The organism is Priestia sp. TSO9, assembly GCF_021029645.1.
Classification (GTDB): domain Bacteria; phylum Bacillota; class Bacilli; order Bacillales; family Bacillaceae_H; genus Priestia; species Priestia megaterium_E.
Map to the genome: position 1 here is coordinate 343,519 of NZ_JAJEKD010000015.1, position 221,708 is coordinate 565,226.

276 protein-coding genes, 1 other RNA gene and 1 pseudogene (2 of these 278 only partly in view) are annotated in these 221,708 nt (G+C 38.6%); 95 read left to right on the forward strand and 183 right to left on the reverse strand.

The annotated features are described in order from the left end of the window. The 5 genes from qoxB to LJC66_RS16600 form a co-directional block, all read right to left on the reverse strand. On the reverse strand, window positions 1–1,492 hold the 5' portion of the coding sequence (gene qoxB, locus LJC66_RS16580) for a cytochrome aa3 quinol oxidase subunit I (RefSeq protein WP_050691425.1). 452 nt of this gene lie to the left of the window's left edge; 1,492 of the gene's 1,944 nt are visible here — the first part of the coding sequence; it begins with the start codon at window positions 1,490–1,492; its stop codon lies beyond the left edge, outside the window. 46 nt (window positions 1,493–1,538) lie between these two features. Next, on the reverse strand, window positions 1,539–2,492 hold the full coding sequence (qoxA, locus tag LJC66_RS16585; RefSeq protein ID WP_050691424.1) for a cytochrome aa3 quinol oxidase subunit II: 954 nt from the start codon (window positions 2,490–2,492) through the stop codon (window positions 1,539–1,541). A gap of 565 nt (window positions 2,493–3,057) precedes the next feature. Beyond that, window positions 3,058–3,636: a hypothetical protein gene (locus LJC66_RS16590; protein ID WP_025751110.1), complete on the reverse strand. Its 579-nt coding sequence runs from the start codon at window positions 3,634–3,636 to the stop codon at window positions 3,058–3,060. Window positions 3,637–3,945: 309 nt separating this feature from the next. Then, on the reverse strand, window positions 3,946–4,293 hold the full coding sequence (locus tag LJC66_RS16595) for a rhodanese-like domain-containing protein (protein ID WP_028409228.1): 348 nt from the start codon (window positions 4,291–4,293) through the stop codon (window positions 3,946–3,948). A 479-nt stretch (window positions 4,294–4,772) separates the two neighbouring features. Further along, window positions 4,773–4,925 carry a hypothetical protein gene (locus LJC66_RS16600; protein ID WP_230933045.1) on the reverse strand — a complete coding sequence of 51 codons (153 nt, stop codon included), beginning with the start codon at window positions 4,923–4,925 and terminating at the stop codon, window positions 4,773–4,775. 504 nt (window positions 4,926–5,429) lie between these two features. Between LJC66_RS16600 and LJC66_RS16605 the strand changes: the two genes are divergently transcribed. From LJC66_RS16605 to LJC66_RS16630, 6 genes are all read left to right on the forward strand, one after another. Next, window positions 5,430–5,861 carry a PAS domain-containing protein gene (locus LJC66_RS16605; protein ID WP_230933046.1) on the forward strand — a complete coding sequence of 144 codons (432 nt, stop codon included), beginning with the start codon at window positions 5,430–5,432 and terminating at the stop codon, window positions 5,859–5,861. 299 nt (window positions 5,862–6,160) lie between these two features. After that, entirely contained in the window at window positions 6,161–6,520 is a 360-nt protein-coding gene (locus LJC66_RS16610) for an ArsR/SmtB family transcription factor (RefSeq protein WP_230933047.1), read from the forward strand. 31 nt (window positions 6,521–6,551) lie between these two features. Then, complete coding sequence (locus tag LJC66_RS16615; RefSeq protein WP_230933048.1) at window positions 6,552–9,110, forward strand: heavy metal translocating P-type ATPase; 2,559 nt, start codon at window positions 6,552–6,554, stop codon at window positions 9,108–9,110. Window positions 9,111–9,168: 58 nt separating this feature from the next. After that, the gene (locus tag LJC66_RS16620; protein WP_230933049.1) at window positions 9,169–9,789 is read left to right on the forward strand and encodes a class I SAM-dependent methyltransferase; all 621 of its coding nucleotides are present in this window, start codon (window positions 9,169–9,171) and stop codon (window positions 9,787–9,789) included. Between the two features lie 84 nt (window positions 9,790–9,873). Continuing rightward, window positions 9,874–10,380 (forward strand): PCYCGC domain-containing protein, encoded by a 507-nt coding sequence (locus LJC66_RS16625; RefSeq protein ID WP_230933050.1) that lies wholly within the window; start codon window positions 9,874–9,876, stop codon window positions 10,378–10,380. A gap of 218 nt (window positions 10,381–10,598) precedes the next feature. Next, window positions 10,599–10,916 carry a DUF3243 domain-containing protein gene (locus LJC66_RS16630; protein ID WP_013083905.1) on the forward strand — a complete coding sequence of 106 codons (318 nt, stop codon included), beginning with the start codon at window positions 10,599–10,601 and terminating at the stop codon, window positions 10,914–10,916. Window positions 10,917–10,963: 47 nt separating this feature from the next. Here LJC66_RS16630 and LJC66_RS16635 read toward each other — a convergent pair whose 3' ends face one another. The 5 genes from LJC66_RS16635 to LJC66_RS16650 all read right to left on the reverse strand — a co-directional run bounded on the left by LJC66_RS16635 (window position 10,964) and on the right by LJC66_RS16650 (window position 15,904). Then, a complete protein-coding gene (locus LJC66_RS16635; RefSeq protein ID WP_230933051.1) occupies window positions 10,964–11,809 on the reverse strand; it encodes an N-acetylmuramoyl-L-alanine amidase in 846 nt (281 codons plus the stop codon). Window positions 11,810–12,028: 219 nt separating this feature from the next. Continuing rightward, window positions 12,029–12,163 carry a hypothetical protein gene (locus LJC66_RS27795; RefSeq protein WP_269067656.1) on the reverse strand — a complete coding sequence of 45 codons (135 nt, stop codon included), beginning with the start codon at window positions 12,161–12,163 and terminating at the stop codon, window positions 12,029–12,031. 128 nt (window positions 12,164–12,291) lie between these two features. After that, window positions 12,292–12,915 carry a LysE family translocator gene (locus tag LJC66_RS16640; protein ID WP_230933052.1) on the reverse strand — a complete coding sequence of 208 codons (624 nt, stop codon included), beginning with the start codon at window positions 12,913–12,915 and terminating at the stop codon, window positions 12,292–12,294. Between the two features lie 405 nt (window positions 12,916–13,320). Continuing rightward, window positions 13,321–14,964, reverse strand: coding sequence for a glutamate/serine transporter AimA (locus tag LJC66_RS16645; RefSeq protein WP_230933053.1), 1,644 nt, complete (start codon window positions 14,962–14,964; stop codon window positions 13,321–13,323). Window positions 14,965–15,346: 382 nt separating this feature from the next. Further along, window positions 15,347–15,904 (reverse strand): thioredoxin family protein, encoded by a 558-nt coding sequence (locus LJC66_RS16650; protein ID WP_195696524.1) that lies wholly within the window; start codon window positions 15,902–15,904, stop codon window positions 15,347–15,349. Window positions 15,905–16,239: 335 nt separating this feature from the next. On the opposite strand from LJC66_RS16650, the gene LJC66_RS27800 reads away from it, so the two are divergent. The 3 genes from LJC66_RS27800 to LJC66_RS16660 all read left to right on the forward strand — a co-directional run bounded on the left by LJC66_RS27800 (window position 16,240) and on the right by LJC66_RS16660 (window position 18,575). Then, on the forward strand, window positions 16,240–16,371 hold the full coding sequence (locus LJC66_RS27800) for a hypothetical protein (RefSeq protein WP_013057845.1): 132 nt from the start codon (window positions 16,240–16,242) through the stop codon (window positions 16,369–16,371). A 343-nt stretch (window positions 16,372–16,714) separates the two neighbouring features. Next, window positions 16,715–17,848: a processed acidic surface protein gene (locus LJC66_RS16655; RefSeq protein WP_230933054.1), complete on the forward strand. Its 1,134-nt coding sequence runs from the start codon at window positions 16,715–16,717 to the stop codon at window positions 17,846–17,848. Between the two features lies 1 nt (window position 17,849). Continuing rightward, window positions 17,850–18,575 carry a class D sortase gene (locus LJC66_RS16660; RefSeq protein WP_028409236.1) on the forward strand — a complete coding sequence of 242 codons (726 nt, stop codon included), beginning with the start codon at window positions 17,850–17,852 and terminating at the stop codon, window positions 18,573–18,575. Window positions 18,576–18,604: 29 nt separating this feature from the next. Here LJC66_RS16660 and LJC66_RS16665 read toward each other — a convergent pair whose 3' ends face one another. Then, a complete protein-coding gene (locus LJC66_RS16665; RefSeq protein WP_013057848.1) occupies window positions 18,605–19,396 on the reverse strand; it encodes a sulfite exporter TauE/SafE family protein in 792 nt (263 codons plus the stop codon). A gap of 312 nt (window positions 19,397–19,708) precedes the next feature. Between LJC66_RS16665 and LJC66_RS16670 the strand changes: the two genes are divergently transcribed. Both LJC66_RS16670 and LJC66_RS27805 read left to right on the forward strand, forming a co-directional pair. Then, window positions 19,709–20,278, forward strand: coding sequence for a GNAT family N-acetyltransferase (locus LJC66_RS16670; RefSeq protein ID WP_025751097.1), 570 nt, complete (start codon window positions 19,709–19,711; stop codon window positions 20,276–20,278). A gap of 171 nt (window positions 20,279–20,449) precedes the next feature. After that, window positions 20,450–20,584, forward strand: coding sequence for a hypothetical protein (locus tag LJC66_RS27805; protein WP_269067753.1), 135 nt, complete (start codon window positions 20,450–20,452; stop codon window positions 20,582–20,584). A 74-nt stretch (window positions 20,585–20,658) separates the two neighbouring features. Here the strand turns inward: LJC66_RS27805 and LJC66_RS16675 are convergent, their stop codons facing one another. Further along, window positions 20,659–21,483, reverse strand: coding sequence for a 5'-nucleotidase, lipoprotein e(P4) family (locus tag LJC66_RS16675; RefSeq protein WP_230933055.1), 825 nt, complete (start codon window positions 21,481–21,483; stop codon window positions 20,659–20,661). A 417-nt stretch (window positions 21,484–21,900) separates the two neighbouring features. Here LJC66_RS16675 and LJC66_RS16680 point away from each other — a divergent pair, with 417 nt between their 5' ends. Then, entirely contained in the window at window positions 21,901–22,533 is a 633-nt protein-coding gene (locus LJC66_RS16680) for a YitT family protein (RefSeq protein ID WP_014459318.1), read from the forward strand. A gap of 37 nt (window positions 22,534–22,570) precedes the next feature. Here LJC66_RS16680 and LJC66_RS16685 read toward each other — a convergent pair whose 3' ends face one another. Beyond that, complete coding sequence (locus LJC66_RS16685) at window positions 22,571–23,569, reverse strand: NADP-dependent oxidoreductase (protein ID WP_014459317.1); 999 nt, start codon at window positions 23,567–23,569, stop codon at window positions 22,571–22,573. 128 nt (window positions 23,570–23,697) lie between these two features. On the opposite strand from LJC66_RS16685, the gene LJC66_RS16690 reads away from it, so the two are divergent. Further along, window positions 23,698–23,925 carry a hypothetical protein gene (locus tag LJC66_RS16690; RefSeq protein WP_013057853.1) on the forward strand — a complete coding sequence of 76 codons (228 nt, stop codon included), beginning with the start codon at window positions 23,698–23,700 and terminating at the stop codon, window positions 23,923–23,925. An 88-nt stretch (window positions 23,926–24,013) separates the two neighbouring features. Here LJC66_RS16690 and LJC66_RS16695 read toward each other — a convergent pair whose 3' ends face one another. After that, entirely contained in the window at window positions 24,014–24,448 is a 435-nt protein-coding gene (locus LJC66_RS16695; protein WP_028414441.1) for a hypothetical protein, read from the reverse strand. A gap of 251 nt (window positions 24,449–24,699) precedes the next feature. Between LJC66_RS16695 and LJC66_RS16700 the strand changes: the two genes are divergently transcribed. Beyond that, window positions 24,700–25,158 carry a GyrI-like domain-containing protein gene (locus LJC66_RS16700; protein WP_230933056.1) on the forward strand — a complete coding sequence of 153 codons (459 nt, stop codon included), beginning with the start codon at window positions 24,700–24,702 and terminating at the stop codon, window positions 25,156–25,158. Window positions 25,159–25,186: 28 nt separating this feature from the next. On the opposite strand, the gene LJC66_RS16705 is transcribed toward LJC66_RS16700, so the two are convergent. After that, the gene (locus tag LJC66_RS16705; protein ID WP_013057856.1) at window positions 25,187–25,660 is read right to left on the reverse strand and encodes a hypothetical protein; all 474 of its coding nucleotides are present in this window, start codon (window positions 25,658–25,660) and stop codon (window positions 25,187–25,189) included. A gap of 98 nt (window positions 25,661–25,758) precedes the next feature. After that, complete coding sequence (locus LJC66_RS27810; protein WP_269067657.1) at window positions 25,759–25,884, reverse strand: hypothetical protein; 126 nt, start codon at window positions 25,882–25,884, stop codon at window positions 25,759–25,761. A gap of 300 nt (window positions 25,885–26,184) precedes the next feature. On the opposite strand from LJC66_RS27810, the gene LJC66_RS16710 reads away from it, so the two are divergent. Further along, window positions 26,185–27,069, forward strand: a complete 885-nt coding sequence (locus tag LJC66_RS16710) for a YitT family protein (RefSeq protein WP_033580547.1) — start codon at window positions 26,185–26,187, stop codon at window positions 27,067–27,069. A gap of 38 nt (window positions 27,070–27,107) precedes the next feature. On the opposite strand, the gene LJC66_RS16715 is transcribed toward LJC66_RS16710, so the two are convergent. The 9 genes from LJC66_RS16715 to LJC66_RS16755 form a co-directional block, all read right to left on the reverse strand. Next, window positions 27,108–27,866 (reverse strand): cytochrome c oxidase assembly protein, encoded by a 759-nt coding sequence (locus tag LJC66_RS16715; RefSeq protein ID WP_230933057.1) that lies wholly within the window; start codon window positions 27,864–27,866, stop codon window positions 27,108–27,110. After that, window positions 27,859–28,341, reverse strand: a complete 483-nt coding sequence (locus LJC66_RS16720; RefSeq protein ID WP_230933058.1) for a DUF2243 domain-containing protein — start codon at window positions 28,339–28,341, stop codon at window positions 27,859–27,861. The genes LJC66_RS16715 and LJC66_RS16720 overlap by 8 nt, the downstream gene beginning before the upstream one ends. A 1,078-nt stretch (window positions 28,342–29,419) precedes the next feature. Next, a complete protein-coding gene (locus tag LJC66_RS16725) occupies window positions 29,420–29,830 on the reverse strand; it encodes a disulfide oxidoreductase (RefSeq protein WP_195696518.1) in 411 nt (136 codons plus the stop codon). Further along, complete coding sequence (locus tag LJC66_RS16730) at window positions 29,830–30,537, reverse strand: DsbA family protein (protein ID WP_230933059.1); 708 nt, start codon at window positions 30,535–30,537, stop codon at window positions 29,830–29,832. Before LJC66_RS16730 ends, LJC66_RS16725 begins: the two co-directional genes overlap by 1 nt. Window positions 30,538–30,577: 40 nt before the next feature. Then, entirely contained in the window at window positions 30,578–31,429 is an 852-nt protein-coding gene (locus tag LJC66_RS16735; RefSeq protein WP_195696516.1) for a M56 family metallopeptidase, read from the reverse strand. A gap of 3 nt (window positions 31,430–31,432) precedes the next feature. Then, window positions 31,433–31,846 carry a BlaI/MecI/CopY family transcriptional regulator gene (locus tag LJC66_RS16740; RefSeq protein ID WP_013057865.1) on the reverse strand — a complete coding sequence of 138 codons (414 nt, stop codon included), beginning with the start codon at window positions 31,844–31,846 and terminating at the stop codon, window positions 31,433–31,435. Window positions 31,847–31,930: 84 nt separating this feature from the next. Further along, complete coding sequence (locus LJC66_RS16745) at window positions 31,931–32,068, reverse strand: YvrJ family protein (protein WP_013057866.1); 138 nt, start codon at window positions 32,066–32,068, stop codon at window positions 31,931–31,933. Between the two features lie 55 nt (window positions 32,069–32,123). Continuing rightward, on the reverse strand, window positions 32,124–32,336 hold the full coding sequence (locus LJC66_RS16750; RefSeq protein WP_230933060.1) for a DUF2922 domain-containing protein: 213 nt from the start codon (window positions 32,334–32,336) through the stop codon (window positions 32,124–32,126). 15 nt (window positions 32,337–32,351) lie between these two features. Next, window positions 32,352–32,570, reverse strand: a complete 219-nt coding sequence (locus LJC66_RS16755; protein ID WP_013057868.1) for a DUF1659 domain-containing protein — start codon at window positions 32,568–32,570, stop codon at window positions 32,352–32,354. A gap of 118 nt (window positions 32,571–32,688) precedes the next feature. On the opposite strand from LJC66_RS16755, the gene LJC66_RS16760 reads away from it, so the two are divergent. Next, a complete protein-coding gene (locus tag LJC66_RS16760) occupies window positions 32,689–33,132 on the forward strand; it encodes a hypothetical protein (RefSeq protein ID WP_230933061.1) in 444 nt (147 codons plus the stop codon). 38 nt (window positions 33,133–33,170) lie between these two features. Here the strand turns inward: LJC66_RS16760 and LJC66_RS16765 are convergent, their stop codons facing one another. Together LJC66_RS16765 and LJC66_RS16770 are read right to left on the reverse strand one after the other, a co-directional pair. Further along, window positions 33,171–33,317 carry a hypothetical protein gene (locus LJC66_RS16765; protein ID WP_013057870.1) on the reverse strand — a complete coding sequence of 49 codons (147 nt, stop codon included), beginning with the start codon at window positions 33,315–33,317 and terminating at the stop codon, window positions 33,171–33,173. Window positions 33,318–33,475: 158 nt separating this feature from the next. Continuing rightward, complete coding sequence (locus LJC66_RS16770; protein WP_230933062.1) at window positions 33,476–34,798, reverse strand: AlbA family DNA-binding domain-containing protein; 1,323 nt, start codon at window positions 34,796–34,798, stop codon at window positions 33,476–33,478. A 148-nt stretch (window positions 34,799–34,946) separates the two neighbouring features. On the opposite strand from LJC66_RS16770, the gene LJC66_RS16775 reads away from it, so the two are divergent. After that, complete coding sequence (locus tag LJC66_RS16775; protein ID WP_230933063.1) at window positions 34,947–35,501, forward strand: HAD-IIIA family hydrolase; 555 nt, start codon at window positions 34,947–34,949, stop codon at window positions 35,499–35,501. Here the strand turns inward: LJC66_RS16775 and LJC66_RS16780 are convergent. Next, window positions 35,452–36,027 (reverse strand): poly-gamma-glutamate hydrolase family protein, encoded by a 576-nt coding sequence (locus LJC66_RS16780; protein WP_195696512.1) that lies wholly within the window; start codon window positions 36,025–36,027, stop codon window positions 35,452–35,454. The two genes, LJC66_RS16775 and LJC66_RS16780, sit on opposite strands and share 50 nt — an antisense overlap. Window positions 36,028–36,255: 228 nt before the next feature. Here LJC66_RS16780 and LJC66_RS16785 point away from each other — a divergent pair, with 228 nt between their 5' ends. Together LJC66_RS16785 and LJC66_RS16790 are read left to right on the forward strand one after the other, a co-directional pair. After that, entirely contained in the window at window positions 36,256–36,789 is a 534-nt protein-coding gene (locus tag LJC66_RS16785; protein ID WP_043981414.1) for a TetR/AcrR family transcriptional regulator, read from the forward strand. Further along, on the forward strand, window positions 36,786–37,112 hold the full coding sequence (locus LJC66_RS16790) for a DMT family transporter (protein WP_195696511.1): 327 nt from the start codon (window positions 36,786–36,788) through the stop codon (window positions 37,110–37,112). The genes LJC66_RS16785 and LJC66_RS16790 overlap by 4 nt, the downstream gene beginning before the upstream one ends. A 98-nt stretch (window positions 37,113–37,210) precedes the next feature. On the opposite strand, the gene LJC66_RS16795 is transcribed toward LJC66_RS16790, so the two are convergent. Both LJC66_RS16795 and cspD read right to left on the reverse strand, forming a co-directional pair. Continuing rightward, the gene (locus LJC66_RS16795) at window positions 37,211–38,788 is read right to left on the reverse strand and encodes a peptide chain release factor 3 (protein ID WP_016764821.1); all 1,578 of its coding nucleotides are present in this window, start codon (window positions 38,786–38,788) and stop codon (window positions 37,211–37,213) included. A gap of 242 nt (window positions 38,789–39,030) precedes the next feature. Further along, entirely contained in the window at window positions 39,031–39,228 is a 198-nt protein-coding gene (gene cspD, locus LJC66_RS16800; protein ID WP_013057877.1) for a cold-shock protein CspD, read from the reverse strand. A 492-nt stretch (window positions 39,229–39,720) separates the two neighbouring features. On the opposite strand from cspD, the pseudogene LJC66_RS16805 reads away from it, so the two are divergent. Next, window positions 39,721–40,149, forward strand: a pseudogene (locus LJC66_RS16805) (DUF421 domain-containing protein). Between the two features lie 398 nt (window positions 40,150–40,547). On the opposite strand, the gene LJC66_RS16810 reads toward LJC66_RS16805, so the two are convergent. Together LJC66_RS16810 and LJC66_RS16815 are read right to left on the reverse strand one after the other, a co-directional pair. Beyond that, entirely contained in the window at window positions 40,548–42,035 is a 1,488-nt protein-coding gene (locus LJC66_RS16810; protein ID WP_050691542.1) for a hypothetical protein, read from the reverse strand. Window positions 42,036–42,127: 92 nt separating this feature from the next. Then, window positions 42,128–42,304, reverse strand: coding sequence for a hypothetical protein (locus LJC66_RS16815; protein WP_016764823.1), 177 nt, complete (start codon window positions 42,302–42,304; stop codon window positions 42,128–42,130). 266 nt (window positions 42,305–42,570) lie between these two features. Here LJC66_RS16815 and LJC66_RS16820 point away from each other — a divergent pair, with 266 nt between their 5' ends. The 5 genes from LJC66_RS16820 (at window position 42,571) to LJC66_RS16840 (ending at window position 45,219) form a co-directional block, all read left to right on the forward strand. Further along, on the forward strand, window positions 42,571–43,185 hold the full coding sequence (locus tag LJC66_RS16820) for an NAD(P)-dependent oxidoreductase (protein ID WP_230933064.1): 615 nt from the start codon (window positions 42,571–42,573) through the stop codon (window positions 43,183–43,185). A 22-nt stretch (window positions 43,186–43,207) separates the two neighbouring features. After that, entirely contained in the window at window positions 43,208–43,456 is a 249-nt protein-coding gene (locus tag LJC66_RS16825) for a hypothetical protein (RefSeq protein WP_230933065.1), read from the forward strand. A gap of 275 nt (window positions 43,457–43,731) precedes the next feature. Continuing rightward, the gene (locus LJC66_RS16830) at window positions 43,732–43,791 is read left to right on the forward strand and encodes a zinc-ribbon domain-containing protein (RefSeq protein WP_230933717.1); all 60 of its coding nucleotides are present in this window, start codon (window positions 43,732–43,734) and stop codon (window positions 43,789–43,791) included. 45 nt (window positions 43,792–43,836) lie between these two features. Further along, window positions 43,837–44,811 (forward strand): PrsW family glutamic-type intramembrane protease, encoded by a 975-nt coding sequence (locus LJC66_RS16835; RefSeq protein WP_230933066.1) that lies wholly within the window; start codon window positions 43,837–43,839, stop codon window positions 44,809–44,811. A gap of 153 nt (window positions 44,812–44,964) precedes the next feature. Further along, window positions 44,965–45,219 (forward strand): hypothetical protein, encoded by a 255-nt coding sequence (locus LJC66_RS16840; protein ID WP_195696509.1) that lies wholly within the window; start codon window positions 44,965–44,967, stop codon window positions 45,217–45,219. A gap of 60 nt (window positions 45,220–45,279) precedes the next feature. Here LJC66_RS16840 and LJC66_RS16845 read toward each other — a convergent pair whose 3' ends face one another. The 7 genes from LJC66_RS16845 to LJC66_RS16875 all read right to left on the reverse strand — a co-directional run bounded on the left by LJC66_RS16845 (window position 45,280) and on the right by LJC66_RS16875 (window position 51,687). Next, window positions 45,280–45,420 (reverse strand): hypothetical protein, encoded by a 141-nt coding sequence (locus LJC66_RS16845; RefSeq protein ID WP_176343797.1) that lies wholly within the window; start codon window positions 45,418–45,420, stop codon window positions 45,280–45,282. 259 nt (window positions 45,421–45,679) lie between these two features. Beyond that, complete coding sequence (locus LJC66_RS16850; protein ID WP_230933067.1) at window positions 45,680–46,534, reverse strand: manganese catalase family protein; 855 nt, start codon at window positions 46,532–46,534, stop codon at window positions 45,680–45,682. A 320-nt stretch (window positions 46,535–46,854) separates the two neighbouring features. Beyond that, window positions 46,855–47,811, reverse strand: a complete 957-nt coding sequence (locus LJC66_RS16855) for a siderophore ABC transporter substrate-binding protein (protein WP_050691537.1) — start codon at window positions 47,809–47,811, stop codon at window positions 46,855–46,857. 23 nt (window positions 47,812–47,834) lie between these two features. Further along, window positions 47,835–48,593, reverse strand: a complete 759-nt coding sequence (locus tag LJC66_RS16860; RefSeq protein ID WP_230933068.1) for an iron ABC transporter ATP-binding protein — start codon at window positions 48,591–48,593, stop codon at window positions 47,835–47,837. After that, window positions 48,587–49,534, reverse strand: coding sequence for an iron chelate uptake ABC transporter family permease subunit (locus LJC66_RS16865; RefSeq protein ID WP_195696506.1), 948 nt, complete (start codon window positions 49,532–49,534; stop codon window positions 48,587–48,589). The genes LJC66_RS16860 and LJC66_RS16865 overlap by 7 nt, the downstream gene beginning before the upstream one ends. After that, a complete protein-coding gene (locus LJC66_RS16870) occupies window positions 49,527–50,477 on the reverse strand; it encodes an ABC transporter permease (protein WP_050691534.1) in 951 nt (316 codons plus the stop codon). Before LJC66_RS16870 ends, LJC66_RS16865 begins: the two co-directional genes overlap by 8 nt. A gap of 403 nt (window positions 50,478–50,880) precedes the next feature. Beyond that, window positions 50,881–51,687 carry a cell wall hydrolase gene (locus LJC66_RS16875; RefSeq protein WP_013057892.1) on the reverse strand — a complete coding sequence of 269 codons (807 nt, stop codon included), beginning with the start codon at window positions 51,685–51,687 and terminating at the stop codon, window positions 50,881–50,883. Between the two features lie 362 nt (window positions 51,688–52,049). On the opposite strand from LJC66_RS16875, the gene LJC66_RS16880 reads away from it, so the two are divergent. Then, window positions 52,050–52,304 (forward strand): hypothetical protein, encoded by a 255-nt coding sequence (locus LJC66_RS16880; RefSeq protein WP_013057893.1) that lies wholly within the window; start codon window positions 52,050–52,052, stop codon window positions 52,302–52,304. An 81-nt stretch (window positions 52,305–52,385) separates the two neighbouring features. Here LJC66_RS16880 and LJC66_RS16885 read toward each other — a convergent pair whose 3' ends face one another. The 5 genes from LJC66_RS16885 to LJC66_RS16905 all read right to left on the reverse strand — a co-directional run bounded on the left by LJC66_RS16885 (window position 52,386) and on the right by LJC66_RS16905 (window position 55,343). After that, on the reverse strand, window positions 52,386–52,550 hold the full coding sequence (locus LJC66_RS16885) for a hypothetical protein (RefSeq protein ID WP_013057894.1): 165 nt from the start codon (window positions 52,548–52,550) through the stop codon (window positions 52,386–52,388). Window positions 52,551–52,875: 325 nt separating this feature from the next. Beyond that, window positions 52,876–53,439, reverse strand: a complete 564-nt coding sequence (locus LJC66_RS16890; RefSeq protein WP_028409265.1) for an NAD(P)H-dependent oxidoreductase — start codon at window positions 53,437–53,439, stop codon at window positions 52,876–52,878. A gap of 290 nt (window positions 53,440–53,729) precedes the next feature. After that, window positions 53,730–54,290: a signal peptidase I gene (gene lepB / locus LJC66_RS16895; protein WP_025751067.1), complete on the reverse strand. Its 561-nt coding sequence runs from the start codon at window positions 54,288–54,290 to the stop codon at window positions 53,730–53,732. 83 nt (window positions 54,291–54,373) lie between these two features. Then, window positions 54,374–54,736 carry a nuclear transport factor 2 family protein gene (locus LJC66_RS16900; protein ID WP_230933069.1) on the reverse strand — a complete coding sequence of 121 codons (363 nt, stop codon included), beginning with the start codon at window positions 54,734–54,736 and terminating at the stop codon, window positions 54,374–54,376. A 106-nt stretch (window positions 54,737–54,842) separates the two neighbouring features. Then, on the reverse strand, window positions 54,843–55,343 hold the full coding sequence (locus LJC66_RS16905; RefSeq protein WP_230933070.1) for a hypothetical protein: 501 nt from the start codon (window positions 55,341–55,343) through the stop codon (window positions 54,843–54,845). Between the two features lie 283 nt (window positions 55,344–55,626). On the opposite strand from LJC66_RS16905, the gene LJC66_RS16910 reads away from it, so the two are divergent. Both LJC66_RS16910 and LJC66_RS16915 read left to right on the forward strand, forming a co-directional pair. Further along, complete coding sequence (locus tag LJC66_RS16910) at window positions 55,627–56,283, forward strand: DUF975 family protein (protein ID WP_195696503.1); 657 nt, start codon at window positions 55,627–55,629, stop codon at window positions 56,281–56,283. A 114-nt stretch (window positions 56,284–56,397) separates the two neighbouring features. Continuing rightward, entirely contained in the window at window positions 56,398–56,811 is a 414-nt protein-coding gene (locus LJC66_RS16915; protein WP_195696502.1) for a DUF1259 domain-containing protein, read from the forward strand. Window positions 56,812–56,996: 185 nt separating this feature from the next. Here LJC66_RS16915 and LJC66_RS16920 read toward each other — a convergent pair whose 3' ends face one another. The 3 genes from LJC66_RS16920 to LJC66_RS16930 all read right to left on the reverse strand — a co-directional run bounded on the left by LJC66_RS16920 (window position 56,997) and on the right by LJC66_RS16930 (window position 60,399). Continuing rightward, the gene (locus LJC66_RS16920; RefSeq protein ID WP_230933071.1) at window positions 56,997–58,895 is read right to left on the reverse strand and encodes an endonuclease MutS2; all 1,899 of its coding nucleotides are present in this window, start codon (window positions 58,893–58,895) and stop codon (window positions 56,997–56,999) included. 452 nt (window positions 58,896–59,347) lie between these two features. Then, complete coding sequence (locus tag LJC66_RS16925; protein WP_195696500.1) at window positions 59,348–59,677, reverse strand: AzlD domain-containing protein; 330 nt, start codon at window positions 59,675–59,677, stop codon at window positions 59,348–59,350. Then, window positions 59,674–60,399 carry an AzlC family ABC transporter permease gene (locus LJC66_RS16930; RefSeq protein WP_195696499.1) on the reverse strand — a complete coding sequence of 242 codons (726 nt, stop codon included), beginning with the start codon at window positions 60,397–60,399 and terminating at the stop codon, window positions 59,674–59,676. The genes LJC66_RS16925 and LJC66_RS16930 overlap by 4 nt, the downstream gene beginning before the upstream one ends. Before the next feature lie 95 nt (window positions 60,400–60,494). Here LJC66_RS16930 and LJC66_RS16935 point away from each other — a divergent pair, with 95 nt between their 5' ends. Beyond that, window positions 60,495–61,046 carry a helix-turn-helix domain-containing protein gene (locus LJC66_RS16935; protein WP_050691007.1) on the forward strand — a complete coding sequence of 184 codons (552 nt, stop codon included), beginning with the start codon at window positions 60,495–60,497 and terminating at the stop codon, window positions 61,044–61,046. Window positions 61,047–61,082: 36 nt separating this feature from the next. Here the strand turns inward: LJC66_RS16935 and LJC66_RS16940 are convergent, their stop codons facing one another. Then, window positions 61,083–61,766: a TerC family protein gene (locus LJC66_RS16940; RefSeq protein WP_016764850.1), complete on the reverse strand. Its 684-nt coding sequence runs from the start codon at window positions 61,764–61,766 to the stop codon at window positions 61,083–61,085. Between the two features lie 293 nt (window positions 61,767–62,059). Further along, window positions 62,060–63,043: a LacI family DNA-binding transcriptional regulator gene (locus LJC66_RS16945; protein ID WP_195696497.1), complete on the reverse strand. Its 984-nt coding sequence runs from the start codon at window positions 63,041–63,043 to the stop codon at window positions 62,060–62,062. 160 nt (window positions 63,044–63,203) lie between these two features. Here LJC66_RS16945 and LJC66_RS16950 point away from each other — a divergent pair, with 160 nt between their 5' ends. Both LJC66_RS16950 and LJC66_RS16955 read left to right on the forward strand, forming a co-directional pair. Beyond that, window positions 63,204–63,683 (forward strand): RrF2 family transcriptional regulator, encoded by a 480-nt coding sequence (locus LJC66_RS16950; RefSeq protein WP_230183389.1) that lies wholly within the window; start codon window positions 63,204–63,206, stop codon window positions 63,681–63,683. An 18-nt stretch (window positions 63,684–63,701) separates the two neighbouring features. Then, on the forward strand, window positions 63,702–64,085 hold the full coding sequence (locus tag LJC66_RS16955) for a nuclear transport factor 2 family protein (protein ID WP_195696495.1): 384 nt from the start codon (window positions 63,702–63,704) through the stop codon (window positions 64,083–64,085). Window positions 64,086–64,120: 35 nt separating this feature from the next. On the opposite strand, the gene LJC66_RS16960 is transcribed toward LJC66_RS16955, so the two are convergent. Continuing rightward, window positions 64,121–64,945 (reverse strand): SPL family radical SAM protein, encoded by an 825-nt coding sequence (locus LJC66_RS16960; RefSeq protein WP_195696494.1) that lies wholly within the window; start codon window positions 64,943–64,945, stop codon window positions 64,121–64,123. A 434-nt stretch (window positions 64,946–65,379) separates the two neighbouring features. Between LJC66_RS16960 and gvpA (LJC66_RS16965) the strand changes: the two genes are divergently transcribed. From gvpA (LJC66_RS16965) to LJC66_RS17005, 10 genes are all read left to right on the forward strand, one after another. After that, the gene (gvpA, locus tag LJC66_RS16965) at window positions 65,380–65,658 is read left to right on the forward strand and encodes a gas vesicle structural protein GvpA (RefSeq protein WP_013057921.1); all 279 of its coding nucleotides are present in this window, start codon (window positions 65,380–65,382) and stop codon (window positions 65,656–65,658) included. Between the two features lie 23 nt (window positions 65,659–65,681). After that, window positions 65,682–65,945: a gas vesicle protein GvpO gene (locus LJC66_RS16970; protein WP_013057922.1), complete on the forward strand. Its 264-nt coding sequence runs from the start codon at window positions 65,682–65,684 to the stop codon at window positions 65,943–65,945. Between the two features lie 23 nt (window positions 65,946–65,968). After that, window positions 65,969–66,739 carry a GvpL/GvpF family gas vesicle protein gene (locus LJC66_RS16975; protein WP_230933072.1) on the forward strand — a complete coding sequence of 257 codons (771 nt, stop codon included), beginning with the start codon at window positions 65,969–65,971 and terminating at the stop codon, window positions 66,737–66,739. After that, window positions 66,736–66,993, forward strand: coding sequence for a gas vesicle protein GvpG (locus LJC66_RS16980; protein ID WP_014459264.1), 258 nt, complete (start codon window positions 66,736–66,738; stop codon window positions 66,991–66,993). Before LJC66_RS16975 ends, LJC66_RS16980 begins: the two co-directional genes overlap by 4 nt. Window positions 66,994–67,002: 9 nt before the next feature. Beyond that, on the forward strand, window positions 67,003–67,827 hold the full coding sequence (locus LJC66_RS16985) for a GvpL/GvpF family gas vesicle protein (RefSeq protein ID WP_230933073.1): 825 nt from the start codon (window positions 67,003–67,005) through the stop codon (window positions 67,825–67,827). Further along, window positions 67,824–68,075: a gas vesicle protein gene (locus LJC66_RS16990; RefSeq protein WP_013057926.1), complete on the forward strand. Its 252-nt coding sequence runs from the start codon at window positions 67,824–67,826 to the stop codon at window positions 68,073–68,075. Before LJC66_RS16985 ends, LJC66_RS16990 begins: the two co-directional genes overlap by 4 nt. Then, entirely contained in the window at window positions 68,065–68,349 is a 285-nt protein-coding gene (locus LJC66_RS16995) for a gas vesicle protein K (protein WP_013057927.1), read from the forward strand. Before LJC66_RS16990 ends, LJC66_RS16995 begins: the two co-directional genes overlap by 11 nt. Window positions 68,350–68,363: 14 nt before the next feature. Then, window positions 68,364–68,681: a gas vesicle protein gene (locus tag LJC66_RS17000; RefSeq protein WP_016764858.1), complete on the forward strand. Its 318-nt coding sequence runs from the start codon at window positions 68,364–68,366 to the stop codon at window positions 68,679–68,681. A 32-nt stretch (window positions 68,682–68,713) separates the two neighbouring features. Beyond that, window positions 68,714–68,842 carry a hypothetical protein gene (locus tag LJC66_RS27820; protein WP_014459261.1) on the forward strand — a complete coding sequence of 43 codons (129 nt, stop codon included), beginning with the start codon at window positions 68,714–68,716 and terminating at the stop codon, window positions 68,840–68,842. 144 nt (window positions 68,843–68,986) lie between these two features. After that, window positions 68,987–69,511, forward strand: a complete 525-nt coding sequence (locus LJC66_RS17005) for a hypothetical protein (RefSeq protein WP_195696491.1) — start codon at window positions 68,987–68,989, stop codon at window positions 69,509–69,511. Between the two features lie 137 nt (window positions 69,512–69,648). Here the strand turns inward: LJC66_RS17005 and LJC66_RS17010 are convergent, their stop codons facing one another. Next, a complete protein-coding gene (locus LJC66_RS17010; RefSeq protein ID WP_014459259.1) occupies window positions 69,649–70,089 on the reverse strand; it encodes a cell wall hydrolase in 441 nt (146 codons plus the stop codon). 77 nt (window positions 70,090–70,166) lie between these two features. Next, window positions 70,167–70,685, reverse strand: a complete 519-nt coding sequence (locus LJC66_RS17015; protein ID WP_195696490.1) for a dihydrofolate reductase family protein — start codon at window positions 70,683–70,685, stop codon at window positions 70,167–70,169. Window positions 70,686–70,775: 90 nt separating this feature from the next. Here LJC66_RS17015 and LJC66_RS17020 point away from each other — a divergent pair, with 90 nt between their 5' ends. Beyond that, the gene (locus LJC66_RS17020) at window positions 70,776–71,711 is read left to right on the forward strand and encodes a helix-turn-helix transcriptional regulator (protein ID WP_195696489.1); all 936 of its coding nucleotides are present in this window, start codon (window positions 70,776–70,778) and stop codon (window positions 71,709–71,711) included. 254 nt (window positions 71,712–71,965) lie between these two features. Here the strand turns inward: LJC66_RS17020 and LJC66_RS17025 are convergent, their stop codons facing one another. Further along, window positions 71,966–75,115 carry a bifunctional cytochrome P450/NADPH--P450 reductase gene (locus LJC66_RS17025; RefSeq protein ID WP_269067658.1) on the reverse strand — a complete coding sequence of 1,050 codons (3,150 nt, stop codon included), beginning with the start codon at window positions 75,113–75,115 and terminating at the stop codon, window positions 71,966–71,968. Between the two features lie 26 nt (window positions 75,116–75,141). Further along, a complete protein-coding gene (locus tag LJC66_RS17030) occupies window positions 75,142–75,720 on the reverse strand; it encodes a TetR/AcrR family transcriptional regulator (RefSeq protein ID WP_230933074.1) in 579 nt (192 codons plus the stop codon). A gap of 303 nt (window positions 75,721–76,023) precedes the next feature. Between LJC66_RS17030 and LJC66_RS17035 the strand changes: the two genes are divergently transcribed. Then, window positions 76,024–76,392 (forward strand): nuclear transport factor 2 family protein, encoded by a 369-nt coding sequence (locus LJC66_RS17035; RefSeq protein ID WP_195696487.1) that lies wholly within the window; start codon window positions 76,024–76,026, stop codon window positions 76,390–76,392. Window positions 76,393–76,452: 60 nt separating this feature from the next. Here the strand turns inward: LJC66_RS17035 and cotJC are convergent, their stop codons facing one another. The 3 genes from cotJC to LJC66_RS17050 are packed head-to-tail and all read right to left on the reverse strand — an operon-like array spanning window position 76,453 to window position 77,549. Beyond that, window positions 76,453–77,022, reverse strand: a complete 570-nt coding sequence (gene cotJC / locus LJC66_RS17040; protein WP_025751043.1) for a spore coat protein CotJC — start codon at window positions 77,020–77,022, stop codon at window positions 76,453–76,455. A gap of 21 nt (window positions 77,023–77,043) precedes the next feature. Beyond that, a complete protein-coding gene (locus LJC66_RS17045; RefSeq protein ID WP_195696486.1) occupies window positions 77,044–77,304 on the reverse strand; it encodes a spore coat protein CotJB in 261 nt (86 codons plus the stop codon). Then, window positions 77,301–77,549, reverse strand: a complete 249-nt coding sequence (locus LJC66_RS17050) for a spore coat associated protein CotJA (protein WP_276510998.1) — start codon at window positions 77,547–77,549, stop codon at window positions 77,301–77,303. The genes LJC66_RS17045 and LJC66_RS17050 overlap by 4 nt, the downstream gene beginning before the upstream one ends. 198 nt (window positions 77,550–77,747) lie before the next feature. On the opposite strand from LJC66_RS17050, the gene LJC66_RS17055 reads away from it, so the two are divergent. Next, complete coding sequence (locus tag LJC66_RS17055; RefSeq protein ID WP_153253242.1) at window positions 77,748–78,110, forward strand: transporter; 363 nt, start codon at window positions 77,748–77,750, stop codon at window positions 78,108–78,110. 309 nt (window positions 78,111–78,419) lie between these two features. Here LJC66_RS17055 and LJC66_RS17060 read toward each other — a convergent pair whose 3' ends face one another. Then, window positions 78,420–79,049, reverse strand: coding sequence for a LysE family translocator (locus tag LJC66_RS17060; protein ID WP_195696485.1), 630 nt, complete (start codon window positions 79,047–79,049; stop codon window positions 78,420–78,422). A 27-nt stretch (window positions 79,050–79,076) separates the two neighbouring features. After that, window positions 79,077–79,910, reverse strand: coding sequence for an AraC family ligand binding domain-containing protein (locus LJC66_RS17065; protein WP_195696484.1), 834 nt, complete (start codon window positions 79,908–79,910; stop codon window positions 79,077–79,079). 221 nt (window positions 79,911–80,131) lie between these two features. Between LJC66_RS17065 and LJC66_RS17070 the strand changes: the two genes are divergently transcribed. The 7 genes from LJC66_RS17070 to LJC66_RS17100 all read left to right on the forward strand — a co-directional run bounded on the left by LJC66_RS17070 (window position 80,132) and on the right by LJC66_RS17100 (window position 85,849). Further along, window positions 80,132–80,953, forward strand: coding sequence for a sensor histidine kinase (locus LJC66_RS17070; RefSeq protein ID WP_195696483.1), 822 nt, complete (start codon window positions 80,132–80,134; stop codon window positions 80,951–80,953). Further along, window positions 80,954–81,595 (forward strand): response regulator, encoded by a 642-nt coding sequence (locus tag LJC66_RS17075; RefSeq protein WP_195696482.1) that lies wholly within the window; start codon window positions 80,954–80,956, stop codon window positions 81,593–81,595. Window positions 81,596–81,769: 174 nt separating this feature from the next. Continuing rightward, complete coding sequence (locus LJC66_RS17080; RefSeq protein ID WP_230933075.1) at window positions 81,770–82,762, forward strand: glycerophosphodiester phosphodiesterase family protein; 993 nt, start codon at window positions 81,770–81,772, stop codon at window positions 82,760–82,762. 153 nt (window positions 82,763–82,915) lie between these two features. Beyond that, on the forward strand, window positions 82,916–84,298 hold the full coding sequence (locus tag LJC66_RS17085) for a PepSY-associated TM helix domain-containing protein (protein WP_230933076.1): 1,383 nt from the start codon (window positions 82,916–82,918) through the stop codon (window positions 84,296–84,298). A 29-nt stretch (window positions 84,299–84,327) separates the two neighbouring features. Continuing rightward, the gene (locus LJC66_RS17090; RefSeq protein WP_195696479.1) at window positions 84,328–84,792 is read left to right on the forward strand and encodes a FixH family protein; all 465 of its coding nucleotides are present in this window, start codon (window positions 84,328–84,330) and stop codon (window positions 84,790–84,792) included. Between the two features lie 140 nt (window positions 84,793–84,932). Then, window positions 84,933–85,355: a NucA/NucB deoxyribonuclease domain-containing protein gene (locus LJC66_RS17095; protein ID WP_195696478.1), complete on the forward strand. Its 423-nt coding sequence runs from the start codon at window positions 84,933–84,935 to the stop codon at window positions 85,353–85,355. A gap of 140 nt (window positions 85,356–85,495) precedes the next feature. Further along, on the forward strand, window positions 85,496–85,849 hold the full coding sequence (locus tag LJC66_RS17100) for a DUF1516 family protein (protein ID WP_225049451.1): 354 nt from the start codon (window positions 85,496–85,498) through the stop codon (window positions 85,847–85,849). Window positions 85,850–85,889: 40 nt separating this feature from the next. On the opposite strand, the gene LJC66_RS17105 is transcribed toward LJC66_RS17100, so the two are convergent. The 7 genes from LJC66_RS17105 to LJC66_RS17135 form a co-directional block, all read right to left on the reverse strand. Then, on the reverse strand, window positions 85,890–86,483 hold the full coding sequence (locus LJC66_RS17105) for a hypothetical protein (RefSeq protein WP_195696476.1): 594 nt from the start codon (window positions 86,481–86,483) through the stop codon (window positions 85,890–85,892). A gap of 152 nt (window positions 86,484–86,635) precedes the next feature. Further along, window positions 86,636–87,292, reverse strand: coding sequence for a TetR/AcrR family transcriptional regulator (locus LJC66_RS17110; RefSeq protein WP_195696475.1), 657 nt, complete (start codon window positions 87,290–87,292; stop codon window positions 86,636–86,638). A 23-nt stretch (window positions 87,293–87,315) separates the two neighbouring features. Next, window positions 87,316–88,596 (reverse strand): glycosyltransferase, encoded by a 1,281-nt coding sequence (locus LJC66_RS17115; protein ID WP_230933077.1) that lies wholly within the window; start codon window positions 88,594–88,596, stop codon window positions 87,316–87,318. A gap of 330 nt (window positions 88,597–88,926) precedes the next feature. Continuing rightward, the gene (locus tag LJC66_RS17120; RefSeq protein WP_230933078.1) at window positions 88,927–89,283 is read right to left on the reverse strand and encodes a hypothetical protein; all 357 of its coding nucleotides are present in this window, start codon (window positions 89,281–89,283) and stop codon (window positions 88,927–88,929) included. A 353-nt stretch (window positions 89,284–89,636) separates the two neighbouring features. Next, window positions 89,637–90,521, reverse strand: a complete 885-nt coding sequence (locus tag LJC66_RS17125) for a hypothetical protein (RefSeq protein ID WP_230933079.1) — start codon at window positions 90,519–90,521, stop codon at window positions 89,637–89,639. Window positions 90,522–90,900: 379 nt separating this feature from the next. After that, entirely contained in the window at window positions 90,901–91,260 is a 360-nt protein-coding gene (locus LJC66_RS17130) for a hypothetical protein (protein WP_195696473.1), read from the reverse strand. A gap of 183 nt (window positions 91,261–91,443) precedes the next feature. Next, the gene (locus LJC66_RS17135) at window positions 91,444–92,031 is read right to left on the reverse strand and encodes a GNAT family N-acetyltransferase (protein ID WP_195696472.1); all 588 of its coding nucleotides are present in this window, start codon (window positions 92,029–92,031) and stop codon (window positions 91,444–91,446) included. A 116-nt stretch (window positions 92,032–92,147) separates the two neighbouring features. Between LJC66_RS17135 and LJC66_RS17140 the strand changes: the two genes are divergently transcribed. Then, window positions 92,148–92,453, forward strand: coding sequence for a hypothetical protein (locus LJC66_RS17140; protein WP_230933080.1), 306 nt, complete (start codon window positions 92,148–92,150; stop codon window positions 92,451–92,453). A gap of 66 nt (window positions 92,454–92,519) precedes the next feature. On the opposite strand, the gene LJC66_RS17145 is transcribed toward LJC66_RS17140, so the two are convergent. From LJC66_RS17145 to LJC66_RS17185, 9 genes are all read right to left on the reverse strand, one after another. Further along, window positions 92,520–92,909, reverse strand: a complete 390-nt coding sequence (locus LJC66_RS17145; protein ID WP_195696470.1) for a VOC family protein — start codon at window positions 92,907–92,909, stop codon at window positions 92,520–92,522. Window positions 92,910–92,914: 5 nt separating this feature from the next. Then, window positions 92,915–93,475 (reverse strand): shikimate kinase, encoded by a 561-nt coding sequence (locus LJC66_RS17150; RefSeq protein ID WP_195696469.1) that lies wholly within the window; start codon window positions 93,473–93,475, stop codon window positions 92,915–92,917. Between the two features lie 11 nt (window positions 93,476–93,486). Further along, the gene (locus tag LJC66_RS17155; protein ID WP_230933081.1) at window positions 93,487–93,939 is read right to left on the reverse strand and encodes a hypothetical protein; all 453 of its coding nucleotides are present in this window, start codon (window positions 93,937–93,939) and stop codon (window positions 93,487–93,489) included. A 252-nt stretch (window positions 93,940–94,191) separates the two neighbouring features. After that, on the reverse strand, window positions 94,192–94,887 hold the full coding sequence (locus LJC66_RS17160; RefSeq protein WP_230933082.1) for an ABC transporter ATP-binding protein: 696 nt from the start codon (window positions 94,885–94,887) through the stop codon (window positions 94,192–94,194). Next, window positions 94,887–95,972, reverse strand: a complete 1,086-nt coding sequence (locus LJC66_RS17165; protein ID WP_230933083.1) for an ABC transporter permease — start codon at window positions 95,970–95,972, stop codon at window positions 94,887–94,889. Before LJC66_RS17165 ends, LJC66_RS17160 begins: the two co-directional genes overlap by 1 nt. A gap of 72 nt (window positions 95,973–96,044) precedes the next feature. Continuing rightward, complete coding sequence (locus tag LJC66_RS17170; protein WP_230933084.1) at window positions 96,045–97,427, reverse strand: sensor histidine kinase; 1,383 nt, start codon at window positions 97,425–97,427, stop codon at window positions 96,045–96,047. Next, complete coding sequence (locus LJC66_RS17175; RefSeq protein WP_195696464.1) at window positions 97,424–98,098, reverse strand: response regulator transcription factor; 675 nt, start codon at window positions 98,096–98,098, stop codon at window positions 97,424–97,426. Before LJC66_RS17175 ends, LJC66_RS17170 begins: the two co-directional genes overlap by 4 nt. A 163-nt stretch (window positions 98,099–98,261) precedes the next feature. Beyond that, the gene (locus LJC66_RS17180) at window positions 98,262–99,140 is read right to left on the reverse strand and encodes a PhzF family phenazine biosynthesis protein (RefSeq protein ID WP_230933085.1); all 879 of its coding nucleotides are present in this window, start codon (window positions 99,138–99,140) and stop codon (window positions 98,262–98,264) included. 14 nt (window positions 99,141–99,154) lie between these two features. Beyond that, complete coding sequence (locus tag LJC66_RS17185; protein WP_195696462.1) at window positions 99,155–99,499, reverse strand: YunG family protein; 345 nt, start codon at window positions 99,497–99,499, stop codon at window positions 99,155–99,157. Between the two features lie 190 nt (window positions 99,500–99,689). Here LJC66_RS17185 and LJC66_RS17190 point away from each other — a divergent pair, with 190 nt between their 5' ends. Next, window positions 99,690–100,463: a DUF2628 domain-containing protein gene (locus LJC66_RS17190; protein ID WP_098580096.1), complete on the forward strand. Its 774-nt coding sequence runs from the start codon at window positions 99,690–99,692 to the stop codon at window positions 100,461–100,463. A gap of 58 nt (window positions 100,464–100,521) precedes the next feature. Here LJC66_RS17190 and LJC66_RS17195 read toward each other — a convergent pair whose 3' ends face one another. Both LJC66_RS17195 and LJC66_RS17200 read right to left on the reverse strand, forming a co-directional pair. After that, a complete protein-coding gene (locus tag LJC66_RS17195) occupies window positions 100,522–101,658 on the reverse strand; it encodes a GAF domain-containing sensor histidine kinase (RefSeq protein ID WP_028409318.1) in 1,137 nt (378 codons plus the stop codon). An 80-nt stretch (window positions 101,659–101,738) separates the two neighbouring features. Beyond that, a complete protein-coding gene (locus LJC66_RS17200) occupies window positions 101,739–102,311 on the reverse strand; it encodes a GNAT family N-acetyltransferase (RefSeq protein WP_230933086.1) in 573 nt (190 codons plus the stop codon). Window positions 102,312–102,758: 447 nt separating this feature from the next. Here LJC66_RS17200 and LJC66_RS17205 point away from each other — a divergent pair, with 447 nt between their 5' ends. Then, window positions 102,759–102,905 (forward strand): YjcZ family sporulation protein, encoded by a 147-nt coding sequence (locus LJC66_RS17205; RefSeq protein WP_013057978.1) that lies wholly within the window; start codon window positions 102,759–102,761, stop codon window positions 102,903–102,905. 314 nt (window positions 102,906–103,219) lie between these two features. Here LJC66_RS17205 and LJC66_RS17210 read toward each other — a convergent pair whose 3' ends face one another. The 3 genes from LJC66_RS17210 to LJC66_RS17220 form a co-directional block, all read right to left on the reverse strand. After that, window positions 103,220–103,666, reverse strand: a complete 447-nt coding sequence (locus tag LJC66_RS17210) for a GNAT family N-acetyltransferase (protein WP_230933087.1) — start codon at window positions 103,664–103,666, stop codon at window positions 103,220–103,222. Window positions 103,667–103,686: 20 nt separating this feature from the next. Further along, window positions 103,687–104,070, reverse strand: coding sequence for a MerR family transcriptional regulator (locus LJC66_RS17215; RefSeq protein WP_025751010.1), 384 nt, complete (start codon window positions 104,068–104,070; stop codon window positions 103,687–103,689). A gap of 370 nt (window positions 104,071–104,440) precedes the next feature. Continuing rightward, the gene (locus tag LJC66_RS17220) at window positions 104,441–105,376 is read right to left on the reverse strand and encodes an aldo/keto reductase (protein ID WP_098332098.1); all 936 of its coding nucleotides are present in this window, start codon (window positions 105,374–105,376) and stop codon (window positions 104,441–104,443) included. 273 nt (window positions 105,377–105,649) lie between these two features. Between LJC66_RS17220 and LJC66_RS17225 the strand changes: the two genes are divergently transcribed. Further along, window positions 105,650–105,865, forward strand: a complete 216-nt coding sequence (locus tag LJC66_RS17225) for a hypothetical protein (protein ID WP_230933088.1) — start codon at window positions 105,650–105,652, stop codon at window positions 105,863–105,865. 34 nt (window positions 105,866–105,899) lie between these two features. On the opposite strand, the gene LJC66_RS17230 is transcribed toward LJC66_RS17225, so the two are convergent. Beyond that, the gene (locus tag LJC66_RS17230; protein ID WP_230933089.1) at window positions 105,900–106,820 is read right to left on the reverse strand and encodes an EamA family transporter; all 921 of its coding nucleotides are present in this window, start codon (window positions 106,818–106,820) and stop codon (window positions 105,900–105,902) included. A gap of 108 nt (window positions 106,821–106,928) precedes the next feature. Here LJC66_RS17230 and LJC66_RS17235 point away from each other — a divergent pair, with 108 nt between their 5' ends. Further along, the gene (locus tag LJC66_RS17235; RefSeq protein WP_230933090.1) at window positions 106,929–107,831 is read left to right on the forward strand and encodes an AraC family transcriptional regulator; all 903 of its coding nucleotides are present in this window, start codon (window positions 106,929–106,931) and stop codon (window positions 107,829–107,831) included. Window positions 107,832–107,861: 30 nt separating this feature from the next. Here the strand turns inward: LJC66_RS17235 and gvpU are convergent, their stop codons facing one another. From gvpU to LJC66_RS17335, 20 genes are all read right to left on the reverse strand, one after another. Continuing rightward, window positions 107,862–108,278 (reverse strand): gas vesicle accessory protein GvpU, encoded by a 417-nt coding sequence (gvpU, locus tag LJC66_RS17240; protein ID WP_013057987.1) that lies wholly within the window; start codon window positions 108,276–108,278, stop codon window positions 107,862–107,864. Between the two features lie 23 nt (window positions 108,279–108,301). Next, window positions 108,302–109,171 (reverse strand): GvpT/GvpP family gas vesicle accessory protein, encoded by an 870-nt coding sequence (gene gvpT, locus LJC66_RS17245; RefSeq protein WP_195696457.1) that lies wholly within the window; start codon window positions 109,169–109,171, stop codon window positions 108,302–108,304. Between the two features lie 36 nt (window positions 109,172–109,207). Then, window positions 109,208–109,510 (reverse strand): gas vesicle protein, encoded by a 303-nt coding sequence (locus LJC66_RS17250; protein WP_050690959.1) that lies wholly within the window; start codon window positions 109,508–109,510, stop codon window positions 109,208–109,210. Between the two features lie 21 nt (window positions 109,511–109,531). Next, complete coding sequence (locus LJC66_RS17255; protein WP_013057990.1) at window positions 109,532–109,816, reverse strand: gas vesicle protein K; 285 nt, start codon at window positions 109,814–109,816, stop codon at window positions 109,532–109,534. After that, window positions 109,770–110,057: a gas vesicle protein gene (locus LJC66_RS17260; RefSeq protein ID WP_013057991.1), complete on the reverse strand. Its 288-nt coding sequence runs from the start codon at window positions 110,055–110,057 to the stop codon at window positions 109,770–109,772. The genes LJC66_RS17255 and LJC66_RS17260 overlap by 47 nt, the downstream gene beginning before the upstream one ends. Before the next feature lie 17 nt (window positions 110,058–110,074). After that, entirely contained in the window at window positions 110,075–110,884 is an 810-nt protein-coding gene (locus LJC66_RS17265; protein WP_230933091.1) for a GvpL/GvpF family gas vesicle protein, read from the reverse strand. Continuing rightward, complete coding sequence (locus LJC66_RS17270) at window positions 110,885–111,151, reverse strand: gas vesicle protein GvpG (protein ID WP_013084016.1); 267 nt, start codon at window positions 111,149–111,151, stop codon at window positions 110,885–110,887. Window position 111,152: 1 nt separating this feature from the next. After that, window positions 111,153–111,920, reverse strand: a complete 768-nt coding sequence (locus tag LJC66_RS17275) for a GvpL/GvpF family gas vesicle protein (protein ID WP_195696455.1) — start codon at window positions 111,918–111,920, stop codon at window positions 111,153–111,155. 14 nt (window positions 111,921–111,934) lie between these two features. Continuing rightward, window positions 111,935–112,861 carry a gas vesicle protein GvpN gene (gvpN, locus tag LJC66_RS17280; protein ID WP_195696454.1) on the reverse strand — a complete coding sequence of 309 codons (927 nt, stop codon included), beginning with the start codon at window positions 112,859–112,861 and terminating at the stop codon, window positions 111,935–111,937. A 28-nt stretch (window positions 112,862–112,889) separates the two neighbouring features. Then, window positions 112,890–113,156, reverse strand: a complete 267-nt coding sequence (gene gvpO / locus LJC66_RS17285; RefSeq protein WP_153255151.1) for a gas vesicle protein GvpO — start codon at window positions 113,154–113,156, stop codon at window positions 112,890–112,892. Window positions 113,157–113,231: 75 nt separating this feature from the next. Further along, window positions 113,232–113,498 (reverse strand): gas vesicle structural protein GvpA, encoded by a 267-nt coding sequence (gene gvpA / locus LJC66_RS17290; protein WP_013057997.1) that lies wholly within the window; start codon window positions 113,496–113,498, stop codon window positions 113,232–113,234. Window positions 113,499–113,517: 19 nt separating this feature from the next. Further along, a complete protein-coding gene (gvpQ, locus tag LJC66_RS17295) occupies window positions 113,518–113,991 on the reverse strand; it encodes a gas vesicle protein GvpQ (protein WP_028409330.1) in 474 nt (157 codons plus the stop codon). A 25-nt stretch (window positions 113,992–114,016) separates the two neighbouring features. Further along, window positions 114,017–114,502 carry a GvpT/GvpP family gas vesicle accessory protein gene (gene gvpT, locus LJC66_RS17300; RefSeq protein ID WP_028409331.1) on the reverse strand — a complete coding sequence of 162 codons (486 nt, stop codon included), beginning with the start codon at window positions 114,500–114,502 and terminating at the stop codon, window positions 114,017–114,019. A 60-nt stretch (window positions 114,503–114,562) separates the two neighbouring features. Further along, window positions 114,563–114,823, reverse strand: a complete 261-nt coding sequence (gene gvpA, locus LJC66_RS17305; RefSeq protein ID WP_013058000.1) for a gas vesicle structural protein GvpA — start codon at window positions 114,821–114,823, stop codon at window positions 114,563–114,565. A gap of 448 nt (window positions 114,824–115,271) precedes the next feature. Next, window positions 115,272–115,757 (reverse strand): general stress protein, encoded by a 486-nt coding sequence (locus LJC66_RS17310; protein WP_045294309.1) that lies wholly within the window; start codon window positions 115,755–115,757, stop codon window positions 115,272–115,274. A 191-nt stretch (window positions 115,758–115,948) separates the two neighbouring features. Further along, window positions 115,949–116,428 (reverse strand): DUF2798 domain-containing protein, encoded by a 480-nt coding sequence (locus LJC66_RS17315; protein WP_230933092.1) that lies wholly within the window; start codon window positions 116,426–116,428, stop codon window positions 115,949–115,951. A gap of 265 nt (window positions 116,429–116,693) precedes the next feature. Further along, window positions 116,694–117,938 carry a glutamate-aspartate/proton symporter GltP gene (gltP, locus tag LJC66_RS17320; protein ID WP_230933093.1) on the reverse strand — a complete coding sequence of 415 codons (1,245 nt, stop codon included), beginning with the start codon at window positions 117,936–117,938 and terminating at the stop codon, window positions 116,694–116,696. Between the two features lie 201 nt (window positions 117,939–118,139). Continuing rightward, window positions 118,140–118,478, reverse strand: coding sequence for a zinc ribbon domain-containing protein YjdM (locus LJC66_RS17325; RefSeq protein ID WP_230933094.1), 339 nt, complete (start codon window positions 118,476–118,478; stop codon window positions 118,140–118,142). A gap of 87 nt (window positions 118,479–118,565) precedes the next feature. After that, complete coding sequence (locus LJC66_RS17330) at window positions 118,566–118,766, reverse strand: hypothetical protein (protein ID WP_014459191.1); 201 nt, start codon at window positions 118,764–118,766, stop codon at window positions 118,566–118,568. Between the two features lie 33 nt (window positions 118,767–118,799). Further along, a complete protein-coding gene (locus LJC66_RS17335; RefSeq protein WP_230933095.1) occupies window positions 118,800–118,982 on the reverse strand; it encodes a hypothetical protein in 183 nt (60 codons plus the stop codon). Between the two features lie 223 nt (window positions 118,983–119,205). Here LJC66_RS17335 and LJC66_RS17340 point away from each other — a divergent pair, with 223 nt between their 5' ends. Then, complete coding sequence (locus LJC66_RS17340; RefSeq protein ID WP_028409338.1) at window positions 119,206–119,544, forward strand: hypothetical protein; 339 nt, start codon at window positions 119,206–119,208, stop codon at window positions 119,542–119,544. A 29-nt stretch (window positions 119,545–119,573) separates the two neighbouring features. Here LJC66_RS17340 and LJC66_RS17345 read toward each other — a convergent pair whose 3' ends face one another. The 3 genes from LJC66_RS17345 to LJC66_RS17355 all read right to left on the reverse strand — a co-directional run bounded on the left by LJC66_RS17345 (window position 119,574) and on the right by LJC66_RS17355 (window position 122,632). After that, window positions 119,574–120,092 carry a hypothetical protein gene (locus tag LJC66_RS17345; protein WP_230933096.1) on the reverse strand — a complete coding sequence of 173 codons (519 nt, stop codon included), beginning with the start codon at window positions 120,090–120,092 and terminating at the stop codon, window positions 119,574–119,576. Between the two features lie 131 nt (window positions 120,093–120,223). Further along, window positions 120,224–120,724, reverse strand: coding sequence for a CBO0543 family protein (locus LJC66_RS17350; RefSeq protein WP_195696448.1), 501 nt, complete (start codon window positions 120,722–120,724; stop codon window positions 120,224–120,226). Between the two features lie 297 nt (window positions 120,725–121,021). Further along, on the reverse strand, window positions 121,022–122,632 hold the full coding sequence (locus LJC66_RS17355; protein WP_230933097.1) for a gamma-glutamyltransferase family protein: 1,611 nt from the start codon (window positions 122,630–122,632) through the stop codon (window positions 121,022–121,024). 163 nt (window positions 122,633–122,795) lie between these two features. Between LJC66_RS17355 and LJC66_RS17360 the strand changes: the two genes are divergently transcribed. Beyond that, on the forward strand, window positions 122,796–124,184 hold the full coding sequence (locus LJC66_RS17360; RefSeq protein ID WP_230933098.1) for an alpha/beta fold hydrolase: 1,389 nt from the start codon (window positions 122,796–122,798) through the stop codon (window positions 124,182–124,184). A gap of 36 nt (window positions 124,185–124,220) precedes the next feature. On the opposite strand, the gene LJC66_RS17365 is transcribed toward LJC66_RS17360, so the two are convergent. Further along, on the reverse strand, window positions 124,221–124,766 hold the full coding sequence (locus LJC66_RS17365) for a GNAT family N-acetyltransferase (RefSeq protein WP_195696446.1): 546 nt from the start codon (window positions 124,764–124,766) through the stop codon (window positions 124,221–124,223). A gap of 88 nt (window positions 124,767–124,854) precedes the next feature. Here LJC66_RS17365 and LJC66_RS17370 point away from each other — a divergent pair, with 88 nt between their 5' ends. Continuing rightward, on the forward strand, window positions 124,855–125,328 hold the full coding sequence (locus tag LJC66_RS17370; protein WP_230933099.1) for a hypothetical protein: 474 nt from the start codon (window positions 124,855–124,857) through the stop codon (window positions 125,326–125,328). Between the two features lie 472 nt (window positions 125,329–125,800). Here the strand turns inward: LJC66_RS17370 and LJC66_RS17375 are convergent, their stop codons facing one another. The 3 genes from LJC66_RS17375 to LJC66_RS17385 all read right to left on the reverse strand — a co-directional run bounded on the left by LJC66_RS17375 (window position 125,801) and on the right by LJC66_RS17385 (window position 128,562). Beyond that, window positions 125,801–126,985, reverse strand: coding sequence for a M20 family metallopeptidase (locus tag LJC66_RS17375; RefSeq protein WP_230933100.1), 1,185 nt, complete (start codon window positions 126,983–126,985; stop codon window positions 125,801–125,803). Beyond that, on the reverse strand, window positions 126,963–127,262 hold the full coding sequence (locus LJC66_RS17380) for a hypothetical protein (RefSeq protein ID WP_230933101.1): 300 nt from the start codon (window positions 127,260–127,262) through the stop codon (window positions 126,963–126,965). The genes LJC66_RS17375 and LJC66_RS17380 overlap by 23 nt, the downstream gene beginning before the upstream one ends. Window positions 127,263–127,647: 385 nt before the next feature. After that, window positions 127,648–128,562 carry an NAD(P)-dependent alcohol dehydrogenase gene (locus tag LJC66_RS17385; protein ID WP_230933102.1) on the reverse strand — a complete coding sequence of 305 codons (915 nt, stop codon included), beginning with the start codon at window positions 128,560–128,562 and terminating at the stop codon, window positions 127,648–127,650. A gap of 170 nt (window positions 128,563–128,732) precedes the next feature. Between LJC66_RS17385 and LJC66_RS17390 the strand changes: the two genes are divergently transcribed. The 4 genes from LJC66_RS17390 (at window position 128,733) to LJC66_RS17405 (ending at window position 133,217) form a co-directional block, all read left to right on the forward strand. Beyond that, window positions 128,733–129,425 carry a response regulator transcription factor gene (locus LJC66_RS17390; protein ID WP_230933719.1) on the forward strand — a complete coding sequence of 231 codons (693 nt, stop codon included), beginning with the start codon at window positions 128,733–128,735 and terminating at the stop codon, window positions 129,423–129,425. Beyond that, window positions 129,418–130,422: a sensor histidine kinase gene (locus LJC66_RS17395; protein WP_230933103.1), complete on the forward strand. Its 1,005-nt coding sequence runs from the start codon at window positions 129,418–129,420 to the stop codon at window positions 130,420–130,422. The genes LJC66_RS17390 and LJC66_RS17395 overlap by 8 nt, the downstream gene beginning before the upstream one ends. 100 nt (window positions 130,423–130,522) lie before the next feature. After that, a complete protein-coding gene (locus LJC66_RS17400; RefSeq protein WP_098599180.1) occupies window positions 130,523–131,284 on the forward strand; it encodes an ABC transporter ATP-binding protein in 762 nt (253 codons plus the stop codon). Next, a complete protein-coding gene (locus LJC66_RS17405; protein WP_230933104.1) occupies window positions 131,274–133,217 on the forward strand; it encodes an ABC transporter permease in 1,944 nt (647 codons plus the stop codon). The genes LJC66_RS17400 and LJC66_RS17405 overlap by 11 nt, the downstream gene beginning before the upstream one ends. A gap of 48 nt (window positions 133,218–133,265) precedes the next feature. Here LJC66_RS17405 and LJC66_RS17410 read toward each other — a convergent pair whose 3' ends face one another. The 3 genes from LJC66_RS17410 to LJC66_RS17420 all read right to left on the reverse strand — a co-directional run bounded on the left by LJC66_RS17410 (window position 133,266) and on the right by LJC66_RS17420 (window position 135,796). After that, window positions 133,266–133,880, reverse strand: coding sequence for a GNAT family N-acetyltransferase (locus LJC66_RS17410; RefSeq protein ID WP_230933105.1), 615 nt, complete (start codon window positions 133,878–133,880; stop codon window positions 133,266–133,268). 75 nt (window positions 133,881–133,955) lie between these two features. Further along, entirely contained in the window at window positions 133,956–134,588 is a 633-nt protein-coding gene (locus LJC66_RS17415) for a dienelactone hydrolase family protein (RefSeq protein WP_230933106.1), read from the reverse strand. 5 nt (window positions 134,589–134,593) lie between these two features. Further along, window positions 134,594–135,796 (reverse strand): aminotransferase-like domain-containing protein, encoded by a 1,203-nt coding sequence (locus tag LJC66_RS17420; protein ID WP_230933107.1) that lies wholly within the window; start codon window positions 135,794–135,796, stop codon window positions 134,594–134,596. Between the two features lie 489 nt (window positions 135,797–136,285). Here LJC66_RS17420 and LJC66_RS17425 point away from each other — a divergent pair, with 489 nt between their 5' ends. From LJC66_RS17425 to LJC66_RS17435, 3 genes are all read left to right on the forward strand, one after another. After that, window positions 136,286–136,612: a PadR family transcriptional regulator gene (locus LJC66_RS17425; protein WP_140451309.1), complete on the forward strand. Its 327-nt coding sequence runs from the start codon at window positions 136,286–136,288 to the stop codon at window positions 136,610–136,612. Then, window positions 136,613–137,152, forward strand: a complete 540-nt coding sequence (locus LJC66_RS17430) for a DUF2812 domain-containing protein (protein WP_230933108.1) — start codon at window positions 136,613–136,615, stop codon at window positions 137,150–137,152. A gap of 95 nt (window positions 137,153–137,247) precedes the next feature. Then, the gene (locus tag LJC66_RS17435; protein ID WP_176544807.1) at window positions 137,248–137,424 is read left to right on the forward strand and encodes a hypothetical protein; all 177 of its coding nucleotides are present in this window, start codon (window positions 137,248–137,250) and stop codon (window positions 137,422–137,424) included. Window positions 137,425–137,450: 26 nt separating this feature from the next. On the opposite strand, the gene LJC66_RS17440 is transcribed toward LJC66_RS17435, so the two are convergent. From LJC66_RS17440 to LJC66_RS17490, 11 genes are all read right to left on the reverse strand, one after another. After that, window positions 137,451–138,227, reverse strand: a complete 777-nt coding sequence (locus LJC66_RS17440; RefSeq protein ID WP_230933109.1) for a sulfite exporter TauE/SafE family protein — start codon at window positions 138,225–138,227, stop codon at window positions 137,451–137,453. A 70-nt stretch (window positions 138,228–138,297) separates the two neighbouring features. After that, on the reverse strand, window positions 138,298–138,522 hold the full coding sequence (locus LJC66_RS17445) for a sulfurtransferase TusA family protein (protein WP_028409361.1): 225 nt from the start codon (window positions 138,520–138,522) through the stop codon (window positions 138,298–138,300). Between the two features lie 35 nt (window positions 138,523–138,557). Then, window positions 138,558–139,685 carry an MBL fold metallo-hydrolase gene (locus LJC66_RS17450; protein ID WP_230933110.1) on the reverse strand — a complete coding sequence of 376 codons (1,128 nt, stop codon included), beginning with the start codon at window positions 139,683–139,685 and terminating at the stop codon, window positions 138,558–138,560. A 62-nt stretch (window positions 139,686–139,747) separates the two neighbouring features. Then, window positions 139,748–140,299: a sulfurtransferase TusA family protein gene (locus LJC66_RS17455; RefSeq protein WP_230933111.1), complete on the reverse strand. Its 552-nt coding sequence runs from the start codon at window positions 140,297–140,299 to the stop codon at window positions 139,748–139,750. A gap of 55 nt (window positions 140,300–140,354) precedes the next feature. Further along, on the reverse strand, window positions 140,355–140,651 hold the full coding sequence (locus tag LJC66_RS17460) for a rhodanese-like domain-containing protein (protein ID WP_230933112.1): 297 nt from the start codon (window positions 140,649–140,651) through the stop codon (window positions 140,355–140,357). Window positions 140,652–140,673: 22 nt separating this feature from the next. Then, on the reverse strand, window positions 140,674–141,030 hold the full coding sequence (locus LJC66_RS17465; protein ID WP_050690928.1) for a rhodanese-like domain-containing protein: 357 nt from the start codon (window positions 141,028–141,030) through the stop codon (window positions 140,674–140,676). Window positions 141,031–141,057: 27 nt separating this feature from the next. Continuing rightward, entirely contained in the window at window positions 141,058–141,540 is a 483-nt protein-coding gene (locus LJC66_RS17470) for a DsrE/DsrF/DrsH-like family protein (protein WP_013058040.1), read from the reverse strand. A gap of 46 nt (window positions 141,541–141,586) precedes the next feature. Then, entirely contained in the window at window positions 141,587–141,814 is a 228-nt protein-coding gene (locus LJC66_RS17475) for a sulfurtransferase TusA family protein (RefSeq protein WP_014459166.1), read from the reverse strand. Between the two features lie 91 nt (window positions 141,815–141,905). Next, window positions 141,906–142,166, reverse strand: coding sequence for a metal-sensitive transcriptional regulator (locus LJC66_RS17480; RefSeq protein ID WP_014459165.1), 261 nt, complete (start codon window positions 142,164–142,166; stop codon window positions 141,906–141,908). Then, entirely contained in the window at window positions 142,156–142,521 is a 366-nt protein-coding gene (locus LJC66_RS17485; RefSeq protein WP_221781337.1) for a sulfurtransferase, read from the reverse strand. The genes LJC66_RS17480 and LJC66_RS17485 overlap by 11 nt, the downstream gene beginning before the upstream one ends. A 342-nt stretch (window positions 142,522–142,863) precedes the next feature. Further along, window positions 142,864–143,181, reverse strand: coding sequence for a hypothetical protein (locus tag LJC66_RS17490; protein WP_115654424.1), 318 nt, complete (start codon window positions 143,179–143,181; stop codon window positions 142,864–142,866). Window positions 143,182–143,336: 155 nt separating this feature from the next. Here LJC66_RS17490 and LJC66_RS17495 point away from each other — a divergent pair, with 155 nt between their 5' ends. Next, window positions 143,337–143,555 carry a hypothetical protein gene (locus LJC66_RS17495; protein ID WP_115654425.1) on the forward strand — a complete coding sequence of 73 codons (219 nt, stop codon included), beginning with the start codon at window positions 143,337–143,339 and terminating at the stop codon, window positions 143,553–143,555. A 107-nt stretch (window positions 143,556–143,662) separates the two neighbouring features. Here the strand turns inward: LJC66_RS17495 and LJC66_RS17500 are convergent, their stop codons facing one another. The 3 genes from LJC66_RS17500 to LJC66_RS17510 form a co-directional block, all read right to left on the reverse strand. After that, window positions 143,663–144,190 (reverse strand): hypothetical protein, encoded by a 528-nt coding sequence (locus tag LJC66_RS17500; RefSeq protein ID WP_155009957.1) that lies wholly within the window; start codon window positions 144,188–144,190, stop codon window positions 143,663–143,665. Window positions 144,191–144,586: 396 nt separating this feature from the next. Then, a complete protein-coding gene (fabI, locus tag LJC66_RS17505; RefSeq protein ID WP_014459159.1) occupies window positions 144,587–145,366 on the reverse strand; it encodes an enoyl-ACP reductase FabI in 780 nt (259 codons plus the stop codon). Window positions 145,367–145,496: 130 nt separating this feature from the next. Beyond that, on the reverse strand, window positions 145,497–146,369 hold the full coding sequence (locus LJC66_RS17510; protein WP_014459158.1) for a LysR family transcriptional regulator: 873 nt from the start codon (window positions 146,367–146,369) through the stop codon (window positions 145,497–145,499). A gap of 114 nt (window positions 146,370–146,483) precedes the next feature. Here LJC66_RS17510 and LJC66_RS17515 point away from each other — a divergent pair, with 114 nt between their 5' ends. Further along, complete coding sequence (locus LJC66_RS17515) at window positions 146,484–147,377, forward strand: DMT family transporter (protein ID WP_230933113.1); 894 nt, start codon at window positions 146,484–146,486, stop codon at window positions 147,375–147,377. 160 nt (window positions 147,378–147,537) lie between these two features. Further along, a complete protein-coding gene (locus LJC66_RS17520; protein WP_121945581.1) occupies window positions 147,538–147,966 on the forward strand; it encodes a hypothetical protein in 429 nt (142 codons plus the stop codon). Between the two features lie 82 nt (window positions 147,967–148,048). Here LJC66_RS17520 and LJC66_RS17525 read toward each other — a convergent pair whose 3' ends face one another. The 3 genes from LJC66_RS17525 to LJC66_RS17535 form a co-directional block, all read right to left on the reverse strand. Beyond that, window positions 148,049–148,540, reverse strand: a complete 492-nt coding sequence (locus tag LJC66_RS17525) for a GNAT family N-acetyltransferase (protein ID WP_230933114.1) — start codon at window positions 148,538–148,540, stop codon at window positions 148,049–148,051. 23 nt (window positions 148,541–148,563) lie between these two features. Then, window positions 148,564–148,746: a hypothetical protein gene (locus LJC66_RS17530; protein WP_230933720.1), complete on the reverse strand. Its 183-nt coding sequence runs from the start codon at window positions 148,744–148,746 to the stop codon at window positions 148,564–148,566. Between the two features lie 171 nt (window positions 148,747–148,917). Then, window positions 148,918–149,628 carry a GntR family transcriptional regulator gene (locus LJC66_RS17535; protein WP_014459154.1) on the reverse strand — a complete coding sequence of 237 codons (711 nt, stop codon included), beginning with the start codon at window positions 149,626–149,628 and terminating at the stop codon, window positions 148,918–148,920. Window positions 149,629–149,796: 168 nt separating this feature from the next. Between LJC66_RS17535 and LJC66_RS17540 the strand changes: the two genes are divergently transcribed. Both LJC66_RS17540 and bglA read left to right on the forward strand, forming a co-directional pair. Further along, the gene (locus LJC66_RS17540; protein WP_230933115.1) at window positions 149,797–151,680 is read left to right on the forward strand and encodes a beta-glucoside-specific PTS transporter subunit IIABC; all 1,884 of its coding nucleotides are present in this window, start codon (window positions 149,797–149,799) and stop codon (window positions 151,678–151,680) included. 13 nt (window positions 151,681–151,693) lie between these two features. After that, window positions 151,694–153,133, forward strand: a complete 1,440-nt coding sequence (gene bglA / locus LJC66_RS17545; RefSeq protein ID WP_230933116.1) for a 6-phospho-beta-glucosidase BglA — start codon at window positions 151,694–151,696, stop codon at window positions 153,131–153,133. 80 nt (window positions 153,134–153,213) lie between these two features. Here the strand turns inward: bglA and LJC66_RS17550 are convergent, their stop codons facing one another. The 5 genes from LJC66_RS17550 to LJC66_RS17570 form a co-directional block, all read right to left on the reverse strand. Further along, a complete protein-coding gene (locus LJC66_RS17550) occupies window positions 153,214–153,363 on the reverse strand; it encodes a hypothetical protein (protein WP_230933117.1) in 150 nt (49 codons plus the stop codon). A 201-nt stretch (window positions 153,364–153,564) separates the two neighbouring features. Next, window positions 153,565–154,962 carry an NCS1 family transporter gene (locus LJC66_RS17555; protein WP_230933118.1) on the reverse strand — a complete coding sequence of 466 codons (1,398 nt, stop codon included), beginning with the start codon at window positions 154,960–154,962 and terminating at the stop codon, window positions 153,565–153,567. 241 nt (window positions 154,963–155,203) lie between these two features. Next, window positions 155,204–155,467, reverse strand: a complete 264-nt coding sequence (locus LJC66_RS17560; protein ID WP_014459149.1) for an excalibur calcium-binding domain-containing protein — start codon at window positions 155,465–155,467, stop codon at window positions 155,204–155,206. Window positions 155,468–155,567: 100 nt separating this feature from the next. After that, window positions 155,568–156,482 (reverse strand): class A beta-lactamase, encoded by a 915-nt coding sequence (bla, locus tag LJC66_RS17565; protein ID WP_373921234.1) that lies wholly within the window; start codon window positions 156,480–156,482, stop codon window positions 155,568–155,570. A 189-nt stretch (window positions 156,483–156,671) separates the two neighbouring features. Beyond that, window positions 156,672–157,217: a cupin domain-containing protein gene (locus tag LJC66_RS17570; protein ID WP_230933119.1), complete on the reverse strand. Its 546-nt coding sequence runs from the start codon at window positions 157,215–157,217 to the stop codon at window positions 156,672–156,674. Window positions 157,218–157,352: 135 nt separating this feature from the next. On the opposite strand from LJC66_RS17570, the gene LJC66_RS17575 reads away from it, so the two are divergent. Continuing rightward, window positions 157,353–157,970 (forward strand): LysE family translocator, encoded by a 618-nt coding sequence (locus LJC66_RS17575; RefSeq protein ID WP_014459146.1) that lies wholly within the window; start codon window positions 157,353–157,355, stop codon window positions 157,968–157,970. A gap of 277 nt (window positions 157,971–158,247) precedes the next feature. On the opposite strand, the gene LJC66_RS17580 is transcribed toward LJC66_RS17575, so the two are convergent. Further along, the gene (locus LJC66_RS17580; RefSeq protein WP_014459144.1) at window positions 158,248–158,562 is read right to left on the reverse strand and encodes an MGMT family protein; all 315 of its coding nucleotides are present in this window, start codon (window positions 158,560–158,562) and stop codon (window positions 158,248–158,250) included. Between the two features lie 345 nt (window positions 158,563–158,907). Between LJC66_RS17580 and LJC66_RS17585 the strand changes: the two genes are divergently transcribed. After that, window positions 158,908–159,465: a MerR family transcriptional regulator gene (locus tag LJC66_RS17585; protein WP_230933120.1), complete on the forward strand. Its 558-nt coding sequence runs from the start codon at window positions 158,908–158,910 to the stop codon at window positions 159,463–159,465. 32 nt (window positions 159,466–159,497) lie between these two features. Here LJC66_RS17585 and LJC66_RS17590 read toward each other — a convergent pair whose 3' ends face one another. The 3 genes from LJC66_RS17590 to rnpB form a co-directional block, all read right to left on the reverse strand. Beyond that, window positions 159,498–160,382, reverse strand: a complete 885-nt coding sequence (locus LJC66_RS17590; protein WP_230933121.1) for a LysR family transcriptional regulator — start codon at window positions 160,380–160,382, stop codon at window positions 159,498–159,500. A 357-nt stretch (window positions 160,383–160,739) separates the two neighbouring features. Next, window positions 160,740–161,129: a VOC family protein gene (locus LJC66_RS17595; RefSeq protein WP_195696417.1), complete on the reverse strand. Its 390-nt coding sequence runs from the start codon at window positions 161,127–161,129 to the stop codon at window positions 160,740–160,742. 220 nt (window positions 161,130–161,349) lie between these two features. After that, an RNA gene (gene rnpB, locus LJC66_RS17600) (RNase P RNA component class B) lies at window positions 161,350–161,738 on the reverse strand. A 248-nt stretch (window positions 161,739–161,986) separates the two neighbouring features. On the opposite strand from rnpB, the gene LJC66_RS17605 reads away from it, so the two are divergent. Next, the gene (locus tag LJC66_RS17605; RefSeq protein WP_230933122.1) at window positions 161,987–162,805 is read left to right on the forward strand and encodes a histidinol-phosphatase; all 819 of its coding nucleotides are present in this window, start codon (window positions 161,987–161,989) and stop codon (window positions 162,803–162,805) included. A gap of 79 nt (window positions 162,806–162,884) precedes the next feature. Here LJC66_RS17605 and LJC66_RS17610 read toward each other — a convergent pair whose 3' ends face one another. The 3 genes from LJC66_RS17610 to LJC66_RS17620 all read right to left on the reverse strand — a co-directional run bounded on the left by LJC66_RS17610 (window position 162,885) and on the right by LJC66_RS17620 (window position 167,332). Then, entirely contained in the window at window positions 162,885–164,378 is a 1,494-nt protein-coding gene (locus LJC66_RS17610) for a glycoside hydrolase family 1 protein (protein ID WP_230933123.1), read from the reverse strand. A gap of 42 nt (window positions 164,379–164,420) precedes the next feature. After that, window positions 164,421–166,361, reverse strand: a complete 1,941-nt coding sequence (locus LJC66_RS17615; protein ID WP_230933124.1) for a beta-glucoside-specific PTS transporter subunit IIABC — start codon at window positions 166,359–166,361, stop codon at window positions 164,421–164,423. 119 nt (window positions 166,362–166,480) lie between these two features. Next, complete coding sequence (locus LJC66_RS17620; protein ID WP_230933125.1) at window positions 166,481–167,332, reverse strand: PRD domain-containing protein; 852 nt, start codon at window positions 167,330–167,332, stop codon at window positions 166,481–166,483. Window positions 167,333–167,656: 324 nt separating this feature from the next. Here LJC66_RS17620 and LJC66_RS17625 point away from each other — a divergent pair, with 324 nt between their 5' ends. From LJC66_RS17625 to LJC66_RS17635, 3 genes are all read left to right on the forward strand, one after another. Further along, window positions 167,657–169,237 (forward strand): histidine kinase N-terminal 7TM domain-containing diguanylate cyclase, encoded by a 1,581-nt coding sequence (locus tag LJC66_RS17625; protein ID WP_230933126.1) that lies wholly within the window; start codon window positions 167,657–167,659, stop codon window positions 169,235–169,237. A 144-nt stretch (window positions 169,238–169,381) separates the two neighbouring features. Then, a complete protein-coding gene (locus tag LJC66_RS17630; protein WP_230933127.1) occupies window positions 169,382–170,143 on the forward strand; it encodes an MBL fold metallo-hydrolase in 762 nt (253 codons plus the stop codon). A gap of 141 nt (window positions 170,144–170,284) precedes the next feature. After that, window positions 170,285–170,422 (forward strand): hypothetical protein, encoded by a 138-nt coding sequence (locus LJC66_RS17635; protein ID WP_195696410.1) that lies wholly within the window; start codon window positions 170,285–170,287, stop codon window positions 170,420–170,422. An 88-nt stretch (window positions 170,423–170,510) separates the two neighbouring features. Here LJC66_RS17635 and LJC66_RS17640 read toward each other — a convergent pair whose 3' ends face one another. Continuing rightward, window positions 170,511–171,500: a DUF4003 family protein gene (locus LJC66_RS17640; RefSeq protein WP_230933128.1), complete on the reverse strand. Its 990-nt coding sequence runs from the start codon at window positions 171,498–171,500 to the stop codon at window positions 170,511–170,513. 145 nt (window positions 171,501–171,645) lie between these two features. Beyond that, window positions 171,646–172,431: a glucose 1-dehydrogenase gene (gene gdh / locus LJC66_RS17645; protein WP_060745243.1), complete on the reverse strand. Its 786-nt coding sequence runs from the start codon at window positions 172,429–172,431 to the stop codon at window positions 171,646–171,648. Window positions 172,432–172,877: 446 nt separating this feature from the next. On the opposite strand from gdh, the gene LJC66_RS17650 reads away from it, so the two are divergent. Together LJC66_RS17650 and LJC66_RS17655 are read left to right on the forward strand one after the other, a co-directional pair. After that, window positions 172,878–173,504, forward strand: a complete 627-nt coding sequence (locus LJC66_RS17650; protein ID WP_195696408.1) for a nitroreductase family protein — start codon at window positions 172,878–172,880, stop codon at window positions 173,502–173,504. 63 nt (window positions 173,505–173,567) lie between these two features. Next, window positions 173,568–174,872, forward strand: a complete 1,305-nt coding sequence (locus tag LJC66_RS17655) for an aldehyde dehydrogenase (RefSeq protein ID WP_230933129.1) — start codon at window positions 173,568–173,570, stop codon at window positions 174,870–174,872. Window positions 174,873–174,908: 36 nt separating this feature from the next. Here the strand turns inward: LJC66_RS17655 and LJC66_RS17660 are convergent, their stop codons facing one another. The 7 genes from LJC66_RS17660 to LJC66_RS17690 all read right to left on the reverse strand — a co-directional run bounded on the left by LJC66_RS17660 (window position 174,909) and on the right by LJC66_RS17690 (window position 180,935). Further along, window positions 174,909–176,279 (reverse strand): DUF2254 domain-containing protein, encoded by a 1,371-nt coding sequence (locus LJC66_RS17660; protein ID WP_195696406.1) that lies wholly within the window; start codon window positions 176,277–176,279, stop codon window positions 174,909–174,911. Window positions 176,280–176,373: 94 nt separating this feature from the next. Then, window positions 176,374–176,649: a hypothetical protein gene (locus tag LJC66_RS17665; RefSeq protein ID WP_230933130.1), complete on the reverse strand. Its 276-nt coding sequence runs from the start codon at window positions 176,647–176,649 to the stop codon at window positions 176,374–176,376. Between the two features lie 108 nt (window positions 176,650–176,757). After that, the gene (locus tag LJC66_RS17670; protein ID WP_230933131.1) at window positions 176,758–177,531 is read right to left on the reverse strand and encodes a TPM domain-containing protein; all 774 of its coding nucleotides are present in this window, start codon (window positions 177,529–177,531) and stop codon (window positions 176,758–176,760) included. Next, a complete protein-coding gene (locus LJC66_RS17675) occupies window positions 177,531–178,124 on the reverse strand; it encodes a LemA family protein (RefSeq protein WP_028409401.1) in 594 nt (197 codons plus the stop codon). The genes LJC66_RS17670 and LJC66_RS17675 overlap by 1 nt, the downstream gene beginning before the upstream one ends. A 256-nt stretch (window positions 178,125–178,380) precedes the next feature. Continuing rightward, the gene (locus LJC66_RS17680; protein ID WP_230933132.1) at window positions 178,381–179,001 is read right to left on the reverse strand and encodes a polysaccharide deacetylase family protein; all 621 of its coding nucleotides are present in this window, start codon (window positions 178,999–179,001) and stop codon (window positions 178,381–178,383) included. Window positions 179,002–179,128: 127 nt separating this feature from the next. Then, on the reverse strand, window positions 179,129–180,478 hold the full coding sequence (locus tag LJC66_RS17685; RefSeq protein WP_230933133.1) for a glycosyltransferase family 2 protein: 1,350 nt from the start codon (window positions 180,476–180,478) through the stop codon (window positions 179,129–179,131). 214 nt (window positions 180,479–180,692) lie between these two features. Further along, window positions 180,693–180,935, reverse strand: coding sequence for a spore germination protein (locus LJC66_RS17690; RefSeq protein ID WP_013084095.1), 243 nt, complete (start codon window positions 180,933–180,935; stop codon window positions 180,693–180,695). 220 nt (window positions 180,936–181,155) lie between these two features. Between LJC66_RS17690 and LJC66_RS17695 the strand changes: the two genes are divergently transcribed. The 3 genes from LJC66_RS17695 (at window position 181,156) to LJC66_RS17705 (ending at window position 183,260) form a co-directional block, all read left to right on the forward strand. Continuing rightward, window positions 181,156–181,473, forward strand: a complete 318-nt coding sequence (locus LJC66_RS17695; protein ID WP_013058076.1) for a winged helix-turn-helix transcriptional regulator — start codon at window positions 181,156–181,158, stop codon at window positions 181,471–181,473. Window positions 181,474–181,503: 30 nt separating this feature from the next. Further along, a complete protein-coding gene (locus tag LJC66_RS17700; protein WP_028414603.1) occupies window positions 181,504–182,139 on the forward strand; it encodes an FMN-dependent NADH-azoreductase in 636 nt (211 codons plus the stop codon). A gap of 485 nt (window positions 182,140–182,624) precedes the next feature. Next, entirely contained in the window at window positions 182,625–183,260 is a 636-nt protein-coding gene (locus LJC66_RS17705; RefSeq protein WP_195696400.1) for an FMN-dependent NADH-azoreductase, read from the forward strand. A gap of 61 nt (window positions 183,261–183,321) precedes the next feature. Here LJC66_RS17705 and LJC66_RS17710 read toward each other — a convergent pair whose 3' ends face one another. Beyond that, window positions 183,322–183,861: a GNAT family N-acetyltransferase gene (locus LJC66_RS17710; RefSeq protein WP_195696399.1), complete on the reverse strand. Its 540-nt coding sequence runs from the start codon at window positions 183,859–183,861 to the stop codon at window positions 183,322–183,324. A gap of 162 nt (window positions 183,862–184,023) precedes the next feature. Here LJC66_RS17710 and LJC66_RS17715 point away from each other — a divergent pair, with 162 nt between their 5' ends. The 4 genes from LJC66_RS17715 to LJC66_RS17730 all read left to right on the forward strand — a co-directional run bounded on the left by LJC66_RS17715 (window position 184,024) and on the right by LJC66_RS17730 (window position 186,407). Continuing rightward, window positions 184,024–184,269 (forward strand): hypothetical protein, encoded by a 246-nt coding sequence (locus tag LJC66_RS17715; protein ID WP_230933134.1) that lies wholly within the window; start codon window positions 184,024–184,026, stop codon window positions 184,267–184,269. Between the two features lie 4 nt (window positions 184,270–184,273). Then, a complete protein-coding gene (lptC, locus tag LJC66_RS17720) occupies window positions 184,274–184,786 on the forward strand; it encodes an LPS export ABC transporter periplasmic protein LptC (protein WP_230933135.1) in 513 nt (170 codons plus the stop codon). Between the two features lie 229 nt (window positions 184,787–185,015). Then, a complete protein-coding gene (locus tag LJC66_RS17725; protein WP_230933136.1) occupies window positions 185,016–185,909 on the forward strand; it encodes a tyrosinase family protein in 894 nt (297 codons plus the stop codon). 294 nt (window positions 185,910–186,203) lie between these two features. Further along, window positions 186,204–186,407: a YjcZ family sporulation protein gene (locus LJC66_RS17730; protein ID WP_372586384.1), complete on the forward strand. Its 204-nt coding sequence runs from the start codon at window positions 186,204–186,206 to the stop codon at window positions 186,405–186,407. Between the two features lie 57 nt (window positions 186,408–186,464). On the opposite strand, the gene LJC66_RS17735 is transcribed toward LJC66_RS17730, so the two are convergent. The 5 genes from LJC66_RS17735 to LJC66_RS17755 form a co-directional block, all read right to left on the reverse strand. Then, a complete protein-coding gene (locus LJC66_RS17735; protein ID WP_195696395.1) occupies window positions 186,465–187,442 on the reverse strand; it encodes a ring-cleaving dioxygenase in 978 nt (325 codons plus the stop codon). A 211-nt stretch (window positions 187,443–187,653) separates the two neighbouring features. Continuing rightward, the gene (locus tag LJC66_RS17740; RefSeq protein WP_230933137.1) at window positions 187,654–188,277 is read right to left on the reverse strand and encodes an FMN-binding negative transcriptional regulator; all 624 of its coding nucleotides are present in this window, start codon (window positions 188,275–188,277) and stop codon (window positions 187,654–187,656) included. A 261-nt stretch (window positions 188,278–188,538) separates the two neighbouring features. Continuing rightward, window positions 188,539–188,916: a hypothetical protein gene (locus LJC66_RS17745; RefSeq protein WP_195696393.1), complete on the reverse strand. Its 378-nt coding sequence runs from the start codon at window positions 188,914–188,916 to the stop codon at window positions 188,539–188,541. 23 nt (window positions 188,917–188,939) lie between these two features. Then, a complete protein-coding gene (locus LJC66_RS17750) occupies window positions 188,940–189,113 on the reverse strand; it encodes a glycine zipper domain-containing protein (RefSeq protein ID WP_195696392.1) in 174 nt (57 codons plus the stop codon). 110 nt (window positions 189,114–189,223) lie between these two features. After that, window positions 189,224–189,493, reverse strand: coding sequence for a hypothetical protein (locus LJC66_RS17755; RefSeq protein WP_230933138.1), 270 nt, complete (start codon window positions 189,491–189,493; stop codon window positions 189,224–189,226). A gap of 167 nt (window positions 189,494–189,660) precedes the next feature. Here LJC66_RS17755 and LJC66_RS17760 point away from each other — a divergent pair, with 167 nt between their 5' ends. Next, complete coding sequence (locus LJC66_RS17760; RefSeq protein WP_230933139.1) at window positions 189,661–190,236, forward strand: CBO0543 family protein; 576 nt, start codon at window positions 189,661–189,663, stop codon at window positions 190,234–190,236. 174 nt (window positions 190,237–190,410) lie between these two features. Here the strand turns inward: LJC66_RS17760 and phaZ are convergent, their stop codons facing one another. The 3 genes from phaZ to LJC66_RS17775 all read right to left on the reverse strand — a co-directional run bounded on the left by phaZ (window position 190,411) and on the right by LJC66_RS17775 (window position 192,315). After that, window positions 190,411–191,307 (reverse strand): intracellular short-chain-length polyhydroxyalkanoate depolymerase, encoded by an 897-nt coding sequence (gene phaZ / locus LJC66_RS17765; RefSeq protein ID WP_230933140.1) that lies wholly within the window; start codon window positions 191,305–191,307, stop codon window positions 190,411–190,413. A 196-nt stretch (window positions 191,308–191,503) separates the two neighbouring features. Next, complete coding sequence (locus LJC66_RS17770; RefSeq protein ID WP_013058089.1) at window positions 191,504–191,695, reverse strand: hypothetical protein; 192 nt, start codon at window positions 191,693–191,695, stop codon at window positions 191,504–191,506. A gap of 89 nt (window positions 191,696–191,784) precedes the next feature. Beyond that, on the reverse strand, window positions 191,785–192,315 hold the full coding sequence (locus LJC66_RS17775; protein ID WP_230933141.1) for an ECF transporter S component: 531 nt from the start codon (window positions 192,313–192,315) through the stop codon (window positions 191,785–191,787). A 420-nt stretch (window positions 192,316–192,735) separates the two neighbouring features. On the opposite strand from LJC66_RS17775, the gene LJC66_RS17780 reads away from it, so the two are divergent. Together LJC66_RS17780 and LJC66_RS17785 are read left to right on the forward strand one after the other, a co-directional pair. Then, window positions 192,736–193,239, forward strand: coding sequence for a YehS family protein (locus tag LJC66_RS17780; RefSeq protein ID WP_014459104.1), 504 nt, complete (start codon window positions 192,736–192,738; stop codon window positions 193,237–193,239). Between the two features lies 1 nt (window position 193,240). Continuing rightward, window positions 193,241–193,948 carry a M48 family metallopeptidase gene (locus LJC66_RS17785; protein ID WP_230933142.1) on the forward strand — a complete coding sequence of 236 codons (708 nt, stop codon included), beginning with the start codon at window positions 193,241–193,243 and terminating at the stop codon, window positions 193,946–193,948. A gap of 56 nt (window positions 193,949–194,004) precedes the next feature. On the opposite strand, the gene fbp is transcribed toward LJC66_RS17785, so the two are convergent. Together fbp and LJC66_RS17795 are read right to left on the reverse strand one after the other, a co-directional pair. Then, window positions 194,005–195,933 (reverse strand): fructose-1,6-bisphosphatase, encoded by a 1,929-nt coding sequence (fbp, locus tag LJC66_RS17790; RefSeq protein ID WP_230933143.1) that lies wholly within the window; start codon window positions 195,931–195,933, stop codon window positions 194,005–194,007. A gap of 732 nt (window positions 195,934–196,665) precedes the next feature. After that, on the reverse strand, window positions 196,666–197,541 hold the full coding sequence (locus LJC66_RS17795) for a YitT family protein (RefSeq protein ID WP_013058095.1): 876 nt from the start codon (window positions 197,539–197,541) through the stop codon (window positions 196,666–196,668). Window positions 197,542–197,831: 290 nt separating this feature from the next. On the opposite strand from LJC66_RS17795, the gene LJC66_RS17800 reads away from it, so the two are divergent. Further along, window positions 197,832–198,032, forward strand: coding sequence for a cold-shock protein (locus LJC66_RS17800; RefSeq protein ID WP_029714163.1), 201 nt, complete (start codon window positions 197,832–197,834; stop codon window positions 198,030–198,032). Between the two features lie 197 nt (window positions 198,033–198,229). On the opposite strand, the gene LJC66_RS17805 is transcribed toward LJC66_RS17800, so the two are convergent. The 7 genes from LJC66_RS17805 to LJC66_RS17835 form a co-directional block, all read right to left on the reverse strand. Further along, a complete protein-coding gene (locus tag LJC66_RS17805) occupies window positions 198,230–198,403 on the reverse strand; it encodes a hypothetical protein (RefSeq protein WP_014459100.1) in 174 nt (57 codons plus the stop codon). A 374-nt stretch (window positions 198,404–198,777) separates the two neighbouring features. Then, window positions 198,778–198,981 carry a cold-shock protein gene (locus tag LJC66_RS17810; RefSeq protein ID WP_014459099.1) on the reverse strand — a complete coding sequence of 68 codons (204 nt, stop codon included), beginning with the start codon at window positions 198,979–198,981 and terminating at the stop codon, window positions 198,778–198,780. A gap of 294 nt (window positions 198,982–199,275) precedes the next feature. Further along, window positions 199,276–200,679: an MFS transporter gene (locus LJC66_RS17815; protein WP_033580232.1), complete on the reverse strand. Its 1,404-nt coding sequence runs from the start codon at window positions 200,677–200,679 to the stop codon at window positions 199,276–199,278. Between the two features lie 909 nt (window positions 200,680–201,588). Beyond that, window positions 201,589–202,803 carry a threonine synthase gene (locus LJC66_RS17820; protein WP_230933721.1) on the reverse strand — a complete coding sequence of 405 codons (1,215 nt, stop codon included), beginning with the start codon at window positions 202,801–202,803 and terminating at the stop codon, window positions 201,589–201,591. 430 nt (window positions 202,804–203,233) lie between these two features. Beyond that, window positions 203,234–203,524, reverse strand: a complete 291-nt coding sequence (locus LJC66_RS17825) for a hypothetical protein (protein ID WP_195696386.1) — start codon at window positions 203,522–203,524, stop codon at window positions 203,234–203,236. Between the two features lie 165 nt (window positions 203,525–203,689). Continuing rightward, entirely contained in the window at window positions 203,690–204,343 is a 654-nt protein-coding gene (locus LJC66_RS17830) for a CPBP family intramembrane glutamic endopeptidase (RefSeq protein WP_230933144.1), read from the reverse strand. A gap of 532 nt (window positions 204,344–204,875) precedes the next feature. Continuing rightward, the gene (locus tag LJC66_RS17835) at window positions 204,876–205,313 is read right to left on the reverse strand and encodes a helix-turn-helix domain-containing protein (protein ID WP_195696384.1); all 438 of its coding nucleotides are present in this window, start codon (window positions 205,311–205,313) and stop codon (window positions 204,876–204,878) included. Window positions 205,314–205,581: 268 nt separating this feature from the next. Between LJC66_RS17835 and LJC66_RS17840 the strand changes: the two genes are divergently transcribed. Beyond that, entirely contained in the window at window positions 205,582–206,088 is a 507-nt protein-coding gene (locus LJC66_RS17840; RefSeq protein WP_176543638.1) for a CcdC protein domain-containing protein, read from the forward strand. Between the two features lie 220 nt (window positions 206,089–206,308). Beyond that, window positions 206,309–207,256: a phosphotriesterase family protein gene (locus LJC66_RS17845; RefSeq protein ID WP_230933145.1), complete on the forward strand. Its 948-nt coding sequence runs from the start codon at window positions 206,309–206,311 to the stop codon at window positions 207,254–207,256. 85 nt (window positions 207,257–207,341) lie between these two features. Here LJC66_RS17845 and LJC66_RS17850 read toward each other — a convergent pair whose 3' ends face one another. The 3 genes from LJC66_RS17850 to LJC66_RS17860 form a co-directional block, all read right to left on the reverse strand. After that, window positions 207,342–208,604 carry a SulP family inorganic anion transporter gene (locus tag LJC66_RS17850; RefSeq protein WP_195696382.1) on the reverse strand — a complete coding sequence of 421 codons (1,263 nt, stop codon included), beginning with the start codon at window positions 208,602–208,604 and terminating at the stop codon, window positions 207,342–207,344. A 480-nt stretch (window positions 208,605–209,084) separates the two neighbouring features. After that, on the reverse strand, window positions 209,085–209,714 hold the full coding sequence (locus tag LJC66_RS17855) for a hypothetical protein (RefSeq protein ID WP_230933146.1): 630 nt from the start codon (window positions 209,712–209,714) through the stop codon (window positions 209,085–209,087). A gap of 44 nt (window positions 209,715–209,758) precedes the next feature. After that, window positions 209,759–210,664, reverse strand: a complete 906-nt coding sequence (locus tag LJC66_RS17860) for a LysR family transcriptional regulator (protein WP_028409434.1) — start codon at window positions 210,662–210,664, stop codon at window positions 209,759–209,761. Window positions 210,665–210,791: 127 nt separating this feature from the next. Between LJC66_RS17860 and LJC66_RS17865 the strand changes: the two genes are divergently transcribed. Beyond that, the gene (locus LJC66_RS17865; RefSeq protein ID WP_230933147.1) at window positions 210,792–211,838 is read left to right on the forward strand and encodes a 2,3-butanediol dehydrogenase; all 1,047 of its coding nucleotides are present in this window, start codon (window positions 210,792–210,794) and stop codon (window positions 211,836–211,838) included. Window positions 211,839–212,170: 332 nt separating this feature from the next. On the opposite strand, the gene LJC66_RS17870 is transcribed toward LJC66_RS17865, so the two are convergent. From LJC66_RS17870 to LJC66_RS17900, 7 genes are all read right to left on the reverse strand, one after another. After that, window positions 212,171–212,380 carry a hypothetical protein gene (locus LJC66_RS17870; RefSeq protein WP_230933148.1) on the reverse strand — a complete coding sequence of 70 codons (210 nt, stop codon included), beginning with the start codon at window positions 212,378–212,380 and terminating at the stop codon, window positions 212,171–212,173. A gap of 448 nt (window positions 212,381–212,828) precedes the next feature. Then, window positions 212,829–213,134 (reverse strand): hypothetical protein, encoded by a 306-nt coding sequence (locus tag LJC66_RS17875; protein WP_230933149.1) that lies wholly within the window; start codon window positions 213,132–213,134, stop codon window positions 212,829–212,831. A gap of 241 nt (window positions 213,135–213,375) precedes the next feature. Further along, window positions 213,376–214,029, reverse strand: a complete 654-nt coding sequence (locus tag LJC66_RS17880) for an ABC-2 transporter permease (RefSeq protein WP_230933150.1) — start codon at window positions 214,027–214,029, stop codon at window positions 213,376–213,378. After that, on the reverse strand, window positions 214,030–214,881 hold the full coding sequence (locus LJC66_RS17885) for an ABC transporter ATP-binding protein (RefSeq protein WP_230933151.1): 852 nt from the start codon (window positions 214,879–214,881) through the stop codon (window positions 214,030–214,032). A gap of 296 nt (window positions 214,882–215,177) precedes the next feature. Then, window positions 215,178–215,417, reverse strand: a complete 240-nt coding sequence (locus LJC66_RS17890) for a hypothetical protein (RefSeq protein WP_230933152.1) — start codon at window positions 215,415–215,417, stop codon at window positions 215,178–215,180. Window positions 215,418–215,473: 56 nt separating this feature from the next. Beyond that, a complete protein-coding gene (gene yidC, locus LJC66_RS17895) occupies window positions 215,474–216,238 on the reverse strand; it encodes a membrane protein insertase YidC (RefSeq protein WP_230933153.1) in 765 nt (254 codons plus the stop codon). Between the two features lie 20 nt (window positions 216,239–216,258). Further along, window positions 216,259–216,549, reverse strand: coding sequence for a hypothetical protein (locus tag LJC66_RS17900; protein WP_028409443.1), 291 nt, complete (start codon window positions 216,547–216,549; stop codon window positions 216,259–216,261). A 280-nt stretch (window positions 216,550–216,829) separates the two neighbouring features. Between LJC66_RS17900 and LJC66_RS17905 the strand changes: the two genes are divergently transcribed. After that, window positions 216,830–217,111, forward strand: coding sequence for a DUF4190 domain-containing protein (locus LJC66_RS17905; RefSeq protein WP_230933154.1), 282 nt, complete (start codon window positions 216,830–216,832; stop codon window positions 217,109–217,111). 733 nt (window positions 217,112–217,844) lie between these two features. Here the strand turns inward: LJC66_RS17905 and LJC66_RS17910 are convergent. The 5 genes from LJC66_RS17910 to LJC66_RS17930 form a co-directional block, all read right to left on the reverse strand. Continuing rightward, window positions 217,845–219,125, reverse strand: coding sequence for an FtsW/RodA/SpoVE family cell cycle protein (locus LJC66_RS17910; protein ID WP_230933155.1), 1,281 nt, complete (start codon window positions 219,123–219,125; stop codon window positions 217,845–217,847). A gap of 8 nt (window positions 219,126–219,133) precedes the next feature. Then, the gene (locus LJC66_RS17915) at window positions 219,134–219,541 is read right to left on the reverse strand and encodes a PadR family transcriptional regulator (protein ID WP_230933156.1); all 408 of its coding nucleotides are present in this window, start codon (window positions 219,539–219,541) and stop codon (window positions 219,134–219,136) included. Between the two features lie 3 nt (window positions 219,542–219,544). Then, complete coding sequence (locus LJC66_RS17920) at window positions 219,545–220,078, reverse strand: sigma-70 family RNA polymerase sigma factor (RefSeq protein ID WP_230933157.1); 534 nt, start codon at window positions 220,076–220,078, stop codon at window positions 219,545–219,547. Between the two features lie 142 nt (window positions 220,079–220,220). Then, the gene (locus LJC66_RS17925) at window positions 220,221–220,478 is read right to left on the reverse strand and encodes a hypothetical protein (protein ID WP_230933158.1); all 258 of its coding nucleotides are present in this window, start codon (window positions 220,476–220,478) and stop codon (window positions 220,221–220,223) included. Between the two features lie 57 nt (window positions 220,479–220,535). Continuing rightward, the gene (locus tag LJC66_RS17930; RefSeq protein ID WP_230933159.1) at window positions 220,536–220,943 is read right to left on the reverse strand and encodes a DUF1878 family protein; all 408 of its coding nucleotides are present in this window, start codon (window positions 220,941–220,943) and stop codon (window positions 220,536–220,538) included. A 175-nt stretch (window positions 220,944–221,118) separates the two neighbouring features. Here LJC66_RS17930 and LJC66_RS17935 point away from each other — a divergent pair, with 175 nt between their 5' ends. After that, entirely contained in the window at window positions 221,119–221,319 is a 201-nt protein-coding gene (locus LJC66_RS17935; RefSeq protein WP_034650223.1) for a hypothetical protein, read from the forward strand. 62 nt (window positions 221,320–221,381) lie between these two features. Here LJC66_RS17935 and LJC66_RS17940 read toward each other — a convergent pair whose 3' ends face one another. After that, a protein-coding gene (locus LJC66_RS17940; RefSeq protein ID WP_230933722.1) for a hypothetical protein crosses the window boundary here: on the reverse strand, window positions 221,382–221,708 show its 3' portion. Its footprint extends 171 nt past the window's final position; 327 of the gene's 498 nt are visible here — the last part of the coding sequence; its start codon lies beyond the right edge, outside the window — the gene reads right to left on this strand; the stop codon is at window positions 221,382–221,384.

The following is a 221,708-nucleotide window of genomic DNA, read 5'->3' on the forward strand; positions in this document are numbered from 1 at the left end:
ATGCACCGATTGTTGAAACTAAGTTTAATCCGTTCCAGCCAAGGTTGTCTGCATAAGTTTGCATACGACGAGTCATACCGTCTAAACCTAGGAAGAATTGTGGGAAGAAACATACGTTAAATCCAACAACAAAAATCCAGAATGAAATTTTTCCTAATTTTTCGTTCAACGTGTGACCGAAAATTTTTGGATACCAGTAGTATAAACCTGCGAAACAGCCAAACACTGTACCAGAGATTAATACATAGTGGAAGTGAGCGATTAGGAAGTAACTGTTATGATATTGATAATCGGCTGATGCCATCGCAAGCATAACCCCTGTTACCCCACCGATTACGAAGTTTGGAATAAACGCTAATGACCAAAGCATCGCAGTCGTAAATTTGATACGGCCTTTATACATTGTAAAGAGCCAGTTAAAGATTTTAACTCCGGTTGGTACGGCGATTAACATCGTTGTGATTGAGAAGAACGAGTTAACTGACGGTGAGTTACCCATTGTAAAGAAGTGATGCACCCATACAAGGTAACTTAAGAATGCGATACCGACCATTGATACTACCATTGCTTTATAACCGAATAAGTTCTTGCGAGAATGTGTACTGATAACTTCTGAGAAGACACCGAATACCGGTAAAATAACGATATATACTTCAGGGTGACCCCAAATCCAGAATAAGTTAGCCCACATCATTGGAAGACCGCCGTTAGCCATTGTAAAGAAGGCTGTTCCGAATACACGGTCAAGTGTCATAAGTGCAAGCGCTACTGTTAATACAGGGAACGCGAAAATAATAATAATTGATGTGATGAAGATTGACCAAGTAAACATTGGCATTTTCATCATTGTCATGCCAGGAGCACGCATTTTTAAAATTGTTACAAAGAAGTTGATACCAGTCATTAATGTACCAGCACCAGCAATCTGTAGTGAAACGGCATAGAAGTTATTTGCAATGCCCTCACTAAATTCTTTACCTGCAAGCGGGAAGTAACTTGTCCAACCTGCATCAGGAGCTCCTCCGATTACGAAAGAAAGGTTAAATAGCATTGCTCCCATAAAGAATGTCCAGAAACTAATTGCGTTTAGGAACGGATATGCTACGTCGCGCGCACCAATTTGTAATGGAACGATTACGTTCATTAGTCCGATAATAAATGGCATTGCCATGAATAAGATCATGATAACACCGTGAGCCGTGAAGACTCCGTTGTAGTGATGTTCATCTAAGATGTTCATACCCGGGAATGCAAGCTGCATACGCATCATGATTCCATCGATTCCGCCGCGGAAAAGCATTAATACAGCTGAAAGGATGTACATGACACCGAGTCTTTTATGGTCAACTGTTGTTAACCATTCTGTCCATAACCATTTCCATTTCTTGAAATATGTTAAGACAAAAACGATACCGATGACCGTCATAGCGATTGCTGCATCAGCAGCGTAAATCATAGGTTCGCCAGTGACGAAAAATTCATCTAGCTTCATTATGTCTTCCCCCAATCATTGCGTTATTTAGTGTAATAAATGAATGTTATTCATGATTTGAGTGATCCATGTTTTCCATTTCTTCATTACTCGTTTTTTCGTCTTCTTTCATCTTGCTGTGGTCATGTCCTGTACCACGTTCTAGCTCTTTGCCAGGAATGTATACATCTTTTGCATGGTCAACCCATTTTAAATGTGTACCGTTGTAAGTTTGACGTCCAACAACGCCTGGGCTTAGGATTTGATCATATTTCTTTTCAGTCAATTTACCAGCTGTACCTTTTACATCACTAACCCACTCTTTGAAGTCTTTGTCCGTTTGAGCTTGAACTTCGAACTGCATTTGAGTGAAATGTTCACCAGAGAAGTTAGCACTACGTCCGATATAAGAACCAGGCTTATCCGCTTCTAAGTATAATGGCATTGACATATTGTTCATCGAATATTTTTGTCCGCCAAGTTCTGGTACCCAGAAGGAGTTCATAGGTCCTTGAGCCGTTAACTCAAATTTCACTGGCGTATCCGCTGGAATGTTTACGTAGTTAACCGTCTCGATATTTTGTTCCGGATAGCTGAAAATCCATTTCCAGTTTGCAGATGTAACGTGAATCACGATTGGATCTTTATCCTTTGATTCTGCCGGTACTTCTTCTGCAGAGTAGATCGCTTTAACAGTTGGCACTGCTAATAGAATTAAGATGATGATTGGGAATGCTGTCCAAATAACCTCCATCTTTAAGTTACCTTCTTGCTCAGGTGGCTCATAGTCCATGTTTTCTGGTTTTTCACGATATTTGACAAGAACAAATATAAAAATAGCAAATACGACAACAACCACGATCAACATCATCCACATAGACCAAATGATTAAATCAGATTGCGTTTTTGCAACAGGACCTTGCGGGTTCAATACAGCAAGCTTTGAACAACCGCTCAAAAATACTAGTGAAAGCGCAGATAGTAAACCTACTAGCTTCCAAAATCCTTTTTTTGGTTTCACTTAAAACTCTCCTTTCTAACAACACATGATGCGAAGCCTATATTGATGAACATTCAAAATGCGCTATCTTTCGCTAGATAACGACATTTTTATACAGACTCTCTTCCCCCTTATTTGTAGGCCACTACTATTGTAATACAAAATGAGATTTTTTTCGTCCCTTTTGCTTTATTTTTTTATATTAAAAATATTCTAATATAGTGACTGTACCAATGGGGTTAGAGTGCTTCAACCTTGCGATATTCTATCACATAATTTGGTATGAATAAATGTAAATAAAAGGATTAAGCTCCCATTTCTTAACTATTTCTTTAGGAATAACTGCAAAATTAGCTTTGCATGTTTGCTTCAACATTGATATATCAATACACATCGACATAATTGAATATTTTGTGACAAATTTTCAAAGAAAATGTGACGTTCTGTATGAACCTTATTTTGCCCGTTAATTCCCCTTTATTTTGTAGAAAATATTTGATTTCTTTGCTTAAAATTCTTTCTTTCGAAAATATGAACAAAACGTGAATTTTTTTAAAAAGCTTTTATTACAGAAAAAAGCTGCGTGTTATTCACGCAGCTCCTGATCCATAAATTCTTTAACCGTGATATCATCCCCTGCTTTATCTAGCAGCGTTGTCGTTGCTGGAAATGGATGTTTAATATGACTCGGTATCTTTTCATACAGCACAAAATAATCACTTTTTGGGACCGCGGCATCAATGGTATATGTATCATGCACCAAAGCCGCCTTTACTCGCTCAATTTGTTTACTTCTATTTGTTCCTGTAAACAGCGCATATGTCCCTTTATTTGTGTGGATATCATCATAATCCACTAAATTGCTCATTTTAGTACTGACTTCAATACGCAGGCGTTTGTTCCATCCTTGCTTCAATACGGCCATTCCTTCTTTATCACCAGGTATGGAGAATAAGGCTATGTATGTATTAGAGTGATCAACCCGTTTAAAATCTTGCAGCGTAATCTTTGCAGAACCATCAATACTTTCTTTATGCTCCCAATTTCGCAAATGCTGCTGCACACTTGCAGCATTGTTTTCAATCGGATATCGAATCATCTCATACGCAACAATTACAACCGCTATACAAATGAACAGAAATAGCAACCGCTTTATCTTTCGCACATCTATTCACCTTCCTTAGCTTACTCCCCTTTTATGTAATTGCCTAAATTATAACTGCCTATTAAACCTCTGTCTATGCACTAGGAGAACTACGTTTTTTTTTACCACAAAAGGGATTTTTCAAACCTTTTGTCATAAAAATACGCTAAAAGACTCAGTGTCTGTTGAACCAAAAGAAACCGTTCCCTGCCCCCCCTTCTCATCTTCATAACAAAAAAAGATACCCATTTTGACACAGGTATCTTTTAGCTTATATATCACAGTTTTCCAAAAGGAAACCCTATAAAGGGTCATTTGCTGTTCTTTTTATTACACACATCTTTCCGCACACATGTATCCCTTGACCTGATACCCATGTTTTTTGAGCTGCCGGATGCTTAAATTTCGGGAAATGCTGTCAGGAACAATTACGACCACTTCTTTATATGGAATTTCCTCATGCTGTCTCTCTAAATAAGGAAGCGGAATATGGATTGCTTTTTGACAGGGATTTTGTTTCATTTCATGAAAATGACGAACATCTACATACGAAATTGTTGTAGAAGCACAGTCGGCGGTCGTCACTTTCTTTATTCCCTGCACCGGCACATAGCGTTTATAAAAACTGTAACAAATTAATAAAAGTAAAATACCTATGCTCATATATAGTATCGCCATGTTTTCCTCCCAATTAATTTCTATACCCCTGTATGTATACTATATTCAAAAGAAAGAATCAACACAGAAGTACTCTATCTCATTTCTCTCTGAAAGAAAAATGGTCTTTTTACACTTTATTATAAAACCACAATAAAGTGACGAAATCAATCATTATTTATTTTGACTTTTCGAAAGATTTAAATACTAGTAAACAGATCGTTTTTTCTTATTATAATGAAGAAACGCAGAATTTTTATTTTCATTTCCCCTTTTCTTTCCCGTTAAAACTGAAGTTCGCTTATGAGTAATATAGTAGAACCAATGTTGCACAAACGTTAGAAAGATGTTTCTACAAATGAAGGATGCGAGATAGGATAGTATGAACACGTGAAGCGAGAGACTATATTGTGATTGGCCCAGAAAAATACAGGTTAACTTAAAAATGCGATATACACAAAAAAGGAAAGCTTCGGAAACGAAAGCTTTCCTTTCTTAGATTAATCTCCATCAAGGTTTGCCCGACAATTGTTATGAGACAAAGAGGTACTTTTTGCTTCATGCTGGTTTTTCTCACCCTGCATGGTCATATCATCTTTTTCCGTTCTTCCTTTAGCGCTGTGCTTAGTTTTATTTCCTTGGTTTAATGTCATGTTCATTCCCCTTTCTGGTGGATATAGTGTATGAAAATAACTCACACGCCATAAGAGGAAATGATATGAAAAAGCCACTCTTAAATTGAGTGAGCTTTCTGCCTAAAACTGCTTTTTCTTTTATTGCTGAATCCGCATGAAAGGATATTCTCTATTTTAAACGTTCGTTTCTCGTTCCTTAGTAAGCACCAAGCTTTTACGCTCTGAGGATAAATTTTATACACAATGATAAATCGCTGTGTCAAACATCCTTTATCGTCCATATAAATAATTTCAACAGGTCGTTTTGAAGAGTAGCTTTCTTGAAGTAGCCGCCGCATAGAATTCGCTCCTTTAATTTTTAGTTTATCGAACATACGTTCTTTTTTCAAGTGTTTTAAACTGAATAGTTCTTTAGGTTTTACAGCTTAAAACTGGAAAAAGCACGGGGAAATTAATAAAAATCATACAAATATTAGGTAATTGTGATATGGTAAAAGAGATTACTTAAGTTGGGAGAGGTGCATGATGGAAAGTAACATACTTAAATGGATCCCCGTTCCTTACTTTCAATTAAATCAAGAAGGTGAAATCCTTCATTTTTCTAGTCAAGCACATTCTTATTTTTCTTCAGTCTCCAGTCTGTGGAGCATTATTCATAAAGACGACCGGAAACAAGCAATGTGGATGCTGTCACAGTACTCCTCATCTAACCCCATCATCAGGCATTTGCGTTTGAGAACGAGGGAGGATACATTTGTAAATTTTAAATGCACGATTCATTGGAAAAATGGTGTAGGGCATTTAGTATGTACCGAAAAGAAGAATGTCAAGGATCCGTTAGATGTTGTATTATCTGCTCAATCCTATTTAGAAAACTCAGACAAACGATTAAAAGAATCGGACAAGGTGTTAAATAATGCAGCAGATTTATTATTTAATCGATTAAAACGCTAATTAAGTGAACAAAGTCTAAGCTGTATTTCATTATTGCTATCATTTTTAAAGTCATTGAAAGGCTACCTATAGGGGTGGCTTTTTGTTTTGTTCTACACGTAAAGTCATTCTCTTTTCGCCCGCACCATTTAGTCCATAGTACATACACTAATAGGCATACTTTTCATATTTATTCTTTCTATATTTATGTTTTGCTCAGAAAAAAATTCCGAATACTCAATAAATGTTTGAACATTTTTAAAAATTGACATATATTATAAACAAACAATCATTTGAATGTTTGAATGAAGGAGGAAATCATGCCAAAAGACCGCTGTGATATTTATTGTTTTAATGAAGAAAAAGTAAACCGTATTAAGCCTGCTATCGATGCCGAAGCTGTTCAAGGGGTTTCTGTCCTGTTCAAAGCGTTAGGAGATGAAACGAGGCTTAAAATCGTCTTGGCTCTGTATAAAGGCGAGGAATTATGTGTATGTGACGTAGCCAATATTGTAGGCTCTACAGTTGCGACTGCTTCTCATCACCTAAGACTGCTGCGTAATATAGGAATTGCCAATTATCGCAAAGAAGGAAAGTTAGCTTTTTATTCTTTAAGAGATGCACATATTAAACAAGTAATTGATATCATGTTTGCTAAAAAAGAAGACGTAACTATTTAAGTTTTTCTTACCGTATAGGGAGTGGGACACAATGAAACACGAAGATAAAAAAAATCATCAGCATACCGGAAACTGCTGCAGCGGATCTTCTTCACCAGAAATTGAAAGCAAGACCTGCTGCTCCTCTTCTTCAGAAGCCGCATCTACTGAAGAGCCTTCTTCCTGCGGCACAAAGAGTCATGAACACAGTCACAGCTGCTGTTCAGATACGATTGCGTTAACGACCGATAAAAGCCAGCATGCCTGCTGCGGCGACCAGGATATAGCAACAGGCAGCAACATAGAAGAAACGGCTGAATACCGCGTGTATGGAATGGATTGCCCTTCCTGTGCTGCTACCATTGAAAAAAGTTTAAAGACGTTAAACGACATTCAACATGTAGCAATCAACTACAATACAGGAAAGCTTCAAGTGGCGGCAACAAGCGAGTCGGCTCTGTCACTCATTCCAAACTCCGTGGAAAGACTAGGGTTTAGTATTGAGCCTATTCAATCAAACAAGAAAATGAAAACGTATTTGATTGAAGGAATGGACTGTGCAGCTTGTGCGAACACAATTGTGAATCATTTAAAAACAGTTCCTGCTGTCAAAGACGTACGCGTTAACTTTTCAACGGGAAAAGCACAAATTGAACATGATAATGAAGCGGATGACATTATTAAGGAAGTATCTAAAGCTGGCTATACCGCTACTTTAGTGACGAGCAGCAGGCAGCCTGCTGAATCTAGGCACCATAAAGGCAAAAATGGTCCGATTATTTTTTCAGGTATTCTCATCGCATTAGGTTTTATCGGTTCTCATACAGGAATTGCTTCTTATATGACAACTGTACTGTACGCTATTGCCATGATTGTTAGCGGATATAAGCCGGCTAAAAGTGCTTATTACGGAATTAAAAGCCGTTCTTTAGACATGAATGTTTTAATGACCGTTGCAGCACTTGGAGCAGCTGTTATTGGTGAATGGCTTGAAGGTGCTACGGTCGTTTGGCTATTTGCTTTAGGCGTTGCTTTACAAACAAGGTCGATTGAACAAACAAGAAACTCGATACGAGGTTTGATGGATTTAGCTCCTTCTGAAGCATGGGTGAAAGAAAATGGCCAGCTGATTAAAAAAGCAGCGGAAGATATTTCAATCGGCACTGTGATTGTCGTAAAGCCAGGAGATCGAATTCCGCTGGATGGTGAAATTACAAATGGCGAATCCAGTATCAACCAAGCCCCTATTACAGGTGAATCTATTCCAGTTGATAAAGTAGTCGGTGATGCTGTTTATGCAGGCACCATTAACGAAAGCGGATCGTTAGAAATTAAGGTAACAAAGCTAGTAGAAGATACGACGATTTCTAAAATTATTCATTTAGTGGAAGAAGCACAGGAGAAAAAAGCGCCTACTCAAGCATTTGTTGATAAATTTGCAACCATTTACACGCCTATCGTCTTTATTTTAGCTTTATTCATTATGGTCATCCCTCCCCTGTTTGATGGTGCATGGAGTGAGTGGTTTTACAAGGGGCTTGAATTATTAGTTGTGGCTTGTCCATGTGCGCTAGTCATTTCTACTCCCGTCGCTATTGTATCTGCGATTGGAAACGCGGCGAAAAATGGCGTGCTCATTAAAGGCGGGACATTTTTAGAAAAAGCGGGTGCAATCAATGCGATTGCTTTTGATAAAACAGGAACGCTAACAGAAGGAAAACCAGCTGTTTCAGAGGTTGTTTCCCTTGCTGCTGAAGAAAATCAGCTTTTAGCAATAACAAAAACGCTTGAAGATTATTCAAATCATCCCATTGCCCGCGCTATCGTGTATTATGCAGCGGAGAAGAAAGTCGGTTCTTTACAAGGATCAAATTTTAAAATCCTTACAGGAAAAGGCGTGCAAGCAACAATTCAAGAAACGGTTTATTACGCAGGTAATGCAAAATTATTCTCAGATTTAGAAACACCTCTATCCCACTGCTGGTCTCATATTGAAAAGCTTCAAAACGAAGGTAAAACGATTATTATTGTCGGAACAGCTAAAAGTGTTCTAGGCATCATTAGCGTAGCTGATACCATCAGACATACAACCGTATCTGCTTTAGAAAGCCTCAAACAAAACGGAATGCAGCAGATTGTGATGTTGACCGGTGATAACGAAGGAACAGCTAAAAGGATTGCCTCTGAGTCTCGGGTAGACCGCTATTTTGCTGATTTGCTGCCTGAAGACAAAGTAAAAGCCATACAGCAGCTTCAACATGAAGGGTATCAAACCGCTATGGTTGGAGATGGAATTAATGACGCCCCTGCCCTCGCAACTGCTGATCTTGGCATTGCAATGGGCGGTGCTGGTACTGATACGGCCATGGAAACAGCTGATATTGTCCTGATGGCAGACAATTTAGAAAAGCTTCCTCATACGATGAAGCTAAGCCGCAAAGCGTTAGCTGTCATCAAACAAAACATTTGGTTTTCTATTATTGTTAAAGTCATTGCCTTAGCCTTTATCTTCCCAGGTTGGCTTACTCTATGGATTGCCGTCTTAAGCGATACAGGAGCAGCGCTACTTGTTATTTTAAACAGTCTTCGCTTACTCAAAATGAAAAATTAAATGTAATCCATAAGCTTTCCAGCAGGCGTTGGAAAGCTTATTTTCTAGGAGGGTTTACGTGAATAACCGCTGGAATCAATTTATTTATAAGTGTTGGGCTCCTTTTTATGATGCGTTTTTTAATAACGGGATGTTTTATCGAGCCAGAAAAAAAGTCTTTCAAGACGTCCACTTTTCATCTGAACAGCGCATTTTATTTGTAGGTGTTGGAACGGGGGCAGATTTAGCTTTTATTCCTCATGAAGTAAATGTAACAGCCATCGACTATTCCAGTGAAATGCTTCAAAAAGCAAAAGATAAATACAAAAATCCATCTATAACCTTCCACCAAATGGACGCTCAGCAGCTAACATTCGACTCTTTTTCGTTTGATGTAGTTGTAGCAAGCTTAATTCTTAGCGTAGTACCTGATGCAAAGCAAGCTTTAAAAGAAATGACAAGAGTAGTAAAGCCTAAGGGAACTATCCTGATTTTTGATAAATTTGAAACCAAAAAGAAATCAGCGGCTTTTCCTAAAAAGATATTCCGCCCTTTCGTAAAATTACTGGGAACGGATATTGGACTCTCTTTTGAACATGTGTTTGAAGCAAGCCGGGATCAGCTTATCTTGAAGGAGAATTCAAGCGTCATGTTGAAAGGTATGTATCGGAAAATTATTTTGCAGAAAGTTGATGAATGACTTTAAAGACAAATGATACCTGCTTAACATGATGGGTCTACATATGATTGTCTAGCTTTAATTGAAGAAAGGATGAACATTCTGATGATAAAATCAAAGGTCATAACAGCTGTCCTTGCAGCGGGCATGGTCTCCGGCTGCGGAAACGAAAGTAAAGAAAGTTCAGGGAGCAAACATACAGAAGCAACACAACATGAAGAACATCAGCAGCACACATTAGGTGATAAACGAGAAGAAACAAAAAATAGTGAAACTCTTCCCTCTTTTCTAAGTGACAAGCCCAAAGATATGCAGCTTATTTATGCAGCCGCTGCTAAGCATCAAACCTTACTTGAAAACATTCCTTGCTACTGCGGATGTGGAGAAGAAGCTAATCATCAAAACAACTACGACTGTTTTATTTTTGAAAACAAAGGAAACGGGGCAGTGACGTGGGATGATCACGGAACAAAATGCGGCGTCTGTTTAGAAATAGCCGCTCAAGCTGTAGTAGACTACAGCAAAGGCAAAAGCATCGAAGACATTCGTCAAGAAATCAATGATAAATATAAGGAAGGCTATGCCACTCCTACTCCTACGCCCGAAGTATGATGCTGCAGTATAAAAATCAGTAAAAGACTTTGATTTCTTTATTCAAAGTCTTTTTTGTCATTTTATTATTGGCTGATAAAATCTCGGTTGACCTCACCTTTTTAAGCCCTTGTATAACCCCATAATATAAAAATAATACATTCGGACGTTTAGTTACTGAACCCTCAGGGAATATGCTTTCTAACACCCAAATATAACCATGAGAGGAGAAAAAAACTATGAGTAATTCTGTAGAAACAAATCATTCAGCAAAAGTTGAAGGAGCAATTAATTCTATGAGCGAGGAGAAAAAAGAGGATATTCTCTCTAGCTTCGAAGGATTTAAAAGTTATCTAGGGGACAAGGTCTCAAAAGGTGAAAAGTTAGGGATGAATGAGGAACAGCTGGCTAAAACAGCTCAAAAAGTAGCTGATTACCTTGCTAAGCATGAAGAGCCTCGCAATCGAGAGGAAAACCTGCTTCACGAACTGTGGAAGGTTGGAGACAAAGAACAGCAGCATCACCTTGCCCATATGCTTGTAAGATTAGTTCAATAAATAAAAAAGATGACACGCTGCCGTGTCATCTTTTTTATTTACAGATATTAAACAGCGGGAATGATAATTTGCTTGCCAATTTGTAATTTTGCAGGATCCACACCAGGATTTGCATCCTGCAGCTGCTGGACGGTCATGCTATATTTTTTCGCAATGCTATAAAACGTATCTCCTGCTTGTACAGTATACGTAGTGACAGGAAGAACAATTTGCTGGCCAATTTGCAGTTTTGCAGGATCTACGCCAGGGTTTGCATCCTGCAGCTGCTGAACGGTGATATTATACTTCTTTGCAATGCTATAAAATGTATCTCCAGATTGAATGGTATAGAATGTGACTCCATTAGAAGGTAAGTTTAAATACTTAGCAATTCCACGCGCGTGCGCTTCGCCCACTTCCCGAAGAAACGTCGCGTTTTTTAATTTTTCAGCGTCGGCTGTCGTATCGATAAACAAGTTTTCTGTTAAAACAGCTGGCATATTTGTTTCACGCAGTACAGCGTAATTAGCCGTTTTTAAACCACGATCTGCAATCGTCCCAAATTTGCGCATGGTTGGTAAAATCTCCGTGTGCAGCTCTTTTTGTAAAAGAGAAGATTGACTTCCCTCTTGTGATGGATATCGATACGTTTCAAATCCAGTACCTTCTCCAGCATTGATGTGCATAGAAACAAAAATATCCGCTCCCCATGCATTAGCCCGGTTCGCTCGATCTGATAATGAAACAAACACATCGGTTGAACGGGTTACTTGAACATCTACGGAATAGTTATGTTCTAAATACGCCCGCGCGTGTAGTACAAGCTGCAGCGTAATATCTTTTTCACGCAAATTATTTCCTAAAGCACCTGAATCTGTACCGCCGTGTCCTGCATCTAGCCATACTTTTTTCATGTGAATCTTTCCTTTCAATCATAATATGAAAGAACTTGTGATTAACACTGGCTATGCCTGATGTTTTATCTCTCATTCTATATATATATGTGATTGGACAAGAAGGGTTCGTCCCCTTAAAACATTCGAGAATATTCACTCAAAAAAGCAGGATTTTGCTAGGGACCGCTGTTTTAAAGCAAAAAATAAAGACGGATAAATGAGCTAGCGTGAATCTCGTTACTCCGCTGTTGATTTCTGTGCAAGGCTTCGCTTTCCGCCGGGGGCCGGTGAGCCTCCTCGTCGCTTGCGCTTCTGCGGGGTCTCACCTATTCCGCTTTTCCCGAAGGAGCCTTCGCCTTGCCCTCCAATCACCAGCTAGAAGCAACTACATACATAAAAAATCCGAACGAATTGGATTTATCGTTCGGATCTCCCTTTAACTAACCTATGTCCACACCTTTTAATAGAGATAAAAAGAAGGTTCGCCGTCTTATCTTCTGCTATTTCTCACTAAAAGCAATTTTTAAGCCAATAAGCGTAAAGATAGAGCCTTGCACAAGATTAAGCCGCTTAGACAGCGCCGAAGATTTCCGCAAAAACTCCCCTACTTTACCTGCAAATAGACTAATGAACGTAAAAATAATCAGCGCTTGAACTAAAAATACAGCTCCATAAACAAGCATTTGCTGTGTGGCGTGTCCGGTTGAATGATTAACAAACTGAGGTAAAAGAGCAAGAAAAAAGAGCGAAACTTTTGGATTTAGCAGATTCATAATCACTCCTTTTTTGTATAGCACCTTGTACTCAACAGCTTCTTTGTTTTCAACAGCGAGAGCGGAATCTTTTGCTGTAAATGTCTTATAAGCCAGATATAATAAATAAGCTGCTCCAGCGTATTTTACAATAGCAAATGCTAAAGCCGATTGATAGATAACAGCCGATAGACCCAATGTTGCTGCAGCTATATGACCAAGCAAGCCCGTACAAAGCCCTAATGAAGTCGAGATTCCTGCATATCTACCGTTTGATATGCTTTGTGCTAAAACAAATAAGTTATCAGGTCCAGGCATAACCGTAAGCAAAGCGGCTACGCCTAAAAAAGAAGTGATTGATACGATATCCATAAGTCGTTCTCCCCTGCATGATTTTGCCAACCATTATAGCATTTTTTACTATCTAGTATTCAAAAAAATAAAATTTATCCACAAAAGAAGAGGCTGACACATAACTAATTGGATACATAAGCTGGACTGCTTGTTACACCGCAGTTGATTTCCGTGCAAGACTTCGCTTTCCGCCGGGGGCCGGTGAGCCCCCTCGTCGCTTGCGCTTCTGCGGGGTCTTACCTATTCCGCTTTTCCCGAAGGAGCCTTCGCCTTGCCCTCCAATTAACTGCTAGAACCAACTATACACATAAAATCTATATTCAACATAACAACAAAAAAACACGAACTACCAATCAAAAAATAATTAATAGTTCGCATTTGACTTCAACTGAAATACTTTTGTCCCAGCCTCATTTTTACTACTTATTTAATTTGTTTTTCTATGATCTGCTCTTTAGCTGAGGCAGTCTGTGCTTCCGCTGCTTTTATTTCATTATTAACATGAATTGCTTCTTTTAAATACTCTGTTTTGTATCCGCTTTTAAGTGCCCAAGCATAAAAGAAAAGTGCAACGATTGCAATAAGACCCATATCCCAGCCGTATTTAATAATATTGAGTCCCCCAAACTTTTCACTTCCTATCCAAGAGATTGTCATCATACATAATAAGTAGACAATCATCCAAACGCCGGCTCGGAAGTTTTGACCAAAGCCTTTCCATTTTGATTTTGCTTGGTAATAAAAATAAATCGGTAACCCTATTAAAATAATAAATAATACCTGTCCAGTTAACGGCCATCTTGCCCAGTAAAGAGTAAGTGAAGCAAAGATGAAGCCAAGAGGCGCTATTACATTTAACCCTTTTATACGTAAAGGTCTATAAAGATCGGTCCCCGTTTTTCTTAAGGTCATAGCTGTGATAGGACCAGTAAGATATGAAATTAACGTAGCTACAGAAATAATTTCGGCTAAAATTCCCCAGCCTCTAAATAAAAATAAAAAGATGAATGAGACAAATAGATTAAAAAACATGGCTTGACGAGGAACTCCATAAAGCGGATGAACTCGTCCCAGTATATTCGGCAAATATTTATTTTTTTCCATACCATAAATCATGCGTGACGTGGTAGCTGTATACGTAATACCTGTTCCTGATGGCGATACAAAAGCATCGGCATATAACACAATAACAAGCCAGTTAATATTTAACGCAATCGCTAGATCGGCAAACGGCGAATTAAAGTTAAGATGACTCCATCCTTTTACGATTTCTGAAGGATTTACCGCTCCAATAAACGCAATTTGAAGCAATACATAGATCACGGTTGCAATTAAAATGGAGCCTACTACTGCAATCGGAATAGAGCGACCCGGATTTTTTGCTTCTCCCGCCATATTAATAGGGCTTTGAAAACCGTTAAAAGCAAACACAATCCCAGACGTAGCAACAGCTGTCAAAACGCTTGCCCATCCATTTGGAGCAACGCCTCCTGCAGAGGAGAAGTTTCCTCCGTGAAACCCTGCGAATAAAAGAGCACCAATCGTAAGCCCTGGTATTACAATCTTGAACACGGTAATAAGTGAATTAGCTTTCGAAAATAAGCCGACGGTCCAGTAATTTAGAAGAAAATAAATGATTAATAGTCCTGTAGCAATAGCCAAGCCTTTTCCGGTAAGAATCCCGTTTTCTACTAAACTGCCTGTCCATTTCGCCCACTCCCACGGCCATGAACTCATATACTGAACAGAAGCAACGGCTTCAACAGGAATAACCGATACGATTGCAATCCAGTTTGCCCAAGCCGCAATAAAGCCAAGAAATGAGCCGTGCGAGTATTGCGTATATTTAACCATACCTCCTGCTTCTGGAAACATCGATCCTAGTTCACTGTAAGAAAGAGCTATAAATAAAATAACAACCATTCCAATAATCCAAGAAGCAATTGCTGCGGGTCCTGCAATTTGAGCAGCTCTCCATGCCCCAAACAGCCATCCTGATCCAATAATAGATCCAAGGCCGACCATCATGAGAGAAAACGTTCCCATTTTTCTATGTAAGTTATTCATGTATCTAACACCTTTCTTCTATATTTTCTGAGAAGTGAGTTATTAAGCGCTTTCATTAAATTTAAAAAATAAAATTCATTTTGAACTTTAAAAATGCTGCTTAAAAGTACTAGCCGAAAGCTTTTCCATTCATTCACGCGTCCCCTTTCTTCATTTATTATTTGTTATTATATCATCATCAAGTTAAAAAGTACGCGTTTTGAATAAAAAATATTTTTATTTTTAGAATTTTGTGCGTTTTTTCAATTAAAAGTGCGCGATTTGAACACTAACATTCATAAGAGCTGCCTTTCCATTAAAGTGATATACAAACGATCTTGTTGCAATAACCAGAAAAAAAGCAGGATAAAATGAAGCACTCATTTTATCCTGCTTTTTTAAGTTATTTCACAACTGCTAAAACCGTTTCTTTAAAGCTGTTATAAACATGCGACCAAAGAGCTGGTTCTTCTTTATATCTTGTTCGTAACGAAGAAAAAACTTCTTTTTGTTTCTCTTCAAACGAAGGATCTTCTTTTGAAGGGAGCGTGGCACGAAGCTCATCGACGATTTGCTGAACTTCGGGAGCACGGGGGCCCCACTTCCCAAGTAGCGTCCCTTCATTATTAAAAATTAAAATAATCGGAATGGCACGTCCTCCGTTTGTTAAGTGACGGTCAATTAATTTGGTGTCCGCATCTCGCAGTGCAACGCGCACATCGATACCGGCAGCTTCAGCTACTTTACGAATGATTGGGTTAATCATCATCGCATCTCCGCACCAATCTTCAGTAATCGCTAAGAAATGAAGCTTGTGAGCCTTTAATTTGTCAGCCAGTCCATCTTTAGGAAGCTGAAATTGTTCATAAACAGCTAAACTTTCCTCTTTTAATGTACTCATGTCGTTCATATATGTTTGAATTGATTTTCCTTCTTCAAAATACTGCTGTTCTGTTTTCATCAAAATCCCTCTTTCTTTTTTGTATACGAATAGATGAGATGTAAAAATTCGTTTTACTCTTTTCTATACGCACTACTAGTATAGCTTTTAAGCACAGTGAATCAAAATATAAAAGTCAGCGCGTTTTTTAGCCTGCGACAGGATTTACAAAACTTCGATTTAAAAACAGCACATTGAGATGTTATAAAAAAAGAGAATGGGGTACATGTACACTATCAATGTAACAAATTTTAAATCTTTGTGAATATTTGAGAATGTTTATTGTGTAACCGTCATCTTTTGATTATGATAATGATATGTTAGCTACTTGACTAAATATGGAGGATGAGGCAAATATGAATCAATCCCCGCATGAAAAGCGAAAAAAACGCAAACAGTTTGTAGAACGTTTAAGGCTAAAAGGAATCAAAATAGAGCTGACAAAACCGCGCTCTCACTTTTCTTCACTATCCTTACTAAAATCATAACTCGTAACCACCTTTTTCTAAAGCGGAACGGTATCGAATTTCAACTATCTATGCTAAGGCTTACATATCATTTCAAAAAGAACAGCTTCTAAGTGCTGTTCTTTTTTGATATCTTTTTTATATTTCTGCCTCTGCAAAAAAAATATAAACCTTTTTCTTTATTTCCTCCTTTTTCTATCTAGGGCTTTCCGCTCCCTTTCATACGGGATTCTCAAAATATACAGTTCTATAAATCCCTTAAATTACCACTATATTCAAGGTATATATAATATAAGTATATATTGTAAATTTATAACTCTTCCTATATAATCTTGTAGAAAACGTAAAAAAAAGGAGAAAATTGATGAAAAAACTGGGGGCAATACTATTATCATTTCTGCTGTTTGTAGGCGTATTTCCAACGTCTTCATTCGCATCAGCGTCAACATTTGACGCAGATTTTAACAAGTATTTAAAATCGGTAAGCCAAACGCGAGGCTTTGAAGTAACCAAAGACGACGTTGAATATTCACTTTCACTGTATGACGATAGTCTTGAAAACTACGATACAATCGCAGATTTAGAAGAATTTTTAGGTGAACCAATTTCAGCTGACTTACATAACGTACAAGATGTGTATGCAGATTTTGACTTAGACAAAACAAGCTTAAATGCGTTATTAAAAGAGAACGGCCAAAGCTTAGACGATTATGTATATCTAGATGATTTATACGAGGATGTTGACTTCTATCTAGAGGGCGACGACTGGTATGAAGATGATGAGTCATATGACGAAGAAGCCGCTTCTTACGATGATGAATTAAGCGAAGAAGATTTAAGCGGCTTACTATCGTTTATGCAGTCTGAATTAGGCTTAACTTCAGAAGAGTTAAATCGAATTGAAGCACATTTTACATCGTTAGAAGATGAGCTTTCAAATGAAGCAACGCTTAACCGCTTAGATCAATTAGGCGAGCGCTTAGCGGCATTCGAAGATTTTGATACAGCAACAGAATTATCTGCTGATCAAATCGCTGAATTAATGTCTATTTATAAAGAAATGCTATCAATCTTCCATTTAGACGCTAAGTTTTCACTTGTACAAGGCGGAAATGAAAGACCGCTTTCTCTTACTGATTTAATCAACTTAGAAGAATTAAAAAATGCAAGTCTAAAAATTTCTCTTTATACAACAGACGGTAAATTTTTAGCAGACATGGTGATCACAGGCGATATGTTTAATTCTGATATCATCACAGACACAGGAAAAGAAGTGGAAAAATCTGCTGAAGCTGTAGCAAAACCAGCTCAAGCGCAAAAACCAGCAGTAGAAAAGAAGCAAGAACCGGTAAAGAAACAAACGAATGGCGCTGTACAAAAAACCGTTAAAGGCGGAAAGCTTCCGGAAACGGCTTCTAATTATGTAACAAATACATTAATTGGATTAGTGCTTGTAGCCGCTGGCTTTGTTCTTTTCCGCAAAGTGAGACGCGCATAAAATGGAACCAAGAAAAACAAGAAGAACAATCAATCGCAAAAAGCGGTTGATTGTTCTTTCCCTTTTAGCCGCCGTCATTTGCTTTGGTCTTTGGTTTACAACAACAAATGCCTATAAATTTGCAAGAGGCTATTTGGCATTTAAAACAATGGATACAGAAGAACCAGCCGCAGCTTCAGTTTCTAAAAGCAAGGATTCTTCAACAGCGGACTCTTCTGCTGAAGCTTCTTCTGTTGAAGCTAAAAAAACGGTACACTCTCGTACTGCTAGCCCGGAAAAAAAGCCGAAAGTGTCAAATGTGTCTTACCCGAAACAGCCAAAAATCGGTGATTTAATGGGAGAATTATATATTCCTAAATTAAACGCTAAGCTGCCGATTTATCACGGTACGAACGAAGATGAATTAGAAAAAGGCGTGGGTCATTTTGCAGGAAGCGTGCTGCCTGGTCAAAACGACAATTCTGTTCTATCAGGACATCGCGATACGGTTTTTCGTAAGCTTGGAGACGTCGGTGAAGGCGATTCGCTCGTAGTGAACACGGCAGCAGGCACCTTCACATACAAAGTGAACAAAGTACGAATCGTTGATGCGGATGACCGGACCGTTATTGTGCCAAAGCCTAGAGCTACTTTAACCGTCAGCACCTGTTATCCGTTTAATTACGTTGGTTCAGCACCTGAACGCTATATTTTAGTCGCTCACCTTGTGTCATCAACAACCAAATAAAAAAGCTGTCCTTAAAAAGGCAGCTTTTTTTAATGAATAGATTTCATTAGTAAATCAAACCATATTTTCAGCGAAGTCGCCGTAATAACGATCGCTAAGATAACTTGCAGCGACGCTACCTTCGTCTTTTGCCCGACAAAAGCGCCGATTGGAGCTGCTAGTAAGCTTGCTCCAATAATCATAAGCGCCGGAAGCAAAAGGACTTGATGCGTCATTACTTTACCGAATGTTGTTCCCATAGACGAAATAAACGTCACGGCTAATGAGCTTGCAATCGTTACGCGCACAGGAATTTTTAACACGGTAATCATAATAGGAACAAGTAAAAATGCGCCCCCTGCTCCAACAATCCCCCCGCAAATTCCAACTAAAAACGCCAGAGCTGCTGCCAAGGGTTTTGAAAACGTCACTTCGAATGAATCGGCCGCTGGATTATTTTTTTTGGGCATAAACATTAATCCTGCAGCAATTGTTGCCATCACGCCGTAAATGAAATTGATCATTCCTTCTGAAAACGAGTTTGATAGCGTTGAACCAATGAGACTGCCAACTAAGACGCTGATGCCCATATATAAAATTAACGGTTTATTCAAATAGCCGCCCTTTTTGTAAGCAAGAGCTCCTGAAACAGACGCAAACAGCGACTGCACGGCTCCTATACCAGCTACTTCGTGCGCGCTGAACATTCCCACTCCTACAAGAGGCGGGACAAATAGCAGCAGCGGGTACAAAACAACTGATCCTCCAATTCCAAGCATACCTGCTAAAAATGACCCGAAAAACCCGAGTGCAAATACCGTTATTAATAGTTGTACATCCATGTTTTTACCACCTGCTTTTATCGATCCAATATCATGTTTGTTAGAAAGTATGTATACATACAGCGCCTTATCTCTTCTTCCATTGTATCACTGTATATGCTTCTTTTCTGTAAAAATATTGATAAAAGTGCTTTCAATTATTAATTTTTTTAATCATTAAAATCCTATCGACTTTATACGTTATTTACTTTTAGCCTAAACTTCCTCGTTCTCCCTTCTGTTACTTGTGGTAGAATAAAGAAAAACTAGATGTTAGAACTGCCTACACGCTACGCTTATCTCAGCAGGCCCATCATCACAGGAGGCTTTCGTATGTTTGAATACAAAATTGATGACGAAGTTAGTTTGCATTTGATTGAATCAACTGACGCTTTCCCCTTGCTTTCTCTTATTAACGAGTCAAGACCTTACCTAAAAGAATGGCTCCCATGGGTAGATAGCATGCAAAGTATTGCTGACTATGATGAACTCATCCCTGAATGGAGAGCTCAATATTATAATAACCAAGGATTCCAGGCCATCATTCGGTACTACGGAGAAATCGCCGGGATGATTGGTTTTCACGGAATTAATTGGGGAAACAAAAGTACAAGTCTCGGCTATTGGATTGGACATGATTTTCAAGGAAAAGGTATTATGACAAGAGCCGTACACGGATGCCTGAATTATGCATTTAATACGTTAAACCTTCATCGAGTCGAAATACGCTGCGGGGTTAATAACGAAAAAAGTAAAGCCATCCCTGCGCGTCTAGGTTTTACAGAAGAAGGCATTTGCAGAGAAGGTGAATACCTATATGATCACTACCATGACCTTGTGATTTATGGCATGTTAAAACACGAGTGGAAGCAAGCTCCTTATGCTCCTTGGCTTCTTTCTTAAAAAGCGGGATCAGTTGGACAAGCTATAGTGAAAAGATTAAAAGAAGCTGGGACAACAATATGTTAGTTAAAGGGAAATCCGAACGAGGTTGATTCTTAATGGAGAATCAACCTCGTTCGGATTTTTTATTGTGATGGTGAACACAGGTTTCAATGCAGATGCTTCTAGCTGTTGATTGGAGAGCAAGACGAAGACTCCTTCGGGAAAAGCGGAATAGATGAGACCCCGCAGGAGCGGAAGCGACGAGGAGGCTCATCGGCCGCCCGCGGAAAGCGAAGTCTTGCACGGAAATCAACAGCGGTGTAACAAGCGGTTCAGCTCATATATCCAATTTGTTCGTCTTTGAATTGGAGCGATTTCGTTATGTCTCCATTTCTTTTTTAGTTGAAATACTGAAGCTGTTCGCGGCGAAGCTTATCTTTTTGTTTGTCCGAAATTGAGTAGTCGTAGTTATAAATAGCTCCTTCCCAATCTCCATACATTGGATTTGGAAATACGATTAGCTTTTGGCCAAACGCTTCTTTTTGCTCTTCTACAAGCTTATTTCGATCAGTAATGGACTTTTTATCAAAGCCGCTAAAATCAGATAAGTTATCACCAAACAGCAGGACTACATTATGATTTGTCGCTACTTTTTGACGGCGCGTTTCTTTTCCTTCATCTTTTGGACCCGTTAATAGCACATGGTCTTTGGTTGCTTGAGGAATATGTAAATTCTTTAGGTTTTTAATTGTTGCCTCAAGCTGAGAAGTTGTACGGCCTGAAATATAGTAAATATCTACGCCTTTTTGATCCGCATACGTCAAGAAATCAACAGCACCTGGTACTGCTTTCGCTTTTGCTGCTTGCACCCACTCATCCCACTTATAAGGAAATCCTTTGCCGGTTTTGATTGCTGAAGCTTGAAATGGGCTATTATCAAGCACGGTCTCATCTAAATCCAAAATAATGGCAGGCTTTTTATCGGTACTTTTTGCAAGCGCCTCATCTAAACGAAGCTTTCCTGTATTATAGCCTTGGTAATACAAAGCTTTCATTTCTCCCGATGTTTGGTACCAAGCGTCCGCCATGATTTGCTGATCAGCTAGGTTTTGAGCGGGTTCTTTTTTCTCAGCAGACACTTCTTTTTCCTGCTGAGGGGCACATGCTGTCAGTGAAAAAGCAAGTACAGCCACCCCTGTCAACGCTGATAATTTCTTATTCATTTCGCATCCACTTCCATCTCTACATATTTTCATGCTAATAATGTTATATATTACCTCAATTAAACAAAAAATCAATAAAAATACGAATTATATTTTAATTTTAGTTAAAATTGTTCGTTTTAACTAATGTTTCCTCCCTTTTTTTAACCATTATCCAAATATTTGTTTATACATTTTCCAAAATCCGTTTTTCTCATTCTTTCTTTGTAATCTTTTTTTTAGAAACATATTGGTTTATCACTCATTCGCTTCAAAAAAACTTAATAAATCTGAATTATCTAACTTTTAATCTTGTGTTAGATTCTCTCACAAAAGTGCTTTTTTTTGAAAAGATATATAGTAAAATAGATTTTGTGAATTAAAAGACGGTGTTTTCTATCGAAAGTATTGTATAAATATACAAAAGGGGATGGAGATATGAATCACGTAAAACAATGGGGATGGATTACCTTTGGCTGCTTGTGCGTTGCCATCGGAATTCAATTTTTAACCGCTTCTAACCTCGTTATTGGCGGAACAGCAGGACTTGGAATCGTCCTGCAGCATTTAACCGGTATTTCATTTGGGGTATTGTTTTTTATTATCAATTTACCATTTTATTTTATGGCTCTTACACAAATTGGACTTCAGTTTACGATAAAAAGCTTCATCAGCGTTAGCCTGATGTCAGTGATGTCCGATTTATTAGCTGCCAACTTTTCGTTTGCGCTTCCGCATCCGCTTGTAGCTGCGGTTGTGGGAGGCGTTATTGTCGGCATTGGACTGATTTTTTTGTTTCGCCACGGTTCTTCTCTTGGCGGAATCAACATGCTATGCGTGTTTCTTGATAAACGATTTGGCATTAATCCAGGTAAAACAATGCTTTTAACAGATGTACTGATTGTCGGCTCTGCAACGGTGGTATTTGGCGTGGTGCAAGTGCTTTATTCGTTAATTGGGATCTTCATCATGACAGGACTGCTTGGACGCTATCACAAACGCTCCCCAATCGAACGCACTGGTGAACATATTGAAGAAGAAGCGAAACAACAAACGGCTTCAACTATGTAAAAAAAACTTGCGGGAATGATCCCGCAAGTTTTTTTGCTTATTCTGCTACTTTTACAAGCTGTTTTCCTAAGTTTGCTCCTTCAAATAAACCAAGGAACGCTTCAGGTACATTTTCAAAACCTTCTACAACGTTTTCGCTGTACTTGATTTTTCCTTGCTGCACCCATTCGCCTAGCTGCTTAATGCCTTCAGGGAATTTGTCTGCATAGTCGGCTACGATAAAGCCCTTCATTAACGCACTGTTAATTAATAAAGGTGTTTGAACACGCGGCCCAACGTCTTGTTTTTCTAAGTTATACAGTGAAATTTGGCCGCAAAGTGGAATGCGCGCAAATTTATTTAATAAGCTAACAACTGCATCTGAAATCTCTCCGCCGACGTTTTCAAAGTAAACGTCAACACCATTAGGACACGCTTCTTCTAACGCTTCTTTCACATTTCCTTTTTTATAATTAATCACTTCATCAAATCCGAGCTCATCTTTTAAATAAGCAATTTTATCTTCAGAACCTGCGATGCCGACAACACGTGCGCCTTTAATTTTAGCGATTTGACCAACAACAGATCCAACAGCACCTGCTGCACCTGAAACGACTACTGTTTCGCCTTCTTTTGGCTGACCGATTTCAAGCAGTCCAAAGTAAGCTGTGAGACCAGGCATACCAAGAACGCCGATAGCCGTTGTAATTGGCGCTAGCTCTGGATCAACTTTCTGTAAGTTTTTTGCTTCTGCCGCTGAATAGCGTTTCCAAGGAAGCATACCTGTCACGATATCGCCTTCTTTAAAGCGATCTGATTTTGATTCCGTTACGCGTGCTACAATGCCGCCTGCAAGCGGTGCGTTTAGCTCAAATGGAGGAACATATGATTTTGTATCGTTCATGCGTCCTCTCATATACGGATCAACAGAAAGGTACAGTGTTTGAACAAGTACCTCGCCTTCTTTTGCTGTAGGCATTTCAATTTTTTCGTATTTAAACGTATCTTTTGTTGGCATCCCCTTTGGACGTTCTGCTAATAAAATTTGTTCATTCATCGATATCGCTCCTTTTTATTTCTCTGTTTTTTGTAAAATGTGCTAAACTTACTTTTGTTATTTTAAATTATATATTGTGCACAACGCAAAAAATATGATTGTGCAATAACACCGAAGGAGAAAAAGACATGGAGCTAATTCGCTGTAAAGAAAATGTTGTTAAAAAACTAAACGAGTTCGTTGAAGTAACTCCCCCCGTTATTTTGTTTAAAAAAGGCAATATGTATCCGATTAAAATGGATATCAACTACAACTGGATTGCCACGGACGAACAAGGTCATGAGCATATTGTCGCTTCAAACACAAAGAATGTGCAGGACGACTACTGGTTTAGCTACCATTTTGACTTATATTAAGGAGTTTCCCGGATTTACTCTTCGTAAACGTTATATAAATAAAGTGTTGCATCAGTAAAAAAACAGCGCCAGAATTCTGGCGCTGTTTTTATGTAGTAATCGCAATTGCACGGGTAGTCGTTTGAACGGTCACCCCAGTTGAAGACCGGACAAAAAATTCCATTCTGACTGAGTACGTGTATGTACCGATTGATGCTACTGTATCTACCCATGTAAAAGAAAGAGCATTTTGCTGAGTAAATGATAGTGTTAGAACGGCTGCAGCTCCTTGCTGTAAATTCTGTGAAAACAAAAGCTGAGAATTTCTATATACTCTAAGTGTTACCCCGTATTGATAGCTAGTTAACCCAAGAGGAATGTTTGCTTCAATTGTAGCAAACCCATCTATTTTCATCTTCTGATTATTTTTTTTTGTCTCAGCATTTACTGTTAAAATGCTCGTTTCAGAACCGTAAGTCAACGACTGCACGCTTTGAGACTGCGATGAAAATATATTCAGCTGGCTTTGAATTACGTCTCCCATTACTTTTCCTCCTCTTAGTTATATGAAATATACGGTAATAAAGTATATACTTCCCTTTTGGTTTACATGACTAAGAGTTCAAAGACCTCCGTTAACCAGCTTGCTAAAGCTATTTCTTAATTCACAAAAGCTGGCTACTGTAATGTTCCATTTTCTGCATCGATATCTACTTAAGATTATGTTACAATCACGGTAAAGTAATTTATGATTGATAGAATAAAAGCTAGAGCTTGAAAAATTCGAGGTGGATTATGCAAGGTAAAGTTGTATATAAAGAAGGATTTTCAGTGATAGGCATAGCAAAAAACGGAGAGTATCAAAAAGAGAATCTTTTGAAGCAAATACTTAAAGAAAAAGAAATGATTAGCACTTCAAAAGAACCTCATGTGGTTACAGGCATTTGCATGGCTCCGAAAAAAGAAAATTATTTTTATATTGCAGGGACAGAAGTGGCTGATACGGCTTGTATTCCAAACGGTATGAGCGTTCATACGTTTCCTTCGTTTACATACCTGCAGTTTAAACACAGAGGTCCCATTACATCGCTCGGGTCGACGTACAACAGCATCTGGAATGAATGGCTGCCGAACTCTCCTTACAGCATGATTGAAGGTCCTGCTCTTGAAATTGTAAATACAGCTATACACAGCAATTTATATAGTGATACATATGAAATGGATATTTATATTCCCATAAAGCTGGGACAATAAAAAAGGTGAACTTACGTTCACCTTTTTCCTATTTTTGCAGCTGTTTATATAAATGATAAAGAGTAAAAACGCACTCTGGATGACGCTCTTTATGGTTAAAAAAGCCGTGGGGAAACATGAGTGAAAGATTCCCTTTTTCAATTCCGGTCACATACTTGTTTTCCATAAGCGGATATTCTTTCACAACCCAGCGCGCTTCATCAATAGTAGACGTAACCACCTCACCAAAGTATACGCCCATACACTCTTCGAATTCTTCTTTTGTCATCGAAAAATAGTCAAAACAATTGCTGTCTTCTAGATCATAGTAAAGAAGCTCTAATATTTTCAAACTTTCATCTGTAAAATCAACGGTGAATTCATCTACCGCTTTGCTTATTTCATGAATGTGATTCATGCACTGTTCGCGCACTTGATGATAGTAATAGCTAGCTTCAAACTGATGTTCACACGTCACTAACGATTCTCCGTATGATGCTGTTAAATCATGATGCTTGCTCATGCTGACACCTCCACGCTAAGCTTATGGAGCAAGTATAACATTAACCAAGCTACTAGTGAGCATCTTCCATCAACAACCTATCCGTGGCAATATTAGGTTCACTTTTTGCTCATTATTCTGCCGTACACAAATCCTCCGCTAACAAGAAGAATACCGCTAATTAATACGCTGCTTAAAAAGATTTGCGAATGCATCAAGTGATTATAGATCATCCACACGCTCATTTCGTCATCTCCTTTTGGCTTTTTTAACTAGTATCCCCGATTTTCTTGGCGCACATGCCGGCATTTTCACTGTTTTTTCATCAATTTTCTATATAGTTAAAGCCGTGAAGCCAATATCTTTTTTCATCGTTTTACTCCTTAAAAAGCCTGCTTATGACTCTAAAGCAGGCTTTTTTTATAGGATGAAACAAGTAATTAAGCCGTCTATCCCCACTAATTGTGCATAGTAAGGTATAATTAAAGATAGTTTCACTTTTCTAAAGTGAGAAATACATAGGAGACATCAAAGGAGACATGCAAATGACAGAACTCGAAAAAGCGAAAATTCAGCACCGAAAGCTGTCCAAGGGACAGGTATTTGGTAGGGCCATCGCTATTGCGATCGGTGCCCTGCTCATGGCCACAGGACTTGAGATTTTTCTCGTTCCAAACCACGTTGTCGACGGAGGAATTACCGGTATTTCCATCATGCTTTCGCATATTACTGGCGTAAATCTAGGAATCTTTCTTTTTGTACTAAATCTTCCGTTTGTATTTATCGGGTACAAGCAAATGGGGAAAACATTTGCCCTTTCCACTATTTTTGGCATACTGGTTTTATCCATCTTAACTTCTAGGTTTCACCATGTCCCCGCGTTTACCGCAGACGTTCTTCTTGCTACCGTTTTTGGAGGGATTATTCTCGGAATTGGAATTGGACTCGTAATTCGCTACGGCGGAGCGCTTGACGGTACGGAGATACTTGCCATTTTAATCAGCAAAAAAATTCCGTTTTCTGTAGGAGAAATTGTGATGTTTTTCAACTTCTTCATTTTAGGAGCAGCGGGATTTGTGTTCACGTGGGACCGTGCCATGTATTCCATCCTTGCGTACATCATTGCGGCCAAAGCCATTGATACAGTTGTAGAAGGATTAGAAGAATCAAAATCAGCTTGGATTATTAGTGATCATTCTGATGACATCGGCGATGCGATTAATGCGCGTCTAGGTCGAGGCGTTACCTATTTGCACGGTGAAGGTGCTTATACGGGCGATGATAAAAAAGTGATTTTCTGCATCATTACGCGCCTTGAAGAATCAAAGCTAAAAACCATTGTTGAAGATTTTGACCCTACTGCCTTTTTAGCTGTTGCAGATATTACCGAAGTCCGCGGCGGACGCTTTAAAAAACGAAACATTCACTAAAAAAACGCGCAGAAAGCACCATGCTTTCTGCGCGTTTTTTATGTAAAAGAGACTTTTTGAAACCGCTTAAACCATTCATAACAAAGAAGTACAATTAAACATAAGTCGATTAAATCGCCTCCGTAATACATCAGCATAGCCCCTTGCTGCGCCCCTTCCGTCGAGACGTGCATAGGCGGGTGAGCGTACACATATTTTGATAAAATACCGTGAGCAGCAAGAGCAAGAACCAATACGGACGCTCGGTGCGTAAAAGTTTTTTGATGCGGCGAAGGATCGATTGAAATCATCGATACGGTGAATAAATAGCCGGCTAAAAATACGTGATTATGTACAGCGACATCCACGAAAAAAGAGTGATGCATCATGCCATACAGACTTGTTGTATAAAGAATCCAAAGTCCTCCTACGTTAAGAACAGAAGCTGTCACCGGACTGCTGATGAACCGAACAAACCGCCCTTTTAAAAGTTTTGATACTTTTCTGGCTGAATGAACCGGAAGCGTGCGAAGCAGCAGCGTAAGAGGTGCTCCTAACGCCATTAAAAGCGGAGCTAGCATACCTAAAAGCAAATGCCCCGTCATATGCGCAGTAAAGTCCATATGAGCACGGGCTGCGAGCGGTCCGGCTACGGAAAATATGGCGCATAAAATACCAAGTGTCCAGCTGGACGTCCTATATAATGACCATTTTCTATACGTTGCATTTGAAGACGCTACAGCCCGCATGTATAAAAAAAAGGCAGCGGCAAAAGGCAGGGCTAATAAAAGCTGAGACAATACTTCATATTTAATCATGATGTGCACCTTGTTTACGTGTAAACCATGTTAACATGATGCCAATAAGCAGCATCAAACATGCAAGTACATTCCACGTAATATCGTAAGGTGCAATCTTCACTCCGTACCGGATTTGATGAAGTCCCATAAGCTTATGCTGCACGGTCCCGTCATAAAGCTGAAACGCCCCGGCTCCAAGCAATACTCCTCCTATCCACCTTTTTACCCACCAGCCGCCTCGGCGCCTGAGATCTGCCACCATAAAAAGTGATGCAATTGTAGCGAACCAGCTGAATGCATGAAACAAACCGTCCGACACTAAACCAGCGGCCGTTGTGGACTTATCATAAAAATGATGCCAATGAAGCAGCTGATGAAACACTGCTTCATCAATAAAAGCAACTAACCCTATGCCAAACAAAAAGCCTGACCAGCTATTTCGAGCGCGATGAACGACGCGATGATTTGTAGTTGCTGCGTGTTTCTTTTCCATATATATACCTCCCTGGCAGCTCTTTAAGTTTATATCGATTCTAATGAACGTATACCCTATTAAAGAGAAATGAATCTATAATATGGAAAAATAGGAGCTATATCCTAATATCGTTTTCACTATCTTTTCACCATAAAGGTATAGGATTGTATTTGCGAAGCCAATTAGCATATTTTTTCATAGTTTTACTCCCTTTCTAAAGACCTGTTTCCCCAAAGCAGGTCTTTTTTATATCCCGCTTTTCTTTTTACCGTTTTTTCACCATAAAGGTATAGGATTGTATTTGCGAAGCCAATTAGCATATTTTTTCATAGTTTTACTCCCTTTCTAAAGACCTGTTTCCCCAAAGCAGGTCTTTTTTATATCCCGCTTTTCTTTTCACCGTTTTTTCACCATAAAGGTATAGAATCGTATTTGCGAAGCCAATTAGCATATTTTTTTCATAGTTTTACTCCTTTTGAAGATCTGCTTCCCCAGAGCAGGTCTTTTTTTATATTCAGTTTCTCTTTTCATCATTTTTTCACCATAAAGGTATAGGATAGTACTTGCGAAGCCAATTAGCATATTTTTTTCATAGTTTTACTCCTTTTGAAGATCTGCTTCCCCAGAGCAGGTCTTTTTTTATATTCAGTTTCTCTTTTCATCATTTTTTCACCATAAAGGTATAGGATAGTACTTGCGAAGCCAATTAGCATATTTTTTCATAGTTTTACTCCCTTTCTAGTGATCTGTTTCCCCAAAACAGGTCTTTTTTTATTTTTTCTAAAAGCTTCCATCTTTTCACCGTTTTTTCACTTTTCTTTTGTATACTAAGTTTGTCAAAGCAATTTCATCATTTTTCATAAATGACCCCTATTTATTCCCCGCTTTTTGTGAGCGGGGCTTTTTTTGTAAGAAAAGCATATTTTCACCTTATTTTTTAAAAAAGCTTTTCTCTTTTCACCGTTTTTTCACTTTTCTTTTATATACTGTTCTTGTCAAAACAATTTCATCATTTTTCATAGATGTACCCTATTTGCACCCGCTTCTTGGAAGCGGGCCTTTTTTTGTTTTCATACAAAAAAGCTTAACCCGGAGGTTAAGCTTTTTTCGTCTGCTTGCGAAGAACAAGCATCGTAATTGTAATGATAGTAAACGCGATAAACGCTAAAAAAGGAATGGTGATAAACCCAAGCCAGTTAATATATTGACCTGAGCAAGGAACACCGCTTGTACACGTTTCAAATGCTTTAAGAGCCGGTATCTTCTGCAAGCAATAATGATAGCCTGAAAGCGCCATACCAATCACAGAAAACGGCAGGACGTATTTGTAGATGACCATATCATTCCGGTACACGGCTACACCTAGCACAATCGCGAGCGGATACATTAAAATTCGCTGATACCAGCAAAGTTCACACGGGATAAAGTGAAGAACTTCACTAAACGTCAAGCTTCCAAGCATCGCGATAAGCGCTGTAATCCACCCGAAAACCAAAGACTTGTTCATTATTTGTTCTCCTTAGCCGCATCTTTGACCATTTGATCAAAGTCATCGATTGTTTTTCCTTCGAATTTTTTGCCGCCTACATAAATGGTGGGTGTACCTGTGATACCTAAATCATTGGCTGTCTTCATATCTTGATCAAACCCATCTTTTCCTTTTCCGTCTTTAAATGCACTCGCTACTTTTTTCGCATCGGCATCGCTAGATACTTCTTTCAGCGTATCTTCTAAGTAAGATTCCGTTAAGACATCTTTCTTTTCGTCCGCTGCGTTTTGCTTTTTATAAAGAAGTTCATGGAATTTCCAAAATGTATCGTTTCCAAGCTCTTTGTATACTGTTTCAGCAAACTCTGCTGCACGAGAGGAGTCATTGTTGATAAACGCATAGTTCATAAAGTAGAATTTGACTTTTCCGGTATCTACATAATCTTTTTGAATCAGCGGGAAAAAGGATTCCGTGAAGTTTTTACAAGCCGGGCATTTGTAATCTCCAAACTCTACTACTTCTACCGGAGCTGACTCTTTTCCAAGATACGGCTGATTATCATATGTAAGAGCGGCCTTTTCATCTTCTCCGCCCTTTGACATATTAGAAAGGACGATTAACCCTAAAATACAGACCGCAATAATTCCAATCACCCAAAAAATCCACTTGCTCGAGGACGTTTGCTGATTGGGCGTTACTTTTTTCTTTTTCTTTGCTTTTGACACAATCTCATCTCCTTCTTTTCTTTCTCTCTCTCTTACAAACTTACAAAGCTGTTAGAGCTGTAAAAATTAGCGCACACAAAATAAAAAACACGTATAGCGACGTCAGCGTTAAAACAACAGGAGGCTGCATCGGCATTTTCGTTTCCGGATTTAAAATATATTGAATGCGATAATTAACCGACGTATCAGCAAATGATACGTGCGCACACGAAAGACTTGTCTGTCCCGTTTTAACCATTTTTAAAAGGGCGCTGCCGATGTGAGCAGACGTGCCATTTTTCACAATGGCATCTTGATCAGCCAGCACTTCACGCATGACTTTGAAACGTTTATGGCTCCATTTAATAAACGGAATATACCATAATGCAGAAGCAAGCGTGCTTAGTAAAAATGTTTTGAGCGGATCTTTGTTTGCAACGTGTGACTGCTCGTGGTAAATAACAGCTTCTAGTTCATTTTCATCAAGCACTGAGAGCAACCCTGTAGACAGAACGATGTGCGGTGTAAACAGCCCCATTGTTAATGCAATAGGCTGATCTGTTGTTAAAACTGTTAAATTCTTTCCGTACGCTTTTTGCAGGTGAGCCGTTGCTGTTTCATGTCGCAGCTTCGTAATCATTTTACGGACTTTCCGAATTTGAATCACTTGCTTTACAGCTTTAATGAACAGTACGAACATCGTATGAAAAATAACCGCATTCAGCATGTATTCAATAAAAAACAAGCCGAAAAAGTGGGCTACTTTGTTACAAAGTAAAATTAAGTTAAACGATAAATTCCATCCAAACAGCAAATGCAGCACATACATGCCCATTTGCATAAGCAACGTCACGGCAATAAAAAAGCACAGGTTAAAAATAAGCTTAGAACGCTTTAGTATTCCTTGATTCATTGATTATTCATCCTTTTTTAACTGTTTGACTTTTGATTCGAGCATGCTTAACAGTGAATCATCGACTTCTTCTAACGCATCAAGCATATGAGTAACAGCAAGCGAGCCAAATTCGTCGATCAATTCGTGCGTTAACTCTTTCGACTGAGCGTCGATAAATTCCTCTTTAGAAAGAATCGGCTGATACATCGACGTACGTCCTTTTAAACGCTTTTGCAACACGCCTTTTTCCACCAATCGATTCATAACGGTCATAACGGTGTTGAAGTTCACTGCTTTTTCTTTCTCAAGCACGTGCTGCACGTCTTTAATAGACATTTCACTTCCGTTCCATAAAGCCGTCATAATTTTTGCTTCAAGCGGGCCAAAAAAGCGATTAAGGCCGGTTTCGTTAAATTTGAATTTTTCAATTTTCATATTTGACACCTCACACTACTAATTGTAGTGTGAGGTGTCAAATACGTCAACTTTTCCATGACAACCGCCTTACAATTGTCATAATCACTTTTTTACTTCATCGGTTAAATGCTGAATGGACAGCACAACTGTATCGAGCTTGGCTTCGATTCGGTGAAGTAAATAAAGCGTCACCACGACTGGAAAACCAACGTCTGAAACAAGCGTAAACCACTCTGTCATCTTCCTCTCTCCTTTTAAAAAAGCCCTTCGCACCGAAGTGGAAGGACTTTCATTTTCAAATCGTAAATTCGATTACATTTCGCTCGACGATTTGGGCGCCTTTTCTGGCAACGAGCGCTCCGCCGCTTGAAGTAAAGACATCGCTTGCAATCAGTGCGTTCATTGCTGCTGTGATGGCTGCTGCGTCTAACGTATCTTTTGGTGATTCAATCGATAGGCTTACTGCTTTTTGTGACTCATTTAAAAACTGCATCGTTAAAGTTTTCATACTCTACCTCTTTTCTTATTTTAAAAGTGAAAACGTGACAACTTCGTTGATTTCAACAAGCGGCAGCGACTGCAGGCTGGCGATGGTTTCGCTTGCTGTAATGAGTGCATCTGCAGAACTTCCAGGCTGAATGTTCATATAGGATTTTGTCTTTAAATCGGGTTTTCCATCCTCTTTTATTCCTTGTTCTAATACTAAGCGAAGCTGGCTTGAATGCTGAATTTTTTCTGCCATCTTTTATTCCCCCTTTCACTTTATATATAGAAATGGAAATAGGAAAGAGGGATGATGGAAACATAAAAATTTTTGGTTTATAATGGGAGATAGTCTGAGTTAGAAAGAGGCTTTGGTAATGAGAAAGTGGAGCTTTTTATTTTTTGTTCTAGCATTCATGCACCCAGCTTCAGCACTTGCTGACGACGGTGCAGATAAAAAAAAGCTTGGTCCGTTTTACTACACGGTTTCTCATGATTATAGTCGAGAAAAATGGGATGTAGGGGTGTTAAATCAGCAAGACAAAACGAACATTCCTGAGACTGATTTGAACGATGAAACGCTAAAATTGTTTCAGCGTACGGTTGATGATTTAGCAGACCTCGCGATTCGATTTGCTGCTATGAGCGTACTGCTTGTATGTTCACTCGTTGTTTTTACGTACTTTCGCATTCAAAAAAAACGCCCTTTTCTCCGCTTGTTTTTTGTTTTTTCAAGCGTTGGCTTTCTATTTTGCGTCTATACATCATTGGAGTTATTTAAAAAAACTGAACAAGCAAAATCTTTATTTTACTTACTATGACTTGAAACCCAAAAAAACCAGCCAATTGGCTGGTTTTTTCATGCATTTCTTACGGTTATGTACTTCTGTTCATACGTCATTTCTTCCGTTTGCTTTTGCTGCTCCAGATGGTAATAAGCAGCGCATACTCCTCCTAATCCAGCCAGTGCTAGGACAATTAGAAGTATGGATGTCGCTTTTTTCATTGCCTTTTCTCCCCTTATGTTTAACCCTACCTAGCAACGGCATCCGTAAAAGAAGAGTCCCCTTTCTCTTCTTTACTTGCTCATTACTTACGAAAGATATTATCATACTTTTTTTCACTTTTGTCATTTTTTTAGTTATTGTCAAAAAATTGTATATTTTATCCTTGGTTTAATGAGTGTTTAAGAAAGTCAATGGACTGGTTTTTTGAAAGGCCAAACGCTGTCACGATATAATCAACGTAGGCAAGAAGCTCCAGATTCCCTCCTAATTTTGTTGTTTTAAATGATCGATTAAATCGATATTGCTTTTTATCTGAAAAGACGAGCCCTTCTTCTTCTAGAAATGTTTGAAACTGCTCATGCGGAAAGTACAGCACATCGTTTCGAACGTTCTCTAAGTCAATCACAATAATCATATCTTCCAGCTCTGCTTTTAATTCCATCATACAATCAATGTATCCGCCGATGCAGCTGATTAAAGATGTGAGAAAAAAGGGTCCGTTTATATATTGAAACTGCTCAAAAATCGTCTCATCGATGTAGCTTGAAATACTTGACTTTAATACGTCATGAATTGGTTTTGATTCTTCCATGTACGGAATAGGAATATGAAACTTAGCTGATCCGTTATAAAACTGCTCCCACGCAATTGTTTTATCATACGCATCAATCACATCTGTGCTTCGAAAAATGATGGATTCCGCTGAATAAGAGGCTTTAACAAACGGTGTATGCAGTATTACCGTACTTTCCTCGTCCAAACGATAGTGTTTGGGTTCGCTAGACTTGCTTAAAATATATTGCTTTAACCGTTCTTCTTCCATTTGTTCAACTAAATGCAAATCATATAGTGGCAGCACGTACATATTACACATCCCGTAATGAATATAGCTTTTTCCGTGCATCGGCCATTTTCTGTTATAGATAGACAGTTCTTTTGTGCAAAAGTCCTCTATTCGCTGCGTTTGATCCTCGGATTTTTGATAGAGTCGATCTAAATGATAGCGGTCATCGATTTCCGTAACGGGAGATGTGCCGCTTCCAATTCTTCTGTAAATCTTCCCGTAAGACATGTACGGAGGGTTCGGACCTTCGGGAATCCAAATAACAAAAACACCTTGCTCGGGGTGATCTTCAGGTGATAAAAAACGCGTAACAATACGAGGAATGGGATTGGTGACATCTTTAAGCATATTATTAATAAACAGCTCATATTCCTTGCGCTCGAGCAGGTTAATGGAATGGTCGTCTTCATCTACGCCAAAAATAAGCCACCCTCCTTTTTCATTGGCAAACGAAGCGATGATATTTGGGATTTTTCGTTTGACCGTTGAGCTTACTTCGCGCTTGAACTCAAGCTGATAGCCTTCTTCTAAATGTTTTTCCATCATGCGCTGCACATCTGAAAACTCAATTTCTCCAATTGTTTTTTTCTTTCCGTCTTCGCTTATAAATGGTGAATAAAACGATTCTTCGTTCACTTGTCTTCCCCTCCTCACCACTTCTATTTAACTTATCCATATGATGAGAAGTAAAAAGACAGTCATATTTCTTTGATTTTTTTCAAAAAACAAAGTTTTTACCAAATTAATCCTGTTTTATATTATGATAGAAAAAGAGGTGAAGAATATGATTGAAGCAATATTTTTAGACCGAGACGGAACGATTGGAGGCAGTAATGAAATACAATATCCAGGTGATTTTCAGCTGTTCCCCCACGCAAAGCAAGCGATTATCGACATAAAGAAACAAAACATTTCGCTGTTTTCCTTTACGAATCAGCCCGATATTGCAAAAGGAAAGGTAAAGAAATCACAGTTTATCTCTGAGCTTTTAGCTTTTGGATTTGATGATGTTTACCTTTGTCCTCATGAAGATTCGGACGCCTGTTCATGCCGCAAACCAAACCCCGGCATGCTGTTAAGAGCAGCCGAGGAGCACAGCTTAAATTTGGCTAACTGCATCGTGATTGGCGACCGGTGGAAAGACCTCGTAGCGGCCCATACAGCAGGGGCTCAATGTATTTTAGTGTTAACAGGTGCTGGGCACGACACGTTACATGCACGGGAAAAATGGGCTGACGTGCAAGCAGCCTTTATTGCAGCCAACGTGCAGGAAGCTGTTGAATTTATCTTTACATCACTGAGTTCACAGCCGATACTACCGCATTCACATACTCGTTAAACAGCTGATTATTCTGTAATAATTGTTCATACTGCGGAGTGGTTATTTCAAGCTGCAGTCCTTTATGCCGCTGATTGCTATTGGCGATATTTCGAGGTGAAACGCCTTTTAAATGGACGGGCGTTTCACTGATCGGAAAATTCGAAAGCGCTTGACGCACCGCTTTTTCTAACTCTTCGTCTCTTCCTCCGATATAAGTTGTGCATACATCGCTATAGGCGCCGTGAAGAGAAATGGTGATCTCTGATTTTTTAACGAGGTGACGCGCCATTTCTTCATCGTAGTTTGCAGACGTAACATGCAATTCAAACGGATTTTCTGTTTTCAGCGTTTTAAATACGTACACCGTTGCGTTCAGCTTTTCTGCTATTTTTTCTGCTACTTCTTCTGTCCCAATTTCCATCGTTCCTCCGTGAATAGCAAGCACGACAATTTCTCTCCGGCGAATGACACATTCTATTTCGTAATCAATTCCCGCTCGTTCACACTGTGATAGTTCTTGAAAACTTTGATACACATCCCTCATCCGTTTCTTCACACCTTTCTTTTATCTTTCATATACCCAGGCTTTATTTTTTCTTTTTCTTCATATAGTAAAGGTATTAACCCTTTGTTTACTCGTTTATTTTTGTTTTTATACTTTATATTTTAGTGTGCACAAAAATTTTTTTTGAAATTCGAAATAAAAGTATTGCCAAACAAACCGTCCAGACGGTAAAGTATTCTAGGGAAAATCAAAAAGGAGGAAATTCGTGTGTCTACATTTGATGATATATTGCTTGCAGCTACGCAGGTTGTACAGCGTGACGGCGTTGGAAATTTGACGCTTGAAAAAGTAGCAAAAGAAGCCGGCGTCAGTAAAGGCGGTTTGTTGTATCACTTCTCTTCAAAAGATGAATTGATTAAGCAAATGCTGTATTCAGTCACAAAGAAATATGATGACGGACTAAACGTACAAGTTGAACATGACAATTCTCCTGGCAAATGGAGCCGGGCTTATCTCGCTGAGACGCTTCATGACCTTCAGCGTGAACAAGTGATGAGCGCTGGGTTACTTGCAGGTATTGCAACCAATCCTGAACTCCTGCAGCACTTTCAAAAGCAATACGAAAAGTGGCAGCAGCACATTGAACAAGACGACATTGATCCCGTGCTTGCTACCATTGTGCGCCTAGCAGCTGACGGATTATGGTTCAGTCAAATGTTTGGGCTCGCACCCGTGGATCCAGACATGCAAAAACAGATTCAACAACAACTTCGGAAATTAACAGAGGAGGGTTTTCGATGAAAGCCTATTTATTTTTAGCGATTGCTATTAGTTCAGAGTTATTTGGTACATCTATGTTAAAAGCATCAAACGGATTTACAAAATTTTGGCCTAGTCTTGGTGTTTTATTAGGGTTTGGTCTTGCTTTCTATGCGCTCTCCACATCGCTTCAGCACATTCCACTCAGCGTTGCGTATGCCATTTGGTCTGGTGTAGGAACTGCTGTGACAGCTGTGATTGGCGTAGTTATTTGGAAAGAAAGCGGCAGTCTCACGATGGTATTTGGCATCGTATTAATCATTGCAGGAGTCATTCTTTTAAATTTAAAATCAGCGGCTCACTAAAAAAAGAGCCAGTAAATACTGACTCTTAAGCAAAGGAGGAAAATCGACTGTCTACTTATGAAAGTAGTATGTATCGTTTTCCTTTTTTTTATACTCTTTTATAGATTAAACGGGTCTAGGAATTTAACAGATGGATATTTGTCCTGGAACAAACGCCATACAAAATCGTTTTCAAACATAAGAACGGCATGTTTATCACGATCTTCTACTAGCATCACGCGAGAATCTAGCATGCGATCTTCAATTGTTGATTTGTCTACCCATTTTGCAATGTTATGAGACATGCGCGTGAATTCAAGATCGACATTGTACTCACCTTTCATACGGTGTTCAAACACTTGGAACTGAAGTTCACCGACTGCTCCTAAAATGTAATCTCCAAAGAACGGCGTACGGTAAAGCTGTACGGCTCCTTCTTGTACAAGCTGATTAATCCCTTTTTCAAAGTGCTTAGATTTCATTGCATTTTTCGCACGAACTTTTACAAACAGTTCAGGCGGGAACTTTGGAAGAGCATCAAATTCGAATACTTTTCCCTCTCCTACAATGGTATCGCCAATCTGATACGTACCCGAGTCATACAAGCCAATGATATCCCCTGGATACGCTGTGTCTACTGTTTCACGGCTTGATGCCAAGAACTGATGAGACTGCGCTAGCTTCATTTTACGGTTCGTTCTTGCTAACGTCACGTTCATTCCACGCTCGAATTTCCCTGAACATACGCGTACGAACGCAATGCGGTCGCGGTGAGCTGGGTTCATGTTCGCTTGAATTTTAAAGATGAAACCTGAGAAGTTTTCATCCGTAGGCTGAACGGTGCCATTCGTTGATTCACGAGGCTGCGGCGGTGATGTTAATTGTAAAAATGAATTAAAGAAAGACTGTACACCAAAGTTTGCAATCGCACTTCCGAAGAAAACAGGTGTTAATAGGCCTTGCTTTACTTTTTCAATTGAAAAATCATTACCTGCTTCGTCTAATAGAGATAAATCATCCACTAAGCCTGGTAAATACATTTCATCGACGTGTTTTTTAATTTCATCGTCGATATTTTCACCGTCAAAGTCTGCAAAATATGACTCTTTGTTTCCTTGGTATACCTCAATTTGTTTTGAAAAGCGGTCATACGTTCCTTGGAATCGTTTCCCCATGCCAATTGGCCACGTTACGGGGTATGATTCAATACCGAGTACATCTTCAATTTCTTCAAGCAGCTCAAGCGGCTCTTTTCCTTCACGGTCTAATTTATTGATAAATGTTAGAATAGGAATACCGCGCATACGACAAACTTTAAAAAGTTTAAGCGTTTGTGCTTCAATTCCTTTTGTTCCGTCAATAACCATGACCGCACTGTCTACAGCCGTTAGGGTACGATACGTATCCTCACTGAAGTCTTCGTGTCCTGGTGTATCCAAGATGTTAATAAAGTGATCTTTATACTCAAACTGCATAACACTTGATGTAACCGAAATTCCACGTTGTTTTTCGATTTCCATCCAGTCAGATGTAGCAAACTTGCCTGATTTTTTTCCTTTAACCGTTCCGGCTGAACGAATCATTCCGCCCAGTAACAGCATTTTTTCTGTTAACGTTGTTTTCCCGGCATCCGGGTGAGAAATAATGGCGAATGTACGACGTGAATCGACCATCGTTTCTTGAAGTTGGTTGTTCATACGTTTTAAAATCCTTTCTGCTCTACAATTCCTATTTTCATCATTTCATTATACGCTTTTTTTATACTGCGTGACTAGTTTTTTTCATATTTGAATACTTCTACAAAATCAAAGAAATCGTCAACAAGGTGTAAAAAGCGAACAAGAAAAGACCCCTTTTATAAAAGGGGCCTTCTCCCAGTTTAGTTTAACGAACGACCAGAGAAACGTTCTGCTGATCGGCTTAAACTTTATAAAAAAAATTACTTTTGAACGTTAGCAGCTTGTGGTCCACGGTTGCCTTCAACGATTTCAAATGTAACTTCTTGACCTTCTTCTAAAGTTTTGAAACCTTCGCCTTGGATAGCAGAGAAATGAACGAATACATCGTCTTGTCCTTCTACTTCGATGAAACCGAAACCTTTTTCAGCGTTGAACCATTTTACTTTACCTTGTAACATATCTCTTTTCCTCCTTGTGTGACAATCCACACATTGTGTATTACTCTATTCCTGCTCTTACAATAAGTCAAGACGAACACTTCGAACTATCCTTACCGAACAAAAATAAGCACTTTTATTGTAACAAATCCCCCAAAAAATTTCAAAGGAATTTGCACATTCTTTTTGTTTGCTTTGGTCCCTTACCTACAGCCTTTCCGCCCCTTTTTAAGTAGCCGAATGTGAACGCATTATCCGCATTTCTTCTTGGTGTTTTTTCTTGTATAACGATCCTTTAAATGGATAACGCTATAGAGATAGATACTCTTTCTATTTATGAGAAAGCAGGTGACATCACAACCTATGGAAGACATTCTCATGTCCCTTCTTAGAACCTTTGTTTCTTTCCTTATCTTAAGCATTACAACTTTCCTGATTGGAAAACAAATTAACACGCATAATAATCATTTTACATTTGCGATGTCCATCATCATTGGGTCGTTCATCGCAAATATGGGATTTGATTTAAAATTAAAATTTCTGCCGATGTTCGCTTCTTTTGCTTTTCTTGTGGCCATTCATTTTCTTTTAGCATCAACAGCTCTAAAAAGCAGGCGCTTGCGAAAATGGATTACAGGACGCCCGACGGTTATTATGGAAAAAGGAAAGCTTCTTGAAGCAAATATGAAAAAAGTCAAATATTCTATTGACGACTTGAATCAGCATTTACGAGAACTAGGAACGTTCAACATTGCTTAAGTAGAATTTGCTGTTTTAGAAGTAAGCGGAAAACTGTCGGTGTTAAAGAAAACTGCTTATCAAAACATTGCCAAACAGGACGTTTTGTCTAAGCCGTTTAAAGAAATGAATTTACCGGTAGAACTCATCATGGACGGAGAAATTATTCATAAAAATTTAACATCTCAATATACCGAACAGTGAATCAACCTTGAGCTTTCAAATCGCCAGCTTCAGTTGAACCAAGTGCTGTATGCAGTTGTGTCAACAAACGGCATGCTCTATGTAGATGAGTATAAAGATCAGCTGTCCGCTCCTACAGACAGAGAATAAGGTTGAGACATAACTAAATTACGCCACTCTAAAGGCAGACAAATGAGGTGAATAAGTTCGTATGGACCGCCTGAGACATCGCTGTTGGTTTCCGTACAGGGCTTTACTTTCCGCAGGCGGCCGGAGTCTTCGCCTTGCTCTCCAATAAAAAGCTAGAAGCAATTACATACATAAAACCTATGTTCACGACCATCATAAAAAAAATCCGAACAAGTTCGATTCTCCATCAAGAATCAAACTCGTTCGGATAAAATGTGTTTGTCCCAGTTTTACTGTGCCATTTCTTCAACGGTTCCTTCTTTTAAGCCATAATAGTTCCGTTCGAATCGCTTTATTTCTTGATCATAACGGCGTACTTTTGCATCGGCTAGCTGACGGCTTTGTTTTGTTTCTTCAAGCAGTTCGACCTGCTGATTAATTTGAAAAATAGTCGTCGTCAGCTCGTCTTGATAATCATAAATTTCATTTTGAATATCCACGCATACGGGCAAGCGATTTGCTAAAATAAAGTCCGTCATTTGCATAAGCACTTTTTTACGCTCTACTTCTTTCACTTTGCTTTTGACGGCTCGTTCTGCAGAACGGAACGTCAGCCTTACTTTAGAGAAGAAGTCACCTTTAATCGAAAGCTTGCGCTGCAGTTCTTCTACATCTTGTTTTAATGATTCATGCTCTTCAATCATTTTTTGAAGCACAAGCCCTCCGTTTAACGACGTAAGCTCCATTTCATCGAGCTGATGGCGAATGGCTGTTTTGAGCGTTTCAATTTGCTTCACCGTCTTTTTCTCCGTAGCTCGGAGCTGCTTAACATACTGCTCTGTTTTATAAATAAAGCTGTCTAACCGTTCACGGTCAAACAGTGACTGCTCTTTCTTTTTCATATAATCTTGATACGCTGTGTGTACAGATGACCACTTGATCAGCAGAGACTGATAATTCAACAGCTCATCCTGATGCTCAAGCTTGTACGTCCACATCAGCTGAACAACTACTAATAACAGCGGTAAAAAAGTTCCAGCTTCTTTGCGTTTTGCAATAATTTCATGACTTTCAAAGCTCGCCATTAAAAACAGCGGCGCATTCATACTAAATAGCAGTGCTGGCGGGTAATTAACGGGAATAAAGATACTCATTACGGTTGCCATAAGGCCTGAAATAGCAGGGTATGCGTGCGGAGGAAGCTGTTTGTACAGTTCAATTGTCCCTTTTTTCTGCAGCAGTTTCACAAGTGCTTCCTGCTGATATTCTCCTAATGCATCAATCATTCTTTCCTGATACATGGGGGGCAGCTGTTCAATCCAATTCATCAGCTGCTGCTGAAACACAGCTTGCTGACGATTTGTAGCAATCATGTATTGCGAATCAATTAGATGAAAGAACAGCCGGATTTGATGACGCATTACGTCTTCTAGCGTATGACAGCGTGCAATTGAAAACAGCTCATTGTATTTAGATACAAGCAAATTTCCAATGTTATCGCTTAGCTCGTACAGCTCGCCATTTGTTGTAGCATGGGAAACAGGAAGTTCAAAAAACTTCGCCATTTCAAGCAAAATATGCAGATGCATGTCTACTTCAGGCTGTTTTTCAAGCAATTTCATTTCTTCTACCAATGACGCTTGAAAATCCGTATGCTCCGTTTGCTGATACTGTGCTGACATTTCCGTATAAATGCGGTGGTCACATAACACATAAGCAGCTCTTAGGATATCGCCTTTAGACGTAAGCAACCCATACAATAACTGTTGTCCGTTCATCTTCACACCGTCCTTCATTAGATTTTCTTACTATAGCTTTCTATCATTTTATACTTTTTCTATAAATTCGATGCAATAGTTCAAATTTCCTGTTATCTTTCTTCTTGCTTCCTTAATACAAAGAGTGCCGTCCAACATGACATCAGTGCAGGCGGAATGGTCCAAGTCATATATCGCCACTCACCCGTCACAAGCGCCATAATGAGAAAGATGAGCGGAAAACCTATTAGTACTATGATAACGCGTGCTCGGCTTACCGATTTTTTCATAGTGCATCGCCCCTTCTGTTCGTCCCTTATTCCTATCATACCCTTTCGCTTCTATAGCATTAAACACCTTTATAAACCGTTCGTACATTTCTTTGTTTTCTAGACAGTCTATGACATAAGTTTTAAAAAAGAACAGAGGATACCTCTTACTTTGGTGAATCTCGTAAGCAGCTTTTATGTTTTGACAAGCTAAATCGAGAAAAATGTGTTATGGTAAAAGAAAATTTCGTTTTTACTACCTACATTGAAACGAAAGGGTTGATCGTATGAACATTTTTTTGATTGGCGCAAGCGGCAGGACCGGACAGGAATTAATAAAGCAAGCGATTAAAAACGGACATTATGTAAAAGCATTTGTGCGAAATCCATCTAAACTTAAGATAACGCATGCGAACGTACACATCATACAAGGCGACGTGCTTGATTATTATGAAGTGTGTCAGGCCATGCGAGGGTGTGATGCAGTAATTTCTTGTCTTGGAACCGAAAATCTAGGGCATTCTACCCTTTTAGTAGAAACGACAAATCTGCTGATTCAATGTATGAACGAAAACGGAATTCAGCGTATCGCCTACACGGCTTCTGCCGGAATCGACGGAGAAATTCCAGGCATGACGGGCTGGCTTGCTCAGCGTATTTTAAAAAATGTGCTTCGCGATCATCACGAAGCCGTGAAGCTCTTGAAGGTAAGCGGACTCGACTGGACTGTTGCTCGGCCAATGGGTTTAACGAGCGGTCCATTAACTGCGTATTATCGTATAGGAGAAGCTAGCATACCAGAAAACGGACGCAACATCAGCCGTTCTGACGTCGCTCATTTTCTCCTTCAAGCCGTAGAAAACAACAGGCACATAAGAAAATCACTAAGTCTTTCATATTAAGTGTTCTAAAGGAGTGTTGATAGTGAACCTATCAAAAATTTTTCTAAAAATAAGTCTTGTACTTTTAATGGCATGCGTCTTTATTGAAGGTAATTTTCAGGTGGCGCTTGGCATCTTTGCTGCTGTTTGCATGCTTATCATCATTTTTGCCAAGCCTCTTTCAAAATCGCTGCTTCCTGCTAATAAAAAACCAGGAAAAAAAGACCGCGAAACATTAATGATGGTCATTGGTGTCATCGTTTTTATTTCAGGAAGCTTTTTTATTGCGTAGTAGTATTGTAAAGAAAACAGGCTTAAACCCACATTTTTAATCATATAAAGAGCTGCGTCACAAGTCGAATATTCGCCTTATGACGCAGCCTTTTTTGGTTTCATGAGGTCTCTTTTAGCAATAGCTTCTGTCTTTTATATACATACCATTCCATTATTTAAGCAAATTACCTATCAAACCCTCTTATGCTTTTTTCATCAGTTCACATAATATATGTAGAAGATGTCATAAGACAAGCGTCAAACGATTTGTATCTAGAAAAAGGAGGAAGATAAATGAAATGCCCCCATTGCGCTTATTCTAATCCAGAAGGGGTAAAATTCTGCTTAAATTGAGGCCATGAAATCGTAAAACAGGACGAAAACTACAGCATATTCTACTTGTTTGCCCATCGTGTTGATAAAATTCCAAGAAATGAACGTTCAGTTGAACCTAAATTTCGAAATATATTCTCTCGAGTCTTCCGACAGCACAGTGAAATGGAAGCTGAACGGCTTTTTATTGTAGGAACAGGGCTTACAACTCCTAAAATAGAAGAAGTTGTAAATACATGGCCAAAGCCTTGGCTTTTTGCAAGGGTCTTTCTTATTGCGCTTGTTGCATACTTAGGGCTATATCTAGGCGTAAGCTTGTTCGAAAACATCAACTTCATACCCGGTCTTATTGTAGTTGGTGCTTTTGCAGTGCCATTTACTACTCTCATTTTCTTTTGGGAAATGAACGCTCCGCAGAATATTGCTGTTTACAAAATTGTTTATGTCGTTTTTATTGGCGGAATCCTTTCACTTTTATTAGCACTTGTGTTTTATGATATTCTTGGCAATAACACAAACGTGATCGTGATTGGGATATGTGAGGAACTGGCTAAAGTTATCGCGGTTATTTATTTTGTACGCGATCTTAAATATAGATATATCCTTAACGGTCTTCTCTTAGGAGCTGCAATAGGAGCTGGTTTTGCTGCTTTTGAAACCGATGGCTATGCTTTGCGAGCACTTCTTTCCGGGAGCTTTCACATGCTTTATTCTACAATACTCTGGCGCAGTATTTTTGCTCCTGGAGGACATGTGGCTTGGGCTGCCTTGACTGGAGCTGCCATCTGCATCGTGCAAGGAAATAAGAAATTTCAGTGGAGCATGTTGATAAAACCAAAATTTCTCGGTGTATTTTTGCTTGTCGTTTTTATGCACGCTCTTTGGGACTCACCTATACTAGGTATTTTTCCCGCTGGACATACGATTTTAACGGTTATATTACGGGTTTTGGTATTCAGTATGATTCATATTGGGCTAAAAGAAATCGCGGATAAAAAGTTGGAGTTGACCTACTGCAACGAAAATCCTACACCCTCATAGGAAATGTTCAGCTTCCGTTTAGCTGCTCGTTTTAACTTTTTATTACCTTTATGTTTCATTTTGAAAATTGTTGTTACAAATTGTAAAAAACAGCATTTAAACTACCTGCACATGGTATGATAACCTCAATAACATGAAAGGGTGACTTGGTGGATGAACCTAACTGAAATTAAGCACATGACAGCAAATTTAGTAAATTATAGAGATAGCGACATTACTCATACTCTTGCCAATAGGTTTACACTAAGTTATTCAAAACAATTAAACAGTTTTCAAATCTGCGATATTGAAAACGATATTATTTATCGTTATGAAGAAGCAGAAACAACTGCGTTAGCTCTGTTTAACATGATCCATAATCTTCCCAATACCGTTTATAGACATACTAATTCGTTTGAACAAGTTTAAAGCAGGAAAAAAAGCTCATTTATTAACCAACATGAGCTTTTTTGCCGGTGTCTATCTATTTTAGTTATTTATAACCTTCTTCAAAAGAAGAATATCCTTTTTAATTGCCCGTCTAATTTCTTCAGCTTTACAGCGTTTGTATTCTTGTACTAAGCGATAGAGCTCTCGTTTAAATAAAAATTCATCTTGTTGACTACTCATAGCAGCATGCCCCTTATTAGCTTTCTATCACAAGTGATTAAAGAAAGTATTCCCTTTTCTTCTTATAAAAAACAATTAAATTAATACACAGAGGTAAAATAACCGGTTTATCCGGAGTTTATGCAAACGGCGAGATGTTCTTGCCTTTAGAGGAACGACAGCATTTAGCTTAGAAGCATAAAAAACATTGACTACTAGCTCTAAGTCAATGCTTTTTATTTATTTTAGCTGTGTGTAATTAAAGTCGATTCAGGTACTTTTACGCGTTCATATCTCCTAAACCTGGAGCATGCTCATTGGGCATTTCAGGTAAATGAGGGACTGGAAAAGCTTCCGGTGGAGGTGTTACACTCAAGTCTCCGCCATTTCTGCTTGGCGTCTGCCCTTGGAATATTTCTCCCATTCGATGCGGATCTAACCTAAAATCAAATTGCGTGTTATGATACCCCATCTCGACAAATTTTCTGCATTCAGGGTATTTGTTAATATCATAATTTGGTACAGGGAATAGTTTTCCCCAGTCCACGCCTAATGTTTCAAGAGCTTTTGCAAACGCATTTTGATGAGCATTATCTCGAACAATTAAGAAACCTAGCGTTTCTCTTAACGTTTGGTTAGAACTCATTTCGTATATTCTTGTTTTTTGTAAAACACCGGTTGATTCTAATACGACGTTATTGAGCAAATCAGCCACTAGATTTCCGTGATTATAAACCCATGAGCCGTTCCATGGATTTCCGCCCGCATCCACTGGCAGTGAGCTTTGAGCGCCCATGATATAGTGATGAGGATTAGCATGTTTTACGGCTTCATCAAGAGGAGCCTGATCTGAACCTTGACTTCCTACCCCGGCTCCGCCAGATTCATCTAACAATGCATTAATGGTATTTTGAACGAGTTCTACGTGAGCTATTTCTTCTAAAAAAACACCTTTCATTAAATCGCGATACTGCGTCTCTTTTCCTCTGAAGTTAGAGCTTTGAAAGAAATATTGCATCATCGTCCGCATTTCACCAAACTGCCCGCCTAAGGCTTCTTGCAGTACCTTCGCCGCCGCTGGATCGGGCTTATCCGGTTTAATGCCATTGATTAATCCTTCTTTGTAATAATACATATCAAACACTCCTTTTATTAATATTGCTTGTTTTTTGAACTAACTTATGTAGATTTTTGTCCGCTATAGGATTTTTCACTGTTTCTTTTCTTCTTAACATATTCTAGCGTGCCATCTTTCTCACATCTGCACATAACTACTGTTTCCATATGCGACCTTTTTATTCTGGGTAGCTAAAAGAAACCTTCATTGAAACACGTGGATAACACCCTTTGTTATAAGCAAAAAAACTGCTCGTAGCGGTCTTTTTACAGTCATGGAACCGTGAATACTTTGCATGCAAAAAAAAAGAGCTGGTCAAAACCAGCTCTTTTTTTCTATTACTTCTCTATCCCTGCTTTGATTTCTTTAATCATGCCAGCCATTGACTCAAGGCCTCCTCCAGATAAATACCAAAGGCCTGGATCAAGATACACAACGTGATTGTTTTTCACCGCGTTGATTTCTTTTACATACTCATTTTCAACAATTTGTTTAGCGGAAGATTTTTCACCAATCGCTGCACCGCGGTCAACGACGAATAAGTAGTCTGGATTTTGCTTAACTAAATATTCGTATGAAATGCTTTGGCCATGCTTAGCCGATGGATCTAGGCTGTCGTCTGCAGCCTTAATACCGAAGACATCGTGAATTAATCCATATTTAGAACCCGGACCAAACGCTGTCATTTTGCTATCATTCGCCATCATGACAAGCGCTTTTTTATCTAGTTTGTCCGCTTGTTTTTTCAAATCTGCAATTTGCTTGTCAATTGCTGCTAGCTCTTTTTTCGCTTGATCTTCTTTATCAAAAATTTGTCCTAGTACTTTCGTATTTTCTTTAAATGAATCCATGTAGTGCTGGGTGTCTGTATCAATATAAATCGTCGGCGCGATTTTTGAGAATTCATCAAATGAATCTGCTTGACGCCCTTGAATAATAATTAAGTCTGGCTTTAATTCTGCAATTTTTTCAAAATCAGGTTCTTTTAATCCACCTACATTCGCATACTTATCATCTTGATATTTTGATAAATACTCAGGAATCGCTTGTTTTGGCAAGCCCGCTACTTCAACCCCTAGTTTATCTAGTGTATCAAGTGCACCCATGCTGAATACTACAACTTTTTTAGGGTTTTTCTTAATTTTAATGCCGTCTTTATTGAACTGATCGGTTACTGTTACCGTCTCTTTTTGCTTACTTTCTCCACCTGTTGTTTCTTTTGCTCCTTGATTACCGCAAGCGGCTACAACAATCGCAGTTAAGACTGCTACAAACATTACTAACACTTTTTTCACTTTCGTCACCTCATGAATAAATTTTATGAAAAATACACGCAAATACGCTGGCTGCCAACCGTTTCGATTGGAATATCCATATCGTATATATCCTTTAATACAGACGTTTGAATGATGGTTTCTGTTGGGCCTTCACGGATTACTTCACCGTTTTTAAGCGCCACGATGTAATCCGAATAGACAGACGCAAAATTAATATCGTGAATAACAATCACAATCGTTTTGCCTAAGTCTTCTACAAGACGTTTCAACAGCTTCATAATTTCAACAGAATGCTTCATATCTAAGTTATTGAGCGGTTCATCTAAGAAGATATACTCCGTGTCCTGTGCGATGACCATAGCGATAAAAGCCCGCTGACACTGTCCCCCGCTCAGTTCATCCAAGTATTTATCTTGAATACCTTCAAGCTTCATGTAACTCAGCGCCTGATCAACCGCTTGTTCATCGCTTTTTGTTAACCGGCCTTTTGAATAAGGAAACCGGCCAAAATTTACGAGTTCACGTACGCTAAGCCTGATATTCAGCTGATTGGACTGTTTTAAAATACTCATTTTTTTGGCTAAATCTGAGCTGTCAATATTCTCTATATTTTTTCCTTCTATTGATATTGATCCTGAGTCGGCTTTAATGAGACGGCTCATAATTGAAAGCAGCGTACTTTTCCCCGCTCCGTTTGGGCCGATAAATGACGTGATTTTCCCTTTTGGAATCACGACGGATGTTTTTTCTAAGACGGTTTTTTCTCCGTATGTTTTACTGACATTTGTTACTTCTACCATGATTTATTCTCCTTTAGCAGCAAATAAATAAAGTAAATTCCGCCGGCAAAGTCAATGATGACGCTCAGCGTGGTGCTGAAGGTGAACACTTTTTCAACAATAAATTCTCCTCCGACGAGGGCTATAACACTAAGCAGCAGTGATCCCATCATTAAATAGGTGTGCTTGTACGTTTTGAACAGCTCTCTCGCAAGGTTCACAACAAGCAGTCCAAGAAAGGTGATCGGCCCAACTAACGCTGTAGCTACTGAGACAAAAATGGCGATCACAATCAGCATTTTTTTGACGAGCCCGTCATAATTAATCCCTAAATTTACCGCGTGTTCTCTTCCTAGCGACAGGACATCAAAAATGGACGTAAAGCGCCACACGTAAATACCCAGCAGAATAAAAATGACGGCTGCTATGTATAGCAAATCGGTATTAACATTGTTAAAGCTTGCAAATGATTTATCTTGTACAATTTGAAATTCATTCGGGTCAATCAGCATTTCCATAAATGAAGACATGCTTTTAAATAACGTGCCGAACACAATTCCAACCAGTAAAATAAAGAAAATATTCTTACCGGCTTTTTTGAACATCAGTATGTAAAGCAAGACCGAAAAGATAATCATCAGCGAAACGCAAAGAAGAAAGTTAAGATTTTTGTTCATGATGACAATATTCGTCGAGCCAAAGATGTACACAATAAACGTTTGCAGAAATAAATATAGTGAATCCAGTCCTAGAATACTAGGGGTTAGAATTCGATTATTAGTAATCGTTTGAAAGATAACGGATGAAAACGCAATGGCTCCTCCGGTTAAAACAATCGCAGCGACTTTTTCAATTCTTCGCGGCAGCGTGTACTGCCAGTAGCCTAAATCGTAGCTGATAAACAGGGCCACTGATAAAATGGCCAGCGCGGCGAGAATGATGATTTTATGTTTGTTATGCATAACGACCTCTCCTTATCAGCATAAAAAGAAAGATCGCACTTCCTATTACACCGACCATTAGCCCAATAGAGATTTCATAAGGGAAAATAATGACTCTGCCTAAAATATCGCACGCAAGTACGAACACAGCTCCAAGCAGCGCTGTATGAGGCAGACTTTTTCGCAAATGATCTCCACGGTAAATCGATACGATATTTGGGATGATTAATCCTAAAAAAGGCAGCATGCCGACGGTCAAAATCGTAATCGACGTAATAAGCGAAACAATGACTAATCCAATGTTTACGATTTGTTTGTATTTCACACCTAAATTGATTGAAAAGCTTTCTCCCATACCAGCAACCGTGAACTTATCTGCGTAAAGATAAGCAATTATTAAGAGCGGTATACTCAGGTATAAAAGTTCATATCTCCCTTTGACTACTAGAGAAAAGTCGCCTTGCAGCCATGAAGAAAGGTTTTGAATCAAATCGTATTTGTAAGCGATGAAGGTAGCTAGGGAACTTACGATACTGCCGAGCATTAAACCAACTAGTGGAATATAAATGGTATCGTTAAATTTAATTCTGTCTAGTATTCTCATAAACAATAGATTTCCCGCAAGTGAGAAAATGAAAGCAATGCCCATTTTTAATAGAGGACTTGCTGAAGCAAATACTAGTAGAGAAATCAACACACCAAGTCTTGCCCAGTCCATCGTTCCTGCCGTTGTTGGAGATACAAACTTATTTCGCGTAATTTGCTGCATAATTAATCCGCAAATACTAAGGCTCATTCCTGCCATAATAATACTCAAAAGCCTAGGAAAACGACTAAAAAACAGTGTTTGGCTTTCTTCTTTTGTTAAATGAAACAGATCCATTGCTGACAGATCTTGTACTCCTACAAAAAGAGACAAAATCGATAGTACAGCAAACACAAGAATTAACTGATAAAACTTCAACTTTCCTTGCTCCTTTCTTTCATCTAGAAGTCTAGTTATCTCCTCCTCTACATCATATGTAAATGATTATCATTATCAATTGACTTTCTTTATCATATCATTATTCTCTAAATAATCAATGGTTTTCTCAAAACTTAAGCAAAAAAATGCCTTAACAGATCCATCTGTTAAGGCATTTTAAGGTTCAATTAGACTTAAAAATAGATATTTCTCTCTTCATACATAAGAGATTGAAACAACTACATACATGAAATCTACGTTCACCATAACAACAAAAAAATCCGAACCATTAATAACTATTAATGGTTCGGATTTAACTTTAACCAACATACTTTTGTCGCAACCCCTTTGGAGCACAATTACATATATATGAAATATATGTTTATATTTGAAAGAAATCTACTTATTTTGCAAATACATGGTTTCCGATAACGGCCGTTACTTGCTGCGTTGCAACCCATTGGCTTTCAGCGATTTTCGGATTATAGAAAAACAGCGCATCGTTTTCATGCGGGTTTGATAATGCTTCGCTTACCGCTCGTTTTGATTCTTCTGATGCAGGCTGATTAATTGCTCCGTTTGCTACTGGTGAAAATTGATATACGCCGTTTCCTAGCTGCTGATAAATAACGTCGTGAATGTTATTTGGGAATTCCGGTGAAGCTACACGGTTTAATACCACAATTGCTACCGCTACTTTTCCTTGGTACGGCTCACCTTTTGCTTCTGCCTCTACTAATCTAGCTAGTAAATCTTGATCTTGTGCAGAAACCGATGTAGACGGAGCAGTTTGTGCCGGCGCCGGTGCTTCTCCTTGAAGTTTTAACGTTTGTCCGATGGTAATGATATCACTTTGTAAACCGTTAACAGCTTTTAACTGATCCACAGTCATGCCGTTTTGTGTTGCAATATGATATAACGTTTCGCCTTGTGCTACTGTATGTACAGATGTTGCCGGACTAGCGGCAGGTTGTGCTTGTCCCTGGTCAGGAATCGTTAATGTTTCTCCAACGTAAATCATGTCGTTTTGGCGGTTATTAGCACCTTTCAGCTCATCTACCGTAACCCCATTTTGTTGGCCAAGCCCCCACAAGGTATCTCCTTTTACGACTTTGTGCGAAGCTGCTGCTGATGCTGTTCCTTGACTTGCTAGAAATGCTACAGACGCTGCAGAAGCAACTGCCCATTTTTTTACACGTTTTTTACTCACAAAAACTACCTCCTAAAATTTGAACCTGTTATTACCTTAGCACATAGATTCGCCTTTTCATTAAAAAAAACAGTAACATTTGTTCTAATTGGATTAAGTTTCTTACAGTGCCATTCATTATGTTACAACTTTTACATGACCCTTAAAGAATATGTAGAAATATGACGATTTCATTGCGAAACGAGCTTTTTATCTATTTACTTACATTTCTCTTTCTGTAAAAAACTTGATTTAATTATGATTAATCGCCGAGATAAAAAGGAAAACAGCAGTCAAATAGAGAAATAGTGTAACTATTGAGGAATGATTCAGCGCTTCTTTGTCAATTTACGTTTGTTTATTAATAAAGGAGGTCTATTTGGATGTGTGCAAATAAAATGTATGTGACGTATAACACGGAGAAACCGGCTATTACAATTCAAGGAGCTTTTTATCATACGGGAGGAACGCAGGAAGAGTTTTTACGGGAATTCAAGTACTGGCTTGAATCTCACGGCTGGTCATTTATGGGCGTAACAAATGAAACAACGATGACAACGGCGAACAAAGAGTTAAAAGAAACAATGGAACAGCATAAAATAGAAGGCAAAAAAGTTCAAAGACTAGAAGATTTATAACGATTGCTTCTATGATCCTTCACACATGTCCAAACGCCAATACGTAAAAAAGCCTTTAGATGAGCTAAAGGCTTTTTTACATTAACGAGAAAGGGCAACCACCTTCTGATTTTCTACTCTCTCTTCAACAGGCTTTCTCATTTCTTTTTCCGTCCATACGCCAATGCGTTTTTGTCTTTTCCCAAGAGGCTGTTTTTCACATGCATAGCAAATTTCTGAAATATCATCAAAATGAGCTAACGACATCTTTATCCCTCCTTTTCTAAATATACACAGGCAAGTTAGTATGCTTCTTCCCTTATTTTCCAAAGCTAAACGGCTTCTTCTTATATTTAAACAATTTATAAACAAACGGAATAAATAATTTCTACTTCATTATCATTTAGATTGTTTTATTTAGATATAGACGGGTAAACAAAAACTATCCCACCTCACACCCTGAAGTTTGAAACTGTCACGTAAAAAAGCTGCTTTCTATCCATTACATGGATAGAAAGCAGCTTTTTTATGTTTTTTTCTTTTACTAGCTGTAAAATCTAAGGATACTCTCAGAAAACGAACGGCTATACTTTTATTGATGCTCTCCTATTCCAAATACTTCTGCTACATGATTTTCTAATTTATGCTTGTAGTGATCAATATTTGGATGTTTGACTACGTCATGAATAGAGTAAGTTGGAAGTGGACTCATACCGACGTACTGATTCATTTTATGCAAATGCATAATGGCTTCGTCTAAACTTTTTCCTTCATAGAAAGCTTCGTCATTGTCGAAAATAGCTTCCGGCGCATTCCACGTGAGAGAAAACATGTATTTTTTCCCCGTTAATAAGCCGCCTCGCCCGTATTGATTGGAGCCTTTAAAGAAAATATTATCCATATACACGCGATCAATATATTGCTTAAACTTTCCGGGAATGCTGAACCAGTAAATAGGCGTCTGCATAATCACAACATCAGCCCACAGCCACTTTTCAATTTCTTCTTCTACTTCGTAGCCTTTATCAACCACCGTTGTTTTAATGTCAAATTGATCAGCGAGTAAATGCTGCATTTCGTTAAAAATCGTCTGATTTAACTCTCCTTTTGATTTTTTATAATACTCGTGTCCATTAATGATTAATACGTTTTTCATGCTGACCTGCTCCTTTCCAAAATCCTTGTTTCTTTATCTTCATATATCTGTATACCCATAAAAACTACTTACCTATCAGTACCTACTCTTACTTTGAAGTAACATAGGCACCTAGAAGTCCCTTTTTAAACACCCTTATGATTTCCTAAACAAAGAAAAAAACAAGGTCTAATTTACTAATTTCTTAGAAGATGTTTAACTCACATAAAGCAAATCGTTTTTTTAAATCAGTTCTTTTAACCCGATAAAAAAGGCTGGCGAATTAAATTCCGCCAGCCTTTTTCCCTTTTTTATTTCGGTTCGCCTACTTCATTTAACGGATAGTAGCGAAACTGCACTTTTCCGATAACTGATTTTTGTGGAATGAAGCCAAATGCTCGTCCATCATGACTTACAGGACGGTTGTCCCCCATTACAAAGAGTGAATTTTTCGGTACCTTCACTTTGCCATCAGTTGCAGGCAGCGTTTGAAGCGTAAAATCTTCCGTGAATTTTTCATTAGGTGCAAGAGATTTTTTAGATTCTTTTAAATACGGCTCTTTATAAGCTTTACCGTTAATATATAGAACGTCGTTTTTCATTTCTACCGTATCTCCTGGTAGTCCGATTACACGTTTAATATAATTTTCATCTGCATCCGGTGCATGAAATACAATCATATCAAAGCGATCAACATCACTGATTTTATTTAAAATAACGCGGTTTGAATCTTCAAACGTTGGATACATCGATTCACCGTGAACCGTAGTTGGCGCAAATAAAAAATGGCGAACTCCCACTACAATAACCAATGCAATAACAATGGACTTAATCCATGAGAACACTTCTTTTTTTACGTTATTTTTGCTCATCTCAAAACATCCCTTACGTCAAAATATACTTTCATCATAGCATCAAATAGAGGGAAAGTATAATAATAACCGAATAATCTTATTTATTGATCACCGTTTGTCACTGTGCCTTGATGGAAAAACAAACGCCACTTTTCTTCTCTTTTTCGCCAAATAGAACTGCGAAGCGTCTTTTTTTCTGCCGTATGGTTCATAAGATGATAGGTAGTTAATACGCAGTCAGGAGACAATACCTCTATATGAAAATGAGAGATTTCGAATACATCTGGCGAAAGTACATGATTGGTATTGTAATCTTTTCGTTTCCATACCCTGCCCGAGCTGCCAAACTCCACGTAATCATCTGCAAGAATGGTTGAAAGCTCTTTAGCAGAGGTTCGTACTTCTGATTTTAAGTGCATACATTCTAATTCATAAAATGTTTGAGTGATATTCGCTGTTTCCACTTTTACAGTCTCCTCTCATTCTTTCTTATATTCATTATAAAGGCATACTGCAGTTTTCACTTAAACAAATAACACTCCTATCTGAATAGATAGGAGTGTTATTTGTTTAGCTAACGCTATAGCCTTTTTTCTTACCTGCAATCCAATCGCTAATCATTTTCACGACAATTCCCATGACGAATACGGTAAGAAATGAATAAAAAATCGACCAGTTCAGCAATTGGTACAAATACAGCGATTTGAATATCGGAATACCTATAAAAGCAATAACGGCAGACGTAACGATATGTGCGATAAAGAAAAATTTCCATTTGCTGAAAAATTGGTAGACGAGTGCGATACTTACCGGAATAATAGCAAAGTCAACTGTATTGAAGCGATCTGTAAACGGAAGCATCTGGTGAGGGTAGCACCACAGGTTAAAAAATTTCCCGAATTCATTTACTAAACCGACTATGTCAAAGCTGATAAAAAAAACGAGCAGCAGAAAAAGAGCGTTTATCACCACTATGAGCCACCATTGAACACTAAAAAGATCTTGATGAACCCAATAAGAAAATTCCTTTTCATTTAAGACTTGTTGCATCATTTTAATCATTTCAAACATAGAAATCCCTCCTATCTTAGAAAGTCTTTCCATGAGGATTTCACTTCATACTAAAATAAAGCATCGCACACAGTGCTTTTGCACCTCCTCCTTCTTCAAAAGCAGATTGTCCCTATTTAGCGATTTCTATCTGTCTAGTAAAAATTTTTCGCAGGAGCTTTGCTTTTCATCTCAGAACCTATTGACTATTATTTTCATTTCATACAAAATTAACAATTGTGCATGGTTTACATGTTGATACAAGCAAAAAGATACTGTTTTGCAACATTAAAGGAGGAAGAACATGAACATCGGTACGATTAAAAGAGAAGCTAAAGCTTCTTTAAAGAATCGCTGGGGACTTGCGATTCTACTGACGGTGGTGACGTACGGAGTATATACACTTCTGCCTATTCCATTTGAAATTGTGGCAAGCGGCGGCTATGACAATTGGATGAAAGATGAATCTGATTCGTCGTCATGGATTTCAACTGCCTTTGCTATTGTCTTTTCGCCTCTTCTCATGGCGAACTACTGGGCATTTTTAGGTTTGGCGCGCGGTGAATCTGTCCAATTGGGACATTTGTTTAAAACATTCCAAGACTTCGGTCTCTATGTAAAGTCACTAGGAATTTATGTACTCATGACTCTTTATGTGATGCTGTGGTCACTGCTTTTACTGATTCCTGGAATTATCAAAGCACTGGCATATTCACAAACGTACTATATTTGTAAAGACAATCCTACTTACTCGATGAATCAAGCGATTACAGAAAGCCGCAGGTTGATGAATGGTTATAAAGGACAGTACTTCCTGCTGCTGCTAAGCTTTCTTGGCTGGTTTTTATTAAGTATTATTACAATAGGAATCGGCTTTTTATGGTCTATTCCATACCTTTCTGCTTCACTTGCCCGTTTTTATGAAAATTTGTTAAACGAACGCTCATCGCATGCTGAATAATAAAAAAATCCTCTTCATCGTGAAGGGGATTTTTTTATAAGAACACTGTTTGCATAAGTGAAGCTCTTATGTCATAAAGCTTACTAAGAGTATAGAAGAAAGGCAGGAGCTTATATGTATACTACAAGTGAAATTTGTCAGCAGTTTGGCCAGATTTTAAACGCTAAAAGCAAAGTTAGTCCAACAGGATGCTCAGTGTCGCTTAAAAGAAGCTTTCAAGCTCATGTTCAAGGGCGGAAAAGCAGCTCTGTCGTTCCTGTTGGTGTATCCTTTGAGGCGATAGACGGACAGGGAAACGCGTTAAACTTGGCTGAAATTGCTATTTTACAAGAAGAAATCCCTCGTTTTACAGAAGCTGCTGCGCGGCAAGGTCTTATCGTAAGCGCTTTGCATAACCATTGGCTTTTTACAGAACCGGTCCTTATGTATCTTCATATTCAATCTGTAGAGCCTCCTTTACATTTTGCGAAAAAAATGGCTTTTTGTTTTACAACGCTCAAGAGTCTTCCCGTTCCGACAAACGAATAATTTATTAAACGCGTCTCTCAGGTATATTAGAGAGGTGAGAGATGTTTTTTATACCTATAGATTACTAATATAGCTAAAGGAAACCGCCTTACCTTTTAAGTCATTAACAAAAGGGCGCTATGTATTTTTGAGAAGCTGCATAAAAACAAAACCCAGTACTTTCTTATAAGTGCTGGGTTTCTTTTTTAACTATTTTCGCGTATATCTTTTTCAATTTTCCGCAATGCTTTTTTTGATCCTCGCTGCAGATCATGCTGCTCTTTTCGATCTTTATAGCTAATAAATAACGAATTGAGGTCATAGCCTTCGGGATATAATTCAGCAGCTTTGATTTCAAGAGCTACTCGCTTAACGTTTACTTCAATTAACTCATTCTGATAGAGTACGACTATATTGTTTGTGTTGTCTTTAGACTTATACACAATCGCATGATTTTCATAATCTAACAGTTTTACTCGATCTCCTATTTGATATTCAACACGGTCTTTTTTCTTTTCCTTCAAAATAGTTGGTTTTTTTATTTTATTTTCTCTGACGACTTCTGTATCATACGATTTGCTTTCCATATAGAACTTTGCTTTTTGTAAAATCTCTTCTTCTACCTTCATCTTCTTTGAAATCCAAAGCGCATTGCTTTCTCCAGATGTTCCAATTAACAGCTGATACAGCGGTTCTAATGTTTTACTGTTGAACTGCATCGCGGCATTCATAAAGTCAGGATGAATTTCTGAGAAACGCTTAATTTCTCCGTAATGCGTAGTCGCGACCGTTATGCAGCCCATGTGATAAAACTTTTCTAAGATTGCAATCGCAAGTGCAGCTCCTTCATTCGGTTCGGTGCCGCTGCCAATTTCATCGAATAGGAGCAGCGTATTGTTCGTTGCTTTTTGCAAAATAGCGGATATATTTTTCATGTGTGAGGAAAAGGTGCTCAGCGCATTTTCAATACTTTGGTTGTCACCGATATCGACAAAAATATGTTCAAACAATGCAATTTCTGTTCCTTCATCAGCTGTAATATGAAATCCTAACATTGTAGCGAGTGTCAGTAGCCCAATCGTTTTTAAGACAACGGTTTTTCCTCCTGCGTTAGGTCCCGTAATAATTAAGCTTCGATAATTCTCGCCAATTTCGAAGTGAAGCGGAACAATTTTACCAGTTAACAGAGGGTGATTTGCGCCTTTTAAATGAATATATCCATAATCATTAATTTTAGGTTCGATTCCATCTGCCTGTTTACTGTATTTTGCTTTGGCAAACACCATGTCGTATTGGCTAATTAGCTCTAAATTAATATGAATATCAGCTAGCTTCTCTAACACTAAACCTGTTAAAAACGCTAAAATTTGATATTCTTCTACCTCTTCTTCTGCTTTCAAAATCGCTAGTTCCGCATTCAGCTTTGTAATAGATGCCGGCTCTATGAACACTGTCGACCCTTTAGAAGATGTTTCAACAATCGTTCCTCCAACATGATTTTTATAGGATGCCTTGATCGGAATCGTATAGCGGTCTCCTTTTTTACTGATGAAGAAGTCTTGAATATACTCTTTGTTTTTCCCGTTTCGTAAAAATTTCGCAAGCTGTTCTGAAATCTTCGCTTCCGTTCCTTCTATATGTCTTCTGATACGCTTGAGCTCTTTGCTTGCCGCAGTGTCTACTTTTCCGGCTTTGATCGCAAAATTAATTTTCTCTTCTATACCTGTCAGTTCTTTCATCGAATGGGCATAGGAACTTAAGAGCGAAGCAAAAAATTCTTTATCCACCATATATTGTTTTACTTTTCTGCAGCCTTTTAAAAAATCGGATACGCGCATTAGCTCCTCGGGCTCTAAAATCATGCCTTTTTCAAGCTTTTCGATGACTCTTCCTATACCTGAGACACCTGATAGCGGAAGTGATTTCTCAGCATCTAGAAGTCTTCGTGCTTCCGTTGTTTCTTTAAGTCGGTTTTTTACTGTTTTAAGAGATGTGCTTGGCTGAAGTTTATCCATTAATTGTTTTCCCAGCTCACTTACGCAGTGAGATTTTACGATTTCTTTTAATTCCTGATACTGCAATTTTTCAAATGTCATCGTATTCATGGTTTTTCTCCTCACTATGATTTGTCATCACATATGAAGATACCTATTTATTAGAAGGCAATGAAAAAGGTAAACAAAAAAAGCTGTGGTGATCCCACAGCTTTTTGCGTTCATAAGGTGTCTAAACACATATCACGAAAGAAAGCTCTGTAAAAACAGACGCCTCTTTCGCGACAAATGCCGAACCCTTTATAAAGCATTGTAGGTATCTTCATAGGCAGTGAAATAAATCCATAAGCAAATAAAGGGTACCTTCATTCTCCAAAAAATACCCGTCTTGCTTATTTAATTTATTTCATTCAATTGTCCCTATTTAGATACTACTCCGCTCATAAAAGCACCTCATCTATATTTTAGTTTTCATTGGCTTCTAATTTACACTCTTATCATACTATATGAAAAAGCGTGCGTAAAGGAGACAGTAAAAAAACTTAAGAGCATAACTTGAGCTTTCATGACAAAAGAAAAAAACGAAGCAGCGCCATCATTCCAACTCCGCTAATAACGGTGATGGATAAGCTTTTGGTTTTCAGGGCAATCAGTAAGGTTGGAATGACTACGATAATGACGGGCCAGTTAATCTTTACGCTGTCATTTGCTTGCATGATAAAATTTTCTACAACAAGTGCGGTTAAAATACAAATAGGAATATAGGATAGCCATTTTAATACGGGTTCTGGCAGCGCGATGTTACGTACAACTAAAAACGGAACAATACGAGGAACTACGGTAACAAGGGCACATCCTAAAATAACCATGAGTGTTGGGTAGTGGATACTCATTTATCCGTCACCACCCCAATTGTCGCTACAATAATCGTTGAAATCAATACAGCCACATGTGAAGGTACGAAAAAAGACAGCACAATCATAGTAATCGCCATATAAAGAATCAAACGTAAGTAATGATTAAGCTTTGAAGGTAACACGCTTTCGATTTGTAAAACAAGCAGAGCTAAAAACATAGCTGTTAAGGCAAAATCAAACCCAAAGGCTTCAGGGTTAGATAGCATATGGCCAAAAATAGCTCCTGTCGTACAGGCAATAATCCAGCTGACGTAAGCCGTTATATTTAATCCATTCATCCAGCGGTCATTAATTGGCTCACCTTTTGCAATTTTACTTGAAGACACCCCAAATGATTCGTCCGTTAGAAGAGCTCCAATTCCGACGTTTTTAAATAACGAATATTTCGTAAATTCAGGCGCGATCGTAGCGCTCAAAAGAAAGTGGCGTAAGTTTACAATAAATGTTGTGAGAATAATAGCTGAAATCGAACTGTTTGCAACCATCAGTGCACAAATAATAAACTGTGCTGCCCCTGCATACACGAGCGCTGATAATAAAGCAACTTCCATAACGGAAAGATGCGAGGATACTCCAACGATCCCAGCCGCAAGCCCTATACTTATGTAACCGAGTAGCGTAGGGATACAATCCTTAGCCCCTTGTCTGAACGTTAAGTCCCCTTTTTCTCTTTGCTGTACTGCTTTTTCTGCAATCACCGTACTCCCTCCTTTTCTGCTATATTATACATCTATACGTTATATTAAACAACGGTATGTTATACTATCTTTATAATAATTAAAGGAGTACAACAATGGACGCGATTCAAGATATTATTGCTAAAAATCTTGTTAAATTACGAAAAAATCGAAATTTGACGCTTGATCAAGTTTCCGAATTAACGGGTGTTAGTAAAGCAATGCTTGCACAAATTGAAAAAGGTAAATCCAGTCCCACGGTTACCACGCTTTGGAAAATCGCCAACGGCCTTCAAGTCTCTTTTTCTGTATTTATGAAAGAAGACACCCCAGATGTGCAGAAAGTAAGCATAAAACAGCTAGATCCCATCACGGACAACAAAGGTGATTACTTAGTATATTCTTTTTTTCCTTATCATCCGGAAAAAAAGTTTGAAATTTACATCGTCACATTAAAGCCCGGATGCGTACACGAAGCGAAAACTCATTTAGGAGATGAATACTTACTTATTAAAGAAGGCGAATTAACGGTTCGTTTTGAAAATGAAGAACATGAATTAGCCTCGGGAGACGCTCTTCATTTTTCAGGAAATACCTCTCACAGCTATATCAATTCTTCTGAAGAAGAAGCAAGCTTTTTTTTGCTTATGCACTACCCCGAATCATAAAAAAAAGAGCGTACGGATGATCCGTACGCTCTTTTTTTAAGCTGCGTGGGCTTGTTCTTTTTTCATTTTTTTGTTTTTCATGTACCCAATACCTACAACTGCAATAGTTAAGATAACTTGAACAGCGAGATGTAAAGCTGTACTTGGAACAAATCCGCCGATAATTTTATCTTCAACAATCATTTTTCCAGCAGACCATGCAAGCATCGCCGCTCCAGCGTAAATGATAATCGGAAATTTTTCCATTGCTTTCATGATAAAGCTGCTTCCCCAAATAATAATCGGAATTGAAATTAATACACCAATCATAATCGGGACAAATTCGTGAGCTACACCTGCTAGAGCTAATACGTTATCTAATGACATGACCGCATCTGCAATAATGATCGTTTTAACCGCGCTCCATACCGTTGCTCCACCTTGAGGATTGTCGCCGTGATCGTGATTGTCCGCTAATAATTTATATGCAATCCATACTAGCATCAAACCGCCGACCGCTCCGATTAATGGAATTTTCAATAAAGGGACAATAATAGCCGCAAATAATAATCGAAGACCAATCGCGCCGCCTGTTCCAATTAAAATCGCTCTTTTTTGTAAATCTTTTGGTACGTTACGAGCCGCCATTGCAATCACAATCGCGTTATCCCCGCTTAAAATTAAATCAAGAAAAATAATTTGCAGCAAACCTTGCACTGATACGCCAATTAGTTCCTCCATAGTTACCTCCACCTTCTCTTTTTATGTAACGTTTCTCCTCTAAATGTCCGAGCCTTTTCCTCCCTTTTTATACCTTTTCCTCCCTTTTTATAATTGAATACAAAAAAGACCCTTACCAAATAAACGGTAAAGGTCTTGCTAACAACATAATGTCGCCAACAAAGCCGAGAGATAATCTCTGTAATGACGACTTTGCTGTTAAAGCTACTCCCCTTTAGGAGATACGTTCAATTATTTGTTTGTATTTACACCACTTATACTATAGCATCTCCTACATTCTGTCAATCGTTTTTTTATACAAAGCGGTTGTCAACGCTTTCTCTTTCAATCAATTCATAGTTAGAAAGTGTAAGCTTCTCAACTTCTTCTCCGTTGACTAGCTTAATAATTCGCTGTGCCCCCATTTGTCCCGCTTCTTTATAGTAATATTTTACGGTTGTTAAGCTGGGATGAATCACACCTGTAATTTCGTAGCCTCCAAAGCCGGTAATGGATACATCTTCCGGAACGCGCAGTCCGTTTAAATAAGCTGCCTTTAATGTGCCAAGCGCAATGTTATCGGTCGCACATACAATGATGGACGGATTAAATTCTTTCATCACAGCCGTAGCGGCCCCGATTGCATCGCTCATGTTAAAGCTTGTTTGATAACAGCGGATCTCGCAGTCTCTGTCTTTAAGGCCTTCCTTTACGCCTTCTTTTCGCTTTACACCTACAGCTATGTCTTTTTCGGTTACGCCTAAAAAAGCGATTTTTTTATGTCCTTTTTCTCCTATGTACCTTCCAATGTCGCATGCAGCCTCGTAGTCTTGGTGAATTAAACTGTGGACTTCTTCATGCTGCTGTCCAATTAGCAAAACGGGAATTGAAATTGTGCGGAAAGCTTCCAAATGAGCTTTTGTGATTTGAACGGCAAGAAGAATAATACCTGCTACCTTCTGCTTAGCCAGCGTATAGATATTTTCGATTTCTCTTTCTAAATCTTGATTAGAATTGGAAATAATCATTTGATAGTGGTGGTCTCTAAGTTCTTGGTCAATACCATCTAATGTGCGGGAAGTCGCAAAAGAACCCATGCGCGGAACAATTACACCAATGATGTTTGTTTTTTTTGCTTTTAAGCTTTGAGCAAACGCATTTGGGCTATAGTTTGTTTCTTTAATAATCTCTTCAATTTTTCGTTTTGTCGCATCGCTCACAGACCCTCCGTTAAGGTAGCGGGATACAGTGCTTTTTGCTACTCCTGCAAGCCGAGCGATATCTGCAATAGTTGTCATTCTCTCATCTCCGTATTTTGTTGCTGTTTCTTTCACAGTATACACGAATATCGCGTGCATATTAAGTAACTGCTTTACTTTTTGCTTCATAAGCGTTATGATAATCTAAACACGGATAATGATTATCCATATTGTACACATAAAACAGGAGATGATGTTTTTGCATATGAAAACAGGCGTTGAGCAATCGGTGTATGCCATTTTGCTGCTTACGTTTTTACCTGAAAAAGCTGTGTTGCCAGGAGATGTCATCAGCACTCAGCTTGGGGGCTCGCCTACGTATTTTCAAAAGCTTCTTCGCAAGCTGGTTAGCGCTGATTTACTTGCTTCCGTTCCTGGTAGCAAAGGTGGATTTCGCTTAAAGAAAACGCCGGAAGAAATTCGTATTTATGACGTATACGTAGCCATTGAAGGTAAGCAGTCTCTTTACTCATCAAGCGGTATTTTTCACGACATGCTTAACTTAAAAGACAAAGATATTTGCTTATTATCTGATTTAATGAAAGAAGCCGAATCTTCGTGGCAGTCTATCCTAAAACGGCAAACCATTGCTACGCTGACAAATGAAATTAACAAAAAATGTCCGAAAGAAAACCTGGACATGTTAAAAGCAACAGTAGAAGAAAAAATGGTGCTGTAGCACCCAAAGGAGATCATCATGGAAAACTTAAATAGATATTTTGATTTATTCGATCAATCACGTACAAGCGAACAAGCATTTGAAGAATTAGTGGGGCTTTTTTCAGAAGATATCATATTTGTCTTAAACGGCCACGAAAAGCAGGGCATTGAAAACTGGAAGCTGTTTGTGAAAATGGTGTTTAAAGAAAATGCTGATATTAAGCATATGTTCGAAGGCTGGAAAGCAGTTGAAGGTACAGATAAGTTTGAAACGCCTTGGGCAGTATGTGGAAAACGTGCATCTGGCAGCGTCTTTACTCAAACGGGAAAAGATATTGCTAAGCTAGATAAAAACGGGAAAATCAGCTATTTAGAAAACGTGCCTGACGATACGAACATGTTTGATACGTATAAAAACTAATATAAAAAAGAAGGGCTCTTCTAGCCCTTCTTTTTTTACGGGGCAAATCCCTCTTGAGAAAGATAAATCATCGAAGAAGGATAAAATTTTTCAAAATAACGAATGGCTTTGACATGAATGTCTTTGTCATACCAGTCTAGGAAACCGTACTTCTCAAATAATTCCGGCATCCCTAGCCTTTTAGACGTTTTACCTAAGGAACCGTCTCCTAAGTACAAGGTATCAATGCAAATTCGGTCCATTATTCCTTCTATTTTTTCAGGAAATTCAGGTGTGAAAGGAAGCATTGGAGCAATGGTTACTTGCGTTGAAATTCCACTTTCTTTTACTTTTTTTAACGCGTTCATACGAAGTTTCATCCCTGGAGCATAAGGAGAAAAAATTTGTTTTACATCTTCTCGGTCCGTTTCAACAGTCATTGATACGCGAAGATCACATACTTTTTGAAGCTGTAAAAGCAAATCAATATCCCTCGTCACAAGGGGCGACCTTGTTTGAATCAATAAAAAATCAGGCGGATGATTGATCATCGTTTCTAAAAGGGCACGTGTGATGCCTGCTTTACGCTCAGCAGGCTGATAGGGATCTGTCGCTGAAGACATAAAAATGCGCACCGGCTGCTCTTTTTTTCGCAGTTTTTGTATTTCTTTTTGATAGACTTCAGCTGCGTTGACTTTAAGCTCTAGCCATGTCCCCCACTCCATCTCTTTAAAACGCTGAATTGGCAGCTCTCGCACGTAGCAAAATTTGCAGGAAAATGCACATCCGGCATATGGATTTAAACTATGAGTATAACCAGATGCTAAAAAGCCGGTCGCTTTTGTTAAAATACTTCTCGAAACCACGTCTCTTTTGTTCATCTTTCTCACCTCGTTGTCCAATAAGTATATCAAGTTCGCAAATGAAAAAACTACTTTCCACATGGAAAGTAGCCCTTTATGTTTTCAATTCATCAACTTTGATTTTCTTTCTTTTCACTTGTCGTTTCAAGTAAAGAGGTTAAATATGAATTTAACTCAAATTGGTCCTTTTCAATAAAATCAGATAATACCGGCTGCTCTTCTTTTCTCATCTTTCTCCACTCCCTTTGTTTTTTATGTATGTGTTTTCATTCATCAATGGATAAAAGTAATGTATTTAACTCTACCCGTATCTAAACAAAAATAATCATGGTATTTTATACTATTTTTAATTTATGCACGTTTATTTGTATATTTTTTACAATATCACGCACATTAATAGCAAGATTAGCAAACGTATATATTTTACTATGCAACATGAGAGGAATTTCATCATGACGATTAACAAATCAAACGATTGTTCTAGTCTAGCTGAAGTAGTTGACCGCATCTTAGATAAAGGCGTGGTAATTGACGTATTCGCTCGTATTTCCGTTATTGGTATTGAATTAATTACCATCGAAGCTCGAATCGTTATTGCCAGTGTGGATACATGGCTGAGGTATGCCGAGGCAGTTCGGCTGCTTCATAATGAAAGAGAAGATTTTCTTTCTTCGAATAACGGCGGAAAAAAACTTGAACAGCTAAACCTTTTACAAGATTTAGATTTATAAACTCATAAAGGTGGATTAGAGAAGTGAAAGTAGCCGAAATCATGGAATCCGTGACTGATTTTTTTAAAGAACACGTTGCTCCTCCTCACCGAATTATTTCGTATGAATCGATTCAAAATGGAGGATGGAAAATAACACTTGAGGCATTTGAAGAACAGGAGTATATGAGGCGCTATGCAAAAGATGAACTGCTTGGTATCTATGAAGTGCTGGTCAATAAGCAGCATAACATCACGTCTTTTTCACGCACCAGCCTGCGCTATCGAAGCTCTCCAGCAGAGAAGTAAGCTGATTATTTTAATGGAAAGGAATGAAACAAAAATCAATGAGTGAAGAAACGGGCATTTATATTTTTTGCAGTATTCCCGCCACCGAGGCGCATACGTTTGGCAGCGTCACGATTGATCAGCAAGAAAGAGCTACTTTTACCATTCATTACCGAGATGCAGCTATAGTGGCTGCTGCCTTTCCTCTTAAAATTTATCATCCTACAAAAGAGAACGTCACAGCGCACCAGCAGGTGATTTCCAAAGTAATGAATGAGCATGATTCGGTCATTCCAATCAGCTTTGGAAATGTGTTTCATAGTCAGCAAGATGTTGAAATGCTGTTAGAAAACTTATATCCACAGTTCGCCTCTCTTTTCCCACAGTTAAAAGGAAAAATAGAAGTCGGACTAAAAGTAATAGGGAAACCGGACTGGCTGAAACAAAAAGTGAATCAAGATTCTTCTTTGCAGCAAGTACGAAACCAGCGTTCTGCCAGTGCTGATTTTTATAAACAAATTGCCCACGGAGAAACAGCTCAGAAATTCTTTTTAAAGCTTCAGTACGACTGTAAAAAAGAGCTGTATCAACAGTTAGAACCGATAGCTGAAGCGTCGAGACTCAACCCTCCTATTGTGGAAACGATGCTTTTGAACGCTTCATTTTTAATTGACCGAGAAAAAGAAGCAGCGTTTGATGAACGTGTAAATGACCTGTACGAAAAATGGAAGCACAAAGCCGATTTTAAATATTCCGGACCGTGGGCTGCTTATAACTTTATTAATATTCAACTAAAAGTAGAAGAGAATGTATGATTCATAAACTGCTGCTGTCTCCTGTTACGCTCATTGTAAAAGTCGGACAGAAAATCAAGGAAGAAGCGGATAAAGAACTTTACGATGTCTCTTTTATTCAGCAAAAAATCGTTCATCTTCAAATGATGTATGAGCTTGGAGAAATACCAGAAGATGCATATATGGAAAAAGAAAAAGAACTGCTGCTGAGATATGAAGCTGCAAAAGAATATGAATTAAAAAGATGGGAATCAATGACGAAGAAACAAAAGTGAGGTTAAAAGATGGAAAAGCTCATTTATTTATATGGTCTAGTTCCAACGGAAGAAGCCAAGAAAATCCCCTTTTCTTCCCTTGAAGGCATGGATGAGAACAATCCTATCTATGCTCTTTGCTTTGATGACATTACCGCATTTGTATGCGACTTGCCAAGCGATGAGTATTCGGAAGAAATGCTGAAAGAAAAGATCGAGCACGATATGAAATGGCTGCAGGACAAAGCCATGCATCACCATGAGACTCTTCTTTTCTTACAAAGTCACTACACGCTTCTTCCCATGAAATTTTGTACGGTCTACAAAAGCAAGGATAGCTGTCAAAAAAGTATTGCTCATAACAAAGAAAAAACCCTCTCTTCTCTTCAGCTTTTAAAAAGATCTGAAGAATGGAATATAAAAGTGTATGCCCATACGAATTCTTTAAAGAAGTATCTGCTAACGAACAATGAAACGATCCAAAAGAAAAAAGAAGAAATAAATACGCTGCCTCCAGGCAGGCAGTTTTTTGAACGTAAAAAGATAGAAAGGCTGATCGAAGAAGAAACAGAAAAAGAACAGCTTTCGCTTTGTGATCACTTGCACAGTGAGATAAGCCCTTACGCCGCTTACCACACAATCAAAAATAACTGGAGTCAAAAAATAACCGGCGAGAGCTACAGCATGTGTTGGAACAGCATCTACCTTCTTTCAAAGAACAATGTAGAATCATTTTTAAAAGCCATTAGCGACAAGCAAACGTTTTATAGGGAAATGGGACTGAACATCGAAGTAACGGGACCATGGCCTGCTTATCATATCGACACTCTGCGCTCGGAGAAAGATGCGGGATGACATCGCTGCGAAAACAAACGCTGGAGCAAAAAGACATCGCCCTCATTGATATATTAGATGTGATCCTCGATAAAGGAATTGCCATTAAAGGTGATTTATTGATTTCAATTGCCGGAATTGATTTAGTCTACCTTGATTTACGGGTATTGATTTCTTCTGTAGAAACGCTGATAGGCTCTCATGATCGTCAAATCATTTCTTCTCAGCAGCTTGAACAGGAAACGGAGGCGTTGCGAAATGGAAAATAACCTCAAACGAAACGGCCGCATTGAGCTGAGCGCGGAAAATGCTGAACAAGGCCTAGCGCAGCTTGTTTTAACCGTCATTGAATTACTGCGGCAGCTCATTGAAAAACATGCGATTCGCCGAGTCGACAGCGGAAACCTGACGGACGCTCAAATCGAAGACCTGGGCGTGGCGTTGATGAAGTTAGAGAACAAAATGGAGGAGCTAAAATCAGTGTTTAACTTTACAAATGAAGATTTAAATATTGATCTAGGTCCCCTAGGAAAAGTGTTATAACAAGGAGTGAAAAAATGGCGGCGGAACATAACGGGCATCTGGGCACCATTGTAGAAGTATTGGAAAAAGTATTAGATAAAGGTCTTGTTATTGCTGGAGATATTAAAGTGCAAATTGCTGATGTTGAACTCTTAACAATCAAAATCCGGCTGCTTGTCGCTTCTATTGATAAAGCAAGAGAAATTGGGATGGACTGGTGGGAAACAGACCCTTACCTATGTTCAAAAGCAAATCAGTCTTACCAAAAACTCCAGGCGGAAAATGACAGTTTAACGCAGCAAGTGGCATCTTTAACGCAGCGAATTCAAGATGATTTGCTTTCGCTTGATTAACGGCTCACTTTATATAAGGAGGAATAACAAACATGAATTCTGAACAAAAATCTACGCTGTCTCCTGTTTCACAAGAGCAGCAAAGCCCCGATACTCAGCTAACGGAAAAAGAAGAGCGTATGCCGGAGTATACGCATACTTCGCTTAATCCAGACTCATAGAACGAAAAAAGAAATGCCTCGGCATTTCTTTTTTTATACTTTTACGATTTTCTTCGTTGATTAGGACATTGGAACAAATAGAGGTAAATACAATGAATACGACGAATGAGTACCATTATCTATTAATGACAAAGGAGAACGTGCATGAATAAAAAAGTAGTGGGGTTCGTTTATGCTCTTTTAACGGTGATCATTTTAAGTGCCTGCAGTACCGAAGACGTTGCGACAAACAAGTCGGAGCCGGAAGTTTCTGTTTCTACTACAGTTAAACCGCTGACGAAAAAAGAATTTAGTGAAGTTGAAATATCCGAATTAACAAGCCCCTCTAAACAAGATTTTCGCAAAGTGCATGTGGTTCTTACATTACGCGGTACGGATTACCTGTCGAATATTCAAGTTAAGCTGCCTAATTATAAACAAGCTTTTAATAACATGAAAGACGATCAGCAAACAAGATATTGGTTTGGCAGCGGTGCAGATGAAGAGCAAGAAAACAAAAATATCTATACAAGGGAATTTATCCTTTATACGAAAGGTTTAACCGATAAGCAAATCAAAGATATTTTAGCAGCAGCTAAGGTAAAGACGTCCTGGATGGTAAAGGATACAAAAGCGAAGGATCAATCCGAATTTGCTGCTGGTAAAAACATAAAATTTGAAGCAAAATGAGAAACGCAGCAATTAGCAAAAGCCCCCTTTATTAAAAGAGGGCTTTCTTTCATTATATGAAGAACGACTACCTTGTCACCTGCAGCTAAAATTTTTTAAGGTCAAACCTTTAGAATGCAGCATATCTCATAAGCTATCTAACCGTTATAAACGCTTGCACACGTTCCTGGTTTCGGCTCATAGTAACAGTGATTTTTGTATTGACCAGAAGCGGGCTGACCGTACCAGGTTGGAGGGCATGGAGCGGATGGATTAAAGTACCACAAGGCATATTTACCCGGGTGTTCTCTCCAATAATCCAAATTCTTTTTGGCTAACCTTTTTTCAACACTTCTTGCTCTTTGATAAAATACGTTCCCTTTTTGAACTGCTTCAAATGAATAGTTGCCTCCCTGCACCTGGTAAATAACTTGCGGAACTGATCTTAAATCTTTGAAATCTAAACAGTTTGCTTTAAGGCGATTTACAATGACATTTCCAACATACAGCATGCCTTGTTTTCCTTCGCCTTCAGCTTCTGCTCTCATCATCCTTGCCATTAAAGCAACATCTGAATCTCGATAACTTACTCTTGGCATTTTTTCACCCCAAAAATATACTATGAAAAAAGGACGCTCTTGATGTCACTGTCCCTAAAATAACAGAAGGTGGATGTTTATCCTCTTTTGTAATACAGCTGAGCGATTTGCCCGTACTGCTTCATATCGGTAAGCTTCAAGTCCATTTCTGGAATTCCTTGTTTGAATAGCGGAATACCGCCCCCAAGCAAAACGGGAATGACCGATATGATAAATTCATCCACACTCTCTGCTTTTAAGAAATCAGCAAGGATCTCAGCGCCTCCCACTAGCCATATTTTTTTAGCGTCTTGATCGAGGTTGTTGAGAAATGACGCCACGCTTTCGTTTACAAACTCTACGTACTGATCTTTTCCTTGAGCTGATCGGCTAAACACGTAGCACTTTTTATCGAGATACGGGAACTCAGGTGTGAGCTTCAGCACGTGGTCGTACGTAGCCTTTCCCATAACGACCGCATCACACGTTTCATAAAAATCTCGGTACCCGTTGTCTCCCTCTCCTTCTACGCTTTGTAGCCAGTCAATCTCTCCGTTTTCTCTTGCGATATACCCATCTAAGCTTGCAGCAATATATACGACAATTTTTTTCTTCATTCCCTTTTCTCCTTTCAACTTTACTGTTTCTGTATGATATCATCTTAATACGACACTTTTTGTCATATTAAAAGAAAAAGGTGAAAATAAATGGCTAAATCTAGACGACTTGTAGATATGCTCATGTTTATTAACACAAAAAGAACGTTTACGGCAAAAGAACTAGCGGAGGAATTTGGGCTTTCCGTGCGGACCGTTCAGCGCTATTTACTGGACTTAAGCGAATTAGGACTGCCTCTTTACAGTGAAAAAGGACGGAGCGGTGGTTACAGAGTGTTAAAAAACCGTATTCTCCCTCCTATTTTGTTTACAGAAGAAGAAGCCATTTCGATCTTTTTTGCCTATCAAGCTCTGCAGTATTATCATAACCTTCCATTTGATGCAGAAATTCATGCAGCTCTTCAAAAATTTTATGTATATTTGTCTGAAGAAACGAAGAAAAAAGTAGATAAAATGAGTGCTCATATTGCATTTTGGAATCCTAAAAGAAATCTAAACACTCCTTATTTGAAAGCGCTGTTAGAAGCAAGCCTTGAAGGAAAATATATTGAATTTCTTTATGATTCAAAGACGGGTCAAACAAGGAAACAAGCCAAGCCTCTTGGCATTTATGCTCATAACGGTTTATGGTACTGCCCCGCTTATTCCTACGATAAGCAAAAAGTATTATTGTTTCGAGCAGATCGTATTCACTCATTAAAGATTTTAGAAAAAGACGAAAAGATGTGTCTTACGTTAAAGGAGTGGCTTGAAACAACTCCTGAAAACACACAGCCGATTTCGTTAAAAGTAACCTTGACGCACGAAGGCGTTCGTCAGTGTAAAGGCGTTCCCTGGCTTGAAAATCATGTGAAGGTGACGCGTGATGGCACTGGCTATATTGATACGATAACGGACGGAAATGAATTAAGCTACATGGCTTCTTTTTTCTATACGCTAGGTGCTCATGCCCTTATTGAAGAACCTCAGGAGCTAATTCAAAAGATCTGCTGTCACGCAGAAGAAACGCTAAGGCGCTATAAATAAGGTGGGGACAAAAGTAGTTTTTGAAGGAAGGAACGATGAATTGAGACTCTTGATAGAGAATTAAATTCGTTTGGGTTTTTTCATTGGTAGGCTGAATGGAGGTTTCATGTATATGGCTACTTCTAGCGGTATCACAAGCAATCCATACAAGTTCATTTCTCAAGTTTGTTCGTCTTTAGATGATATGGGTTTAGTTATGTCTCAATCTGGCTATAAAAAATAACCTCCGCTAAATAGCGAAGGTTATTTTTTATTTACCCAGCCCACACGTCTTTTGCGTATCGGCCCTTTTCTTCTAGGTGCTGCAGCCATAAGCGAGCGTCTGCTTCACTCACTTCATGAACATCAGCATAGCTTTTCATAAGCGTTGCTTCAACGTCAGGTGCCATTTGGCTTCCGTCTCCGCAAATATAGAAGTGCGCTCCTTGATCAAGAAGTTCAATCAATTTCGTGCCGTCTTGTTCCATCACGTGCTGAACGTATGTTTTCGGCTGATTTGGTACGCGAGAAAAAGCAGTGTGAAGCGTAATGATGCCTTCATTTTGTGCGTTTTCAAGCTCTTCTTGATACAGATAGTCTTCATGAGGTGAACGGCAGCCAAAGTATAAATGCGCTTCTCCAAGCGACTGTCCTTGTTCTTTTAACTGCTTGCGAGCCTGCACAAAGCCTCTAAACGGCGCGACGCCTGTTCCCGGTCCGACCATGATAATCGGTGTTTGAGAGTCTTTTGGCAGCGCAAAGCCTGACTGCGGTGTGGAAACAAAGCACGTAATTGTATCTCCTTCTTGCAGCTCAGCAAGATAGTTCGACGCAATTCCTTTATACTCTCCATACCCGCTCCACGCTTCTCCAGAGACAACGCTGACCGTGATGCTTGCTTGTTTTTCATCGACGCGAGGTGATGAAGAAATTGAGTAGTAACGCGGACGCATGCTTGGAAGAAGGGCGATAAATTCGCTGAATTCCATTTCACACGCCGGATATTTTTCAAGCAGTTCAAGCATCGTTAAACGTTTTGCCAGAACTTGTTCTTTGTACGCTTGCTTTTCAAGCAAGGCCTCAAGCTCCACTTTATGTGGCGGGCAGACCGTTTTAGCAGCCATTGCGCGAAGCTGCGTGCGCGTAACAGGATCTTGAAGCTCCACGTATTGAAGAAGCTCTTCTACTGATACGGTTTTACCGAGTGGCAAATGAGCTAATTTTTCTTCTTCTGCTTCCAGACGGATTTGCTGTGATGCATCTAGGCCAAACCTTGCTGTTACACGGTCTACTATTGCTTCATAGTTGCGAGGAATAACGCCTAAATGATCTCCTTCTTGATAAGAAGCTTCTTTTGGAAGTGCAATTTCAAGGTGTCGCGTGCTTCGTTCACTGCCTGGCTGTTGAAGCTCTTTGCTTGCTACGACGTTCGCTGAAAACGCACCGTGCATTTTCGCAAGCGGCATGTCCGCGGCGCTGTCGACAAATTGAAGTGAAAGAGTAGATTTATTATCTTCACTGTTTTCAATGTCGAGGTTAAAGTAGGCTGCTACATCACTCCACATATGTTCACGCCATTCTTCATATGTGCCTTCAAAGTCGTCGCTTGCATCTGCTTCACCGCGGTCAGCGATGTTTTCTGCTCCTTTAGCGGCAAGCGTTTCATCGATAAAAGCAGGCACTTTTTGATACGTAGTAGCCCAGTTTTTATCGCCGCATCCAAATACGGAGTAGCGAACGCCTTTTACTTCATCAGCAGACGCTTGATCTAACCAGTCGACAAATTGCTTTGCGTTATCAGGCGGATGTCCGTTATAAGAAGCTGTTACAATTAATACAGCTCCTTCACGCGGAAGATTTCCGGCGTGTGAATCAAGGGTAGCGACCTGTGGTGCAAATCCTTTGCTCATTGCAATATCTGCTAAATCACGCGCCGTTCCTTCAGCTGTTCCCATATTTGAACCGTATAACACAAGCAGCGGCGTATTATGAGCGTTTTCTGCCTTTTTGCGTACTTTTTTAGCAGACTGTTCAGTGCTAGGTGAAGGAATACCACCAAGCGGAATTTTTTTCGATTTTACTTTTACCACAAAGCCTTCAGGTTTTAATGTTAAAGTTTCTTTAATATCCAGCTCGTAGTTTGTATGATCTTCAAAGTCAAAGTGTTTTAGCATCATACCAAGTACCAGCGTTGCTTCATGAAGAGCGAACTGCTGACCGATACACGCACGCTGACCGTTTCCAAACGGTTTAAACGCATGCTGCGGAATCGCGCTTGGATTTTCAAAACGCTCTGGGCGGAACTCTTCCACATCGTCTCCCCAAATTGTTTTATCACGGTGAAGCTGAGGAATCAGAACCATTAGTTCGTCGCCTTTTTCTAACGGATATTCTCCTCCAAGCATCGTATCTTCTTTTGCATATAGAGAAAACGCAGGAGCCGTTGGCCATAAGCGCAGCGCTTCGTTTAAGACCATGCCCACATATTTAAGCTGCTTGACTTGCTTGTAGGTTGGAACAGGATCTACAAGAACTCGTGCTGCTTCTTCTGCTGCTTTTTGTAATACATGTGGATTTTTCACTAAGAAATACAGGGCAAATGATAAAAGACCGCTTGTTGTTTCGTGTCCCGCAATTAAGAATGTAATAATTTGATAGCGAATGTTCTCGTCATCAAGCGGTTCGCCCGTTTCTGGGTCTTTTCCGTTTAGCATATGCGTTAATAGATCATCGCTTTGTTCACCGCTTGCTTTGCGATCTGCAATAATTTTATCCACTAGGTTGTTCATTACTTTAATATCTTCTTGAAACTGGCGTTTATTTTCATCATAAGCTGGGTCATCTGGATTTGCTCGCTGCAGCTTGTTCATTGATTCGTCCAATGCACGGACCATACTCGTAATAAACGGATGAGGCTGATCTCGGTAAAAGCTGTTAAAGCGATAGTTGAAGCCGCAAAGACCAATGGTATCAAGCGTTAAACGCGTCATATCTTCCGGTACTTCAATATGCTCATCTGCATTTAGACGCTCCCACTTTTGAACAAGCTGCACGGCGATATCGACCATCATCGCATGATAGCCTTTCATTGCCTGCTGACTAAAGCTTGGAAGTAAGATATTATGCGCTTTTTTCCAATTTTTTTCGTGCGTCCAGCTTGTAAATAACCCGTCTCCTGCAAAATCACGTACAAATTTAAGCGCTTGACTTAAGTTTTTATCAAAGCGTGATTCATCGCATGCTTCTTTAATTAGACGCTGACTTGATAAGTAACGCGTTACACGGCCAGGCGCTTCGAATTTAAAGATTTCTCCTAGTTCATCCGCAATTTTCATCAAAGCTTGAACTGGTTTATCTGTGTTTAATAACGGTAAATTTTTAAGCTCTCCAAATGTCTTTGGCTGAGGCATTTCTTTAATTGTCATGTTATCCCTCTTTCACTTGTTAAGTTTCATGATTGTCTGCTAAGTGCTGCCCACAGACTCTCTTCTACACCGCTAAGAAGTTCATCAGTTAAAGATAAATAGTCATTTTCAATCATTTCATATACTTCCATGAAACTTCCAAATAAAATAGCAATTAGCGCATTTTCAGGAAGATTTCTAATCACACCTTGCTTTTGTCCTTCTCTGAAGAACGTGCAAACAAATTCCACCAGCTTTTGATATGCGAAGCGGCTCTCTTCCGTTAAAAAAGCTCCTTGGCTATGAGTTTTAATAAACCCAAGAGCACGAGGATGGTTTTTAGTAAATGTCACCATACCTTCAAAGATATGATGAAACCCATCTCGGTATCCTTCTCTTTCGTTTGCCAGGCCGCTTTCAATGCACTGTAAAAACTCGTTCACATGCTGCTGAAACAGTTCGTTTACAAGGCTTTCTTTATTTTTAAAGTAGCGATAAATTGTTCCTGCTCCTACTTTGGCATTTTCTGCAATCATTGGCATCGTGGTTGCATCAAATCCTCTTTCTGCAAACAGCAGAAGCGAAGCAGAAAAAATCGCTTTTTGTTTTGTTGGAGTAGATTCCACTTTATCACCTCTTTCCAAAAGCGGAATGAACGTTCATTCCGCTACAATTACAAGTATAAAAAACTGCATCTTAATAGTAAAAAGATAACTAGAAAAGTGGAAAGAAAAGGTTCTTTCACTCTAATTTTATACCATTTAAAGGTAAATAATGGAGTCTTTCAGAATATTTTATGCTTACAGAAAATTAGTCCACTTATACCCTCTATTAACATAATTTAACACAATCTATTAAGGGAAGAAGTTTAAAGAAAAAGCAACGTGGAAATAGAAAAGAGTTACACAAGGCGTAAAGGAGGATTAAAAATGAATCAAGCAAGAGTTATAGAATACGAAGAAATGCTTCGCTCAGCCATGCTTTCTAATAACATAGAGCTATTAGAAGAATTACTTTCAGATGAGCTTATTTTTGTAAATCATCTTGGGCAATGGTTGTCAAAAGAAGAAGATATAAATGTTCATCGTTCAAAAAGTCTTGATATAGCGGGCATGGAAGTGTTGGAACAAGAAGTTAAACTGTTTCAAGAACTTGCCGTTACCGTTACAAAAGTAGCGTTAAATGGGGCACTGGCAACCGGTGAATCTATTGGAGGCGAATACTGCTATACGCGAGTTTGGAAAGATGTTGGAGGGAAATTAAAGGTTGTTTCTTGTCACTGCAGTTCTAGCGCATAATCAACGCTGCCATAATAAAAAACATCCCTCTTGTACTAAGAGGGATGTTCCTTTTACTCGTTAAAAGATTTTCTTTCTGTCTCTGTCATCTTTTAAAATCTCAACGGCTTCACGGAACCGCTGGGAGTGAACAATCTCTCTTTCTCGTAAAAATCGTAAGCTGTCGTTTAAATCAGGATCATCTGATATATCAATTAACCATTGATATGTAGCTCTTGCTTTTTCTTCTGCAGCTATATCTTCATAAAGATCTGCAATCGGATCTCCTTTTGCCTGTATATACGTAGCTGTAAACGGAACGCCAGCAGCATTATTGTAATAAAGTGCACTATCATGGTTCACATAGTGTTCTGTCAACCCAGCTGCCTTCAGCTGCTCCGGCGTTGCATCTTTTGTTAGCTTATAAATCATCGTCGCAATCATTTCAAGGTGAGCAAACTCTTCTGTACCAATATCGTTTAGCAGTCCAACAACTTTATCTGGAATCGTGTAGCGCTGATTCAAATAACGAAGTGCTGCCGCAAGCTCTCCGTCCGCTCCCCCGTATTGTTCCATTAAATATTTGGCAAGCGTTGGATTACACGTGCTTACTTTCACTGGATACTGCAATTTCTTTTCATACACCCACATATAGTTCCCGCCTTTATCTGCTTATATTTGCCATGGCCAAGGGCTTGTTCCCCAGCTCCACTTTCCGTCGGTATAGCTGTTTCCATATTGCTGAAGCGGCCCGTACTTTGTTTCAAAGGTTCTTTTTAACTGCATAGCCTGCTGCGCGTATTCGTTAAACTGCTGCATAGCCTGCTGATCATTTGGATGAGTATCTAAATACAGCGTTAATTCTACTAATGCAAAATCAACGGCCTGTATTTCTTCTAAATCCCTGTAGTACTCTGGAGGTAGATTTTTCATTCTTCATCCCTCTTCTTATCTTTGTATGGATTTTCATAGTAATCCCAAAAAGCCGGCCACAGCGTTCCTTTTTTCAGCGCTTCTTTTGGAGAAAACTGCTGCAGGTTTGGCGGCTGAAATCCCATGTATAAATGAGGCGGCGTAGAATAATATTTAACTCCTATCGGCCGGCAAGGATCATAGATACTGTGGAAAGGTTGATAGGTCTTAACCGGTGTAAACATCTTTTTTGGATTGTTATCCATGAAAATTCCTCCTCTAAAAACACACTCTGTTTTATCCTATTCAGCTTTTATCGAGTTCATGAAGGAATTTACTTCCTACTTAGGAACGAACCTTTTCGTCATCAAAAAGGCCTATATAAAAACGTTATATTTGCCCAATCCCTTTAGGCATCTTTCTCATATCTTATAAAATAGTGATAAAAGAAGAGGTGTTAAAAAATGAACATTAATTACATGGATTTTTATTCATACTCAACAAGATTCCCTGGCCCTCAACTCCCTCCAGGCCCTCCTAGACCACCAGGCGGCTTGCCTACACCTAGCCCGCAGCAGGCTCCAACTTCTCCTCCGCCGGCATTTATTCCGGCTCAACAAACGGCAACTCCATTTGCCGTTGATCCTGGAGCGATTTCTCTATGTCTGTTCCGAAATACGTTCATATGGCTTAGAAACGGCTCTAGCTTCTGGTATTTCCCTATTTTTGTAGGCCCGCGATCGGTTGCAGGTTTTAGATGGAACGGACGTTTTTGGACCATTTTCGGTGTGGATACACGACAAATTGTTTCGTTTACGTGTTTTTAAACGTTAAGAAAAGAAATTGAGACATAGTTAAATCAATACAACCTAGAGACGAGCAAATTGGATACATGAACTAGTATGGGTGGCTTGTGACACCGCTGTTGATTGGAGGGCAAGACTTCGCTTTCCGCAGGAGTCTTCGCCTTGCCCTCCAATCAACAACTAGAAATAACTGAATAAATATATGAAAGCTATGTTCACCATACTAATAAAAAAATCCGAACGAGTTTGATTCTCCATCAAGAATCAAACTCATTCGGATCTTCTAACTAACATATTTTTATCCCAGCTTTTTTTGCCTACTAACCACGATTACACTATTGTTCTTATTCCAAAACCAATCAGCAGCACGCCACTGCATCGTTGAAAGGCTTTTTGAAACACCGGTTTTTTAAACCATTTTTTCACGTAATCTATTACATACACCAAGATTAAAAACCACCCTACTGCTATAAGCGTCAGAATAAAACCGAGTATCAGCAGCTGTTGATTTGTGTGTGCATCCAAGTTAATAAACTGCGGCATAAACGTAATATAAACTAATACCGTTTTAGGATTAAGAAAATTACTAAGAGCTCCCTGTATGTAGGATTCTTTATAGCAGCGATTAGATGAAGACTTTACAGTTTTTGTTTCTTCTGAAATGGCCTTCAATGAGAGCGTATTTTTGGTCAGAAATATTTTGATGCCTAAGTAAAATAAGTACGCTGCCCCTATGTATTTAATCGTGTTAAATAGATACACCGACTGCGCAATAACAACAGACAAGCCAAGCACAGCAATTAACGTCCAAAACGTGAGGCCTGTAGCCATACCGAGTATGGTGAAACGTCCTGCTTTTGCTCCGTGATGAAGCGTATTTTTCATGATAAGAATTGTATCAGCACCAGGTATCATCGACATGACCAATGCCATCAGCATGTAAGCAGCTAAATGATCCACAGCTCTTCTCTCCCTTCTAAGCTATTACTAGCATCCTGTTTTCTTTTCACTTTCAAATATTTTCATATATTGTTTTGGCGTTAACCCAACCTGACTTTTAAAAAATTTAGTCAAATGACTTTGATCACTAAATCCCGTTAGAAAGGATACGTCAATTGGCTTTTTCCCCTGCTCTAGCAGCTTTTTAGCCTGATTGATTCGAATTGTTTCCAAGTAGCTGTATGGAGAAATTCCTTTTTGCTTTGTAAAAGAGCGCAGCAGCCGGTATTTGCTCCATCCAATTAGCTGACTTAACTCATCCAGCGTGATCTTGTTTGTATAGTTGTCTTCCAAATAGCTGCAGATCGTTGTAATTTCACGGGACGTGTCAACGGCTGACGAAAGAAAAGAAAGGTTTGAATGATCCTGCATGAGTTCTTCTAGCAAATATAAAAATAACTCTTCTTTCTTAAACTCCCGTTCACCATTTAAAATTTGCAAATGAAGCTCTTTTAAACTAGAGACAGCATCACTTCTTTGTACCACGCTGCTGTTAAAACGCGGAAGACTGTCACTTCCGTTAATGTCAAAAACGGCTTTTTTCATCACTTCTGGCGTCACGTTAATACAGCGATAATCAAGCGTTTTGCCGTCTATTTGTTCACAGCTATGGACATCATACGGATTAAACAGCAGCAAATCTCCTGGATTAATGATGTATTCTTTGCCTTGGCAAATTAAATGACGCTGACCTTCTTCAATAAATCCAATCACATAATACTCGTGAAAATGAGCAGGAAACTTTTGCATAATCCCTTTAAAACGATAAGCTTCAATATGTAAATCGGCGTCAACGTGCGCCGTGCGAATTTCTTTTACCATCAATGACCCCTCCTTGTCACATACTAAGCTTTTTAACCATACCATTCACTCGAAAATTTTTCTTGTATGATATTGCAGATAAGACTTTTTCCATTACTTTTATCCGTTCAGCTACGGGTGGTACTAATCACCCTTAAGAGTGATTTCTCTTCTTTCCTCTAGTAATTTTCTGCTCAAATGATAAAATATAGACACATTTTATGGACGAAAGAAGGGATACCGTGAAATATAGACAAATTAAATGGCTGATTTTGCTTCTTCCAACTCTGACCATCGCGCTTTGGGAGTATGTTCGTCATGCCTTTTTGCTCCCTTACATCTCAATGGATATGGGAAATGTGTTTTCTCCGCTCCTTGTCTTTTTTGTAACGCTTGTATTTGTCCGCTATTTATTTTCTATTTTAGAAAAAATGCAAGAGGAACTAAGACAAGAAAAAGAAAAGAAAGCAGCACTTATTGAACGTGAAAAATTAGCTCGTGAACTGCATGACGGTATTGCACAGTCGCTGTTTCTCCTATCTGTTAAAATGAACAAGTTCGGAAGAAAAAATAAATTAGAACAGGATCCTGACTTTATCCGGATGAAACAAACCCTTCAGCATGTCCATGACGATACGCGTCAAGCGATTACGAATTTAAAGCACTCTCCGTCTGACTCTTCCGAAAGCTGGACCGAAAGCATTCATCAATACGTCGATGATTTAACACATACTCATTTACTAGATGTAAACCTAGATTGGAGACTGTCAGAAACAACGCTGTCGAGAAAAGAAAAAAACGAGCTGTTTGCTTGTGTAAAGGAAGCGGCTATGAATGTAATCAAACATGCAAAAACGAATAAAATCTGGATTACAGCCACTGAAACGGCCGGGGGATGGATTTGTGAAATTACAGATTTAGGTACAGGTTTTACGTCCGACTCTCTCAAGTCCGGTCTTGGTTTGCAAATTATGAAAGATCGTGCGAAGGACATGAACTGGGACTTTTCCATTGAGCGAAAACAGAACCAAACCATTGTTAGCATTAAAAAGGGGGTTATGTAAATGCAGCCGTTTCGTATTTTGATTGTAGATGATCATGCTCATGCGAGAGAAGGCATTCGCGATATTTTAGAAGAATATGAAGATTTTATTATTGTTGGCGAAGGAACCAACGGGCAAGAAGCCATTGAACTGACTGAAAAGTTAATGCCTGATATCGTACTAATGGACATTGGAATGCCTGTGATGAACGGGTTGGAAGCGACAAAACAAATTAAGCTTCAGTTTCCGTACGTTAAAATTGTGGTTATCACGGTTTCAGACGATATTACGGATTTATTTGATGCGCTGAAAAAAGGCGCACAGGGCTATTTGTTAAAAAACCTGCAGTCTGAAGTGTGGTACGACTATTTGCGTGCGTTCGCTTTAGATGAAGTTCCTATGTCAAAAGAAATTGCGTTTCAAATTTTAAAAGAGTTTCCGCAAGAAACATCGATAAAAAAACTCGACACTCCCCTTTCTGCACGAGAGCTTGAAGTGCTTCAATTAGTGGCTAAAGGACTGTCAAACCGCGATATCTCCGCGCAGTTATTTATTTCTGAACACACGGTAAAAAGCCATTTAAAAAATATTTTAAGCAAGCTTCATTTAGAAAACCGCGTGCAGCTGACAAGCTATGCGTTTCAAAATGGCTTGATGAACTAACAGCTTTCACGAGCTGTTTTTTTGTGTTCATAGATGTAAAACATTTTATTTTTCTATAAATTATCTGAAAACTATTATGAAGTTATTAGCATTTGAATATTGAAAATGAGAACGGATTCTTATAGGATTTTTTAGAAGTAAGAATTAACATGTAATAACTACCTGGGGGATACCATGAATTTTTTAAGAGCGCTTTTAAAACGAAAATCTGTATGGTTTATTTTGATCGGAATTGCTGTTTTTGTCTACATAAACAACAGCTCTTTATTGACAAAAAGAAGCGGACAGCCTCTCCTTCTTGCTCATAGAGGCGTAGCTCAAACGTTTAACATAAAAGGGATTCAAAATGATACGTGTACAGCGGAACGCATCTATAAACCTGAGCACTCTTTTTTAGAAAATACGATTCCGTCTATAAAAGAAGCCTTTAAAGACGGAGCTGATATAGTCGAGCTTGACGTTCACATTACAAAAGACAATCAGTTTGCTGTGTTTCATGATTGGACTCTTGATTGCCGGACAAACGGAACGGGCGTAACACGGGACTACACGATGGCGGAATTAAAAAAGCTTGATATTGGGTACGGCTACACGGCAGACGGAGGAAAAACGCATCCTTTTCGGGGCAAAGGAGTTAACCTTATGCCTTCTCTAGACGAAGTGATGAAATACTTTCCGCACAAATCTTTTCTTATTCACGTAAAAAGCAATGATCCTGAAGAAGGAAAAAAATTAGCAACGTACTTGTCGCATCTCTCTAAAGAACGCTTAAAAAACATCACTGTCTACGGAGGAGACGAACCGATTAATTCGCTGAAAAAAGCGATGCCCAACTTAAAAGTCATGTCAAAAGCAACGATGAAATCTTGCCTTATTCCATATATAGCAACCGGGTGGAGCGGATACATGCCTAAAACATGCGAAAACACTGAACTACATATACCCGAAAAGATCGGACCTTTTCTGTGGGGATGGCCAAACCGCTTTTTAAACCGAATGGATCTTATCAATACCCGGACGATTATTGTAGGCGGAAACGGAAGCGAATTTTCCACAGGATTTGATTCTGTCAAAGACATAAACCGCCTTCCGGCTAATTATTCAGGTGGAATTTGGACAAATCGTATTGATCGTCTAGGTCCTTATTATGAAAAGAAAAAGAAATAATCGAAAAAGCATCTGCCCTTTCTACATTAAGCAGATGCTTTTTTTATTAGCACCTTCCTCTTATAAGTCTCAACAATCACTCTCAGGAGTGATGGCTAATTCTCCCTTTCCTTCTATAATAAAAGCACGTTCGTTAGTAAAAAGGAGGAAAAAATGATGCAGGAAAAGCGCGAAGAAACAACGAGGACAACTAAAAAAAGCACGGCGCGTTCTCAAGGCCTATACAAAGCTATATGGCGCTGGCACTTTTATGCGGGTTTAGTATTTACTCCGTTTCTTCTTATATTAGCTGTTACTGGAGGCATGTATTTATTCAAGCCTCAAATTGAAGAAAGACTGTACCACGACTTGTATCATGTTCAAGCTCAGTCACAGTCTACATCCCCTTCAGCACAAGTGCAGGCTGTAAAGGAAAAGTATCCAGGCGCTGACGTGTTGACGTATAAGCCCAGTGAGCGCTCCACTCGTTCTTCAGAAGTAGGAATCTCATTAAAAGACCATACATATACGATTTTTGTTAATCCTCACAATGGTCACATTGTAGGAAAACTGGATGATTCGAGTCGCTTAATGAATCAAATTGAAGAATTTCACGGAGAGCTAATGGCAGGAACAGCGGGTGATCGTATTGTAGAACTGGCTGCCTGCTGGGCGGTTGTCTTAATTGTAACCGGTGCTTTTTTATGGTGGCCGCGCAAAAAAGACAAAGTAAAAGGCGTGCTGATCCCTCGTTTTTCAAAAGGTAAAAACGTGCTTGCACGAGACCTTCATGCGGTACCGGCCTTTTGGATTTCAGCCGGTATGCTTTTTCTCGTACTAACGGGCCTTCCGTGGTCAGGACTGTGGGGCAATGCGTTTCAGCAAATCGCCACAAACGCAGGCGTTGGGTACCCTCCGTCTATTTGGGTAGGCAGTGCCCCTACTTCAACCGTGCAAACAAAAGATGTAGCGGACGTGCCTTGGGGAGCTGAAACGTTAGAAGTTCCAAGCTCCACATCTTCGCAATATACAAAAGTATCGCTTGATGACATTGTAGATATTGCAAAAGAACAGCTTATGCACGACGGCTATACCATTTCTATTCCACAGGAACCTCAAGGCGTGTATACGCTCTCTGTTTTTTCACCAAGAGCTCAGGATGAAGCAACCATTCACCTTGATCAATACACCGGCGCTGTGTTAGCTGATTATCGGTACGACAACTATGGATTTATGGGAAAATTGATTGCGCTTGGTATTACGCTTCATAAAGGTACACAGTTTGGGTTTATAAATCAGCTTATTGGCCTCATTATTTGTATCGGAATTGCTGGTATCGCCATCAGCGGAGCCTTACTGTGGTGGAAACGAAAACCAGCTAAAAACATAGGTTCTCCTAAAGTTCCTGAAGGAAATGCAATGCGCATCGTGACGTGTATAATCGTGGTGTTTGGTCTTGTCTTTCCTTTAGCCGGACTGTCCTTAGTTATCGTGTGGCTTTTAGATTTCTTTGTCATCAAACGAATTACAGCATTGAAGCGGTTTTTAAACGCATGATGCATGAAACGATGTGAGGTGCAGTAACAATGAACAAATGGAAAATACCCGGATTGGTCATACTCAGTACGATTTTACTTTCCGCGTGCTCTGTAAACAGTAACGCAGATCAGCTCTACAAGCAGCCAAAGCCTCTGTCTGCGCATGTGATGCTTCCTGAAAATATAGAGCCACGGAGCACACAGGTACTAGAAGTGCACGTAATGCAACAAAATAAAACGGTGAATGATGCAAAAAGCGTTCAGTTTAAAGTGTGGAAAAAAGATGCTCCCGGTAAAGTTGAAACAGTAAAAGCGCATTATGACGGCAGTATGTATAAAGCAAAAGCAACCTTTAAAGAGGATGGTATTTATTATATTAAAACCGATATTAACGCGCGCGGTGAACACATCCTTCCTACTCAGCAAGTCGCAGTAGGCAAATTATCGAAAGAAGAGTTACGTTCACTGCAGCCAGCTGAAAACGAAACGCACCATCATCACTCTCATCATTAGGCATAAGCTCACGTTCAGGGGCTGTACGTGAGCTTATGTTTTTCTTATAAATTCTAGCTAGTTCCATTATATGTTTTTACATTTTTTTCTTATTACTTTAAAATAAAAGTGATAAACGTTTTATAAAGGAGTTTTACAGATTGAAAAAAATTGTTTCTGGTATTTTAATTTTAGTATTAGCCGTTATTGTTATGATTGAAGGAAATCCGTTAGAGCAGAACTCTTCAACGAATACCTCCTACGATGAAGTAATTACCTTCCCTGCTGATCGTTACCCTGAAACTGCAGCGCACATTCAACATGCAATCGATAAAGGAAAATCGGCTGTTTGTACAATTGACCGAGACGGGGCTGAGGAAAACCGCCGTGAGTCTTTAAAAGGCATTCCGACTAAAAGAGGCTATGACCGAGATGAGTTTCCGATGGCCTTTTGTGAAGAAGGCGGAAGCGGTGCCGATATTGAATATGTAAAGCCTTCAGACAACCGAGGCGCCGGGTCTTGGATCTCCCATCAAGTAGACGAGTTTTCTGACGGTACGAAGGTTTTAATTGAAGTGAAGTAAAAAGAATGGTCGTGATGACCTTTCATTTTTTATATTAAAAGTCTATAAAAAATGAAAAATTGCTCTTGCCTAAAGATACTCTTCACTTTTAAAATAAAAACGTGTGTGTTACATATATGCATCATCGTTTTATAGGAGGAATGAGTTTCTTGGACAATCTATGGCAGCAGCTACTCCCTGCCTCATGGCAATTAACTTTATTTATTTTCTTTTTTGTTTATATCTTGCGCTACAAACAAGAGAATAAATTTAGCATGCAGCTTCACTTGCTGCTTAAGTTTCTTTATGCCGTTATTTTGATTTTAAATGCGGTGTTGTTTTTAGTGGAAAGTCAGCGCGATTTTCTTTTTTATGCAACGCTTTTCATGAGTATCCTGACAATTATTTTGATGGAGTTCACGCTTTCTGCAAAAAAACAGAACGAGCTTGATTTTATTTCAGCCGTTTCTTGCTGTGTTCTTCCGATTTTTATTTCTTTACTTGAACTTAGTTAATGAACCAAAGGCCTCTGGTGATTCAGAGGCCTTTTTGATGTTATTGATCTTTGTTGTTACGGTCCATCATATCTTTTGGATCTTCTACAATATCTTCTGGATCACGGTTGTTATCTTTTTCATCATCTCGATACATCTTGTCATTTTTATCTACGCCAGGTACGTTATTGTTGTTGTTCATATTGTCTAAGCCCGTGTTTACAAACGTCACGTATACTTTGTCAATTTTACTATCTGCTTCTCTCACACGGTCCGCAATTTTTTGTTCAAAATCAGTTGAAACTTCATGATAAGTATCGCCGTTATACGTTACGTTGTTGACCTTGCCGTTATCATTATTGTCCGCTGCGTCATTTCCGGCTAGGTCTACCGTTACATAGGCATTATTATTATCGCGAAGCACATATGCATCATCAACTTCCTTCATATCTTCTACATTTTGCGCTGCTTTAACTGACTTGGTCGGCTGATCGGTGTTATCCATTGGGATATTGTTATCAACCCCGTCGTTTGTAGAAGTGTTGCGTAATCCATTTTGAGTGTCGTCCATTGCGTTATTGTCCTTATTTCCTCCGCATGCAGCTAGACCTGAAAGGAAAAGAACTGAAGAAGCAATGATAAGTCCTTTTTTCATTTTTTCCATCTCCTTAAATATAGTTTGCAGTCGTATTATGCTTAATTTTTGCAAAACTATTCAAAGAAGACGGAGAAGTGAGAGCCTTTTTTCTAACTATGCTTAACGCTGCTAGCAATACTATAGGGAACATTTCAAGATTGCAGCTGTGCTTATTCACCTAATAGCTTTCGGACAGCTATTGACAGCGTATTGACATGCCGTTCTACGTTCGCCGCCTCAGCAACTTGTTTCTGTTCATCGACGTTGTAAACCGGCGCTGGATTTTGTGTAATTCCGTTGATCGTTGTAGCCATAAAAGCTAGCAGGTCATCTGCTGGTACAGCCGGAGAGAAATTCTTTACTTCTATTTGTTCCGTAATAAAGTCGTGAAGCTTTTTTTGGATATATTTAAGGTTTGATACTTCAACTAGCTGATCTTCAATTTTCATAAAACGCTGAGGGTCTTTTGAATACAACGCTACTAGTTCAAAGTAAATTTCTCCTCCCGCTGTCATTGATTCCTGGATATGCTCTCCAATATACATAATAAAATCATGTAACATTTCAAAGGAGTCTTTCTTTGTCTGAAGCAGGGCTTCAATTTTATCTTTTACTTTATAGCTGACGCTTTCTTGATTAAGAAGTCCGACAAATACTTCATCAAGGTTTGAAAAATATTTGTACACGCCTCCTTGACTCATTCCAGCTTCCAAAACGATATCTCGCATGGCTACATCATGCACCGGTTTGCTCTTGCATACTCTTTTGGCTGCTTCTAAAATCTCTTGCTTCTTTTTTTCAGCGTATCCTTCCCTTACTTTTGGCATTCTTTTCACGCTCGCTTACTTTTCTATTTATTTTCGAATGTCTCTAGTGTATCAATAATCACCTGAGCTGCTTTTTCAGCTCCCTTTTCACCTCGGAGTTGTTTTCCGATTTCTTGTGCTTTGAATCGAATTTCATTAACTTGCGTACAGGAAATAGCTGCGGATAATTTTTCAGCCGTCAATTCTTTTCTCGGAATGGCTTTTGCTCCAGCTCCTAGCTCATGAATTTTTCTTCCCCAAGCGAATTGGTCATTTCCATAAGGAACAATAACACTTGGAACACCGGCTCGAAGGCCTTCGGCTGTTGTTCCCGCTCCTCCATGATGAACAACGGCAGACATTTTAGGAAACAGCCACTCATGAGGGATATCTTTTACAAATACAATGTCTTCTGTTATCTCCTCCATGTGATTCGTTCCACTTCCTCCTATATTGATGATACCTCGTTTCCCGGCAAGTTTTAAGGCTTTAATCACTAAAGCAGTCGTTTCGTCTGCGTTTTTTTTATCCCCAACACTTCCAAATCCAATATAAACCGGCGGTTCTCCATCCTTTAAAAATCTTTCCAGCTTCTCTTCCGGCTGATAGCTATGGTCACTGTCCATAAACCAATTTCCATAGGAATGCACGTGTTCAGGCCAATCTTTAGATACGGAAAATACGGCGGGACTTGATGAAATAATAGTTGGGTTAGCTGCTGTACGCTGCTTTGGATACGGACATAAAAAATCGTTATTTCCTGTTCCATGCTGCTGCACCCAATATTTTTTTAAAGGACCACTTACTACTTTCCAAAATCCCCATTCAAAAATACGATGCGTCAGCTTGTTATATATTTTTCCAAATCGGGGGCGATCATAAAAAAGTAAAGCTGGATAATCTTTTGTTGGTATCATTGGAAAAGGGCTGGCTAGGATACTTGGTATATTCATCTCTTTAGCAGCAAAGTAACCAATTGCCGCACCTGGATGATATACAATTGCATCGGCTCCTTTGCATGCTTTGTGCAAATCTTCTTGTATATTAATCATCATACCCATCATCTTTTCATTTTTTAAGCTTGAAAAAAATTTGAGAGGGTTGTCTGCATTAATTGCGTCGTCTGCTGCTCCGCTCTCTATAATTTTAGAAACATCTCCTCGAAGCATGGCATATTCAAACCCGTACGATTCTATGAAGTTTTGGTAAGCTTCTGAAGCGGCAATTCGTACACGGTATCCTTTCTTTTTTAGCTCTAATCCTAAAGCCATAAAAGGCTGGGTGTCTCCTCGAGTTCCTGTTGTTAACATCGTAATAAGCATCATTTCAGCCTCCTTATATTAAAACGACAACTATGTCGTTTTAATATAATGTACCCTTCTCGGATTAATCCGTCAATAAAAAAACGACAATATTGTCGCTTTTATTACTATCCTTTATTTTCCTAAGGCTCTTTTCGTAAAGTTACATAGTTGAATTTGCATGTCTTAAGTCCAAAAACGTGACATAGATGTCTTTAATCATTGAGAAACCGCCTCCTAAAAGAGCATTCTAAAGATAACCCCCTCTTTATAAAGAATGAAAAAAGATGCTTCGGGTTTTAAACGAAGCATCTTTTACCTATTAGAGCTATGAATAGTTACCTATTTTTCAAGTTAAACTGCTCGTGAGGCAGCTAATTTCTCAATTGGGGCTTGTTCAATTTCTGCTGCTGATATAGTCAGCAACTTTTCTAAAACAGCCGTTATGCCTTCATTTGTTTCATTACTTTTTTTGCAGTCATTAATATGCTGGTTTAATTGTTTTTTATAAGCCTCGGTATGAATGAGCCACTGACTTAACAGCTCTTTTGTTGCCGGTTTTTCGTCTTCGCTTTTAGCTCCAAATAAGCTCTCCATATCAGGTTCTTGAATAATTAGCTTACTAAAATCTTCGCTTGCTGCAAGCCAAAAATAGTTTTCTTCGTACTCGTAATATCTGTGTTCTTTTATTGAACTACCCCCACTTAGCAAGCTTAAAGTAGGAGATTCCTAAAATCTCCAAAGACTTAGGAACCCTTCCCGTTCAACGGAGTCGGTTAGCCATACAAATTACAGAAGTGTCCTTTCGGGACAACCACACATACAGCTCTTTCTATGTAAGCAAGCGCTTGTAGCGGGTACACCAACCTTCATTGGTATGGAATGGCTTGAACATTCTTGTAATGCACCCAAACCTTAGAAAATCGCTATCTGCTCCGGTAGCGTTAGTAAGTATTTGGTACAAGAAGTTCAAGGTATATATTACTTATGCAAAAGCTTTCTTTAAATGTTTACTTTCTTTTTCTGTTAATTCTTTATGTGTAAGATTGATGTTACCAGATGGTTTATTTACATCGAACAACGGTTTGATTAACCTGTTCTTGCCCATAAGGGAAAACCACATTTGAAAATGTAACAACTTTCCCCGAAAGGGAAGTCATATATAAGTCATGTGTGTCCGGCTGATAAGTAAAGACAAAATTGCCAGCTGCGGCATCTTTGCGTCCCGAAATCAACACTTGCTTGTTTCGTACAGCTAAAAAGAGTTCTTTCCAAGACTGATGATCTTGCACAAACTCTTTTTTCGTAAATTGGTGCTTAAACAACTTTTTTGAGCCAAAGACCACGCTAGAAATATGAGTGGTCAACTTCTCTTTTTGTCCTTCTAGACGAAAAAGCCGGTGTGCTAAATGCCCAATTTTTGCTTTTAGTCGTTTAATCGTGACATCGAGATATTGATGCTCAAATAAGTAGGTATTCATCCAAATGAGAGAACAACTCTTACATTCTAGTGAAATAAGTCCACTAGAATGTAAGACATAGTTTCTATTTTTAGGAAACCTTAGGGTTCCTTCGACACAGCTCTCTTTTATCTTACGAAGAGTGGTCAAAAAGGAACGTTCTTTTTTTAGTTTGTTCTTTATCTTTTTAATCCTTTCGTCTGTTTGCTTGATATACAGCTTATTTAGTTCGGTTTGAGCTTTTAGAAGAGCTTGAGATTCACGTACAATGCTGTTTGCTATATAATCATTGATGCCAAACTTTCTCTTCACGACTACGTGAATACTTTCCTTATATAGTTCGCATTCCCACCGTTTTTGACGAACGAGTGTTGGAAACGCAAAACGTCTGGCGCAATTAAATACTTTGCTTAACGTTGCCATTTCAGCTACTGTAAGGACGTTTACATCCTCTTTCCAAATACGCTTTGAAAAATACGCTTTCTTCATTTGTCTACCCTCCCGAACTTACGTTCTATTATTTAGTTAATAGTTTATAACAAGATAGGGAAACATTTCAAACTCAAAGTCAAAAAATATTAAACAAGACCGCTTCATCCCCCACCTACTCGCTGGGCTCCGCCTATTCCGCTCCTTGAGGTGGGGGTCTTCTCGGCTAAAATGATAAATTTGATAGAATTGTATGAAAGTAAAAATGTACATAATGTTTACATATGTGTCAGTGAAAATATCAAAAGATGGAAGTAATATGGAAGCTCAGCTAATGAAGACGTTTGAAGACTTATCTGTTTTTTACATAGAAAAAACGTAGAACCATTTAAGGGAGAAAGGAAGTTTGACCTCTTTCTTTTAAGCTGCACACACTCCTTTAATGCGTCTCTACAGCAAGAAGTGTAAGCATCATATAGAGGTTAAAGACAGCCAGTAAAACAAGAACGGTATAGACTAGTTTTTTACCTGTTTTGCCTAAAAAGTAGATATTTATTAAACTAAAATACACGCCTGCTGCGCATAAAACGAATGCAAGAAATTCCTTGCACTCACTCGGCTTCATTTGAAAATCTGGATTATAATAAATTCCGAGGTTGTTACTAATAGCGAACGGAACAGTCCACCATCTGATTAAAACCCCTATAAACATAAATATTCCGATTACATTTAGCGTAAATTGCAGCGTTCTCTCCTTTTTCACGCTTCTTTTTGTAGATTCTTTAAAGTTTGCCCGCATGCATTTCCCCCCCTGATGTTTTTAACACAGTAGCTGATTTGAGCAGACCTATATAAACGTTCCTTCTTTTAATTTTATACACGCTAGATCTCACAAATGACATGATTGAACATAAGAAAAGCTTCTTCCATTCAAAAAGGAAGAAGCTTTAAATAATTAGACAATGTATATTAGCGCTCTAATTTATCTCTGTGTTCTTTCATAATCAAATCTTTTATTGCGATGACTTTCCCATTCCCTTCGCAGCATTCCCATTTTGATGCTGTCAAAATGTTCACCGTTTACGATACGTGCTTCTCTGATTCTCGCTTCTTCTTTCATGCCTATTTTTGCAGCTGTTTTTATCATTCTGATGTTGCCTGACCACGTGGACATACCGAGTCTATGCAAAGATGTCGATTCAAATAAAAAATCAATCCACATCCGGTAAGCTTCCGTTCCGTATCCCCCGCTCCAATAGGCTGAGTCGTAAATAACAATTCCAGTTTCCAGCCAGTTTGTTTGCTTGTCCACCCAGTAACAGCTTACGGTTCCCACCGCTTTTTTATCAATGATGACCGTAAGGAGTCGAGGAACGCCTGGAAAAAGCTCATGCTCTTTGTCCAGTAAATTCATATATTCTTTTTTCGTAAGCTTTTCTTCTGTTATATAAGGAGCGTTCCACTTTTTTGCTTCTTGGTTTTTTTCTTCGTATTTCCAATAATAAAGTTCATTAATATCTTCCTCTGTCGCTTCCCTTAGCAACACTTTTTCTCCTATTAGTTTCATCATAAAACATCTCACTCCTTGATTTATTAAATTCTAGGAAATTAAAACGAATATGAATACATAGGTGTACAAGCATAACTTTAAATAACGAATAAAATATAACAACTATGACGAAAGGAGTGAATCCTATAAAAAAATATTATTGCTACTACAATTCAGCAGATGACAAATATTATGTAGAAAACGATTATTCTTTTAAAAAGCGTCCTCATAAGAAAAAACCATGCTGTGTAACCATTAATTATTATACAAATATTGCATATGAAGGCGGACAAATTACTATAAACGGCGGGCAAAATGCATCTCAAGGTGGACAAATTGCCAAAAATGGCGGGCAAAATGCGAATCAAGAAGGACAAATCGCAGGAAAGTGCGGGCGAAATAAGCTAATTGAATTTAATTTCACTAATGACAATGAAGTCTAACTCATCCTGTTTCACATGTAAAACACCGAGAAAAATATATATGCTCCCGGTGTTTTTCTGTTTCCTCTATTTATTATTCGCTTTTTCCATAACTGCAAAATAGTTACCTTCACTGTCTGAAAAATTAAAGACTCGTCCTGAAGGCATTGATACGATTTCTCCCACCGTTACGCTTTTAGCTGTTAAATCTCTGTATAGTTCATCCACATTCTCTGTAAAAAACAGAAGCGAAGGAGTTCCGACGTTTAATTCTGGCTGCATTTTTGCTATTAGCTGTTTGTTATGAAGGATAATAGTTGTTTCAGCACCCGCTACCGGCGCTAGCTCAATCCACTTCATGCCTTGCTCATTATTTTGTTCAGACATAACTTGAAATCCCATTTTTTCTGTCCAAAACTTTACCGCTTGATCTTGATCGTTTACATATACCATAATTTGACCGACTTTTTTAATCATTGCTTTCACTCCTTGGATATAGATAAAATAATTTCTTCGGCTACGGTATCTGCCGACTTTTCCTTTGTGTAGATTGTTTGTTTTGCCAGCATCTCATTTGATGGATGCGTTACAAAATGTTTGTTAAGTTCAAAAACATCTTTATCATCTGTTATTTGCTGCAATCTTTGATGTAATAGTTGTATAGACACTTCTTTATCAGCACTGGGAAGCAATAAAAATAGAGACTGGTAAGGTTTTAACGTCTTTTCTACTTGCTGAAACAACCCCATGTCTTCATACACTGAGTGACCCGCGCCAAAATCAATGACCGCATGTTTGTACTCTTCTAGTATTCTTTTAACGGCATAGGCTTCAAACGGCTTCCAATAGTCGTACATGCCTTGAAATCCTTGTTTTTCTCGAATGTTTTGCTGTGTTTCTTTACTGAATCCTATTTCCCTGTAGTAGGAAAACCTCACTTCATCCATTGAGCACTGAGGAATATCTAGTTTTTTTGCCACTTTTTCACCGACCGTCGTTTTTCCAGCGCACATAGGTCCAATGAGAATAATGGGGGTTTGCATATGCTACCTCCTTATTTCACTTCCAGCACAAACGCGTACAACGCATCTCCATTGGATACATTTTTTTGATTTTTATCCATCCACCATACTGAATATGAGTAGTAGTAAGTACCTCTTTCAGAAGGTGTTTTCATCTTATTTTTCTTTAGTGGTACGTCCACTTCATTTTTGTTTTGTATTTGTACCATATGCCTCTCGTTAGGCTGCCGCTTATGTTTGATAATAAGCGCTAGCGATTCATTTGCTTTAACTTCAATAGGCTTTTCGGTTTTTAACAATTCTAAAGGGCCTGCTTTATCCACACACGTCTCTTTCCAGCAGTATGTGCCAACTTTTGTTTCATAAAGGTGGTTGTTTGCCTCGAGATACGCTTTTGGCGGGGATTCTTCAAGAACTCCACTGCTTGAACATCCCGTAAAGCTTGCTACGATAAGTCCAAACCCGGCTGTTTTCCATTTTCTCATCGTTTCATCACCTTTTTACTATTTCTTCATTGCTTTTTCATTTCCTGTTTCTTATTTTCTTCCCTTTTAAATTATGTTACATATGTTAATCGTTTTATTTTCGCTACACGCTTTTTAAAGAAATGAAATATGAATAACTAACCCATCTACTAACAAAGAAGCGAACGTATGGAGGCGCCAAACCGAGACGACAAATATATGCACAATGAAGAACGCAAAAAAAGTGCTGCTCTTGACAAGAGCAGCACTTTTTTAAACTTGCACGCTATTTGATTCTACTAATTTCCCATCTTCCATCCACACAACGCGGTCACATAAATCCAGCATTCTTTGGTCATGCGTAACCATTACAGCTGATTTGCCCCTCAGCTTTACTTCATCTGCGAGCATTTGCACGACTGCTCTTCCTCGCTCTGAATCCAAGCTTGCCGTCGGCTCATCTGCAAAGATAATTTCAGGGTTATTCATCCACGCTCTTGCAATCGCTGCCCGCTGGCGCTCTCCGCCGGATAGACTTTCAGGATAGTGATGTTTTCGATGAGCAAGCCCTAGCTTTTCAAGCAAATCATCCGCTCTTTTTTTGGCGTCTTTGTTTCGATTTCCTTCTAGTTCCGTTACAAGAAGAAGCTGATCGCGAACTGTTAAATATGGAATTAAATTAGCTGATTGAAAGATAAAGCCGATTTTCTTCAAACGGATGCTGTTCATTTGTGATGGAGACATTTTATTAATCTCGTCTCCGTCAATGATCACACGTCCGCTAGACGGTGAAAGCAGCGCACCTGCAATGGATAAAAAGGTACTTTTCCCAGAACCAGAAGGACCGACAATCGCCACAAGCTCTCCTGCTTTTACACGCAGCGATAGGTCATTTAACACGACTACAGCGTTTTCTCCTTCTCCAAACGACTTGCTAACACTCTCTAAAACTAATTTTTCTTCACTCATTAAACTGCCCTCCCAATCGCTTCAACCGCATCTACTTTTGCTACGCGATACAGCGACAATAATGAACTCAGTACGGAAACAGCTACAAACAGCGCCGAACAGCCTGCGATTAGCGACACGTCCAAGTGAAACGGCATCGAATCCGGCAATACGGCTGCTACTCCGTACGTCAGTCCAATGCTAATAGCGAGACTGCATAAAGTTAACACAACCACTTGAGATAAAATCGTCCCCGCTAAATAACTTGTTTTTGCTCCTATCGCTTTTAACACCCCAAACTGATTCATTTTTTGAAGCGTTATTACGTAGAAAAAAACGGCTAATACAAAAGCGCCAATGATAAACAAAAACGCGACCATCATTAAAAGCGAGCCTTGTTCTTCTTGATAGCCAGGAATTCCTTTTAACGCTTCATCTTTACTAATTACATCAATGTCAGATTCCTTTTTTTGAAGAGCATGTGCTTTTTTATCGTTCATATTTAACACCACTGCATTAAAGGCACCTGTGCTTTCAATTGTCTTCCACTCTGTAAGATTAATATGAATAACAGGCGCGTGACTAAACGACTGATTTTTTGTAAACCCAACAATCCTAAAGCTTTTTCCTGAAGCCGTATCTTTTATCATATCACCTAGCTTTACTCCTTCTTCTTTTAGAGAAGAGTCCGCCACGGCTTCATGTTTCGCATCGTTCGTAATCATCTTCCCTTCTATTACGTTCGGAGCTAAAAAGCCGCTTGTGCTTACAGCAAAAAACGAGGCGTCTATTTTTTTCTGTTTTCCTTCACTTATAACGGCTGTCATCATCACACCAAGCGGCTCAGCATTTTTCTTGCCGCTTAGTTGTTGAATATCTTCTGTTTTGTTTATAGATAAAACAGAGCGCGTCAGGCGCTGATCCGCTTCTTTTTGAAGCACAACGTAATTTCCTTTCATTTCTTGAACAGCTGAAGCATTATCAGAGGAAAGCCCCTTTGCTAAGCCTGATACAAAAAGCACAAGCCATACAATTAACACCATAATCACGCCAATGAGTAAGTAGCGCAGCTTCGCATGTTTCAATTCACGTAAAGCCAAAAACATGTTTCTTTCATCTCCTTTTTTAATTCTATTTAAAGTATAAAAATAGAAAATGAATGGAAGATGAACGGCTCATTACATTTTCGGAAGATAAACGTGAAAGGTGCTGCCTTTTCCTTTTTCGCTTTCAACGTGAATGGAACCTCCGTGCATTTCGACAATTTGCTTCACAATCGCTAAGCCAAGCCCGCTGCTTCCTTCGGTCCGGCTTCTTGCTTTATCTTCTTTATAAAAACGATTAAAAATATGCGGGAGGCTTTCTTTTGACATGCCAATTCCCGTATCTTGAAATTCCACGCGGCAATGCGTGTCTTCCATACCAACGCGAAGAGACAGCGTTCCTCCTTCTTCCGTAAACTTTACGCTGTTTGTAATCAAATTTGTCCACACTTGATGAAGCAGTTTTTGATCGCCTGAAATCATCGTTGAAGGAAGATCCATTTCAATAGCTAGCTCTTTTTCACGCCAGCTCCACTCCGTCATAAACAGCACTTGCTTGATTTGAGCTGCAACATCAAACGTACTTTTTTCGATATGTCCACTTTCTTTATCAAGTGAAGCAAGCGTAAGCAGCTGTTTGCTGAGTGACGACATGCGCCGGCTTTCTTCTTCAATAATAGACAGATACTCATTTCTCTGTTCATCTGAAAGGTTAGCAGAACGGAGCGTTTTTGAAAATCCTTGAATGGACGCCAAGGGAGACTGAATTTCATGTGACACGTTGGATACAAATTCTTGGCGCATCTCTTCAAGCTGCTCTAAACTTTTAGCCATCTCGGAGAAATGTGAAGCAAGCGCGCCGATTTCGTCTCGGCGTTTTACGTACAGCTCGACGTTGTATTTTCCTTTTGCCACTTGTTTTGTCGCTTCCGTTAGCTTGACAATTGGTTTTACTAAATAACGCGTACTAATAAGTACAAATAAAATACTTAATATAATCATCAGCAGTAAAATAACCGAGAAAAAAATGCGCATTTCCCCGAACTGCAGCTGAATATCAGGGCGGATAAACAGCGCTTGCTGCTTGTTACTTTCTCCTTTTAACGGCACGCCGATGGTATTCGCTAACACATTATCAAAAAATCCCGTCACAAACACCTGTGAAGGAAAGTTTGCAATTCCGTGATACATTTTTCCGTCCAGTACTTGTTTGACAGCACTCTTTTCTAAGCGCTGATTTCTAAATTCCCGTCCGTAAAACGTCTCATGTCCGCTCCTGTCCACCACATATATTTGATAGCCCAATTTACTAATATGCTGTAAATAAGCTTGTTGATCCACGCCCCTATTGTTTTCGTAAAAGCTCGCAATGTCTTTTGCCATACGCGTAAGCTTTTGATCGTTATAAGGTTTTAAGCTGTACTGATAATAAACGTTTGCTAAAATAAACGCTAGGAGACTGCTAAACACCATTACAGCAATGGTTGTCAAAACAATCCGCAAATAGAGCGTCTTCATTTTGCCGTCACCTCAAGCTTATAGCCGACGCCTCGAACCGTCATAATGACAAAATCATCGGTATGTTCAAACCTTTCGCGCAGCCTTTTTACGTGTACATCGATTGTGCGGTTATCTCCGTTAAAATCCGCTCCCCATATCAGATGAATTAATTCTTCTCTTGTGAAAATTCTTCCTGGATAGCTCGCAAGTTGAGCTAATAATTCAAATTCTTTCATTGGAAGAATTAACAGTCGCCCGCTGCAGTGCACTTCATAGCTTTTTCGGTCGATAGAGGTGTTGTTCAGCACGATCATTTTTTCATTTACCACTTCGTACCGGCGAAGCAGTGCTTTGATTCGAAAAATCAATTCTTTTGGTTCAAACGGCTTTGTCACATAGTCATCTGTTCCTGCTAAAAAGCCTTTTTCTTTGTCTTCCAGCTGATCTTTTGCTGTTAACAAAATAATTGGAAAATCATAATAGCTGCGTATTTCTTCGCAAACTTCATATCCGTCTTTATGAGGCATCATAATATCGACAACCGCTAAATGAATGTGCTGCTTAGCAAGCAGACCCGAAGCTTCCTCTCCGTCTTTTGCTTCATGAACCACATAGCCTTCAAGCTGCAAATAGTGACGAATTAATTGCCGCATATGCTCATCGTCATCCGCCAGTAAAATATGAATCATTTCTTCTGCCACTCCTTTTATCAACCATTTAAAATGGCGGCCTTTTGGCCGCCATCGTTTATTCTTTCAGTATCTATCTGTTTACTAGTGTAACCAAACGCCGTGGTCCTATTGCTTTTTCATTAGGATAAGGACTTATTGTGAACAGCAGATGAACAGCTTGTTACAAAATCCATTCACCGCGCGCAATCATCTCTACTTTTCCGCCTACTTGAATGTGAAAAGCTTCTCCATCATAACTAGCTTTTACATAAAGCAGTGAAGGTCTTTCGATTTCGTATCCTTGTTCTACACGTATGTCAATAGCTTGCTGATTAAAGTAACGGTATTTAACTAAATATGCTGCCAAACAGCCGTTGGCGCTGCCGGTTGCCGCATCTTCTGGAACGCCGTAGTAGTCAGCAAAATCTCGTACGTTTAGCTGATGATCTTGGTGATAGGTTTCCGGCGAAAAGACCATAATTGCTTTCGCTTCTGTATTTTCTATCAGTTTGAAATATTTTTCTTTGTCTACATTTATTTCTTTAGCTGCTTCTAATGATATTAACGGGACAAGGATGACCGGCAGACCGGTGGATACTTCTTGAACGGGAAAACGCGTATCGATATGTGCTTCATCAAGGTTTAACACATCCGCTACCTGCTTTTTATCTAACACTTTCCCAAACGTGGGCTGACCTTGCTTCATCCACAGCACATCTTTTTGTTCATCATATGTAACGGGCGTAGGACCTGCTTTATAATGAAGAATAAGCTCCTCTGTATCTTTTCCTTCTAGTTCTTCTCGGATAACATAAGCGGTACCGAGCGTCGGATGTCCTGCAAATGGTACTTCTTCATTAGGCGTAAAAATTCGCACGTTATATTCTCCTTTTGCAGAAGCAGACGTGATAAACGTCGTTTCAGAAAAATTAATTTCTTTAGCCATTTGCTGCATCTCTTTATCTGAAAGTCTTCCTGCGTCTTTAAAAACAGCGAGCTGATTTCCCGTATATTTTCTCTGTGCAAATACATCAACAATGGAATACTGAATACTTTTCATTTATGTGTTCCTTTCTAAAGGGAATTTTCATGTATGAAACAGGCCATTACGTTTTTCTTTAAAGCCTCATATTGCTCCTTATTGGTATCCATAAACGCTTCTTCCCGACTGGACAAAATGTCTGCATAATGGAGAGGCTCACGAAATTGTTCTTGTGTAAAATCATAGCGCTGTCCGTTGAGCTGATTATAAAAATGCCATCCTTCTTTACACGGAGTTTTTAAAATATATCCTCCTTTGATATCTTGAACGACAAGAGCTGTCACGCCGCACTGTCCTTTGGCAGGATTGTCAGCCGTCCACTTCGTGCTTGAATGAATTGACCACGATTGGTGCAGGGCTTTCTTTAAACGATTCACGTTTAAGCACCTCCTTTTTCTTCAAATCTACCATATTCTTCTTTTTTATGAAAGTTCCCGTTAAAAAACCCATAGCACAAATATTCTTACTTTAAAAATAATTTAAGGAAGAATAGAAAAATAATAGAAATAATGTATAATAATAGAGTCATTTTAGATGATAGATTATAACCAATGAAAGGTGTTTTAAATGGAAGAACAAGCAGTAAATGAACTCCTGTCTTTTGAAGAAGAGCATAAAGTAGTTCGAACAAATACGTCCTATTATGATTTGAAGTGGGGAAAAACAGCTAATCCAGCTAAAAACAACACGTGGAACTGGGCAGCCTTTTTTCTGACAAGCGCTTGGTTTGCATACCGAAAAATGTATAAGCACTTTTTTATTTTAACGCTTATTGAGGTAATTTGGTTTTCCCTTTTGTGCTTTGTAGACATACCAGAGTGGTCGGATGCAATTGTGTTCGGCGGTGCTTCACTTATTACAGGGCTATGTGCCAACCGCTGGTATTATAAACAAGTTAAAAACGTGTTAGTTCGAGCCGAAGCTCAGCCGGAGCAGCGGAAAGAAGCTTATCTGCAAATAAAAGGCGGCACTCACATCGGAATTGCTATTGGTTTAAGCATCTTAGCGCTTGTGATTACTTTTGGAGTCGGAGCGGGATTATCATTTTTACCAACAAAAACGAATATTAAAGATGTAGTTCGCTACGGCGACGAAGCAATTACTCTTGAAATGTACAACGATCATCCAAAATGGACCTATATTAAAAAAGAAGGCCGTCATCACGTTGTACAATTTACCGGCTACGATTATACAGAAAAAGAGCATGTACGCATTGTATTTAATGTTTATTTGGATAAACAAATTTACGAATGGGACAAAATTTACATCAACGGCAAAAAGTTAAATAAAAAAGATGCGGAAGACTATGAATACTGGATTGAAGACAGTTCAGCATATTAAAAAGGTCAGCAAAAAAAGAAAGGATGAGGTTTGCTCTCCTTTCTTTTTTTGTTTTATCTTAAAGCGTCAAAGGGAGCTTAACCGTCACTACTGTCCCGTTCTCATCACTTTCAATCGAAAGCTTACCGTTATGCTCGTTGATGATTGTTTTACAAATAGAAAGCCCTAACCCCATGCCTGTTCCATCTTTTGTTGAGAAAAATGGATTTCCTACTTTATTAATAATGGATAGCGGAATCCCAGAACCGGTATCTTGAATATCAATAAGAGCACAATCTTCCCATTTTTTGATAATAAGATTTACTTCCCCGCGTTTCTTTTTCTCCATTGCTTCAATGGCGTTTTTCAAAAGATTCATAAACACTTGTCTCATTTGAGCAGGATCGATTGATACAAGCGGAATGGCTCCTTCTATTCTTACGTTCATTTCGACATTATACAGCGCAGCTTCACTTTTCAAGAAAGCAACGGTATCATGAATAACTTCTACAATCGATACGATTTCTTTTTTAGGCGCTGTTGGCTGCGTGACAAGCAAGAAGTTGTTAATAAGTTCATTCATACGGTCCAGTTCATCAAGAACAATTTTTTGAAAAGGCTCTGCCTGTTCATTTTCATTAAATAAAAATTGAATAAAGCCACGCACCGACTGCATCGGATTTCGAATCTCATGTGCTAACCCTGCTGCTAGCTGCCCTACGAGCGCCAGTTTATCAAGCTGCAGAATTTTCTCTTCAATTTTCGGCAAAACAGCCGCTTGATTTTTATAAATAATATGAGACAAAATACCAGCCAGCCGGTTTAACCCTTGAATTTCACTTTCGCTAAACTGATAAGGATCCGGATCGACCGCGCATAAAGTACCAAACATCCTCCCGTCTTCTAGCACAATAGGTGTTCCTAAATAAGAACCTACCCGGGCACCATCAATGATGGCTAAATTAGACGTTCTAACATCGCGTTTTGTATTGGGAATAACAAGGGGTTCATCACACGTAACTAAGTTGCATACCGCAAGCTCTAACGGCAGCGTCAGTCCATCCTCTACAAGGCTTCCCCCTTCTTTATTAAAGGCTTTCATAACTGAAAATTGTTCGTCGAAAATCCCTACAAACAGCGTTCTGCTTCCGACTACTTCGCTAGCCATCTGCAATACATCCCAAACGGCTTTTTCATTGATGTTCCTCTCTTCCATTACCTTAGTCACCTACTATTTAAATATAGACTGTTCTATTCTCTTACTCTCATTATAAAATTTAAATGTAAAAACGTATATCAAAATTTTAAGAACTCGTGTATTTCTTCTATTTCATCATTAGGGTTAAGGATAGCCAAGACTTGATGGTCTTCCCATATGCCATTAATATTTACATTTTTCCTAGCAATTCCTTCCCTACGAAACCCTGCTTTTTCTAATACGCGCTGAGAAGGCAAATTACGTGGCATAACGCCGGCTTCAATGCGGTGAAGATGCAGCTCTTCAAACGCATAGTCAACAAGTGCTTTTACGGCTTCTGTTGCGTACCCTTTTCCATTATGATGCTGATCTAGAAAATAGCCGATAAATGCGCTTTGTAAAGATCCGCGCAGCACTTGAAAAAGACTAATGGTGCCAATCAGCTTATTATTCTCTTTTTGAAAAAGACCAAAATAGTATTCTTCATCGTTTCTCCTATTCTCTTCGTGACGCTGAATTTTTTCTACTTGGCTCTCTAACGTATAAAAAGAATGCTCTCGAATCATAGAAAACTGTTCAAAAAAGCCGCGATTGTCCTTTTGCAACCGAAGGCTGTCGTGTGCATCGCTGACAGTTAACGGGCGTAAATAAATAGTATGACTTTCAATCATGTTATGTCTCTCCCTCTTTTACTTCTCACAGAAAGTTATGTAAAAAGAATGCTTCATTAACATTTTCCATTTTCTCACATAGTAAGCGTTTCTTACTGTAATGTAAAGAACAAAAAGCGGATCCTGACTTAAAATGGTATAGGGAAAGTACTAACGTGTTTATTTCATAGTAAAAAAATAAGAAGCCGAAGAAAAAATTCTTCGGCTTCTCCTTCATTATGTACGCAGGCTAAGGAGGAAGTGGTATTAGCCTGCTTTGTTATAACATGGGGGCTCATATATGAGATCTTGGGATGATTCATCCTATGTAGAAAGTGAAAAAAAGTACCGTGTCCATCTTCTTTTCTTATCTTTTTTTATTTCCATTGAAATCATTGGATATTTTTGGAGCACTTTTGCATTTCAGGCATATGTTAAAAATGTACTCAGAACTTGGAGGTGAAATATATGGGCTTCTATGGTGGCTGTGGTTATGGCGGTTACGGTTACGGCGGCGGCTGCGGATTTGGCAGTGGCTTTGCTTTAATCATCGTATTATTCATTTTATTAATCATCATCGGCTGTGCTTGCTGGGGAGGGTTTGGCGGTTGCTAATCATTAGAAATAATGATGAACAGCTTCATTTCCGCTAATTTTTTTACCAAAAGCTAGCTTTCCACTTTATTATGAAAAAGCAGTGTCCACATAATGGGCACTGTTTTTAAATGTGCTTATGAATCAGGTAATAATAAGACTAGCCATTATAAAAAAATAGATTTTTTTAATCTGCCGTTTCTTGTCTATTTCTTCCCCTCACCTTATTTTTCTTGTTCATACTTCCTTTTCTTCTACATATTAATAGATAAAAAGATTAATTAAAAAGAGAGTCACTCTGCAACTCTCTTCCTGCTCTATGTAGATGCTAAACATTAAACAAACGTTTTTTTCAAGACAACGCGCTGATCATTGACAGTATAGCCGTTTCTTTCATAAAAAGCCTGTGCAGCTCCTCCAGTCGCCGTCAAGAGATACAAGCTGTTGATATCGTGTCTTTGAAGTTCGTTCTCAAACCGGCTTAAGATAGCTGAACCGTACCCTTTTCCCTGCACGCTTGCGCTGACACAAAGCTCGGCCACGTAAAAGGTCATACCGCTGTATGATTTTTTTGCGTGACCTGCAATCATTCCAATCAACTCTCCTTGGTCATAAAATAAATAGCCCATAAATTTAGGTGTGTTCAGTAAATCAGTCAGCCTTTCTCTAGCTGATTTCTCTGTCCATGGCTCATTCCAAGGTTTTTTTGTAAATACATTCATATATAAGTTAATGCACTGCTGCATATTCTCTGCAGTGAGAGGTACTACTTTTTTGATCATTTTCACGCTTCCTTTTTTGTTTAGTTTGAAGGCTTGTTAACAATTCGCTCGTACATTTCCGGCAGGTGCTTAATTTTATAATCAATCGTCTCAAGCTTGTGATGGATTTCTTCGATTTCTTTTTGTACCGCTTTTTTATGATCCATCAGCATTTGCAGACTTTTATCAAGCACGGCATTTTCAAGCGTACAGTTTTCAATAAGCGTCCGAATGTCCTTGATTTGCATCCCTGTGCTTTTTAAACAGCAGATTAAATCAATCCATTCAATATCTTGTTCTTTAAAAATACGATTCCCTGACGCTGTACGATCTAAAAATGGAAAAAGCCCTTCTTTATCATAATAGCGAATGGTATAAATTGTCACGTTTAATTTCTTTGCAACTTGTGAAATGGTATACGTCATACTGCTTCCTCCTACACCTTAAACTTCTCAGAAAAACATGATGAGTTTGTCTTGACCTCCAGTTATCTCGAGAATTTATTCTTTTATAGTCTTCTTCATTGCGCTCTTTATGCTGCAGACTTTTTGTACAAGCAGCAAGCAACATATATTTAAACCCGAAAGGATGAATACGATGAATACTGCTCACATGATGCTTACTATTGTAATTGGCGGTTTTATTGCCTTTTTGTTAGGTCTTGGCGTCACAAAAATAATTGAGCTGCTGCTAAATCTTTTTCTAGCTTAACCAGTAGTTACTTATCCTAAAACGCAGGTAACTCCGTTCCATATCCGAACGGAGTTACCTGCTTTATTTTAAAAACTGCAGCGCTTAAGGCACCATGTTGCCAGCGGCTTTATAAATATCGTACCACTCTTCGCGCGTTAACTTGATTTCTGAACCTTTACTTGCATCTTTCATACGTTGAATATTTGTCGTACCAAGCACTACCTGGATGTTTGCAGGATGAGTTGTGATCCACGCAACGGCAATCGCTGTATTCGTCACGCTATACTTACTTGCGATGCGATCAATCACTTCGTTTAACTTTCCAAATTTCTCTTTATCGCCTAGGAAAGGTCCTTCGAAAAATCCGTTTTGAAATGGCGACCACGCTTGAAGCGTTATATCATTTAAACGGCAATATTCAAGCACGCTGCTGTCGCGGTTCACAGCTTGGTCGATGCCCATATTTAAAGAAATACCAGAGTCTATAATTGGCGTATGTGCGATGCTGAACTGCACCTGGTTTACGACAAGCTTTTGGTTGATATATTTTTCAAGCAGCTGAATTTGCGCTGGGTTGTGGTTCGACACCCCAAAGTGACGTACCTTTCCGCTGCTTTGAAGCTCATTAAACGCTTCTGCTACTTCTTCAGGGTCCATTAGCGGATCTGGACGATGAAGTAATAAAAGATCTAAGTAATCTGTTTTTAAACGCTCTAAGCTGCCGTTAACAGAGTCTATAATATGCTTCTTTGAAAAGTCATAGTAATTTTCCGCTGCGTTAATGCCGCATTTACTTTGAATCACCATTTTCTCACGAAGACTTGAATTCATTTGTATAGCGTTTGCAAAATACTCTTCGCATTGTCCTACATAATCAGGACCGTAAATATCAGCGTGGTCAAAAAAGTTAATTTCTTCTTCCATCGCTGTGCGGATTAGCTTCTCTGCTTCCGGTAAAGAAAGCTCTGTTAAACGCATATTTCCCATAATTAAATTTGATACGTGTAAGTCAGTATTAGCAATTGTATGATACTTCATATAAAGCCCCTCCTTGAAATGATACTACTACAAGATAAACCATAGAGTTAACTCTAGGTCAAGCAGAAAGAATAAAAGATTTTATAAGCAGCAACGGTAAAACACCCTATCTTTTTTGGTAAAAAGATGAAATACTAGGGTGTGGTGTGATAAAAGTCACTGCCGCTCTGCATTTCATTTAGTAGTATATGTTACGTTCTTTTCTTCCTTTTTATCGAAGCTTATTTCATAGCAATACATTAATCTATCAGGCAAAGGAGCTTATCAATCACTATGCAGAAAACGAAAGCAAAACGATTTGAAATACAGTATTCCGTTCTAAAAGATGAAGCCAAAATTAAAGGAACTTTTGTGATAGAATCTGCTGAAAATCGAGATGACGCATCAAGACTTGCTAAATTAAATGTCTCTACAAAAGAAAGAGTGTTTATTCAATATGTAAAGATTTTAAAAGTCAAACGAGTTTCTACAGATTCGGCGGCAAAGTGACATTGGTTTTCTTCTTCTTTTAGCAAGCCCCCATTTATGCTGAAAGTGTCGTCTCAGAAGATGCTTGTTTCGTTCGTGTGAGTAATAGAACTAATCCAATAATACAAGCTGTGCCCATCCATTGATAGAAACCAAAAGGCTCTTTCAGCCAAACAACGGTTGTAATAACAGCGGCTAAAGGCTCTAAACTTCCAAGCAAACTCGTTTCTTTAGGTAAAAGACTTTGCAGGCTTTCTACATAAAACCAAAAAGCAAGCATCGTGCCAAAAATAATAACAAATACAATATATCCCCAGGTTATTGGTGATAAGCTTGACGCTTCCCAAGGAGGATGAATAAAGCTCATTACGCTTCCCCCAATTACCATTGACCAGCCAACGATGACAAGTGAACTGTACTTCTTGATCAGCGGCACCGCATACAGCGTATAAAAAGCAGCCGCTACGCCTGACAGCACTCCCCAAACAACGGCAGATACAGAAACAGACAGCTGAGAAATAGAGCCGTTTGTTAATAAAAAAAAGCAGCCTCCCAGTGCCAGCAGAACAGTGATGACGTCTTGTCGCGTAAATATAGACTGCTTGCGCAAAAGCAAATATACGATAATCATCACCGGTGATAAATACTGCAGCAGCGTAGCTACTGCTGCATTTCCATGCTTAATAGAAGCCATATACGTATACTGAACGGCAAGCATACCAGCTATGGCAAAAACGACGAGCTGAAAAGCTGACTTTCGGTTCTTCCATACTCCAAATACGTGAGAATGATTATTTTTTATACATGAAATCATTAGCAGCAAAAAACCTGCAATGAGCAGCCGTACTGAAACAAGCCAGTCTACACTGATTTCAAATTCTTGAAAAAGCTTTTGAGCAACCGTTCCTCCCATCCCCCAACATATAGCTCCCGTTGTTACAAAGAAGAACCCTTTTTTTCTGCTGAGATCGTTCATCTTTCATCCCTCACTTTTATTATAAGAATAGTGTTATAATAAGTGAAAAACGGGGCGAAAAATACGCATATTGCATTAAAAAATATAAATATATTGAGGTGACCATGTATGCCAGCAGCACATTTTAAAATTGATGAAAACTTAAAAGAGCTAACGACCCATCGCACCGTTGAGCTGCCAGTAGCATGTTATCAAACAACGATCAGTGATCACATAAACGGCTACATCCCTCTTCACTGGCATGATGAGCTTCAATTTGTATTGGTTATAAAAGGTAATGCGTCTTTTCAAATAAATGAAAAAACAGTGACTGTAAAACAAGGCTACGGACTGTTTATTAACAGCGGATGTCTTCATATGGCTGCTGAAGACATAAACAAATCTGGCTGCGTGTACATTTGCTTAAATGTTTCTCCTCATTTTCTTGTGCCGCAAGAACTTTTCACAAATTACGTTTATCCCTACATTCATGCAACGAATCTATCACATTTATTCATCAGTCCAAAGCAAGCCTGGGGAAATAACGTGTTAGAGTCTATACATAAGATACACACATGGATTCATAAGCAGCCGCACCACTATGAAATAGAGATTGCCTCTGAACTCAGCATACTTTGGAAAAATTTAATTCTTAATGGTTTGCAGCTGAAATACAATGAAAAAGAAATGATCAAAAATCAGCGGATGAAGCAAATGCTTAATTGGATTCATTTGCACTTTGCTGAAAAGATTACGCTCGATGATATTGCCAAAGCCGGACAATTGAGCCGTTCTGAATGCTGTCGATATTTTAAGAAAATGTTAAAAAAATCGCCTTTGACCTATGTATTAAACTATCGAATTCAGCAAAGCTTAGTTATGCTGCAGCAAGCAGAAGCAAATGTGACGGACGTCGCTTATCAAGTAGGGTTTAATAGTACAAGCTATTTTATTAATCAGTTTCGAAAAGAAATGAAGATGACTCCGCTCATGTATCGAAAAAAGAAGCTGCACATTTCATCACATCACTAAAAAACGGCGGGGTGGTTGCCCCGCCATTTTTTATGAACTCTTTTTACTCGTTGATTTTGCATCAGAAATCTTTCCTAAGAAAAACCCGTCTACTTCTGCTATTTTCCCTCTCCAAAAGATTTTGCCTTTAGAAGGAGTAGATTTACTGTCTCCACAGTAAATCTTTGTATTTTTCAAATGAATAAAATGGGCTTCTGCTTCTCCGTTTGATTCGCTCGCTTCGCTTGCTAAAGAGAATTGTTCGCTTAGCGCCTGAGCCACTTCACTGCCTTCTTCAAACGTTTCGCTTAAGTAATCAAAGTATTCTTTTGCTGAAATCATGGTACCGGAAATCACAGCGCCGTTTACATTTAATGAGATATCAAGTGAAAAGCCGTGTTTATTAGAAGCTTTCACAAAGTATTCAAGCGTATTGTCTTTAGTTGAAAAAGAAGGGCCTGTACTCATGTCTTTCTTTCCTCCTTTACGCCTTAGGCTGTTGTGTCGTCTTCACTAGAAAGAGATGTTGCGTCATCCTCTTCTTCATCCGTGTTTTTCTTTGCTTTTGTATTTTTTGATTTTTTAGCTGTTGACTTTTTTGGCTTCGCTTCCTTTTTGTCTTCTTCGCTTTCATCTTCGTCTTCTTCTTCTGTTTTTACTTTTTTATTTTTCTTGTTTGAGCGAGAATCTTCCTCTTCTTCCTCGCTGTCTTCGTCACTTTCACTTTCTTCTTCCTCTTCTTGCTCCTCTTCTTCTTTGTTCTTTTTACGAGGCTTAGATGTTTCTTCTTCGTTTTCGTCGTCCTGCTCGTTTTCATCGTTCTCTTCTTCGTCGGAATCTGTATCTTCCGTTTCTTCGTCTTGATTTTTATTGAGGCTAAGCTCAACAAGCATGTTCATTTTTTCTTCAAGCTGTGATAAGCGATCTTGAAGAGTTTGATTTTCTTCTTTTAACTCGTCGTACTCTTGAACGTTATCGTCTTCTGTTTCGCTACTAGAAGAATTTACGTTTTCTTCATCATCTTTTGATTTATCTTTATCTTTTTTAAACAAGCTTCCCGCAGATGTTTTCAGGCTGGCTACACTGCTTTTTGATTTTTCTTTTACCTTTGTTCCTAAATCAGATGCTTTGCTTTTTAATTCGTCTGTATCAATACGGTCAAGGAGACTTTTTCGATTTTCAGGAGTCGATACATATCCAATCGTTGCACCGATGATGCCTCCTGCTACCGCTCGTTTGATTGGCCCGCTGCTTGTTGTTTTGCTTGCTTTTGAAGCGTTCTTTTCTTTTGAACCGTTTTCCGCCTTTTTATTTTCCGTGTTTTCTGCCTGTGTGTTATCTAATTTTGTTTCAGTTGCCATTGTAAATCCCTCCATTTTTTAAGTAGCGTACAGTTTTTAACGTTTCGTTTCTATTTTTTCTTCAAGCGTTTTTAACCGCTCATGCAGCATTTTATTTTCTTCTTCGAGCGCTTTGTTAGTGGCTCCTTTTGAACTGAGATAAGGGTCATTTTCCCACCAGTCCATGCCGATTTCTTTGGCTTTATCAACCGAAGCCACAATCAAGCGGATCTTTATCGTTAATAGCTCGACATCTGCAATTCCTACGGTGATGTCCCCTGCTATGACGACTCCTTTATCCAAAATCTTTTCGAGCACATCTACAATCGTACTTGACTGCATATTATGTTCGACTGCCATACTGTTCCTCCTACTGACCGCTTAAAGCAGGCTGCCTAGCGGTCCAAGATCAATATTTAAATCTTCTGCGTCCAGACCGAACACCTCTTTCAACTCGTCCATTTTTTCTTCTAAGTTCATTAGTGCAATTCCTAAGTTTTCAATTTGTTCGTCCGTCAACGTTCCACCCTCCACCCGCCTCATGGCATGACGTTCAACGATTTGCCTCAATAGCTCAATAACTGTCATCACAAGCTGCGCTAAGCCTTGTTCAGCTTGATCAGGATCCAAGTGGATTCGTCCATTTGCTTGGCTGACCGGTTGCATCCATTAATTCCTCCTTTTGTTTATCAAATTGTTCAGAAGTGATTGGTTTGCGATTTCCTTCTTTTGCTTGAACCAGCGTTTCAACCGAAGAAATAAGCACCCGCAAATCCAAATACACTAAATCGACGCCGGCTATGGATATGATTAAGTCTCCTTTAATGGCGACTCCTTTATCTAAAATGACATCTAAAATATCAATAAGAGCAATATCTTTATTCTCCATGGATTGTTTAAGAGACATACTGTTAATTCCTCACTTTACGCAAAGCTCGAGAAATGATAGGGCGGCCATGGTCCCGTCACTTCAAATTTCCAGCCTTTATTTTCAAGCTCTTGCTGAAGCTCTTCTATTTTGTTTACAAACTCATTGATTTGCAGAGACGGGAGAAGAAACACGCTGTTCCACGCCATCTGTTCAGCTGCGCCCGTTACGTCCTTGCTCCAATTTTTTTTCACAGAGTCATAAAGCGACAGTTCCTTGAGCTTGTCATGTATCTCTTCACACACTGTGTTTTTGTGAAGTTCTAATTCTTTTTCAATCAGCTGATCTATTTTTTTCTTTTCAAAAAATTGTCTTCCTGGTGATAAGTGACTAATTTCTTCTTTTTTCGCTTTCACGCTTTCATTCGTTTCGCTGATTCCTTTTTTAAGCTTCGTATCATCACAGTAAATCTTCACGTTCCACTCTTCATTTCCTTGAAGCAGCTTCAGTGAATTTTCTATCTTTTCTTTGTTAATCTCAATAGCTGCCTGCAGACTTTCTTCACCTTTATAAATGGTACAAAATTTTAATGGAATGATCGTAAATTCTTCGTACAAAGCGGCTACCGTCTCGTGATGATGAAATGCTTTTTCCTGCAGCCAGCTCATATCCTGCTCCATTTTTTCTTGAATCACTTTTTCTGAATAGGTGTCAGCATCCAGTTTAGAAACGACAGCCGTCACCTGGTCAATCGTTAGTGGGTACAGTGAATGTTCTCCGTCAAACCCTTTATAAGATGGAAACGGCTCTATGGCTGCTGCTTCTTTTGTTGGAATTAAACCGTATAAATACAGTAATTCTCCCATCTAGGATTCCTCATTTCTTTTTTTTGTTAGCTCTTCCCATTGTTCAATTTCTCTGCGCTTCGCAATTTCGTACCTCATTAACAATTCATCTTCTTTTTCTTGAAACGCTTCTTCCGGAATTTCACCAAGCTCAAACATCATTTGAAGCTGAATGAGTTTTTGCTGAATCGTCGGAAGGTCATATAGCTGTTTATCAGCTTCTTCCTGTACTTTTTCGCCGATTTTCACTACAAGGTTAATAGGGGCGGTTACTAATTTGTGAAGCACGTTATTTCTCTTCTACTTTTAGGCGAATGTTCACAAAATTATAAGCAGGCCAAGGACCGCTGTAATGAAAATCGGCTTTGTCTTTCCAGTTTTCATGCGCTTCATTCACTTTTTCATCAAACTTCGCTTCGTCTTCTCGGTTAATTAAGAAAGACGCGTTTAAAAGCATCGTTTCGCCCGTTGGCTCATTTGCTTTTGCTGCTTCCGCTGCTTCTTCAAGCGGAGAAAACACATCTGTCTTGACTTCTTTTTGCAGGGAAGTAAACATCTTTTGAGCCATTCCCCCAAGTTGAATACGCTCATAATAACCGGCTGCTTCTGATTTTCCTTTTACGGATGCTGATACTTTTTCAAGTTCAGGATTTTCGTTTACTTTTTTCTCAAGCCATTCTTTTTTCCCAATTACTTTTAAACCGACTTCAATTTTTCCTTTGATCGCTGGAAACAGTTTTTCAAACTGCGGATAAAGGTTTTCCAAAAGAACTTTTACATCTTCTTTGGATTTGAATACATTCCCAAAGCTGATTGGAATAACCGTATCGTTCTTGTCCATAATCGCTGCTACTGCGTTTTGATGCATTAATAAATTTTGGCGATTGGGATGATAAATTTTCATCGGTACTTCAGCTGCTACCATCGCCGCGTCTTTGTAGCGAATCAAAAATGTTTCAGTTTTTGTTCCTTCTACTTCCACCGAGCCAAATTCTTCGTCTTTATCCGTTTGAATGGCGCTAAAAATATAAATACCTGTTTCGTTTGTTTCACTCATGTTTTCAAGCTCCTTTACTTTTCTTCCGTGTCTATATTCTTACATTCTTCTAAAATGATTTTTTCGGCTTTGCTTTTTGCATTTTCTTCATCCAAACATTTGGTAAGCGGATGATGCAAAATATCCATACATAACGTTTGAAAATCTTCGTCATTTCCATCGATAGCAATGTCTTGCTGCGTGGCGAGAGTAGCTATCATAAGCGAAGCCCGAAGGCTAAGTCCGCTGCTGTTTTCGTCTCCAGAGCGGTTTCGCACGTTTGCGACGAGCGTTACAATTGTGCGCGCTTCGTCTTCTTCTACGTCCGTTTTCTCCGTTAAAATCGCTGTCTCTCTGTCGATGTCTTTATAATCAATAAACATGGTAATTAACCTGTCAAGAAGCGCATCTTGCGTATCATATACGCCGGCATACTCAGCCGGATTGCTTGTGAAGATGACGCGAAAATCGGGATGCACGCGCACAAAAGGATCGGTCATTTTTACTCCATACAGCGGAAGCACGCCTTCTTCTAATATTGATAGAAAGATATTATTCGTTGCAGGCTTAGACCGAGTAAATTCGTCGTAAATCAGCGTATAGCCATTTTTTACAGCTTCAAGCAATCGGCCATCCTGCCAGTTTTCACTCACTTGTTCATCTTTTTTATAGACCGAACGAACATACTGGTCGATTACTTTTTTGCTCGTGTATCCCGTAAAATCGCCAATTAAATCTTTGTTGTTGAGCTCGTGATTCCCGTGCATCAGCATTACAGGACGCTTTCTCTTTTTAGCAAGCGCTCGCGCTAAAGAGGTTTTGCCTCCGCCGGCAGGACCTGTAAAATGAATGGAATAGCCGGATTTTAAATAGCTCAGCGCTCTTGCAAGAACCTCTTTCGTCTCGTCATCTTGTATAAAAGCTCCACTGCCTTTTTTCCTTTTGTCTGTTAAGACGGTCATTTTTACGTTCCTCCTGCCATCTTATCGTTTATGCTTCAATGCCAATGGCGCTTCTATATCTGACGTCGAGTCGTTTGAATGAAATGACTTCTTTTTCTTTGTTTAAAAAGCATTCGTACGTTCCGAGCATTTCATCTTTGGCGTATTTTTTCATATATTCTCGTTCTTCAATGACTTCAACAATAACTCTCCAACCTTCATCTTCAGTAGTTTCCACCGAGGTAATTTTATGAGGAGGAGCTACGTTTTCACCGAAAAAGTCGTTCACGGCTTGCATAATTTTTTTAATTTCCATTTTTAGTAGCCTCCAATAGTTAGATCTAAAAGCTGGAACCACCCTCAAAAAAGGAAGGTTCCATATCACTTCATATTAAATACTAAAACGCGGCTGTCCTTCACTAGAATTTGAACGTTCAGGAAGACCGTTTTCTTCTACGTCGTCACGAAGAAGCCCTACTGCTTCTGCATAGCGTAACCATGTATCAACACTGGCAATAACCACTCGCGCTTCAATCGTTAAAATTTCAATTCCTACAACAGAAACCCTTGCAAAAGCATCAATAACGATTCCTTTATCTAAAATACGGTCAATGACTTCTGCTAAACTTGAACTATTAGTACTTTTTTGAATAGACATATCTCATTTCTCCTTTCGCTTATGATCCCATTGTTTTTAAATCTGTAGATGATTTAATATCATTGGAACTTTTAATCTTAGTAGAGCTTTTAATATCCGTTGCTTTTTTAATCTGATTTGCGCCTTTTATTTTCCGCTTATTTTTTGACTTCTCTTTATCGTCTGAAGAAGAAACTTTTTCTTGAAAGTTTTCTCCAGCTTCTTTCACATCGCTAAGCTTATCTTTTACTGATAGTAAGACATCTTGGAGCTTTTCTTTTGCGTCTTCTCCTTTGCCGTGTACCTTTTGGGCATTTTTTTCTTTTGTTTCCTGCAGTTTTTCTGACGCTTCATTTGCTTTTTCCTGCAGTTTCCCTTCAGTTTTTTCGACAAATTTTTCTTTCGCTTTTTCTTTAACCTTTTCTTCTACCTTTTCCTTAACAGGTTCAGGCGTGTGCTCCACTATTTTTTTTCCTGCTTTTAGTGCTGCTTTCTCCACATCTTTTTTATCCATGAAATTCCCCTTCAGGACGGATATCTTACTTCTTCGCGTCCATGAGTTTGTTTAGCATCTCTTCAATGCGCTGCAGCTGGTCGTTCATATTTTTATTTTCTTCTTTTAGCTCTTCGTACTGAGACGTTTCCATTTCTGCGCTTTGGCTGACTTCTTCCTGCGCATTTCCCTGTTCATTTGATGCCTCTTCTTTTTTCTTTTTAGGTGCGAGCAGCTTGCTTAAATTGTCTTTTTCAAGATAGCCTGTAGCCGTCTGTCTTAATGCTCCCATCGCTTGCTGTGTTAAAATATCCTGTGCGTTTCTTCTTAACTCTTGTCCTGTCGCACGTACAATTTCTGATTGTCCTAAGCGGCTGAGTACTTTTTTACTCGTTTGCGGACTTGAAAGAAGCCCAATTCCTGCTCCTACTACGCCTCCTAAAATAGCAAGATTTAAAGAGTTTTGCGTTTTTTCTTCCTGCTGCTGATTTTCTTGTTTTTCATTTTGCACATTATTATCAGTTGTTGACATGTTTCATCCTCTTTTCTCTTATTATTATTTATTTAATGAATTTCCTTACGATTAAAAGACTTAAAAGCTAAGCCCTGCCCCTCGCTCTTCTGTTCGGCCAGGCAGCCCTTCTTCCTCTACTTTGTCGGTTAATAACCCGACCGCTTCTGCGTAGCGAAGCCACGTATCGACACTTGCAATAACGACTCGCGCTTCAATCGTTAAAATTTCAATTCCTACGAGTGATACTCGGGCAAAAGCATCGATGACAATTCCTTTGTCAAGAATTCGATCAATCACTTCTGCTAAACTAGAACTATCTGTACTTTTTTGAATACTCATTTTTAGCAGCTCCTTTCGAAATTTAGCTAAATGAATGATGCTACTAATCAACCTGCTTAACTTTTTAAGTAAACATACTTTTGAAATATACTTTTTAACCATCTTTCAAACATGAATAATTTGCTAAAAATTAATTCTTGAAAATAAATTAGAAAATTATTCTACTTTGTATAATATTTTACAGTTAATTTATGGATGTTAGTTACGCGTAAATCCTTCTATTAAAGCATTCATCAAGATTTTAATTCCAAAATAAAACAATAAATACATTATTGTTACAATAATATTACATTATAATTTAAGGCATATTATCACTCGATACACCATGACATATTTTGATATTTTTAACTATTATGGAATATTATTGTGAGTCAAGTTCACCTAAACAAAATCAGCGCATAAAAAAAGCTGCCGCACTGCAACAGCTTTTTCTTACATATCATACGTTCTATAAAATCATTCCGGTTAAAGGCGCTTTCGGGTTTCCATCATGATCCCAGTCTTCTTTGTCTACTAAAACAAGCAGGCTGCCTTCTTTAACAGAATCATTATAGTGCTCGGCCTGCTGTTTTGGAATTCCCATACCGACTAAAATACCTGACAGACCGCCTACACTCGCACCAGCTGCTGCACCTGTTAATGTAGCTACAATCGGACCAGCCGCTACAATTGGACCTATTCCCGGGATTGCAAGAGCGCCGGCACCTGCTAATATTCCGGTCAAGCTCCCTAGCGTACCTCCGGTAAGCGCTCCAGTTGCTGCGCCTTCTGCTTTTGTATGCGTTTCTTTCTGAACTTTTTTAGTCTTTTTATGTTTACCTATGATAGATATTTCTTCCGATGCGTATCCTTCTTTTTTTAAACTCTCTACAGCATGAATTGCTTCTTGTTCCGTTTCATATACTCCCACAACATTCTTAGCTTTTGCTTCCATACTATCTCCTCCTCATTAATGTTGTGTGTACCCGAGAGTATGGCTTTGAAACGTTTTAGAGAGTATGAAATCCTCTTTGTACTTAGATAGATAGCGCCAAATCACTCTTCATTTAGTGACTTTCTTCTCTGCTTACCAAACAGCTTTGCATAACAAAACCCTAAGAAAATAGACGCTCTTAGGGTTTTGACTTAAGCAGCTGCCGGATTCTTTTTCACAAATTTCATGAACAATAAGCGAACTAAAGGTCCCATAATGAGAAGCTGAAGCGGGTATGCCACGATAAAGTTTTTCATCACGATCAATGCATAGCTTGAAAGAAGCGGCTCTCCGTCTAAACCTTTGGTAAGCGACATCGTAATTAACCCGTATACAGACATGGAAAGCACCATTCCAATAACCATGCACGTTGAGAGGATCAACACGACTTTTAACTGTTTAGACTTATCAAAAGGCAGTGAAAATGCTACTTTTTTTGCTACGGGACCGACTACGAAAGTTTCGACAGCCATGGCAACTGCAAAGGTGATAACCAAGTTCAAGATACCTTCTGCAAGCGTGATATGCCCGATAACATCATTCATGAACATGTTATACATCGTCATCACAAGCACCATCCCTCCGCACATCATCATTCCAAAATACATACTTTCTTTTTTAGTTGTTGGCACATTCCTCATCCTTTTCATGTTTTTTACTTGGCTTAGTATAGCTTTTTATCTTCCTTCTTCGTAAGTGAACAATTTGTGAACATTCATCTAAAAAAATGCCCTGTGACCAAAAAACAGTCACAGGGCATTTTTTTAGACTTAAGCGGCGCGTGCTCTTTTTTTGAGTAGGGCTGAGTATGGCAAATTACGCTAGTCTACATCGTTAATAAATATTTAGAGATTTAACAAAAAACTCCCGCTTTATGAGCTAAAGCGGGGGTTGGTTTTATAGAGATTCCGTGTGAGATGCAGGCGGGATCGGCGTTTGGGTGCGGAATACTTTTTCCCATTTTGAGACGACGATACAGGCAATCGCGTGGCCTGGAACGTTGACTCCTGTTCTGGCCATATCCATGATCCGGTCTACTCCTGCGATAATTGCCACTCCTTCAGCCGGCAGACCTACTGCGTTGGCTGTTGCTAAAAGAACAACAAGTGAACCTGACGGGACAGCCGCAATTCCTTTACTTGTCATCACGAGTATAAGCATCATAAATAATTGCTGAGTTAATGGCATATCGATGTTAAAAGCCTGTGCTAAAAAGACGCATGAAACGGATAAATACAGCGTGGAGCCATCACAGTTTAACGACAGGCCCGACGGAATAACGAACGACACAACTCGTTTAGGGCATCCGTACTTTTCCATCCGTTCCATCAGCTGTGGCAGCACCGTTTCCGTACTTGTTGTTGAAAACGCAATAAGAAACAAATCCCAAATCATTTTGAATACTTCAAAGTAGTTGAATTTGAACAAAAAACCAACAAGCGGAAATAAAACAAATAAAATAATAAAAAGACCTAAAAAGACGGTTCCAATAAGCTTTAGCATTGGAAGCAGAAGTACAATGCCGTATTGCCCTACAGATGCAGCCATTAGCGCTAGTACACCAAGAGGCGCTGTGACCATCACAATTTGCGTTAATTTAAACATAATTTTAGCCGTGGATTCAAAAAATTTCATTGCAGGTTCGGATGCTTTCCCAACTCCTGAAGCGGCAACACCAAATAAAATAGCAAAGAAAATCACGGCCAGCAAATCATTTTTTGCCATCACATCCACGATATTCGTTGGAATGATGTTTAAAATCATTTGTTTAAAGTCTACGACTTTGTCGGTGTACTGAGACAATTCACCGATATCTTTTTTCACAAGATGAGAAAGATCGAGGCCTACTCCGGGCTTTAGCAAATTCACTAACAGCAGGCCGATTCCTAATACGATGGTCGTAATGATTTCAAACCAAATAATCGTCTTTAACCCTAGACTCCCCATTTGTTTCATACTGCCGCTTCCCGCAGCACCTATGACGATGGTTGAAAAGACAATCGGCACCACAATCATTTTAATGAGCCGGATAAACCCGTCTCCTACCGCTCTTAAAGCCATCCCAAAGTCCGGAAAAAAGTGCCCGATAAAAGCTCCGATTACTAATGCAATTAAAATTTGAAACGCTAAAAACTTTTTCACATTTCTCCCTCCCTTTTGTCTTCATGAAACGGACATCCATTCCATTAATATCCAAATTATCAGACACTTTAAGTAAGTTCGGGACATTTAGCTAGATTCCTTCTAAAATAGACAAAATGGTCTATATATTTAGCTGTATCAGTTAAAACACATAGAAAAAAGCCAGAGTGAAGTTGTTCTTCATCCTGGCTTTTTTAATTCTTATGCTTTTTTAACAAACTGAGATTTTAAGCTCATCGCTCCAAATCCGTCAATTTTGCAGTCGATGTTATGATCGCCTTCTACTAAACGAATGCTTTTTACTTTCGTTCCGATTTTTACAACCGATGAGCTCCCTTTTACTTTTAAGTCTTTGATGACGGTAACTGAATCTCCGTCTTTTAAAAGGTTCCCGTTTGCATCTTTTACAGTAAGCTGTTCTTCCCTGCTTTCTGTTTTTTCGTCTTGCCTCCATTCATGGGCACACTCTGGGCAGACGAACAGGTTTCCATCTTCATATGTATACTGTGATTGACAGCTTGGGCAATTAGGTACATTCATTTTCTTTTCCTCCAGCGGCTCGTAAACGTTAGCAAGGTCACGAGATTACATTTTTTATCTGTTTTATACTGTCACAATTCCATGAGATTAACAAGCTTTTCTATTTCCTTGCTGCTGATGTTTTCTTTTCCAAATAAGCGAGCCGATAAACAGAACAAAACCCGCTCCAAAGACAAGAAGCTGATCTAAATAAAAGTCACCTGTTTTTACATACCGTATAATAAATAATCCTCCAAACATGAGCATCAGCATACATGAAAACCGAATGAGGTATGAATTGATTTCCATTTTTCATTCCTCCTTTTTGTAAGACTTTTTTTGTTACGAAAAACACGCGAACCATATGCCAAATGTAACTCCGTATAACGGTAAAATGACGGCTAGTTTTTGCTTCCACCCTTTAAAAAAAGAAGCATTACGAGGCGCAAACCAAAGCTCTAACGTACCGTATAACAGCAGTGCTCCCGCTGCTAGTATCGCAATCACAGTTTCTCCTAAGTCCATACACACTCCTCACTTTCATTTACGCACTTGAAGCTAAGCGCAGCGTATATAGTAAGTCTCATCATTATAAAAGACCTTACAATCGTGATGCATGCGGGTTTTGAATACTTTTAATAATACATTTATTACCATTATATCATAATAAAAGCATTTTTGAGACTTTTTATACATGTAAATTATTGTATGATGAAAAGTAGACACGGAGAAAAAAGGGGAGAATTTTTTGAAGAGAACTCAGCTTATTTTTGTGATTACCCTGCTTATTGAAGCTGGATTAACCTATGCGTGCTCATCATTTTTGTCTATCCGCTTTATTGAGCTTATGTTTTTTAGCGGACTTTTGTTTTCAGTTTTGACTTTTTGGTTTTCAAGCAGCGGAAGCAACAGCGCTCATTCTCACTATAAGACTCATTCCATGAGGTTAATGTCTGGGGCTAATATTGAACACAATCCGTTTCGCTTGCGCTGGACGGCTTATTTTCTTGCTTCTTTAAGCTTTACGGGAGTGGGCCTGATTTTTTTTGTTCTGCTGCTGACGGACGTTATTCCTCCAGTAAGCTAAAAAACCTGCTCTTCACAGAGAGCAGGAACTTACGAGAACAGCTTGAGAAGCAGGCATTTTCGCTTTACTTTATTCGCAACAGCTTGAGTCACATGATCTTTTAAAGGCCGAGTCAATATTCGTTTCAGCGGATGTTTTAGCATCCGTTTGCTCACGGGAACTTTAAAGATAACGCTGAGAACCACTGTTGCTAAAACCGAGAGCAGTAAGACCGCAAAAGGCTTTTTTTGAAACCATCTCGAGAAGATAAGCATCATTACGTAAATAAGTGCGGACCACCCCAAATGCCAGCCGTGCCTAAATGTAATTCCTTTACACCTGAGCCCAACCCATTCTACAAAGGAAGCTGTACATACCCATTTTGTAATATATTTCACCTGGTTAGCGAGTGTAGACGGATAAGTAGCTAAGAACGACAAAATCATGAGAGGCGTAATGAACATAAGGTGTAAAATACGCAGTGCTTTTAATGAAAGATGAGAAGATTTAAAATCCCAAAGCAATTTATCATTACATAAAAAGTAGTAGAGCATATTAAAAAAGCTCACGTATAAAACCCCAGCATACAGCTTGTGTATTTTGTTCCACGTTTTCTTATGGATATTTTGAAAAACCAGCCATAGAAGGACAGAAATATGCACCTTTGTTCACCTCTCTAACGTCGTTTTTAAAATCTCTGCTATTGTATTTTCGTTTCTTCCTGCTTCTTTTCAATTTTTCGAATCCATCCAATCAGCATTCGGTTAAGATACGATTTTAACGTTACGCTAGCAATGGTGTGGTACCACATCCAGCCTGTTTTCCACTCGATGAGCTTCGTTCGTTTTTCAGCCCATAATTCAATAAAAAACATTGGAATCGTAAAAAACATAATTTTATATAAAACTTTTAACCCTTTATCGTAATACGTAGCTTGATTAATCATGACGGATATCATAGGATAAAGCAAAAAGTCGAACAACACGTTAATTCTAAACTGTTTTTTCATTAAGCGAGTTGGATATCGAAGAAGGCCGTGAGTTACAATAAATTTATCAATAATACCATTTGTTAAGGCGTTAAATACATAGGCCAGCAGCCAGTCTTTAATCGGTGGTTTTCTAAATAAAAAAGGGAGAATCCCCAGGGCGATAACTAGCATTACACGTAAAAATTTCACTTCAAATTTTTTATTTCTCATCACCTTTTCGCTCCTTTCACCAAGTGTTGTCAGCCTACCTTCATGTCAATTGGCAGCTTGAGACGGCCGTTCTCACCACGCTCAATTATTGCTTATGTTAATTTATAAAGATACGCAGCAGCGTCTAATGTAAATTTCCCGTACATAACCCTTATGTTCACGCTATCCATACATACGTAAATATTTGTTTTAGTTTTCAGTTCTTTGAAGAGATTTATACATGTGGTTGAGACATGAAAAAAGCCCAACTCTAATCATTACGGGCTTCTTCATCCACCTATTGTGTTTTTTTAAACGTTACCATCCGGCTACGAATCCATCCGTTCGTGATTCACTTCCTCCGCATAGCACGCCGCTTTCAGGATCTCTCCAAATAATCTGTCCGCGCCCAAATGCCATCGAATCCACGGCTACTTCAATTTTATGTCCTTTTCGTTCAAGCGCTTGTGCTATGTGTGAAGGAAAAGCCGGCTCTACAAGCACCGTTTTATCTTTTTTCCACTGCCATCTTGGCGCGTCTAAAGCGGCTTGAGGATGAAGGTGAAAGTCAATCGTATTCATAACAACTTGCATATGCCCCTGCGGCTGCATAAAACCTCCCATCACGCCAAAAGGTCCTATTGGTGCATTATTTTTAGTGAGAAAGCCTGGAATAATGGTATGAAACGTTTTTTTATTAGGAGCAAGGCAGTTATCATGATTGGGATCCATTGAAAAATTATGGCCGCGGTTTTGCAAGGCAATTCCCGTTTCTGGCACAACGATTCCAGAACCAAAGCCCATATAATTACTTTGAATGAACGAAACCATGTTTCCTTCTTCATCAGCCGTTGCTAAATACACCGTTCCGCTTCCAACAGGCTCTCCCGCTTCAGGCTGCAGGGCATGTTCTTTTATAAGGCCGCGGCGATAGCTTGCATATGTATCAGACAGAAGCTCACTAACAGACACGCTCATTTTTGCTTCTTCCGTAATGTATTTTTCTCCATCGGCAAACGCAAGCTTTATCGCTTCTATTTGTTTATGATACGTATCCACAGCATCTTTTTCTAGAAGCTCAAAGCCTTTTACGATATTTAATGCCAGTAACGCAATAAGCCCCTGACCGTTCGGAGGAATTTCCCATACATCATATCCACGGTAGTGAGCGCTAATAGGATTTACCCACTCAGGCTCATAAGCAGCCAAATCTTCTTTGGATAAAAAGCCGCTATATTTTTTACTGAATGCATCAATACGATCCGCAAGCTCACCTTTATAAAACGCTTCTGCATCTGTTTCGCCAATGAGCTGAAGCGTACGGGCATGATGGATGGATGACCACATTTCTCCTGCTTTTGGTGCTCGTCCATTAGCCGCAAACGTTTGAAACCATGACTCAAATTCTTCACTTGTATGTGCTCGTTTGAACGTATCGTACGCTTGTTTCCATTGTTTTGCGAGAGTAGGCGCTAGCGGAAATCCTTCTTTGGCGTACTGAATGGCAGGCTGCAGTACTTGAGAAAGAGGCAGTTTGCCAAATCGCTTCGATAAAGCAGCCCAGGATGCCGGAGCACCGGGAATCGTAACGGGAATCATTCCGTACTTAGGAATATCTCTGTATCCTTTTTCCTTTAGCGCATCAATGGAAATAGACTGCGGAGAAGGTCCGCTAGCGTTTAGTCCATAGAGCTGATTATTTGTCCAAACAAGCGCAAACGCGTCTCCTCCGATTCCATTTGACGCAGGCTCTAATACTGTAAGGCTCGCCGCTGTGGCGATTGCTGCATCAATTGCATTGCCGCCTTTTTTTAAAATATCAAGGCCTGCCTGCGCTGCGAGCGGCTGAGATGTAGATACCATTCCTTTTTTGGCATAAACGGGAACTCGGTAAGATGGATATGGATGATAATGCGGATCATAGGTCATAAAAGCGCCTCCTTTTTAGATATTTAAATTTTCTAAATAATATAACTTCTTTATTTTACCATATTCATAACCCATCGGCTTTTTTTATCTTATAACGACATGACTCCTTTTACCTAAAATTGGTATACTGATAGAGTACAAGAATCGCCAAGGAGGATGATGTATGAAAAAAGTAAAAGCTGCCCTTCCACTCGCTGTTTCTTTAGCACTCGGGCTTCAAGCACTTCCCATGTCCATTTCACCTGTTCAAGCTGAAGCAGCGGCAAATGCTGCTCATCATTCAGCTAAAATTGAAGTCAAACGAGCTAATGCGTTTTTAACGAATGTAGCGAACAGAAAAACAAAAGAAGCTAAGCGCCATTTTTCCCGCAGCCTGCAGTTAAAAATGAGTGAAGACAACCTAAAAACATGGTGGTCAGCTCTAACGGATCAGCTTGGTGCTGTAAAAAAGATTGGGACAGCTGTACAAGGTGAAATCAATACCGTTCATCGAAATATAGAAATTCCCATTGAATTTGAACATGCATCAGCTACTTTAACCGTTCGATTTAGTCAAAAACGTCAAATTGATGATTGGCAAATTGTACCGGAGGAGCGCCAGTTTTCGTTTTCCACACCGCCTTATGACACCCCTAAGAATTACAGTGAAAAACAGCTTTCAATCGGCAAAGCACCTTACGAACTTCCAGCAACGCTTACTCTTCCAACACGTTCAAAACATCAAAATGTACCCGTTGTCATATTAGTTCACGGATCAGGACCTTCTGATCAAGATGAAACGTTTATGAGCTTAAAGCCTTTTCGAGATCTGGCTTCTGGACTGGCTTCTCAAGGAATCGCCGTTTTACGCTACAACAAGCGCACATACGAACATACAGCTAAAATGTCCGGTGAAAATAAACTAAACGTCGACGATGAAACAACGGATGACGCCGCACTCGCAGTGGAAGCAATGGCGAAACAAAAAGGCATCGACAGCCGCAATATTTTTATACTAGGACACAGTCAAGGCGGCATGATGATGCCCAGGATTTTAAATCACACACCGGATAAAAGCGTGCGCGGCTCTATTTTACTCGCTGCACCGAGCCGCACACTTCCAGAGTTAATGCTTGAACAATTTGCCTATCTTGTATCGCTGAATCAGCTTCCGAAAGAGCAGCTTGCTTTTTTCCAGCAGCAGTTTGCCATTTTACAAGACCCAAGCTTTTCGCCAGCTCAGCCGCCAAAAGAATTTCTGCTTGGCACTCCTTATTTTTGGTATGACGTAGCTCACTGGCACCCTGCAGAAGTCGCAAAATCTCAGGACACGCCTCTGCTTCTTTTACAAGGAGCGCGTGATTATCAAGTAACGACCGAAGATTTTGAAGGCTGGAAACAAAGCTTGTCTCAGCGTTCGAACACTTCTTTTAAGCTTTATCCAAAGCTCAACCACTTTTTCACAGAAGGAACTGGTGAAAAAAGCACGCCCGATGAATATGCTGTTTCAGCCAACATTCCTTCTTATGTCATTGATGATATTGTGAAATGGGTTCGTGAAACGCAAAAGTAAAGAAACAAGGCGCTGTTTTATCAGCGCCTTGTTCTCTTATTCATTAAACCTTCCCATCACAACCGTATCATAGTACTTGCCGTCTGACAGCAGCTTGTCATTTTTTAATAATCCTTCTATTTCAAACCCGAACTTTGTATATAAGTCAATCGCTTTTTTATTGGTCTCTAGCACATTTAGCGTCATTTTCTTCATGTCCGCGCTATCTGCCCACAGTATGGACTGCTGTAAAAGCTCTTTGCCAATTCCGTATCCCCAACGTTCTTTTGCGATGCATACGCCAAACTCTACTTTATGAGAAAATCGTTTCAATTCGTTGCCTTGGCACCTTGAAAATCCGACGATTTCATTATGTACGCTTGCTACTAAAAATAAGTTTCGTTTACTTTCTGTGTCACGTTGAATAAGTTTTTCAAAATCGGATTCGTCCATATACCCTTCTCCTGGTTCACGATCCAAGTTTTCCGTTTCTCCGTCTAGCTGAACTCTTAGGTGAGACAGTTCATGCGCATCGCTGGTGTCAGCTGAACGAATGATATACTGAAGTCCTTTTACATAGTAAATCTGCTGATTGATGACCATCGTATTCCTCCAAGCGTCTTTCATAAATCTATCAATTGAATTTAATTTCTTTTAATATAAATAGTATACATAAAGAGATGGAAGAGAGTTGAACGAGTTGCTAGGGGTACTGCTGTTTATTCTATACGGCATTTACAAGTTCTATAAATCAAGAAGACCGCTAACGAAGTTTGACCATTTTTATGAGAAAGCCTTTGAACTAGAAGAAAAAAAGCGCTATGAAGATGCCCTTGATATACGCAACCAAGGGATTGAACTCCATACCCTTACCGATTTAGAACGAGCAGATTTACATTTAGCAAATGGGCGTATGCTTTTGAAACTAAAGCAGTATGAACAAGCAACGAAACACTATGACGCCTCGTTTAAACTAGCAAAATACGAAAAATCCCCTTACTCAGAAGGCTTTGACGAAGTCATTGAAGCCTACTTGTATGCAGGACGTAAAGAAGATGCGCTAATCATCACTAACGACATGTTAAAACGGCAAAGCTACGATCAAAAATTTAAAAAGCTAGAGCCTTTAAAAGAAAAGCTTCTTTCATACGAAGACTCATGGTAAAATCAAACAAATGAAAGCGTATTATTAAGAGCGATCGAGGTGAGCGTAATGGTCGTAACCGTTATTGTAGGAGTGCTGGGTCTAATTGGTTTAATTGCAGCTGGATTTGCGACGAATTATAAAGATACGAATTAAGATGTTGTAAAGAAGAGTGGGTGGGACAAACTTAGTTTAGTTGAAAAAAGATTCGAACCATAAACCGTTGGGATCTTTTCATTGTGCTGGCGAACGTAGATTTAATCTATGTAGTAGCTTCTAGCTGTTGGTTGGAGGACAAGACGAAGACTCCTGCGGGAAAAGCGGAATAGGTGAGACCCCGCAGGAGCGTATGCGACGAGGAGGCTCACCGGCCGCCCGCGGAAAGCGAAGTCTTGCACGGAAACCAACAGCGGTGTCACAAGCGATCCATACGAGCTCCTTTGCCCCTTTTTTCGTCTTTAGATTGGGTAATTGTATGTCTGAACCTCCTTTTTTAACGAGCCAACAGCTTTTCAGTAACGCGCAAAAACATCTTTACGCCAATTTCAAGCGCGGCTTCATCTACCGTAAACTTCGGATGATGATGAGGGTATACGATGCCTTGTTCTTCATTTCGCGCTCCGATGTTAAAAAATGCTCCTTCCGTTTCCTGCAGATAAGCTGAAAAATCTTCTCCTCCCATTTTAGGAGACAGCGTTTTAACCCGTTCTTTTCCGTATTCTTCGATAGCTGTTTCTTCAATTAAACGCGTAATTTCTTCAGAGTTAATGACGGGATGATAGCCTTTTTCATATGTGAAGGTGTACTCCGCACCGTAGGCTTCTGTTAGTCCTTTTACAATTCGGTCAATTTGTGCCGGAACTTTTTCTCGCAGAGCCGCGTCAAAGCTGCGAACGGTTCCGTTCAGCTCCACTTTATCAGGAAGTACATTGTGCGTAGTTCCTCCGTGAAATTGTGTAACTGATACAACTAATTTATCAATAGGATTGGTCGTTCTTGAAACAATGGTTTGAAGGTTCGTCACAATTTGCGCTCCTACCACAATGGCATCAACTGCTTCATGAGGCGCTGCGGCGTGTCCTCCTTTTCCTTTAATCGATATGTTAAACGTGTCAGGCGAAGCCATCATAGGACCTGCAAGCACGCCGATTTCTCCGACGGGAAGGCCAGAATTCAAATGCGTGCCAATCACGTAATCCACACCTTCCACCACGCCTTCTTTCACAAGCTCCTGCGCTCCTCCTGGCAGCAGCTCTTCTGCGTGTTGAAAAATCAAGCGAATTTCGCCTTTAAATTCATTTCCTAACTGAGAAAGAACAGAAGCTACTCCTAATAAAATAGCCGTGTGACCGTCATGTCCGCATGCATGCATTACGCCTTTATGAACCGAGGCAAATGCAAACGTGTTTTCTTCTTCAATCGGCAGCGCGTCCATATCCGCTCGAATCGCAACTACTTTCCCCTGCTCTTTTCCTATTAATCTAGCCACCACGCTTGTTGGTGTAGGACGCGTAATGATAAAGCTTCCAAACGAACGAAGTGTATCTTCAACGTACTGAGCCGTTCGATGCTCTTGAAACGATAATTCAGGATAGCGATGAAAATGTCTTCTCCACTCAATTACCTGCTTCTTTAAGCTTTCTGTGACGCTGTATTCACTGATTAATTTGACTGTCATACACATACTCCTCCTTTGTTTGACTATATCGATTGGCTGGAACAGAAAGATTTAAATTCCCGCGCAGCGTACTGCTTTCATAGGAAGTGTCGTAAAGGCCACGCCCTTGTAAAATCGGCACTACTTTTTCCACAAACTGATGAAACGTATCGCTCATAAACGGACGAAGTACAAATCCATCCGCTGCTTCCTGCTCATGCCATTTTTGCATTTCATCCGCTACGTGTTCAGGTGTTCCTGAAAACGGCGAACGAGGCAAAATTGTTTCAAGCGCCACTTGTCTTAACGTTAGCTTTCGAGCAGCCGCCGCTTGTTTAATTTTATTTGTCGTGCTTTGAAACGCATTTGCTCCGATATCCCCTAACTCTGGAAACGGGGCGTCTACGTCAAATTGATAAAAGTCATAATCATCAAAAAAACGAGCTAAATATGTAATGGCGTGATTAATTGGAATTAGCGCGGCAAGCTCTCCATATCTTCTTTCTACATCTTCCTCGCTATCTCCTATAATTAAATCAATACTTGGAAAAAAGAGATGCTTTGATTGTTCAAAGCATCTCCAGTCGTCTGGTCGATCGGTTTTAAATAGGTGTTTAGTTGACTTATCTGCATGTTATACCTACTATCCAGGTAAGTCAAATTAGCTTTTTAAATATGTTCTTTTATTTCTTTACAACTATAGCTACATTTCCTATTTTATGTCCGGTTTCTACATACTCATGAGCTTCTGGAATTTGTTCTAAAGAGTAGCATCTATCAATCACTGATTTTATCTGCCCTTCTTCCATCAGCTTTTTAAGAAGCAATAAATCTTTCGTCTGCACTTTGGCAATTCCTTGCCCCTCGACCGAAACAAAGCGTCCATTTAAGGCTAACGCTTCCTTGCACTGATTTTTTGTGATTTTTCCAACGGCATCAAAGATAAGATCGTATTTTTCTTGTTTTTCAGTAAAATTTTCGTTTTGGTAGTCGATGACGCGGTCTGCTCCTAAAGCTTTTACTAGTTCACTATTTTTAGAACTGCACACGCCTGTCACTTCAGCTCCGTAATAGCTAGCAAGCTGTACAGCCGCAGTTCCTACGGCACCTGAAGCACCGTAGATAAGCACTTTTTGCCCGGTTTGAATGTTTCCTTTTCTAAAAAAATGCAGAGCCGTCGTGCCGCCAAAAGAAATAGAGGCGGCTTCTTCACAGGTTACATTCTCTGGCTTTACGGCTATTGTCCCCTTTTCTGGCAAGCAGATATATTCCGCATACCCTCCGAACTTCATACCTGTCATTGCAAACAGCTGGTCGTCTTTTTTGAACCGCGTCACGTTCTTTCCGACGTCCTCTACCTCTCCGGCCAGCTCTACGCCTAGTATTGATTTTCTAGGCTTCCGTAATCCTAAAACTATTCGCATTGGAAGCCACAACAGCAGTGGACTATTAAAGCTCCTCACTCTGCAGTCGCCCGATGTGACCGTAGTGGCATGAATTTTTATCAGTATTTCATTCTCTTTTGGGATAGGCTTTTTTACTTCTTCAAGCTGAAGAACATCTGGTTTACCATACTTTGTACATACCATTGCTTTCATAACAGCTCTCCTTTTTTCACTAGAGTTCAATATATGTTTATAAACTATGCTCGTCGAAAGCTATTCTTTCACATTTTATAAAGAACGCCGGTGAATCTACTATCACATATGGTAAATAAAAGGATATTGCTATAAAATAAGTATAAAAACAGAAAGCGTGGTACGTGTTATTGTTTAAACTTCTTTTAATTGAAGACGATGTAACGCTGTTTAACGAACTGAAAGAACGGTTGGAGCAATGGTCTTATGATGTTTACGGCATCTGTGATTTCAGTAACGTTATGCAGGAGTTTAGCGAGGTAAAACCTGATTTAGTTATTATGGATATTCAGCTGCCGAAGTATGACGGATTTCACTGGTGCAGAATGATTCGTTCTCATTCAAAAATCCCTATCATCTTCCTATCTTCACGTGATCATCCTTCTGATATGGTAATGTCTATGCAGTTTGGCGCAGACGACTTTGTGCAAAAGCCGTTTCATTTTGATGTGCTTGTAGCAAAAATACAGGCCCTTCTCCGCCGCGTATATAATTACAGCGTTGAACAAGTAAACCTTCTTTCATGGCAAGGAGCTACGATTGATTATGAAAAAAACAAAGTATCAACCGAATCTACAGCTATCGATTTAACCAAAAATGAAATTTTTATTTTAAAATGCTTAATACATAAAAAGAATACGATTGTAAGCCGAGATGAGCTGATTAATAGTTTGTGGGAAGATAAACGATTTATCAGTGACAACACGCTGACGGTAAACGTCAATCGCCTGCGAAAAAAATTAGATGAAATTGGACTGGGAACTTTTATTGAAACAAAAGTCGGCCAAGGCTACGTAGCCATTGAAGAGGAACGCTATGATTAAACTCTTTATTCGCGAGCGTCTGAGCTGGATCCTTTTCTTTTTTATCATACATTTTTTTATGCTATTTATCGCGTATATTGATGAATCCATTCCTCTGTCTTCGATTCTCTATATCGTGTTTTTATCATCGATTATCTTTCTTATTTTCTGCGTCTTCCGCTATCACAAAGAAACGAAATTTTATCAAAAGCTAAAAGATGAAGAAGACTTCTTTGATTCTTCTACTCTTTCTCATCCACTGCGTCCGTTTGAAAAGATTGTTCAGCGAAACCTGATGCAACAATTAGAACAAGCGAAAAAAGATGGCGTGCAAACTCTGCTGCACGTGACGCAGGAAAAAGATGAACTGTTAGCTTGGATTCACGAAATTAAAACGCCGTTAACTGCGATGCATTTAATAATTGAACGCTTAGAAAATCGAGAAGTTAAAGCAAACTTGACGTTCGAGTGGCTACGCATTCACTTTTTACTTGATCAACAGCTGCATCAAAAGCGTATTTTCTTTATCGAAAATGATATGTATATTGAACATCTTGATTTAGAGTCCCTTATTTTCACTGAAATCAAAACGCTGCAAGCTTGGTGTATGCAAAAAAATATTGGGTTTGATGTGGACCTACAGGCAGAACGTGTACTGTGTGACGCAAAGTGGCTTTCGTTTATTATGAGACAGCTCTTAACAAACGCAGTCAAGTACAGTGAAGAATCTGACGTGATAATTAGAAGCTACAAGCACCATGGTCAAGTGTACGTCGAGGTAAAAGATAGCGGACGCGGCATTTCTCCTCAAGATATGCCGCGCATTTTTGAGAAGGGTTTTACCTCAACCACTCAGCATGAAGACAGCCGTGCCACAGGCATGGGCTTGTATCTCGCTCAAAAAGCTGCGCACGCTCTTTCTATTCACATTGGCGTGCAGTCTGCTCTTAACGAAGGCACGACGTTTACGCTTGCCTTTCCTAAATCAAATGATTTTGTTGATATGAAAAGCATGTGACAAAAATGTCACATGCTTTCGTCATTTGTTCGGTGAATCAAAGGAAAACGAAAAGCTCTTTTTTTATAATAAACGTATCAGATCAAAGGAGTGAATACATATGAACATATTAGAAGCTACTAATATTCATAAAAGCTACGGAAATAAATTTAACAGACAAGAAGTATTAAAAGGTGTAGATATTACCATTATGAAAGGAGAATTTGTAGGAATTATGGGCGCTTCAGGCTCAGGTAAAACCACGCTTCTGAACGTGCTTTCCTCTATTGATAAAATCAACGGCGGAACCATCAAAATTGAAGGAAATGAAATTAGCAGAATGAAAGAAAAGCAGTTAGCGAACTTCCGGAAAACACATTTAGGCTTTATCTTTCAAGACTATAACTTACTGGATACACTGACAGTCAAAGAAAATATCCTCTTGCCTCTTTCTGTTGTAAAAACTCCTTCGGCAGTAGCTCACAAAAAATTTGACGCGCTAGCCAAACAGCTCGGCATCTATGAACTCAAAGACAAATATCCAAATGAAATTTCGGGCGGACAAAAGCAGCGTACCTCTGCCGCAAGAGCCTTTATTCATGAACCAAGCATGATCTTTGCTGACGAACCAACCGGTGCACTTGACTCAAAAGCGGCCAGCGATTTGCTAAACAAACTGACGGAGCTTAATGACAAAAGAAGCGCAACAATTGTGATGGTAACGCATGACCCAGTGGCAGCCAGCTACTGCAGTAAAGTGATTTTCATAAAAGACGGACAAATTTATACGCAGCTGTATAAAGGGGATCAAACGCGAAAAGACTTCTTTGAAGATATTATGAAAACTCAAGGCGTGCTAGGCGGAGTGCAAGATGAATATTAATCAGCTCGTTTTCCGCAACTTCAAAAAGAATGTAAAAAACTATTATTTGTACGTTTTTGCACTGGTTTTCAGCGCAGCTTTATATTTTGCTTTTGTCACGCTTCAGTACGATCCTGCTCTTGATGCAACCAAAGGCTCCATTAAAGGAGGCGCGGCGGTTCGGGCCGCTTCTGTTTTACTTGTAGCCATTGTTTCTATCTTTCTATTATATGCAAATACGATTTTTATTAAGCGGCGCAGTAAAGAAATTGGATTATTTCAGCTAATTGGCATGACCAAAACAAAAATTTTCCGTATTTTGACCGTTGAAAATTTTATGCTGTACTTTAGCTCGCTGATTATCGGCATTTTAATTGGATTTTCGTTTTCAAAAGTAATCATTATGATTTTATTTAAAATTACGGACACCAAAGGCATTGCCAAGCTTCACTTTTCAGAAGAAGCCCTGATTCAAACGCTTATTGTGTTCAGCGTCATCTATTTGTTAATCATGACGATGAACTATCTTTTTATTAAAAGACAGACCATTTTAGCACTATTCCGCGTTACGTCATCAACAGAAAGCAAAACAAAAAAAATCAGTATTCTTGAAATTATTATTGGAATTCTTGGTATGATCTTTATTGCTTCCGGCTACTATATTTCTGCCAAATTGTTTGACGGATCTTTTACAAGCATGAATGCTTTGTCCATCGCAATGGTATCTATTTTAGCTTCGGTTATCATCGGAACCTATTTGTTTTATAAAGGCTCAGTTCGCTTTTTATTAAATTTGATGCGGAAAAGCAAAAAAGGCTATTTGTCGATTAACGACGTATTATCTCTTTCTTCTATTATGTTTCGGATGAAATCAAACGCACTGTTGCTGACGGTTATTACAACCGTATCGGCTCTGGCTATTGGCCTGTTGTGCTTGAGCTACATCTCTTATTATTCTGCTGAAAAGTCGGCCGAAGATTATGTGCCTAACGATTTTTCGATCAATAATACAAAAGACGCTGCTTCGTTTAAAGCCGCGCTGGATCAAAAGAAGATAGCATATACGGAAAAAAAGATCGACGTCATTCAAGTAAAAGCAAACGTAAAAAACATCTTAGAAAATAATTTGGAAGGCCCGATGGTAGACTCGTCCGCTATGGTTTTTTCAGTTGTTAGCGAAAAATCTGTTAGTGGTGTAAATGTAGCTCAAAATGAAACTTTGTTTACCGGCTATAATGATATGCTTCAACGAGTAAATTCATTTAAAGATTCCGGAGAAATTGAGCTAAGAGGAAAGAAAAAAGTCATTCCGCAAAAGTATATAGGTTTAAATCGAAAATTTCTCTTATCTACCTATTTTACGAGCGGTATGCCTACTGTGATTGTAGACGATTCCGTGTTTAATGAACTAGAAAAAGACGTGAATCCTTCTATTCAAAAAGAATCTTCTGTGTACACAGGGATAGATATATCACAAGAAAATGACGTACCAAAAGCAAACGAGATTTTCAAAGAAATGAAATTGGGCAATCATACTTTCAATGATTCGCGTATCGAAACGGTAAAAAGCCAAAAGCAGACTATGGGTCTAATTATGTTCATTGTAGCTTTTCTAGGACTGGCCTTTTTAATCACGTCAGGGTGCATTCTTTACTTTAAACAAATGGACGAAAGTGAAGATGAAAAGCCAAACTATACGATTCTTAGAAAACTCGGCTTCACTGAAAATGATTTACTAAAAGGCATAAAAATAAAGCAGCTTTTTAATTTCGGCATTCCGTTAATCGTAGGCTTGCTTCACAGCTATTTTGCCGTGCAATCTGGCTGGTTCTGGTTTGGAACAGAGCTTTGGACACCTATTATTATCGTCATGATTGTCTATACGGCGCTGTACTCTATTTTTGGTATTTTATCTGTTCTTTACTATAAAAAAATGATTAAAGAAGCTCTTTAAAGATAAAAAGCACAAGCTACAGCTTGTGCTTTTTATCTTTAAATGCCATTAATTGCTGGCGTTTTCTTTATTTTCCGCACTGGCTGCATGCAAAAAATTTTCTAACCGCTTTTTGACAAACGGCCATTCGTCATCGATTATACTGAAGATGACCGAATCTCGTACGTATCCACCTGGTAAAACCATATGTTTTCTGCTAATGCCTTCTTGCGTGGCACCTAATCGTTTAATAGCCGCTCTAGACCGCTTGTTTCGCACATCCGTTTTGAACTGAACGCGGTGAAACTTCAGCTCTCCAAAACAGTATTTTAATAATAAATACTTACACTCCGTGTTGACTCGAGTTCGCCACACGGATGGATGATACCACGTCCACCCTATTTCTACGCTTTTGTTAGGAAGGGAAATATCTAAAAATCTTGTGCTTCCTACAATTGAATGTGACTCTATATCAAATACAGCAAAAGGCAGCTCTCTTCCTTCCTGCTTTTCTGTTAAAGCACTTTCAATCAGCCGTTTCATATCACTTAGACGATGAACTTTTACCGGGAGATGCTCCCAAATTTCTTTCGGTTTTGCAGCTTCATAGAGTCCTTGCTCATGCATTTTTTCAAGCGGTACTAGCTTTACTGCTGTTCCTACAATTTCAACTGACTTTAGCATAACCTCGCCCCTTTTCAATACGTCTAAAGAAAATGTTAATACATGTATATGTACTGAAAAAGGGTCAGTTTCTGCTTATTGTAAGGTATCACTTTCATTATAATACTGGTTATCAGCTAAGTTTTTTTCGAGAAAATCACTTATGGTTTGGAAGGCTTGGTCTGCTGATTCTTTATTAAAGGTTTTTGAAAAAGGATTCATAAACCCATGAAATCCATAAAACTTTTTGATTTTCAAAAGCGGCTCTCTTTTTTGCTCTAGTGAGTTTATTAAAGAGTCTACATCAAATGTTTGCTCTTCAGCAGGAAAAAGAAGAAGAGTTGGACACACAGGACGTATATTTATATAGTCTCTAATGCGCGATCCGTAACAGCCAATCACGAAGTCACACAAACTGTTTTCACTGCATAGCCACGATATTGTGGCTCCTACACTAAATCCTATGACCCCTACTTCTTCATATTCTTGCTTTAGCTGAATTAACATGTTATTGATTTGTCTTGAACCCTCATCAATACCGATGTTTTCAACAAAGTTTTGATAAGCCATGTCCTCTTCTTCATAACGATAAGGAACGTCTTTAGATAATAAGTTAGGACAGATAATATCTGCCTCTAACTTAGACAATTTCTCTTTCATAAACTTCATATGATCGTTCACACCGTATATTTCATGAATTAATAAAATGGCTTTATTTGATTTTTTCATTTCTTTTATAAAACAGTCGTTTCTCTCGCCAGCTCACGGTGCAATACGTCTCCCATGCGCTTCATGCCTTCAACGATTTGTTCAGCAGACATATTAGAATAATTCAAGCGCAGCGCATTGTTTCTTGTACCGTTTGGAAAGAATGGAGTTCCAGGCACACAAGCTACGTTATTTTTTAGACATTCTGAAAAGATATGTGCTGAATCGATTCCTTGGGGCAGTTCCACCCAAATAAACAATCCGCCTTCTGGCTTACTGTAAGACAAATTCTCCGGAAAAAATTCCTGAATGCACGACAGCATTTGGGTACATCGCTCTTTGTATACGGCTTTAATTTTTTGAATGTGCGCTTCGATATCGTAAAGCTCCATGTACTTAGCGGTTACGCGCTGAGCAAAGCTGTCCGTATGCAAGTCAGCCACTTGCTTAAACGCTACGTACTTATCAATGAAAGCTTCGTCTGCACATACCCAGCCGATTCGAAGACCTGGCGCAAAAATTTTAGAAAATGTGCTGATGTAAATCACTCTGCCTTCTGTATCAAAATGCTTAACCGGCGGCAGCGTTTCTCCTGCAAATCGGACTCCTCCGTACGGATTATCTTCTACAATCAGCACATCGTATGCGTTCGCAAGCTCGATCATTCGCTGACGTCTTTCGCGCGTTAAGGTGCGCCCTGTAGGATTTTGAAAATCAGGAATCGTATAAATAAATTTCGCATGCGGATTTTCCTGAAGCTTTTTCTCTAGTTCTTCCATGATCATTCCGTCTTCGTCCATGTCCACTTCTACAAACGTCGCATTGTAGGATTTAAATACGTTAATGGCCGCTAGGTACGTTGGGCTTTCACAGATTACCACGTCTCCGTCATTAAGAAACAGTCTTCCGGTAAGATCGATTGCCTGCTGAGATCCGGACGTAATTAAAATGTTTGAAACAGCGGACTCGATGCCGATATGCTTCATTCGTGTCGAAATGGCTTCTCGTAGAGGAATATACCCTTCAGTTGTACTGTATTGAAGCGAAGCGGCTCCGTCTTCATTTAATACGGCGCGGCACGCATCGTTCATTGCTTCAACGGGAAACAGTTCCGGCGCGGGAAGTCCTCCTGCAAACGAAATGACTTCTGGTCGTTCCGTTACTTTTAAGATTTCGCGTGTTTCAGAAGATTTTACAAGACTAGCTCGTTCGGCAAATTTATCTTTCATTGATGATCATTCCTTTTTTAGATTTTAAACTTTTAACATTAATTATTCGAATAGTCAGAAAAATAACTGTAGACAATTACCTTTATAAAATCAGACAGTTACCGTGCAAGATGCCTTTTTAACAGACAACTAGCATTCGCACCCTCTCTGACTCTCCTTTTCTCCTTTCAATATATATTTTTCTCATTCACTATCTGTAACACAAATCAAAGGTCGTACGATAATTATGGCCTTGTGTTTAATGTATGTTAAAAAGGATAACATAAAAATCAAATAAATAAACAATAAATTCTACAAATTCTTAATTTTTATACAAATATATTTATCTTAGTAAACTATTTTGTAAGATTTCTTCCCCTTTCTACTCGTTAAATAGGTTCACGAGGCAATTCTAAGCCTAAAATTTAACATTTTCTATTGACTGTCTATATCATTAAATGATATATATTAATTAACGATATATCGTTTAATGATATAAGGAGGTTGAATATGCCGAGAAACGATTCATTAGAGACGGGGGAACTTACCGACACGTCCTACTACATCTTAGTGTCGCTCTTAGAAGCAAAACACGGATATCTTATTATGAAAACGATTGAAGATATGACCAATCAACAGTTTTCGATTGGACCTGCATCTATGTACACTACAATTAAAAAACTTCTTGCAGCTGAGTTAATCATGCTTTATGGCGAAAGCAAAGACAAAAAGAAAACGTATGTTGCAACAGAAAAAGGAATTCAGTTTTTAAAAAAAGAAGTTCAGCGCCGTAAAGAAATGATTACACATGCTGAAAATGCTTTAGGAGGTTTATAAATGAAGAAGACAAAATACATACTGAGTGGCGGAACTGCTTTTGCCGAAAAAGAAGATTTACAAAAGCTTAGCGACTATGCGAAAAAAGGCTGGCTGTTAGATCGTTTTGCATTTTTAGGATATACATTAAAAAAAGGAAAGCCTCAAGAGCTTCAATATTCACTAGATTTTCAAGAACATGCAGATGATGAATATTTTCTGCTTTTTAAAGAAGCCGGATGGCAGCACGTTTGTTCAACAGGCAATGCTATGCATATTTTCAGCGCACTTCCGGGAACAAAACCTATTTATTCCGATGTAGAAACGATCATTGACAGATACGAACGAGAAAAGCGTTCTGTAGGAAAAGCAGCTCTATCTATTCTTGTCGCGATGGTGTTTCTGCTGCTTTTTGACGTTATGAGCTTATACGGCTGGCTTCCGGAAGCAGTAGGTACAATAAGTGAGATTTTATTAGCGATTTCAACAGTAATTTTAGTATTTCCAGGACTTCCTTACCTTGCGTATCAGCGTAAGCTAAAAAAGCTTAGTAACACCTAAAGAGATTCCCTTTTCATTGACCTGCCGTATAAAACCCTTTATAATCCTTATTAACTCGATAAGATTTAAAGGTTTTAGTACAGGAGTGATGAAAAGTGAAATGGTTTCATTTTCTGTTTAATGAACGATGCCCAAAATGTAAGCAAGTGTTAAATACATCAAAATCTAATGCACTTCACGCGACTGTAGTGAAAGTGTGTCCGTCTAATCACTATCAAAAAGAATTTCATCCTGCGCTTGAAACGTATGTGGAAAGTGATGAAGTGCTATAAAAAAAGCTATGGGAATCCATAGCTTTTTATAGTAGCCCCCACCAAATCTTAATTGCCGTTGCTAAAATCAAACCGGCAAGGATCCACTGAAGCACTTTTGTATTCATTTTCTGACCAACTTTTGCACCGACTGGAGAGGCAATTAAACTTGCCGCAACTAAAATAAGTGCCGGTATAAATGGGACTTGATGGGTCACCAGCTTTCCAACCGTTGAACCAATGGAAGAAATAAAGGTAACGGCTAGTGAAGTTGCGATGGTTATTCGAGTTGGAATTTTAAGCACCACAAGCATCACAGGAACTAAAATAAAGGCTCCTCCTGCTCCTAACACGCCTGCTACGGCTCCAATAAGTAGTGATAAAATAGAAGCTAACCCTTTATTGAATTGAAGTTCACCTTCTTTTATCTTATCTACATTTTTCTTTGGAATAAACATCATCATAACCGCAATAAGAGCTAAAACTCCATATACAACATTTAATCCTTGTTCATTCATATAATGTGAGAGGTAACTTCCAAGCATGCTCCCAATTAGAATATTGCTGCCCATGTATAAAATTAATGATTTGTTTAAAAATCCGCTTTTTCGATACGCCCATACGCCGCCTAATGTCGCAAAGAATACTTGAATGGCTCCTGCACCTGAGACGTGATGAGCTGTTAGTGCTCCTACTCCTACCAATGGAGGAATATACAACAGCATCGGATAATTAATAACAGACCCGCCAATACCGACCATACCGGAAATAAACGACCCAATAAATCCAATAAGAAAAAGCGTGATGATAAATGTAAGATCCATCTATAGTCGCTCCGTTTCATATAAGGAAAGGGTACCTTTTACAAGAGATACCCTTTTCGTCCATTATTTCTTATCCTTTTTTAATCCAAAATTTAAGAACGTCGCCTTCTTCTGTCTGAAGAAGCTCGTGACCACCAGATTTTGCCCAAGCTGCAAGATCGTTTTTTGCCCCTTTATCCGTTGCGTGAATTTCTAACACTTGACCTGCTTCTAGTTCATTCATTGCTTTTTTTGTTTTAACAATCGGCATTGGGCAAGCCAGCCCTTTTGCATCTAGTACTTTATTTGATTCCATTTCTCTCTCTCCTTTGTTTAAGCTGAATTTTTTACTTAGCGAATCGCACAGCGGTTTGGTCCAATTTCCATTTCACGCTGTTTTTCTTCATCTGGACTTACTTTTCCCATATTGGTTTCACGGATTTCTTGATATGCATTTGGCTGCGGCGGTAAGTTATCTGTTACTAAGTGTCTGAACTCTGCTTCGTCTTTAATGTTTAATCCATGATTTTTCGCAAACAAAGTACCTAACTTTTCAGCTACGCTGCCGTTGTCATTTAGCTCATCAATAATCATAAAGTGAGCTGGCAATACGATTAACTCATCTGATAATGCTTTATAGCGTGTATAAAGCGTCTCGCGCAGATCGCCTACCCAGTCTTCAGCCATACCAGCTAAATCAGGACGTCCAATTGAATCAATGAACAAAATATCACCTGAAAGCAAGTATTGATCGTCTACGATAAAAGAAGTTGATCCAATCGTATGCCCCGGTGAATAAAGAGGCTGAATCGTAATCATTGTGTTACCAATCACGACATCACTGCCTTCTTCTAACGCCTTGTAGTCAAACATCACTTCTTCTGCATCTTTTGGAGGCAGCCAGTACGCTGCATTTGTTTCTTCAGCAATAACTCTTCCTCCTGAAATGTGATCTGCATGAAGGTGCGTATCAAACACATGCTTAACAGTGACACCAAGTTCTTTGGCAAAGTTAATATACACATCCGCCATACGCGTCGCATCAATAATAGCCGCTTCACCGTTTGATACGATCATATAAGATAAGCATCCTTTACCGATACGAACAAACTGATAGATCTCTCCGCCATCTTTTAAATCTCCGACTTTAACAGGCTCTAAATATTCACTCCACGCTTTCATACCGCCTTTAAGGTACGATACGGTAAGCCCCGCTTCTGAAAGCATGTCAGCTACCATCACGGATGAACCTTCTTTGGCGCAGACAACTAACACTTCTTTATCAGAAGGGATTTTTTCTAAGATTTCTTCTACTCCGTCTAAAAGATCGAAGTATGGAACATTTAAATGCTGAAATTGATGACCTTCAATTTTCCAATCGCTAAAATCACTTTCGTTACGAACGTCCAAGATAAATAACACTTCTTTATTGATAATTTTAGATGTAACTTCTTTTGCAGTAAGAACATGTACTGTCATATTAAAATACCTCCTTGGGTATATAAAATATCAAAATTTTTTAATTCACTATAATTCATTAGTTATTCTACTTTACCCGTCCAGTCACGCATACCAGGAACCACGTTAATTAAGTTTTTAAACCCTTGCTTTTTCATCGTTTGCCCTGCCATTTCACTTCGTCTTCCAGAGTGGCAAATAATATAAATTTCATTCTCTTTATTTAGCTCATTCGAACGTTTTTCTACTTCACCAAGCGGAATATGAACTACGCCTGGAATATGAGCTTCATCGTATTCTTCTACTTCACGCACGTCTAAAATATGAAGATGTTCATCATTCTCTACTTTTTTCGCAAATTCTTCTAATGAAATTTCAGGAATTGGCGTTACGTTTTCTTCAGCGCCGCCTTTACGAAGAAAGTGGTGAAGAACGTCACCTGCTGCCTCGGTACCTAAATACTCATGACCTGTGCTTTTTGCCCATGCTTGTAAGTCCGCCGTAGAGCCTTTATCCGTTGCTTGAATTTCTAGTACTTGACCTGCTTCTAATTCATTCATTTTCTTCTTTGTTCTTATGATTGGCATTGGACATGCTAACCCTTTTGCATCTAATACGAAGTTTGCTTGCATCATTTCTTTTTCCTCCTTGGTTTAAATACTAGTAGGGGTATATTTTTATCTAAAAAAATTAGACCGTTTCCCCTTTCCATTCCATCATTCCGCCTGTCATATTCGTTACACTGTAGCCTTGCTGCTCAAGAAAACGAGCTGCCATTCCGCTTCTGCCTCCAGAACGACAGACGACAATGTAGTTGTGTGTTTTGTCTAACTCATGCATACGGAATTCTAATAAAGGAAGCGGGATATTTAACGCGTTTGGAATTTTACCTATTTTTACTTCCTCTACTTCACGCACATCTAAAATGTGAATTTGTTCTTGTTTCTTTACTAGTTGTTCTACTTCTTGTGCTGCTATTGTCTTCACGCTACTTCTCCTCCTTTTTGATTTATCTCCACGTATTCATGCCGCCTTTAACGTTGGTGATGGATGTAAAACCTTGCTTTTTCAACAGTTTACTTGCTTTCAAACTTCTCATTCCGCTTTGACAAATAACGACTACTTCTCTGTCTTTTGAAAGCTGGCCTGTTTGCGCTGGCAGTTCTGATAAAGGAATGTTTCGAAATCCTTTAATATGTTTGGTACGAAATTCATGCGGTGTTCGCACGTCGATAAACTGATTATTTTTATTTTTTAACTTTGCTTTTAACTCCGTTGTGGCTATTTGCTGAATACCTTTTACTGGTGCAAAGCGCTGATATAAAAACCACAACAGAAAGATGATAATAAGCGCATTGATAATCATATTGACCCTCGCTTCATGAGTTATCTTTTAGATGAATAAGTTTACGTTTCCGTCTTCTGCGTCGGCTAAATACGCCGCTACGCCCGCATATTCAATATTATCTAACAGTTCTTTTTCCTGTAACCCTAGAAGATCCATCGTCATCGTACAAGCCACTAGCTTCACATCTTGTTCTTGTGCCATTTCGATAAGCTGCGGCAGCGTTAGAGCATTATGCTTTTTCATTACGTTTTTAATCATTTTAGGTCCCATACCTGCAAAGTTCATTTTAGATAAGCCCATTTTATCCGCACCGCGCGGCATCATTTTGCCAAACATCTTTTCTAAAAATCCTTTTTTCACCGGCACCATTTCTTCTTTACGAAGCGCATTCAATCCCCAAAACGTATGGAATATCGTCACTTCATGGTCATAAGCAGCCGCTCCGTTGGCAATAATATAAGCTGCCATCGCTTTGTCATAATCACCGCTAAATAATACAATCGTTGTTCGTTTCTTTTGTTCAGTCATGTTGTTCCTCCTATTACCCTATGGGGTATATTTAATTCTAAAAAAATTAGCCTTTTTGAATGTAAAAGATAAATGTGCTGCCTTCTTCTTTAAAATCAATGAGCTCGTGTCCTGTTGATTTTGCCCACGCGGTTAAGTCACTTTTAGCACCTTTATCTGTCGTTTGCACTTCTAATACTTGGCCTGTTGTTAAAGTATCCATTGCTTTTTTTGTTTTTACGATTGGCATTGGACACGCTAATCCTTTTGCATCTAAAACTTGATCAATTTTCATAGTAGCTATCTCTCCTTTTATATACATATACCTGTAAGGGTATATTATATTAAATAATGATATTCGTCAACCTTAAATAAGGTGACAATGATTAACGACTTTTCACTAACAGCTGTACAGCTTCTTGCACTAACCCTTCGGTTGGCTCTCCATGCTGCAGGCTCTCTCTGACGCACTGTTCAAGATTGCTGCTCACAATGACTCCCATCGTGCGATCAATGGCACTTCTTGCAGCCGATAATTGAGTTACGACGTCTCGACAGTCTTTCCCTTGCTCCATCATGCTAAGCACGCCTTTTAGCTGCCCTTCAATTCGACGCAGCCGATTTTTCACTTGCTGGTTATACTCCATAATCGAATACCCCTTTCTTTCCTTTGCTTTGACACTTACACGCTGCTAATTCATAGCTGCGCACTTGAAAACCTTTTTTTCGTAAGAACCGTACGCCTAAATTTAATTCCACTCTATCTTCGGCAATTACATGAACGCTGCCCTGTGGAATTTCTGAATAAAAGCGTTTGAGGTACGCATACGGCATAACTAACCCCTTAGAATCATGAACTTCATGGTAATGGCGAATATCTACAATCGTTCGCCCAAGTTCTTTCGCTTCAAGTTCACGCATGCACTGTATTCTTTTAACAGGATAATAACGTCTGTATGCGATAAATGAAATAGCAAGCAACAACACTGCTATATATAGCATAAGAATCACCGCCTTGCTATTGAATTGATGTTGTTTACACGTTTATAATATACCCCTATAGGTATATTGTCAAGCGATAAAATTATATTTGATTTTGCTTATTTACATGGATCCTTTCATATGAACCAATCCACTTTATACAGCTTAGGGATCATGAATGTTTTCTTTAACCTGCTTTATTGTGTGTACCCCCTACCCTATAGATCAAACATACTTTTCCGTTTTCATGCATCACCTGGGCTCATATAAATTACTAGAAAATAAGCTTACTGTATCATTCACGTCTACACACAAAAGATCCAGTTCCCAAGGAGAACCGGACCTTTTATAGTAAAAAGCTGATTAGCTTTGATGATAAATGTTATGCCATTGATTCCACGAACTGTGTGGATGCTGCTGGTGCCACTGATTCCAAGGCACGTATGGATTTTGCTGATGCCACTGATTCCACGTACCGTGCGGATACTGCTGGTGCCACTGATTCCAAGGTGTGTATGGATGTTGTTGATGCCATTGATTCCATGTGCCGTGCGGATACTGTTTGTGCCACTGCTCCCAAGGTACATGTGGATGTTGCTGATGCCATTGATTCCACGTGCCGTGCGGATGCTGATGATGCCATTGTTCCCATGGAATATAATTCTGCTGTCCTTGATGCATGTTCCTTCAACTCCTTTTCTTTGCCACATCATATGTTCATGTTGGGATTTAGAGCTTATCTATTTTAAAATATAGGCGTTTGATTAATTATGAATTAAATCACACTTTTGTTTTTATATGGTAATATTAATATAAAACATCCAGGAGGATTTCAATTGGTTAAAAACTTACCATTATTAATGGCTATCTTACTTATAGGAGTAAGCTCTTCTCTTATAAGCGGAAGCATAAACTTATCTGGAAGTATAGAATGGATATTTCTTATTATTAGCCTTATTGCTAATATTACTGCCGTGATTGGCCTTTCTTTACACGTATTTGTTTACCTTCCCATGAAAAAAGCTGAGAAAAATATAAAAGAAACGTTTAAATGAATATAAGCAAAAGAAGCAGATTTCTTATAAGAAGTCTGCTTCTTTTGCCAGCTTGTATTAAACTTGTTTTTCTCGACTTCTATACACCAAAAGATGCATGTAGCCTTTTATTCGGAAGGAGATGGAAATCTTGCTGCTTCGAAATGCGACACATTTTCTGTTGTGACAATTGTGCCGTCAACATTACTTTCCGCGAAGACTTCAACTCGATCTCCTTTTTCTAAATTGTAAATAGTAGAGACCGATACTACGTTAACAAATATAGTGTTTCCTCCAAAGAAATCGTTATCAATCGCGATAACCGCCGTGCCATTGACACGAATTTCTACGCGCGCTCGATAATCGACAGTCGTATCGTTAGGAAGAAATCCAATTGTAGCAACAAGAGAATATACGCCATCTTTTTTAGGACGAAAAGTGGACGTAACCGGGTTATATTCATTTGCTAAGTCAAATTGTTTGAACTGATAGGAAACCTTTACAGAAGTGTTTGCTGATACGGATTGATTTGTAAGGCTAAGAGCACGAAACGCTGAGTCTCTTGTATTTCCTTGTGTGGAAGAACAATGATGATGTTTCTTAGAAGAATAAGATCTTTCTACATGATATTTATCATCTTTTTTAATCGTAATCATCCTTTCTTTATGTGTCTATCTATTTTATCCATTCGCAGGAAAAATGCTTGGATGCTTGTCCTTTGACTGATAATTTTAATAGAAATAAAATAGGAAACGATAGACTACTCAGTTTTCCATAAAAAAGAGGCTGAGACATATCCAGATGAATCTAATCTAAAGATGAACAACTCGTATACATGAGCTGAACCGCTGGTGACAACGCAGTTAATTTCCGTACAAGACTATGCTTTCCGCGGGAGTCTTCGCCTTGCCCTCCAATCAACTGCTAGAAAGACCTGCACACATGAAACCTGTGTTTAACATAACAAAAAAAACGAACCACTAATCAAACATCTTGATCAATGGTTCGTTTTTCACTTTGTCTAAAATCCTTTTGTCCCAGCCTCTTTGGAATTAACCTACAATATTGTAACCAGCGTCTACGTGTACGATTTCTCCTGTTACGCCGCGTGAAAGATGGCTCAGTAATACGACCGTCATGTCGCCAACTTCTGCTTGCGTTACGTTACGCTTAAGAGGTGCTTTTTCTTCAACTTTGTGAAGAATTTGGTTAAAGTCAGAAATGCCTTTCGCTGCAAGTGTACGAATTGGGCCTGCTGAAATCGCATTTACGCGGATATTGTCTTTCCCTAAGTCTAATGCTAAGTATTTTACTGAAGACTCAAGCGCTGCTTTCGCTACGCCCATTACGTTATAGCCTTCCACTGCACGCTCTGCACCAAGATAGCTCATCGCTACAAGAGAACCGCCTTCTGTCATAAGAGGTTTCGCTGCTTTCGCTACGGCAATAAATGAATAAGCGCTTGTATCTTGAGCAAATGCATATCCGCTTCTTGATGTGTTAATAAACTCGCCGTTTAAATCTTCTGAGTGAGCAAACGCAACAGAGTGAATCACTCCGTGAACTGTGCCTGCTTCTTCTCCGATTTTTTTGAAAGCTGCTTCAATACTTTCGTCGCTGTTTACGTCACATTCAGCTATTAATGATGCTTGAATTTCATTTTTTTCTAAAAGCTTGTTCAATTTTCCTAGTGAACGTTCTTTACGGTATGTAAAAATTAAGTTTGCTCCTACTTGATGAAGGGCTTTTGCAACACCCCAAGCAATACTTCTGTCGTTGGCAACTCCCATAATCACAATGTTCTTGTTCTTTAATTGTAATAAATCTTCCATATTATCCTCCAAAAAAAATTAGTCATCAATGATGACTAATAGGTAATTGTATAGCTTTATTATAGCACAAAGATGCTCTTAGTTCCTAAGAGTCTTATGAATTAACCGATTTTGCTTTATAAATAATCTCTTACTTGTCCGAATTTTGCAGCCATGCTTGCGTTGTTTCAGCAAATTTTTTAGCTGCAGGTGAAAGATGATAACGAGTAGCTAGACCAATTGAACGGTAGCTGTCCACTTGAAATGGAATCGCACGCAGCTCTTGCGGGATAGAATCCAAAAGCATTTCAGGTAAAATGCTAATGCCTAAGTGATACGTAATCATCGATAGGATAGCACTTTCATCCATTAATTCAAAGCGAATTTCAGGCTGAACCCCCTGTTCTTCAAACAATTGCTTAATATCATGATATCCGCCGTATGTCGGCATAATAAACGGTTCTTTCTCTAAATCTTTAAAGGAAACGTTTTTTTGATGATACAAAGCACTTTGATTTGATACGACACACAGCAGCGGGTCTTTTTTTAAAGGGATAATATGAAATTGACTTGAATGCGTAATGTTAATAAAACCGCAGTCTATTTCTCCGCTCAGCAGCCACTGTTCAATTTCAAGATAATCGCCTTCTTTTAGCTGAATTTGAATGGCCGGATAGCTTTTTTCCATCAGCTGAATAATTTCAGGGAGCCACTTGGTGGATACGCTTTTAAAAATCCCAACTTTAATCGTCCCTTTTGCAAGACCTAAGAGACTGGCTGCTTCTTGATGAACTTTTTCATTTTCTTGCAGCACTTTCCGAATGGCAAGAAGCATCGTTTCGCCTTCTGTTGTTAAGGTAATACCTGATCTGTTTCGATTCACAAGCGGAAATCCAAATTCTGTTTCGAGATTTGTAATGGCATGACTGACCGCTGACTGCGTGAGTGCCAGCGCATCTGCCGCTTTTGTAAAGCTTTTCACTTCAGCTACTTTGTTTAAAATTTCATATTTCACTAAGCTCATTTTCTCCCGCCTTAACATGAATTTAATTCATGTTCATCATTATAAAGATTCATTTTATTAATATCAAATTCCTTTGTATACTGTGAGTACATGATAAACAATGGAGGGTTGAACGTGAGTTACCGCACGCGAGCAAATATGATGATGATTGGTGTGAACGTATTTTGGGGCATGTCGTACGTGTTTATGAAAATGGGGCTGGGTTCGCTCGGGTCATTTACTATCATTGCATTCAGATGTTTAATTGCTTTTTTGATTGCCGGACTGTTTCTCTATAAGCCTTTACTACATATCACGCGCAAAACGATTTTATCATCAGCTATTTTAGGCTTTTTACTGTTTTCCGTTTTTTCATTTGTCACGTTTGGCGTCAGCATGACGTCTGCTTCAAATGCCGGATTTCTTGTCAGTTTAACGGTCATTTTTGTTCCATTGCTCAACTGCTTGTTAGTAAAAAAGCTTCCTTCTTGGCCGATTGGACTTGGAGTTATTGTTACCCTAACCGGTATAAGTGTGTTAACTTTAAAGCACTCCTTTCATATGAATACTGGTGATGTACTTTGCATCGGAACGGCGCTATGTTATGCCATTCATATTACCTTGACCGGCACGTTTACGAAAAACGAAAATCCAATTGCTCTTGGTATTTTACAGCTAGGATTTGCTGGGTTGTTTGGACTGCTTTGCAGCTTTTTATTTGAACACCCGAGCATTCCAACTACGTTATCATCATGGATTGCGATTTTAGGTCTTGGCGTTCTTTGCAGCGCGATTGGATTCATTTGTCAAGCCATTGCGCAGCGCTACACAACTCCTACTCACACAGGACTTATTTTTGCAACAGAGCCCATTTTTGCTGCGCTGTTTGCCGTTCTCTTTTTGCATGAGCTGTTTACGCTTAAAGACCTTGTTGGTTCTATTATTGTGATTGCGGGGATTTTAATTGCTCAATTAGACGATTTACTATTTAAAAAAAGAGTTCATTACCAAGAGACTTTGCCAAAGTAAAAGCCGCTAGATAAGAACCTAGCGGCTTTTGTTATGAAGCTAAGGTATGAGCTTTCTTTTAGCAGTCACAGCACCTATCTCCACTTTTCTTTTAATAGATGCTAGTATTTTTTAAACTATATTGCTATTCTAGATAAAAAATAGGTCTAGGTGAACGACTGTGAAGCTTATTAAACGAATACTTTCAACTATTATTTCATCGATATGCGGCGGTGCGGTTTGCATCGAAATATTTGAATTAAATTCCCTTGGCTATACAAGTATAGTAGATTATTTATCGACTTTGCTTATTGGTGTGTATCTTACCGCTCCATTTATTATTATAGTAGGCATCCCTTGTTCAATAGCTATAGCAAACATCATGAAATACATAGCTTCATTTCAAATATTAATTGAACTAATCCTATATCTTCTTTTCGGTATCGTGGGAGCACTCGCCGTATTAACTTTATTTTTGCTAAGTGACGGAATATCAGCTTTTAGTCTCTTTCCTCGAATCCTTATTGTAACGTTGAGCTGCTCATTGCCGTTTGGGTTATCTTCTATACTCATAAACAAGCTATCTAAAAAGACGGTCTATTATACATAGACCGTCTTTTTAGATGCTTTGCTACAGACATATCGCTATCGTTCATTACAATAACCGATATGATTTTGCATAAAGGCTAAGCTTATACCTTATATGTATAAAACTTTTTATCTACGTCCATTACCGGGAAATTCGCAGGCAGAGTTTCTTTCTCTATACTTTGAATGCCATTTTTCTCATAAAATCGATGCGCAGCCCTATATTGTAACGTCGTTCCTAAGTATATTCTTTCCACTTCCCTCTCTTTTGCCCACCCGATGGCTGTATGCAATAAACGGTGAGCTGTTTTGAAGGTGGCTCCTCTATAAGGTTTGGCTACAAACATTTTCCGTAGCGCTACTTGGCGGCTTCCAATGTCTATTAAAGCTGCGCTTCCCACTACTTTTTCGTTGCAAACAGCAACCCAAAAGTTTCCGTTGCCCTGTTGATAAAAGCTTTCGATTTTAAATAAATCGGGCTGATCTTTCTCCGTTATTGGAACGTGATATTCTTGCTGCTGAATAGGAAGAATTAAGTCCACTACTTCTTGTTGATACTTACTAGCATATGGCTGAATGATGATACTTTCACTCAAAACCTCCACCGCCTCTAATCAGTTTACTCCACCTTACTTTTGGCTGTTTTGAATACTGCATAACCTATGTTTATTATAAAACCAATTACAGCACCTGCAAGAATCGATATCACACCTACAGCGATAAAATCGCCTTTAGTCGGCTGAAATAAAGTCATGGAAAGCAGACCAAACATAAAAAGCATTGGAATAAGGTAGCTCAGCATCTTTTTCAACTTAGCACCTCATTTCCTTATCTCTATAAACCCTGTAACCATTTTATCGTATATTAATTTCCTATTTATTACAATCTTTATCTTCTTTCATGTTTTTATCGAAGAAATGAAAAAAAAAGTGCCTGCCTCTCGTTCCTTGCTAATTGAGAGACGGGCACTTTTTTATAAAACATGACTCGTTGCTTGTAAAAAGAACTGCGACTGTTCGTAGTTATATGTCACTTTTGAAAAGTCAAACGGCTGGCCGTTCGCTAAGTGAAAAAGTGTTTCAATAAATAATTTAGGATCGCCTTCTTTTAATCCTAGGTACTTTGCTTCTTCTTCGTTCAGCTTGCCGACGTGAAGATATAGATCAGAAAACCCGATTTTTAAGCCAAGGCCTTCTTTAATGTAATGAAAAATAGACTGAGAAACAATTTCGTTATTTAAGTACGTAACGATGGACTTATTATAAAACGATTCTTCCAGACAAAGCGTCTGGCCATTAATATACCGTACTCTTTTTACATAATAGACGTCGCTATTTTCTTCTATGTTTAAATTTAACGCCGCTTCTTGCGTCGGTTTCCGTACATCTAGCTCAATTACTTCCGACGTTAACTGAAAATCTTCAAGTTCACTTGTAAATCCTTGATTGGAAAGCAAGCCAATATATCCTTTTCGTTTATGACGACGGACAAAAATGCCGCTTCCTCTTACTTGAAAAACAACGCCTTTTTTCTCTAATAGATCTAAGGCCTTTGTTACCGTACTTTTACTCGCCTCAAATTGTGCCATCAGCGTTTCTAATACCGGCAGCTTGTCTCCTTGCTGAAGCTTGTGTTCTTCAATATAGGTTTCAATTTCAATTGCAATTTGTTGGTATTTGATCATAGCTATACCTCTTTACTGAATTTGTCTCAAGAATAACACGATTATACCATAATCTAACTCCATCCCATAAACTTAAATTATTTATTGATTATTATTTTATTTGGGTATTGATAAATTGTATCGGTACAATTATACTGAAAGCGTATACTCAACAAGGGGGTTGAACATATGGGAGGGAAAATTAGAGATTATCACAAGCTTGCAGCAGATATTTTAGATGCAGTAGGCGGCGAAGAAAATATCGTAAGCGCTACACGCTGTGCTACGAGGCTGCGAATTGTATTAAAGCGCTCGAAGCCAGAAGCCAAACGTAAGGTGTCTTCTATGGCTGGTGTCATTACGGTTGTTGAAAACAGCGGGCAGTTTCAAGTCGTTATTGGACAGCACGTAGGAGACGTTTATGAAGAGTTTGCTAGTTTAGTAAATTTGGATACAGCAGAGGAGCAAACTGAAAACAAAGGCACGATTTTAAACCGTGTGATTGCTACAATGTCCGCTGTGTTTGCACCATTTGTATATATCTTAGCAGCGGCAGGAATTTTACAGGGCTCGTTAATCTTAATTAATTTGTTTTCGGATAGCTTTGCCAAAACGGGCACCTATCAAGTATTAAGCTTTATTTCGTGGGCACCGTTTGTTTTTTTACCTATCTTTATTGCCATCACAGCATCCAAGCATTTTAAAACCAACACCTACATCGCAGTGGCGTGCTGTGCCGCATTAGTCAGTCCAACATGGGCAGAAATGGCGGCCAAAATTGCCGACGGAAGCAGCATTTCGTTTTTAGGTCTTCCCTTATCCGAAACGATCTATACTTCTTCTGTTTTACCGCCTTTATTTTTAGTATGGATTTTGTCTTACCTTGAAAGGTTCCTAAACAAGAGCATTCATGAAGTGGTTAGACCGCTGTTTGTTCCGTTTTTATGTATGGTGATTATGGTTCCTATAACGATTTTACTCATTGGCCCCGTTACAACGATGGGAGCTAACGGAATCGCTCACGGCTATAACTTTTTAGCTGAAAACGTACCTGCCTTAGCTGGAGCAATCATTGGCGGCTTCTGGCAAATTGTTGTTATCTTTGGAGTACATTGGGGAATTACGCCGATGGTGCTTGCAAACTTTGATTTAAACGGCAGAGATTCATTTCAAGCGTATCAAACAATTGCCGTAGTAGCTCAAGTTGGAGCGGTGCTTGGGGTTATTTTAAAAGCAAAAAGCCAAGAAGCACGTAAAGTAAGCGTATCAGCCGGAATAACAGGATTATTTGGTATTACAGAGCCAGCTATCTACGGCGTAAACTTACGTTTTAAAAAGCCGTTTATCTTTGGATGCATTTCAGGTGCTATTGGTGCCGTTGTAGCAAGTTTCTTTCACCCATATTACTTTGCTTACGCAGGATTGCCTGGACCGTTGACCATTGTAAACGGTATTAGCCAAGACTATCCGATGTCAATCTGGGGAATTTTAATTGGATGTGCTATTGCGATTATTCTTCCAGTTGTGCTTATTCAAGTATTTGGCTACGGAGAAGACGCAGCAAAAGAAGCTGCTGCTGCTCCTTTAAACGAAGTAGCTGTCAGCAACCCGAACGAAAATGAAGAAACAATCAGCGCACCGTTTAGCGGGAAAGTTATCCCTCTTTCTAGCGTACCGGACGAAGTATTCAGCTCAGGTGCGATGGGAGAAGGATTAGCGATTGATCCTTCAGATAACAAGCTTTATGCACCTTTTGACGGAACGGTAGTCATGGTAGCACCAACGAAGCATGCTATCGGCCTTCGTTCAGAATACGGCGTTGAGCTGCTTGTTCATATTGGATTAGATACCGTTACGTTAGACGGCAAGCCGTTTACCCTGCACGTAGAAGACGGTGTAAAGTTTAAAAAAGGCGATTTACTAATTGAATTTGATAAAGAATTTATTGAAACACAAGGGTTACAAACGATTACACCGGTTATTATCACAAATTCAAACGCTTACCGAGAAGTAATCGTTGAAGATGTTGAAAATAGCGGACTAAATCAAACATTATTTACCGTAGTGAAATAAGGAGGAACTAACGATGACAAAAATGCCAAAAGATTTTTTATGGGGCGGCGCATTAGCAGCTCATCAATTTGAAGGTGGATGGAACCAAGGTGGAAAAGGACCGAGCGTAGTAGACGTTATGACTGCAGGTGCGCACGGTGTAGCGCGACAAATCACTGAAACAGTAGAAGAAGATAAATTCTATCCAAATCACGAAGCAATTGATTTTTACCACCGCTACAAAGAAGATATCGCACTGTTTGCAGAAATGGGCTTAAAATGTTTGCGAACGTCTATTGGCTGGAGCCGTATTTTTCCTAAGGGCGATGAAGCTGAGCCAAACGAAGAAGGACTAAAATTCTACGACGATGTATTTGATGAACTGTTAAAGCACGGAATTGAACCGGTTATTACGCTGTCTCACTTTGAAATGCCCCTGCATTTAGCTCGAGAATACGGCGGATTTAGAAGCCGAAAAACGGTAGATTGCTTTGTGAAGTTCGCTGAAGTTTGTTTCGACCGCTATAAAGACAAAGTCACGTACTGGATGACGTTTAATGAAATCAACAACAAAATGGACGTAAACAATCCTCTATTCTTATGGACGAACTCAGGCGTTTCTGTAAAGCCTGGTGAAAATGCAAAAGAAGTGATGTATCAAGCGGGACATCACGAACTTTTAGCAAGCGCTCTTGCCGTATCAAAAGGAAAAGAAATCAATCCAAATTTCCAAATCGGAGCAATGGTGTCACATGTGCCAATCTATCCGTATTCTTCAAACCCTGAAGATGTGATGTTAGCAGAAGAAACAATGAGACAGCGCTACTTCTTCCCTGACGTTCAAGTTCGCGGCTATTACCCGAGCTACGCATTAAAAGAATTCGAACGAGAAGGCTATCATATTCCGTTTGAAGAAGGCGACGAAGAAATTTTACGAAATGGAAAAGTCGATTATTTAGGCTTTAGCTATTACATGTCCACAACGGTTAAAAATGACGTTGAAGCTGATAATACGGGCGATATCGTAAACGGCGGATTGCCAAACGGCGTAGCAAACCCTTATATCAAATCAAGCGATTGGGGCTGGTCGATCGATCCAACGGGCTTGCGCTATACGTTAAATCGCTTCTACGACCGCTATCAAATTCCGCTGTTCATCGTAGAAAACGGATTTGGCGCCATTGATACGGTTGAAGAAGACGGATCCATTCATGACGCATCGCGAATTGAATATTTAAAATCGCACATCGAAGCGTTAGAACAAGCCGTGACGTACGATGGTGTGGATTTAATGGGCTATACGCCGTGGGGAATTATTGATATTGTTTCCTTTACAACAGGCGAAATGAAAAAACGATACGGCATGATTTATGTCGACCGTGACAACGAAGGAAACGGATCGATGAAGCGCTACAAAAAAGACTCCTTTAACTGGTATAAACATGTGATTAAAACAAATGGTGAAGAACTATAAGAAATCAGAAAAGCCGGGTTCCTGCGTAAAGACACAGGAACCCGGCTTTTTTAAAACGTGTAAAAATAAATGCAAAGACATTATCTCGGTTTATCTACTAGCTGTGTTTGCGCAATTTCTGTTTGCTTAATTCCCGCTCGTTGAATTTCATCCACAAACGATTCATGCTTCAGCGTTTTAATTACCTTTTCGCTTCCATCTCGAAGAGTATACACTCTAAATTCATACATACTCTGCCCTCTCCTTTAAGCTATGATTGATGCGATACATTAGATGCGGTCCTATTAAAAGCAACTCATAATAGAGATAACTTTTTCTCTTCTTTACTTTACCCACTTTTTAGGAAACTAGACAAAGAGATTTGCTCTGACGCGATAAAAGACACACAAAAAGCCTTTGCGGCAAGCAAAGGCTAATATCTATCTCATGAGTTATTGTTCAAAGATGGTTCCTTTTTTGAACTTTGACTGTTTAAAAGCAAATTTCGTTAAAAAAATATACGCCACTCCTGCGACTACTACTCCTATAATCCAGCCTAAATCAACTTCGATAAACGCAGCACCTGCTCCGATGAGCATCGCAAGCAAAGCGCACGGATTGTAGCCGGAAAACGGCCCTTTTTCTTGATACAATTCTTCTACGTTTACTCTTTGTTTTCGTAAAATATAGTAATCGACTAGTAAAATAGAAACAATTGGACCTAAAAAAGCAGAGTAAATTAAAATGAACAAGCCAAGACCTGCGGCTGACGAATCTTGAACAAGCACCCAAGGGAACGAGCAAAAGGCAAGCAGTCCAGTAATGGTCACCGCCACTTTATAATTTGCTTTTGTCAGCAGCGTAATCACATACGTAGGTGGAATAATATTTGCCACCATGTTTACGGCAATGACGCCAATCACAATAAATGCTGATACAGCAACAGTGATATATGAATTATCGACTACAACTGCGAACGCTTTAACTGGATTGGAAATACCCGTAGCAGAAGCAAGCATTGCTCCGATTGTAAGAACGAATCCGTAGGCTACTAGAATCGGTATAAAGTATAAGAACCCACGCTTCTTGTCGCTAATTCCTGGCTTCAGTTCTCTAGAGTAATCGGCTGCGCTTAGAAAAATCGCCGCATAATTCCCCATAAACATCATAATGAAAGAAAAGAACGGAAGTCCCCATGAACCTTTTGTATGTACCCACTTCTCTCCTACTACCTCACTATGAGAAGTTAAAAGAACGCCAAATACATAAACAAGACCAAGCAATATGATGATGGACGCAAGCATCTCTACCCATTTAACCGCGTGGAAACTGTACAGTGAAAGCACAATTTGCAGCAGCTGAATGATAATAAAGCAAAGAACAAGATTGTCAAAAGACCCTTTGCTCACAATTTTCCCGATTTCATTTAAAGCGGTACCGCCTGTCCAGCTTTGGAAGCCATACCAAATGATAGCTGGAATACCTCGTAAAAGTGACGATATAACGGAGCCTTTTATACCAAAAGACATTCGAAGCTGCATCACGTAAGGTATACCCTTCCTGTAGCCAATTCGATCGTTTAACACAAAAAAAGTAGAAATAATACCGATGGCAATAATGGCTGCTACAAACGTTTGAAAAAGATTTAATACCGCAGTACCTGCGATTACCAAGCTAGCACCAAGCGTCATGTTTCCTAAGTTAACGCCGTCTCCAATCCACATAAACATATAGGCCAGTGGAGTTAGCTTTCGATCCGCATCCCTTTTTGGCTTCAGCGAAGGATCAAGCCCCCTATCTTGATGAGAATGCACCTCTTCTATAACGGAACTTGTTGCATTTGTAGACACTATACACTCAACTCCTTTTTATGATGTTTCCACTCTTATTTCTAACATAAGATGTGAGTTAACTTAACATGTACATAGTGTATACGAATTTTAACGCAAGTTCATTATTATTTATGTGAATTTTCTGATATTAATTTGTGCGATTTAACTAATTTTTGATCTTAGCTCGCAACATACAGGAGTTGATGACAATAAAAAATCCAAGCGCTTACAATAAGCGCTTGGATGAGTCAGCTAGTATTTATTTTTCACAGGCAATGTAGTCTTTATCTCGATCAAGCTTTGTATTGGCATCATACAGTGATTTTGATACGTACGGGTTGTACTTTGTTTTGCCGCCTTTATTCTTTACGTTAGCCGCACGAGCTACGCCGCCTTTGTAATCTTTGTTTAACTCCGTGCAGTTTTTGTAAGATTTAGCTGCAGCATCTACGTTTGAAGCTGTGCCAAAAGATACGCTTGTTAACAAACCGAAAGATAGAACAATTGGAAAAATCTTTTTCATAACAGATACTTCCTTCCTATATTTTTTCTCATTAATAATAGAATGTTCTATCAATCTTTTCAATCTTTTTTTTACATTTAAACTACTATTATCCAATTTTTTATTTGCGAGTAGCTTTAAGAGCCTTTACCGCTTGTTTAGCCGCTTCTGCAATCAGTTTATCATTATACTCCGCATCTTTTTCCGTACGATCGGAAAGGATTGCAAGAACAATTGGATCTCCTTTTGGCGGCCAAAGGATGGCAATATCATTTCGCGTCGCGTATGAGCCTGAGCCTGTCTTATCGGCTACTTCCCAGCTTTTCGGCACGCCCGCTCGTATCAAGGCATCCCCTGTTGTATTTCGCTTCATCCAATCCGTTAGAAGTTCACGTTTGTCTTCAGGAAGTGCCTGTCCAAGTACATATGTTTGAAGACTTGTAGCCAGTGCTCTTGCTGTACTTGTATCATGAGTTTCTCCTGGATTCACTTCATTTAAATCCGGCTCAAAGCGCTCAGGCAGCGTCACTTCGTCTCCTATGTTTTCTAAAGCTTCTTTAAACCCATCCGGTCCGCCCAGCTGCTGCAGAATTAAGTTCCCTGCCGTATTGTCGCTGTAGCGAAGCGATGCATCCGCGAGTTCTCGAAGAGTCATGCCTGTATCAACATGTTTTTCTGTAATTGGATTGTAGTTCACAAGGTCATCGCGCGTATAAAAGATTCGTTCGTTGAGATCTTCGATTGACTTCTGCTGTAAAAGTGCACCGACAGCAAGAGCTTTATGAGTAGACGCATAAGCAAAACGCTCATCCGGATGATACGTTACCGTTTTATTGGTACCCGTATCTAATGCAAAAACACCAAGGTGCGCATCATATTTTTCTTCAAGCTTAGCAAACTCTCGATCACTCATGCTTTCTTGTTTTTGACACTTCACCGTCTCAGCCTGTACTCCGCTGCTTGAAAAGCCCACAACCGCCGCACACGACAGAGCGAATACAGGCAGCATTTTTTGGAGCTTTGAAGCGTGAAACATCTTTTTCCATGTCTTCATTACCCTTCAACACCTTTCAAAAAAGTATTTAGTATGTAGTCTCTTAGGTAGAGATTACCAACAATACTATTTTATCAATTGTTTACTCTCACAAACATGATAGTTTTATCACATTTATATAATAAAGTACCCGATAATGAAGAATAACTAGCATACCACCTATTAATAAATTTAAAATACCGGCGGCGTAACGGAAAATAAAATAACGGCTTTCTCATCAAACGGATTGTCCCATTTGTGTTTCAGATAAGAAGGAATTTTGACGCTGTCTCCTTTTTCTAATATGTATACTTCCTCGTCTAAATACACTTTAATTTTCCCTTCTAAGACATATGCTACTTCTTCTCCCTTGTGCTCTAAAGGAGTTTCTGATGAAGACATCATCGGCGGCACTTCCATAATTGCCGTAGCTAGATTTCCAGTAAAATCAGGTGATAACAGCGAATACGTGAGCTCTTTTACCTTCATCGTTTTACGCTCATTCGACCTTACAACTAAATGGGAGGTATTTATTTCTTCGAGTAAAAAGCTGAATGTAGGCACGTCGAGGCATTTAGCTAACATTTTCAGCGTTGAAATGGACGGATTAGCTAACCCCCGTTCAATTTGGCTTAACATAGACGGCGTGATGTCCGCTAATTTTGCTAATTCGCGACTGCTTAGTCCCTTTTCCTTTCGAAACTTCTCTACTTTTTTCCCAATATCTATATTTTCCATTTGGATTCCTCCACAAGACGTTTAATTATATTTAACTTTATTAAATTACGCTTAATAAATTAAGCTGGATATGTTAAATTATATTTAATAAATAAAATGTAGGTGTATTTTATCATAGTAAGGAGGAAGAAAAAAATGAATGACGTCTTGACCTTTTTGGTTCTCACATTATTTGTTATTATGAGCCCTGGTATCGATACGGCTCTTATCACCAAACGAACGATGGCAGACGGGCAAACGGGCGGCTATAAAATGGCATTAGGCTTAGCGAGCGGCTCTTTAGTTCACACACTCGCCGCCACGTTTGGCTTATCGGCCCTTCTCCTTCAGTCAGCTTTGGCATTTGAAGTGGTAAAATACGCAGGAGCTCTTTACTTAATGTACTTAGGGATCTCTTCTTTATTTTCTAAAAAAAGCGATACAACTTCTCCTGTAAAAGAGGAAAAGTCAAAAGAAACGTCTGCTTTTCGTCAAGGTCTTGTCTCAAACGTTCTGAATCCAAAAGTGGCGGTGTTTTTCTTAACTTTTTTACCTCAATTTGTTCAAAGTGATCAAAATGTAACGTTTCAATTACTTCTTATGGGTATAACGTATACCATTCTTGCTGTCACGTGGTTTTTCGTATTCGTCTTTTTTATTAACTACTTACGAAAATGGCTCACAACACCTAGCGTTCAGCGTTTTATGGATAAAGCAACAGGCGTCGTGTTAATCGGGTTTGGATTAAAGCTCGCTTTTGAAAAACATAAATAACAAAAATATGTTAGTTGAAGAAAGTTCCGAACGAGTTTGATTTTTGATGGAGAATCAAATTCGTTCGGATTTTTTTATTAGTAGGGTAAATGTAGGTGCTTCTAGCCGTTGATTGAAGGGCAAAACGAAGACTCCTGCAGGAAAAGCGGAATAGGTGAGACCCCGCAGGAGCGTAAGCGACGAGGAGGCTAAGCGGCCGCCTGCGGAAAGCGAAGTCTTGCACGGAAATCAACAGACGTGTAAAAAGCGATTCATACTCGATCATTTATCTCAATTGTTATTTATGCACGTCAGGTTCATAGAGATAGACTTTAAGATCAAGCTTTCCATCCGAAGAAACGAGTATTCCTTCCGCTTCAAGTGAAAGTTTTTGGACAACATGCATTTCTTCGTCTTTAAACCCAATTTCTCCTTTGGAATTGATCACTCGGTGCCAGGGGAGATTATGTTTCTTACTCATCGAGTGCAGTACTCGTACAACTTGTCTTGCACCTCGCGGACTACCCGCCAGGCGGGCAATTTGTCCGTATGTCATGACTTTCCCATGAGGAATTTGTTTAATAAGTGCTACTGTTCGCTCTGTAAAACTCATGCTGCCCCTCCTTTTATTCTTTAGTACAACATTACCATAATTAATAAACAGTGAAGTAATCACTCGATTTTTCTTCAGCAACATTATAAGATAATACATAAGAAGTACGCTCATCATTGTGCAACATTCCTCAGGTAAATGCTTGTATTTCCTATTCTTCAACTAGCAAATCTTTGCGCGAGTGGCAGCTTATCTCTCATTTATGACACTGTGATTATAAAAACGTTACAGAAATCAACACAGCAAAGTACGTAGAAGCGTTACATGATAAGATAAACAGTAGATACTAGTACAATTTCAAATTGATGCTGACGAATAAGTAATCATTTAAAAAGTGGTGAGAAAATGACAAAATGGCTTAGTGTAAAAGAGTTATCTGAAGAAACGAATATTCCTACTTCAACGATTAGAAGATATATAGATAAATTCCAATATTTCTTTATTCAAAAAGAGGATCATCGACCAAAACAATATGAAGCTGCGGCTGCGACCGTTTTACTGAAAATCAAGCAGCTTTATGATGAGGGCTGTCAAGCAGAAGAAATCAATGAAGCGCTGCAACAAGAATTCTCTTTGACTACAAGCGAGGATCAAGCTGCCGTGTCTCTAGAAGAAGCCGAAGACAAAGAGGACACAGAAAACACAGCAGAAGCAGCTGACCATCCCGAGGTCGACGACCAGCAGCCGACACCTCCCGAACAGCCGGTACAGCCTTCACCCCAACAAGAGCCTGATACAAAACAAATTCTTCAGGAAAAAGATAAGCAGCTTATTCAATCTTTGCGTAAAAGTCTGCGTGAACAGCAGGCCATTTCAGAATTAGTAGAAGCTTCAAAAGAAAGCAGCGTAGTAGGTAAAAAGAGATCGATTTTAAAACGGTTATTCAAACGAAAAAAGGACTAAGCTTGTATACGAGCCTAGGTTAAAAAACACCTTTATTTCTGGTCATGGAATTTATGTAAAACAAAGTTTCTAAACTGTTTAACAGCCGGCGATAGATATCTTCCTTCAATCCATGCTAGTCCAATTACTCGGTGGCAGTTGGCTTTAGCTAATGGGATTTTCACTATTTTGCTTTGATCTATTCCGTGTAAATCTGGAAGGATAGAAACTCCTAAGCCGGCTCCTACAAGTCCCGCTACGGTATCAGCTTCCTCTCCTTCAAACATGATGTGAGGCATTCTTCCTGACTCTTCAAATAACTGCTCAAACGTAAGACGAAGAGAAAAGCCTTCTTTTAAGTGAATAAATGATTCCTCAGCAATTTCTTCTAGTGCAATACATTCACGATCAGCATACCGGTGATTTTTCGGTACGATTACAAACAGCTCTTCACTCCAAAGATACTGCCATTTAATGAACGATTTCTCTTCCATCGGCGCAATCAAACAAAGATCCAGTTCGCCGAGCTCCAGCTGTTCAAGGAGCACGTGCGAAGGACTTTGCCTCAGCTGAAAATTCACCTTAGGATATAAACTGCGAAACGAAGCGATTAAATCTGGAATCAAATCCGTGCTGAGCGTATGTAAAAATCCAAGTGACACCTGCCCTTTTTCAGGATCTAGCAGCGCTTGAATTTCCTCTTGTCCTTTATCAAATTCTTTCATTATGTTATCTACACGCTTTAAAAAAACTTTACCATATTGATTTAATATAATGGAACGTCCTTGCCGGTCAAATAGCGGTGCTCCTACTTCCTCTTCAAAACGAGCGATTGAACGACTGAGCGCAGGCTGCGTAATTAACAGCTCTTCTGCTGCGCGCGTCATATGCTGCGTACGTGCTAGCGTTTGAAAATATTTAAACTGCTGCCATTCCACTTTGTACCATCTCCTTATCAAGCGGCTCTACTCATTACATAGATGTATGAAGAATATGATTATAATAAATTATACATTATAAATATCGAGTGTTACGATAAAAAATGGAAACATACTCGAGGATGTTTTTAGTTCATCTTGACGATTGCTGTATACGGCACTTATAAAATTTTATACTCATCATTTTCTAGCAAAAAGAAGGATTTGGTATGAAACGTAAGGAAAGTTATTAAAAAGCTAACTAAAATATCATAGTAACTACACATCAAAAAGACCTTTCTATCATCATAAAAGAAAGGTCTTTTTTGAGAATCTAACACGCATTTTTTCTTGTATGTACCTCTTAAAGTAAACTTTTTAAAGCTTAACCCGTTCTACTAACTGCAGCAGTTCATCATTAGGTCCGTGAAATAAAATCATACGGCCGCCTTCAAGCGTTGGCTGAGGCTCAGATGATAAAAATTCAATTCCTTTGCTCTTATAATGTTGAATCGCCTTATTTATATCCTCTACCGTAAAGGCAAGGTGGTTAACAATCCCGCTTTTGTTATACTCGCCAATCGGATCAATATCTCGAATGAGTTCAATTTCGATACCCGGCTGTTCTTCAAGATACAAAAAAGCCATCTCTCTTTTCTCGTTAGATCCTTGAAGGCGAACTTTAAAGCCAAACATATCTCCGTAGTAGTGAATCGTCTCATCCATATTTCCAACAATAATTGCTGTATGCTCCATTTTTTTAATCATGAATATTCTCCCTTTCCCCGTATTTAATAAGTACAAGTAAACTATACCGCAATTTAGGCAATATGTATTTCCATATACCTTGAATCCTCATACTATGGTTAGGAAAATTTAAGCACTCTATCAACGAGTCGGCTATGATTTGAAAAATAACAAATAAAAAAACAAACCTCATTGGTTTGTTTTGGTTACGTATTTTACAGTCAGTCTCTGTTCAACAACGTTCGATAAGCCATGTTTTGTACCTTTGTACTGCAAACGATTTTACTCTCGTACTCAGGCGGTAATCATCTATCTACGATTACACATGTAACCGTCCGTCTCTCCGTTTGATTCCTTAGAGACAGTTCCCCTACCATTGTTTGGGTTTCTCGCTCGTGGGGTTTACCGCGTTCCACCTTTGCTGTTTCCAGCAAAGCTTCGTCACTGTGGCACTTTCAGGGATACTCGACCATATCCGAAGACGTAGGTGTTTTTTCCCGCCGTCAGCTAAGCTACAAGCCAAGCTGCCCTAGCTTATTTTTTCACTAGGCACGAACACTACGGGCATCTCAGCACCGTGCGAGCATGGACTTTCCTCTACATCACATGATGCAGCGATTACCTGAACGTTATTTCAGATCGTGTACGAGTAGTATATTCGTTTTAGCTTGCCGAATCAAATGTAACTTCTGGTATGGATTCCATTTCAATTTTTGCAGCGAATTAAATAAAATAACTTGTTTCTGTACAATCTTTTTAGTAGATGACTCACCAGCAAGCCGAGAAATATTCTCTTCATCCATTTCTACAGGGGGATACTTTGTTTCTTTGTAGAATATTTTATACACTACATAAAAATGTAACAGAGGTGATGAAAAATGAACGCTGAGTTAAAATTTGATTTTCATACCCATCACGACCGATGCGGACATGCTCGCGGAACGATTCGAGATTATATAGAGGCGTCTATTGATAAAGGCCTTGATATCATTGGGATTTCGGATCATTCTCCTTATTTTGCGAGCGAAGAAGACCAGCCGTATCCTCATATTGCGATGGGAAAAAGCGCATTCTCCGGATATGTAGCGGAGATTTTGAAACTAAAAGAAGAATATAAAAAGAAAATTGAAGTGCTGTTAGGCATTGAGTCTGATTTTTTTCCCGAGCATGCAAAAATATATCAAAGCCACTACGAAAAATATCCGTTTGACTACATAATTGGCTCTGTCCATCAAGTTGATGAAATCAGTATCTTTCATAAAACGCGCTGGGAAGGACTTTCTCAAAAAGAAAAACAGCGCACGAAAGAAACGTATTATCAGCTGATTGAAGAGTCCGCCCGAAGCAGAATGTTTCAAATTCTTGGCCATATTGATGCCATGAAAGGATTCTATCCCTCTTTTTCTTCTATCGAGACGGCTGCTATTGATCAGACGCTAAAAGTGATTTCAGCACATGACATTGCTATAGAAGTGAATACATCAGGCAAAACCAAAGACTGCGGAGGCTGGTATCCTGCAGATGATATTTTAGAAAGAGCCCTGCACTACGGGGTACCCATTACATTTGGTTCGGATGCTCATGATCCGGAACGCATTGGCGACGATTTTGAACTTGTAAAAAAGCGTCTTAAAGAAATCGGCTTTACGGATTGGGTCTTTTTTAGACAGAAAAAAATGCAGATTACACCTTTATAAAACGTAAATAGACTCACAATAAAAATATGCCTGAAGACACGGAGATCAAGGACATCTCGTGTTTTCAGGCATGTGTTTTTTACTGAGAAACTTTGACTTTTGTAGATGAAGATAAATCTTCTCCATTTGTCTGAATCACTTGTTTATACCAGTAAAAAGAATCTTTTTTAGATCGTTCAAGCGTACCATTTCCTTCATCGTCTTGATCTACGTAAATAAAGCCGTATCGTTTTGACATTTCGTTTGTTGACACACTGATTAAATCAATCGGTCCCCACGCGGTATATCCCATTAAGTCCACACCATCTTTAACGGCTTCTTTCATTTGTTCAATATGCTGTCTTAAGTAATCTACGCGGTACGGATCATGAATCGAGCCGTCTTCTTCTACTTTGTCATACGCACCTAAACCATTTTCAACAATAAATAGCGGTTTGCCGTAGCGGTTATGAAAATCTTGTAACGTATAGCGCAGTCCTTTCGGATCGATTTGCCATCCCCAATCGGACGTTTGAAGATGAGGATTTTTTACACTTCCTGCAATCATATTTCCTAGGACATTGTCTTCTTCGCTTTGAGTTGTCACAGAAAGAGACATATAGTAACTAAATGAAATAAAGTCAACAGGATATTGTTTGATAATCTCATCGTCCCCTACTTCTTTTACTATTTCAATGTTGTTTTCTTTAAAGTAACGCTCCATTACCTTTGGATATTCTCCGCGAACTTGAACATCTGTAAAAAATAAGTTTAAGTCATTTTTATGTTGAGCTAGTAAAATATCGTCCGGATGATTCGTCACAGGATACGTTGTCATACGCGCAAGCATACACCCTACTTTTACATCAGGAATAATTTCATGAGCTAACTTAGTGGCAAGTGCACTCGCAACAAACTGATGATGCGCCCCTTGATACGCAATTTGCTCCGCTGACTGATTTGGAACGTTTTCAACTAAAATACCGCCACCTGTATAAGGGCTGTGTGTAATCACATTGATTTCGTTAAACGTCAGCCAGTATTTTACTTTGTTTTTATAGCGTGTAAATACCGTTTCCGCGTAGCGTGTATAAAAGCCAATTAGTTCGCGGCTGTACCAGCCGTTGTATTTACGGGTAAGCTCAAGCGGCGTTTCATAATGCGAAAGCGTCACTAGCGGCTCAATTCCGTACTTTAACATTTCATCAAATAAGTTATCGTAAAATTGCAGCCCTGCTTCGTTTGGCTTCGCATCATCTCCATTTGGAAAAATTCTCGCCCAGTTGATTGAAATACGAAGCGTTTTAAATCCCATTTCTGCGAACAGTGCGATATCTTCTTTATAGCGATGATAAAAGTCAATAGCCGTACGCTTTGGAAAACGATCGTTTACTTTGTTGTTAAGCACATCTTCAATATAATCTGCTTTTACATCCATTGAATAACCAGTTCGCTCGTCTTTTGGGACAAATCGGATCATGTCTGCAGTAGACAGCCCTTTTCCATCAACGTCATAAGCCCCTTCAATTTGGTTAGCAGCTGTTGCTCCTCCCCATAAAAATCCTTTTTTAAATACAGTATCATTTGTTAACATAGTCCCCACGTCCTTTTCTCATATTTTTATTAAAAATAGCATTTATTTCACTACAGAAAGTAGCTCTTCCCCTTCAAAAATTGGACCAATTTCATTAACTGGCAGCACATCTAAATACTCCGCTGTGTTTGTGATAATAACCATCGTAACGGTTTCGAATCCAGCCTCTGCAATCGCATGTCGATCAAATTCAACCAGCGGCTGCCCTGCATTGACATACTCTTTTTCTTTTACCAGTGCTTTAAAATGCTCTCCTTTTAAAGAAACCGTATCAATTCCAATATGAATTAAAATCTCTTCTCCGTCCTCTCCTTTAATACCGACTGCATGTTGAGAATCAGGCAGCACCATAATCGTTCCAGCGATAGGCGAGACTACGCGGTTGTCACTAGGTTTAATCGCAATACCTTTCCCCATAATTTCTTGAGCAAATGTTGGATCTGACACTTGCTGCAGCGGAACAAGCTCGCCGTGCAAGGGAGAGAAGACGTTTTTCGTTTTACCGCTTTTTTTCTCTTCTACTGCTAGAGAAACATTTTGTAATAGCGCTTCTTCTTTACCAGCATGTTCTCCAAGCTTTATTGTATTTTTTTCAGGTTCTTCTGAAGCAATATCTTTAAATCCAAGAGTGAGTACTAAGACGGCTGGTAAAATAACGGCCGCTGCCGCTAAAGCCACAGCGACAATCAAATTGCCTGCTGCTCCGCTTGGATCTGCAAACGTAGGAATCGCAAATACTCCGACTAATCCTCCTAATGTAAAAGCTTTAAATCCATACCATCCGGTAAAGCCACCGAGCAGTGCACTAGATGCCATAGCGTAATAAAAAGGCTTTTTTAACTTCATGTTTACCCCATACATAGCGGGCTCTGTAATTCCAATAACAGCTGAAATGGCTGATGAAAACGCAACTTGTTTTAAATCTTTATTTTTGGTTTTTAACGCTACTCCAAAAGCCGCTCCTCCTTGAGCAAGGTTGCTGATATACATCATCGGCATTAAAACATTGTCAAATCCATACACTTTTAGATTTTGAATCGCGATTGGACCTATTGCATAGTGCATACCCGTCATGATAATAAGAGGCATAAGACCTGCTAGTAAAAGACCCGCAAGCGGACCGGCTGTTTCAAACATCCATGAGAATATAGTTGCTAATCCGTCTCCCATATATGTTCCAAGAGGACCGATTACCCATAACGTGATAGGTGCAGCAATTAAAAGGGTAAGCAACGGTGAAAACATGACCGTAAGAGTAGCCGGCATCCATGAGCGAACAAATTTATATACATACTTCAATAAAAGCACACCTAAAATAATCGGTATAACGCTAGACGTATAGTTCACAACTGGAATGGATATAAAATTGATTCCAAATAACGTGAATTCTTTTATTTTCGTAATGCCTCGTGCTGCATCTACAAAGGTCGGATACAGCATGGCAGCTGCTAAAGCAAGCGCTAAGTATTCGTTTGTTTTAAACTTACGAGCTGCTGAAACAGCTAAGAAAAATGGCAGAAAGTAAAAGACTCCGTCTCCGATTGCGTTCAGCACTGCGTACGTATCGCTTTCTATGCTCAGCCATCCTAGGGTAGCAAATAAAGCGACAAAAGCTTTTAGCATACCTGCACCAATAAGCGCTGGTAAAACAGGAGTAAAGATTCCTGAAATGCTATCCATCACAAGTGAAACAACGCCTTGTTTTGTGCCGCTTTTCTCCTCAGCAGCGCTTCCGCTTCCTACCAAAGGTTCAACTTCTTCAAAAACTTCAGCCACTCTGTTTCCAATAATGACTTGAAACTGATCTCCAGAAAACTGAGCGCCCATCACTCCTTTTATTTGCTTAATTTCCTCCACCTGGACTTTATTCTTATCATGAAGGTTAAAGCGAAGTCTCGTCACGCAGTGCCAAGCCTGGTTAACATTCTGTGCTCCACCGATTTTATCTACTACTTGTTTAGCTGTTTCTTTATATGAAGTCATTTATATCCCTCCTTTTTTCAATAAAAAAACCCAAACAGATCATCGCATGTTTGTAACATGCAAATATCTGCTTGGGTAATGCCTGATCGAGTCAGTAACAATCCTCCAATGAAGAACAATTATTCAGTTTCTGCAAGATTCGTTACGCGCCAAATGTGTAGCGTTAAGTAAAGCTTTTCGTCTGAAGTTAAAGACCAGCCATGCTGTTTATGAAGCAAATTAGCCACTTTTTCAACAGCTTTATATGCTTTTTCATACTTTGTTTTTACAACATCAAGCAGCGTAGCATCAACTTCAGGAGAAACATGTGGGTTCTGATCCAGCTGACGCAAAACAAAAAATCGTAGATGCGTGACAAAACGAGAATAGTTCATGGATTCTTCATCAAGTTTTAGCTGAAAATGATATTGAACAACATCGATAATTCGATTAATCACTTCAGTCATCTTCATCGTTTCTTCCACTTTTGCTTGTACATTCTGTGCGTTTACAAAATGATAGGTAAGAAACGTCTCTTCACTTTTAGGAAGAAGCACATCAAGCCTGTCATACACCAGCCGAATCGCGTTAACAGCCGCATTATGCTCTTTGGGATAAAGCTTCTTAACTTCCCAGCGGCTTGGCTGCGCATATTCAAGGCCACTATGACTTCGTTCAATCGCAAAATTCAAGTGATCCGCAAGGGTCAAGTGAATATTGGTGCGAAAAGGCTCACCTATTTCTTTTTCTGCTTGCTTAATTAACTCGACAGAAACCTCGAGAATTTCTGGTTTGATGCTCTCTAAAATTTGAGCCAGCGGTCTACGAACATTGGACGACTCGGCCACAAACTTCCGTCGAATGACAGCTTTATCAACGGGGTCACCTTTTTTCTTTTGGAAACCGACGCCTGTTCCCATGATGACCCATTCTACATCAGAGGAGTCTTTGACCAAAGCTACGTTATTATTAAATACTTTAACAAATTTCATAGATGCTTCCCCCACATCAGAACAAACGTAAAAATCCTATCTTAAAAACACGTGAACACACCACGTATTTTTAACACAGGTAATGCCTGATCGAATCAGTAACAATCCAGTTTTAAGTTATTACTGAAATTATATTCTACTATGAAAGCGATGTCAATACATAAAATACTGAATTTTTAATAATCTGCTAGTGAAAGAGAGATAATTCTTATAGACTAGCCAGCTACTTCCTTCACCGCTACTAAATTCCTAATAAAACATCCACATTTTATTTCAACTGTGCTACATTTAACTAAAAATGCTTTCTTAATGAGGGACACGATTGTGAATTTAGATTTAACCGCTTATATAACGCTTATCTGTACGTCTGGTGTTCTTAATTTATACTTGTGTTTTTACGTATTTATTAAACGTCACCACTACAGCAATATTGCGTATTTATTTATTCTTCATACGGGTTTCACCGCCGTTTATTGTATGGGTGCGGCATTCAGCTTGCTATCCGTTAATCTTGAGGAAATGAAATTTTGGACCGTTATTCAATACGTAGGCATGCCTTTTTCGCCTCCTGCAGGGCTGCTGTTTGTTATGCAGTATGTCGGCATAAAGGTGAGGAAAAAACATATTTTTGCCCTTTTTATCATTCCGTTTATTAGTTTGATTATGGTCGCAACGAATGACTGGCATCACCTTCATTACCGCGTGTTTGAAATTGCTCCCGTTTTAGGTGCACCTTACGTTCATCAAGAAATTGGACCATGGTATACGATCCACGGCATGTTCATCTTTTCGTCTATGTTCGTTGCTTTTTTGCTGGCCGTTTATCGCTGGAAAGAAACAGCCAAAGCTTACCGCCTGCAGTTAATTGCATTAATGGTCGGGCAATTAGTCCCTATCGTCACAGCTTTTGTCTATTTAATGGGCTTTACGCCGCAGGGAATTGATCCAGTTCCGATGGTTTTATGGGTTTCTTCTTTTTTATATTTATGGTCCATTAACTCATCGCGTATGTTTACGGTTATGCCCGTTGCGAAAGATGCGATATTTAACAGCATCAATGACGGTGTTATCGTGCTTGATGAAGCTTACAGATTAATTGAATTTAACTTAGCGTCGAAGAACATGTTTCCGCAGCTGAAAAAAGCGATGTTCGGAAAACGTTTTGCTGATATTTGGTTCACGCTATCGGGCAGTTCATTTCCTTTTACATTAGAAAATAAAAACAGCAGTCAAGAACTGCAGCTTTTTTCTGGGGATCAATCTCAGTATACGTATCAAGTTCGCACCTCTCCTTTGCAGTATGCCAACAACAGTCACGGCTTGCTGCTTATTTTTACGGATATCACGGAGCTAAAAAGACTTCAGCTAAAGCTTGAAAATCAAGCTTATTACGATGAGCTGACGCAAATTTATAATCGCAGAGCATTTTTTCAGCACAGCAAGCAAGCATTCGATGAAGCAAAAAAGTCCGCATCTTCTTTCATGCTTCTTTTACTTGATATTGATTATTTTAAAAAAGTGAACGATACGTATGGTCATTATACCGGCGATCAGGTGCTTGTACATGTCGTAAAAGCCTGTCAGTCCGTATTACCGCAAGGAGCGCTTTTTGCTCGGTACGGCGGTGAAGAATTTGTACTCGCGCTAAAGGGCTATACTTTATCCGAAGGCGAAACGCTTGCTGACCAAATTCGCCGTCACGTTGAGACTCAGCCCTTACTGATTAATGAAAAAACCATTTCTGTTACGCTAAGTCTTGGAGTAGCACAAGCGCAAAAACAAGAAAATGAAACGTTAGATGAGCTGTTGAACAAAGCAGATATCGCCCTGTACGCTGCCAAACAACATGGACGCAACCAAGTACGTATATATAAAGAGATAAAAGAAATCTTAAAAAGAACCTAAACAGCACTGTTTCGGTTCTTTTTGCTTTTGACTAACATTCTTTCATTTATCAAGTGAAAGTGTTAAAAGACTTGATTTTATCTATGTATTTGCGAGTAGATTATCCTATAAACTATACGTAGATCAAAAAAAGGAGAGATACAGATGAAGGTTACACATATTCGTAACGCTACTCTAATTGTTAAATACGGAGGAAAAACATTTTTAATTGATCCTATGTTAGCGGAGAAAGGCACGTACCCTCCTTTCCCAAATTCGATCAGACAAGATCAAAACAACCCTTTAGTGAACTTACCGATATCCGTTGAAGAGATTATTGATGGTGTAGATGCGGTTATTGTCACTCACCTCCATTTAGACCATTTTGACGATGCGGCTAAGCAGGCTTTGCCAAAGGACATCAAAATGTTCGTTCAAAATGAAGAAGATGCCGCAGTAGTAAAAGAAGCTGGTTTTAAAAATGTAGAAGTACTTACGCAAAACACGGTTTTTGAAGGCGTTGAATTAATCAAAACAAAAGGTGAACACGGAAGAGGAGAAATTTTAAAGCGTACTGGTTTAGTGTGCGGCGTTGTTTTTAAACATAAGAGTGAAAAAACCCTCTATGTAGCTGGAGATACGGTATGGTATTCCGCTGTTGAAGAAGAAATCAATACACATAAACCCGACGTTATTGTCGTAAACGGCGGCGATAATCAATTTTTAGAAGGCGGTTCTCTTGTGATGGGGAAAGAAGATATTTATCAAGTTTTTAAAGCGGCCCCTCATGCTACGATTATTTCTGTCCATATGGAAGCTGTAAATCACTGGACGCTATCAAGAGAAGAATTAAAAAGCTGTATCACAGAAAAAGAAATGGCGTCCCGTGTTTTTGTTCCAGATGATGGCGAAGTTTATACTTTTTAAGAGAAAAGCTGAGATAAAAGTATTCTAGTTGAATGTAAATCCGAACGAGGAATCAAGATTCTTGATGGAGAATCAACTTCGTTCGGATTTTTTCATCGGTATGGTGAACGTAGGTTTCATGTATATGGGTACTTCTAGCGGTTGATTGGAGGGCAAGGCGAAGACTCCTGCGGGAAAAGCGGAACAGGTGAGACCCCGCAGGAGCGTAAGAGACGAGGAGGCTCAGCGGCCGCTCGCGGAAAGCGAAGCCTTGCACGGAAATCAACCGCGGTGTTATAAGCGGTTCAGCTCATTTATTCCATTGGTTCATCTTTAGGTTAGATTCATATAGTTATGCCTCAGCCTCTTTTTATAGCCGTTTCATTTATCACGTAGTAGTCGTAGTAGCAACTGCTGAAGTGCTCGCAATAACCGCTAGCATAGCCGCTTGCTGGGCTTGAATAATCGTTTCAATCGTTGTATAGATGCCTGTTTCGACCAGTCTAGAATCCTTTAGCTTTTCACTGATAACCAGATTAACCGCCAGCATAACATTGATGTCTTTCTGCCACTTAAAAAGTTTATCTGCATTCAGCTGCTTTACCACGTCATAAATAATTTCAATTTCAGCTTCCGGTTTTTCAAACAGTGCTAATAAGCCAAGAACCGGATAATGCATTGCTTTTACTTTCATACCTGCCGATTCACAGATTTCTTTTACTGCTAGGCATCTTTCAATAAGTGTATCTCCATGTAAGTTTTTATCGATTGCGAGAATATGACTTAAAAATTGAAGGTCATTCCCTCTTTTAAATCCATGCTGCCCCAATGTGGTATAGAAGCGTTCAATTTCATGCATCAAATCATCAACAGACTCGCTCGTTTCAGCTAATAAAACGGCAAGAGGTACATCACCGCTTGATGTGAGAAAGAGATGCTTTTTTTTCATACCTTGATAAATTTCTATTGACCTTCGCACCATTTCTTTATGACTTCGACTTGACTCATTCGACAGCATAGCGGAAGCTGCGATATACGTAAATGCGCCTCTGGTAAATCCGCCTTGTACCAATTGATCATATACATCCAGAAATTCATGAAACGTTTCTTGTGGATTCTCATAGCGGGTATCTAGCATGGCTGCGATCGTAAACCGCTGCGATGATTTTAATGTAGAAAACATTCCTACTTGATTTTTAATATAGTCACTTAACTCAATATAAGGCTGAAGCTGAAGCGATTTGCCTTTCACTGCATACATAGAAGCGATAGCCATAAACTGCTTCGGATCTGTCACTTTCCATTTGAGTTCATTTTTTAAGCTGATATAAAAACCTCGATACTGATCTACTTTTTGTTGAATCGTTTCCGGTAGCATATCAACACGTCCTTTATTTGTCGTTAGCTTATATACGTAACACTTTAATAAAAGTTTCAATATTCGGTAAATAAGCCGTACATTTATGACAATACGAAAAAGACCTCAGGATATCCCAAGGTCTTTTTTCTTTCAGCTTTATTTATTAACCTCTTCCCGCTTGGAAAGAAGGATATTTTGTCATACCGCCATCAGCAAATAGCGTAATACCTGTTACGTAGCTTGCTTGTGATGATGCTAAGAATGCTGCCACTGATGCGATTTCTTCTGGATTGCCGATATAGCCCATTGGAATCATGCTTTCTACGTCTGCACGCTGTTCTGGATCTGCAAATTTTTCAGCGTTAATTGGCGTATCGATTGCACCTGGTCCAATGTTATTTACACGGATACCTTTTGGCGCATATTCAAGAGCCAATGTTTCCGTCATTAGTTTCATACCGCCTTTACTTGCTGCATAGTGAACAAATAGTGGCCAAGGAATCATTTCGTGAACGCTGGACATGTTAATAACGTTTCCTTTAATGTCATTTTCAACAAAATATTTAATCGCTTCGCGGCTTCCTAAAAATGCGCCCGTTAAGTTTGTATCGATTACTTGATTCCAGTTTTCTAATGATAATTCATGTGAAGGAACCGGGTTTTCAACACCAGCATTATTAATCATAACGTCTAATGTGCCAAACTCTTTAACAGCTGTCTCTACAAGATTCACAACGTCTTCTTCTTTTGTTACGTCGCCTCGAACCACAATTGCTTGACCGCCAGCTTGTTCAATTTCTTTTTTTACTTCTAGCGCTTCATCTTCATTGCTGCGGTAGTTTACAACCACTTTTGACTGCTCTTGACCAAAACGAACGGCCATTGCGCGACCCAATCCTTTTGATCCGCCTGTTACAACTACTACTTTATCTTTTAAATCTGTATACATCTTGAAGTCCTCCTACTTTTCCTGCGTGATATGTCTCGCTATACTGTACTAATTAAAGATACAGTTTAGGTTTTAAAAAGAGAATAAACATTTCTCTATCTCTTCTTTTTTAAACTGTCATTCCTTTGAAAAACAGCAAATTCACCTTTGCTTCTTTCGTTACTTATCGTAACCAAGAGAAATAAAGTAGTCAAACTTTTTGTTTTATCATTCTTATTATTTATTTTTATCACTTACTCTCTTCATCTCTATTCCCCACAAGATGTGGTTTCACATTTCCAATTAACACCACTTCAAAAGTTTAAACTTTTTCCCTTGCAATTCTTAAATCAATGTATTATATTGTTGATGTATCAATTATTGATATGTCAAACAATTGCCCACAATCAAAAATATGGAAATGACAATAAATACGTTTAACGCCTAAAAAGAAAGGAATAATGACTATGACTATAAAAGACTTTAACGAAATTACTTTAAAACGTCGTTCAATTAAAAAATATGATCCTTCAGTAAAAATCAGCCGTGAGGAAATGGAAGAAATCCTTACAGAAGCTATGCGCGCTCCTTCTTCTGTTAATATGCAGCCGTGGCGCTTTGTTGTAATTGAAACACCTGAAGGAAAAGAAAGATTAGCTAAACTTGCGAAATTTAACAGTGAACAAGTTCATACATCTTCAGCTGTTATTGCCGTGTTTGGTGACATGAACAACGTTGAATATGCAGATGAAATTTTCGGCAAAGCCGTTGAGCTTGGCTATATGCCTCAGGATATTAAAGAACAGCAGCTAAATTTCTTTAAGCCGATTTACGAAAACATGCCAAAAGCAGATATGAAAGACATCGTTTTAATAGATTCAGGTCTTGTATCTATGCAGCTTATGCTTGTTGCTCGCGCTCACGGATATGATACAAATCCAATCGGCGGATACGAAAAACACTTAATCGCAGAAGAATTCGGTTTAGATAAAGAACGTTATCTTCCAATTATGCTTATCTCAATCGGGAAAGCAGCAAGCGAAGGCCATGCTTCTTACCGTTTACCGGTCAATACGGTTACAACTTGGAAATAAGCAGCAGCTAGTTCTATTTAGTAAATAAAGAACTAAAAATGTGAAGTAAAAGGAGATTTTCTGATGAATAACTATCAAGAACTTACAAAAAAACAGCTTTCATTCTTTAATAGCGGTAAAACAAAAGACGTTGCGTTCCGTATCGAAACGCTAAAGAAATTAAGAGACCTTGTCGTGCGTCATGAAGACGACATTTTAAAAGCAGTAAAAGCTGACCTTAACAAACCAGAAATGGAAGCAAAACGTGCAGAAGTTGGTCTTGTGCTAAGTGAAATCGACTTTGCAGTTGAGAATCTTGCAGAATGGTCAGCGCCAAAAGAAGTAGAAACACCATCTACTCACGCAGGAGCCAAAAGCTACATTTATCAAGATCCATACGGTTTAGCTTTAGTGATTGCACCCTGGAACTATCCGTTCCAACTTGCTGTATCGCCAGTAGTAGGCGCGATTGCTGCAGGTAACTGCGTGGTGTTAAAGCCTTCTGAATTAACACCTCATACGTCAAGCCTTCTTGCTAAGATGTTTAATGAAAACTTCCCTGAAGAATACTTGACGGTAGTCGAAGGTGAAGTGGAAACAAGCACGGCTTTATTAAAAGAAAACTTTGATTACATCTTCTTTACAGGAAGTACAATGGTCGGCAAAATTGTAGCAGAAGCTGCAGCTAAACATTTAACGCCTGTTACGCTAGAACTAGGCGGAAAAAGTCCTACAATTGTACACGAAGATGCTAATATTGAAGAAGCAGCTAAACGTATTGCGCGCGGTAAATTTGCAAATGCTGGCCAAACTTGCGTAGCGCCAGACTACATTCTTGTTCAGCGAAATGTAAAAGACGAGCTGCTAGCTAACCTAAAACAAGTCGTAACAAACACGTACGGCGAAGATGTTTCACAAAATCTAGACTTCCCTCACGTAGTGAGCGAGAAGCATTTTGATCGTCTTAACAGCTTCTTAACAAACGGAGATATCGTTTTTGGAGGCAAAACAGATCGTTCTCGTCTGTTTATTGAACCAACTGTTCTTGACAACATCTCATGGGAAGACAATGTGATGCAAGATGAAATCTTTGGACCAATTCTTCCAGTCATCGTATACGATGAAATCTCAGAAGTCATTGAAGCAATCGTAAAACGTCCAAAACCATTGGCACTTTATCTTTTCTCTGAAGATGAAGCAGTCCAAGATCACATCTTACACAGCGTGTCATTCGGCGGCGGTTCTATTAACGATACAATTAACCACATGACGTCTCACTACCTTCCATTTGGCGGCGTTGGTGACAGCGGAATGGGTGCGTATCACGGAAAAGCAAGCTTTGATACATTTTCACATGCTAAAAGCATCTTAAAACGTTCAAATAAATAAGTAAAAAGCCGAAGTCAACGTCTGACTTCGGCTTTTTTATTCCTTCATCTGTTTGGCGATTTGATCATATTGCTCTTCTTTTTTTGTAGAAACCGCTAAATCACAAAGAATATGTAAAAAGTACTTTTTATCTTGAACAAATAAATACTCTTCTTCAAAGCCTTTAGAAATGTATACGGCAAACTCCCAAATATCGTCGTAATAAGCCGGCCCAATGGCCTCAGCGAGATTTCCAAGCGTTTTGAGCAGCTCCATCGTAATGATAATATTCCGTCTCGCATAGTGCCGGATATTAGCGAATCCATCATATAAAAAGTCCTCAAATTTTTTATCAGGAATCACCATTCGTATCACGCCGCTGTCATCCACTAAATAAGAAGAAAATTGACTGGCTTCACAAATTTCCCGAAGAATATCGCTAATTTGATGAATGGAGTTAACCGCCGTTTTGAAATCATCATTCCCTAGTGATTTAACTGCCATCTCTACAAACTTCGTAATGATATACGTAGTATCCTGAATATCAGTCTGAGATTTCCCTACATGGATATATTGGTGAAAGACGGTACAGTCCATTTCATCGTGCTCCGTCGAATCTCTATGCCAATAATAAAACAATACGGTTCCGCTGAGCACATAATCCCCTACTTCACGCTCCATTTTTATCACTAAATTATGCTCTTTGGCACAGTGGATCAATTGACTGTAGTTCAACGTTTGAATATAGCCGGATGTTTGAATACATACCGGCTTTTTCTCTCCTTCTGGAAAAGAAAATTGTTCGCTATGACTAGACTGCGTTCGATGAATCTCCAGTTCCTCGCGAATCGTTGTCTTAATCGCTTTTATGGACGCTGTTTTCATCGATTGAGTCATATGATTTACTTGCAGCCACTTAACAGAATGATTAATAAAGTAGACAAACGTGCCCGCACTAAAAACAGAAAGGGCTGTCGTCACAAAGGGAATTGCAAAATATCCGTCTACTTGAGAGCTGTTTAAAAACAGAAAGACAAAAAGTGTATATAAAAAACTCCCTATAAAAATGCCCAGAATTCGCTGAGTAGATTTTGAAGAAGCAAAGTTTTTTAATACGCGAGGAGAAAACTGAGCTGCAAATGATGTAAACACAACGAGCATTAAGTTAAAGGTAAACGTCGTAATTGATAAAATTCCGGGCATAATCGTACTCACTAACGTATTGGTTAAATCCATGTTGATCGAAAAAAATGAAGGAACCTTCTCTCCTACTTTGCAATAATAGTCAAGAAACAGCGTCAATGCGGCTAAAAGAACAGAAAAGAAAGCATAAATTAAGGGACTAAACCAGATTTGACTAGTTAACTCATCTTTAAACGCACGAGGAGAGAGCTGTTTCCTTGCCGCTATCCATCTAAATGTATTCATATAAAACCTTCCTTTTTATTTGTAAATCTCTAACTTTTTTCTTAGTTCCCTAATTTTTTTTGAATATGCTTATACAATGGAAAAAATCTTTTTTTTAAGATATAGGCACACAAAGCAAAAAAGAGGTTGGAATACCCCTAATTATTCGATCTAAATACATACAAATAGGATACAGGAGCTGAACCGCTCGTGACGCCGCCATTGATTTCCGTGCAAGGCTTCGCTTTCCGCGGGCGGCCGGTGAGCCTCCTCGTCGCTTGCGCTCCTGCGGGGTCTCACCTGTTCCGCTGTTCCCGCAGGAGTCTTCGCCTTGCCCTCCAATTAACTGCTTGAAGTAACTGAATGAATATATGAAAGCTATGTTCACCATACAAACAAAAAATCCGAACGCGTTGGATTCTCAATCAAGAATCCATCTCGTTCGGATTTTCTTTCAACTAACCTAATTTTATCTCAGCCTCTTTTAACTCTTATCTTTTTACCAGCCTCGGCTCGCTCCGCCGCCTCCAGAGCTGCCGCCTCCCCCTCCGCGAGGACCGCTTCCACTGCCGCCACCTCCGCCGCCTCTTCCTCCAAACATGACAAGGAAGTTTAGCAGAAATTGAGTGATAGCTCCTTTAAAAAAGACAAAGTCAAGGATAAGCAAGCCCACAATAACAGCTGCAATCAGCAGCGTTTGAAGCGTTGTGAAATGAACACCGCTATCGGAAGGCGGAGATGCTTTTGGCACTTTTTGTTCAAAATCTTTTCCTAAATCATACTCTTTCACGACTTGGTTATAAACAGCTTTGTATGTGCTTTCTAGTGCCGTATCGTATTTGCCATTTTTTAAGTTAGGAATAGCATAAGAATCTAAAATTTCTCCCGATTTGATATCGGTGATAGCTCCTTCTAACCCGTATCCTACTTCGATTCGAATTTTTCGTTCTTTTTTAGCGAGCAAAATAAGAACACCATTGTTCAGCTTTTTATCACCAAGTTTATACTTTCGAAACGCTTCATTCGCGTACTCTTCTACATCCGCATCACCTAATGAATTCACGGTAAGAATCGCTACCTGAGCTTTCGTTTCATCATCCAATTTTCTGCCCATTTGGTTTATTTCAGCTTTTTCCTGATCGTTTAATAGATGAGCAAAATCCTGAACATAAATATCGCCTACCGGATTTGGAATATCAGGTGCAGCAAAAGCAACGCTTACCATATTACATAAAAGAGACAATAATAAAGCAAACGAAGCAAGGAATTTCATCACTTATCGCTCCCAAAATCAACTTTCGGCGCTTCTTTTTCTTCATTGGTCACTTCAAAATATGGCTTTTTTTCAAAGCCGAACGTACCCGCTAACATGCTTTTAGGAAATCTCTTAACCGATTTATTATATTTTGCAACTTCATCGTTGTAGTCTTTACGCGCTACAGCGAGTCGATTTTCCGTTCCTTCTAAACTGTCCATTAAGCTTCTGAAGTTTTCATTCGCTTTTAAATCCGGATATTTTTCAACAACTACAAGCAGGCGGTTTAACGCGCCGCTTAACTGTTGATTAGCATCAGCTTTGTCTTCAGGAGTTTTAGCTCCCGCTAGCTGCGCTCTTGCCTGAGTGACTGAATCAATTGCTTCCTGCTCATGCTTAGCATAGCCTTTGACCGTTTCCACTAAGTTCGGAATTAAATCAGCTCTTCTTTTTAGTTGATTATCTATTTGGGAAAATTTATTATCTACATCTTCCTCGGCGCTAACGAGACTGTTGTAAGAGCTCACTCCGTAAATCACAACAATTCCTAACCCTAAAATCACAACAATCGCTATCCCGATGAGCGTAGCAATCAAACCTTTGTTTTTCAATGTACTACCTCTTTTCTTCATCAAAATTATGTATCTACTTACTAGTACGAATCACGCTCTAAAAAGATTCATTTTTTACCATTTTTTTGTATTGAACGTATAAGGAAGACATCTCCTAACAATCAACCCTTCTATAAATAAAGTGAAATGCTTTTCTCTACCTAGTCTTTCTATCCATTCGCACATATAACCTTCTCGATTTTATCTTGTTTCACAATAGAAAAAAGGAATACCTCTTGGCTATTCCTTTTTCTGCTTAAGACCACCCTTCAATCTTGTATGCGACTCGGTGAAATTCAGGAACCGTTACAAATTGATAGTCGTTTTTTATTAAATATTTAATAAGTTTCGGCAATGAAGCAACAATTTGATCCCGCGCTCCGCTGCCGTATCGATCCCCGTCGTGCATGACAATAAGATTCTTTTCTTGTAGATTTTTAATCGTATATTTGCATATGACCAATGGATCTTCTTCACGCCAATCCTGACTATCTACATTCCATAGAACAGACGTCATTCCCAATTCCTTAATAGCAGCAAGAGCTGTATCATTTATCGAACTGTAAGGTGCACGAAATAGCTTGGGAGAATAACCTATTATTTTCTCTATTTGAGCATTTGTAGAAGTGATTTCTTTCCATAATTCACGTTTAGAAAGAGTTGTAATATCAGGATGACTCCACGTATGATTTCCAATTACGTGCTTTTCTCTATGAATACGTTGGATCAGCTTTGGAGATCTTTCTACTTCCGAACCAACGACAAAAAAGGTCGCACGTACATTATATCTCTTTAGAATTTTTAAAATAGCAGCCGTGTAAGCTGAGGGGCCATCATCAAACGTTAACGCAACGTACTTTGGTGAATTTTGATTCATGTTTTCTCCCCTTATATAAAATAGATATAGAAATAAACCCCTCAATTTGTGGGTGTAAGCTGAGGGGCTTTTACGACGAGACAATTTTTAAGAGATGATGTTATATCTTTTTCTGCATGTAATAGCGCTATAGGTAATAGATTTGTTCAAAAGAACTCGCCAAGTAGTCAAATCCACGAGGGCGCAGTGTTTCGAACTGCTGAATAATTTTTATTCTTTCCTCTGATCCTCCTGGGAGATCGTAAAGTTTCGTCACGGGCTGTCCACTATTTAAATATTCAATGATTCTAAACAGCATGACGCGAAAAGCATGTTTAAATTCCTTATATTCATCAGGAAAACGCTTCTCCAGCGCTTTATATTCAACTAATGTTTTATGCATATGCATAAACGGAAGCTCTTTCCATTCAAGAGAGAGGATAAGAACGTCTATATTAGGATGTTTTTTAACGAAACGATAGTGATTTCCCCATTGTTCTTTTACTTTTCGCTTAGACATACCGTGTTCTTGGTGATAAGCAACCGTAGAGGAATCTAAAACAAATTGTGCACCATTCTTATATAAACGATATCCAAGCTCCCAGTCTTCTGCCCCGTAGCCGACAAAAGTCTCATCAAAATAGCCGGATTTCTTTAATTGCGCTTTTCTTACGGATACATTTCCACTTAAAAACGCGATATACGGTAGCGTAAATCCTTCAAGTCGCTCTCCGAAATGTTTTAGCCCGCTGTTAAGGAAATAACGATTGGGAAATGATAAACGTTGAAAACGGTTTGTATCAATGTCTTCTTTTTTTACCAGAGGACAAGGAACATTTGAATGCTGCTTCGTCTGTTCATAGTTTTCATACAATCTTCTATACTCAGGATCCCTGCCGACTAGTTCTTTCAAGTGAGCCACTTGATCTTCATTATAGTCTGGCATAATAAACGTGTAAACTCCTTCATAATGCATAGCTCCGGTAACCACAAGATTGGATTCATGCACATGATGTTTATAGTGATTTTCAATAAAAGCAGGAGGTGCCAGCATTTCTCCGTCTAAAAAGATTAAAAGATCTCCTTCAGCATTATTAATTCCTATATTACGTACCGAGGAACGCCCTTTATTTTGTTTCATTTGAATATATTTAAATTTGAACGGGACATCCGCTTCTTTTAAAATGTCGGGCGTATTATCAGAAGAAGCGTCATCCACTAGAATGACTTCATACTCAGCTTGAGGAAACGTTTGTTTTGATAAACTATAAAGCGAAAGAGAAGTTTGATGATACTTATTATACGTAGGCATAATGATACTAACTTTAATAGGATGTTTGTGATTATTTTTTATGCTCATTTTATATAATGAATTGTCTATTTTACTCCTTTTGTTTTTAGGCTCTTTTAAGGGTTTAAGATTCTTTTCTTTCTTTTTAATATAGTATTTTCCATCGTAACGGTTGTAATAAGAATCATACAAGTCTATTTTAATCATCCTTTCTCTGTTTTTCCCCTATATACTATTCAAAAAGTGACAAGGTGCTTGTACAATACGTAAAAAGTTTTAGAAAAGGCGTATATAATAGATTCGCAAACTCTGGTAGATCATTCTATTGAATTAGAAACACATTCTCTTATCATAAATAAGTGTTCTACTTCTCAGCATAAAAAAGCTGCTTACAACTTCATACGTTATAAGCAGCTCCCTTTTATAGCTGATTTCCATATACCCCATCAATATTCGCAACAGCCGTTTGATCAAATATATCTGCATCCATATTTGTATTTTTCATTCGCGCACAAGCAGCTGAAATGTCTCCATACGTTGAGTTGATTCCAACAGATTTAACATCCGCTGTGTGTCCGTTGTGAAGGACTTCTCCAAAATTCATTGATCCGTTTCTCGCCATACCATTAATTCTCGTGTTACAGATGTTAATAACTCCTGCCATGACCATACCACCTTTTCTTAAAATGAATTCGTACATCGTATGCTGTGACAAGCCTATGTGTGAAAAGTTTTCAAGAAGTGAAAAGCAAGGTACAAATACTAGTGAAATTATTCATTTCACCCTGCTTCACCCAAAGTTTCCACATGTTTTTATGCTTTTTCTGTTACAATAAATGCATAAGTTATTTTTCATCCATATTGTTTGAAGGAGGATACGTAATATGGACGAACCAAAAGATATTCAACCTAAAGTAGAAAAAAGTTTCGAACTGATTGGCAAGAAGTGGACAGGATTAATCATTTATGTACTTATGAGTGGTCCTAAACGCTTTAGTGAATTAAATGAAAGTATACCAGCCTTAAGCAGAAGGCTTTTGACAGAACGGATTAAAGAGCTTGAAGACCACGGAATCGTTGTCCGAAATGTCATTCCAGATCGCCCTATTCGCTCTGAATATTCGCTGACTCAAAAAGGAACAGAGTTAGGCAAAATATTAGGGCCGATTAGCCAGTGGGCAGAAAGCTGGGTCCAAGATTAATAAAACTACTCCATAGAAAGGATGAGCATCATGGCAAATGTTCTCTATATTACTGCACACCCTTTAGCTGAAGACGAATCACTTAGCATGGCTGTTGGGAAAGAATTTATTGACGTGTATAAACAAACACATCCAGAAGATGATGTGGTTCATTTAGATTTATATCAAGCAGATATTCCATACTTAGATGCAGACGTATTTAACGGCTGGAAAAAGCTTCGTTCTCACTCTTCCATCCAGGATTTATCAACGGATGAACGATTAAAAGTGGGACGATTAGCTGAGCTAGGCGGACAGTTCGTACTCGCTGACAAATATATTTTTGTCACGCCAATGTGGAATTTCTCTGTTCCTGCGATTATGAAAACGTACATTGATGCGATTACCGTGTCAGGTAAAACCTTTACATATACAAAAGAAGGCGCTCAGGGATTGCTTAAAGGAAAAAAAGCGATTCACATTCAATCCCGCGGAGACGTGTATTCAGAAGGCCCTGAAATGGCAAGAGAAATGGGCCATCGCTATTTAGAAATCATGATGGACTTCTTTGGAATTGAAGCGTTTGAAAGCATTATTATTGAAGGGCAAGTAAAATTCCCGGATCAAATTCCGCAAATTAAAGAAAAAGCACTCCAAAAAGCCCATTCAATGGCCAAAACGTTTTAAATTCAATAAAAATCAAAAAGACCTCGAAGCAGATCGAGGTCTTTTTCTTTACTCTTCCCTCCCTTATATTTCCCTTGAAATAATGATCACCTTCCTGCTCGTTTTACGTTGAAAATAGATTTAAAGGAAAGATGAAACGCTGTTATTTTTTGTTACTATTAATAACGAACGAAACAAAAACACATGATTTTTCTTTTGCTTTTTTTAATTATCTACGTTCAAAAAAGATAGTTCCTCCAAATGAATAACGTTTAAAATCACGCTTTAAAATGAAATAAACCTTTGTTTTTAAAGGTTTTAGCCACAAAATCTAAAAGCATAATACTCTTAAAAACGTTTGTGAATATGATAAAACCCAATAAAAAACCTTTGACTAAATTTGTTACGTAAGTTACTATTAATAACGTAGTAGATGTTTTCGAACATATTATCTTTAATTCATGAAACAACATTTATATATTGAAGACGGAAAGGTGAAAAGAATTATGGCAAAAGTATTATATATTACAGCAAACCCTAACGATGCTACGCAATCATTCAGTATGGCTGCAGGAGACGCATTTATTAGCGAGTATAAAGAAGTAAACCCAACGGATGAGGTTGTTCACGTTAATTTATATCAAGAACATATCCCTCACATCGACGGCGATGTATTCAGCGGATGGGGTAAACTTGGAAGCGGCGCAGAATTTGACGCGCTTACTCCTGAAGAACAGCGCAAAGTTGCTCGTTTAAACGAATTAAGTGATCAATTTGCTCAAGCGGATAAATACGTATTTGTTACACCAATGTGGAACTTCTCATTCCCACCGGTAATGAAAGCATACTTAGATGCTGTAGCAGTAGCTGGAAAATCATTTAAATATACAGCAGAAGGTTCTGTTGGTCTATTAACAGATAAAAAAGCGTTCCATATTCAAGCAAACGGCGGTATTTATTCTCGCGGCCCTGCTGGTGAACTGGAAATGGGTCACCGCTATATGCGCATTATGATGAACTTCTTCGGCGTTCCATCTATCGGAAGCCTATTTGTAGAAGGACAGGCTGCAATGCCAGATAAAGCACAAGAAATTAAAGAGGACGGCATTGCTCGCGCTAAAGAAGCTGCACGTACATTCTAATAACAAATATAAGCATAAAAAAAAGGAACATCTCCCCGTGTTCCTTTTTTTGTGCTTACATTTATATCTTTGCTTCCCCGCGCAGCAGCGAATAAACATATGTATCAAATGGGATGCCGTCTTGGTACATGTACTCTCTTAATGTTCCTTCTTTTTTAAATCCTACTTTGCTTAACAAAGCGATAGATCCGCTATTTTGCGTAAATACAATCGCTCCTATACGATTGTATTGAAGTTCGTGGAAGCCATAAGAAATCGCTTCATGAACGGCTTCTGTTGCGTATCCTTTGTTCCAATACTCCGGAAAAAGAGCATAGCTTACGTTTGCTTTCTTATGCCCAGGAGACCACTCTTGAAACCCTATTGTTCCAATCAGCTTTTCTTTTCCTTTTAGCTGAATCCCCCATTTAATCAATCGCTTTTCTTCGTAGCCTTTGGAAAAATTCTTAATGATCCCCTTTACTTGGTTGATCGATTCTAAAGCTTCTTGCCCGTAATAGCGCAGCACCTCTTCATCAGAAAAGCATTCTAAAATTTCACCCGCATCATCTTCTACAATTTTTCTTAATATCAGCCGTTTTGTCTCTAATTCCGGAAACATTTTCTTCCCTCTTTTCTGCGCAGCTTATCTATCTACGGTAAACCATACTATTCTCCTCTCAACTAGCAATATCCTGCTAAAACCTCACCCGGGAGGACTCATTTCTTATCCAAATAGTCGATTTACAGCGGAGATAGTGGTATTTTATATAGTGGACATAAGTTGATTTTTATCAGCACAGAGGCGGTGAACGTAGAAATGAACCCAGATAAAGAATTGCTGTCCACGATACACGCTCTTCAAAAAGAGCTTCAGCAAGAAAAAGAAAACCGTGCGTATATGCAAAAAGATATGGACGAACTCAGAAGCGCTTTATTACAATCAGAACAAGTAAAACAAAACTTAATTGATCAGCTAGAAAAGAAAGTTGATTTGATTTTAACGTTGATTCAAAAAGGAGACGCATAAAGGAATGGATTTTTTTAAAAACAGCAAAATACTATACACTATTGTAGCACTTGCGATTGCCCTCATCGCTGTATTTACCAACAATTCGCCTATTTCCCTCATTCAGCAGCATGAAAATTCAAGCAGTACATCGAGTAGCACGTCCGACACTACATCAAGCAACCAATGCTCTGCAGAGACTCAAAGCGACAGACTATTTACCGGCAAAGAACTTGTTTTACAAGAAGGAAATGATAAATACGGATATTGTCACATCGTCGCTCATATGCAACAACCAGGCGCAGACAATTACCATGGTAAAAGCCAGTTCAGCAAATACTTAAGTGAAAAACAAGCGATGTCGATTGCCGAAGAAGTAATCAATGAAGGTGACGATGGTACCAATAATAAATCTGGCAATTATGTTAAAGAAAAGTATATTAGTTCTTTAAATCAAGAAGTTAGAGTTGTGTATACCGACTACAGAGGCAAAGACTATGACTACAGCGTAACGACCATGTATCCAATAGGTCATTAACCCTAATATATGAAATGAAAAAAGCAGGCTCAAGCCTGCTTTTTTTTCATTTCATTATCTACAGCTCTAGAAAGTTAATAATTGATTTAAAGTCTATTTGATATGTAAAAAATCCAACTTTAGACTATGAAATTTTGGAGATATGACAGTAGCACTTTTACCTCTTGGACATATTCTAAATATAAAAAAGAAACAGCCCCTTGCTTCTTTTTAAGAAAGAGGTTAAAAAATGAGTAACAAGTACAAAGTTAGAAAAAACGTATTATCTCTTACAGACGCGGAAAAAAGAGATTTTATTCGTGCCGTGCTAATACTAAAGGAAAAAGGAATATATGACCGCTATATAGCTTGGCATGGTGCAGCAGGTAAATTTCATACTCCTCCAGGCAGCGATCGAAATGCAGCACATATGAGTTCTGCTTTTTTGCCGTGGCATCGTGAATACCTTTTGCGATTCGAACGTGACCTTCAGTCGATCAATCCAGAAGTAACCCTTCCTTATTGGGAATGGGAAACGGATGCACAGATGCAAGATCCATCACAATCAAAAATTTGGAGCGCAGATTTTATGGGCGCAAACGGAAATCCCAAAAAAGATTTTATCGTCGATACCGGTCCGTTTGCAGCCGGACGCTGGACGACGATCGATGAGCAAGGAAATCCTTCTGGAGGGCTAAAACGTAATTTTGGCGCAACGAAAGAAGCACCTACACTCCCTACTCGAGATGATGTTCTTAATGCTTTAAAAATAACGCAATATGATACGCCGCCTTGGGATATGACGAGCCAAAACAGCTTTCGTAATCAGCTTGAAGGATTTATTAACGGGCCACAGCTTCACAATCGCGTACACCGTTGGGTTGGCGGACAGATGGGTGTTGTACCTACTGCTCCGAATGATCCGGTCTTCTTTTTACACCACGCAAATGTGGATCGTATTTGGGCTGTATGGCAAATTGTTCATCGCAATCAAAACTATCAGCCGATGAAAAACGGACCATTTGGTCAAAACTTTAGAGATCCGATGTATCCTTGGAATGCAACCCCTGAAGACGTTATGAACCATCGAAAGCTTGGGTACGTATACGATATAGAATTAAGAAAATCAAAACGTTCCTCATAACCCGTTCTAGAAACAGCGGTATACAATTTAGAACAGGTAACCCCCTTCCCTTCTGACATAGCTCCAAAAGCCACAAACACCGTAAAACTCACCGCTTTATCTCCCCATTCAGCATAAAATATAGTTAATTAACCATAATTGGGCTGTGAATAAGCTTCATATAAGGACCTTCGAACATATGAATAAGTTATCAAAGCTTTATAAAAGTTTTATAAACGAAGGGAAGATATTAAAATGCATAATAACGTAAACGCACCTTTTAGTTCTAATGAAAATATGCCGTTCTCACCTGCTATGGCTCACCACGGCTATACTGCTCCTGCTTATGACCATATGATTCCACACTGCGGATACACAATGCCGGACTATGGATATATGGAATGTGGATATAGCGTTCCTTGCCACAGAGGTAATGGTTTTGCCATTATCATCGTACTGTTTATTTTACTCATTATTATTGGTGCATGTGGTTTCGGCTTCCATCACGATGATTGTTAACCTAAAAAACTCCAGTATAAATACTGGAGTTTTTTCATGTCTTAATCGCTGCAAACCCTATAGCGTTTCATCTAAATCTAGGGGTCTCAGCTTCGCTTCAATTTCTTTGCGCTTAGGTTCTAAAAATGGCGGCAGTGCTAATGTTTGCCCCATCGTTTCGAGCGGTTCATCGGTCGCAAATCCAGGTGTATCGGTTGATAGTTCAAACAAAATGCCGTTTGGTTCTCTAAAGTATAGTGCTTTGAAATAGTATCTCTCTACTTTACCGGAATTCGGCAGGCTGTTTTCGTTTAACCGGCTTGCCCACTTGTTGTATTCTTCTTCATTTGGAACACGGAAGGCAACGTGATGAACGCCACCGCGCCCTAAGCGAACTTTTGGCAAGTCAGGTCTCGTTTCAATATGAACTTCGGCTCCGCTTCCGCCTTCGCCCGTTGCATAAACCAAAATATCCTTTTGATTTTCTACGAAAGATGGATAAGAGCTCACGTAGCGAAATCCCATAATGTTTGTCAGTACGTCAACCGTTGGTTCTGCCGTGCCTACCGTTAGCGTAACTGGCCCTAATCCGATAATCGCATGTTCTAACGGAATATCTTCACGCTTCCACGGGACGCCTGCTCTTACGCCTTTTTCACCGTTGTCTGCGACAAGAAGCAAGCGTGTGCCTTCAAAATCTTTAAATGCTAACGTGTCACGATTAGCTCGTTTAGCTATTTCTTCATACTCTACTCCGTACTGCTCAAAGCGCTCTTTCCAAAAGTATAAAGAATCCGTACTTTTAACACGAAGCGACACGGTTGAAATGTCAGATGCACCTTGATGCGTTCTTGCAAGCCCCGGAATATCAAAAAACGTTACTTCCGTTCCTGGTGTTCCTTCTCCATCTGCATAAAATAAGTGGTAAGACTGCGTGTTATCTTGATTCACCGTTTTTTTTACTAATCGCATACCTAAAACTTTAGTGAAAAACTGATAGTTTTTTTCAGCTTTCCCCGTCAAAATAGATACATGATGCAACCCTAACAATTCCATCTGCTCCGCCTCTTTTCATAATATATAAATTTTTTAACTTCCGCATAAATTATCTTTAATTTAATTATCTTTAATTAAAGATAATTTTAAAGGATGCACAGCCCCTTTGTCAATAACAAGAAAATGTCGTGAACATAAAAAAGAAACTAAACACATGGTTAGTTTCTTTTTATCTTCCCTTTAACAAACTGCTGACCTTTTCCAAAAGCGGTTACTTCTTAAGCACGCGCTGCACATTTTGCTTCATCACCTCCGCAATTTTCGTTTCATTTTCAAGAGACGTCTGCTCTAATTTTTCGATGACTAACTGCTGTCTTTCGAGTGAATGATTTTGACTTAGCTTTTGCTTGCCTTCCATTTTGCTGATGTCGATTTTAAACCCAATAATTCCTTTGCTTAAACTATTCGTATAAGCAGGATCAACGTCATTTAGCGTATATGTACTGCTCGGGCTTTCATATTTCGCTACCATCTTCCTCAGCAGCCCAAGCAGTTCTGTTGGTTCTTCAATCATTTTCATCGTGCCATACACGTGAACAGCTTCGTAATTCCATGTCGGCACAGCTTGATTCGTTTCATACCAAGACGGTGAAATGTAGCAGTGAGGCCCTTGAAACACAGCTAGAATTTCTTGATTTTCAACATCTTTCCACTGCTGATTCGGACGTGCAAAATGTCCGTATAAAGCTTTTTCTTTCCGGTTTAACATCAGGGGCAAATGAGTAGCATAAGGCTTTTCATTATGATACGAAAACAAAGTGGCGAACCCATTGTCTTCAATAAGATCATACATTATTTGTTCATCATTCACTTTGAAATACTTTGGAATATACATCGGCGCTTCTCCTTTATCTCTTATTTAGTAAAAGATATAATACTATACGTGTTTGCAACAGCGTCAGTTATGAACTTTTTAGGGAGGTCAGCAACTTATGAAACGATTTTTTATGAAGTTTATGCTACACTGTTGTGATGTAAACCGCTGATTTTTTATATGTTATTATTTAGCACATGATGTAATAAAATATCAGTTCACTGAGCAAAGGATTGAGAAACAAAAAAAGAAGCGCTCGTTTAAAGCAGCTCCTTTTTTTGTTCATCTATATAATTGAGGATTTTTTTCTCTTTTAATAGGTCCACCTTTGGCTATATGCCACTCAATGACACGGTCGGTTAAGCGATCATATACATCATCTTCCAAATACGGATCTTCTGTAGAAGTGAGCAAGGTGTGAATATCGGCTTTTATTTCTGCTAAAACAGCTGAGATAAATACCGCAGGGTCATTTAATACGTCTAGTATATATAACACCAGCATCTCAAATCCTTTATCCCAATTGGCATTTCCGTTGCCTTGGGCTTCACAGCGAAGCTTTTCAATAGCTCGAATGACCTCTCCTTCTACAACATCCGATTGCCCGCTTTTCGGAACATATTTTAACCATATTTCCTTTGCTTCATCAAAATATTTCATTCTCTACTCCTTTCTTCAAAACTTTATTCCTTTTTGCTTCTTTGATTCATTGCCGTTCCAAACACAACGCCTAATGATGTCCCAATCGCAATACCAAACCCGATATTATCCATTAACATTCCGAGAGAAGCCCCCATCGCAACGCCCAAGCCTAATCCTACTCCTAGATAATCAGTACCTTTCTTTTCTTCAGACAAAAAATCACTCCTTTTTGCTACCATTTTATTTATACCTTTTATACGTAAAAAACACGTGAAAAGTTTCATAAAAATGGAAACAAAAAAAAAGCAGTCACTTTAACTGCTTTTTACATAATGAGCTGATAAACGGCTTCTCCGAGCATTAAAATCGACCCCAGTATGCAGATTACCCCGAATACATACATCGTTTTACGTGCAAACTGCTCAAACGATATGCCAAAGCATTTTTTAGCTATCCAGTACATGTGGATAAGAAGCCCTCTAATCCGGACCCGCTTCATTGATTCACCGGATAATGATTGAGATAAAGAAAGGATGATTAACCCGGCCATCATAGAAAAAACCGCTATCACTATGTCTAAAATAGAGCTATCCATACGTCCCCTTCTTTTTACTTTTTATACCTCCTGTTTTAGCATAAAGGCCAGTTAGACTGTACGTGCAGAAAAATGCAAACAACTCAACAGGGAAAGGTATCCAAACCTTAAGAAAAGGGCAGTTTAAAAATAAAAACACTTTTCTTACTTAAAAAGGATGGATCACGTTGACAACCAATCAAAAGCAATATCTTGAAAAAATACATAGCATACAGGAAGATCTCTCCAAAACGTGGATGGACTATTGGCACCACTACTCGAGTCCAAGCTCTTGGCAGTTTTGGGTGACCCTAGGGGCTTTTATCTTACCTTTAGTCATTCTCTATTTTTTAATTGACCGAAAAAGAGCCTTTCACTTAGGGTTTTACGGATTTAACGTACACGTTTGGTTTCACTATAGTGATACCGCTGGCGTTTATAACGGGCTTTGGACGTATCCTTATCAAATGAATACCGTCATACCCGTAAGCTTTAGCCTAGATGCTTCGCTTATTCCCGTTTCCTTTATGCTGCTTTATCAATGGACACTCAATCATCATAAAAATTACTATTTATATGCAACGATTCTTTGTTTGTTTTTTGCTTTTATTTTCAAACCGTTATTAACAGGGATTGGCTTTTTCCAGCTGCATGAATGGGCTACTTACGGTTATTTATTTGTATTTTATCTCGGTGTCATACTGCTATCAAAATGGATTACCAATCTGTTTCTTTATTTTGAAAAACGGAAACGAATAGGGTAAGTGTCATCAATAAAAAACGTAAGCATCTTCAAAAGACCTTGCGTTTTTTTTGATTATTGTCCTTACTAGTTGTCTGCTTCCTCAAAAGATAGAATGCTTTTCTCATTGTTAATTTAGAACATGATGCATCTAGCAATAATAAAACTTTTGTTAGGAAAGAAAATCTCGCTTTTCCTAAGCCCTGGTTAAATTAGCGTTGTATAAATCCATTAAACTGCTTAAATCATCTAACAATGGGCAGTGGCCCACGCCTTTCATAATTTTCAACGTCGCATTTTCCCCTATTCCTTTTGCGATGTCAGATGCATCTCTTGTCGAAACCATCTTATCTTCATCTCCTTGAATAACCATAGTAGGAATCGTAATTTTTTCGACTTCTCCTGTCCCTTGAACGACACCGTTAAAATCGTTTGAAATATTAAATCTCATCAGCGCATAATTGATATCAATTAAATTTCGCTGCTTGGTCGTTCCTTCTAAATATTTTTCAAATTGATCAGCAGACGGCTTATTTTTTGTATATAAAAATTGACGCAGCATCATTTTTAAAAACCATGTGTTTTTTGTTTCTTTTGCGTTTTCGACCATTCTAAATGCTTCTTTTACTTCTTCTTTCGTTTGTATAAAGTTGTTAGGAATAGGCAGTTCTAGGAACGTTCTTCTTGGAATGGGGTAGCCTTTGATGTTGACGGAGCTTAAGAGAATTAATTTTTTGGCATCATTCGGATGATCAATCACATACTGCATAGCGACTGCTCCTCCTAATGACCACCCGCTTATTGTAAAAGCAGACAACTTTAAAGCATCTGCAAACAGTTTGACGTCATCTGATAAGTCTTTGATTGTGTGGATAGGTGTATGGTAAGTGGAGTCTCCAAATCCCCTTAAATCAAGCGCATAAGCTGTGATATGTTCTGGAAGTTCGTTCATCAACACATCCCAGTTAAGGGAAGAATTCATGTTTCCGTGAATTAACAAAAGTACTTCTTTTCCGCCTTTTTTCATTCGGTAATTGATTATTTCTCCATTTGGTAACTCTACTTTTGCTTGTTCTAAAGCAGATATGGTCATCGCTATTTTCCTCTTTTCTTATATAATTAGAACGATAGCTAGCTTTAATTTTTACATACCCTATTTATCTAGCGTTAAGCAGTTGCTTGAACATCAAGATCATCCTATGTCATTCTATTTGCTATAAAAGGCAGCCAAATATGCAATTTGGCTGCCTTTTTATGATAAAAAAATATGCGAATGAGCAATAAGGCCATTACTTTTTCGGTGCGTCTAATGCTTGATAGGCAAGCTGATATTTTCCGCCTTCAGCCACTTCTGCGTGGTACAAAGCTTTAAGAGCAAAGTTTTTTTCAAGGCTGTGCTCTTTCATCAAACCGTTCAGCTTACCCTGCAGTTCCTGATTGTCTTTAATGAGCTGCTTCATCTGTGATTTTAAATATTTCATGGTGTTTTCCGCTCCTTTCACTTGATAAACCTTCATCAAGTATATCACTTAAGGATAGGATAATGGTAAAACAAGTTACGATTGAGCGATTAAATTTGTACCGCTCTATTCTTTAAGCGCGCTACAAGCGGAACAACGATGATACCCGCTATCACAACTTGCATCACATTTCCTGGTATAGATCCAAGCGGAACGATCCAGTTACCGTAAAGAATCACTTCGGCAAAATAGTAGCCGACGACTTTTACAATCAGCGCTGCAACAACTGCCAGCGTGTTGACAAACGCTCTTTTACCAGGTGCTTTTTCTGAGATAAGACCTGCTAAAAAGCCCATTGCCCCTACAATAATAAACGTAAACGGTGCCCATGCTGTCCAGCCGGAGATAAGGTCGAATAACCCCATTCCAAAAGCTCCTGCGATGGCTCCTGTTTTTTTGCCGTAAAGAAAAGCTGCTATAAAAAGAGGAACGTTGCCTAAATGGATGAGGCCTCCGTTACCCATGATTGGAAGCTTGATGTTGATAAACATTGTCGCTACAAACGTCAGTGCGATAAAAAGCGCATGCATGGATAAAGCTTTGATTTTGGTTGATTCTCTTGGTGAGTATGTTGAATTCATCTGTTGACCTCTTTCTTTTTTTACTACTATCATACTCCTAATTACACACTTAATAAATACGTAAAACTATTTATTTAGTAAGGTATATCATTCTAGCGGCACATAAAACTCTGTCAACTTTAAAAATTGTCCTATCCGTTCTTAAAAAATACAGCTACCTCTGCTTACTTTAGCAGACTGCGGCGCCTAATTTTGTTATGGTAAAGAGTCTGTTCGGGCATAATATGAGCAAATCGTTCTTTTTCAAGAGTTGACGAAGGCTTATAAATATGAGAAGTTATATGTTTGTAGAAATGAATGGAATAACCTAGAATTCCAGCGGAACCTGTTACTATAATTGTACTGATATTAACCAAGTTCGGTTAGATTGTGGCAGTCATGATTTTTACATACAGCAAGCAAGTTATAGGAGGAGCAAGAATGGATAATAACGATATTTTAATTAGATTACGATATGCCTTGGATTTAAAAAATACAGAAATGGTAGAGATCTTTAATCTTGGCGGAGTAGACGTAACAAAAGAAGACGTATTAAAGATCCTTACGAGAACACCGGACGAAGAAGACGAGGATGCAGTTCATGCGGACGAACACATCTCGTGCAGTAACAGTATGTTAGATTCTTTTTTAAACGGTTTTATTACCTTTAAAAGAGGAAAACAAGACCCTAAACCAGGGCAAGCACCGCCAGCGCCGGTTCAAAGCAATCAAAATATGTACAACGTCTTATTAAAGAAAGTGAAAATTGCTTTGTCCCTAACCAGTGAAGAGATGTTAGAAGTATTTGATGACGGTGGCATCCGTGTATCTAAAGCAGAATTAGGTGCTTTATTACGAAAAAAAGGCCACAAAAATTACAAACCGTGCAAAGAGAATTTTGCACGAAAATTTCTAAGAGGCTTAACCGTACAATATAGAGGCTAACATGATACACACTTTTTCAAATCAGAGTATCCATTATGAAATACGATATAAAAACCGAAGTTCTTTTGCAATTAAAGTAGACGGATACGGAACGGTCGAAGTACTTGCTCCTAAAGGAACGTCTACTGAACAATTACGTATGTTATTAGAGAACAACTGGGCATTGATTCAGCAAAAAATAAACGAAATGAACGATAGAACGCATGGACCAAAGAAAAAAGTCTATGAACACGGAGAACGCTTTTTGTATGTAGGAAAAAACTATCCGATACAGATTCATCACGATTCGACCATTACAAAGGATTCTGTAGTGTTTGAAGCGAACACGCTTCAGATTTATGTCAATCAGCACGACGATGAAGCGATAAAACAAGCGCTCAAACGCTTTTATTATCAACAATGTAAAGCGCTAGTAACCAAGAGTATCTCCTCCTATCAAAAACATTTTAAAACAAAGCCGCGCTCCATTTCGATTTCCGATAGCAAAAAAGCGTGGGGCACGTGTGATTCCAAGCGTCAGCTAACCTTTAACTGGCGGCTGGCAATGGCACCTCAGCACGTCATTGATTACGTAGTCGTTCATGAAATGTGCCACATGGTTCACATGAACCATGACCGGTCTTTTTGGCGCCTTGTCGGGAAAATCATGCCCGATTATCGTGAACAAGAGAACTGGCTGGAAATGTCGAACTGGGAAATGACGGTGTAGTACCGCTAAATAAAAAAGAGCAGAAGCCCCAGGGGCATACTGCTCTTTTTTTATCTTTAACTATAGCGATATTTTCGTAAATCTTTTAAAATAGAAATTTCTTTTAACAATTCTTCTCCGACATTTGTTTCTAAAACCATTTTTCGCTCTAGTTCTTTGTCAACCAATCGCTTTACAGATAAGACGTCCGTTCCTTCTAATAAAATCTCTTCTTTTGAATTAAAGTGTTTATGAGCGACTAGCTGCATGCCGTAAGAATTGTATAATAATGTGTATCCAGCAATCCCTGTTGTGGATTGATACGCTTTTGAAAAACCGCCGTCAATAACAATCATCTTTCCATTTGCTTTGACCGGGTTTTCTCCTTCAATTTCTTTGACTGGCGTATGCCCATTGATAATATGACCATGATCAGGATTTAATTTAAATTCTTCCAGGATGTTTCGGCAGACTTCCTCATTTTCCCGTAAGTAATAATACGGATTCTTCTTCTCTTTATGCGTTGTTTTATCACTGATAAAATATCTTTCAAACGTCGTCATTGCACGTTTCCCAAAGAGTGATGAATATTCTCCTGTCCATAGGTACCAGACCATATCTGTTGCCAAATCATCCGTTTCTTCAGGATGGGCAAAAGCCTCTTGCAAATAATGTTCAAACACATCAAGCAAGTTGCGGCCTGCATACGTTTTATCTTCAATCGTCATTTTCTCCATGTTTCCTTCTTCATCTAAAGGAATGCAGCCGTGTATTAATAAGTTTCCGTTGTATTTTAAATAAAGGCTGCCTTTTTTCATCAGAAACTTCATATGTCTCGCCAGTTTTTCCGAATGCTGTACAGAAAGCAGCAGTCTTTCCATTACCTGCTCTTCTTCTTCTAATAGCTGATCAGGCTGCGCCGGATCCACCGTTGCAAAGCAGCTGTTTTCTAGCGGATACGTGTTTCCGTATATCGTAATTTCATTTTTATCATAATCAATTTTTTCAAGCAACAGCCTTTCTGACATATTAAAGAAAGGACGTCTTTTTATAATCGGACTTTCCAGCTTGAACTGAATCATCGCAATGGCCTGATGAATTTTCGTAATTTGTAGTCGCTCGTGATCGGATAGTTTGTCACTCGAGCTTACTTTTGGTCTAAAAGCAGGATTGTCATCATAATATTTCTCCGCCAGGTTAAGCAGCGGTCTCAGGTTAATGCCATATACGTCTTCAATAATATCTAGATTGTCGTATCTCGCGCAGATACGAATAATATTAGCTAAGCACACTTTCGAACCCGCAAAAGCGCCTAGCCATAGCACATCGTGATTTCCCCACTGAATATCAACGGAGTGATAATTAATGAGCGTATCCATAATTTTATCCGGCTCAGGTCCACGGTCATAAATGTCCCCTACTACGTGCAGATGGTCCACAACCAACCTTTGCGTCGTATAAGCAAGGCCTATAATAAGCTTATCGGCTTGTCCCAGAGAAATAATCTGCTGAACAATCTTTGTATAGTACTGTTCTTTATTTGTAAATTCATCCGTTTTATATAGCAGTTCTTCAATAATGTACACAAATTGATCCGGCAATGCTTTACGCAGTTTAGAACGCGTGTATTTAGAAGAAGCGTACGAAATAAGATTAAGCATACGATCAATGATTTCTGTATACCAATGATAGAGTTCCTTTTTGTTTCGAAACTGTGCTTTAATCAACGGTAATTTTTCTTCAGGGTAATACACTAATGTCGCAAATTCATTGATTTCTTTGTCAGATAATACATCTTTAAAAAGGTCTTTGATTTTCTCTTTTACATTTCCTGAACCATTTCGCAGCACATGCTGAAAGGCTTGATACTCGCCGTGTAAATCACTGACAAAATGCTCGGTCCCCTTTGGCAGATGAAGAATAGCTTCAAGGTTAATAATTTCGGTTACCACTTTTTCTTCCGTATCATACCTTTGTGCAAGTAAATCTAGATATTTTGTGTTCAAAACTATGTATCCCCTTTCAACGTTCACCATTTAGTATAATCACCGTTATAACCCTTTAAGATAAATTGTGATTATAATGTTACGCACCTCTTATTTAACTCTTTTCTCTCCATGCCTCACCTCTTTATTTTAACCTATTTTACGTATAGGTAAAATGGTATAAAGTCTATTTGTCTATAAAGATTTCCCGTTCTTTTCCCTTACCTCATAGAGAAAGTGATACTATAAAAAAACCTGCTGATCTCAGTCAGCAGGTTCGATACATATGAAAGAAGCGCACATAATCAAGAAAGTTTACTCCGACCTCTACACAATAACAGATTTTCCCCTTCCTAGCTGTGAGATATCTCACAGCGTTAAGACCTTGCTGGTGTTACAATAAAAATGACCTTTCTGAGACAGGAAAAGTCATCCTTTGTATTATATAAGAATCATCATTCTGTTGAATCTCTGTTCTTTTATGTTCAGAGATTTTTTCTGTTGGATTTGTTAGATGAAGAGAAAAATCGAGGGAAAATCATCACATTAATGTCTGCTGATACCTTATCCACCTTAATTCTCACCGTTTCACTTTTTTAGCATATCCCGTTTTAAAGCCCTCCGCTAAGCAAGCGGATTTTGCGATATAAAAAAGCAGCGGATGTAAAACATCACGCTGCTTTTCTTATCTCTACACACCTCAGTAAAAGAGGATATGGTAGAGTGTTTGTACAAATGTAGTGATTGGTGTACTTAGTGGATATTATTCTTTCGGAAATTACCGCCTTTAACTTCGGCTACGTCATATACCGTAACAAAAGCCGTCGGGTCAATTTCATTGATAATTTCTTTCATTTTGCTTTCTTCTAAACGGTTGATTACACATGTGATTTCCTTAAATTTTTCATGAGAATAACCGCCGTAAGCTTCTTTATATGTAGCGCTTCGACCTAAACGATCACGTATTGTCTCTACCATTAATGCAGGCTGAGAAGTGATAATCTGGAAGGTTTTCGATCCGCTTAGCCCTACCTCTACGATGTGAATAACTTTGGACGCAATAAAGTATGCAATTGCAGAAAGAATCGCGCCTTGCAGACCAAATACTAATGAAACAAAAATAAATACAAACGCATTTAAGAACAAAATAAGATCACTTGTTCCAAACGGCAGTTTTCGAGAAAGCAGTACAGCTAGCATATCGATGCCATCTAAGGCCCCGCCGTTACGAAGTGCAATTCCCATTCCAAACCCAAGGATAATACCGCCGACAACGGTTACGAGTAGTGTATCTCCTTCAATAATCGCTGGAGTGTGATGCATGAGGCTTGTACCGACAGCTAATGAAACGATTCCGAGGATTGAAAAGATGGCAAAACTTTTACCGATTTGTTGATATCCTAACCATACAAAAGGAATGTTGATAACGGCGATGAGAACCCCAAGTGGCAAACCAAATAGGTTTGAAGCAACGATGCTAATGCCTGTTACCCCTCCATCTGAAACATGGTTTGGAATTAAGACAGTTTCTAAGCCGTAAGCTGCAATAATTCCTCCGATAATGACCATTAATGCTCGGAAAGCAATTTTTAGCCGCTTAGGCCTGTGATGTTTTTTAGTTGTGTTCATATAATTCCTCACTTTTAAATGTTTTTTACTATTTAAGTGTACCACAAACATTCTCTTTATTTGAACTAAGGAGGCTTACGTATCGTTTTTTAGCTCACATAGTGCAAACATAGATAAAAGAGAAATTGTAGCTGTACAGACTCTATCCTTGCAATAAGTCCCTATTTCTGTTAAGTTTAAGAAGAATTATTTTTGTTCGGCAAAGATTGATAAGTTACATAACTTTCGTCTATAGATTTGAGCAAGGATAGTAATACAATGTGTGCGTGTCACACTAGGAGGCAACAATTATGGAACAAGGTAAAGTAAAATGGTTTAACGCAGAAAAAGGTTTTGGATTCATCGAACGCGAAAACGGAGACGATGTATTTGTACATTTCTCAGCAATCCAAAGCGAAGGCTTCAAATCTTTAGACGAAGGTCAAGAAGTTACATTTGAAGTAGAACAAGGTCAACGCGGCCCTCAAGCTACTAACGTTCAAAAAGCGTAATCCATCATAAATAGAAAAAGACAGACTCCATGGAGTCTGTCTTTTTCATTACTTTGAAAATGTAATAATAAAACCCTATCCACTGAGGAATAGGGCTTATTAATACAAAAATAGTAATCGGTAATACAAATGGTAAACTCAGTATAGCATAGTATTGGCGGAATCCAAACTATAAATCAAAATTTCTTCATGAATAATTATGATTCGTGCTTCATTAACTCTTCTTCAAAGAAAAATGTACTGGGATATTTATCAACTGTATAAGAATATCTTTTCATGTTTTTCACATAATGACTTTTTAAGATGATCACTATTTCATTAGATGCTTTTATACTTACTGTTTCTCCATTAGCAAATAAGCTTATACTCATATCCTTCATCCTCTCTCGTATCAAAAACAATCAAATTTTTAACTTTATTTATCGGGAAATATAATGTTCAGCTTATATTTGAGGCTTTATCAGCATGCTGATAGTCAGCAACCTTTCCCAACGGCTAGTCCAGCGAAGGTTAGTTATATTTGATACCTTACGTATACATGCTCCTAAAGCCTATCGTTCTACAGCTATAATGTATTCTTTTCTAGTTATTTACGACACAGGATATAGGTAGCTCTTCTTTACTGGCTTTTGTCTCCAATGTCTATACTTATGTTTAAAGTAACCTTTTTAAAATCATTTCTTTTTTAATTATTAAAATCCAAAGCAAAAAGACCCCTATGTGGAGTCTTTTTACGTTGGATTAATTATGCTACTTTATGAACGTTAGCAGCTTGTGCTCCGCGTTGACCTTGTTCAATGTCAAACGTTACTTTTTGACCTTCTTCTAACGATTTAAAGCCTTCACCTTGAATAGAGCTGAAATGTACGAATACATCGTCTCCGCCTTCAACTTCGATAAAGCCGAAGCCTTTGTCTGCATTAAACCATTTCACTGTACCTTGTTCCATAATATTGCCTCCTGGTGTGGAATACTCCACGCTTGTATTACTACCCTTGTCCAACCATACTATCTTAAGATAAAAAATTCTATGGAAGAGATTTCTCTTCTCTCAATCTTATACCGAACAAAAATAATTAACTCAATCGTAACATACAGAATCAAAGATAGCAAATACAGGGAATGGAATAAATCGTCGAACGATAAAAAGAGCCTTCTCTTTGTAGCTCTATACAAAGAGAAGGCTCTTTTTATCGTTCCTATTTTACGAAGCAGTTGATGTAGCACCTGCTGTTTATTTACTTTATTTTTCTGTTTGCTCTGTGTGCCACCATAATGAATCTTTTGGATTTTCAACCGCTTCATTGTATTCAGATTTAGAAGCAACCGTTGGGTATGAACCTTTGAGTGATTTTCCTGCTGTGTTCGCAAACAAGAATAAAATCACGAAAAATCCGATGATGCTCACAATGGTTAAATAGAACGCTGGAGCCAAGTGATTGCCCGTTGCGTGAACTAACCATGTCGCAACTAATGGCGTCGTTCCTCCAAAGATAGAAACTGAAACATTAAACGTGATCGCTAATGTTCGGTAGCGAATATCTGTGTAGAACATTGTTGGCAGCGTTCCTGGCATTGTTCCTTCATACGTAGCAAGTAAAACACCTAGAATAAGAATACCGATTGAAATAAAAACTAAACCATTTAAGTTGATTAAATAGAACGAAAAGGCTGACAGTAAGCTTAATCCGCCTAAACCGATTAAGAAAACTTTCTTGTTTCCGATTTTGTCGCTCAGTTTTCCAAACATAAGAGCAAGCGGCACCATTAAAATCATAACTGCCGTAATTAATACTGTACCAACTGTGTTTGATAAACCAATAATTTCATTTAAATAAGAAGGCATGTACGATAATAGCATATAGTTTGTAATGTTAAAGAAAGCCACGGCTACGAAACAAACAAACACATCTTTTTTGTGATTTTTTAAAATAGAGAGGAAGCTTTCTTCTTCAACTTCGTCTTCGTTGGAAAGTTCATTTTCAAAAATAGGCGTTTCCCCTAAACTTCTTCGTAAATAAAAACCAATAAGTCCTAAAGGCAATCCTAATAAGAAGGGAATTCTCCAGCCCCATGAGGCCATCTGTTTATCCGAAAGAACAAAAAACAGTAAGCTAGCTAGCAGTGAAGCAAGAATATAACCAACAAGTGTACCGATTTCTAGTCCACTTCCAAGCACATTTCGCTTATTGTCTGGAGACGATTCTGCAATATACACCATCGCACCAGCATATTCACCACCAGTTGAAAAACCTTGGATGATTCGTGCAATTAATAAAAGGATGGGTGCCCATATACCGATTTGATCATATGTAGGTAACAACCCAATGAGTAATGTGGAAAAGGCCATTAAAATAATGGTAGTGGTTAAAACGACTTTCCTTCCTAACTTGTCTCCAATTTTACCGAATATAACACCGCCCAATGGACGCATTAAAAAGGCAATCGCAAATGTGGCAAATGTGAATACTAATTTGAGCTGATCATTTTCAACTGCGCTAAAAAAGTTTTGACTAATAATTACGGCTAAATATGAATACAAGCCAAAGTCAAACCATTCCATCGCGTTTCCTACTCCTGTAGCAAAGACGCTTTTTTTAGCTTTGTCAATATCTACGACGTTAATTTTTTTCTTATTAAACTTCATTTCATTACGTCACCTCCGCGGTATACGATTATACAAGACTGAGTAGTAAAGTCAAATTTGACTTACTGTATTTCACATGTAAATGTGTTGAAACACTTCTTATTTTTAAGTAAAAAACGAAAACTATTCATGTGATGCTAAATATTAAAAAAGGTTATGGCTAAAGGGTTTGAAGCCAAAAAAAGCTGAAGAAGGAACGCCAACAAATAAATGAATTAAAACCAAAATAAACTTTTTTTATTTCAACGTACAATTCATTGCTATTAAAAAAACGATTTTCGCCTAAAATAGGGATCGTTTTCGATGGAATTACAGTCGCTGAAATAGTAACTTGTCGTTAAAGATAGCGCATCTGGTTTACAATATGCTTGGTAGCAATTTCCACTCAGGTTATCTGACAATTATTGTTACAACCCATTAGATATAAGCTTTATTTTGTAATAGACACACTATTTCTACTACAAAAATTATGTAGCCTTAAAAATAAATATAAAGCTCGTTCTAACAAGTGCAGCACTGGATGATTCGGTCCATAGAATAAAACTTTAAGAGTTGGCTGGGTTCGAGGGATAAAAATTCAACTCCTTTCTCCGTATAATCATTCGTGGCTTCAAGTAAGTTTTCTACTGTAAAAGCAAGCTGGTTTATAGTGCTACTTTTGGCATATTGTTCAACTTGCGTAATATGCCAGCTCCACTCCCTCACCACGCTGTTTTGCCAGATAGAAAGATACTCTCTTTCTTCTTTTAGATACCCCACAAGACAAACTTTAAACCTAAATACACCCTTATGGTTTTGAATATAAAGATTCACACTTATTACATTTTTTTACATTATATAAACATGTTATCTGCGATAGAATAAAAAAATAGACCTCCGCTTAGACGGAGATCTATTTTTTTACTTGCTTTATTTTTTAATAAGGCTGCCATTTCGTTCTAAAACAGGGACTTCAATATCTACCGTGTTTGGATATTTAACTCCAAGCCCTGTATTTAAAGCAACAACCGTTTCGTTTTCTTTAATCCACCCTTCTTCTCGCAAACGGCGTGCAGCTAAAAATGTTGCAGCACCTTCCGGACAAATGAACGAACCTTCAAGCTGTGCAACTTTTTTTTGTTCCTCCGCAATCTTATCTTCGTCCACCGCAATCGCACATCCATTCGTATTGTAGACTGCTTCTAAAACTAAGAAGTCCCCGATTGCTTTTGGTACGTTGATACCAAAAGCAATGGTTGAAGAATCCGGCCAAAATTCAGATTCTTGTTTTCTTTCATTCCATGCTTTGACAATAGGTGCACAGTTTTCAGCTTGTACCGCAACTAAACGAGGAAGATCACCTGTAATCCAGCCAAGCTCTTTTAATTCATTTAGCGCTTTATAGATGCCGATTAAACCAACGCCTCCTCCTGTTGGATATAAAATCACGTCAGGAAGATTCCAAGAAAACTGTTCAGCAACTTCTAGGCCCATTGTTTTTTTGCCTTCGATTCGGTACGGCTCTTTAAGCGTAGAAGCGTCATAAAGACCCCAGGCTTTAATAGCCTCACCGACAATTTTACCCGCATCGCTGATGAGTCCATCTACTAAGTAAAGGTCAGCTCCAGCGACAGCACACTCATTTCGTGTAATAACAGGCGCATCTTTTGGCATCACAACAGTTGCTTTTATGTCAGCGCGTGACGAATAAAGCGACCAAGCGGCTCCGGCATTCCCATTTGTAGGCATCGCTAGCTGTTCAACGCCCAGTTCTTTTGCTTTTGACACCCCTACAGCGGCGCCTCTAGCTTTAAATGATCCCGTTGGAATAATACCTTCATCTTTCATATATAAGTTTGGAATGTCCATTTCTTTACCCAGCTTAGGCATTTTTATAAGCGGAGTCATCCCTTCTCCTAAGGAAACGACGTTTTCTGGATCTTCTACTGGAAGCAATTCATGATATCTCCATAGATTCGGTTCTCTGCTTTGGACATCTCCTGGACTTAGATTGTCTTTCAGTCTCTCTAAATCATACGCTACTAATAAAGGTGAGCCACATTCACATAATTGATGTTTTTCTTTTGGACTATATTCTTTTTTACATTTAGGACAATATAAGTGAGAAACATAACTAAACGGCATCATACACACTCCTTTAAATTCTGTAAACATACTACTCTATATACATTATAATTTATATTATTTTTATCAGAATTGTAAGGTATGTTTTACCCATAATTTTTCGAATATTAATAAAAAGCATAAAAACCCCTGTTATATTAGGGTTTTTATGCTTCTTTCCACTTTGTTTATATTACTTTTTTAGATTTTTCCCCTAGTGATTTTAAATAAAGACGTGCAGAATAAACAAAAATCATACTTTAATTATAGGAATAATCACTTTATGATTTTCAGCAAATTCACTTGTATTAGGAAGCAATAACTCCCCTTCGGATTTCAACACCGAAACCTTTACTATACTAGGAACACTTTCATACACAAAAGCAGCATTATCTTTCCCCATCATTAACTCATCTGCGCATATGAACTTCTAATAGTTCTCTCCCTGTTCCTAAACAGATTTATTCACACTTTCTTTCTTAAAGATTCCTATTAACAGCGTAACAAGTCCTATTAAAAAGAAAAACGGAAACAATAACATCATTAATGCAACTCCTGCAAAACCTTCTTTCTGGCTAATCGCAAACAAAATTGAAACGGCCCAGGAAAAGAACGGAGCTATAATCAATATGGTTGTTGTTCCCCACACTATATATTTTCTTTTAGCTGATTTTCCTTGGCTTAGTCCGCTTGCAAACATCAGACCTAATACTAAAACAAGTAATGCAACTCCAATTGCCATTTCATCACCGCCTTTAACAGCCGTTTATTTTTCACGTTACAGCCCTTTCTTTTTTGCCTCTTGCACGGAAATCAACTGCGATGTAACGAGCGCGGTTCAGCTCATGCATACTAGTTGTTGTTTTTAGATTGAATTCATATCTCGTTACGTCTCAACCTCTTTTGATTAGGTACTAATCTGATGTTGAGAAACTGATAAAGTAGATTTTCGATTCCATAAATAGAAGGCATATCCGCTTAAAAATAGAAGCAGCGCGTAATTAACAAGTAAAGAATCGTTAGCGTCAACAGGGCTTGTAAACTGAAGAAAATTATTTAAGCCGTGGAATGCAATCGTAATTCCAATTGATTCACCGTTAACAATCAGCAAAGCGAGTACCAATCCAATAACAAATGCAAATAAAATTTGAAAGATTGTATCTCCTATCGATTGACCGCTTAGCGCATTTAAACTGTGGGTAAAAGCAAAAAGGAATGATGAACAAAGAACCGCTACCTTATAGCTTTTTGATAACAGCAGATTAAGGATAAATCCTCTGAATACCATCTCTTCTACAAATGCTATGACTAGAGTTTGGGTAAGCAAAATAAGAACAAGATCAGCAATGGAACTTCCGTGTAAACCTTTGTTCCCAATGAGGATAATAAGCAAATACAAAAGAAGCGGAGAAAGAAACAGGATTCTCGTTCTAAACGACATGTTTTGTTGAAAGGAGAAAAAATGCAGCCACTTTTTTGTTTTTGTTAGATAAAATGCTATTCCAATCGCCAAAGGGACGATTCCTAAATACTGAAGATAATGTGTAGTAGGATGCGTCATGCTCACGTATGCACCGTTTACAACAAACTAAAAGATAACTAAGATTTCTAGGCCAATAACTTTCCACAAAAGCTTTGACTTGATCATCACTACACCACCTCTGCTTTAGGTTTCATTGATAACCTAGACTATTCGTTTTAAGGATTTTATATGTTTTTACCCTTTTATCATTTGAGCTCGAAGACCATGTGAGACAGCGCTTCTTCCTTTTAAAATAAGAAGGTAGTTCCTTACTTTTTTACTGTGACTACATAAGATATAAAAGTATACAAAATCCTGCCCACGTGACATAATCACTGAACTCCATTTTTTGCCGCTTCTAACAAGTACACTAAGCGCCCAATTGCAAACACTTCCTTCAGGAGTTTTTTGTATATACCTACTGGCTAAAGCGTATGCTCCCACTCGAAATAAGTAATAGCTTATTAAACATAAAAAAGATATGGTCATAAAATTTAAATTTAACTCTTTCACCTGGTACACCTCATCGTTTTTGTGCTATTTCATAGGGTGGCTTACGCTACTTACCCTTTTATCCTTGTTCATAAAAATCTTTTTTGACTTCTTTCAAAAGTTTTAAAATACCTTTATAAAAACAAGCAATTAGCATTCCAGCGATGTTGGTCACCATCGTGATTGTAAGATTGCCGATAATCAGGCTAAGTAAAGTACCAAGAAACATGATGCCTATTCCGATATAAAAACCTGGGTGAAGCAGTTCATCGTCGTCTTCTTTTTCTTCTTCCCGAATATTTATTCTGCTTTGTAATGCAGCATCACTTTTAATAAATTCATCAATGGTTGTTCCATAGATGTCCCCTAACGTTAAAAGATGTTGGATCCCAGGATAGCTCTGATTATTTTCCCACTTATGTATATTTTGTACAGATACACCCACTTGCTTAGCAGCTTCTTCTTGAGACATCTTTTGTTCTTCTCTTAATTTTTCTAGCTGATTTCCTAACCTCAACTCATTCACCTCTATAACTATGGCAGCGTGTAAACAAAATTTGCCTGCACTACGTTTTCTCGTTTTCTACAATTCTAACATATTGTGGTAAAAAAGAAAGAAACAGTTAATGAGTCATATACAAAAAATCTAAAACGACAGTAATAAAAATAGTGAGAATTCTCATGTGTAAAAAATGAAAGAATGCACTTTTATCTTCATCCTTTTATTGTTTATACTAAATAGTGGATTGTACGAACGCAGAAATAAAAAAGGAGGCAAAATAACGATGGAAATGCTGCTTATTTATATATTTGTTATTGCTCTTATTGGACTCATTATTTGGAGAAAGATGAAAAAGAAAAATAAGCCCATTAAAAAGAATGGACTTGGTATATTAGCACCTATTTTTTTCATATTGATTGCATTTTCCCTTAGTCTAAGTCAGCTGATGCACATACCGGGCCAGCCCTTTCACTTACCTCCCTACTGGGAAATGCTGATTGCTGGTGTATTAGGTGTTATATTTGGACTTATTATGCTTAGCCAAACAGACTATGAAGTAAGAGAAGACGGCTTCATTTACTCAAAGCCAAATAAAAATTTTAAATATGTAATTATTGCTATTATCTTCATAAGAATGGCTTTGAGCCAGTACTTTAAAGGGTTGGATTCGATAGACTTCGCGGTCTTAACAATGACGCTAGCCTTTATATATATTGTTATTTGGAGAGTTGGCAGCTATCTAAAATTTCGTAAATTAAACGGTGATCATTACAGCGTAAACGCTGGGTAATCATCAATATGAATGGTCCTTCTTTCTGCTTGGAAAGAAGGATTTTTTGTCATGGGGAGTAAAAGTCCCGCCTGTTGTGTAAGACAATACATATGTTGTATAATGCAATATGTGTTTTTTATAACGGTAGTCTATATATAAAAATAAAACAGATGAAATTAAAACTGTACCTGATCACCCGCTGTTTAATTTACAGGTAGATTATGAAAGGAATTACACTATGACATTTATCAATTCTGTAACCGGCCCAGTCAACGCGTCAGAACTAGGGCTAACGTTAATTCATGAACATATGCGCGTTCGTTCTGAATCTGTTCACGCACAGTTTCCTCATTTATATGATGAGAAACAAGAAATCGCAAAAGCAGTCGAACAAGTTAATCGCGCGAAGAAGCTCGGAGTCAACACGATCTGTGATCCTACGGTGATGGAACAAGGGCGCGATATTCGCTTTATTGAAAAAATTGCCCGTGAAACGGACACTCAAATCATCGCAGCTACAGGAATTTATACGTATAACTACATCCCTACCCACTTTCAAACTCGTAGCATTGACTATATGGCAGACCTGTTTGTTCGAGATATTGAAGTCGGCATTCAAAACACGTCAATCAAAGCAGGCTTTCTAAAATGCGCTACAGATGCACCTGGCGTAACGGCCGATGTAGAAAAAGTAATGCGTGCCGTGGCACGAGCTCATAAAAAAACGGGCGTGCCGATTATGACCCATTCACATCCTGCAAGCGGCACAGGCTTAAAGCAGCTTGATATCTTACTGGATGAAGGTGCTAACCCAAGTCAAATTCTGATTGGACATACGGGAGATACGGATAACCTTGAATATATTTCAAATATTTTAAATCAAGGGGCTTTTATTGGAATGGACCGCTACGGTTTGACAAGAGAATGTTCAACTGAAAATAGAAATAACACGGTCATTGAGTTAGCCAAACAAGGATACTCAAACCGCATGTTTCTATCACAAGACTACTGCTGTACAATGGACTGGTTTCCAGAAGGCGTAATTGAAGAACGTTTTCCAAAATGGTCAATGAGCTTTGTGTTAGAAGAAGTCGTGCCGGAGTTAAAAAGAAAAGGCGTAACCGAACAGCAGATTCAGCACATGCTTTTTGATAACGCCCGCTGTTGGTTTGAAGGAAAGGAATAGAGATAGTCTTTTTCATTACTACTAAAACCCCCACTGTCTAAACATACAGCGGGGGTTTTTACACGTATTATTTTATATGCTTACATTAACCAGTTTTTCTTAATAGCTTTTGTTTTTCTTGACTCTTTTTCACCATAAAGTGTACACCACACAGGCATAATCCAACGGCTATTCCTACTGTCAAGTTTGTAAATACCGTTAACAAAAAGGTAGTGAGTAAAACCAGCGAATGAAATGATCTTTCTTTTATCACTTTCGCAAACTGTTCTTTTTTACTTATATTCCATGCTACGACCATCAAAACTGGCGCGAGGCTGGCAAGCGCAACGTATGAAGCGTACGGAGCGAGCACTAGCAGCACAATCAACACAAAGATAGCGTGCGTGATACCTGCAATTGGAGATGAAGCGCCGTTTTTAATATTGGTAACCGTTCTTGCAATCTCCCCTGCCGCGGGAATACCTGAAAACATCGGCGTTACCATGTTTACGATTCCCTGGCCAATCAGTTCTTTTTTGCTGCTGTGCTTTGATTTTGTCATTTCATCTGCAACGCGAGCTGTCAGTAAAGACTGTAACCCTACAAGTATAGCAATCACAAATGCAGAAGGTAAAAGAGTGACCACCCTCTCCACTGTTATATCTGGAAACGCTGGCGCCGGGAAATGACGAGGTATCTCTCCGTAAATGGAACCAATGGTTTCAAACTGATTTGCAAAGAAAAAAGATGCCAAGCCCGTTGATACAATAATGCCAAGTAAATAGGACATTCCCAGCGACTTAGGCGAAAAGTAAAGAACAATTAAAATCGTAGCTAAGCACAATCCTGCTGTAGCGATACTATAGATGTTGATGAAGTGTAAATTACTAAAGATCTCTTTTATATTCAAATGAAAAAACTGAAATTTGTCAATCGCGTGCAGTCCAAGGAAGTTTGGTATCTGCCCGCTAAAGATAATCAGCGCGATTCCCGACTGAAATCCTATAATAATAGAGGACGGAAAATACTTGATTAAAGCTCCTACTTTACATAGCGCAAAGATAATGAGGAGAATTCCGGACATAAAGCCGGCAATTAATAAGTTTTCATAGCCATATTGCAACACAATCCCTAACAAAACAGGAACAAACGCACCGGTAGGTCCCGCAATTTGAAACCTACATCCACCTAAAATAGCAATTAGCAATCCCGCTACAATCGTTGTATAAAGTCCTGTAACAGGCGATATTCCAGAAGCTATCGCAAATCCTAATCCCAAGGGTATGGCTATAATACCAACAACAATACCCGATAGTATATCTTTCTTCAAATGCTGCAAGGAGTAATTTCGAAAAACCTCTAGATTCATAAGTGTACATCAGCCTCCATTTTAAGTAGTGAGGTTACCCATTCGTATTTTCGTCATACAACCTTATTGAGCTTTCTCAAATTAAGGTGGGCTACTCGATTACTTCTATCTTAAAGGAGACAACTTACAAAAAAATAAAGGAGAAATTAGAAATTTCTTAGACAGTTATTAAAATTTTCTTAAAAATTCTTACTTTTTATTCTTTTAGTTATTTTTTAGATGAACTGTGTTTCTTAGTTATAAATAAAGCAAGATAACTAGACACTATAGAAACAATAGAATGGATGTGGACAGGCTATACTTAGTTGGAGAGAATCTTTAAGCTCAAGTAGATGACAGGCTTACCTCCATTAGTTTAATTATATTAAACTTGAATACTAAAAAAGTTGTCTCCTTTAGTGCTGACATACCATAAAACAAATTACCGGAAACCTAAAAAAACAGAGGCTTTGAATTACAATTCAAAGCCTCTGTTTTTAACTAATAAGATATATAATACCAATTTCTTTGTAACTTTTTTATTTCTTCAAACTTCAGACCAAAATCGCCCGATGAAGGTTTACGGTTGTTTGGGCCATAAACAATACCTGAGAAATGACCTAAGAGCCCAGAGTTTGTAAAGAAAAGTACGGAGATTGCCTTTCCTTTGGTTTCTACTGCGACATCATCTCGACCTCTAGATACGCTCACATACTCTTTCGGCAGATCAATTAGTGATGAGAGGTCGGGTTGATTGGGTAAAAAATGGAACGACGGATAGTTGGCTTCATTGGGTTCCAGAACACCTTTTTGTATTTTAGTTGCCACTTCTTCTCTCTTCTGCTGATGGAGTTTAAAGTTTATGTCTAAATTAAGCTGCTCAAACGGAATGAAGAACCACAGCACAACGGTTATCACTTGAATGACTAAAGGCAGCCACTTTCTACTGCTAAACAGATAAATTCCTGTCCACAGCGTTAGTAGTAAAAAGAAAGGAATGACAAAGAATAACCATATATACGGACTTACGTATTTCCCTATCCGATCATCTAAATCCCATTGAAACAGTGACAATAAAAAAACAAGTAAACTACTACATAACGATAAAATTAAGGTTAAATGACGCTTCACACATTTCCCTCTCTCTGAAATAATTCTTTTTTAACCTTCATTCTTTATAATTCGTTATTTACTATAGTTCTATGAATCCGCTTTAAGAATTCTCTTATTATTCTAGAAAGACCATTATTAGCGTTATAAAAGTAGCCAAAAGAATAAGTTTTGTAATGCGGAGGAGCAAAGTTAACGACTACATATTGATCACTTCTAGATAAGCCGGCATCTGTTTTAAATGCGTAGTCAAATCCTATATTTATTGCCGTATTATTTTCCAATGTATTACGAATTGTATCTACATTATTGGTAGTAAACAAGATATCAAATGGTAATGAACTAAAACCTTTCATAAATTCCTGAATATATTTATCGTTATATAAAACAATTGGCTGGTTGAGCAACATCTCTTCAGTAATGAGTGTTTGTTTGGCTAATGGCGACTTCTTATTTACTGCAGCTACCATATGGCCATCTAATAACTTTTTAAATACCAAGTTCCGATACTTTGTTTCTTCTTTTTCTGTATAAGTAATAAAACCTACATCTACCTCCCCCTCTAGAACTTTATCTATAATATACTCGGTGCTATTTTCATAGACAGAAGCCTTTATGTTCGGATATTCTCTTTTAATTTCTGTTATTAAGTGAACGAGAATCTCCATTGGTCCTGGGTAGGTTGCAATCTTTATTTCACCATTCATTGTATTTGTATACGCTTCTGCTTCATCCATAAATTCTTGAATTTTCAATAAAGCAGAATTGGCCTTTTCAATTAACCTATGACCTTCTTCAGTTGGAATAGATCCTCTTCTAGAACGATGAAAAATCATTATATTTAGTTCTTTCTCTAAATTTTTTATAGATTGGCTTAGTGCAGGTAACGTAATATGCAGATTATTAGCTGCTTCTTTTAGTGAACCCGTTTTATCTATTTCCACCATATGTTTTAACTGTTCAATATTCATAATGCCCTCTTTTTCTTTTAGTTAAGTATTACTTAACAATCGTTAATATTAACTAAATTTACCATAAGCATATCTGATTGTATACTTATAGGTATAGTAAAAGAAATGACACAAGGAGATGTAGTATATGAAGGCGCTAAGATGGCATAATCAAAAAGATATTCGTCTTGAAGAAATAAATGAACCGGTTGTACAGGCTGGTCAGGTAAAAATGAAAGTTAAATGGTGTGGAATTTGCGGTAGTGATTTGCATGAATACTTAGGCGGTCCCATCTTTATTCCAGTTGATAGACCGCACCCTCTCACTAATGAGGTTGCTCCAGTGACGCTTGGACATGAATTCTCAGGTGAAGTAGTAGAGATTGGAGAAGGTGTAACTCGTTATAAAGTGGGTGATCGTGTGGTAGTTGAGCCAATCTTTGCTACACATGGACACCAAGGTGCTTATAACCTAGATGAACAAATGGGATTCTTAGGTTTAGCCGGAGGCGGTGGAGGTCTTAGTGAATATGTTGCTGTAGACGAAGAACTTTTATTCAAACTTCCAGATGATTTATCTTATGAACAAGGTGCTCTAGTAGAACCAGCGGCAGTAGCTCTTTATGCAGTACGTTCAAGCAAAGTGAAAGCAGGAGACAAAGTTGCTGTATTTGGATGTGGCCCCATTGGACTTCTTGTCATTGAAGCGTTGAAAGCAGCAGGTGCAACCGATATTTATGCAGTTGAATTATCTCCAGAAAGACAAGTGAAAGCAGAAGAATTAGGAGCAATCATCATCAATCCTGCTGAAGTTGAAGATACGGTAGCTGAAATTGGTAGATTAACTGACGGTGGCGTAGATGTATCTTTTGAAGTAACAGGCGTACCTATTGTATTACGTCAAGCAATCCAATCTACAGGAATTGGTGGAGAAACTATTATCGTTAGCATATGGGAAAAAGGAGCAGAAATTCTACCAAATGATATTGTAATTAAAGAACGAACTGTTAAAGGAATCATTGGCTATCGTAACGTGTTCCCAGCGGTATTATCTCTTATGCAAAAAGGATACTTCTCAGCCGAAAAGTTAGTAACGAAAAAGATAGCTCTAGACGATGTAATTGAAGAAGGGTTCGAAAGCCTGATTAAGGAAAAAAACCAAGTTAAAATTTTGGTTGAATCAGAACAGCGATAATAAGGATTTCTCTAGGCCACTGATAGTAATTAGTGGCTTTTCAGCTCTTTAATAGGATTCAGCCGAGATGTGTGCAGAGTTCCATCAACATAATTTGACAGTGTAGAAGAATTAACGAGTGAACTCCAGGACTATCCCCGTTGATTTAATTACATTCGAATCCATGGGATGCTTAGTTACATGAATTTCATAGATTACAGACTTTAACACCTAAAAAAGTTGTTTTATCTAATACTAACATATCAATAGGTTAGTTCATGAGGACTAGACAGATATAAAATACGCCACCTTTTCCAACAAAATAAAGAACTAGGGGCCATTCCGTAAATAACTTAGCTATGAAACTTTTTATTTTCTTTGTTCTTTTGATGCTCTACAAAAAATGAGACTGGGACTGCACCAATACCTATACCTATTGAAATAAACAGCGCCTGGTTTAGCTGAAGACTCGTATTTCCTGCTGCTTTACTATAAATCATAAAACATACGAAGCTTAAAAAGCCTATAGCTAAAGGAATGAGCGCGTGCTTGTACCATTTCATTCTAGTAGCCTCCTCTCTTTTTCAACCCGCCTAGCTTGATAGTGGCAGCATTTTTTAGATTGAGAGATGCACTCAACATTATGTATCAATCATCTTTTATAAAAAGTGACTTCCTAAAATAAAGCTGGCTAAAAGAACGATTACAGCTACTCCTCTCAATATATAACTTTGACTGTCACTCAAAGGTTTCCCCCTTCTTTCACTTATAACAAGGTGAATATAAAAAAGATAGAAAGAGAAAAGAAATCCCATGCCTGCTGCCATAGCTATGACCATTTCCAAATTATCACATCTCCTTTTTCTTCCTTTTCCTTCTTTTCTTCTTGTTAAACAAGTTTAGCCAAATAGTCAGCAGCGCTTCTCGAGAACATACGAATCCACTTGAAATCATATAAAAATAAAAAAAACAGGATTTCTCCTGCTTTTTTGCATATGTAATTCCTCTTCTCTATGTCAACTCAGCGCTTTTAGCGAGCATAAAAGCAGAGATAATAAACAACACAATAAATAAAGAAGCGGCATGTAACAGTAAAAAAAGAAATTTTTGACCGCCTTTAATGAAGCGCGAATAAATCATTCCTAGGATTGTTACTAAGATTAAAAGTGCTGCTGCTATTTTAATTACTATAGCAAAGACATTCCCCGCAAATACAATTGACGGAATAAAAGATGCTACAATAATGATATACAAAATCAGCGTAGCAATAAAAGCGGTTTTTGATACATTTGAAGCATGTTTAAACGAATTCCCCATATAATCTCCTTTCTCATTTTAAAACTGCATCTTTTACTATAATACATGTGTATAGAGGACACAATTAACTTTTGTAAAAGTGCTTATCCCTTAAGCTTGATCACCAATGACATCCGTTATATTTTTGAGATCTTGTTTGCTTAGTTTATCAAATGTTGTGGCTGTTTTTTTTGTTTGAATTATTTGTTGATAAATAGCCTTAAAGAACGCTTTGTAGTCTTTACTTCAAAATCAATTCATACTAAAATTCTCTCTTCCGGTAGATAGACAGCGCAATAAAGTAAGAAGCAATATACATTACCATCCCAAAAAGAGTATATAAGATAGGAACATGCAAAGAAGAAGCGATCGGTAAGCTGGATGCTGCTAATATTTCAACTAGATACCCAACAACTCCCTGTAAAGCAATTGCAACGAAAAGGCCGCCCATGCCCCCTCCAAGTACTATTCCGTCAGATTTCTCTGCTCCGAATACGTAAAGAAGCGGATAAGCAAGTGCACCAGCGAAAAGTACGATAAATGTACCAAACGAAACGATATTTACTATATCCTCTACTGCACTCTTGGATATAAGCGAATACATTGAAAAAACACCATAGGATAGAATGGTTCCGCTGACGACAATTAAAAAGTAAAAAATATAGTGGCTTTGCACCACATTTTTTCGACTAATCGGAAGAGTAAGCACGTACTTGTCATAGCCGGTCTTACTTTCTAATTTGATTACTTCAAGCGCTGGCATTGCCATTAATAAAATAATTAACATCGCTATAATACGGTAAAATGAAGGATCCGCAAAATAAAAGATGACCCCAGAAATAACTATGGCGAGCGCTGTGTAAGTCAAAAAGCTTCGGTGAATGAGGTAGTAGTTCGTTAACAATAGACCTCTCATTTACGTTTCACTCCTCGTTAAAAGCACGCTTAGTTCTTCCATCGACATCGGTTCAGTTATAGTTTCATCTGGCAGCTGATGCTTATCTGATACTAATACACGGACAGACGTATCATACGTTCTTTTTGCCGCTACTACATCTTCAGGAAGGACGTTCAACTGTTCTTCATTCATAACGGCAATTGCATACTCCTGAAAAACTTTCTCTTTTTCTTCATTTAATAAAACCTCACCGTTTTTAATCACAACAAGGCGGCTCGCTATTTTTTCGACGTCGCTCATAATGTGAGACGAAAGCAAAATTCCGCTGCTGCCATCGCTGACAAATGCTTTTAATTCATCTAGTATTTGCTCTCTAGACGAAGGATCCAGTCCTCCTGTCGCTTCATCTAACAGCAATAATTTAGCACGGTGAGACAGTGCTACAGCTAGAGATAATTTCATCGACATGCCGCGTGAAAACGTATGTATTTTTTTATCTTCCGGCAATGAAAAAGAATGAATCAACCGGTGAAAATCAGCTTCTTCCCAAGAATTAAATAGTTTCTTAAAAACGTTGTTTAACTGTTTTATCGTTAAAGAAACCGGCAGATTAATCGCATCAAACACGACGCCAATATCTTCTTTAATCGTCGCATCTGTATTCAAATTGTCTTCACCAAATATTTCGACAGTACCGCTATCTCTCGAAATTAATCCTAGTACTGCTTTAAACGTCGTAGATTTCCCTGCTCCGTTATCACCGATAAATCCCACAATCGATCCAGGAGGTACATGAAAGGAAACATCTTTTAAAACCTCATTTTGGCCAAACGATTTTGCCATGTTTCTAACTTCTAAAAGATTTGTCATTTGCTCACTTCACTTTCTCTATTAGTAGAGTTAGGTGTAGTCATAGAAAGTAACTGATTTAGTCATTTTGACGGCACATATAATCACCTTTTATTTACAAAAATGACTATTTAATACCAATTATAGCTAGTAAACTATAAAAAGTCGATGATAACATAAAGGTTTGCTGCCTCTTCATTTGTTTTTGATGACCGTAATATGTATGACAACATCTGCCTGTACTATTCTTGCCTGACCTATTTAGCGAAATCACAAATAAAAAAAAGGATCTGCTATAAAAGATCCTTTTTTCTTCACTATAATTGATAACGCTGCTTTTTTTCTTTTTCACGTAATACGTAGTCGGTTATAAAACCAAGAATAAGTCCAAGGGCTACCGGTATTAAACCGCCTTTTGCTTCCATTTGAAAATTTTCCGGTTCATTTACATAAATCCATTGAACTGAAAGCAACGAAATATGAAATGTATTTCCCATAAAAAACAGAAGTGCTATGGTACCAATTGTTACGCCGAATGAAATGATATATTTTTTCATAATGCTCCCTCCTTTCACTAAAAGGCTGCTCCTAACAGAGCAACCTTTTGATCTCTTTATTTTGCTTCAAGCGCTACTTTTTCTTGAAAAACCTTCTTTAATACAAAAGACTGAAAAATCATAAACAAACTGCCCGTCATCCAGTATAAAACAAGACCAGACGGTGAAAATATTCCAAATGAAAGCACCATGAGGGGCGAAAGAATTTGAGATAACACTGCGTGCGATTGATTCATTCCTTCTACATCACTTTGCATAACTTTTGACTGTAAGTACGTAGCCACTGCCGCCGCGATTGGAAGAATAAAATACGGATCTGCATGTCCTAAGTCAAGCCATAAAAAAGATGATGCGCTAATTTCATCTATTCGTCTAATCGCGTAGTACACGATTGAAAAGACAGGAAGCTGAACAAGTAAAGGAAGGCATCCCATAAGAGGATTGGCTCCATTTTCTTTAAGCAGTTTCATCATTTCACGCTGATATTGCTGCTGACTCTCAGGATCCTTATCTTTGTACTTCTCTTTTAGCTCTTGAAGCTGAGGCTGTATACGTTTATTGCTCAGCTGATTTTTATATTGAAGAATGTTCAAAGGCGCCAGCAGCATACGTACGCCAACCGTCACAAGCATAATTGAAAAACCAATACTTTGGTGAAGCCACGTATTTCCTATAAACAAAATGAGCAGTGAAAAAGGATAAATAAAATAGTGATCAAAAAAGTGAGTGTGCGAACTTTGAATCACGTTTGCTGAATCACAGCCGGCAAGTAGAAAAATGGAAACAAAAATAAAGAAAAACTTCTTTTTATGTTTTAACATTTATATTCCTCCAGTATTTTTTAGTTAAATGAAAAAAATACTGGCGAATGCGGACCTTCATCATCTTGTTCACCTATTGCTTCTTGTCTGTGAACAGAATATATAAATTTAAATTTGTAATACACGCAGCATATGAGATCCTGAGCGCGTAAAAGATTCACGTTTTGTATAAGATACATATCCTTTTGCTGCAGACAAACATGCTTATGTATTGTTTGAAATGTAGCTAGTTTAATAGCAGCATGCACAAAGAATGCCGTCATAATCGCAAATGATAAATACAGAAAAGCATCCGGTATAAACAATTCCATTTATTCACATCCTTGTGGATTATTGTATCACATTTTCCTTAATTTAGGTTAAATGTTTTATGAAGCAGATTTACTCTAAGATAGCCCGCGAAACCGATTTCCTTATAGGAGTCAAAAAATAAGTTTCTTTTTGTAGCTGTCATTATACGGTTGATGAAATGACGTATAGACAATATACCGGCACACATATAATTCTAAAAATTTCTACTTTTATTAGTAAAAAGGATATTATTCCTTTTTATGGTATAATCAAAAATATCATTCATAGGGAGTGAATCTGTTGGAAACTAATACAAAACCTCAAGTAAACACCAACTCTATTGTTTCTCTAACTCTAGGTATCCTGTCCATTTTTATTCCAATCATCGGGTTTATTACAGGTATTATCGGCATTATCCTCTACAAAAAAGCTTCAAACGAAATAGCTGCTTCCAATCAAGGCGGTAAAGGACTCGCAATTGCAGGATTGATTTGCAGTATAGTAGGCGTAATTTCTCAGCTGTTCTTTGTATTAGGGATTATTACGTTTATGTTTGGCGGAACGATGGTGGACTATGAATAAAACAGGTCAATTAAAACATGTAGGAAAATCGGGGTGTAGATAGGATTATTGAATTTTCTATGCGAAAGAATAAAAGCTTGATTTTCGACTATCCGAAGATCAAGCTTTTGAAATTCAAACGTTAACTATGACAGATTGTTACTATACCTATAGCTTTTCATGTAAATTGCAAAGGAGAATAAAAAATTAAACCTATCGTTGAATCCAGAATAAAAGAAATAGTAATTGTTTTACTTACTTTACTACTAGTAATCTCTGTGTTGCTTAACTGTTCTAGCTATTTTAATAGTACAGAGATACAAACTTTGACCTCAAAATGTTATGATAACGGCGGAGAAGCCATAGTAGAGATACATAATCCAATTACCAATGACTATTCTTTTGAATGTAAATAACTGAGTTAAAAAACAGCTGGTCACTTAACAAGCTTACTTAAAAGAGGGCTAACAATTTAGCCCTCTTTTATACGTTAAAATATAACTATGGTCTTAACCTTATAGGAAAGGTGTTAACACTGTCCGTTTTAACTGGAGTTACGTATAAAATTATTGAAAAGAGATACGGGAAACGAACAGCTACAACAAAGGGTTAAGTAAGAGACCTATAACCACTCTAGACATAAAACAAACGCTGGCATTCATTTTCCAGCGTTTGTTTTACTTGTCTTTATGAAATCAATTATTCATCATCAGTTTATAACACCAACAGATTTTAAAGTCTCACGATCTATAATCTATTGCTGATTACCCTGTAAGGTGTTTGTAGCAAATAGATCTTTGCGTCTATAAATGCTTAACACAATTCCTATTAAGAATGCATTTAACAAAACCGGCATCAATCCGTAGCTAATAAACGGTAACGACATGTTTGTCATAGGAAAGAATCCGACAATCATTCCTACATGTCCAACAAGTTGTATCGTATAAATTATCATAACCCCCACTAGCAGCAGTTTAGTATACGAATCACCAATTCTTTTAGCAATAAACGTGATTCTAACAACAACTAAAGAAAGAACTAGAAAAAGAATTGTCGCAAATAGCCACCCATAATAATAAGTAAAGCTTAGGAATACAAAGTTCGTATTCGCTTGAGGAATCATTTGATCGACAAATAAATGTTTTCCAAACCATCCTGCATCCATAAATAAATGATGAACCTTTGAAAGACCAAAGTACTCTTCTGAATTATAAGGGTTTATAAATGAGAGTAGTCTTTGCTTTTGATAATAAGCAACGGTCATCCATCCAATTATTCCCCAAGCAGCGACTAACGCAAAGCCAGCTCCTAGGACAATGGCTATTTTCTTTTTATTTAGCTTACTCCACCAGATCATCGTAAACGTCATGGCTACATATATAAAGAGCGTTGTAAGGCTAAATTGTAAAAAGAAATACGATGACAGAAAAAATAAAAGCAAGAATTGCCACACTTTAAAGCGATTACTTTGAAAGAAACCTGCCCATGCCATAAGGAAAAAAGGAATGGCCATCAAACCTTCTATCTTCAAAGGACCTATCTTTAAAACGGCTTGTCCTTCTACGAGCGTATTAAAGTATCTTGTCAAAAATAATAAGAGTAAGGTACCTAGTAAATAGAATATCCATCCCTTGTTGGCCATCTTTCTATAGTCTATAAACATCATGCCAAGAGCTAAAATTCCACCCAAAACCACAAAGATAGCCTTATACATAGGAAAATGATTACCACTCATATACCCTTGAGACAATAGTGGCAAAAACCCTAAAAGTAGAGCGGCAGCAAATAAAACTAGCGTAATCCAATCTACTTTTGGACGATGAATACGGTTAAGGTTTCGACCAATGCTGATGGGGTTTCCCATTTGATTAACGGCCTTTTCTTCTGCTTGCTTTTCGCTTATCCCTTTTTGCAGCCAATAGCTTTTTACTTCGTTTAAATGATGATGCAATTCCGCAGAAACAAATGCCTTGGCTTCTTTTGATTTTATTTGTGCCTTCACTTGTTCCAAGAATGAATTTCTTTGTTCACTCATATCCTTCTTCACCCCTCAAATATTTCTTTAAAACTCATTTGATTAGATAATGGCTGCTCTTCCACTTTTTTAAGTAGCCTGCAGCCCTTTTTATTTAATTGGTAAAACTTAGCTCTGTCTTCTTGCCAACTGCTCGTCAATATACCTTTTAGCTCTAGTCGATGCAGGATGACATATAAAGCCCCTTCGTTTTCTTTAAAGTTTAAAATTCCTCGGCTTTGCAGTAAGCTGACTAACTCATAGCCCGTTTTCTCCTGCACAAGCAGCTGCATCATAGCAATCAGAATTTGTTCGTCGCTATGAGTCTCTTGCTTTATTTTTTCGTGAATGCTTTTCTTATGGTTTTCTGTAAATTTCAGCTGAGCAAACACTTCACGATTCATTGTTTTTCTAAGATTTTTAAGACGTTTATCCATGACTCATTCCTCCAGCATTTCTTTTAAAAGTGATTTTGCACGCCTCAGTCTTGTTTTTACTGTATTCGTTCCGGTTTTGGTTACGAGCGCAATGTCTTTAATTAACAATTCTTCATAGTAAAAGAGGTAAATCACTTCTTTATATTTGGTAGGCAGCTTCATAACAGCTGACATCAGCTCGTGGTCTTCTTCGTGTTGAATAACAGCTTCCTCTATGTTTTCTTTTTCACTTATATGATTTGGAAAATAGTCTGTCGCCGGTATAATGTTTTTGTTGTACCAGCTTTTTAAAAAGTCTTTACAGTGGTTAATTGCGATTTGCCATAACCACGTCCGAAACTTGGATCTACCGCTGTACTTGTAAAGGTTTTTATAGCATTTAATAAAAATCTCCTGCGTCAAATCCTCTGCCACGGCTACGCTGTTTACATATGAGTAAGCAAGCTGCAAGATTTCTTGTCCATATCTATCCATGATTTCATCTATAACTAATTCTTTGTCTTGTACGTGTATCCATTCTAGGGTTAGTTCTTTCACTTCTGCCTCTCCTTTCTTGTTCTTAGACGAAGCTTGTTGTCAAAAGGTTTTTATATTTTCATTTTTATTTTCTGGATAATTGCATGTACATAAAAAAAGATTCTCTACACGAGAACCTTTCGCTGTACCTCTTATGTATGTACTATGAAAAAAGATTGCCGATGAAGATAATAAATCCTGTTACTAGAATTAACCCAGCACTAATTACCACCGTTAGAATACTTCTTAGAGCTGATGCCCAATTGTTTATTCCAAAGAACCCTGAAATGCCGACGAAAAATAGAATCATTGCTAAACAAAAATTTATATTAAATAACGCTGGGTGATTAAAAGCGATGAAAAAGAACACAACGCACAGTACCGCACACATAAATGACCAAAAGTTGATAATTCGTGCCACTTCAATTAAACTTCCTTTCCCTTTAAACTTTACATATTTAAAATCCTCTTAAATCATTTATTTCAAATCTGTTTTTAAACACTTCAAGAAAAAATCACAAACTTCGGTTTGAATAAACTGCTTCTTCAAACTGTACAATAAATATTCTAGTTCAAAATCCTGATAAAAAATTTTAGTCACATACATTTTTAATTCTTCTAGCGTAGGTGATTCTGACGCATATAGTTTATCTAACGAAAGGTTAAATTGAGAGAACAGCTGATCATTTTGATACCATTCGAAAATTTCTTCACTTTTTATTCGGCAGCTAAACACACCTAGTATTTTTAAGAATGCCTTCACTTGATTTTCTTCAAATTCATGATCAATCGCAAACATAAAAAAAGGGTGTTCCTCTGCATTAATCATGTGCTTCATGAGACTCATTTGATATTTTAATAGCTTTACTTCTTTTACTACGTCCAACTTCTTCACATCTTTCTTAGAAAATGATACTACTATACTCTGTGGATTTTACCATAATCTAGTAGTAATAATAAACCATTTATAGGTTATAGGGGTATGACTTTGTAACGAATGGAATAATAAGGTATATTATTATAAATAGGAATAATTTCATAAATTGAAAGCGAGGATACATATGGGCTTATTAATAATTGCTGCTATTATCACGTTATCTGTGATTTTAGATTACTTTATCTTTGACTATGACGATAAGCACTGGGGCTGGCTCAAAAAAGCTTCTAAACCAGTTAGAAGAAGTGTTATTGGGTGTTACTTGCTTATGTCATTTGTTATTTATTTTGGTTTGAGTCTTCCGTATATTAAGCCTTTTTTATAAATATTAGTCTACCTAAACTGGTTAGCCTATAACTCTTACCCAAAAGTTACAGGCTAACCAACTCACTTAACCACCACTACAAATTGTTTATCTTCAAATGTAAACATCTCCCCTAATTCATAGATATACTTCTTTTTATCTAATTTATAATGCTTTCCCAAATAAAGCGTTTTTAAGTTAATACTCGTATCTAGACTGGAATCTTTTTCTTCCGCTTCATCACCATCTAAGCAAGAATATAATTCAATGTGACAGCCCTCTATAAGGTATTCCTCAATATAAGTAAACAACTCTCTTATTGATTTAGAATGTACATCGCAAGATAATTCGTAGATATATGGCAAGGTGAATGCGTGCTTTATATCGCTGTACCCGTCAGTTAAGTAATG

Excerpts from the sequence above, each read along its gene's own strand:
- LJC66_RS16595 (WP_028409228.1), bottom strand. The coding sequence starts at position 4,293 with ATGGCGATACTATATATGAGCATAGGTATTTTACTTTTATTAATTTGT.
- LJC66_RS16600 (WP_230933045.1), bottom strand. The coding sequence starts at position 4,925 with ATGACATTAAACCAAGGAAATAAAACTAAGCACAGCGCTAAAGGAAGA.
- LJC66_RS16605 (WP_230933046.1), top strand. The coding sequence starts at position 5,430 with ATGATGGAAAGTAACATACTTAAATGGATCCCCGTTCCTTACTTTCAA.
- LJC66_RS16610 (WP_230933047.1), top strand. The coding sequence starts at position 6,161 with ATGCCAAAAGACCGCTGTGATATTTATTGTTTTAATGAAGAAAAAGTA.
- LJC66_RS16615 (WP_230933048.1), top strand. The coding sequence starts at position 6,552 with ATGAAACACGAAGATAAAAAAAATCATCAGCATACCGGAAACTGCTGC.
- LJC66_RS16625 (WP_230933050.1), top strand. The coding sequence starts at position 9,874 with ATGATAAAATCAAAGGTCATAACAGCTGTCCTTGCAGCGGGCATGGTC.
- LJC66_RS16630 (WP_013083905.1), top strand. The coding sequence starts at position 10,599 with ATGAGTAATTCTGTAGAAACAAATCATTCAGCAAAAGTTGAAGGAGCA.
- LJC66_RS16635 (WP_230933051.1), bottom strand. The coding sequence starts at position 11,809 with ATGAAAAAAGTATGGCTAGATGCAGGACACGGCGGTACAGATTCAGGT.
- LJC66_RS16640 (WP_230933052.1), bottom strand. The coding sequence starts at position 12,915 with ATGGATATCGTATCAATCACTTCTTTTTTAGGCGTAGCCGCTTTGCTT.
- LJC66_RS16645 (WP_230933053.1), bottom strand. The coding sequence starts at position 14,964 with ATGAATAACTTACATAGAAAAATGGGAACGTTTTCTCTCATGATGGTC.
- LJC66_RS16650 (WP_195696524.1), bottom strand. The coding sequence starts at position 15,904 with ATGAAAACAGAACAGCAGTATTTTGAAGAAGGAAAATCAATTCAAACA.
- LJC66_RS27800 (WP_013057845.1), top strand. The coding sequence starts at position 16,240 with ATGAATCAATCCCCGCATGAAAAGCGAAAAAAACGCAAACAGTTTGTA.
- LJC66_RS16655 (WP_230933054.1), top strand. The coding sequence starts at position 16,715 with ATGAAAAAACTGGGGGCAATACTATTATCATTTCTGCTGTTTGTAGGC.
- LJC66_RS16660 (WP_028409236.1), top strand. The coding sequence starts at position 17,850 with ATGGAACCAAGAAAAACAAGAAGAACAATCAATCGCAAAAAGCGGTTG.
- LJC66_RS16665 (WP_013057848.1), bottom strand. The coding sequence starts at position 19,396 with ATGGATGTACAACTATTAATAACGGTATTTGCACTCGGGTTTTTCGGG.
- LJC66_RS16670 (WP_025751097.1), top strand. The coding sequence starts at position 19,709 with ATGTTTGAATACAAAATTGATGACGAAGTTAGTTTGCATTTGATTGAA.
- LJC66_RS16675 (WP_230933055.1), bottom strand. The coding sequence starts at position 21,483 with ATGAATAAGAAATTATCAGCGTTGACAGGGGTGGCTGTACTTGCTTTT.
- LJC66_RS16680 (WP_014459318.1), top strand. The coding sequence starts at position 21,901 with ATGAATCACGTAAAACAATGGGGATGGATTACCTTTGGCTGCTTGTGC.
- LJC66_RS16685 (WP_014459317.1), bottom strand. The coding sequence starts at position 23,569 with ATGAATGAACAAATTTTATTAGCAGAACGTCCAAAGGGGATGCCAACA.
- LJC66_RS16690 (WP_013057853.1), top strand. The coding sequence starts at position 23,698 with ATGGAGCTAATTCGCTGTAAAGAAAATGTTGTTAAAAAACTAAACGAG.
- LJC66_RS16695 (WP_028414441.1), bottom strand. The coding sequence starts at position 24,448 with ATGGGAGACGTAATTCAAAGCCAGCTGAATATATTTTCATCGCAGTCT.
- LJC66_RS16700 (WP_230933056.1), top strand. The coding sequence starts at position 24,700 with ATGCAAGGTAAAGTTGTATATAAAGAAGGATTTTCAGTGATAGGCATA.
- LJC66_RS16705 (WP_013057856.1), bottom strand. The coding sequence starts at position 25,660 with ATGAGCAAGCATCATGATTTAACAGCATCATACGGAGAATCGTTAGTG.
- LJC66_RS27810 (WP_269067657.1), bottom strand. The coding sequence starts at position 25,884 with ATGAGCGTGTGGATGATCTATAATCACTTGATGCATTCGCAAATCTTT.
- LJC66_RS16710 (WP_033580547.1), top strand. The coding sequence starts at position 26,185 with ATGACAGAACTCGAAAAAGCGAAAATTCAGCACCGAAAGCTGTCCAAG.
- LJC66_RS16715 (WP_230933057.1), bottom strand. The coding sequence starts at position 27,866 with ATGATTAAATATGAAGTATTGTCTCAGCTTTTATTAGCCCTGCCTTTT.
- LJC66_RS16720 (WP_230933058.1), bottom strand. The coding sequence starts at position 28,341 with ATGGAAAAGAAACACGCAGCAACTACAAATCATCGCGTCGTTCATCGC.
- LJC66_RS16725 (WP_195696518.1), bottom strand. The coding sequence starts at position 29,830 with ATGAACAAGTCTTTGGTTTTCGGGTGGATTACAGCGCTTATCGCGATG.
- LJC66_RS16735 (WP_195696516.1), bottom strand. The coding sequence starts at position 31,429 with ATGAATCAAGGAATACTAAAGCGTTCTAAGCTTATTTTTAACCTGTGC.
- LJC66_RS16740 (WP_013057865.1), bottom strand. The coding sequence starts at position 31,846 with ATGAAAATTGAAAAATTCAAATTTAACGAAACCGGCCTTAATCGCTTT.
- LJC66_RS16745 (WP_013057866.1), bottom strand. The coding sequence starts at position 32,068 with ATGACAGAGTGGTTTACGCTTGTTTCAGACGTTGGTTTTCCAGTCGTG.
- LJC66_RS16750 (WP_230933060.1), bottom strand. The coding sequence starts at position 32,336 with ATGAAAACTTTAACGATGCAGTTTTTAAATGAGTCACAAAAAGCAGTA.
- LJC66_RS16755 (WP_013057868.1), bottom strand. The coding sequence starts at position 32,570 with ATGGCAGAAAAAATTCAGCATTCAAGCCAGCTTCGCTTAGTATTAGAA.
- LJC66_RS16760 (WP_230933061.1), top strand. The coding sequence starts at position 32,689 with ATGAGAAAGTGGAGCTTTTTATTTTTTGTTCTAGCATTCATGCACCCA.
- LJC66_RS16765 (WP_013057870.1), bottom strand. The coding sequence starts at position 33,317 with ATGAAAAAAGCGACATCCATACTTCTAATTGTCCTAGCACTGGCTGGA.
- LJC66_RS16775 (WP_230933063.1), top strand. The coding sequence starts at position 34,947 with ATGATTGAAGCAATATTTTTAGACCGAGACGGAACGATTGGAGGCAGT.
- LJC66_RS16780 (WP_195696512.1), bottom strand. The coding sequence starts at position 36,027 with ATGAGGGATGTGTATCAAAGTTTTCAAGAACTATCACAGTGTGAACGA.
- LJC66_RS16790 (WP_195696511.1), top strand. The coding sequence starts at position 36,786 with ATGAAAGCCTATTTATTTTTAGCGATTGCTATTAGTTCAGAGTTATTT.
- LJC66_RS16795 (WP_016764821.1), bottom strand. The coding sequence starts at position 38,788 with ATGAACAACCAACTTCAAGAAACGATGGTCGATTCACGTCGTACATTC.
- cspD (WP_013057877.1), bottom strand. The coding sequence starts at position 39,228 with ATGTTACAAGGTAAAGTAAAATGGTTCAACGCTGAAAAAGGTTTCGGT.
- LJC66_RS16810 (WP_050691542.1), bottom strand. The coding sequence starts at position 42,035 with ATGAACGGACAACAGTTATTGTATGGGTTGCTTACGTCTAAAGGCGAT.
- LJC66_RS16815 (WP_016764823.1), bottom strand. The coding sequence starts at position 42,304 with ATGAAAAAATCGGTAAGCCGAGCACGCGTTATCATAGTACTAATAGGT.
- LJC66_RS16820 (WP_230933064.1), top strand. The coding sequence starts at position 42,571 with ATGAACATTTTTTTGATTGGCGCAAGCGGCAGGACCGGACAGGAATTA.
- LJC66_RS16840 (WP_195696509.1), top strand. The coding sequence starts at position 44,965 with ATGAACCTAACTGAAATTAAGCACATGACAGCAAATTTAGTAAATTAT.
- LJC66_RS16845 (WP_176343797.1), bottom strand. The coding sequence starts at position 45,420 with ATGAGTAGTCAACAAGATGAATTTTTATTTAAACGAGAGCTCTATCGC.
- LJC66_RS16850 (WP_230933067.1), bottom strand. The coding sequence starts at position 46,534 with ATGTATTATTACAAAGAAGGATTAATCAATGGCATTAAACCGGATAAG.
- LJC66_RS16860 (WP_230933068.1), bottom strand. The coding sequence starts at position 48,593 with ATGGTAGAAGTAACAAATGTCAGTAAAACATACGGAGAAAAAACCGTC.
- LJC66_RS16865 (WP_195696506.1), bottom strand. The coding sequence starts at position 49,534 with ATGCATAACAAACATAAAATCATCATTCTCGCCGCGCTGGCCATTTTA.
- LJC66_RS16880 (WP_013057893.1), top strand. The coding sequence starts at position 52,050 with ATGTGTGCAAATAAAATGTATGTGACGTATAACACGGAGAAACCGGCT.
- LJC66_RS16885 (WP_013057894.1), bottom strand. The coding sequence starts at position 52,550 with ATGTCGTTAGCTCATTTTGATGATATTTCAGAAATTTGCTATGCATGT.
- LJC66_RS16890 (WP_028409265.1), bottom strand. The coding sequence starts at position 53,439 with ATGAAAAACGTATTAATCATTAATGGACACGAGTATTATAAAAAATCA.
- lepB (WP_025751067.1), bottom strand. The coding sequence starts at position 54,290 with ATGAGCAAAAATAACGTAAAAAAAGAAGTGTTCTCATGGATTAAGTCC.
- LJC66_RS16905 (WP_230933070.1), bottom strand. The coding sequence starts at position 55,343 with ATGTTTGAAATGATTAAAATGATGCAACAAGTCTTAAATGAAAAGGAA.
- LJC66_RS16910 (WP_195696503.1), top strand. The coding sequence starts at position 55,627 with ATGAACATCGGTACGATTAAAAGAGAAGCTAAAGCTTCTTTAAAGAAT.
- LJC66_RS16915 (WP_195696502.1), top strand. The coding sequence starts at position 56,398 with ATGTATACTACAAGTGAAATTTGTCAGCAGTTTGGCCAGATTTTAAAC.
- LJC66_RS16920 (WP_230933071.1), bottom strand. The coding sequence starts at position 58,895 with ATGAATACGATGACATTTGAAAAATTGCAGTATCAGGAATTAAAAGAA.
- LJC66_RS16925 (WP_195696500.1), bottom strand. The coding sequence starts at position 59,677 with ATGAGTATCCACTACCCAACACTCATGGTTATTTTAGGATGTGCCCTT.
- LJC66_RS16935 (WP_050691007.1), top strand. The coding sequence starts at position 60,495 with ATGGACGCGATTCAAGATATTATTGCTAAAAATCTTGTTAAATTACGA.
- LJC66_RS16940 (WP_016764850.1), bottom strand. The coding sequence starts at position 61,766 with ATGGAGGAACTAATTGGCGTATCAGTGCAAGGTTTGCTGCAAATTATT.
- LJC66_RS16945 (WP_195696497.1), bottom strand. The coding sequence starts at position 63,043 with ATGACAACTATTGCAGATATCGCTCGGCTTGCAGGAGTAGCAAAAAGC.
- LJC66_RS16955 (WP_195696495.1), top strand. The coding sequence starts at position 63,702 with ATGGAAAACTTAAATAGATATTTTGATTTATTCGATCAATCACGTACA.
- LJC66_RS16960 (WP_195696494.1), bottom strand. The coding sequence starts at position 64,945 with ATGAACAAAAGAGACGTGGTTTCGAGAAGTATTTTAACAAAAGCGACC.
- gvpA (WP_013057921.1), top strand. The coding sequence starts at position 65,380 with ATGACGATTAACAAATCAAACGATTGTTCTAGTCTAGCTGAAGTAGTT.
- LJC66_RS16975 (WP_230933072.1), top strand. The coding sequence starts at position 65,969 with ATGAAACAAAAATCAATGAGTGAAGAAACGGGCATTTATATTTTTTGC.
- LJC66_RS16980 (WP_014459264.1), top strand. The coding sequence starts at position 66,736 with ATGATTCATAAACTGCTGCTGTCTCCTGTTACGCTCATTGTAAAAGTC.
- LJC66_RS16985 (WP_230933073.1), top strand. The coding sequence starts at position 67,003 with ATGGAAAAGCTCATTTATTTATATGGTCTAGTTCCAACGGAAGAAGCC.
- LJC66_RS16990 (WP_013057926.1), top strand. The coding sequence starts at position 67,824 with ATGACATCGCTGCGAAAACAAACGCTGGAGCAAAAAGACATCGCCCTC.
- LJC66_RS16995 (WP_013057927.1), top strand. The coding sequence starts at position 68,065 with ATGGAAAATAACCTCAAACGAAACGGCCGCATTGAGCTGAGCGCGGAA.
- LJC66_RS17000 (WP_016764858.1), top strand. The coding sequence starts at position 68,364 with ATGGCGGCGGAACATAACGGGCATCTGGGCACCATTGTAGAAGTATTG.
- LJC66_RS27820 (WP_014459261.1), top strand. The coding sequence starts at position 68,714 with ATGAATTCTGAACAAAAATCTACGCTGTCTCCTGTTTCACAAGAGCAG.
- LJC66_RS17005 (WP_195696491.1), top strand. The coding sequence starts at position 68,987 with ATGAATAAAAAAGTAGTGGGGTTCGTTTATGCTCTTTTAACGGTGATC.
- LJC66_RS17010 (WP_014459259.1), bottom strand. The coding sequence starts at position 70,089 with ATGCCAAGAGTAAGTTATCGAGATTCAGATGTTGCTTTAATGGCAAGG.
- LJC66_RS17015 (WP_195696490.1), bottom strand. The coding sequence starts at position 70,685 with ATGAAGAAAAAAATTGTCGTATATATTGCTGCAAGCTTAGATGGGTAT.
- LJC66_RS17020 (WP_195696489.1), top strand. The coding sequence starts at position 70,776 with ATGGCTAAATCTAGACGACTTGTAGATATGCTCATGTTTATTAACACA.
- LJC66_RS17025 (WP_269067658.1), bottom strand. The coding sequence starts at position 75,115 with ATGACAATTAAAGAAATGCCTCAGCCAAAGACATTTGGAGAGCTTAAA.
- LJC66_RS17035 (WP_195696487.1), top strand. The coding sequence starts at position 76,024 with ATGAATCAAGCAAGAGTTATAGAATACGAAGAAATGCTTCGCTCAGCC.
- cotJC (WP_025751043.1), bottom strand. The coding sequence starts at position 77,022 with ATGTGGGTGTATGAAAAGAAATTGCAGTATCCAGTGAAAGTAAGCACG.
- LJC66_RS17045 (WP_195696486.1), bottom strand. The coding sequence starts at position 77,304 with ATGAAAAATCTACCTCCAGAGTACTACAGGGATTTAGAAGAAATACAG.
- LJC66_RS17050 (WP_276510998.1), bottom strand. The coding sequence starts at position 77,549 with ATGGATAACAATCCAAAAAAGATGTTTACACCGGTTAAGACCTATCAA.
- LJC66_RS17055 (WP_153253242.1), top strand. The coding sequence starts at position 77,748 with ATGAACATTAATTACATGGATTTTTATTCATACTCAACAAGATTCCCT.
- LJC66_RS17065 (WP_195696484.1), bottom strand. The coding sequence starts at position 79,910 with ATGGTAAAAGAAATTCGCACGGCGCACGTTGACGCCGATTTACATATT.
- LJC66_RS17075 (WP_195696482.1), top strand. The coding sequence starts at position 80,954 with ATGCAGCCGTTTCGTATTTTGATTGTAGATGATCATGCTCATGCGAGA.
- LJC66_RS17080 (WP_230933075.1), top strand. The coding sequence starts at position 81,770 with ATGAATTTTTTAAGAGCGCTTTTAAAACGAAAATCTGTATGGTTTATT.
- LJC66_RS17085 (WP_230933076.1), top strand. The coding sequence starts at position 82,916 with ATGATGCAGGAAAAGCGCGAAGAAACAACGAGGACAACTAAAAAAAGC.
- LJC66_RS17090 (WP_195696479.1), top strand. The coding sequence starts at position 84,328 with ATGAACAAATGGAAAATACCCGGATTGGTCATACTCAGTACGATTTTA.
- LJC66_RS17100 (WP_225049451.1), top strand. The coding sequence starts at position 85,496 with ATGAGTTTCTTGGACAATCTATGGCAGCAGCTACTCCCTGCCTCATGG.
- LJC66_RS17105 (WP_195696476.1), bottom strand. The coding sequence starts at position 86,483 with ATGAAAAAAGGACTTATCATTGCTTCTTCAGTTCTTTTCCTTTCAGGT.
- LJC66_RS17110 (WP_195696475.1), bottom strand. The coding sequence starts at position 87,292 with ATGCCAAAAGTAAGGGAAGGATACGCTGAAAAAAAGAAGCAAGAGATT.
- LJC66_RS17115 (WP_230933077.1), bottom strand. The coding sequence starts at position 88,596 with ATGATGCTTATTACGATGTTAACAACAGGAACTCGAGGAGACACCCAG.
- LJC66_RS17125 (WP_230933079.1), bottom strand. The coding sequence starts at position 90,521 with ATGAAGAAAGCGTATTTTTCAAAGCGTATTTGGAAAGAGGATGTAAAC.
- LJC66_RS17130 (WP_195696473.1), bottom strand. The coding sequence starts at position 91,260 with ATGCGGGCAAACTTTAAAGAATCTACAAAAAGAAGCGTGAAAAAGGAG.
- LJC66_RS17135 (WP_195696472.1), bottom strand. The coding sequence starts at position 92,031 with ATGATGAAACTAATAGGAGAAAAAGTGTTGCTAAGGGAAGCGACAGAG.
- LJC66_RS17145 (WP_195696470.1), bottom strand. The coding sequence starts at position 92,909 with ATGATTAAAAAAGTCGGTCAAATTATGGTATATGTAAACGATCAAGAT.
- LJC66_RS17150 (WP_195696469.1), bottom strand. The coding sequence starts at position 93,475 with ATGCAAACCCCCATTATTCTCATTGGACCTATGTGCGCTGGAAAAACG.
- LJC66_RS17155 (WP_230933081.1), bottom strand. The coding sequence starts at position 93,939 with ATGAGAAAATGGAAAACAGCCGGGTTTGGACTTATCGTAGCAAGCTTT.
- LJC66_RS17160 (WP_230933082.1), bottom strand. The coding sequence starts at position 94,887 with ATGAGTGAAGAAAAATTAGTTTTAGAGAGTGTTAGCAAGTCGTTTGGA.
- LJC66_RS17165 (WP_230933083.1), bottom strand. The coding sequence starts at position 95,972 with ATGTTTTTGGCTTTACGTGAATTGAAACATGCGAAGCTGCGCTACTTA.
- LJC66_RS17170 (WP_230933084.1), bottom strand. The coding sequence starts at position 97,427 with ATGAAGACGCTCTATTTGCGGATTGTTTTGACAACCATTGCTGTAATG.
- LJC66_RS17175 (WP_195696464.1), bottom strand. The coding sequence starts at position 98,098 with ATGATTCATATTTTACTGGCGGATGACGATGAGCATATGCGGCAATTA.
- LJC66_RS17180 (WP_230933085.1), bottom strand. The coding sequence starts at position 99,140 with ATGAAAAGTATTCAGTATTCCATTGTTGATGTATTTGCACAGAGAAAA.
- LJC66_RS17190 (WP_098580096.1), top strand. The coding sequence starts at position 99,690 with ATGGAAGAACAAGCAGTAAATGAACTCCTGTCTTTTGAAGAAGAGCAT.
- LJC66_RS17195 (WP_028409318.1), bottom strand. The coding sequence starts at position 101,658 with ATGGAAGAGAGGAACATCAATGAAAAAGCCGTTTGGGATGTATTGCAG.
- LJC66_RS17200 (WP_230933086.1), bottom strand. The coding sequence starts at position 102,311 with ATGATTGAAAGTCATACTATTTATTTACGCCCGTTAACTGTCAGCGAT.
- LJC66_RS17205 (WP_013057978.1), top strand. The coding sequence starts at position 102,759 with ATGGGCTTCTATGGTGGCTGTGGTTATGGCGGTTACGGTTACGGCGGC.
- LJC66_RS17210 (WP_230933087.1), bottom strand. The coding sequence starts at position 103,666 with ATGATCAAAAAAGTAGTACCTCTCACTGCAGAGAATATGCAGCAGTGC.
- LJC66_RS17215 (WP_025751010.1), bottom strand. The coding sequence starts at position 104,070 with ATGACGTATACCATTTCACAAGTTGCAAAGAAATTAAACGTGACAATT.
- LJC66_RS17220 (WP_098332098.1), bottom strand. The coding sequence starts at position 105,376 with ATGAAGTATCATACAATTGCTAATACTGACTTACACGTATCAAATTTA.
- LJC66_RS17225 (WP_230933088.1), top strand. The coding sequence starts at position 105,650 with ATGCAGAAAACGAAAGCAAAACGATTTGAAATACAGTATTCCGTTCTA.
- LJC66_RS17230 (WP_230933089.1), bottom strand. The coding sequence starts at position 106,820 with ATGAACGATCTCAGCAGAAAAAAAGGGTTCTTCTTTGTAACAACGGGA.
- LJC66_RS17235 (WP_230933090.1), top strand. The coding sequence starts at position 106,929 with ATGCCAGCAGCACATTTTAAAATTGATGAAAACTTAAAAGAGCTAACG.
- gvpU (WP_013057987.1), bottom strand. The coding sequence starts at position 108,278 with ATGAGTACAGGCCCTTCTTTTTCAACTAAAGACAATACGCTTGAATAC.
- gvpT (WP_195696457.1), bottom strand. The coding sequence starts at position 109,171 with ATGGCAACTGAAACAAAATTAGATAACACACAGGCAGAAAACACGGAA.
- LJC66_RS17250 (WP_050690959.1), bottom strand. The coding sequence starts at position 109,510 with ATGGCAGTCGAACATAATATGCAGTCAAGTACGATTGTAGATGTGCTC.
- LJC66_RS17255 (WP_013057990.1), bottom strand. The coding sequence starts at position 109,816 with ATGCAACCGGTCAGCCAAGCAAATGGACGAATCCACTTGGATCCTGAT.
- LJC66_RS17260 (WP_013057991.1), bottom strand. The coding sequence starts at position 110,057 with ATGTCTCTTAAACAATCCATGGAGAATAAAGATATTGCTCTTATTGAT.
- LJC66_RS17265 (WP_230933091.1), bottom strand. The coding sequence starts at position 110,884 with ATGGGAGAATTACTGTATTTATACGGTTTAATTCCAACAAAAGAAGCA.
- LJC66_RS17275 (WP_195696455.1), bottom strand. The coding sequence starts at position 111,920 with ATGAGTGAAACAAACGAAACAGGTATTTATATTTTTAGCGCCATTCAA.
- gvpN (WP_195696454.1), bottom strand. The coding sequence starts at position 112,861 with ATGACCGTCTTAACAGACAAAAGGAAAAAAGGCAGTGGAGCTTTTATA.
- gvpO (WP_153255151.1), bottom strand. The coding sequence starts at position 113,156 with ATGGAAATTAAAAAAATTATGCAAGCCGTGAACGACTTTTTCGGTGAA.
- gvpA (WP_013057997.1), bottom strand. The coding sequence starts at position 113,498 with ATGTCTATTCAAAAAAGTACTAATAGTTCAAGTTTAGCAGAAGTCATT.
- gvpQ (WP_028409330.1), bottom strand. The coding sequence starts at position 113,991 with ATGGATAAAAAAGATGTGGAGAAAGCAGCACTAAAAGCAGGAAAAAAA.
- gvpT (WP_028409331.1), bottom strand. The coding sequence starts at position 114,502 with ATGTCAACAACTGATAATAATGTGCAAAATGAAAAACAAGAAAATCAG.
- gvpA (WP_013058000.1), bottom strand. The coding sequence starts at position 114,823 with ATGAGTATTCAAAAAAGTACAGATAGTTCTAGTTTAGCAGAAGTGATT.
- LJC66_RS17310 (WP_045294309.1), bottom strand. The coding sequence starts at position 115,757 with ATGGAAGCAAAAGCTAAGAATGTTGTGGGAGTATATGAAACGGAACAA.
- LJC66_RS17325 (WP_230933094.1), bottom strand. The coding sequence starts at position 118,478 with ATGAATGTACCTAATTGCCCAAGCTGTCAATCACAGTATACATATGAA.
- LJC66_RS17330 (WP_014459191.1), bottom strand. The coding sequence starts at position 118,766 with ATGGAAATCAATTCATACCTCATTCGGTTTTCATGTATGCTGATGCTC.
- LJC66_RS17335 (WP_230933095.1), bottom strand. The coding sequence starts at position 118,982 with ATGGACTTAGGAGAAACTGTGATTGCGATACTAGCAGCGGGAGCACTG.
- LJC66_RS17350 (WP_195696448.1), bottom strand. The coding sequence starts at position 120,724 with ATGAGAAATAAAAAATTTGAAGTGAAATTTTTACGTGTAATGCTAGTT.
- LJC66_RS17355 (WP_230933097.1), bottom strand. The coding sequence starts at position 122,632 with ATGACCTATGATCCGCATTATCATCCATATCCATCTTACCGAGTTCCC.
- LJC66_RS17360 (WP_230933098.1), top strand. The coding sequence starts at position 122,796 with ATGAAAAAAGTAAAAGCTGCCCTTCCACTCGCTGTTTCTTTAGCACTC.
- LJC66_RS17365 (WP_195696446.1), bottom strand. The coding sequence starts at position 124,766 with ATGGTCATCAATCAGCAGATTTACTATGTAAAAGGACTTCAGTATATC.
- LJC66_RS17375 (WP_230933100.1), bottom strand. The coding sequence starts at position 126,985 with ATGACAGTCAAATTAATCAGTGAATACAGCGTCACAGAAAGCTTAAAG.
- LJC66_RS17385 (WP_230933102.1), bottom strand. The coding sequence starts at position 128,562 with ATGAAAGCAATGGTATGTACAAAGTATGGTAAACCAGATGTTCTTCAG.
- LJC66_RS17395 (WP_230933103.1), top strand. The coding sequence starts at position 129,418 with ATGATTAAACTCTTTATTCGCGAGCGTCTGAGCTGGATCCTTTTCTTT.
- LJC66_RS17400 (WP_098599180.1), top strand. The coding sequence starts at position 130,523 with ATGAACATATTAGAAGCTACTAATATTCATAAAAGCTACGGAAATAAA.
- LJC66_RS17405 (WP_230933104.1), top strand. The coding sequence starts at position 131,274 with ATGAATATTAATCAGCTCGTTTTCCGCAACTTCAAAAAGAATGTAAAA.
- LJC66_RS17410 (WP_230933105.1), bottom strand. The coding sequence starts at position 133,880 with ATGCTAAAGTCAGTTGAAATTGTAGGAACAGCAGTAAAGCTAGTACCG.
- LJC66_RS17415 (WP_230933106.1), bottom strand. The coding sequence starts at position 134,588 with ATGAAAAAATCAAATAAAGCCATTTTATTAATTCATGAAATATACGGT.
- LJC66_RS17420 (WP_230933107.1), bottom strand. The coding sequence starts at position 135,796 with ATGAAAGATAAATTTGCCGAACGAGCTAGTCTTGTAAAATCTTCTGAA.
- LJC66_RS17425 (WP_140451309.1), top strand. The coding sequence starts at position 136,286 with ATGCCGAGAAACGATTCATTAGAGACGGGGGAACTTACCGACACGTCC.
- LJC66_RS17430 (WP_230933108.1), top strand. The coding sequence starts at position 136,613 with ATGAAGAAGACAAAATACATACTGAGTGGCGGAACTGCTTTTGCCGAA.
- LJC66_RS17440 (WP_230933109.1), bottom strand. The coding sequence starts at position 138,227 with ATGGATCTTACATTTATCATCACGCTTTTTCTTATTGGATTTATTGGG.
- LJC66_RS17445 (WP_028409361.1), bottom strand. The coding sequence starts at position 138,522 with ATGGAATCAAATAAAGTACTAGATGCAAAAGGGCTGGCTTGCCCAATG.
- LJC66_RS17450 (WP_230933110.1), bottom strand. The coding sequence starts at position 139,685 with ATGACAGTACATGTTCTTACTGCAAAAGAAGTTACATCTAAAATTATC.
- LJC66_RS17455 (WP_230933111.1), bottom strand. The coding sequence starts at position 140,299 with ATGATGCAAGCAAACTTCGTATTAGATGCAAAAGGGTTAGCATGTCCA.
- LJC66_RS17465 (WP_050690928.1), bottom strand. The coding sequence starts at position 141,030 with ATGATTATCAATGCGCTTATTATCATCTTTCTGTTGTGGTTTTTATAT.
- LJC66_RS17470 (WP_013058040.1), bottom strand. The coding sequence starts at position 141,540 with ATGACTGAACAAAAGAAACGAACAACGATTGTATTATTTAGCGGTGAT.
- LJC66_RS17475 (WP_014459166.1), bottom strand. The coding sequence starts at position 141,814 with ATGAAAATTGATCAAGTTTTAGATGCAAAAGGATTAGCGTGTCCAATG.
- LJC66_RS17480 (WP_014459165.1), bottom strand. The coding sequence starts at position 142,166 with ATGGAGTATAACCAGCAAGTGAAAAATCGGCTGCGTCGAATTGAAGGG.
- LJC66_RS17485 (WP_221781337.1), bottom strand. The coding sequence starts at position 142,521 with ATGCTATATATAGCAGTGTTGTTGCTTGCTATTTCATTTATCGCATAC.
- LJC66_RS17490 (WP_115654424.1), bottom strand. The coding sequence starts at position 143,181 with ATGCATCAAGGACAGCAGAATTATATTCCATGGGAACAATGGCATCAT.
- LJC66_RS17500 (WP_155009957.1), bottom strand. The coding sequence starts at position 144,190 with ATGATTACGATTAAAAAAGATGATAAATATCATGTAGAAAGATCTTAT.
- fabI (WP_014459159.1), bottom strand. The coding sequence starts at position 145,366 with ATGGAAGATTTATTACAATTAAAGAACAAGAACATTGTGATTATGGGA.
- LJC66_RS17510 (WP_014459158.1), bottom strand. The coding sequence starts at position 146,369 with ATGAGCTTAGTGAAATATGAAATTTTAAACAAAGTAGCTGAAGTGAAA.
- LJC66_RS17530 (WP_230933720.1), bottom strand. The coding sequence starts at position 148,746 with ATGCTGAGCTACCTTATTCCAATGCTTTTTATGTTTGGTCTGCTTTCC.
- LJC66_RS17535 (WP_014459154.1), bottom strand. The coding sequence starts at position 149,628 with ATGATCAAATACCAACAAATTGCAATTGAAATTGAAACCTATATTGAA.
- LJC66_RS17540 (WP_230933115.1), top strand. The coding sequence starts at position 149,797 with ATGGGAGGGAAAATTAGAGATTATCACAAGCTTGCAGCAGATATTTTA.
- bglA (WP_230933116.1), top strand. The coding sequence starts at position 151,694 with ATGACAAAAATGCCAAAAGATTTTTTATGGGGCGGCGCATTAGCAGCT.
- LJC66_RS17550 (WP_230933117.1), bottom strand. The coding sequence starts at position 153,363 with ATGTATGAATTTAGAGTGTATACTCTTCGAGATGGAAGCGAAAAGGTA.
- LJC66_RS17560 (WP_014459149.1), bottom strand. The coding sequence starts at position 155,467 with ATGAAAAAGATTTTTCCAATTGTTCTATCTTTCGGTTTGTTAACAAGC.
- bla (WP_373921234.1), bottom strand. The coding sequence starts at position 156,482 with ATGTTTCACGCTTCAAAGCTCCAAAAAATGCTGCCTGTATTCGCTCTG.
- LJC66_RS17570 (WP_230933119.1), bottom strand. The coding sequence starts at position 157,217 with ATGGAAAATATAGATATTGGGAAAAAAGTAGAGAAGTTTCGAAAGGAA.
- LJC66_RS17575 (WP_014459146.1), top strand. The coding sequence starts at position 157,353 with ATGAATGACGTCTTGACCTTTTTGGTTCTCACATTATTTGTTATTATG.
- LJC66_RS17580 (WP_014459144.1), bottom strand. The coding sequence starts at position 158,562 with ATGAGTTTTACAGAGCGAACAGTAGCACTTATTAAACAAATTCCTCAT.
- LJC66_RS17585 (WP_230933120.1), top strand. The coding sequence starts at position 158,908 with ATGACAAAATGGCTTAGTGTAAAAGAGTTATCTGAAGAAACGAATATT.
- LJC66_RS17595 (WP_195696417.1), bottom strand. The coding sequence starts at position 161,129 with ATGATTAAAAAAATGGAGCATACAGCAATTATTGTTGGAAATATGGAT.
- LJC66_RS17605 (WP_230933122.1), top strand. The coding sequence starts at position 161,987 with ATGAACGCTGAGTTAAAATTTGATTTTCATACCCATCACGACCGATGC.
- LJC66_RS17610 (WP_230933123.1), bottom strand. The coding sequence starts at position 164,378 with ATGTTAACAAATGATACTGTATTTAAAAAAGGATTTTTATGGGGAGGA.
- LJC66_RS17615 (WP_230933124.1), bottom strand. The coding sequence starts at position 166,361 with ATGACTTCATATAAAGAAACAGCTAAACAAGTAGTAGATAAAATCGGT.
- LJC66_RS17620 (WP_230933125.1), bottom strand. The coding sequence starts at position 167,332 with ATGAAATTTGTTAAAGTATTTAATAATAACGTAGCTTTGGTCAAAGAC.
- LJC66_RS17630 (WP_230933127.1), top strand. The coding sequence starts at position 169,382 with ATGAAGGTTACACATATTCGTAACGCTACTCTAATTGTTAAATACGGA.
- LJC66_RS17640 (WP_230933128.1), bottom strand. The coding sequence starts at position 171,500 with ATGCTACCGGAAACGATTCAACAAAAAGTAGATCAGTATCGAGGTTTT.
- gdh (WP_060745243.1), bottom strand. The coding sequence starts at position 172,431 with ATGTATACAGATTTAAAAGATAAAGTAGTAGTTGTAACAGGCGGATCA.
- LJC66_RS17650 (WP_195696408.1), top strand. The coding sequence starts at position 172,878 with ATGACTATAAAAGACTTTAACGAAATTACTTTAAAACGTCGTTCAATT.
- LJC66_RS17655 (WP_230933129.1), top strand. The coding sequence starts at position 173,568 with ATGAATAACTATCAAGAACTTACAAAAAAACAGCTTTCATTCTTTAAT.
- LJC66_RS17660 (WP_195696406.1), bottom strand. The coding sequence starts at position 176,279 with ATGAATACATTTAGATGGATAGCGGCAAGGAAACAGCTCTCTCCTCGT.
- LJC66_RS17665 (WP_230933130.1), bottom strand. The coding sequence starts at position 176,649 with ATGGTGAACATAGCTTTCATATATTCATTCAGTTACTTCAAGCAGTTA.
- LJC66_RS17670 (WP_230933131.1), bottom strand. The coding sequence starts at position 177,531 with ATGAAATTCCTTGCTTCGTTTGCTTTATTATTGTCTCTTTTATGTAAT.
- LJC66_RS17680 (WP_230933132.1), bottom strand. The coding sequence starts at position 179,001 with ATGAATCAAAATTCACCAAAGTACGTTGCGTTAACGTTTGATGATGGC.
- LJC66_RS17685 (WP_230933133.1), bottom strand. The coding sequence starts at position 180,478 with ATGATTAAAATAGACTTGTATGATTCTTATTACAACCGTTACGATGGA.
- LJC66_RS17690 (WP_013084095.1), bottom strand. The coding sequence starts at position 180,935 with ATGGCAGGAGTTATTAACATCTGTAACACGAGAATTAATGGTATGGCG.
- LJC66_RS17695 (WP_013058076.1), top strand. The coding sequence starts at position 181,156 with ATGGACGAACCAAAAGATATTCAACCTAAAGTAGAAAAAAGTTTCGAA.
- LJC66_RS17700 (WP_028414603.1), top strand. The coding sequence starts at position 181,504 with ATGGCAAATGTTCTCTATATTACTGCACACCCTTTAGCTGAAGACGAA.
- LJC66_RS17705 (WP_195696400.1), top strand. The coding sequence starts at position 182,625 with ATGGCAAAAGTATTATATATTACAGCAAACCCTAACGATGCTACGCAA.
- LJC66_RS17710 (WP_195696399.1), bottom strand. The coding sequence starts at position 183,861 with ATGTTTCCGGAATTAGAGACAAAACGGCTGATATTAAGAAAAATTGTA.
- lptC (WP_230933135.1), top strand. The coding sequence starts at position 184,274 with ATGGATTTTTTTAAAAACAGCAAAATACTATACACTATTGTAGCACTT.
- LJC66_RS17725 (WP_230933136.1), top strand. The coding sequence starts at position 185,016 with ATGAGTAACAAGTACAAAGTTAGAAAAAACGTATTATCTCTTACAGAC.
- LJC66_RS17730 (WP_372586384.1), top strand. The coding sequence starts at position 186,204 with ATGGCTCACCACGGCTATACTGCTCCTGCTTATGACCATATGATTCCA.
- LJC66_RS17735 (WP_195696395.1), bottom strand. The coding sequence starts at position 187,442 with ATGGAATTGTTAGGGTTGCATCATGTATCTATTTTGACGGGGAAAGCT.
- LJC66_RS17740 (WP_230933137.1), bottom strand. The coding sequence starts at position 188,277 with ATGTATATTCCAAAGTATTTCAAAGTGAATGATGAACAAATAATGTAT.
- LJC66_RS17745 (WP_195696393.1), bottom strand. The coding sequence starts at position 188,916 with ATGAAATATTTTGATGAAGCAAAGGAAATATGGTTAAAATATGTTCCG.
- LJC66_RS17755 (WP_230933138.1), bottom strand. The coding sequence starts at position 189,493 with ATGGATAGCTCTATTTTAGACATAGTGATAGCGGTTTTTTCTATGATG.
- phaZ (WP_230933140.1), bottom strand. The coding sequence starts at position 191,307 with ATGACCATATCTGCTTTAGAACAAGCAAAAGTAGAGTTACCAAATGGA.
- LJC66_RS17770 (WP_013058089.1), bottom strand. The coding sequence starts at position 191,695 with ATGAAATATTTAAAATCACAGATGAAGCAGCTCATTAAAGACAATCAG.
- LJC66_RS17775 (WP_230933141.1), bottom strand. The coding sequence starts at position 192,315 with ATGAATTCAACATACTCACCAAGAGAATCAACCAAAATCAAAGCTTTA.
- LJC66_RS17780 (WP_014459104.1), top strand. The coding sequence starts at position 192,736 with ATGGATAATAACGATATTTTAATTAGATTACGATATGCCTTGGATTTA.
- LJC66_RS17785 (WP_230933142.1), top strand. The coding sequence starts at position 193,241 with ATGATACACACTTTTTCAAATCAGAGTATCCATTATGAAATACGATAT.
- LJC66_RS17795 (WP_013058095.1), bottom strand. The coding sequence starts at position 197,541 with ATGAACACAACTAAAAAACATCACAGGCCTAAGCGGCTAAAAATTGCT.
- LJC66_RS17800 (WP_029714163.1), top strand. The coding sequence starts at position 197,832 with ATGGAACAAGGTAAAGTAAAATGGTTTAACGCAGAAAAAGGTTTTGGA.
- LJC66_RS17805 (WP_014459100.1), bottom strand. The coding sequence starts at position 198,403 with ATGAGTATAAGCTTATTTGCTAATGGAGAAACAGTAAGTATAAAAGCA.
- LJC66_RS17810 (WP_014459099.1), bottom strand. The coding sequence starts at position 198,981 with ATGGAACAAGGTACAGTGAAATGGTTTAATGCAGACAAAGGCTTCGGC.
- LJC66_RS17815 (WP_033580232.1), bottom strand. The coding sequence starts at position 200,679 with ATGAAGTTTAATAAGAAAAAAATTAACGTCGTAGATATTGACAAAGCT.
- LJC66_RS17820 (WP_230933721.1), bottom strand. The coding sequence starts at position 202,803 with ATGCCGTTTAGTTATGTTTCTCACTTATATTGTCCTAAATGTAAAAAA.
- LJC66_RS17825 (WP_195696386.1), bottom strand. The coding sequence starts at position 203,524 with ATGGCAATTGGAGTTGCATTACTTGTTTTAGTATTAGGTCTGATGTTT.
- LJC66_RS17830 (WP_230933144.1), bottom strand. The coding sequence starts at position 204,343 with ATGACGCATCCTACTACACATTATCTTCAGTATTTAGGAATCGTCCCT.
- LJC66_RS17840 (WP_176543638.1), top strand. The coding sequence starts at position 205,582 with ATGGAAATGCTGCTTATTTATATATTTGTTATTGCTCTTATTGGACTC.
- LJC66_RS17845 (WP_230933145.1), top strand. The coding sequence starts at position 206,309 with ATGACATTTATCAATTCTGTAACCGGCCCAGTCAACGCGTCAGAACTA.
- LJC66_RS17850 (WP_195696382.1), bottom strand. The coding sequence starts at position 208,604 with ATGAATCTAGAGGTTTTTCGAAATTACTCCTTGCAGCATTTGAAGAAA.
- LJC66_RS17860 (WP_028409434.1), bottom strand. The coding sequence starts at position 210,664 with ATGAATATTGAACAGTTAAAACATATGGTGGAAATAGATAAAACGGGT.
- LJC66_RS17865 (WP_230933147.1), top strand. The coding sequence starts at position 210,792 with ATGAAGGCGCTAAGATGGCATAATCAAAAAGATATTCGTCTTGAAGAA.
- LJC66_RS17870 (WP_230933148.1), bottom strand. The coding sequence starts at position 212,380 with ATGAAATGGTACAAGCACGCGCTCATTCCTTTAGCTATAGGCTTTTTA.
- LJC66_RS17875 (WP_230933149.1), bottom strand. The coding sequence starts at position 213,134 with ATGGGGAATTCGTTTAAACATGCTTCAAATGTATCAAAAACCGCTTTT.
- LJC66_RS17880 (WP_230933150.1), bottom strand. The coding sequence starts at position 214,029 with ATGAGAGGTCTATTGTTAACGAACTACTACCTCATTCACCGAAGCTTT.
- LJC66_RS17885 (WP_230933151.1), bottom strand. The coding sequence starts at position 214,881 with ATGACAAATCTTTTAGAAGTTAGAAACATGGCAAAATCGTTTGGCCAA.
- LJC66_RS17890 (WP_230933152.1), bottom strand. The coding sequence starts at position 215,417 with ATGAAAAAATATATCATTTCATTCGGCGTAACAATTGGTACCATAGCA.
- yidC (WP_230933153.1), bottom strand. The coding sequence starts at position 216,238 with ATGTTAAAACATAAAAAGAAGTTTTTCTTTATTTTTGTTTCCATTTTT.
- LJC66_RS17900 (WP_028409443.1), bottom strand. The coding sequence starts at position 216,549 with ATGGAATTGTTTATACCGGATGCTTTTCTGTATTTATCATTTGCGATT.
- LJC66_RS17910 (WP_230933155.1), bottom strand. The coding sequence starts at position 219,125 with ATGAGTGAACAAAGAAATTCATTCTTGGAACAAGTGAAGGCACAAATA.
- LJC66_RS17915 (WP_230933156.1), bottom strand. The coding sequence starts at position 219,541 with ATGGATAAACGTCTTAAAAATCTTAGAAAAACAATGAATCGTGAAGTG.
- LJC66_RS17935 (WP_034650223.1), top strand. The coding sequence starts at position 221,119 with ATGGGCTTATTAATAATTGCTGCTATTATCACGTTATCTGTGATTTTA.